This is a genomic window from Xylanibacter brevis ATCC 19188, from assembly GCF_000621725.1.
GTDB classification, from domain to species: domain Bacteria; phylum Bacteroidota; class Bacteroidia; order Bacteroidales; family Bacteroidaceae; genus Prevotella; species Prevotella brevis.
In genome coordinates, this window is the sequence record NZ_JHXM01000004.1 from 1 (window position 1) to 230686 (window position 230686).

Here is a 230686-nt window from a genome sequence, read left to right on the forward strand (position 1 = left end):
AAAATCCTGTTTAATTTTGAATCAAATTTTATATAATTTCCCTGCGAAAGCAGGTTAACCTTCCGCACTTTCGAAGCAGGCTAACCTTCCGCACTATCGAAGCAGACTAACCTTCCGCACTATCGAAGCAGGTTAAGCTCATAAGACGAAAAAAGCCCCCAAATGCAACATTTGGAGGCTAAAAGCAATTATAAAAGAAAAAATCACGCTAATTTATCATTTTTTGGAGGGAACAAAGCTCTCCCAGGTCTGATCATCGTAGTAAACACGTATTTCGGTGACCTTACGTGGCTGTTTGTCAACTATTCTTACCTCTTCACGCACATTTTCCAAGTGTGTATTTCTTACACCATTATAAAAATGGGGTGCCTGAACCGCATTTTGAGGCATAGGAGCAGGATTTCCAGAGAAATCCAACATCTGTTCGGATGTAAAAAGCCCCCCTTGAGCACCATTTTCAGGCGATAGCTGTGCCTCCTCATCCGGGGTAGAGGAGTGCTGATACATGTCGCCAGCACCAAAAAGTAGCCAATCGGTATTGATGTTAGGAATTTTCTTTTTGATGGCTTCTACGATGTTAATGGTGGGGCGGGTGCGATCATTGAAGATACCACTCAGGGTTGCTGGGGTGGTTCCTATGAAGTCGGCGAACACCTGTTGAGTCATGTGTTGAGACTCCATAATCTGTCTAATTCTGTCCTTCATATCAGTAATGAGTATGGTTTAGGCCTAAAAAGGCATGTTTTCTTTCGGTTTACAAAGGTAAAACAAAAATTTGATACGCGCAACAAATTTAAAGAGAAATTTAAAATATAAAACTTTGAATTTATTGTTTTACATTTGCAAAATAAAAGAGCATAGATGTGAATATGCTCGTTTAAATTCATAAATTCGAATTTTAATGATTAAAGCGTTACAAAGCTATATTAGAATGATTTTTAGCTAACTAACTGGCTTTTAATAGGGTATTTACATACTAAAAGGTGGAATATACGGGATATACGGCGAATAAGGGGTGTATAAGGGTGTAAAGGATATAATTTTTAGAGCAAATTATACTTAACTGATTGTTTTTCAGTCTTTTATAGTTATATATATGTAGTTGTATATTTATGAATATATAAGTTTAAATACGGATATTTGTATTTTCATATTTAAATTTATTGTATTTGATTTAGTGTTTTAAATCTTAAATTTTAGCTATTTGAACGCTAAATTAGCATGAAAGTTTTAAATTTTAAACTCTCAAAGTTCAGAAAATAAAATCTTAATAAATGCTAATACTAAATTTAGACGTGCCCAAAACACGCAAAAATGGCATAGCTTAAAAATTCTGGGCGAGCATTCGAACGATTAAAAATACGCGATTTTTGAAGGGGGTAAAATGAATCTAAATGCCTGAATACAAAGACAGTTAGCACTAAAAAAAGCACCCCTCAGGAGTGCTCATTCTAGATAAAAATAGAGTGGAAAATGTGTTTTTTAGTGCAAAATGTAGAAAATTAATTCCTTCATCAGCTCCTCTGGAGGGGTATTTGGGTTGTCCAAACCCTTACTTTTGGCATCAATTTCACGTAGTTTAGAAATGATCTGCATCACCTTCATCGCAGAGTAATTTCTCATGCCAGTCATGTAGTCTTTGGCAGCCCATGGAGATTTCAATTCTAGCCACTCTGCCACGCCCTCCTGGCTACCTTTTTTGGGACTATAATAGGCCAGCATCAGATTTTGGAAATAATTAAAGAGCATTGGGAGAAATGAGTAGATGCTTCCAGCCTTTGGATTCTTGTAAAAATAGTTGATTATCTGATTAGCCTTGAAAATATTCCTGTTGACAATAGCATCTCTCAGTTCGAAACCATTGAAGTCTTTGCTCACCCCTATTTGATCTTCCACAACCTGTGGTGTGATACGACGATCATTTTCCGGCAGACTCAGCATCACCTTATCCAGTTCACTGGTAAGACGACTCAAATCTGCACCAATAGCATCGGCGATAAGCTGAACAGACTTAGGATCAATGCCCACCCCACGACGCTTGAGATAGCTCTCGATGAAGTGTGGCAATTCGCGCTCGCGCACCTTACTGCTTTCAAAGAGCACGCCATTCTCCTGTATGGCTTTCACCAATTCACGCTTGCGACCATCTATCTTGCCGTTTTTATGGCAAACAACGAGCACCGTACTGGCCAGTGGCTGCTTGATATACTTCTCAAGTGCATCTGTGCTTTTGAGGTTCTGAGCCTCTTTTACAATCACCACCTGGCGCTCGGCCATCATAGGATAGCGACGAGCTGCATCTGCGATCTGCGATGCGTTGGTATCACTGCCAAAAAGAATCGTCTGGTTGAAGTCACGTTCTTCTGGCTGCAAGGCGTTCTCAGCTATATAGTCGCTTATTTTGTCTATATAGTAAGACTCATCGCCATGCAAGTAATAGATAGGACGATATTTGCCGTCCATCAACTCACGCATGATGCTTTCGAAGGTCACATTTTTGGTCTCGGCCATAGTGGTTTCACAATTATTTTTTGTACTTTTGCTGCAAAATTACAAAAATGAATCGAATAAACCTACCTGCGTACGACATAAAATTGCGCAAAACAGGCCAGCGCTATGAGATTTTCGACTTTTTACGCCGAAAATACGTGGCACTGACGCCCGAGGAATGGGTGCGCCAGCACTTTACGCATTTCCTGGTTGAGCAGAAGGACTATCCGCGCGGGCTGCTGGCCAACGAGGTAGAACTGCGTGTAGGTGAGAAAAAACTGCGTTGTGACTCCATATTATATAATAAGGAGATGCAACCCGTTATGATTATAGAATACAAAGCCCCCGAGATAGAGATCACGCAGCACGTGTTCGACCAGATAACCGTCTATAACCGCCTGTTGCACGTTGACTATCTCGTGGTCTCCAACGGCCTACAGCACTTCTGTTGCCGCATGGACTACGAAAAAGGGGAATATTCCTTTTTACAGAATATTCCCCATTATACCGAACTAGTCAAAAAGACTAGTGATGATTAATCCATATCGTTGGCGTCAGAGCTCTTCTTTGAATTAGAAGTCTTACGTACGGTTGACGTACGACGACGAGTCTTCTTCTCCTCAGCAACAGGCTTCTCGGTCTTTACACCAGCCAGCTCTGGGTCGATCAGGATACGTCCGCAGTACTCACATACGATCACCTTCTTGTGCATCTTGATATCCAACTGACGCTGAGGTGGAATCTTATTGAAGCAACCGCCACAAGCATCACGCTGTACGTACACGATACCCAGACCATTGCGAGCGTTCTTACGGATGCGCTTGAAAGAAGTCAGCAGACGTGGCTCAATCTTAGCCTCCAGCTCATGAGCCTTCTCCTTCAGTTTCTCTTCCTCTGCACGTGTCTCGTCCATGATCTCGTCCAGCTCGTTCTTCTTCAGATCCAGGTCGCCCTGCTTCTCGCCAAGCACCTGCTCGCTGGCCTCCAGCTCGTGGTTCTTCTCAGCAATCATCTTCTGAGCATCGTTGATCTTCTTGTTGCAAAGCTCAATCTCGAGTGACTGGAACTCGATCTCCTTTGAGAGTGTGTCGTACTCACGGTTGTTGCGCACCTCATTCAGCTGCTGCTTGTAGCGCTCCACGCTGTTCTGAGCCTCAACAATTTCGCCTTTCTTCTGTGAGATGGCGCGCTCGAAATCGTTCACATCGCTCTTGATACGATCAATACGAGTGGTCAAACCCTCGATTTCGGCCTCCAGGTCTTCTACCTCAAGAGGCAGCTCACCACGCAGCGCCTTCTTCTCGTCGATAGACGACAGGGCTGTCTGCAACTGGAAGAGAGTCTTCAACTTCTCTTCTACTGACAAGTCTGTAGGATCTTTCTTTGCCATAATTAAGCCCCCCTCTTATCCCCCTTAGCAGGAGGAGGCCACCATAGGGGCATGGGCCTTAAATGTATAATATTGGATTTGTATTTGTCTCTGCAACAAAGGTTTTCACCTCTGGACAGGCCTGAGCCAGAATCTCGCTGAAAAGCTGACAAGTGAAGTGCTCACTCTCGTAGTGACCCACCACACAAATCTGGATCTGCTGCTCATATCCAAAGTACTGATGATAGTGCATCTCGCCTGTGAGGAAGGCATCTGCACCCTGTTTTACGGCCTCATCAAGCAAGAAATCGCCTGCGCCTCCGCATATGGCAACTCGCTGTACCGGTCTGCGCAACAGCTCGTTGCACATAGCACTCTCGGCCTCCAACTGGCGTTTCACCATCAGCACGAAATCGTCGGCAGCCATCGCTTCAGGCAGTTGGCCTACAACACCGCTTCCGCAAGTAATGCCTTCGACCGTTTTTTCTGCGAAGAACTCCACATTTTCCAGTCCCAGTCGCTCGGCAATCTTGAAGTTCACGCCCCCCTGAGCATTGTCCAGGTTGGTGTGCATCGAAACGATGCAAATATCGTTCTTGATGGCCTTCATGACAGCGCGCTGCACATCTGTGGCGCCAGTCACCTGCTTCAGTCCGCGAAACAACAACGGATGGTGACTAATCACCATATTGCATCCCTTGGCGATAGCCTCGTCAAGTATGCGTTCAGTCACGTCCAGACACAATAATGCCCCTGAAACCTCCGCCTCTGTTAATCCAATCTGCAAGCCAGCATTATCCCAGCTTTCCTGCAGCGGCAGGGGCGCGAACTGTTCAAGGGCGCTCAGCACTTGTTGTATTTTCACGCTTTTTACGTTGTTTTGAACTGCAAAGTTACTACTTTTTTCACCAAAAAGTACTTTTTTCGTGCTGCTTTAAACTAACTTTAACAATTCAACGCTCCTCATTTGCCTTGTTGCGATAGATAAAAAGACCTATCACAACGAGGAGAACAACAGCTGCTATTTCTAGATAATTCATCATGATTTCCTATGTTTTTTGAAGGGAATTACGATCATCGAAACGCTCCGACGAACTCACAAACTCCCCTATTTATTAAACAATCCTTTAAAGAACCCGCCTACGGCGCTCCCTACTCTGCCGGTTGTTTTCGCAATGCTATCGCCCGTGGCGCTTAGACCGTCGCCCACGCGATTGCCACGATATTCCAGCATCTTCTTCGTATAGCGACCCTTCAGGCGGTTGTACTCTTCTACTTGTGCGTTGGTGAGCATGGGCTTCACCTTGCGATACTGGCGTCGCAATGCGTCTTGACGTGCTATCAGCGAGTCGGCCACAGGTTTGGTGAGTGCGGGCTTTGTTGTAACAAAACCCACAAACTGGCGATAGTCATTCATAAAGCGCAATGTATCTGGTTGTTGAGCGCTGACTGTCATAACAGCGAATAGCGCTACAAGGGTTGCAATTGACTTCTTCATCATCATCATCTTTAAAACGAAATATAATTTCGGCTGCAAATATAAGGCTTTCTGCCGAAAGGTGTCATAAAAAGGTGGATAAAAAACGGCAAAAAATGTCAGCGACCGTTAAATAGAGGGCTATCTAACAGAAAAAGCGGGAAACATGACGGGCTTTCATTTCTTTTTTATAACTTTGCACCATAATAATATATAGAACATGAGAACATTCTTATTACTACTATCTTTCCTTAGCAGCGGCATTGCGCTTCAAGCCCAGACGGCTCGCGATGACATTAGAAAAAACATCTATCTGGCAGGTTCAAACTATATTGACTACAACCGTCAACTGCCCGATTTCAAATACACGAAGGCCCCGCGAGGCTATGTTCCTTTCTACATGTCGCACTATGGCCGTCACGGTTCGCGCTGGCTCATAGACCCCAATAGCTATACTAACGTCATCAATCCTCTGCTGAAGGCGCACGAGGAAGACAAGTTGACCAGTCTGGGAGAAAGAACACTGAATCAGTTGAAATGCTTTGAGAAGACCACCCACAAGCGCTTTGGCGACCTTACTACCGTAGGTGAGCGCCAGCATCACGACATCGGGCGCCGTATGACAGAGCATTTCCCCGAGATATTCGTCAAGACGAAGGGGGTGCAGATTGATGCTCGTTCTACCACCGTGAACCGTTGTATACTATCGATGGTGGCTGAATGTGAAGAACTGATGGCAGCCAATCCTACAGCCCGCATTCACAACGACGTGAGCGAGTCACTTCAATACTACCTGAATCAGCCTAGAGAAGGTCGCGTGAAGGAAAACCGACATAAGGGCGACAGCGTGCTACTCGCTTTCAGAGATCAGCACACGCACCCCGAACGATTGATGCAGGCGCTATTTAACGATGCAGAATGGGCGAGCAAGAACATTGACGCACCGACGCTGATGCGCCAACTCTTCGAAGTGGTCATCAACATGCAGAGCCATGACAACAGGGAAAATATGACAGACCTCTTCACCTTCGACGAGCTATACGACATGTGGCGCATCCAGAATGCCGGATGGTACAAGAACTATGGGCCATCGCCACTGTCAGAGGGTGTGATGCCATTCTCGCAGTATAATCTGCTGACCAACATCATTCAGACTGCCGACACCTGTGTAGCGCTGAGAAAACCACAAGCCACCCTGCGCTTTGGTCATGAGGTTTGTGTGCTACCACTGGCTTGTCTGATGGAGCTTGACTCCTGCGGTGTTGTCGTAGAACGCCTCGAAGACGTGGAATATCACTGGCAGAACTACAAGATATTCCCTATGGCTTGCAACATCCAGCTGATTTTCTATAAACCCAAGAGGGGCCAAGGCGACGTGTTGGTTAAGGCGCTGCTCAACGAGCGTGAGGCCACCCTACCCGTTAAAACGAATCACTTCCCCTACTATCGCTGGGAAGACGTCAGAAAATACTGGCTCAAGAAACTAGATAGTTTTAAGTAAAATGATTATTTAACAGACCTATAACTATGATAAAGAAAAGACTCTTTTTTGCAGCATGCCTGCAACTATGCCTTGCTGCCACATGCTGGGCAGACAAACCCAAACTCGTAGTGGGTATCGTGGTGGACCAGATGCGATGGGACTACCTGTACAGATACTACGACCAATTCCAGGACAACGGCATCAAACGCCTGTTGGACGATGGCTATTCGTGCAACAACTGCCTGATAAACTACGTGCCTACCATCACAGCAATAGGACACACATCGGTCTATACTGGCACTACGCCAGCTTTTCATGGTATCTGCGGCAACAACTTCTATATTGACGGAAAGTCTGTCTATTGCACAAAAGACGAAAAAGAGCAGACCGTGGGCTCGGATACCGACAAGGGAAAGATGTCGCCTCGCAATTTGCTATCAACCACCATTGGCGACCAATTACGCCTGCACACCGACTTCCGTTCGAAGGTGGTTGGCGTCAGCTACAAAGATCGTGCGGCCATCTTGCCTGCAGGCCATGCTGCTAATGCAGCCTATTGGCTAGACACGAAGGCACTCTGCTTCGTCAGCAGCACTTATTACATGAATGAACTGCCAGATTATGTCAAGCAGTTGAACAAGCAACTGAGCAAGAACAACGAATTAAAAAAGATTGGCTCACAGATTGGCGAGTATCCACTTTGCGGTCACCTTACTGCAGACATGGCCATTGCCGCTCTGAAAGGAGAGCAGCTGGGCAAAGGCGAAAGCACCGACATGCTCTGCATCAGTTTCTCGCAGACAGACCTTATCGGACACAAATGGGGCACTCGTGGTAGTCACACCGACGAGGCATACATCGAGTTAGATAAAGACATCGCACGTCTGTTGCAGGCTTTCGATCAACAGGTTGGTAAAGGCAACTACCTCGTTTTTTTGACGGCAGACCACGGTGCCGTACACAACTGGCAGTTCATGCAGGAACACAAGCTGGCTGCCGGCGGTTGGGACAGCGACACGCTGCTTGTTAACGCAGAGAAAGAAGTGGCCAGCCAGTTGGGAGCCACCAAGAAGGTGATAGCCGATATCCTGGACTATCGCGTATTCTTGAATCACCAGTCTATCAAGCAACAAGGACTCGACGAGAAGCGCGTAAAAGAGGTACTGATCAACTACCTTCGCACTTCGCCCAATGTGGTGACTGCTGTTGACTACGAGCAACTGCGCATCAGCAGTCTGCCCGAACGACTGATGAACATGGCTTTGATGGGCTATCACCCTCGTCGATCGGGCGATATCCTTATCATCCTGGAGCCCAACTACTACCAGTATGGTAAATGGTCTTCGCCCACTGGCACCACTCATGGCACTTGGACACCCGACGACGCCCACATTCCCCTACTCTTCTACGGTTGGCATGTTAACAAGGGCTACACCTCACGCGAGGTACACATCAACGATATCGCCCCCACCGTCTGCCACATGCTGCGCATTCAGCAACCTAATGCTTGCTCGGGCGAAGCTATCCAAGGGGTAGAAACTGCAGAAACAGACGATTAATAAAAGACATGAAAACAATTAGATTACTGCTGATTGGAGCTATGATGCTCCTGGGCAACATGGGACTTTGCGCCCAAAATGCCGACAAACTTTACGAGGAAGGCAAGGCCCTCTACGATGCCAAGAAATACGAACAGGCATTCCAGAAATTGATGCCTGCTGCCGAGAAAGGCCACAAGAAGGCTCAGTATCGCATAGCTCGCTGCTTTGACAAAGGCAACGGCGTAGAAGAAAGCAACAAGAAAGCCTTTGTATGGTATCAGAAATCTGCCGAACAGGGCTATGCCAAGGCACAGCTGCAGCTGGGTCGCTGCTATATGAAAGGCAAAGGAACGACTGCCGATCAGAACAAAGCTAAGACGTGGCTGAGGCGCGCCATCAAGAATCCGAAGGGTGGCGACAAGGTGCTGGCCAATCTGAAAGAAGACATTGCCAAAGGCGACGAAGAAGCTAAACAGCTGCTGAAGATGGCTCAGGAGAAGTGACGAGCAGAAGAAGAGAAAACACACCTACAAGGGATAATTTATAAAAAGGTATTTAAGACAAAAATGGATTACAAGGACTTGACTCGTGGCACCCTCTGCGTTCAGGCAGGATGGGAACCACAGAATGGCGAGGCACGTGTGCTGCCTATCTATCAAAGCACCACTTTCAAGTATGACAACACAGAAGAAATGGCCGACCTCTTCGACCTAAAGAAGGAGGGCTATTTCTACACCCGTCTGCAGAACCCCACCAACGATGCCGTAGCTAAGAAGATTGCTGCGCTGGAGGGTGGTGTGGCTGCTATGCTGACATCTAGTGGTCAGGCAGCCAACTTCTACGCCGTATTCAATATCTGTGAGGCTGGCGACCATATCGTTACCTCAAACGAGATTTATGGTGGTACCTACAACCTCTTTGGCGTTACGCTGAAGAAATTGGGTATCGAATGCACCTTCGTATCGCCTGAAGCCAGCGAGGAGGAGATTGAAAAGGCTTTCCGTCCTAACACCAAGGCTCTGTTTGGCGAGACCATCTCTAACCCTGGCTGTAAGGTGCTCGACATCGAGAAGTTTGCACGCATTGCCCATAAGCATGGTGTACCCCTTATCGTGGACAACACCTTCCCCACCCCCATCAACTGTCGTCCTTTCGAATGGGGTGCCGATATCGTAACCCACTCTACCACAAAGTATATGGATGGACATGCCACTCAGGTAGGTGGTTGCGTGGTAGATAGTGGCAACTTCGACTGGGATGCTCATGCTGATAAGTTCCCCGGACTTTGCCAGCCAGACGAGTCATACCACGGACTGACCTACACCAAGGCATTTGGTAAGATGGCCTACATGACTAAGCTCACCGCCCAGCTCATGCGCGACTTAGGTTCTATCCCCTCACCCCACAACGCATTCCTCCTGAACTTAGGTCTGGAGACACTCCATCTGCGCATGCAGCGTCACTGCGAGAACGCACAGAAGATAGCTGAGTTCCTGAAAAACGACGAGCGCGTGGCTTGGGTTCACTATAGCGGACTGGAGGGCGACGAGTGTCACGAACTGGCAAAGAAATACCTGCCTAATGGTTCTTGTGGTGTTATCGCCTTCGGACTGAAGGGAGACCGCGAGACTGCCATCCGCTTCATGGACTCGCTGAAGCTCATCTGCATTGTGACCCACGTGGCCGATGCACGCACCTGTGTGCTTCACCCAGCCAGTCACACCCACCGTCAGCTGTCCGATGAGCAGTTGCGCGAAGCTGGTGTAGCCCCCGACCTGATTCGTCTCTCCGTTGGTATTGAGGATGTCAACGACCTGTTGGCTGACATCAAGCAGGCTATGGAAAAGATCTAAAAACAGTAAAGTAGTACTTTACACCTAGCATAGTGGCACTTTACACCCAGTAAAGTGCCACTTTTCTATTAGAATAGTGCCACTATTCCACAACTAAAGTGCCACTATACAATAAAAGAAGTGCCACCTTCCCATGAGGAAAGTGGCACTTTACTTTATATGAAGCCAAATTATTTAACCTCTGTAATAATCTTGGCGCCCTCTTTCAGAGCCTCCATATTCAGAGGAATCAATCCGTGGTGACGCTCAGGAAGCGTCTTGTAGAGAGCCTTCTCCACACCCTTGTCGCTAACAACAGGAGCCACCTTCAAGAGTCCGCCCAGTACAATCATGTTGAACACCTTACCGTTCTTCATCTCGGCAGCCTTATCCATGGCGTTAATCTCATAGATAGTAATATCCTTACGTGTAGGCTTGTTGATGATACCAAAACCATCGTAGATGAGGATACCACCAGGCTTTATCTTCGGTTCGAACTTTTCAAGCGAAGGTTGGTTGAGCACCACTGCGATATCATACTTACTGAGGATGGGTGAAGAGATGCGCTCATCGCTCACAATCACAGTCACGTTGGCAGTACCACCACGCTGCTCAGGACCGTAAGCAGGCATCCATGTTACCTCCTTATCCTCCATCAGTCCACTATAGGCCAAGATCTTACCCATTGAGAGCACGCCCTGACCTCCGAAACCAGATATGATAATTTCCTTTTTCATAATTTTCGAGCCCCCTAAGTTAGGGGGTTGGGGGTCTGAACAAGCGTACATCAGACCCTTTTAATTTTACTTCCGAGGAGCCTGCGCCTGTTCAGACCCCTGTTGCCCCCTAACTTAGGGGGCTCAGTCAGATTGTGTCTTTGAGGTCTCCCTTTGGATAGAAGGGGAACATATTCTCCTTCATCCATTCGTTAGCCTTAGCTGGAGAAAGTTTCCAACCACTATTACATGTAGAAACAAACTCTACCAGCGATGAACCCTTACCAGCCATAGAAGCCTCGAATGCCTTACGCAGAGCCTTCTTAGCCTTGTTGATAGAAGCCACGCTTTCTACACTCTGACGAGTAACGTAGCAGGTACCCTCGAGCTGAGCTGCAATATCAGCCATTTTCAGGGGATAGCCATGAATCTCAGGATCACGTCCGTAAGGACAAGTTGAAGTCTTCTGACCAATCAGCGTGGTAGGAGCCATCTGACCACCCGTCATACCATAAATGGCATTGTTAACGAAGATAATCACGATGTTCTCGCCACGATTCAAGGCATGAATGGTCTCACAAGTACCAATACAAGCCAAGTCACCATCACCCTGATAAGTAAATACCAGGCGATCAGGCCAGCAGCGCTTGATACCAGTAGCCAATGCGGGTGCACGACCGTGGGCAGCCTCCTGCCAGTCTATATCAATATAATTGTATGCGAAGACAGCACAACCTACAGGCGATACACCTACAGCCTTGTCTTCCATGCCCATTTCCTCGATGACTTCGGCAATGAGCTTATGTACCACGCCGTGGCTACAGCCTGGGCAGTAGTGCATATTGTTGTCGTTCATCAGCGTCGGCTTCTTGCAGACGATATTCTCTGGTTGAACTATTTGATTTCTATCCATTGTTCTTTTCTTTTTCTAGGCTATCCTAGGAAGTCCTAGGAAATCCCAGGTAATCCTAGATTAATTTCTTTAAAGCCTCTACAATTTCCTCAGGATCAGGAACGATACCTCCCAGACGACCAAACTGATCTACAGGCACAGCACCATTCACAGCCAGGCGAACATCCTGCACCATCTGACCAGCATTAATCTCAGCTACGAGGATACCCTTCACCTTCTTCGACAGTTCTGCAATCTGCTTCTCAGGGAAGGGGAACAGTGTGATGGGACGGAACAAACCGACCTTGATACCCTGTTCACGTGCAATCTCTACAGATTTCTCTGCAATACGAGCTGCACTACCAAAGGCAACGATTGCATACTCGGCATCGTCCATCTGCTGCTGTTCGAAGCGAACCTCGTTCTCCTGAATCTTGCGATACTTCTCTTGAAGAGCCAGGTTACGTTTCTCCATAGCCTCAGGCTTCAGTTCCAAAGAGGTAATCACTACACGCTCACGATTCTTGGGCTTACCAGTAGAAGCCCAGGGGCACTCCTTAATCACCTCCTCATCAGTACGACGGGGCTTGAAAGGAGGCAGCACCACCTTCTCCATCATCTGTCCGATGACACCATCAGAGAGAATCATGGCAGGGTTGCGATACTTAAATGCCAACTCGAAAGCAAGGTCAACGAAATCGGCCATCTCCTGAACAGAAGAAGGAGCCAATACAATCACCTTGTAGTCACCATTACCACCACCACGCGTAGCCTGATTGTAGTCACCCTGTGAAGGCTGAATAGTACCCAAACCAGGGCCACCACGCTGTACGTTGATAAATACGCCAGGCACCTCGGCACCTGCCATATAGGTGATACCCTCCTGCATCAGGGCAATACCAGGAGATGATGACGAAGTCATGGCACGCTTACCAGCTCCGGCAGCGCCATAGACCATATAAATAGAAGCCAGCTCGCTCTCGGCCTGAACCACCTGCATACCAGTGGTTTCCCAAGGCTTCAGTTCTGCCAGCGTTTCAATCACTTCACTCTGCGGAGTAATAGGATAGCCGAAATAGCCGTCGCATCCGCAACGAATAGCAGCGTGGGCAATAGCCTCGTTGCCTTTCATCAATACAACTTCTTTTTCCTGTGCCATACTTATTCCTCCACTTTTTTACGATACACGGTAATACATCCATCTGGGCAGACAATGCCACACGATGCGCAGCCCACACAGGCTTCCTCGTTGACTGCCTCCACATAGGGATAACCGCGAAGATTAACTTTGTTTGCTAGGGCAATTACCTGGTGAGGGCAAGCGATGATACAAAGTGAGCATCCCTTACACCTTTCAGTATTTACCTCAATAGCACCTTTTAATTTTGCCATAATAAATAGTTTTGTGCATTAAAACCCTGAATTTGGTCTGCAAAGATATGCAAAAAAGCCGAAAGCACCAAACTTTCGGCTAATTTTCTTAGAGCTACTTTACTTCAGTCTATTTCAAACGTTCTGCAGCAATCAGCGGTTGCGAATAATTATGCATTTATTATCATTTCTCACTATGTATATACCATTTGGCATCTGTTGCAAAGCAGCATTCAATTCAGAAGCTTTCACCTCCTTTATTTTGTGTCCGCTGAGAGCATATATTGTCGCAACAGAACCATGATACATATCCATCGACTGGATACCCGTTGGGTCAACTTCTTCCATTTCGTAGGTCATCTGGCTAGGCACTATGCGCATCACATATTGTCTATCTTCGTTAGATCCTGTAATTTTTATAGCGCCTTTATCGCCTACAACAAGTTTTCCTTTTGACTCCGTAGATCCATCGTTCTCTACACACCACAAGCGACTCCAAAACGATTCCTGATTATCATAAGCGGAAGCTGGAGCCACCTTCAGGAACATATCGCGCTGCTTAGGTACAGAGAACATGATGCGCCACGTCACACTATCTTCCGTCAACACGAAAGGATAGCTTTTATCGGTAGTACTCCAGTTATTAATATCACCTATCAGATAGTAGTTATTTTCCTGAGTACCCTCAGCAATGGTAACGTTATAAGTAGCTACTGTATTTTCACCCTGACTATCGGTCGTTAATTTCAGCTGAGTATCACCTACCAGTGTGGGTACAAAATCAATTGACAGCTGTTGCTCGTCGCCAGCCATCAAAGCCACATAGACTTGATTCATGCACGTATAACCACTAGTCTCATTGCCTGCAAAGAGATAAAGATACCCTCTAAAGTCGTGGGGGCACTGTCCTACAGTGAACGTCAACAACTGTTGATCAAACTGTTTTTTGCTGCCAACATAAGCAAGATCGCTCACCACAATATCTACAGGAGCCTCTTTTGATTTATTCACGCGATATTCCACCACACCATCGACGCTCACCGAAGCCTCTATATAAGTATCGGCATCTGCGAAAAGCGACCACTCTTTACCATCAGGCAATTTACTTGCAAAGGAAAACTTCAACGTATTTCCTTGAAAGCTATCACGCAGCCAATCATCCAAGGTCCAATAATACCAATAAAAGCCGCCCGATACAAATTCTCCGTTGCCCTGACTAAGTATGGTCAGAGTTTGGTCTTTGTTTATTTCTACAAGTGCAATATCATAGTTCTTCGTCATCTCTGACTTATTCGTCATATAGAAAGTTACTGCACGTTTTCCATCCTGTTGCGTGACTGCAATTTTCTCATTAGAGGCATAAAGACAAGGCTTCACCTGCAACAATGCAGATTCGTCCACCCCATTCTCTGGCTTAAAGCCACATATCATTTCCTGGTACAAGCGATAGCCCGCTGTGCTGTTTCCACCACCGATACCAGTGTTAGAAGGATTCATCACAAACAGTTTATAGAAGCCATCGCAATAGCCACCCCATCCCCAGTTCACATGATACATTCTGTCGCTGCCACGATAACCATCAACTACAAAGGCATGTCCGCTTACCCCAGAATTACCAGCATAGGCAACTGGTCCATTTGTTGTCAACTCTTGATAAACCTTTCTCTCCCACTCTTCCATCTCATAACTATCAGCAAAGATATGGCGCATATCCTTGTCGTAGCCCATTGCATTTATCAAGACAGGAACAGCATTAGAATAGCTTGCAGACGACTCATTGTTTGTATAGTCCATCAACGAAGCCTGGCCACAATAACGCATCAGTTTTGCCACCGCACTAGCCTGATCTGCCGTATATCCTTTAGAGTAGTCATCAATCATCTTATCCCAGTCGAAAGTAGTAGAAGGTAATGCAGGTACATAGATACTTTTTTTAGACGTGGTATATTCAGACAGAGTTCCTGTAGCATTCTTAGGCCACTGGTGATAGTTCATCACCTGAGCAATAGCAGTTGCCACACAACCAGTCACACTTCGCTGCCCTTCATCCAACGGACACTCATTATTATAAGGAGCCCCTTGGTTCCACTTCGTTGTCAGCAACTGTGCCACATCTGCATGCGCCTCAATGTTTTTCCACGGAGCAGCTTTTACCTTGCCCAAACGAATCATTGTCATCTGAGCATCCAACTGTTTCAACCAGTCAACGAAATTTACGGGCAATGCTTCCTCTTGGAAAGTGCCCTGATCGGCAAAGCCCAGCACCTCGTCTGTCGCATCATCGCCAGAGATAATCACAAAGCCATCATCGTTCTGAGCATTAAATACGTAGAACGAAGAGGCGTCTGCCTGGTTGGCTATCATTTTTGACACACGTGCAGGTGTCCGACGAATCGTCTTCCCCTTTGCACTCAGAAACTTTGCCGCTTTTTGTCTCGCTTGCTCAGGTGTTATTGGTGCGCCCATAACTGTAAGAAGAGCAAACATCATCCAAGTCAGTACTAGTAATTTTTTCATAGGCTAATTAGGTAAGTTTAAGTTATTATTAGGTGAAGATTAAAAAAACTATCTACGGATTATACATATCCTTGCAATAATAGGCCAAGATATCATCAAGCATACGCTTGGCCTCGACAGCAGGGCTGTCGGGGTCAAGCTCTATAGCTCGAATATAACAATTGATGGCATCGTGCCATTTTGATTCCTTGCGGAAGGCGTTACCTTGTTCGTACCACTCCTGGGCAGTACCTAAACACATATTCTTATCTTTCAAAATTCAAACTTTCTGCGTTCAATTAGCGATAATACTCTTTCTTTCCAGCAGCCAAAGTATTCTTCATTAGCGAGCAAATCGTCATAGGACCTACGCCGCCAGGAACTGGTGTGATGAAAGAACACTTAGGAGCTACCTCGTCGAACTTCACATCGCCAGTCAGTCGGAAACCGCTCTTACGGGTTGCATCAGGCACGCGGGTTGTACCCACATCGACGATGACTGCACCCTCTTTCACCATGTCGGCTGTCACAAATTCAGGACTACCGATGGCTGCAATGATGATATCGGCTGCACGACATTCCTCCTTCAACGTTTTAGAGCGTGAGTGGCATACGGTCACCGTAGAGTCGCCGTATTGTTTCTGCATCATAAGCTGAGCCATGGGCTTGCCTACGATATTGCTTCTACCTAGGATGACACACTTCTTACCAGAGGTCTCAATGCCGTAGCGTTTCAACAGCGTGATAATGCCCAGAGGGGTGGCTGAGATGAAACAAGGAAGACCGATGGCCATACGTCCTACGTTGATGGGATGGAAGCCATCTACGTCCTTGCGGTAATCGATAGCCTCAATGATCTTCTGTTCATCGATATGCTTTGGCAAGGGCAACTGAACGATAAATCCATCTACATCATCGTCCTTGTTCAGCTTATCAACACAAGCCAGAAGCTCTTCCTCCGTAATATTGTCTTCATATCGAATAAGGGTCGATTTGAAACCACAGGCCTCACACGCGAGTACCTTATTCTTTACATAGGTCTCTGAACCACCGTCGTGACCCACCAGCACAGCTGCCAGATGGGGCTGTTTGCCACCATTGGCCACTATGTTCTTCACCTCTTCTGCGATTTCTGCCTTGATGGCAGCCGCTGTTGCTTTTCCGTCTATTAGTTGCATATTATATTGGTCTATAAACTCTTATAGGCCCACGATGGGGCCTATAAGACAATTGGTTTATCAAAACTTAGGCATACCGCCTTTCATATTCTTCATTGCCGCAGCCATCTGCGCCATTCTTGAGCGGTCCATACCCGTCACCATCTTCATCATCTTGCGAGTTTGGTCGAATTGTTTCATCAGTCGGTTCACATCCTCTATCTTCGTGCCCGAGCCCTTGGCAATACGCAACTTGCGGCTCTGGTTGATGATATCAGGGTTCTGACGCTCTTTCGGCGTCATCGACTGAATGATGGCTTCTATGCTCTTGAAAGCGTTATCGTCGATATCAACATCCTTAATTGCCTTGCCGATGCCCGGAATCATTCCAGCCAACTCCTTGATGTTACCCATCTTCTTGATCTGCTGAATCTGTCCCATGAAGTCGTCGAAGTCGAACTTATTCTTTCTGATCTTCTTCTCCAGACGCTTAGCTTCCTCCTCGTTGAACTGCTGTTGTGCGCGCTCAACCAGCGACACGACGTCACCCATACCCAGGATTCGGTCGGCCATACGAGCAGGATGGAACACGTCGATAGCTTCCATCTTCTCGCCCGTACCCACAAACTTGATAGGCTTGTTCACCACGGTGCGGATACTCAATGCAGCACCACCACGGGTATCACCATCCAGCTTTGTCAGCACGACACCATCAAAGTCAAGACGATCGTTGAACTCCTTAGCGGTGTTAACAGCATCCTGACCAGTCATCGAGTCAACCACAAAGAGGGTCTCATCGGGATTGACAGCTTGCTTCAGGTTCGATATCTCAGTCATCATCTCCTCGTCCACAGCCAGACGACCGGCGGTATCGACGATGACTACATTATAACTTTCTTGCTTTGCTTTGCGAATAGCATTCTGAGCTATTTCTACAACATTCTTATTGCCTTCCTCGGTATAGACATCCACGCCAACGGTTTCAGCCACCACCTTCAACTGGTCGATAGCAGCAGGACGATACACGTCGCAAGCCACCAACAAGGGCTTCTTGTGCTGACGCTCCTTCAGCATCTTAGCCAGTTTACCTGTGAAGGTGGTCTTACCAGAACCCTGAAGACCAGACATCAGGATGATGGCAGGACGACCTTCTAGGTTCAGCTCTGCAGCTTTGCCACCCATGAGTTCTGTCAACTCATCGTGAACGATTTTCACCATCAGCTGACTAGGTTTGATGGCTGTAAGCACATTCATACCCATTGCTTTCTGCTTCACCGTGTCGGTGAACTGCTTGGCTACCTTATAGTTTACGTCGGCATCCAACAGCGCACGACGTACATCCTTCAAAGTCTCGGCAACATTAATCTCGGTGATTTTCCCTTCACCTTTCAGTATTTTGAACGACCGTTCCAGTCGCTCGCTTAAATTTTCGAACATATGTTATAATTGCAATTATTGTGGTGCAAAGGTACAACAAAAAAACGAGACTCACAAATTCAGAGTCTCGTTTTTTATCACACAACCTCATCCACCATCACGTCGTGTTCGTCTGTTGGCACCTCAGCTACGCGCTGAAAGGGAAAACAGACGCCAATCTTTCTGGCATGAGACAATTGTGGCAAGAACCGATCATAATAACCTTTGCCGCGTCCAAGACGGTGACCTGCGGCATCGAAAGCCATACCAGGAACGAGAACGGTATCAATCTTGTCATAGCCGGTAAACAATTCGCCCACTGGTTCCATGATATGATAGGCCCCTTCCTTCAAATCATCGGGAGACTGATAGCGGCGCAATTCCATTGTGATATCGCCTGTTACCCTAGGCAAAACAACCACTTTTCCATCGGAAAACAATAGGTTTACCAATGGCCGGATATCCACTTCGTCTGGTAAAGGCCAATAGGCCAGAATATGAGAGCTGTTGGCTACCAGTGGCATCAAACGTTCTACAACCTCGCCAGACATCTTGTCCAGTTGTGACTGGTGCTGGCGTTTGGCTTCACGCATCTGTGCACGCAGGAGTGGTTTCGTGTTGGCTCCGTTTCGAGCTGAGAACTCGCATCCACAGTATTGCTGGTTGTAGAATTGATTCTCTCTGAGCAGTTGGTTGCGACGTTCCTGCAAACCACCCTTGCGCCAGTTCTGTGCCCAAAACTCTGTGCCAGGCACTAGCGCCATAGCTTTTTGTCCGGCGTGTTCTATCTGTTCCAGACTCTTCCACCTACTAGAAGCCAATGTCGTGGCGAAAAAACGAAATCCCAATTCGCGTGCCTTTTCAGCCGTTCTGGTCAATCGCAACGTGAAACATTGTTCGCAGCGCCCACCGCGTTCCGGCTCATTCTCCAAGCCCTGCACGCCACAACGCCACGCCGCATGATCATAGTCGCCATCAATCCACTTCAATCCCAAGCCCTCTGCATGTCGCTTACTCTCCTGTTTTCGGATCTCGTACTCCTCGCGCGGCCAAATGTTTGGGTTAAAATAAAAGATGGTGGGGCGTACACCATTACTCATCAGCCACTCAACAATGGCCGACGAACAAGGTGCACAACAAGCATGCAGCAGCACTTCCGTACACCCTTCAGGAACAATAATAGCAGGCTGTTTCACCTCTCAGTTCTCAATTCTCAGTTCTCAATTCTCAGTTCTCAAAGTCCTCTCGCCTTCCAGATACGATCCTTTGCAGCATTTATCTCCTGGAACTTTTTCTCTGCTGCACGACGCACATCATCGCCCAGTGCCGCCACTCGGTCAGGGTGATGTTCCAAGGCCAACTTACGATAAGCCTTTTTCAGCTCAGCATCGCTGACGTTCGGACTGACGCCCAACACCTTGTAGGCATCCTCCAGCGAGTCGCCTTCAAGATGCAACATCGAGTCAACCACTTGTGGCGACATCTGCAACCATTGGGCTACCTCTTTCAAGGCTACAATCTCCGAACCATCCACGCGCCCATCGGCCTGTGCTATCATCACCAGGAAGTTGAGCAATTGCAAACGTCCTGAGTAATCCACATGAGTAGCTACCTGCATACAAGCCTGTCGGATGTTCTGCTTATAGGCTTGGTCACCTATGCGCTTTTGTTCTTCAAAGAGCTGACGCATCAGGTTGTCACCTTCCCGAGCTGCTTCTTCACCAAAGTTCTGGCGAAGCATGCCTCTCACCAGCTCCATCTCTGAATGCATAATCTTACCATCGGCCCTGACGATATAAGCAGCCAGAACCAACATCGATATGAAGAAGCTGTTACGATCACCTTCACGCGTTTGCTCATCAGTGAGGCGGAAGGACGATGTTCCTTGTCCTTCCGCACCACTGGTCACTGCATCGAAAACAGCACCTATTGCAAATCCTATCAAGGCCCCCATGGGACCAAAGGCGCTCCATCCCAGATAGCCGCCTATCCACTTACCAAATGCCATATACCCCCTAAGTTAGGGGGTTGGGGGTCTGAACGACCACCCAACCCAAGTCATTACTTTTATTCATTATTACTTCCGTTCAGACCCCCATCCCCCTAACTTAGGGGACTGAGGCATGTCATCAGGAAGTCCACGGCGCCATTCACGCCAAAGTTACGCACATTGAGCGCTATGTCATAGTTGCGTGCATCCTGCCAGTCGCTGCCCGTATAGGTCTTCGTGTAAAGCTCACGACTATAGTCATTGTCCACTATCATGGCAGCAGCATCGCTCTCAGAGATATCATACTTCCTGCCTATGCGCTGCTTCCTGCAATCATCATCGGCATGAATGAATATCTTCAGGGCATTCGGGTGATTGCGGAAGATGTGGAAGCCACATCGTCCTACGATGACGCACGACTCCTGTGCTGCAATCTTCCTTATCACTTCTGCCTGCGCTTCAAACAGCTGCCGCGAGGTTTGATCGTGCTCTTGTCCGCTATACTCAGCCCCCGCCATATACGAACGATAGAACTGCGTAAAGTCATCACGCCACAATGGGTTTCGAGCCTCGATATTCTCAACGGCATTTTCTACTGCGCAAAATCTGCGAGCCACCTCGTTCAATATCTGTTTATCCAGTAACTTCACGTCAAGACGGCGTGCCAACTCTGCTCCAATCTCGTGTCCACCGGTACCAAACTGGCGACTGATGGTGATAACAAATTTTTCCTCCTTGTTCATAAACGTATAGATTTACAGGGTTAATTACTATCTGTGAGCAAAGATACGGAATAAAAATGAAATCACCAAGCTTCTTTACACAATTTTTTCCATATAGAGGGCACACATCTCTGCGCATCGTTCGCCATCCACACCTGCCGACACGATGCCCCCAGCATAGCCGGCTCCTTCGCCACAAGGGAAAAGACCCTCTACCTGAACATGTTGCAATGTCTCGGCATCGCGAACAATACGTACAGGCGACGATGTTCGTGTCTCCACGGCAATCATCACCGCCTCGTTGGTCAAGAAGCCATGCGCCTGACGTCCGAATGTCTTGAAGCCCTGCTGCAGACGCGAAGATATAGACTTCGGCAACCAGAAATGCAGCGGCGAAGCTATCAGTCCTGGTGCATACGAGCTTTTAGGCAGATCGCTGCTCAGTCGGCCATTGACGAAGTCTGCCATACGTTGTGCAGGTGCCGTCTGTCTCATATTTCCCTGTTGCCAGCACATCCTCTCCAATTGTTCTTGGAAATGCATCATGGCAAGCGGAGACGCCTTCTCACTAGTTATGTCTTCAGGGCGAACCTCCACTACCATACCTGAATTGCTCCATTGGGTACCTCGACTCGCTGGACTCATACCATTGACCACAATCTGCTCTGGGCCGGTGGCAGCAGGAATCACAAAACCACCTGGGCACATACAGAACGAATAGACGCCACGTCCCTCCACCTGTGTCACAAACGAGTATTCTGCAGCAGGTAACCATTGTCCCCTGCCCTCTTTGCGGTGATACTGAATCTGGTCTATCAACTGTGACGGATGTTCCAATCGCACACCCACGGCAATACCTTTGGCCTCAATCTGGATATTGGCTTCTGCCAAATAGCGATACACATCACGTGCCGAGTGGCCTGTAGCCAGAATGACAGGACCGGTGAAGGTCGTCATGAGTGGAGAAACGTGAGAAGCATCCGTAGAGACTGCTTCGCACCCTATGACCTTACCATTCTCGGTGATCAGGCGCGTCATCTTTGTCTGAAAGTGCACCTCACCACCACAACGGATGATTGTGTTGCGCATCGCCTCGATGACCTGAGGCAGTCGGTCCGTACCAATGTGCGGATGAGCATCGGCCAGGATATTGGTCGAAGCACCATGCTGACAGAACACGCGCAGAATCTTCTCTGTATTGCCACGCTTTTTCGAACGTGTATAGAGCTTACCATCTGAATAAGCGCCTGCGCCACCTTCGCCAAAACAATAGTTACTCTCCCCGTCCACCTGTTGGGTGCGTGAGATGTTGGCAAGATCCTTCTTGCGCTCATGCACATCCTTGCCTCGCTCCAGCACCACAGGGCGATAGCCCAGTTCAACGAGTCGGAGGGCAGCAAAAAGTCCGCCAGGACCAGCGCCCACCACAATCACCTGCGGACGTCCACTCACATCATGGTAGTCCACATGCTCGTATTCATCGTCAGTAGGCAGCTCGTTCACGTACACACGCACCTTCAAGTTCACGAAAATGGTACGTTGACGAGCGTCTATCGAACGTTTCAACACACGCACAGCCTTCACAGTGCTGATGGCCAGTCCCTGTTCTTCAGCAATATATTTACGGAGCACCGCCCCGTCGGCTGCCACTTGCGGCAACACGCGTAATTGGTATTCGTTTATCATTTCAAGTGCAAAGGTACAAAAAAAATATTCTATCATCGTCGGTATTTCACATTTTTTACTTACCTTTGCACCTTGTAATATAAAAACTAAATCAATGAAAGTACTGAAGTTTGGCGGCACCAGCGTAGGTTCCGTAGATAGCATCCTCAGTTTAAAACGTATCGTCGAGGCCGAGAAGACACCCGTTATTGTAGTAGTCAGCGCCCTCGGCGGCATCACAGACCGTCTTATTGCTACCTCCAAAATAGCTTTGGCAGGCGACGAGTCATGGAAGACCGAGTTCAACAGCATGCGCATGCGCCACCTGGACATGATTGACACGCTTTTCAAAGAACAGGAAAAGCATCAGCAACTGACAGACATCATCAACTCGCTTTTCGAAGAACTGAAATCCATATATTATGGTGTTTACCTGATTCATGACCTCAGTCCAAAGACCGAAGCCACCATCGTGAGCTATGGCGAACGCCTAAGCAGTCATATCGTGGCTAGCCTGATTCGCGGTGGTCGCCGCATGAACAGCCGCGACTTTATTCGCACGGTGAAGAAACAGGGCAAGCATGTTCTTGATGCCGAGTTGACCAATCTCCTGGTGAAAGATGCCTTCGCACCGATTTGCAATGTTGCCGACAGCAGCACCGTGGCCGTAGTGCCAGGCTTTATTGCCCGCGACCGCGACACCAACGAGACAACCAACCTCGGACGTGGTGGTTCTGACTATACGGCAGCCATCATTGCTGCAGCGCTCGATGCCGAAGTGCTCGAGATCTGGACCGACGTAGATGGCTTCATGACTGCCGACCCGCGTGTCATCAAGACAGCCTACACCATCAACGAGCTGTCGTATGTCGAGGCTATGGAGCTGTGTAACTTTGGCGCTAAGGTGGTTTATCCTCCCACCATCTATCCTGTGTGTGTCAAGAACATACCAATTAAGGTCAAGAATACCTTCAATCCCAGTCATCCTGGCACCCTTATCAAGCAGAAGATTGAGAACGACTCGAAGCCCATTAAGGGTATCTCGTCAATCAGTGGTACCACGCTAATCACGGTGACGGGTCTTTCGATGGTGGGCGTTATTGGTGTCAACCGTCGCATTTTCTCCACATTGGCAGAGAATGGTATATCCGTCTTCATGGTATCGCAGGCCTCGTCAGAGAACTCTACCTCTATTGGTGTTCGCGACGAGGATGCCGCACAAGCCGTAGAAGTGCTGAACCAGGAGTTCGCTAAAGAAATTGAGACAGGTGCCATGTTCCCCATGCATGCAGAGAGTGGCCTAGCCACCATCGCTATCGTGGGCGAGAATATGAAGCATACACCAGGCATCGCCGGTAAGTTGTTTGGCACGTTGGGGCGTTCTGGTATCAGCGTGATTGCCTGTGCCCAGGGAGCTTCCGAGACCAACATCTCGTTTGTAGTCGACGGACAGTATCTGCGCAAGTCACTCAACGTATTGCACGACTCGTTCTTCCTGTCGGAATACAAGGTGCTCAACCTCTTCATCTGTGGCATCGGTACCGTGGGAGGCAACCTCATCGAGCAGATTCGTTCGCAATACGACACTTTGAAGGAGACGCGCCAACTGAAACTCAACGTGGTGGGCATCGCATCGTCTAAGAAAGCAGTATTCAATCGCGACGGTATTGACCTGAGCAACTACCGCGAACAGCTGCAGGATAGCGACATCAGCAAACTAAAGCAGGAGGTTATTGGTATGAACATCTTTAATTCGGTGTTCGTAGATTGTACGGCCTCTGAACAAGTGGCAAGCCTCTATCAGGATTTTCTTGACCACAACATATCGGTGGTTACAGCCAACAAGATTGCGGCTTCGTCAGCCTACGACAATTATGCCAAGCTGAAGCAGACAGCCTTGAAACGAGGCGTGAAGTTCCTCTTTGAGACCAACGTAGGCGCTGGATTGCCTATCATTGGTACCATCAACGACCTGCTTAACTCTGGCGACAAGATACTGCGTATCGAGGCAGTACTCAGTGGCACACTAAACTTTATCTTCAACACCATATCTAAAGACACCCCCTTCTCCGAGACTGTACGACAGGCCAAAGAGAAAGGCTATTCAGAACCCGACCCACGTATCGACCTTTGCGGCAAAGACGTGATCCGCAAGCTTGTCATTCTGACGCGCGAAGCTGGTTATAAGGTAGAGCAAGAGGATGTTGAAAAGCACCTATTCATGCCCGACAGCTTCTTCGAGGGCACACTCGACGAGTTCTGGAAGAACCTGCCTACGCTCGATGCCGACTTCGAAGCGCGCCGTCAAGAACTGGACAAGGAGCAGAAGCGCTGGCGATTTGTGGCCAAAATGGAAACCAATCCTACAACCACCAACGGCAAGCAGCCCGTGTTCAAGACGTCTGTATCGTTGGAGGCAGTAGGTCCGCGCCATCCGTTCTACGGACTTGAGGGGTCGAACAACATCGTGCTGCTCACCACCGAGCGCTATAAAGAGTATCCCATGCTTATCCAGGGCTATGGTGCTGGCGCCGGCGTTACGGCAGCAGGCGTTTTCGCAAATGTTATGTCAATAGCAAACATCTGATTATGAAACATCTCATCATTTTGGGCGATGGAATGGCCGACCACAAGGTGGAACGACTTGGCAACAAGACGTTGCTGCAGTATGCCAGACCTGAATATATGAACCGTCTGGCTAAGGCTGGACGCACGGGCCGTCTGATCACGATACCTGAGGGTTTCCAACCTGGTTCTGAGGTGGCCAACACGGCCATCCTAGGCTACGACCTGAACCAGGTGTACGAGGGCCGCGGCCCCCTGGAGGCGGCATCTATTGGTTACGAGATGCAGCCCGATGACCTGGCCCTGCGTTGCAACATCATCACCGTGGAGGAAGGTAAGATTATCACTCACAACGGTGGCAACCTGCAGACAGAGGATGCCCGTGTGCTGATTGACTATCTGAACGAGCACTTGGCAAAGCCTATCAACGACAAGGCGGGTTACGAGCTTGTGAAGTTCATTTGTGGCATCCAGTATCGCCACCTGCTCGTCATCAAGGGTGGTAGCAAATACATCACTTGTGCACCGCCACACGATCATCCGAATGAGGAGTGGCGCAGACTCACCCCCCAGCCCCTCCCTGAGAGGGAGGGGAGTAATTACTCTCAAGACAATGAAGAAACGAAAAAGGTAACCACTCCCCGCCCTCACAGGGAGGGGCTGGGGGCGGGTCTCACGGCTTCCCTTCTCCGCGACCTCATCCTGCGCTCTCAAGAACTACTCTCCCAGCACCCATACAACCTCGACAAGGCTGCACGTGGAGAACGTCAGGCCAACAGTATCTGGCCTTGGAGTGGAGGCTATCGTCCCTCTATGCAGACGCTGATGCAACTGTACCCACAGATTAAGTCGGGCTCCGTTATCTCGGCTGTCGATTTGATTCAGGGCATTGGCAAATATGCTGGTCTTCGCATCATCAAGGTGCCTGGAGCCACAGGACTTGCCGACACTAACTACGAGGGTAAGGCGCAGGCAGCCATCGATGCCCTACAAACCGACGACTTCGTGTTCGTACATGTAGAGGCCACCGACGAGGCAGGACATGATGGCGACCTCGAGCTGAAGCTCAAAGCCATCGACTATCTCGACCAACGACTCATAAAGCCCATCATCGAGGCCACAGAACTGATGGACGAGCCCGTGTGCATCGCCGTGTTACCAGATCACCCCACCCCTGTAGAACAACGCATCCACGTCAACGAGCCAGTGCCTTTCCTCATATATTATAAAGGTATAGAGCCCGACGACGTCGAGTACTACGACGAGGAATCGTGCGTCGCAGGCAGTTATGGTCTGCTGCGCCTCAATGAGTTTATGCAGACCTTCATGAGCATTTAGTATCACTCAAAAACAACCAGAGGTATGGAACACAAGACCATCACATTCGACGCTTTTGTCAGGGGCATCATGGGGGCCATCATCTGCGTGGCCATCTACCTGTTGCTCAACCGTCTGAGCAGCGTGCTCACCCCGTTTTTCATTGCGTGGTTCATAGCCTACATGCTGCTGCCTCTGGTCAAGTTCTTCCAGTTCAAGTTGCGCTTGAAATATCGCATCGCAGGCATCATCTGCGCTTTCATCACAGTGGGACTGGTGGCGTGGGGTGGCTTCATCCTGATTGTACCGCCTTTCATCGACGAAGCAGCCAAGATCAAGGACCTCGTTATCAGCTATGCAGAAAACAATGCCACGCTGAGCAACATCCCCGATGCACTACAGACGTTCATCCACGAGCACCTCAGCGCAGAGAATATCAAGGCCATCGTGTCGCAAGAGGGATTCATCACAGAGATGAAGGCTGCCGTACCGCGTCTGTGGGACTTTGCCAGCCAGTCTGTCAATATGGTGATGGGACTTTTCTCGCTCACCATGATAGGCCTCTACACGCTGTTCATCCTTCTCGACTACGAACGCATGTCCACAGGATGGGTCAAGATGCTGCCCCTGAAATATCGTAAGATAGCCCGTCAGGTGGTCACCGACCTTGAGACCGGCATGAACCGTTATTTCCGCGGACAAGCCATGGTGGCCTTCTGTGTGGGAGTGCTCTTCAGCATCGGCTTCCTCATCATCGACTTCCCCCTAGCTATCGCCTTGGGCATGTTCATTGGCCTGCTCAACATGGTGCCCTACCTCCAACTGGTAGGCTTCGTCCCCACCATCATGCTAGCCATCGTTAAGTCGGCCGAGACAGGCCAAAATTTCTGGGTGGTGCTGGGCATGGCCCTGCTGGTCTTTGCCATCGTGCAGGCCATCCAAGACACTATTCTCACGCCTCGTATCATGGGGCGCGTCACAGGGCTCAACCCTGCCCTCATCCTACTCTCGCTGTCTGTATGGGGCGCCTTGCTGGGCTTGCTGGGCATGGTCATCGCCCTGCCCATGACCTCACTCTTGCAGACCTACTACCAGCGATACATCATCAGGGAGAAATAAGGAGGAAAACAGAAAAGAAAATACAGAAACTGAATATTATAGATATATATGAAATACTATAGCACGAACGGAAAAGCTCCCATGGCCGACCTTCACAAGGCCGTGGTAAAGGGATTGGCAGAAGATCGCGGACTGTATATGCCCGAACGTATCGATAAGCTGCCAGCCGAATTCTTCAGCAACATGCCGAAGATGAAGTTTCAGGATATCGCCTACAACGTGGCCAGTGCCTTCTTTGGCGACGATGTGGATCTAGACAGTCTGCAAGACTTGGTTTACGACACCTTGCAGTTCCCCTGCCCCATCGTCAAGGTGAAAGAGAACATCTACTCGCTGGAACTCTTTCATGGCCCTACGCTGGCATTCAAAGATGTGGGTGCACGCTTCATGGCACGCCTGCTGCAATACTTCATCAAGCAGGAAGGACGCCACGAGACGGTCAACGTGCTCGTAGCCACTAGTGGCGACACCGGCTCTGCCGTGGCCAATGGTTTCTTGGGCGTAGAAGGCATCCACGTGTATGTGCTCTATCCCAAGGGAAAGGTAAGCCCCATCCAGGAATGCCAGTTCACCACCTTGGGACAAAACATCACCGCCATCGAGGTGGATGGCGTCTTCGACGACTGTCAGCGTTTGGTCAAGAGTGCCTTCATGGATGCCGAGCTCAACAACCACATGAAACTTACCTCGGCCAACTCTATCAACGTGGCACGTTTCCTGCCTCAGGCGTTCTACTATTTCAATGCAGTAGCTCAACTCTCAGCCCTCGGCCATCAGACATCAGACATCACCATCTGCGTGCCCTCTGGCAACTTTGGCAACATCTGCGCCGCATTGTTTGGTCATCAGATGGGTATGCCCGTGAAGCGCTTCATCGCTGCCAACAATGCCAACGATATCTTCTTCAACTACCTGCAGACGGGTCAGTATAACCCCAAGCCCTCTAAGCAGACACTGGCTAACGCTATGGACGTAGGCGACCCCTCAAACTTCGCCCGCATCATCAACCTCTACAGCGAGAATGGCAAACTCTCGCCCGAGGAGACCCACCAGCGCATCACCTCGCTCATCAGCGGTGCCACCTATAGCGACGAACAGATACGCGAGACCATGCGCCAGTGCTACAGCGAGACGGGCTATATCCTCGACCCCCACGGAGCCTGCGGCTATCGCGCCCTCGAAGAGCAACTGAAGCCTGGCGAGATAGGCATCTTCTGCGAGACAGCCCATCCAGCTAAGTTTAAAGAGAAAGTCGATGAGATACTGGGCATCGACGTCGAGATACCCGCACGTCTAGCAGCCTTCATGAAGGGACAAAAGCAAAGTGTGCCCATGACGAAGGACTTTGCCGACTTCAAGGCGTTCTTACTTGCCCAGTGACGAGAAGCGCTCAGCCAGTGTCAAGAACAGCAATGTAGCCACCACCGAGGCCACAAAGGCCGCTGCCATCAGTAGCAGCGTGACAGCTACCGCGCCCAATGGCTGGGCACCACCCAGCAACATACCGCAAAACAATGTTGGCATAGCCACCACCAGTGGCTGTGCCATTTGTTTTATCTGTGCCATCACCGAGGCCCTCAAAGCCCGCTTTACGCTAGGCATCAGCGTTTCCAGTCTAGTAGCACCGTTGGCCGTCAGGTAGGCCCTGTGTGCCGTGGTATGTCTCAGGCTACTGGCATAGGTCTGCATCATCTGCACCACAGCCGTTGTCAGATAGTACAACAGCACGCCCACCACGGGGACCATGGCCCTGCTACTCAGGCACCACATCAGCAAGCCGCCTGTCAGCATGGTGCTGCCTACCACGGCGCCTGCCACGGGCAACATCATGTTGCGCTGTTTCAGTCGGCCTTCCATCATACACCATCCCGCAGCCAACGCCATCATGCCGACCAGCCACAGCACGCTGATCCATATCGAGTTGTAGTGATACACCACCCAGGCGCCACCGCCCACCACAATCATCTGCAGCGTCAACGAAGCAAAAGCCTTCAGCACGCGCCACAGCGACTTATGGTCCGTCCATGCCAACACGGCTACGGCCCCTGCCAGTAGCACGAGCAACATCACCACGCCTATATTCGATTGTATTTCCATTGTTCTCTATTTTTAGCTTATTAAAGTTTTGAAAATGTTCAGGACGTTCCTGTGAGAAACGTTATAACTCCACGACGATATGGGCAGCTTCCACGATGGCCTGTTCTGCACTTGTAGCCACCACCAGCTTTCCCTCTTCCTGCGCCAGTTGCCGCAAATAGCCGGCACACTCTGGTGCAGGGTTGTCCACCAGCAGAATGGGCTTGTGTCTCAGCACCGCCACAGCCAGCAGGCGTGCCTTCTCGCCATCCGCCCCCGTGCGTTTCATCTCTTCGGCCAATATACCATTAGAGATAGGCAACTCACGGTTAGCCTTTAGCGCAAACACCTCTTGTACCGTGGGCGGTTCATAGCGCTTCACCTCACCCTCGGCCGTCAACCGATCGGGAGCATATGCCATCAGCGCCCTAAACTCGTCGGCCATCTCTGCCGACAATGGTTCGCCATCTATACACACGTAGCCACTCTTCACCGCCCTCAAGCCCATCATAGCCAGCAACAGTCCCGTACGGCATGCTGCCGTGCCACCGGTCAGGCATACCATCTGCCCCTCCTCAGCCAGCATCGACACCGTCCTTTCGGCACCTTCTATCAGTGTTTCGTTCAGTTCCAGCACCATTTTTCGTTCACTTTCTATTGTTTAGTGCAAAGGTACGATTAAGCGAGTAAAGAACAAAAGAAAAAACCGTTTTTTTCTTTTTTCTTTCGAGCGATAGTACCTTAGACGCAGTCAAAGGTACGATTAAGTGAGTGAAATGCAAAAACACTGACCCCACCCCCAACCCCTCCCCTACATGGGAGGGGATTTGCTTACGGAGTCCTTGGATTTTCAACCGCATAGTACGTTTTGGGTATGTTCTATAAATTGCATATATCATCTGCTGAACTCCCCTCCCTTCCGCTGAACTCCCCTCCCTTCAAGGGGAGGGGTTGGGGGTGGGGTCTGTAACTAAACAATATTCCGCAGATTTCTACGTAGGCACTCCCCTCCCTTCCGCTGAACTCCCCTCCCTTCCAAGGGGAGGGGCAGGGGTGGGGTCTGTATCTCCATTGGCAGTTAGAACAACACTGACCCCACCCACGACCCCTCCCCTACATGGGAGGGGATTTGCTGCGGAGTCCTTGGATTTTCAACCGCATAGTACGAAAGAATCCTTTTTGGGGTATGTTCTATAAATTGCATATATCATCTGCTGAACTCCCCTCCCCTACATGGGAGGGGATTTGCCGCGCTCGGCGCTATGCGACGCTTATTCGAGTGGAACGAGTCTTAAGAAGGTACTATCGTTCGGAAATACAAATAAAAAGCGAGCTTTTCTTTTCCATTTCGCTCGTTTTTTGTACCTTTGCACCATGAAAACTAACAAGAGACGGATGCTGGCCGAATGGGAGGCACAAAGCATGGTGCAACTAACATGGCCTCACAGGGATACGGACTGGGCGCCTATCCTACAAGATATCACGGCTGTCTACAGAAATATGGCTCGCGAAATTGCTAAACGCGAGGCATTGCTCATCGTCGCTCCGGCATCGCTAAGCGCCGAGCTTGGCAAGATGGAAAATGCGAGCATCACATCTTTCACTTCTAACGATACGTGGGCACGTGACCACGGCTTCATCACCGTCGAGGAGGACCAGCAACTGGTGCTGCTCGATTTTCAGTTTAATGGCTGGGGAGAGAAGTTTGAGGCCGAGCGAGACAATGCCATCAACCGCCACCTGTATGATCAGGGACTGGTGAAAGGTGCCTACGAGCAGCATCTGGACTTTGTGCTGGAGGGTGGCTCGATAGAGAGCGACGGACAGGGCACGGTGTTTACGACCAGCTGCTGTCTGATGGCGCCACACCGCAATCAGCCTCTGACGCAACAGGAGATAGAGGAGCGACTGAAAGCATGGTTGGGGGCGGAACGCGTGGTGTGGCTGAACCACGGCAGTCTGATTGGCGACGACACCGACGGACACATCGACACGCTGGTACGCATCTGCCCTAACGACACCATAGTATATACTGGCGGCGACGATGCTCACCCTGACCTCAGACTAATGGAAGAGGAACTAAGAGGGCTGCGTACCATGGGGGGCAAGCCCTACCGACTGCTGAGGTTGCCTCTGCCCCGCCCTGTATTCGATGAGGAGCACAACCGCTTGCCTGCGACCTATGCCAACTACTTGGTGATTAACGGGGCGGTACTGGTGCCTACCTACAACCAGCCGGATTTGGATGCCGAGGCAATGAGCATCATCAGCCAGGCGTACCCCGACCGCGAGGTGGTGGGCATAGACTGTATGGCGGTGGTGTGGCAGCACGGTTCGCTGCATTGCTGCACAATGCAATATTATTAAACCCATAGTACACTTGAAGGAGCTGACCCAACGAGCATATGAAAATAGGAATCATACAACAACACAACACGGCCAACGTGGAAGGCAACAAGCTGCGACTGGCCGAGAAAATCAGAAAGGTGGCACGCGAGGGTGCCGAGCTGGTGGTGCTGCAGGAACTGCACAACGGGCTGTACTTCTGTCAGGAGGAGGACGTAAACACGTTTGACCTGGCAGAACCGATACCTGGACCCTCTACCGAGTTCTATGGTGCACTGGCCAAGGAGCTACAGGTGGTCATCGTGACCTCGTTGTTTGAACGCCGCGCACCAGGCTTGTATCACAACACAGCCGTGGTCTTGGAGAAAGACGGTTCTGTGGCGGGCAAATACCGCAAGATGCACATACCCGACGACCCTGGCTACTACGAGAAGTTCTACTTCACACCTGGCGACATGGGATTCAAGCCTATCGACACCTCTCTGGGCCGATTGGGCGTGCTGGTGTGCTGGGATCAGTGGTACCCCGAGGCTGCACGACTGATGGCGCTGGCGGGGGCTGAGATGCTGATATACCCCACTGCCATCGGCTGGGATCCGAACGACACTCCCGAGGAGCAGGAACGCCAACGCATGGCGTGGCAGACGGTGCAGCGCGGACATGCCGTGGCCAACGGGTTGCCCGTCATCACGGTGAATCGTGTAGGAGAAGAGAGGGGCCAAGACCAGAGCAAACAAACCTTCTGGGGCACGAGCTTCGTGGCTGGGCCACAGGGCGAGCTGCTCTACGAGGCGCCCACCAACGAAGAGGTAGAGACGGTAGTCGAGGTGGACCTGAAGCGCTCTGAACAGGTGCGCCGCTGGTGGCCTTTCCTGCGCGACCGCAGAATCGAGGCTTATGGCGACATCGTGAAGCGTTTCAGAGATTAGGAGCCTCCCCCAGCCCCTCCTGCAGAGAGTTTTAGCCTGCTTCGCAGGGAAATTTTTCAAAATTGAAAACAAAGTTTTTCATTTATTTTTTGTCCTCACGAGCCGAATGGATATATAATACTGTTTAATTTTGAATCAAATTTTGAAGAATTTCCCGCCGACAGGCGGCTCCAAAGAATTAACCAAATTAACCGAATAATACTATGAAGAAACTAGAAACTTGGAAGTTTGTGTTACAAACTGTTATCGCCATCCTTACGGCGATCGCCACTAGCCTCGGCGTGGCAAGTTGTATGAATTAGGAACCCCTCCCTTCCGCTGAACTCCCCTCCCATCAAGGGGAGGGGCAGGGGTGGGGTCTGTATCTCCATTAGCAGTTAGAACAATACTGACCCCACCCCCAACCCCTCCCCTACATGGGAGGGGATTTGCCTACGGAATCCTTTGGATATTCAACCGTATAGTACGTTTGGGGTATGTTCTATAAATTGCATATAGCATCCGCTGAACTCCCCTCCCCTACATGGGAGGGGATTTGCCACGCTCGGCGCTATGCGACGCTTATTCGAGTGGAACGAGTCTTAAGAAGGTACTATCGTTCGGAAATACAAATAAAAAGCGAGCTTTTCTTGCATTTCGCTCGTTTATTCGTACCTCTGACTGCGTCCAAGGTACTTGCATTCGAAAGAAAAAATAAAAAGCGAGTCTTTTTATTTTGTTCTTTGCTCACTTATTCGTACCTTTGCAGGCAAAATTAGACAAGACAATGACAAATAATTTAAGATTTCAGGTAGTAGAAGAGGCGTTCAAGAAGAGCGCCGTCAACGTGGAAGTACCCAGCGAACGTCCGTCAGAGTATTTCGGCAAGTATGTGTTCAATCGCGAGAAGATGTACAAATACCTGCCAAAAGATATCTACGACAAGCTGGTGGATGTGATTGACAACGGGGCCCGTCTGGACCGCTCAATAGCCGATGCTGTGGCTGCCGGCATGAAGCAGTGGGCCATTGAGATGGGATGCACTCACTACACCCACTGGTTTCAGCCTCTGACCGAGGGCACCGCCGAGAAGCACGATGCCTTTGTGGAGCACGACGGCAAGGGTGGCATGATGGAGAAATTCTCTGGTAAGCTGCTGGTACAGCAGGAGCCCGACGCCTCTTCGTTCCCCAATGGTGGTATCCGCAACACTTTCGAGGCGCGCGGCTACTCTGCATGGGACCCAACAAGCCCTGTGTTCATCATCGACGACACGCTGTGTATCCCCACCATCTTCATCGCCTATACTGGCGAGGCACTAGACTACAAGGCTCCGCTACTGCGCGCATTGCATGCCGTGGGCAAGGCTGCCAAGGATGTGTGTCAGTATTTCTATGACGACGTGCAGAAGGTGCAGGTGAATCTGGGATGGGAACAGGAGTACTTCTTGGTGGACGAGGGTCTATACTCGGCCCGCCCTGACTTGCTGATGACAGGGCGCACGCTGATGGGTCATGAGAGTGCGAAGAACCAGCAGATGGACGACCACTACTTTGGAACGATACCCGACCGCGTGCAGGCGTTTATGAAGGACCTGGAGATTCAGTCGCTGGAACTGGCTATCCCTGTAAAGACACGCCACAACGAGGTGGCACCCAACCAGTTTGAGCTGGCTCCTATCTTTGAGGAGTGCAACCTGGCCGTGGACCACAACATGCTGCTGATGTCGCTGATGAAGAAGGTGGCACGCAAGCATGGCTTCCGCGTGCTGCTGCACGAAAAGCCGTTCGATGGCATCAATGGCAGTGGTAAGCACAACAACTGGAGCCTCAGCGCCGACAATGGGGTGCTGCTGCATGCTCCTGGCAAGACACCAGAAGAGAACCTGCGTTTCGTGACCTTCATCGTAGAGACACTGATGGCGGTATATAAGCACAATGGCCTGCTGAAGGCTTCGATCATGAGTGCTACCAATGCTCACCGTCTGGGTGGCAACGAGGCACCTCCTGCCATCATTTCGAGCTTCCTGGGCACGCAGCTCACGGAACTGCTGAACCACATTGAGACATCAGAGACCAACGAACTTTTCAACCTGAAGGGAAAGCAGGGCATGGTCATCGACATTCCTCAGATTCCCGACCTCATCGTGGATAATACCGACCGTAACCGCACATCGCCATTTGCCTTCACAGGCAATCGCTTTGAGTTCCGTGCTCCTGGTTCTAGTGTGAACTGTGCCAGCGCTATGATTGCGCTCAACGCTGCCATGGCCGAGGCCCTGATTTCGTTCAAGGAGCGCGTGGATGCCAAGATTGCCAAGGGCGAAGACAAGATTCAGGCGCTGCTAGAGGTGCTGAAAGACGATGTGAAGACGTGTAAGCCCGTGCGCTTCGATGGCAACGGATACAGCGAGGAATGGGTGAAAGAGGCTGCCAAACGCGGACTCGACGTAGAGAAGTCATGCCCCGTGATTTTCGAGCACTACCTGGACGAGGCAAGCATCAAGATGTTTGAGAGCACCAAGGTGATGAACAAGAAGGAGCTGGAGGCCCGCAACGAGGTAAAATGGGAGATGTACGTGAAGACCGTACAGATAGAGGCGCGCGTGCTGGGCGACCTGGCCATGAACCACATCATACCTGTAGCCACGCACTACCAGTCGAAGCTGATTAAGAACGTGCAGGGCATGAAGGAGGTGTTCGACGCCGAGCGCGCACAACGCCTGTCAACGCGCAACATGAAACTCATTGAGGAGATTGCCGAGCGCACGGAGAAGATAGAACAGCTCGTTGACGACCTGACCGAGGCGCGCCGTGTGGCCAACCGCATCGACGATATCCACCAGCGTGCCATTGCCTACCACGACACGGTATGCCCCAAGATGGAGGCTATACGCTACGAGGTGGACAAGCTGGAGCTCATCGTAGAAGACGGACTCTGGACGCTGCCTAAGTACCGCGAGTTGCTGTTCATCAGGTAATATCGAGGGGACGAGGATAGATTCGAGGTACGAGGTACGAGGTGCGAGGTACGAGAATAGAAAATTCCGCCAGCAAATCTGACCTCGCACCTCGCACCTCGCACCTCGCACCTCCGATAAAAAAAACAATAAATAACAAAAAAAGACATAGATGGAACAGGACGGACTGAACGAAGTGCTACAGAGAAACGTAGCCAAACTGTCGAAGTTGTCGGACCGCGAGCGCGACATGATGCCCGCGGGCTCGGCACCGATGCCAAGCGTAGAGGAGGTAAGGCGCATTGTGAGCCTGTGTAAGGATATCATCTTCACCGACTACTTCCACAAACGCCAGAGCGACGAGAAGATGCGCTCTTACCACATAGGCGTGAGCATGGACGAACTGTACGCCCTGCTGAAAAGACAGATAGCCCGCGGCATGCAGTTCTGCGAGGATTGCGACTGCACGGAAGATGCCGTGCTACGGGCTGCCGAAGATCTGGCACTGAAGTTCATCGACGAGTTGCCCGAGGTGAAGCGACTTCTCTACACCGATGTCGAGGCGATGTTCCAAAGCGATCCCGCTGCCACCAACTATGGCGAGGTGATCTATTGCTATCCGGTGATGAACACCATGACGCACTATCGCATTGCTCACGTGCTGCACAAGATGCAAGTGCCCGTGATACCACGCATCATCACCGAACAGGCTCACTCGAAGACGGGTATCGACATTCATCCAGGTGCCGAGATTGGCGAGTACTTCGCCATTGACCACGGCACTGGTGTGGTGATTGGCGAGACGGCCATCATCGGCAACCACGTCACGCTGTATCAGGGTGTGACACTGGGTGCAAAGAGCTTCCGCTATGATGAGAATGGCAACATGCTGAACATCCCGCGCCACCCTATCATCGAAGATCATGTCACGGTCTATTCAAACGCCTCAATCCTGGGGCGCATCACCATAGGCCACGATTCGGTGATTGGTGGTAACATCTGGGTGACGAACAATGTGCCGCCCTATTCGCGCATACAACAAAGCCGAGCCATCGATGCCTCGTTTCAAGGCGGACTTGGCATCTAGCCGGCAAGGAAATATGGAAATGATGATATAGAAAAGCAAGAAGAGTAGGCTCTCTAGAGGGCCTACTCTTCTTCGTTAAAGTCTTTTGCCTGACGGCTGTAGTATGTTTCGTAGTAATCGTCGGGCGACACCACTTTTATCAAATTGAAGGATGCCAGCGGTCTGCCCGTGGCGGCATCGTCGAAATAACCACGGAAGCGCATGCGGTTATGCAACCAGTAGGTTTCGAAGTCGCGTATCACCACGTGCGTGCCATCGTCGTAGTGCATGTGGATGCGTCCGCGCTTCACGCTCCAGGTGAAGTAGGCCTTGGTATAGCGACGCGTGTGGTGGTTATAGTCTATTTCATAGCCTGAGCCACCATTCATCCACGAGCCATTCTGTTCGAACATAATCTCTGTGTCGTATTCATCGTCTGTGGCATAACCACGATATGAATAATACTCACCAACGATAGAGCCCTGCCATACGCCCTCCAGGTCGTAAGCTAAAGCAGCGTCTTCGTCGCAACTGGTGAAAGCCAGCATCACAGCCATCATCGCCATGATCATCTTGGTATATGCGTATATCTTCTTCATAACACTTATGTTTTGTTTGGTTTATCTATGGCAAAAGTACATCTTTATTTTCAATTGGCAATAGAGAAATGCCTATTTCAACGTAGGGATTTTCCTAATTGCCCAGGTGGACACGAGCGGTACTGCACTCACCACGAGGGCTACAAGGAAGGTGTAGTAATAGCCCACGGCCGACTGGAGCACACCTGAGAGCAGACATGAAAGCATGAGTGAAAGGGCCATCAGCGACTTGCCCACCTCGCGATTGGACACGTGGCGAAGCACCCAGAGATAGGCGGCAAAGCCAAAGCCATAGGTGGTTTGTTCGAGAAACACGCCGAGGCTGATGATGAGCAGAGAGGAGGGTTCCCAATAGCCCATCAGCGCATAGACGGCACAGGGCACCACCATCAGCAGGGCCATGGGCCACAGCCAACGTGTGAGGCCATCGCGGCGCAACACTCTGAAGCCCATCATACCACCAATGGTCAAGCCTGTGATGCCTACGGTGCCCATGACCAAGCCGAACTCCTGGGGCGACAGACCCAGTCCGCCACTGCTGGGGGCATCGAGCAGGAAAAGGATGCCTACCTTAGCCTGAAGTCCCACGGCAAAGGGATAGAGAAACAGGAACGGGGCTCCTATGTCATGTAGCGAAGGCAGCGAACGGTGTACGTTGGTTTCAGCATGATGCGAGTGGCGTGGGAGCATGGCGTGGTGCAACATACAAAACAGCAGGAACAGGCCTGCCAGAATATAGAATGTAGCCTGCCACGAGTAGAAGCGGTCGTAACGATAGAACACCTGCATATTGCCCACCATCATCACCAGCACGCCCTGGCCCACAATCACAGCCAGCTTGCGTGCCAGTTCTTTCACGCGCACAAAGGTGGGCAAATGATTGTTGCGTGTCACCTGACGATAGAGGCCGTCAACGGCCACGTTATGAATGGCAGTCAGCCAGGCTATCAACAGCAGCATGGCAACGGTGTGACAGGTAGAGGTCATCAAGAACGACAGCGCAGCGAACGACAGGGCCAGAAAAATTTCGGAGATGTCTATCCACGTCGTGAAGTGCTGGGGACGTACCACGTAGGGCTTCCACCAGAACTTGCTGACCCAGGGAATGTGAAACAAGGCCACACAGCTGAGTGCGGCACTACTCGACAGTCCCATCTGCCTCAGCATAATGAGCGACAGAAACATCACCATGACATAGGCTATCCCCTTTGCAAAATACAAAGTGGATAGCCATACCAGTGGTGTGTTCTGTGTGTGCATCATTATTTATTTCTTCTTGCCAAACTCTGGGTCAATCTTCAGGAATGCACAGATGATAAAGGTGGCAGCACAGCAAATCATGGTCCACACGAAGAAGTGTTGATAACCGATGGTCTCTTGCAGCCAACCAGCCATCATGCCTGGCAGCATCATACCCAGTGCCATAAAGCCTGTGCTCATGGCATAGTGGGCTGTTTTGTGCTCGCCCTCAGCAAAATAAATCAAGTAGAGCATATAGGCGGTGAAACCAAAGCCGTAGCCAAACTGCTCAATAAAGACGCAGCCATTAATCAGCATCAGGTCTTGGGGCTGGGCATAGCTCAGATAGACGTAAACCAGGTCTGGCAGCGTGATGGCACAGACCATAGGCCACAGCCAGCGTTTCAATCCGCCATGGGCTGCAGCAATACCTCCCAGGATACCACCGATGGTCAGGCCGATGATACCTATAGTGCCATAGACGATACCCACCTGACTGGTGGTCAGGCCGAGTCCGCCATCCTTGACGGGGTCGAGCATAAAGGGGTTGATAATCTTCACCAACTGTGCCTCGGGCAGGCGGTAAAGCAGCATAAAGAGGATGGCCACCAGCGCGTTCTTCTTGGTAAAGAAGGTGCGGAAGGTCTCTACAAACTCCTTCAACACGGTGGAAGGGGTGACGTCTTTAGAGGGCCTGTCGCTGGCGGGTTTGGGGAGTATGAACTGGTGATAGGCTGCTGCCACCAGGAACAGGGCAGACATCACGCCAAAGGTCACCATCCAAGCATAAGAGATATTGTCTGTCTTCTCTTCTAGCCATCCTGCCAGTATCACCAGCAGACCTTGTCCTGCCACTGTGGCAATGCGGTAGAAGGTGCTGCGGATGCCTACATAGAACGACTGCTCGTGGTCGTCGAGGGCATGCATATAGTAGCCATCGGCAGCAATATCATGGGTTGCCGATGTGAACGCTACAAGCCAGAAGGCTGCCAGCGTCAGGCGGAAAAACATCGAGGTGGGCAACGAGAATGCGATGCATGCAAAGCCAATGGCAATGATAAACTGCATGGCTACGGTCCACCAGCGCTTGGTTTTCATCAGGTCAACAAAGGGGCTCCAGAAGGGTTTGATGACCCAAGGCAGATAGAGCCAGCCAGTATAGAGGGCGATGTCGGTATTGGATATGCCTAGTCGCTTGTACATGATGGTTGAGATGGTCATCACTGCCACGTATGGCAGCGCCTCAGCCATGTAGAGCGTTGGTATCCACGCCCAGGGAGTTGTGCGTTTGTTATTCATAGATTATTTATTATTTAGATAAATTACTTCCACGACAGGTTGTATTTTCAGCCTCGGCAACGTTGGTAGGGTTAATATACCTGTTTAATTTCTGCACCTCTATAATAATATAGGAGTATTTCGTCGTATCCATAACCTTTCTCACCCATCACGGCAGCGCCTATCTGACAGAGGCCTACGCCGTGGCCCCAGCCGCGTCCGCTCAGAATGATGCGGTCGTCGTGCTGCTCTACATCGAAGTCAGAGCTATACAGATGGCTCTCGCTGAGTGTACGACGAATCTCGAGTTCCTTGCCGATGATAAACGTGCGCTTAGAGCCTACAATCTTCAGTCGCCAGATACGACCACTCTTGCCTCTGTCCAGGGGTACCAGGTCGAGGATATCACCCAGGTCCATCTTCAGTTTGCGGTTTACCAACTCGCTGAGTTGCTCGCGCGTGTACTCCACACGCCAGCGATAGAAGTCGGGGGTCTCTTGGTCGTAGTCGTTCAGCACCTGCTGCAGCACGCGCTTGTCTTTGGTATTGCAGAAGGGGTCAACGACAGAGACAAGATAGGGTTTGGGAGTATCTTCCCAACAATACTGGAACTCCTCGGTGCGTCCACCGCAACACTTCGAGAAGCGTGCGTCACACAGTTCGCCGGCATAGACCAGCACCTGTCCGCGCGTCTGGCGGATAGCTTCTGCTACAGCAGGAGAAGAGGCACGCGTGATGCCCTGATAGCGCTGACAGTGGTCGTCGGCACAGACATCAAACAGGGTGTGCTCTTCGCGATCGTGCCAACGCAAGAGCTCGTCGTCTTTCTTGATAAACGAGAAGAAACCTGTGGCATGCTGAGCGTCCTGGCGACGCTGTTTCTGCGACAACAGCCAAGAACGCGAGATGACGGCATGGGCCTTCAGCAACTCGGGCGACGAGGTGGCACTCATCTCGCTCGAGATGACGCTTTCGAGATACTGTTCTACAGGCAGTTCGTTGATAGCCAGCACTTTGTCGCTCTCTACCACCAGTCGCAACGTGCCACGGAAGGTCTGCTGTTCCTGGCGCTCCCAATGGAAGCCAACGCCGATGGTGACATCGTTGAGCGAGAACGAGGCGGCATCGTCTTGAGGCAGGAAGCGCAACTCACGATACTGCTGACCACGCCACAACAGGCCGCCCTCAGAGATGCTCACCTCCTGAGGACCTGTCAGCGTCTCGCCCTTGGCCGTATACGAGCCATTGAGCTGGAATTCGAGCTTCTCACCACTAACAATACCCACGGTGACAGAGGGTTCGCCATCAGCAGCAATAGACTTGATCCACTGTGCAGCAGCAGAATCGGACTTAGGGGTCAAGAAACGCTGCTTCAGTCGTTCAACCAACGTCTGCAGAGCTTCGTCAGAGATGGCACACTCGCGTAAGATGGCAAAGGCGCTATCGGCATCAATGCGCTCGAAGTCCTCGCGGCGTGGGGTGATAATCAGGCCTGCCATATCCAGGGCACCAGGACTAATCATCATCTGCTCGTCATCGGCTTTGAAGTAGCAGTCGGGGCGATGCTTCTGGCGTGGGAATACCACTACGATATAGTTCTCGTCTTGCTTCCACGACACGATGTTCATCATGGGCTCTGTCTCGCCATCGACCAGGGGCATCACGTCGTGAAGTCTCATAAAGAGGCGCTCTGCGCTGCGGCGCTTAGGCGAACGGATGGCCAGTGCCGGACAGGGATAATCTTCTACCACATAGATACCTGTGTCTTCGTCTTTCTGTACCACGGTGACCAGGTTGCGCGACAATCGCTGCCACTCTTTCTGCAAGGGCAATACGCCTGTGCTGCCAGCCTGCAGATGGGCATGATCGGGTGCCGATGCGCCACAACGCGGACCATTATAGAAGACTGTCAGCTCTGGGTATTTGTCCAACAGCTGCATCATCTCGCCAAACATAGGGCGGATTTGCTGCGGACGATGACGGCGAACGGGTATCGTGAAGTGCATGGGGAGTATGGGGAATGGGTTGACCAGCAACTCGTAGTTGCCGTCCAGCGTCTTCATCATCTGTTCCTGCGGACGATTCTTGGCACAAAGGAAACAGGGGCGCTCGGCCAATGCCTTCTTTGAGATATTAGCGCCTGTGGAGCCGATGCGGGCAGGATTATATTGCACTTTCAGGTCAAAGGTGGCCTGGTCGGCATTCTGTGGTGCCAGCTCGCGAACCTCCACATGTTCAAGTTCGCGATAGCGACGGCGGGTGTCGGGCCACACCTTCATCTGGCGGAAGAAGAATCGGTCTATAGCGCTGTCGCACAGATCATGGTTTCCTGCATTCATGCGCTGACGTGCCTGTATCTCCAGGGTGCGAAGACGGTCCTTGTACAGGTTGTTGGCATTGATGCGGTCTATGCTGAGAGCGGCATCGCTATTGCCACCCCATCGGCGACACAGATAGAGCTCGTCGTAGATGCGGCCAATGCGATAGCAGCGCGAGAACATCAGACCCATGGCGTAGTCTTCGCCATAGCTGGTGTTGGGCAACTGGAACTGGCGCAGCAGGGGTGTGAAGAAGGCACGCGGAGCACCAAGTCCGTTGATACGCAAGGCGTTGTTGGGACCATTCTCCTCGGTCCACTCCTTGTGGGCGATGAGTCCTGGGGGCAGGGTATTCAGGTCGAAATCGCACATGCGATAGGAGCCTACCACCATGGCAGCCTTCTGTTCGCGGAAGGCATTGACAATGGTCTGCAGAGTCTTTGGCGAGCTATAGAGGTCGTCCGAGTCCAGCTGTACGGCAAAGCGTCCGCAATGGGTATCGTTCACGGCCAAGTTCCAGCAGCCTCCGATACCGAGATCGGTTCTTTCGGGTGTTAAAACGATAAGTTTTCCGGCAGCAAACGATTGGTTTACTTCCTTTAAAAGGGCACTTGTGTTATCGGTAGAATGATTATCCACCACGATGACATTATACTTAAAGGAAGTCTCCTGGCTCATGGCGCTCTTCACCGCATCCACAATGGTCTTCTCGCGGTTAAACACAGGGATAATCACAGAGGCCTCCACGGCAAAGTTCTGCTCGTCGTAATCCACGTCGATTACCTCGGAAGGGTCAACCAGGGCATTGATGGCTTTCAGATGCTCGGTGGCCACCTGCTCCATCTCTATCTGCACATCGCGGTTAGCGGGGTTCACATAGTCAAACTGTTTCACCCCTGAGGCACGGTTATCGTACTCTACCTCGGTATAGAGCAACTCGTTCAGGTGCAAAAGGGCACCCTGTCGGCTCAGGTAGAGGCGCAACTGATAGAGTCCGCCATATATATACAAGGTATCGGCCTCTTCCTGTGCCCAGCGGCGCATCAAAGAACCACGCAACAACCAGAGTGATCCGAAGTCGAAGTCATCACGGATGGAGCCCAACTGATAGTCGATGGCTGGATGCTTCTCGACAGACTGCTCCCCACCCTCGCCTATCTTTCGCTCCCAGTGGTCGGCATAGACCATCGAAGCCTGACTGTCGTTGGCTGCCTGAGCCATGCGTTCCAAGGCGCCTTCGCCCAAGGACAGAGGTACAGGTTTGGTCAACAAGACGACATAGTCGGATAAAGACAGCTGTGCCACCTGCTTTAGGGTCTCCGTAGAGGTCACGTCCTTGACCACCAGCGTGGTACATTCCTCGGGAATGACATCAAGAGGTTTGTTGACAAGCAGGCAAATATTGCGCACCAACACGCTGGCACGCAGTTGCTCCAGCACGGGAGCCACGTCTTGTATATCATTACAAGGCATGAAAAAATCAATCGTCCCTTTCATCGTTTTAGAATTTTATGTGCAAAAGTAATCATTTTCAACGAAATTGACGAAACATATCGAAAAAATTACGTACCTTTGCAGCATGAACAATAGAAAAAAAGTGCTCATGGGCCTTTCTGTTTCACAACTGAAAGAGTTGGTGAAGCAACTTGGCATGCCAGCCTTCACAGGCGGACAGATTGCTAAGTGGCTATATGATAAGCACGTGAAGAGCATCGACGAGATGACAAACCTCTCGAAAGCCAACCGCGAACGACTGGCCGAGGATTTCTGCGTTGGAGCCATGGAGCCCCTGCACTGCCAGCGCTCGGTGGATGGCACCGTGAAATACTTGTTTCCTGTGAGGTGTTCGGAATTTGCTGACAGCGCTGAGAATGGCGACAACAAGGCGCAGAAATTCGTTGAAACGGTATTCATACCCGATGGCGACAGAGGTACGCTGTGCGTGTCTAGTCAGGTGGGATGCAAGATGAACTGCTTGTTCTGTCAGACAGGCAAGCAGGGTTTCGAGGGCAGCCTGACTGCTGCCGACATTCTGAACCAGATCTATTCGCTGCCGGAACGAGAACTGCTCACCAATATCGTATTTATGGGACAGGGAGAACCGATGGACAATCTGGACAGTGTGCTTCAGGTCACCAACCTGCTGACCTCGCCAGATGGATATGCCTGGAGCCCGAAACGCATCACGGTGAGCTCCGTAGGCGTGAAGAGCAAGCTGAAGCGCTTCCTCGACGAGAGCGAATGCCACGTGGCTATCTCTATGCACTCACCACTGCACGAACAGCGTCTCAGTCTGATGCCGGCAGAAAAGGCAATGCCTATCGCCGAGACGGTGGAGCTACTGAAGCAGTATGACTTCACCCACCAACGCCGTTGTTCGTTTGAATACATCTGTTTTGGCGGACTCAACGATTCGCTGACGCATGCCAAGGAGATTATCAAGCTGGTCGAGGGGCTGGAGTGTCGCGTCAACCTGATTCGTTTTCACGAGATTCCAGATGTGGACCTGCCCAGTGCCAACGAGGCTCGCATGGAACAACTGCGCGACTACCTCACCCAGCACGGTGTATTTACCACCATCCGAGCCAGTCGTGGACAAGACATCTTTGCAGCATGCGGCCTGCTGAGCACGGCACAGAAGTCACAACAATCCTGATAATACTATCAATAACTAAATATGGAAGAAAAGAAAATCAGGGTAGCTATTACCCACGGAGATACCAACGGCGTAGGTTACGAAGTCATTCTCAAAGCCTTCGAAGACCCCGCAATGTTGGAACTATGCACACCCATCATCTATGGCTCGCCCAAACTGGCTGAATACTATGGTAAGATGTTAGAGGCAATGCCACGCTTCAACGTCATCAAAAATGCCAGCGAGGCACGTGACGGACAGCTGAACTTGCTGGATGTTATCAAAGGTGAAGTAAAAGTGGACCTGGGCACACCAACCCCAGAAGCCGGCGAGGCTGCCAAGGTGGCCATCGACTGCGCCATCGAGGACTACAAGAACGGGGCGTTCGACGTACTGGTCACAGCTCCTGTATTCAAAAACAGCATTGGCGGATTCAATGGGCACACCAGCTATATTGAGCGCCAGATGAACGATGGCAAGAAGGGACTGACCATCCTAATGAACGACGGACTTCGCGTTGCATTGGTCACCAACCATGTGGCAATCAAAGACGTGGCTGAGTCTATCACCAAACAAAAGATTGTGGAGAAGACAATCCTCTTCCACGAGTCGCTGCGCCGCGACCTGCGCATTGCAAATCCACGTATTGCCATCCTGGCTCTGAACCCTCGCTGTGGCGAGGATGGTGCGCTGGGCGACGAGGAGCAGGAGATTATCGTACCCGCTGTAGAGGAACTGGCCGAGAAGAGCATCCAGGCCTTTGGTCCCTACGCTGCCGACGACTTCTTCGGACACGGCAGCTACAGTTACTTCGATGGTGTGCTGGCCATGTATCACGATCAGGGACAGACTCCTTTCAAGACCCTAACCCCAGAGAACGGCGTGCGCTTCACCACCGGACTCGACATGGTTCGCACGGCACCTGCACATGGTGCCTACTTCAATCTGGCCGGACGAAACGAGATGGACGCACAGTCTATGCGCAACGCCATCTATGCGGCACTCGACATCTATCGCAATCGCCACAACTACGACGAGCCTCTGGCCAACCCGCTGCCAAAGCTCTACCACGAGAAGCGAGACGAGAGCGAGAAAGTGCGTTTCCGCTCACAGCCTAAGAAAGAGCAAAATCAGTAATTTTTCTGCCAGAATTGCAGTATTCTCAGAAAAAATATGTAATTTTGTCAGCCAATTATGAAGAGTACAGAACTACAAAGCATCAAACAGAGGTACAACATCGTGGGCAACTGCGAGGCGTTGAACCATGTACTTGACGTCGCCCTACAGGTGGCGCCAACTGATTTGAGCGTACTCATCGTAGGCGAGAGCGGTGTGGGTAAAGAGATTATCCCACGCGTTATTCACGACAATTCTCCTCGCAAACGCGAGAAATACTTCGCCATCAACTGTGGTTCTATTCCCGAGGGCACCATCGACTCTGAGCTTTTCGGCCACATCAAGGGTTCGTTCACGGGTGCTATCAACGACTCACCTGGCTACTTTGGCGTGGCCAACAAGGGCACATTGTTCCTTGACGAGGTGGGCGAACTGCCCTTGGCCACCCAGGCCCGCTTGCTGCGTGTGCTGGAGACTGGCGAATACATTCCCGTTGGTGCTACCGAGGTGCGCAAGACTGATGTACGCATCGTAGCTGCCACCAACGTGAACATCCGTCAGGCCATCAGCGAAGGTCGCTTCCGCGAAGACCTCTATTATCGTCTTAACTCCATCCCCATACAGATGCCTCCTCTGCGCGAACGCGGAGAAGACATCGTGCTGCTGTTCCGTCTCTTTGCCATGCAGATGGCAGACAAATACAAGATGGAACGTATTCAGTTGACCGACGAGGCCAAACAGATGCTGACACGCTACAAATGGCCGGGAAACGTGCGCCAACTGAAGAACATCACAGAGCAGATTTCCATTCTCAGCCCCAACCGACTGATCACACCCGAGATTCTGTCGCAGTTCATACCGCAGGATCGCGAGAGCACGCAATTGGCGGTGGTCAACAAAGGTAGCGACCACTCGTTCGAGAACGAGCGCGAGATTCTTTATAAGATCCTCTTCGAGTTGCGTGGCAACGTCAACGACATGCGCCGCGAGATGAGCCAGCTGAAGAAGCAGATGGAAGACGTGAAGACGGCCCCCACTCAGGCCATCAACCCCATTCAGACCATCAATCCCATCACTCCTATTCTTGAAGAGGCCGAGGCCGAGGAATACATTGACCCACAGCCTGAACAAGAGAACCTGAACCTCAGCGAGATGGGACGTCAGATGCTGGAGAAGGCACTGGAACGCAACGGAGGCAATCGCAAGAAAGCTGCACAGGAACTGGGCATCAGCGACCGCACGCTTTATCGTCGTCTGAAGCAGTTCGGCATGGCTGTTCTCACTTGTCTCATCCTGATGTCATGCTCGGTGAGCTATAAGTTCAACGGCGCCAGCATCGACTACAACAAGACAAAGACCATCACACTGGCCGATTTCCCCATTCGTTCTAACTATGTGTGGGGACCTATGGCCAACATTTTCAATAATCAACTGAAAGACCAGTTCGCCAATCACACCAAGCTGATGCAGGTGAAACGCAATGGCGACCTAAAGATTGATGGTGAGATCACACGCTATGAACAGCGCAACAAGTCTGTAAGCAGCGAGGGCTACTCGGCACAGACGGAGCTGTCGATGACTGTCAACGTACGTTTCACCAACAACAAGAATCATGCTGAAGACTTCGAACGCCAGTTCACCTCTACAGCAACCTACGAAACGACCCAGTCACTCAACGCCGTGCAAGAAGAGTTGGTCACCCAGATGGTGAAAGATATCTGCGACCAGATCTTCAATGCCACAGTAGCCAACTGGTAAGCCATTAATCAACATCGAAATCATGGAAATAGCAGAGCTCATCAAACACCCTGAACGCCTGGATCGCGACACTCTCTACGAGTTGCGCTCCATGCTCGCGCTCTATCCCTATTTCCAGACCGCACGACTGCTCATGCTGCAGAATCTCTATCTGCTGCATGATCCCTCGTTCGATACAGAACTGCGTCGGGCAGCCATCTATATCACCGACCGACGCGTGCTTTTCCAGATGATAGAGGCAGCCCACTACCAGCTGCGTAAAAACAGCGAGACAGCTACCACGTCGAAAGCTACCATGGACGAGGCGTCTGCCGACACCTCTACCCGCACACTGTCGCTCATTGACAACTTCCTGGATTCTATCCCCAAGGAGAACGAACCCGAAACTGACAAAAAGAAGGCAAAACGCAAGCCTACGCCCGCTGATGCCGCTGTCGATTACGTGGCTTATCTCCTTGAATGCGAGGACTATCAGGAAGAAGACTCTGTGCCAAGACTCAAAGGACAGAGCCTCATCGACTCATTCATAAATAATGACACGGGCAAAATTGTTCTCCCAGAGACCCCTACCCTAAGACCGGAACTCGAAGAAGACAGCACCGAAGAAGGAAAAGCTGCAGGTGAAGACTATTTCACAGAAACTTTAGCTCGAATTTATATCAAACAAGGAAATTATTCCAAAGCTTTAGAAATAATTCAGCGATTAAGTTTGGATTATCCGAAAAAAAATGCTTACTTTGCAGACCAAATTCGTTTCTTAGAGAAATTGATTATAAATAATAATAAAAATAAAAAGTAAAAAAGATGTACACATTATTCATTATCCTCATCGTAATCGCAGCTTTGCTCATGGTTGGCATTGTGCTGATTCAAGAGTCAAAAGGTGGTGGTTTGGCATCAAACTTCGCATCTTACAACCAGATTGGTGGTGTTCGTAAGACCACTGATTTCATTGAGAAAGCCACATGGGGCCTTGCAGCCTTCATGGTTGTTGTAAGCATTGCTTGCGCGTATGTTCTCCCCACAGCTCAAAACGAAGCTCCTGCCGTGCTCAATGGCATTGAGTCTCCTGAGGCTAATCCCAACAATGTTCCCGCTTTCGGAGCTAGTCCTGCACAGCAGGAAGAGGCAGCCGCACCTGCAGAAGAGGCCGCTCCTGCACAGGCTGATGAGCAGAAAGCAGAGTAATCTTCATTTATTTGAAGTTTTTTCGAAAAAAGTCGCCATTTTATTTGGCAATATCAAATAAAAGACGTACCTTTGCACCCGCAAAACCAACAGCAGAGCAGCTGAGACAATAAGTTCGCTTATACAGTTGAAAGCAAGCTCTCAAACAAAAGACAACATGGTGCCCGTAGTTCAGTTGGTTAGAGCGTCAGATTGTGGTTCTGAATGTCGTGGGTTCGAGTCCCACCGGGCACCCTCCAAGAAAGCTCCTGTAAGTCCATCTTACAGGAGTTTTTTTATTGCTACTCCCAATATTGATTTCACCTTCTCAAATGAAAGGAGCATAGGAATATTTTATTTGATTATTTTTCTACTTTTGCATCAGATTTGAAACAACATACCAGAACTTCATTAGGTATTCCAGCAAAGAGTCCTATTTGGATCTTTCAGACACATTCCTTTAAAATGGAGGGAATAGGCATTCTCAAGCGAAGAGGATGTTTCTAAATTTGAAATTATGTAAAGAGGTTCTTCGGGCACTAGCATAAAGCTGTGTAGCGCGATTTTGATAATCCCATTGTCATTAATATCTTAGGTTTTTAGTTATATCATTTTTACATATCCTCCTTAGTGAGTAAGCCGATGTGAATGGTCATCTTGCGTAGTTCCGGGGTCTGGGCTACCATCGTGTCAACTTTCTCCTTGAAGGAGGCCTCGTCGTAACGGCTCACGTCTTTCTTCAATTCATATACCCATGCTTCTTTCCCTATGGGGTCAACCACCACAAGGTCTACCTCGTTGAAGCCTTTTCTGTCCCACCATTTGCCGACGATGTACCGTCCTTCCTCCTGGAACTTACGGACAAAGTAACGCTCCATCATCAGCCCTGACAGACCATCATAGTCGCGCTTGATGATGTCACCAAGAGCTTTCAGTGCCTTATTTTCCACCAAAGCCTGATACTTGAAAAAGAAGCGGAACCAAAATATCAGGAAGCAGTCATCCAACTGATAGCGCAACTTCTTGCTGCTCTCTTTGGCAAAGATGGGCTGGTACTTGCTAATCAGTCCATAATAATCCTCCAGGCGTGACAGATAGCTGCTGATATTTTCGATACCCAGTTCGTTCTTGATTTCCGCACTAGTCTTCATACCACTGGCAATGCAAGTCAGGATAGAGAAATAGATAACATAGTCGGTTCCAAACTCCTCTATCAGAATGTTTTTACCTTCATTGATAAAGGGAGAATTTTCTTCTGTCAATGCAGCCAGCATCTTGTTCTTACGGGTCTTTCCACGGTCAAGCAGCAGCGTGACATACCAAGCAACGCCACCCGTAATGCTGAACAATGCCAGCAAGTCCTCTGGCGTATATTCGGGGTTAAAGTCGTGTAGGATGTCTTTCAATACATCTGTTTTGAATGGCTGAAGCGTCAGTTTCTCATCGGCACGTCCGAAAAGCGGTTCCTCATAGTCCTCGAAGATTTTCTTCATCAGTGTAAAGACAGATCCGCTGATAATCAGGTTCAAGTGACTCTTCCGTTTCCACAAGTCCCAGTCACGCTGCATATCGCTGAACACCGTCGGGTTTACCTTCTGGAAATTCTGGAACTCATCAATAACCAATGTGAACGCTCTGCTCTCTGAAAGCTTGAGCACGAACTTAAAGATCTCGGCGAAGGAGTTTGCCTGTCCCAAAACCGGCACTCCAAGTTTATTGGTAATCTCGGCAACAAAATCCTGACATAGCAGCGACTCTGCTTTCTTACCAACGAAGAAATAAAGGATGCTTTCATCCCCACATCTTTGCGATAGTTCCGTCTTACCGATACGTCTGCGCCCCATGAGGACAGTCATTCGCGCCTCACGTTTACTTTGATCCAAAACCTCTTTGAGCAGTTGCTGCTCTGACTCTCTATCATAGAACTTCATAACCCGAAATGATAATGGTCATTATAATAATGACGGTTATTATTTTGCAAAGATACAAATTATCCCTGAATATACAAGTAAAATGAAGAAGAAATAAAAAAATATTTTTCTTATTTGATTACTTTATCTACTTTTGCATCAGATTTGAAAAAGGTCTGTCATTTGATGATGATCCGCTTGTGGTTCTTGCCTTGCAAGCGTCCTGCGGCCGAGCGCTGAATGTCGTGGGTTCGATCGAGTCCCACCGGACACCCTCCAAGAGACATCGCTTAAACGATGTCTCTTTTTTTGTGTTTATCATACATACCTCCATTTTAAGTGGGGTACGTACCACCTTTTATGACGTTTTTTACACTTTTCAATAGGTTTTGGAGGCCAAAAACTACACTTTTCAATAAGATTTCAGGCTAAAAAAATACACTTTTCAATCAAAACACCCATAAAAATCACAAACAACCGAACGAACTCGCTACAAACGACCGAACAAAATCACCACAAACAACCGAAAAGTTACCTAAAAATTTGGATAATTCATTATAAATCAGTGACCTATGTGTTTTTATCGAAGCACTCGACGGGAAGCAGTTCGACAGCAGTCGCGACAGTGTGCCGTTGGCCTGCAGGCTCTGTGACCTGATAGAGGGATGGATCATCGCCATGCAACAGATGCACATCGGCGACAAGTGGGAGCTCTACATCCCTGCCGAAATGGGCTATGGCAAATTCTCGCAACCAGGCATCCCCGGCGGCTCTACGCTCATCTTCGAAATCGAGCTGTTAGGCGTAGCTTGACACCCAGGGCATCACTGGCCCTGTACAATCGCCGCCTATGCAGTCTGCTCTTGCAAGGGCGGCGAGTGTTTTTATCCAAACAGCGTCTTTACATACTCCTCGTCACGATCGAAGAGTACGTGATTCTCCAAGAACTTAGGACGTTCGCCCCATAAATGTATTTCTCTATATGGAGTATTAGAGATGATATAGCTATCGAGTGAGATGTCTGGATCATTTAAGGTTGGCTCAACCTCTTCTTTCAAAGTCTTGAAGAGCTGAATCTTGGGATGCTCCAATCCTTGCAGGTTTCGAATACCCTTGGGGTCGATGAATATGACTCGTTGCTTCTGTCCCTCGTTTACCCAAAGGATAAAATCTGGATAGAAGCCGCTGGCCTCAAAGAAGCCAATGCCTTTGCGGCTCTCGTTGCGCAGCAGATAGATCTCCTTGCCTTTCAGCAAATCATCCTTATGCATATCGTAATAGTCACGGATATAATTTACAAACCCTCTCTCACCAGAATTAAGCGCTACAGGTGATATCTTCACCAATGGCTCGTTAGTATCTTGGTCAACCATTACCTTTCTACCACTTGCATCTTTTTCGTTTAAACACAAGATGGGATAAAACAGATGCTGGTCAAAACGCATTGCCAGCCAATGTCCATTGATCTGATAGTCTCGTTCCAGATTGCCCGAGATAATCTGCTCGCGCAGTTCCATCAGCTTGTCAATCCATTCCTGTTGGTCGTTACGAACCTCCACAGTATATTCATCAAAGAAGTTGGGGTCGTTTTGGTCGATATAGACCGTTTCCATGTATTTCGACTCCCACTTGCCTTTACTCCGCTTATAGGCTCTTTCGATATAGCCACGCAGTAGCGCAATAGTGATTTCCTCCCAACGTGCCACGTCGCGGCCAAAGTCATGAAACTCCAAGTCAGCATCCTGTATGGTCAGTTCATACCAATCTGGTATGAGCATTAAGTTGTGCAACACCTCTACGCTAATCTCCATATTGTACCAGCTGCGCTCGTTCTTCATCTGCTCGATGGCAAAGAAGATACGGTTCCAATTCAGCAAATTCAGATGCTTTGGATACAACTTTCTCTCAGTCATTTCTGCTGCTGTATCCACACCTGCCCGTTGACTCCAAATGGCATCAACCTTAGGCGTCCAGTCCACTTTTACCTTCATACCTTTCATCATGTCTTCAGGCTTCACTGTCACCATCTTCTTGAAGTCGTAGCCTTTCTTTAGGCGAACAATCTTCAGGCGCTTTTCACCCAATAGGTTAACTGTTGGAATCTGTATAGGCGTATAGGTCTCTTCATTGTGTGGCAATCCTTCATCCTCCAGATATTTGCGGAAGGTATCCATATAGTCGGCTCTCACACCAAAGATATTCAGCGTTTCAATTTCACGCAAACCTTTCGGAATTGGCCCTGGATTATAGCTTGTATCAAGCGCGCTACTGCGCTTCAGCGAATATTTAAATCCCTTCAGACGTACACCACGGCCAAACAATTGGATAATCTCTGAACCTTCACTGCGACCTACGTTCATCAGTCCCATAGCAGATACACGCCAGCTACTCCAACCTTCGCTGAATTTCTTCGAACCTATCAGGATATTGATGGTTGAATCATCGTTATTTATCTGCGTAAACAGCGATGATGTACCAAACTCCTTAGTCTCACAGTCCAAGCCGTTAGCCTCGCAAAGCTTCACCAATGAGTCACTATCGCCAATATTAATAACGCCAAAATAATCAGCGTTGCCAATACGCAGACCTATCTCCTTGTCGCCACCCTTTTGTTTATCGATATGCAGATGCGCTCCAGCTACCGTACTATGGAATAGTTTTTCTATCAGCTGCTCGTAGGTCTTACGTGCGAAAGCATCTTCCTCGCCCAATTTTAGCCCATCTTTTATCTTCATAAAACTATTGGCAAAGAGAGAATAGCCACGAGGATTCTTGATGCCATCTTCAGGATTCAGCAGACGTTTGATATAGCCGATAAACTCTTGTGGATTATCGATAAAGGCTTGAAGAAAATGAAGAATCCAGATAACATCTGATACTGTTTTCTTGTCATCTTCAGATAAGCTTGTTTTCTTTTTACCATTTGATGCTATTACACTGTGTCCAACAAAAACACCAAGTGGACGTGCGATCAAGAAGTGATTCTTTACCAATGATGTTGACTCATACACCAGCGTCTGCTCGTATAGACACAACAGATAAGCCGTCAGATACATATTCAACAATTCCTCATTGTCCCACGAAGGCATATTCATGATGCGATAGTCCTTGCCGTAGCCATCATTATAGAAATAGCGGTAGCTGTAATCAAACAGTGTGGCCTTGCCATATTCCTTCAGCAGCGCATCCCTGCTGGCTCCTGACTGAGCAGCAATGGCTTGTCCAAATGTGGCAGAATACTCAAAAGAAAAGCCTTCTTCAGTCAATGTGCTGCGATAATTCATCCATTTATCTCCACTAGCACCTCGATGTCCTTCATCTACCAACACGAGATTATTGCCCTCGAAACTCTCTACAGCAACAGTCTTATCTCCATCTGTATCGGCCAGTTTGTTGATGTCGATCACTTCTATAGTTTTACCAGCGAAAGCACCTCCTCGTCCTTGTTTAGAGAAAAGTTCTGCGCTGAAATTTGACAAGTACAGCTCCTGTAAGTGCTGACTCGACAGACCTTCATTAGGCGTTAGTATCAGGATGCGATTAAGTGGCTTAGCATGATATTTCTCTGCATAATGCAGATACTGCTTGATATTGACGTGCATCATCAGCGTCTTTCCAGAGCCTGTGGCACACCAATAGGCCAATTTATTCATATCATCCTCCTTGAAGTCATCCATTCCGTGCCAGGTCTCTGCACGGAAATTGAAATCATCATTCAGGAAGGTGTTGATGTCCTGTCGCAATTGCTCTCGGTTCGCAAAGTATCGATCCAAATAAACCTCCGTAAACAGCAGTGCCAGATACTGATAATACTTCCACTGTATCTTCTCTGGTCGCTTTTCGTTTATTTCGCTGGTATGGCGCACAATATTTTGGTCGTACTCAAACAATTTCTCCTGTGGTATGTGCAGGTCGTACTGATGCTGCTTCAACATATAATACAATCGTGAAACGCCCTCATCGTCCACACCCTCAAGTGCAGGGTCTTTCAGGTCTCGGCTCAGCGCCTCCAGGTCTTTGCATCCCAAGAGACTCAGAATATATTTGTGCAGCACCAGTGCCTCTTGCAATCGTGCTGGCTGAGTATTTTGTCTTCTTCCTCTTGGCATAGCTTAATTCTCTTCAAACATACGTTTTGCGAATTCCTCTTCTGTCAGCACCACTTTCCAGTGCTCTTCGTCTCTGCGCAGGTTTGGCAGGGTATTGTCACCATTCACATAAATCACATCAAAATCGCTGGTCAATGTTCTGAAATCCATCTTGTCAAAGAACATACAGAGCTGGTCGTTGCTTACTTCCTTACAGTTACGCCAAATGACCAGTGTCTTCAATCCGTCGCGATGAGTCTTGCCTTGTACCACGCAGATGTTATCATCCTGATACCAGTCCTCTGTTTCCACGTTCAGGCCAATCAGGTAGTTAAAGGTCTCCACCAAATCTACCTTCGTTTCTACTAGTTCATTGTCCTTAGTGGTTTTCAGCATCATCTTAAATGGATTCTCAAACCATTTCAGATTCAGCAACGAGTCACGAGTTTCTGTATCAAGTAGATAACTGAGCATATAGCTTTCTTGAAAATCTTTTGCCTGTAATTCTAACTGTTGCTTCTTGATTTCAAGATTGTTCAGCGTATCTTCATATTGCTCCAAGCGGATATATTTGAAGCATTGAGAGATGCCATTGCGCGATATGGGTTTGCCATCACGCCAGTCTTGTGAATAAATAGCTCTTTCTGTCCTTGTTCGAATAACAGGATGAAAATAGTTCGCAACATCACATATAATATAACGTCTTATATCATCTTCATTCCTACTCATATCTATAACAGCATGAGCTGTTGTTCCTGACCCTGCAAAGAAATCAAGGATTAAATCAGATGGTTTAGAAGTTATGTAAAGGCTATCTTCTACCGTATATAAACTTTTTGGATAGTCAAAGCCGCTATTGGGAACAATGTCATTTAAAATGTTAGTTCCTTTACTGGAAGCATCATATCTTTCACTTATCCACATTGATTTGGGAGCAGCATATTCATCACCGATATCGTATTGATAAACAGTATATCCAGAACGTGTTTTCTTGACAAAAAGAGTTCCGTCTTCTAATCCTTTTAAACAACTATCATATCCCCATCTCCATCTAAGATATTCTCCATTCTCAGATTTAGGCCATATTACAACAAGGCTATTATTTTTATATTTAGATTCCAGTATCTTTAAATATTCATCATCGAAGTTTTTTGTTTCTTCATCATACAATGGTTTAACATCATCTTTGGAAGGCAAAAATGTTGTATTATCTCCGACATTATAAACAAACGGAAAGAACATATAGGGGCGATCTTCTCTTCTCTTTTCACTACCTGTTCGTTTAAGAGGTAATTCACGAACAGCCTCTCCATCCTTCACCTTTGAGAATTTCTTTTGCATTTCTGTCTCAGAAAGGACGAAATCATAGGTCTCTGCTGTCTCTTTATTTTTTGCATATATGACTGAATAATCATGTGCTTGGGCGATAAAGCCCTGGTCTCTGCCTTTAGGATTTGTAAACAAGGCAATATTAGAAATAGAGTTATCTATTCCAAATACATTGTCCATAAGACAATTTAGATATCTCATTTCGTAATCATCTATGGCAACGGTTATAGTCGTTTTACTGCCCATCAAATTCTTTGCCAATTCTAATCGGCCTTCCATTAATGAAATCCAACTCGAATGTTCGTATCCGTTTTTATATGCAATCTTGCTTGCGTCAGTATTATATGGTGGATCTATATAAATGCTTCTTATGGCTTTTTGATATTTGTTTCTCAATAAATTTAGAGCTTGGAAATTGTCGCTATGTATCAGCAAACCATTCGTCTGCTCATCGATATTCTCCATGCTCTTTACCAACTGGTGCTTGAACTTGGCATCAAAGAAAGCTGTGTCAAGAACAAGGAATTGGTTCTGCTTTAGGAACTCAATGGTAAGAGGTTCACTATATGCCTCTGTCATCATGTCACCCTTAATCTCATCAATCGCAAACAGACGCACCCATTCCTTACGTTGTTCATCGTTGGCAATAATCTCAGGATAAAGCTTCTCAGGCACACGGTCAAGGGTAATACAGTAATCGCTCTGCACTACAAACTTCTTCTTCAGCCACAGTTTCTTCTGGAAGTTCTCCAACTGCGCTAACATCTGAATAATCTTCTGACCTACCTGCTTGATGGCCTTTACAATAGACAACTGATTATTGATGTGCTGAGGATCAAGGTCATCAATATGCAGCACCTCGTTCTTGATATAGAAGTCCAGCTCACGACTGAGGAAACCGCCCAAGTCTTTATGAATGAAGTAGTCAAAAGAATTCTTGGCCGTATAATCCGTCAGGTGCTTCTCCAACAAAGTACGGTTGGGCTCTTTCTGCGTTGGAGCTTTTGTAGTCAGCATTTCCTCATACTCCGCTGGTATCAAGGGCTTAACAGTTTCAAAAGCCTCTGCTCTCAAAGCATCTTGTTTTGTAGCCTTAGGCATCAACTCATAAGTGAAGTAGATGTTCAGTTCCCCATCAGCAGTTACTCCTATCACTTGTTCGCCTTCGTCTTCTGGCTCCCATAATGCAAAGCGACGCTCCATGTTGTTGGCAGCACGATTGTTGTTCTGCTCTGTGCTGGCATCCTTTAGCACAAAGTGTATTTTCTTGCGTGAAGTGGGCAGCACAAAGGTATAGTCGCGAAAATACTCTGAGGTCTTGATATAATATTGGTCGCTATTGGTCCAATGCAGCTTCACCTCCTCACCGTTATAAGGAATAGCGTAGGTATTATCCTTATAGCGACGCTTCGACAAGAAGTCTCCACCATCGTAATAACGAGAGAAGAACGTCACCAAGTGAGAAAACACTTCACCCTCCATATCCTCTGCACTACCACCTTGTGCTAGTTGGGCTTTCAGTTTCTTATACTCTGCAACCATAGGAATGCTTTGTGGAAGAGAGTCGATATCAGTTCCTAACTGCTGCTCAATCTCAGCCATGCGTTGCTTTGTCTGCAGTGCATTGCCACCATCACCTTGCAAAGCCTGCTTCACTTGTGGGAGCAAATCGACCTGTAGGAAGTGGTTAATCTCATCACGTTTCTGATTCATGATACGATAGATGCCAAAATCCAACTCAGCATGATCCATCATGAATATCTCTTGTAGTTTAGCGACAAACTTGTCGTAGTAATTCATTGCCATATCTTGTTTCCTTTATTATTTCACTTTGAATTTAATGACAAACATGTTTTGTGTCTCTGTGGCCTTCACCATTCGCTGCTCCAGTTCTGTTATCATCTTTTTACGCTGTTGACTCACTTCATCCTCTCTATCCTCGAGCTCATTGCGCAGGCGACGACGTTTACGCGTCATCTCATCCACTTTCTTTTGAAGCGATATTTTTTCTGAAACAGATTGAGCTTCTCGTGCTTCTTTTTCTGCAGCAAGAATATTCTTACGAAGGGCTTTGATTTCATCCTCAATACCATCAATCACATCGTGTTCCCAGGCATATATCCGAGTCTCTTCTTGTTGGAAGAATTTGAGGTTTCGTGCATCTATCTCTTTCAGTTTGGCTGTGGAGTGCTGAGCCACATCACCTTGCAGACGTTGCCGTATATCATCAGCGATATTGTCTGATTGCGTTTCTGATCCACCATTCAAGAATAGTTTTTCGCAGTCTTCCTGTGACAGTTGTGTACCATCATTTTGAAAAGCATTGAACAGCAGATATTGCTCGTCAGAAAGAGCTGACACACCCAAGGAAACTAACACCAAATAGCCTTCGCTGCCATTCAAATAGTCAGGCAGGTTGGCATTCATGGGCAAAGCCTGCTGGTCGAAGATGATTTCTGCATTTTCGCTAAGAGATAGTGACAAAGCAGAATTGATGACATGCTGCGCTAAAGGACTACTTAAACGATAAGGAATAGCATCGTCTGTATTCTTCAACATAGCATACTTTCCTGTGCGCTGACCAGCAACGGGAGTACGAAGAACAAAAGTATGTTGCTCGTCATTGAAGACAGCCTCCTTGCTCAACATATATTTGGTGAGTTCCCAGAAGATGTGTTCATAACGATTAAGGAATGTACCTGTGTTGTCTTTCGTCATGCGAAGATGCTCCTGCACATTGATATCAAAGTTCTCAAGCACCTGAGAACGCACTTCCGTCATGCGTTCGTCTATCTGTTGCTGCATTTCACTTTGCAGCTGTTCAAAAGCCTGATTGATTTCCTCTTCGCTACGACATTGTTGGTATATCTCCCAGATACGCGATTCTATATCAAGCGTATCTGCCTGGCCCAGCACTTCGTCGCTGGCACCAAACACATCGTCGAAAAGTTTAAACTTTGAGGAAAGCAGATTGAATACACGCACATCTGCATAGTTACGCATATTCAGGAAATTAACAACAACCACATCATACTTTTGCCCATATCTATGACAACGCCCTATGCGCTGCTCAATGCGCTGCGGGTTCCATGGGAGGTCATAATTAATAACTAAGGAACAGAATTGAAGGTTCAATCCTTCTGCTGCAGCCTCTGTAGCTATCATAATATCTGCCTCATGCTGGAAGTAATCGACAGCTGCGGCTCTGCGGTCGGCAGTCTTGATGCCACTTACTTTGTCAGGATGCTCTAAGCACCACTTCTTGTATATCTCGTTGGTCTGTGGTTCGCTGGCCTTACCATTAAACAGCACAATGCGACCTGCATAACCATGCGACTCTAAATAGTCTTTCAAGAAAGCTTGCGTCTTGGTGGATTCTGTGAAAATGAGTGCTTTGCGTTCAGCACCTTGCTCAGCCAGTTTCTTGAAAGCTTCTTCCAAAGCCTTAGTAAGTGCTTTAGCTTTCGATTCTGTCTTGATGTTCTTGGCTTTTTCGATAAAGTCCGCTACTGTTGCTATCTCAGCTTTCAGCCTCGGGATGTCAATCTCTTCTGCATCAAAGAGATCCTCATCATCCTCTGAAGACAGTTCTTCGTATTCATCTAAGCTCCAATCGCCATCATCTACAAGGTCGTCCACATCAAAGCGTTCCTGCTTTTCGTTCTTCAGGATTCGCTCCAAACGTTCTTTAATATGCTCCAGTGTAAACACCAAAGCATAGGTTGAAGATGCCAGAATTTTGCGAACAATCATTGTGGTAAGCTTACGCTGGGCAGCAGGCACACTATAGATATCCTTACGACGTAGGAAATCGCTAATCTCCTGATAAAGAACCTGTTCCTCGTCCGTTGCCTTGAACTTCTGGGTCAATGGCAGACGATGAGTATAATTGATGTATTCGCGAACATCCTTACGAAGGGTGCGCGTATAGAGTTTTTGTATTCGCTGGCGCAGTTCCTGTAAGTTCTCACCCTTACCATACTGTTTACGGAAAGACTTCTCGCTACCAAACAAACGGTCATCGATAATACTGGTCAGACCATACAATTCCATCAGAGAGTTTTGGAATGGTGTAGCAGTCAGCAAGAGTTTACGAACGCCTGTTAAAGCATCACGTACCTCAGCAGACGTCTTTGCCGAAGAACGATAGACGTTACGCATCTTGTGTGCTTCATCGATGACAGCCAAATCAAAGGCATGAAGCAGAATGTGCTCCTTATGCCTGGCTGCAAAGTTATAGCTACAGATGATGGCTCGCTTGGGACTCAGCGGATTCTTGCCCTCACGCTGATAGGCATTGTAGTTTTTAGTATCGAGTATCTCGCTAGGTATGCCAAACTTATCAAGCAATTCTGCTTCCCATTGCTTTCGCAGGGATGCAGGACAAACAATAACAATCTTACGCTTACCTGTAGCCCAGTACTGACATATCACCAAACCTGCCTCAATAGTCTTTCCAAGTCCCACCTCGTCAGCAAGAACAACACCCTTAGACAACGGACTACTAAACGCAAACAAAGCTGCATCAATTTGGTGAGGATTGATATCAACTGTAGAACTCAACAATGATTGAGACAAAGAGCTCAAATCACCATTAGCTTGTTGTTGCGTGAGAAGCGCCGCATAATAGCGTGCATGATATCGTGTAATGCCTGATGCCACTGTCTGCCATATTGTGCTGCCGGGCTCCTAATGGGCTGCGAAGTAACTATAGTTTTCAGGTCATTACACCATGGAGCATAAAAAACGTGGAGCCAGTCCTGTTGCCCGTTCCACTGAGTAAAGGCCTTCGCATTGCCCTGATTGTCGAAACGAGCAACGCAGAAAGCCCCACGTAGAATGAATATAGTAGTAGCTTACAGATATCGTATGGCAACGTGTTGCCATACGAATACACTGAGGGCTGTCTATAAACATCCCAAGGGGCGTCCTCGTTGCCTTGTTTTTGACAATCAGTTCGAGTTTGCGAAGTTCTTACTCAGTCAAAACCAAGGCGTCAGAAAACGCCTATGTCCATGATGTCTGCAAAGTAGCTATTACGCCTCCATCCGTTTTCAAAACATAGGTGGCAGCCACAATGCATCTGCAAAGATACAATTTATTTCTGATATAAGCATCAAAGTGATTCGAATTTACACTTTATTTAATGGAAAAGGGATTTTCATCAAACTTATACCCCAAAAGGTGAACCAAATCACCTATCGGTCCTCATGTATTCATTTTTTAATGGCATCAAGGTGTAACTTTTTGCTTATTTCATACTAAATCAGAAATGAAATGGTGCATAGTAATGCCACTATTTGCTTGCTTTTACGATGCAATAGTGACACTCTTAAGATGCAATAGTGGCGCTTTTAAGACGCAATAGTTTAGGTTTTGATCTGATTCTAGGGGCTAGATTGGGCGAATCTAGCCCCTGGATGTGGTGGTTCTAGCCCCTAGAAGTGGCATTCCTAGGGGCTAGAAGTGGATGTCCTAGGGGCTAGAACCAAAACAATGGGGCGCAGTTTAGACTTTAGAATGGGCACTTCTAGACTTTAGAATGGGCACTTCTAGACTTTAGAATGAGCTGTTCTAGACTCTAGAATTACTCTGTCTAGACTTTAGAATGACTCTAAGAGTGGCACTTTTAGCCGGAGAAAGTGTAGCTTTTGGTAAGTAAGAGCTATGGGATTGGCTTGCGATAGTAGTGCAATAGCGATGCACAAGCGGCGATATTGTGGGCTACGAAGGGTAAAAAAAAGAAGTAACCGACTATTCGATTACTTCTATTAGAAAACTGAATGGACGGAAACCGTCGTTACAGCTTATCATGGCGCTATGGGGGTTCTGCATCCAACCGTCGTAGAAGTTGCCTCCGCCATTGGCCAGGGCCACGACAAACTCTTGCATGGAAGACCAGGCGGAAGGACAGAGACCTTCTGGACGCTGGCCATCGACTGAGATCCACTGCTGCCCCACCCTGACCTCGCAGGCATGCTCTATGGGGTTTTCGTACTGAGCAATGAGGTCGGGATAGACGGTCTGTCGGATGGCTGTGATGCGTACTTTATTCATAGCTGACTACTTTTGTGGGACATGCCAAGGTGCACTTGCGGCACTTGATGCAGTCGGGGTGGAGATAGCCACTGGCCTCGCCACTGGCTTCATAGGGCGACAACTGCATGGGACACACACGGGCGCACAACTTACAGGTGGTCTTGCAGGCACTGCTGACATGGACTGCCTTGAAGCCGGCTGGCAGTGGCTGCTGCTTGGGGGCCACCCAACGCGAGATGGTGCCCATGGGACAGAAGCTGCACCATGTGCGGGGTGCATAGATAAACGAGAGGACGACACCGACGATGGTGGTCATGAGGATGATGGTCCAGAACACGCGACCGATATCGTTCCACATATCGAGTCCGCCAGCGCTCCAACGCACCTGACTGAGCTGGATGCCAAACATGGTGAAGATGAAGAACACCATGAAGAGGCGGAAGCCCGACGTACGTACAAAGCTGGGGATGGGTTTGTGGGGTAAATATTTGGAGAGAAGACGGTCGTAGAGGTTGCCACGCGGACAGATGTTGCCGCACCAGAAGCGACCACGCCAGATGGAGGTGACCACCGGACCAATCATGCAGATGAGTGCAACGAGGCCGACGGCAGGGAAGAACCACGCCACAATGAGATATGTGATGATGATCCAATAGAGCGACAGACCGGGTGCAGCAAAGTGCCTATGAAAGTTTTTCTTCTTTTGTTCCATAATGTTTCTTTAATGTTATTCTGAATATCAATCCTTTAACCTTATGACAAAAACCATACCAAAGGATGTGTGGGGGGGATTATGCATCCAACTGCTGTTCGAGGAACTCGGCGGCATCGGCCACACAGTCGTGACACTCACGAAGCACCACCTTGGTACCTACCCCCTTCAACAGCTTGCACTGGGTAGCACCATTGCGCTGCTGGAACTTGGTCATCATGTCGCGCATCTGCTTCATAGACTTCACCTTGTCTTTGTTGACCATGCCCAGCACCATGCCTGCGCCTACCAGCGCACCGCACGTGCCCTCCATGCAGCCCATGCCCGTGCCAAAGGCACCGGCCATGTTCATGGCTGTGGCCTCGTCGATACCTGCCAGGTCGGCATAGGTGTGGAGTAAGGCCTGTGCACAGTTGTGACTACCACAACGTTTCTTTTCGCTTGCAATATGTTTTCTTGTTTCCATTATATCTATTCCTATCGTCTTCGTTGTAAGACAGCGCAAAGGTACAAACAAGTTGATAGAAAAACGAATTGTTTTTTCTATCATTACATCGAAAAAATCTATAGCAAACAGAATAACATGTCGCTAAATCACCACATTTACGACGCCATTCCTACATCTTTGTCATGTGATAGCCTAGGCGTTTCAACTGAACAGCTGCTCCCATGAGATAGAGTTGATGCAGACTGGACACATAGGCATTGAACGCCTCTTTGGTGCCTGGTTCGATGTTCTGTCGCAACAGTGCATTGTAGATACGTGAGGCGCACTCGCCCACCAACTTCTCGAGCAGGGCATAGGGTGTGTCTTTCAGTAGCAGCACATCCTCGCGCACGTATTCATCGAGGGCGTCGTAGCCACGCTTGTCGCGCATATAGGCGTAGAGGTCGTCCACCTTGGAATAGATGTCCCACTCTTTGTCCCACATCTGAGCCACGGCCATGCCGATGTACATCATCCAGCCCAGGCTAGCCGATGGGAAGTCTTGAAACTCGCGGATGCCATCGGGGATATAGGCCTTGGCGATGTCTTCCCACTTATCCTCTACGTCGGGACACTCGGGCAGTCGCTCATCGACCTCCTGCATGCTGAGCAGGAACTGGTGGAGGTCCTGATGCAGGGTTTCTTCAAATTGTTGCATATACCTTATTTATATTATATATAGTGTTTACATATCAAACTGAAGGGTGCCACCCTCTGCGATTTGCTGATGGGTGAGCATCAGTTGTTTGAGGGGCTTGCCGTTCAGCAGAACGCGCTTCACATGAACGCGAGAGGCGGTCTTGCGTGGTGCAGTGATGACGAAATCGCGTCCGCCAACCAGGTGCAGCGTGGCGCGCTTGAAGAGCGGTGTGCCCAGCACATACTCGGCAGCGCCCGCATTGAAGGGATAGAAGCCTAGCGACGAGAAGATGTACCAGGCTGACATCTGACCACAGTCGTCATTGCCGGCATAGCCACAGGGGGTGGCATTGTAGAACTGGCTACGCACTTGCTCTACGAGCTCCTGGGTGCGATGGGGCCGACCGGCAAAGTTGTAGAGATAGACGGTGTGATGACTGGGCTCGTTGCCATGGGCATACTGGCCAATGAAGCCACTGGCATTGCCATTCACCTCGCCACTGGTGGCCGTGAGCGAGAAGTTCTCGTCGAGTTTCTTCAGGAAGTTGCGCTCGCCACCCAACAGCTCGATGAGTCCCTTGGGATTCTGTGGCACAAACCACATATATTGCCAGGCATTGCCCTCGATGAACGAGGGATTCTCATAACTCAGCGGATCGAAAGGCTCTATCCACTGTCCTTTCTCATCCTTTGGACGGAAGAAGCCTGTCTTCTCATCAAAGAGATTACGATAGAACTCACTGCGACGCAAGAAGCGCTGGTAGTCGGCAGTGCGTCCCAACTTCTTGGCAACAGCAGCCACGCACCAGTCGTCGAAAGCCTGTTCAAGGGTGATGCTGACACTGGTGTTCTGCAGCGTCTGGGGCATGTAGCCATACTTCTCCCACACCTCGAAAGGCGAGTTGAGGTGACTACGCGTGCTGCTCTCGAGCATGGCTTGATAGGCCTCGTCGGCATTGACACCGGGCAGTCCGGCCAAGATGGCATCGGAAAGCACGGGGATGGCATGGTTGCCAATCATGCAGTAGTTCTCTTGTCCCCACAGGTCCCAGATGGGCAGATAGCCATAGGTTTGATGGTGGCGAATCATATCGCGCACGAACTGAGCTGCCACCTCGGGGGCAACGAGCGTATAGAGCGGATGGGCAGCGCGGAAGGTGTCCCACAGGCTGAAGGTGCTGTGGTAGGTCTCGCCACGGGGCATCTGTTTGATTTCGAAGTTGGTGTCCATATAGCGTCCGTCCACGTCGCTCATGGTGTTGGGCTGCATCAGCACGTGATAGAGACCGGTGTAGAAGATGGTCTTTTGCTCGCTGGTGCCATCGATGTCGATACATGATAGTGCCTTCTGCCATGCATCGTGGGCAGCCTTGGCGTAGTGGTCGAAGTCCCAGCTCTGGGCCTCGGCCTTCATATTCTGGCGTGCACCCAGGTTATCGACAGGCGAGATGGCCACCTTGACAGTGAGCTGGCGCCCGTCGGCAGGATCGAAACTGAGTGCGCCACGCAGCGCACGGCCATTGACCACGGGACTCTCGCCAACGCTGCGTGCGCCATCCATCAAGAGACGGCGACTGAAAGGGCGCGAGAACTCGGCACGGAAATAGACCTTGCGCAGTTTGGCCCAACCCGTGATCACGCGAAAACCCTCGATGGTGTGATCATCGACCACGCGCAACTGGCTCTGAATGATCTGGTAGGCTCTGCGCCCAGTGTAGTAGGCCTCGCCACGATAGGTACCCCTGTCCAGGTCGAGGACCACGGTCTGCGGAGCGCCCTGCGGGAAGGTATAGCGATGGATGCCTGTGCGCACGGTGGCCGACAGCTCCACGCGGACACCACTCTCCTGCAGGTCCACCATATAGTAGCCAGGACGAGCAGCCTCGGCCTGATGACTGTAGCGCTGGCCAAAGACGCCTTTTCTCAACTCGGCACTGCGCACCTCATGCGACAAGGGCATCAGGCTGACGTCTATCAGGTCGGTGCATCCCGTACCACTAAGGTGGGTATGGGTGAAACCATAGATAGAATCCCTGTTATAGTCATAGCCGGAGCAGGGGTCCCAGGTCACCATGTGCTCGGTCTCAGGACTCAACTGCACCATGCCTTGTGGCATCGTGGCGCCGGGGAAGGTGGAACCGCTGAGGGCGCCGGTGGCGTCGGTCTGGGTTCCGATAAAGGGGTTCACATACGAGGTGTGATCTGTTGCCAGCAGGCTCGCTGTTATACTGCTAAGCCATAGAATAAAGAAGAATCTAGTTTTCATTTTGGTTCACAAATTTTGTGCAAAGGTACAAATATAATACGCATATCGCCTCATTATTATATATTTTTATCAGGTTTATGGTATTATTCACAGAAATATTAGCTAAATTTGCATGCTGTAATCAAGATAAAAAAATAACCCAAACATGAAGGTACTATTGATAAACGGAAGCCCAAGGGAAAACGGAAACACCTTTACGGCACTGAGCGAGGTGGCCAAGACGCTGAACGAAGAAGGCGTCGAGACGAAGATCATCTCTATCGGCAAGAAGGCCGTTCAAGGATGTATTGCCTGTGGCATGTGTGGCAGAAACAACAATCGCTGCACCTTCCACGACGACCTTTACTACGAAGTGATGCGCGCCATCAAGGACGGCATCGACGGATTGGTGGTGGGCTCGCCAGTGTACTACGGAGGGCCTAACGGTTCACTCTGCGCCCTACTCGACCGCGTGTTCTACTCTCTGGGCAAAGACCTGCAGTTTAAGCCGGCAGCCAGCGTGGTGGTGTGTCGCAGAGGTGGTGCCTCGGCTGCTTTCGACCGGCTGAACAAGTACTTCAGCATACTGAACATGCCTATCGTGAGCTCGCAATACTGGAACATGGTTTACGGACAGACACCAGGACAGGCAGCACAAGACGAGGAGGGCATGCAGACCATGCGCACACTGGGACGGAACATGGCCTGGATGATCAAGAAGCTGAACACCAGCGAGGACGGACATCCGGAACTGGAACCACAGATGAGAACAAACTTCATTAGATAATCATCAATTATTCAACTAATTAACTAAAACATGGAAATTATTATCGGACTATTAATCATTGCGATTGGCGCCTTCTGCCAGTCAAGTTGCTACGTTCCCATCAATAAGATTAAAGACTGGTCGTGGGAGTCGTACTGGATCATACAGGGCGTCTTTGCATGGCTGGTGTTGCCATTCCTGGGTGCCCTGCTGGCCGTGCCCACCGGAGAGTCGCTCTTCGGACTGTTTGCATCGGCACCGAGCTCGAGCTTCTGGATGACCATTCTCTTCGGTGTGCTGTGGGGCGTGGGCGGACTGACCTTCGGCCTGTCTATGCGTTACCTGGGCGTGGCACTGGGACAGAGCATCGCGCTGGGAACATGTGCTGGTCTGGGCACCATCATGGGCCCCGTGCTGCTGAACATATTCTTCCCCGAACTGGATGCGCTGAAGTCGCTCACCTTTACGGTGCTCCTGGGAGTCATCGTCACGCTGACTGGCATCGCTATCATCGGTGTAGCAGGCTCTATGAAGTCGGCCTCGCTCTCGGAGGAGGAGAAGAAGACAGCCGTCAAGGACTTCAACTTCCCCAAGGGACTGGCCATCGCGCTGCTGGCTGGCTTTATGAGCGGCTGTTTCAACGTGGGTCTGGAGTTTGGTAAGGACATCAACTTTGGCGAACTGACCAACCCTATGTTCCGCACACTGCCTGCCACCTTCCTGGTGACGCTGGGCGGATTCGTCACAAACGCTATCTACTGCTTCTACCAGAACCAGAAGAACAAGACATGGGGCGACTACAAGAAAGGCAACGTGTGGGGCAACAACCTGCTGTTCTGTCTGCTGGCCGGCGCGCTGTGGTACTCGCAGTTCTTCGGACTGTCGCTGGGACGCTCTTTCTTCGAGGCTGGCGGCACCATGGACGTGCTCTCTTTCTGCATCCTGATGGCACTCAACGTGGTGTTCTCTAACGTATGGGGCATCATTCTGAAAGAGTGGAAGGGCTGCTCTAAGAAAACCATCGCCGTGCTGCTTTGCGGCATCGTGGTGCTGGTATTCTCATGCTTCCTACCCCAGCTGATAGGCTAGTATAAACTGGAATAAAAAACGAAAGTGCCACTTTCGCTGTGCAATACTGCCACTTTTGCATCCGATCTAGAGTCTAGAAGCGTCAATTCCAGACTCTAGACGCCACCCATCTAGACTTTAGAAACGCTTCGTCTAGACTCTAGCGCCATCCATTCTAGAGTCTAGACGAAACCGTATATCGCAACTATGAGGATGCGAAAGGCTGGCGATTAGGGCGAAAAAGAGGAAATATAAGGCTCGAAAAGGGGGCATACTAATTCCAGAGCATTCCCTTCTTGATATAACAAAAACCATAGAAAACCCCTTTCTGAGACAGAAGCCTCTTTCGAGTCTTTAACGTTGTTGGTGAAAGACTTGCTCGTGAACAAGTTCACGGCCCGTCTTCCACCAACAGCGTTACCCCATTCTGGGGCTGACTGTCTCAAAAAGGAAAAACCGAAAAAAAAGGCCCTCAGGACCCCCTCCTGGCCTCCCCAAGGGGAGGAATGAATAATAAACAGGGGGAGAGGGGATGGATGATGTTGTTCCTCCCCCTTGGGGAGGTTAGGAGGGGGTCCTGAGGTTAGGAGGGGGTCCCATTCAACAAAAAAATAAGCCCCAGCGCTTCACAGCGACGGGGCCTTCTTAGTTTCACTAAATAGTAAGTAATAATGATTATATATATGCTGTCAGTAGTTTTGTTTTTTCTTATTTGCTTTTCGTATATCTCTTAACGCGGCAAATTAAATGCCCGTGTCATCTCTCCCATCTGTTCATCACTCATGCCTTCTGGAGTGAAGCCCATGGCCTTGGCATCGATATAGATCTTGGCACTCTTAGAGAGCACGTCAATCTGATCGAAGGCGTCCATGACGTCTGTTCCCTTGGCAAACACACCATGCTTCTCCCACATCACTACATCATAGTCTTCCAACTCCTTCAGTGTGGCCTCGGCCAACTCGTTAGAACCGGGCAGAGTGTAAGGAACGATGCCTAATCCCAGTGGGCAGAACGCCTTTGTCTCGGGGATCATAGACCAAAGAATCTTGGTCAGCACATCTTTTCCCAGGAACTCTGGATTGTGGCTCATGGCCACCAGTTCGATAGGATGTGTATGCACAGTGGCTTTATAGCCAGAGTTTGTCTCAATCTGTCGAGCATGTACAATCAGATGACTGGGCAGCTCGCTGGTAGGCATCACTGGATTGTCGGCGATAATCACGTATGAAGCGCAATCGTCCAAGATGCGGATCACGGAACCATTGTCCATAGGCCAACGGGCCAAATCACGCATGCGCTTGCCAGTGCCTTTGCAGTAGAAGTAGCATCCTTTCAAAGCCGGAAGTGTGATACCGATCTGCTTTACCTCGCTAATGGCTGGCATCTGACGAATCTCGTCGTCGACATATTCTGTGACGTTAACAGTGATGTTACCACCATTACGTTCTGCCCATCCATTTTGCCACAGGTAGCCTGCGACTTCGGCAATCTTTTCTATCTCTGCACTCAGAACTTTTCTCCCGTCTAAGATACTCTTCATTTGTTTTGTGATTTATTTTTGGTGCAAATTTACACTTATTTTTTGAAATACCAACAATATTATTTGATTTTTTAACCTAAATATTTGATTTTTCCCTTGATTTATGTCAATTCCTTAAAAAAAAGACATTTGTTTTGCTCTACTCTTAAAAAATTTGTAACTTTGCACCTATGAACGAAAAGAACTTTTCTGAGAACATTATTATCGTAGATGCCGACTTCGTGGACAAAGTAGCTTTCGACCTGATAGTCAATTTTGAGCGCATGATTGGACGACGTATTCCACAGGCCGACATGCCACGCTGGACGGAATGTATAGCCCTGGACGGCGGGCTGCGCGAAGGCGAGAACGAGGTGCAGGTGGTGCTGATTCACGAGCCCGAGGCGAAAGGTATGAGCAACTTTGTGCCGGGCGACTTCGAGCAGCTGAACGGTCAGGCCTTCAAAAGCCACCTGGGAGAGTTTGTCTTTTCGGCTATCACCATAGAAGAGCTCACCAACAAAGAGCAACTCTTTGCTGACACGATCCAGCTGTTTGCCAACCAGAAGGAGGTGAAGCGACTGATGATCATTCCGGGTGATAATATATATAATAAGGTGCGCGAAACGGCCAAGAAAATTGACGACGACAAGCGCACCACAGTGTTCTCGATGCAGCCGATGGCTGGTGGCAACTTCCGACAGGAGATACTGGGCTATTCGCTGATGGCCGCCATGGGAATAAGGGGCGACGAGATTAAGCCCGACAATCAATAACAACAGAAGAAAACAAAAAAAACATATCAAGATGAGTAGAGTTTTAATGATTGGCGCCGGTGGCGTCGCAACAGTGGCAGCATTCAAGATTGCACAGAATGCTGACGTATTCACAGAGTTCATGATTGCCAGCCGCCGCAAGGCTAAGTGCGACAAGATCGTTGAAGACATCCACAAGGCTGGCTACAAGTTGGACATCAAGACCGCTCAGGTGGATGCTGACGACGTAGAGCAGTTGAAGGCGCTTTTCAACGACTTCAAGCCCGAGCTCGTGATCAACCTGGCCCTACCCTATCAGGACCTGACAATCATGGATGCCTGTCTGGCATGTGGTTGCAACTATCTGGACACGGCCAACTATGAGCCTAAGGACGAGGCACACTTCGAGTACTCTTGGCAGTGGGCCTATCGCGACCGCTTCGAGAAGGCTGGACTGACAGCCATCCTCGGTTGTGGTTTCGACCCAGGTGTCACCTCTATCTATACGGCCTACGCTGCCAAGCATCACTTCAAGGAGATTCAGTATCTGGACATCGTTGACTGTAACGCTGGCGACCACCATAAGGCTTTCGCCACCAACTTCAACCCTGAGATCAACATCCGCGAGATCACTCAGAAGGGTCTTTACTGGGAGAATGGTCAGTGGGTAGAGACGGAGCCTCTGGAGATTCACAAAGACCTGACCTACCCCGAGATTGGTCCACGCGACAGCTACCTGCTGCACCACGAGGAGATTGAGTCGCTGGTGATCAACTACCCCACCATCAAGCGTGCTCGCTTCTGGATGACCTTTGGCCAGCAGTATCTGAAGCACCTGGAGGTGATTCAGAATATTGGCATGAGCCGCATCGACGAAGTGGAATACGAAGCTCCTCTGGCCGACGGCACAGGCACGGCCAAGGTGAAGATTGTGCCTCTGCAGTTCTTGAAGGCTGTACTGCCCAACCCACAGGACCTGGGCGAGAACTACGAAGGTCAGACCTCAATCGGTTGCCGCATTCGCGGTATTGGCAACGACGGCAAGGAGCATACCTACTATGTATATAACAACTGCTCGCACCGCGCTGCCTACGAAGAGACGGGCATGCAGGGCGTCAGCTACACCACGGGTGTACCTGCCATGATCGGTGCCATGATGTTCTGCAAGGGGCTGTGGAACAAGCCCGGCGTTCACAACGTAGAGGAGTTTGACCCAGATTCATTCATGGAGCAGCTCAACAAGCAGGGTCTGCCTTGGCACGAGATCCACGACGGCGACCTGGAGCTGTAAACCTCTCCCAACCTCCCCCAAGGGGAGGAGGGCCTACGGATAGATCATAAAAATATAGTAATAACCAATAGAAAGCTTGGCAAATCCCCCTGAAACCGCCAGGCACTCCCCTCCTTGGGAGGGGTCGGGGGAGGTTCTAAATGGCTAAAAAAGAATTAGACGCAGAAACGCTGAGCACCCAGCAGGATAAGCTGAAGGCCCTGCAGGCCGCCATGTCGAAGATTGAAAAGGACTTTGGCAAAGGCTCTATCATGCGCATGGGTGAAGAAAAGATAGATAATGTAGAGGTGATTCCCACCGGTTCGATCGGACTGAACGCTGCACTGGGCGTAGGAGGATATCCTAAAGGACGTATCATTGAGATCTACGGTCCGGAATCTTCTGGTAAGACGACACTGGCCATCCATGCCATTGCCGAAGCTCAGAAAGCTGGTGGCATCGCTGCCTTTATCGATGCTGAGCATGCCTTCGATCGTTTCTACGCTCAGAAGCTGGGTGTGGACATTGACAACCTGTATATCTCGCAGCCCGACAATGGTGAGCAGGCACTTGAGATTGCCGATCAGCTGATTCGTTCGTCGGCTATCGACATCATCGTCATCGACTCTGTGGCTGCCTTGACACCTAAGAAGGAGATTGAGGGCGACATGGGCGACTCGGCCGTAGGTCTGCACGCTCGACTGATGAGCCAGGCGCTGCGCAAGGTGACCTCTACCATCGCTAAGACCAACACCACCTGTATCTTTATCAACCAGTTGCGCGAGAAGATTGGTGTGATGTTTGGCAACCCCGAGACCACGACTGGTGGTAACGCCCTGAAGTTCTACGCATCGGTACGTCTGGACATCCGCAAGGTGACAGGCATCAAGGATGGCGATCAGGTCATCGGTAATCAGGTGCGCGTGAAGGTGGTGAAGAACAAGGTGGCTCCCCCATTCCGCAAGGCTGAGTTCGAGATTACCTTCGGCGAGGGCATCTCTAAGATTGGCGAGATTGTGGACCTGGGCGTTGACTACGGAATCATCAAGAAGAGCGGTTCGTGGTTCAGCTATGAAGACTCTAAGTTGGCACAGGGTCGCGACGCTACCAAGCAGTTGCTGAAAGACAACCCTGAGTTGTGCGACGAGCTGGAGGCCAAGATCATGGAGGCTATCAAAGACCAGAACAACTAGTCGAGAGCATTCATCAATAGACAATAAAAAACAGATGGCAAAACGATTTGCCATCTGTTTTTTTATGCCGAATACGGAAATGATCACTTAACGACGCGAAGCACGGTCTTGGTGGCTGAATCGAAGAACACCTCGCTACGTGACTGACTTGCGGTAGAATTATACGTATAGGTGAAGACACCATTTTTATCAGTACCCTTCACATCGGGCTCGCCTAAAGCCAACTTAACTTCTTGCTCCGTGAAGCCCTTACGCACGATGCCCTTCTGGATGTCCATATAGTTCTTTTTGCGAATGCCAGGATACTTTGACGGATCACCTTCGGCAAAGAGATTCGAATAGACATCTTCGCGGGGAGCATCCATATCTTCATCCCATGTGACGTTGTTTTCACTATCCATAGTCACCAACTTATAGTATTTACTGCCAGAGCCGGTGCCAGTCAGTGTCAATCTGACATACTTTGAGTTTGGCATCTTCTGAACATCCGCAATGGTGAATACAGAAAGACGAGCCATCCTGACACGCAGTTTGTGGCTGTCTGTCATATCTGTACGCTGAAGCGTATAGACGACCTTACCACGATATTCGCCATACTCCTTGTCGTCTGTCATATTGTCGTTCACGAGTTCGAAACTGCCCTTGAACGTATGGGGAATCTCCTGAATAGCTGTGAACTCATCATCGCGCATACCGCTATTGATACGACTGATGGCTACGTTCTGGAAGAATTCTCTGCCACGTCTATCTGCCACAATAATCTTGACCGGATAGCTGCGACTTCCCACGCCAATAGCCTTTACCGTCACCTCAGTACCAACGGGCACGTCTGTAACTGCCTCTACGTCATTGCCTTCTAACTCTGAATCTACGTAATAGGTATTAGCCTTCGTGCGGAATTTCTTGTCCTTGAAGAGCTCAATGGCTTTATCTACATCGCCTAAATAGGCCAAGGTGGGCACACCCTGTCGGCTATAGCAGTAGTCGTCGAACGAATAGGAAGGTATCTCATAGTAATATACCTTCCCGTCATCTTCACACAAGAAATTGATATGCTCATGAAGACCGCTGAGCTTATCATGGCCTTTGTAAACCATGATTTTATGTTTCAGCAAGTTACTGCTCACCATATTACCTGTCAGCGAGTCGGTGAAGGTCTTGATAATTAGATCCTTCTTCTCAGGAACCACCATGAAGCGCATACCTTCCTGCCAACTGCACAGATCACTGAAGACGAAGTTACGACTAATGATATCTAGTTTCTCAGCCTCGTCCTCATCTTCACTAAGGGCTTCCATCTGTTGATTTGTCGTCTTATTGGTGCCCTTGGTCTTTACGATGTACTTATTTTGTGCTGCGACATTGAGCCCCAAAAAGGCTGTCATCAGCACTAGAAAGAATGATTTCTTCATTGTTTCTTACTTTATTGTTACGCATGCAAAATTAAACAAAACTTTTCATACTTATGCCAAAATGGCGCAATAATTATAGCTTTCTTGATAAAATTTATGTTTTTGGCATAACCTTTGCTAAATCCTTAGTGACATTTCATCGAATAATAATAAATAAAAAAGAATATATTATGGGAAAGATTATTGGAATTGACTTAGGTACAACAAACTCTTGTGTATCTGTATTCGAAGGCAACGAGCCCGTTGTTATCGCAAATAGCGAGGGCAAGCGCACAACGCCTTCTGTAGTAGGTTTCGTTGAGGGTGGCGAGCGTAAGATTGGCGACCCCGCCAAGCGTCAGGCTATCACCAACCCCAAGAACACCGTTTATTCTATCAAGCGCTTCATGGGTGAGACTTGGCAGCAGACCGAGAAGGAGATTTCTCGCGTACCATTTAACGTTGTTAACGAGGGTGGCTATCCTCGTGTTGACATCGACGGTCGCAAGTACACTCCTCAGGAAATCTCTGCTATGGTACTTCAGAAGATGAAGAAGACTGCAGAGGACTATCTGGGTCAGGAGGTAACAGAGGCTGTTATCACCGTGCCCGCTTATTTCTCTGACTCTCAGCGTCAGGCCACCAAGGAGGCTGGTCAGATTGCAGGTCTCAACGTACGTCGTATCGTGAACGAGCCTACAGCAGCTGCACTGGCTTATGGTATTGACAAGACCAACAAGGATATGAAGATTGCTGTATTCGACCTCGGTGGCGGTACATTCGATATCTCTATCCTCGACTTCGGTGGCGGTGTATTCGAAGTTCTTTCTACCAATGGTGACACACACCTGGGTGGTGACGACTTCGACCAGGTTATCATCGACTGGCTCGTTCAGGAGTTCAAGAACGATGAGGGTGCCGATCTGAAGAGCGATCCTATGGCTATGCAGCGCCTGAAGGAGGCTGCTGAGAAGGCAAAGATCGAGCTGTCAAGCACCACATCAACAGAGATTAACCTCCCCTATATCATGCCTGTTGGTGGTGTGCCCAAGCACTTGGTTAAGACCCTGACACGCGCTAAGTTCGAACAGCTGGCCCACAACCTGATTCAGGCTTGCTTGGTACCTTGCCAGAATGCCGTTCGCGACGCAGGCATCTCTACCTCAGATATCGACGAGGTAATCCTCGTAGGTGGTTCAAGCCGTATTCCTGCTGTGCAGACTCTCGTAAAGAACTACTTCGGCAAAGAGCCTTCAAAGGGTGTTAACCCCGATGAGGTTGTTGCCGTAGGTGCTGCTATCCAGGGTGCTATCCTCAACCAGGAGACTGGTCAGGACATCGTACTGCTCGACGTTACTCCTCTGACCCTCGGTATCGAGACTCTCGGTGGCGTAATGACAAAGCTGATCGAGGCCAACACCACTATTCCTTGCAAGCAGAGCCAGGTATTCTCTACCGCTGCCGACAACCAGACAGAGGTAACCATCCACGTACTGCAGGGTGAGCGTCCTATGGCTGCTCAGAACAAGAGCTTGGGTCAGTTCAACCTCACCGGTATCGCTCCCGCCCGTCGCGGTGTTCCTCAGATTGAGGTTACATTCGATATCGACGCCAACGGTATCGTGAAGGTTTCTGCCAAAGATAAGGCCACAGGCAAGGAGCAGGCCATCCGCATCGAGGCTTCATCTGGTCTGTCACAGGACGAGATCAATCGCATGAAGGCTGAGGCTGAGGCTAACGCAGAAAACGATAAGAAGGAGCGTGAGCGCATCGACAAGATGAACCAGGCTGACTCAATGATTTTCCAGACCGAAACCTTCCTCAACGAGAATGGCGACAAGCTGGGTGCCGACAAGGCCAACGTAGAAGCTGCCGTTAATCAGCTGAAGGATGCTCACAAGGCTGGCGACATCGCTGCTATCGACGCTGCCATGAACAACCTGAATCAGGTAATGAACGCCGCCTCACAGAAGATGTATCAGCAGGCAGGCGCAGGTCAGCCCGGTGCCGATGCTGGTCAGCAGCAACAGCAGCAGACCAACAACACTCAGGACGACATCCAGGATGCCGACTTTGAGGAGGTGAAGTAAGTTTGATAAGCAAATAACAAGCAATTATAGAAATCCCGTATAACTCAAGTAGTTATGCGGGATTTACTTTTAGTTAAACTTTGTAATTTTCTGCCACTTTTCGGATTTTTACCGTATATTTGCACCAAATCGTTAACGCGACACTTTGGTCGGTGATGTTCAACAAACAGTAGTAACACCTTATTATATATAACATTTATGGCTCAGGCAAAATACGAGATTCGAAGGAAATGTCCTATCTGTGGTGCAGTATTCCAGATACGCACCATCGATTCTGTGTATTGTTCCAAACACTGCTCAGATGTTGCCTACAAGAGGAAGAAGGACAGAGAGGCAAAAGAAGCAAAGTATGAACAGCTGGCTAAGGAGATTCCAGACATCAGAGAGTTCCTTTCTGTTCAGGAGGCCGTTGCCGTTTATTGCGTTGAACGAGACACCTTGTATCGCGAGATTCGTAAAGGCAAGATTCCAGCTGTCAATCTTGGCACAAAACAACTAAGATTGAACCGTGCCGACCTTGAACAGCGTTACCCAAGAAGAAAAAAGGTAAGGAAAGCAGCTCAGAAGCCCATTCCTAAGACCTATAATATGGAACCTGAGAACTGCTATACCATCGGAGAAATCTCGAAGAAGTTCAGAATTCATGATTCATCCGTATGGGCGCATATACGCAAGTTCTCCATCCCTACCCGACAGATAGGAAACTATGTTTACGCTCCAAAATCAGAAATCGACAAACTCTATAAATCTATCAAGTTATGAAGACTCCAATGAAGCGCACGGTATTCAAGGTAATACTCCGCAAATCCGAATACAAAGAGCAGTGGTCATTGCTCATTGAAAGTTTTCCTGTCTTTGAGCCTGGCAAGGATAAGCCTTTACGCAAACATGAACCACTTGGGCGGTTTATAACAACTCCTATCTTTGATAAGAATAGTTCTGGTAGGACATTGGCCGATGGCAAAGCCTACTATCGTCCCAAGCGTGATGCCAATGGAATCATCCTGTGCCGTTCACAAAAGGACCAGGAGGCTTGTATCTTTGCCGACAAAGTACGTGACCTCCGTCAGCACGAATATGACAATCAGTCTTTGTACACAGATAGTGAGGCTGAACAAGCAGCTCAAAACGAAAGAGCAAAATGTGACTTCATCAAGTACTTTGAAGAGCTAAAGGACAAACGTCACAGGAACAGTTCCAAGTCAATTCAAGTGAATTGGAAAAGAGAACTGGCATTGATGAAGCTATACACTGGAGGGAAACCTCTTCTTTTCGGTAGCATTGACGTGAACCTCATCGAGGACTACAAGGATTACCTTATCAACGCGCCCCAAGGTGGCAGTAAGACAGGAACCATATCAGCCAATACCGCCTCGACCTATTTCTCGATATTCAAGGCTGGTCTCCACCAAGCCTTCATTGATGGCTACTTGACCATCGACCTTGCAGCCAAAGTTAAGAACATATACTACGAGGAAAGCCAGCGCGAGTATCTGACACTGGAAGAACTCAACCAACTGGCAGCTACACCATGCGATAGTGAAATCCTCAAGAGAGCAGCCTTGTTTTCTGCCTTGACAGGATTACGCCATAGTGACATCAAGCAGCTGAAGTGGCGTGATGTGGTGAAAGATGAGGGGCACTATCGGCTTCTTTTCACCCAGCAAAAGACCAAAGGTGTAGAATACATGCCGATTTCTGACCAAGCCTATTTGCTATGTGGTGAACGAGGCGATGCTGACCGACTTGTATTTGAAGGTTTGCAGGATCCTTCATGGATTAACCGACCTGTCAAGAAATGGATTGAGGCATCTGGTATCACGAAACACATAACCTTCCACTGTTTCCGTCATACCTATGCCACATTGCAACTTACCAATGGCACAGACATCTATACCGTCAGCAAGATGCTTGGTCATAGAAAAGTGACCACAACACAGATATACGCTAAGATTGTCGATGAGAAGAAAGAGGCTGCTGCTGATGCAATTCGCATTTCCCTCTCAAACGACCAGATCAAGTCTCCTGACGGTTCCAATAATCAGTAAACTCATAACGCTACAGCAAGTCGATTTTCATAGCAACTTTCACGTCATTTTTCAAGAAGCCATTCACATTCACGTGTGAGTGGCTTCTTTCGTTTTTGCCCCTTTTTCTATCCAAAAAAATGATGATTTGATGGTGATTCAAATCACCACGAAATCACCATAAAAATATTTTTCATTTATTTGACTACTTATTACATCTGACTATCAGCGAGTTATACAGATTAGGCGGATATAAAAATGATGGACTGATGGTGGACAGAATCATGCCGAAATCACCATTGCATTTAACGATACTTTTGCAGTCGCTTTCTTACCAAAGAGAGTGACTGTAGCATATCGCTGCAGCCAACTTTAACACAATTCTATAATGAATAATGATGTTCTTTCATTCGATGCAATGCCACAAATGGTGGCTACCATCCTCAAGAAGTTGGAGACGCTTGAACATAAGTTCGACGCTCTGCAGTCAAACAACAATGTAGAGGCTGATGCCTGGTTCTCTCTGCAAGACCTATGCAATTACCTCCCTAACCATCCTGCCGAACAGACTGTTTACGGTTGGACAAGTAATCGCACCATTCCTTATCATAAGAATGGTAAGAGTATCATTTTCCGTAAATCGGAAATTGACAACTGGTTAATGCAGACCTCTCGTAAGTCTGTCAATGACATCTACGATGAAGCGCGTGCATACGTAGCAAACAGCTCTATGAGACGAGGAATGTAATATGACGTACATTGATTACATGAATCAGTTCTGGCGTGCTTCAGCTATGGAGTACATGTCCACCAGCGAGGTTGCACTCTACGCTTTCATAGTGAACGAGTGCAACCAACACCGCTGGAACATGCCAGTGCCATGCTCTACGGTACGGATCTGCGAGATGCTTCACATGTCCAAACAGACACTTTGCACCGCTCGTAAGAATCTTGCCAAGCGTGGACTTATCTCTTTTACTGAAGGCAAATCATGCCATGTACCGTCCAAATATTCACTACTAATTTGGACGGATAACTTGACGGTAGAGTTGACGGATGGATTGACGGCAGACTTTACCCCTTTAAAAGATAAAGAGAAAGATAATTTTAATAAAAAGGATTCTGTCACAATTTTAAGCAATGGAAAAGAAACTCACAATCGACGTAGAGGCATTAAAGAAATCTCTACTACAGCGTCGCCCTATGAAGGCTCGTTTTAAGTTGCCCATGTCTGAAGACGAGGCGTATGCCTATCTGTTAGCTGCAATGATGGCTGAGGTGGAATATCGCCACCGTAGCTTCTGTACTAGCGAGGATATGGAGAATCAACTTCATGAGATAGCTCATTGGCTTACCTCGTCATCACCCAAATTCGGTATGCTACTATGCGGTGGTTGCGGTAATGGCAAGAGCACTATGCTCAAAGCATTCCAACAGTTGCTTAACAATCTGCGTATTCCGAAATCATTCAACGATGGCACATACGGAATCCAGATAGTGGATGCCAAGTACATTGCATACCTGTGCAAGAACAACTATGAGGCATATCGCAAACTCATCAGCGTGGATATGCTTGGTATCGATGACCTTGGCACAGAGCCTTCAGAGGTGATGGATTATGGCAATGTCTATACTCCAGTCATTGACCTGCTGACAAAGCGCTACGAAGAGCAGCTTTTCACCATCATCACCACTAACCTCACTCCACAGCAAATCCGTGAGCACTACGATGACCGCATCGCAGACCGTCTCAACGAGATGGTGGAGAAAATTGTATTCAAAAACGGTACATACCGCAATAATTAACTAATTCACAAACTTTTTAAATCTTGTAAAATTATGATCTCAAACATCAAGACCGTGACACTCAAATTGTCACAGAAGGAATTCAGTTTCCTCATGAACGGCATTAACGCCAAGTTCTTCATGGACATCATGTCCCATCTCACAGCATCGTTTTCTATGGATGAAGACGATACAGATCCCCAACTCATGTATGGGCCTACAGCTTTCTTCCATCTTTACGAACTCGCAGAGCGTTGGGAGGTTGCTCCCAAGGATGTGCTCCACATCATGTACGACCTGGAGCAGAACGGATTGATAAAGTATTCACTCTCCGAGAATGAATTCGCTATCGAGCCATGCATCACAAGTTTCGTCTCTACTGATGACGTGGTGCATAAGGGGACTAATTGCAACACACCTCTTGATGAACTTTGCTTTGAGATGATGACTAAGAAGCAAATTTCTGAGGCTATCGCTCGTTACGACAGCTTGATTACTCTTCATTTCCCTATGGTTACACTCAAGGCATTCTCTCTCAAAAAAGACGAAAATGAGAATACTTACGAGAGCATCAAAGGAGTTGTCGTGAATCCCTAATTGCTAACGGAGAATGGCTGGCTGTCGAGACTCAGCATCAAAGCAACCAGCCATTCTAATTGAGATAACGATAGGGAAAGGAAATGCCACCTAAAGGAGTCTGAATTTTCGTACTCTCTAAACAAGAAGTGTCAATGTCCGACAATCCACTTCGCTACTTGCCAGACTGTTTGACCTCTTGCAATACTCGCAGGCTCGCATCGGGTTGACCAATCCCAATTATAACTTAACTATAAAACCCATCTACAAATGAAAAAGACAATAGAACCCAAAGGGCGTAATCCACGTATCACCGTGTGCTATATGCCCGACGAGAACCGGAAAATTATAGAGATGGCTTCGGCCTGTGGGCTGAAGAAAAGCCAGTATATCCACGACACCTCTTTGGGACAGGAGCCAAAGGTGATGATGAGCGACAAGGAGGCAGATGCTTTAATGTCGCTGAAAGCAGCTCGAGGCGAGCTGGTCCTAATTAAAAATGCCCTTCATGGCACTACCCAGGAGCAGCGTAAGAAATACTTCCGCAACGAGCAGTTCATGCGCCAATGGATTGAGGGTGTAAACAGCCTTATCCGCAGGTTAGTTGAAATAGAAGGAATGTTCAAAAGATAATGGTATGATAGCAAAAGCAAGGTCTATATCGCATGGTTCTGCCATGACGAACTATGCCACCAAACATAATCGTGCAGACATAGTGCTGACACGTAACCTTGGCGATGGGCTTACTCCTCTCGCCATGTGGGGAGCAATGGAAACTATCCACCAGAAGTATGAACCGAAATTCAGACGAAAGCCTGTCACCAAGCCGACCCTTCGGATGGAAGTTTCCCCATCCCTTGAAGAAACAAAGGGATGGACACTCAATGACTGGTATGACTATGCGATTCGGTTTCTTGAAGAGTTCAAGAAAGAAGTCCAAGCCAAGGAGGGAAAGAAACGAGGAAAAGGCAAGTTCAATCTGGACAGAGCACAGATTTTCGCATGTCTTCACTTTGATGCGAAGTCTGGTATCCCTCATCTTCATATCCTCATCAATCGCATTGACCTTGATGGGAACCTGATGAACGACTCCTTTATTGGCGATAGTGCAGTCAAGGCTGCCCATACCATCAACGTTGAACGTGGATGGGAGTTGCCCGAGGATATTCACAAGGCACACGAGAAGGAGATAACGGAAGTTTGTTACAACATACTCCGTGGAATGGCGAGTTATGACTGGGACACTTATAAGCACGGGCTTGAAAGTCGTGGTTACAAAGTCCATGAGCAACGTGACAAGCAAGGAGTATTACATGGATATACCATACTTCGTGGTAACTCCCGTTTCAAATCTTCCACGCTGGGCAAAGGTCGTAACTTGACCGTTCCTAAACTTGAAGCCACATGGAAGAAGCTTCATCCTGTAGCTCCAAGTGTTGACAAGCCGGGTTATACTATTGGCACCACTCAGACTACAGAACGAAAGTCGTTCACAGAACACAATTCTGCACGTCAGAGCGTCGCGCAATCCAAACCAGAAATGCCATCTGTATTCATGAAGATATTGTCTGTTGGTGATAAGAATTATTCCATCACAATGCCTATGGAAGCATACACGGCTATGAAGGAGGCCATTGAATCACCTGACGGATCTGTGCCATTTGAAAACGTCTTGAATGTGGCTATGCTGCTGTTCATGAACTACGTCGATGCTGCCGCAGCTATTTCTGAATCTTGTGGTGGCGGTGGCTCTACGTCATCAAACTGGGGAAAAGACGATGATGAAAATGAGCGTGAGAGGGCACGACGCTGCGCCCAACATGCCAACTGGCTATGCAAACCTATTAGAAAATATAAAGGTCCACACCGTTAAATACATTAGAGATATGTCCAAGTATAGTAATCTTGTCGAAGAAATCGACAAACAGGAAGAGGTCAAGGAACAAAAGGCTAACCTTGACAATGAACTTCAACTTCTTAAGCAAGCCATAAACGACTTGCACGATAGCATTCAAAAAGTTGAGAAGGCTTGCAAAGACGGAACAGATATGGTGATTGCGATGAAAGCTGCCACCGATAGCATGGATATGGCTGTTTTCGCATTCTGTCGTGCCGTTACCCGTGCCGAGGCGACAGTCTTAAAGGTTGAAATGACCGATGAATGCCAGAATGCCATCAAATCAGCAAGAGAGGAGTTGATCAAGGCAGAGACCACACTTCTTGCCAGCCATAGGAGACTGATGATACAAGAACTTCGTAATCAGAATGAAGAAATGCGATCATTCATAAAGTCAGGTAAAGGAGTGTACCTGTCATCAAAGGTGTTCTGGTGGTTGATCGGCATCTCGTATGTCACCTCTCTGTATTCATTCTGGTGTCTTTTGCAGTTACTCCGTCAGTGGTTGAAGTACTAAACGTATTTTGTATAGAACAGATAAAAAAATGTGAGACAACGTCCCACATTTTCACGAGTTGCATTTTATTGATTGTAGCAAATCGTTGGAACCACCGTCGCAAATCGCGACGGTGGTTTTATTCTTTGTCAAGTACTTCCCAGTGACCGCTATAGCCACTACCTACATAACGAATATGTGGCATTTTGGCAAGGTGGCGTTTGATAGTGGCGATTCCTTTATTACTCTTTCTAGCCAGTTCCTCCGTAGTGATTCGAGGATTCTGTCTGATTTGAGTTTCTATCCATTTATCAAGATTACCGCCTTGAGTATCATCTTGGGTATCAACTTGAGTATCATCTTGGGTATCAACTTGAGTGCCATCTTGGGTATCAACTTGAGTGCCATCTTGGGTAACACCCTTTGCAGGTCTCTTAAATGTCACCACAACAAAGCCGCCATTGACAGTCCATGTTGGTGCAGCAACCCCTCTCTTTTGGCAAGCCTCCATAATGCGTTTTACACCCGAGCCCCAGTTCTCAATATAAGTTGTACTATATAGCACATTAGCTATAAGAGGATTGTATGGATATGAAATATGTGGCAGAAGAATATTCTCTGGTGTAATCTGTGGTGGCAGAATGCCTGGATTCTCAATTTCGATACGATCATCATAGATGGCAATACCTATGGTCAGATTATATCGTTCGTATTGACGATGGCAAAGTGCATTCAATACCACTTCACGCAGAGCTTCAGCAGGGACCTCCAGATATTCATCACGAACGAGCCCGACTATTTTACCATGCATGTTCAGGTGCTTGCGGAAGAAGTTCATAGCCTCATTGAGCAGTACGAAAATATTTCCCTCCACTCGTTGGTTGTCGATAAACTCATTCTTATCAGTTCCTTGGAAACGAGCCAGGCGCATAGTGAACTGCGTGTACATACCTGTATCTTTTGTAAAGAGTGCGGTGGCAGCGTTTAGAGGTTTGTTACCTGTCGTCAACTTCCATTTTCCTAACACATCCTCAATGGGTTCTGTTAGAGCCAAATCTGACAACCGACCTCTTTCCACACCAAGGCGCACAACACCACGTATCAGTTTCTCGTCCAATGAACTGATATCCGTAAACTCCGATGGTTGTCTTTCCCATGCGAACATGTCTGGCTTACTTCTACGTAACCGCTCTTCATACATGTCGCGTGGCATCTCCTTCGTTGTACTCTCCACCTTGTAGTAAGGACAACCATGATAAGTATAAGGCGCCATGCCCCATGCCCAGCCATCAAAGTGCATGGCAATTACTTTGTTGTCTGGGCGATCAGGAACATCGATATACTCAACTCGGACATCAACCTGTGGCTCCATGTAACTCAGAGCCTGGGCAATCTCCCGTTGGGTATTGTCAGTAACCTGCTGGCCCTGAATCTTCAATGATTTGGGAGCGACACCGAAGATGAGCCACCCACCTTCTGTGTTCAAGAAGGCACAAGCAGAATGCATGCCATCCTTCAGTTCACCCGTGGTCTTTTTCAACTCCATCTGACGATGCTCGTCAGCTTGTATCAGTTCCTTCAGTTCTTCTATTGTAAGTGCCATATATTTATAACGTTTTATTCTTTTGTTTATTATTATGCAACGAGTGCGATGAATGGTAATGCCATTATCAACGAAGTGATATTTGGCATCGTTTTAGTCGGCTGATTTGTAAGATACTCATTAATCAAAACAACTCTTAGCATAGCCCTGGCATCTGCATTTTGAAGTATTTGGAAGAGTACACCATCAATCTCGGCAAACTCAAAAGCATTACGCATAGACTTGACTGAATAACTTCCTGATGGAAGATTTTTCTTTTCCAGTTTTCCCTTGCTCCAGGGTTCATCCTCAGCGACAAGCATTGCATCGATGTCATACTTCTCCACGAGTTTCCAAAATGGTTCATGCTGCATGTGGAAATATGGTTTCGTAATATCTGGCGTAAAAATGGAAGATTCACCCAAGTATCTTTTCCAGATACAATTGAATTTATCTATCAGCTCATCTGTTAATTCTATCTGTGGATAACGAATAACCTCACTCTCAATCAAATCGATGATTGAAAGCAACAGGATAGCTTTGTGTGGAGCTTTATGACCTTTCACTTTTGCAGTATGCAGATGTGTAAAAACTTCTATATAATCCTTAAGACTATTCATCTATTTCATCGTTGTTTTCGTAATGAGAAGTAGCAACCTTAAACTCCTCGATATGTTTAGCCATTTCGTTATAAAAGAAATCTCTATCCAGGAAGGTAAGTTGCTTTACTGCTCCCAGCTTATTGAAGTATGAGGTAAGACCGTTCGCTACATTTTCAAGACTAGGAATGCTTGCTTCGTTATCTTTGATGTATTGTAGAATGCCAATTGCAGCTTCCTTGTGTTGTATAACCTTACCAACACCAAAACGCACAATACGCAAAGTGTAATTCTTGAAAAGGAACTCGGTTAGTTCATATTTATTATCTCGCTGCTCATCTATAGAGAGGTGAACCAACCACCACAGACCTGCAAGTCCATGTCGCATCATACCATGAGCCTTGAAGGTAAAGTGATTGAGAATACTTTTCCTCAAATCTTTCGCTTCTGCAAGATTCCATCGCTTCTGCATATAAGGAAACAAATCCGTCAGAGCCAGTGACTCCCAAAACTGAGCGTTTATTGCTTGTAATGGCTTTAGCGATTTGTAAGCATCGTATAATGCAATAGCAGAGAGAAAATCTCCCTCAGTGGTCGGAACCATGCGTTCGAGTAATCCAACAGGTTCTTTGACCTGAGGTGTTACAAGTAGCTTGTCTTCCTCATAAGGGAACGACTCTTGAAGAAATCTGTCCAAGCCTTCGCCTCGGTCTACTTCTTCAAAAACACTTTCTATGTAACTTTGCGTCAATATCTTCTGTAGTGCCATATCATTCCTGGTTCTGTTCCTTGTTGGCAAGGTAGTTAAACAATCGTTCATATGGTTTGCCCAAAAGCAATTGTGCCAATTTATCTACGCGCCAATCCTCTGGCTCTTGATCCATAAACTCTGCAAGTTCTGGTTCTGTATCAATCCGATAGAAAATTGTTTCTGCCCATTTCCTATTATAATGCCTTTCAATTCTACATAGTGCATACATCAACGAATTGAGAACAATAGAGGCATGTAGTATGTCTGCTTTACTATTTACGGCAGGATTGTCCTTGTATTGTCGATACAATGCAGTAGGCAAACGAAGCTCAATTTTATCTTTGTCGAGTATGGTTGACGGCAGTGGGTCTTCTGTTTCATTTATTTCCATAAAAGTCCCGACAGCCTTCAACTTATCATACTTGATGTCCGCATAGTAATAGAATTGTCCCAAAATACCCAACAAATCACCAGCATCCATATCAAAGGAATGACCGCTATAATCAGGATGGAAACCTTCATTGGTGTAATTTGCCAATCCTTTCTTGAGAGTTATTGTGCATGAGAAATTGATTCTTCCTGCCACACTCTTACGAGGTATGTCTATTTGAAAATGGAGCAACTTGCCCTTAAAACACCTCCTGTATCTTGTCATGTCACAACTCACCTCACAGACATAGTCGGCATAATCCTGTTCAACAAGTTTCTCTATTTCCTTGTTCTCATATCCTAATTTGACAACAAAGTGATAGTCCTTTTTGTCTTGGTGTATCTCAACCTCTGGTTCTGAAGGAGCTGGTAAGATATCATCAAAGCTACCCAATACTGGATAGGGGAATGTGATATTATTTAAATTCATAAGCGGTCAATTTTATAGCGTGCTTCATGTTGTCAGCAAATTCCAGCTCGACGACATTCTTGCTTTGTGCTTTTAGATGTAGATTTGTTACTGTGTTACCAGCGATTTCACCCATTGATGATTTTACGATGTCGATGGACTCATCATATTCTTCGCCACCCACAATGATTTCTATCTCGCCACGGTCAACATCAAAGTCTGTATGGATAACTATGGAATGTATCATTCGACCATTTCTGCTCTCAGCCATTACTCGATAGCGGACAGGAAGGTTGCGTTTGAACTCGCCGACATTGTCATCCTCTGTTGGTGTAAACCCTGTTATGTCTGGACTTCCGCCAGAGCCTTTCTTTTTCTTTTTTCCTTCTCTTCGTTTATGCCCACCGAGCTCACCTCCCGACATCCTTTCTCCACCTTGATTGCCAGTAATGGTGACAACCTTACCGACAGATTCCTTATTCGGGGTGTTAAATGTTGGTTCTGGTGGAGCAATGATGGAGATGGGCGAAGTGCCTTCTTCCTGCTCTTCTTCACTTGGTTCGCCAAAGAAGGGATTATCTTCGACATCGTCTCGATTAGAGCCAACCAACTCTTCGGGTACGAATAGATAATCTTCAAGACCTGTAACGCCCAAAGGTCCAGATTCCGACGATACAAAAATTTCACGCAAGCTTTCATCTATAAATGCTTGCAATTCATCGGCAATCTGTTTTCCCTGCTGCCTATTTCTTCGAGGTTCCCATTTCCTATGTGAAGGGTCTTCAATACTCTTCAGCAATTTGTTTCCGTAACTATCTGTACAAAGGAACACACCGAAATAGCCATAGCTGCTTGAATAGAAACGAGATCTATAGATGAACATTCTCTGTTTTCGCATGTGAATGATACCATCACGCGCATCCTTATTCTTCCAAACAAACAGACTTACTTGACCGAGCAAAGGCAAAACTCTGTCTATTTGGATAAACTCCTTGCTACTATTGGCATTCTTGACAGTCTCATAGTAAGGCCTTGGATTATAGTTTTCTCCCGATTTGTATCTGTCAATCATTTCTGGGAAGTGTGCTCTCATCAATTCATCCAGTGTGTCAGCATTGATAAGTGTGTCACCAATTTCAACTTCAAGTTTGTTGTGCATGAAAGCCAACCAGAAATGGCGCAAAGCCGCCTTGATCATTTCATCGTATGCCTCATATTGCTTTTCAGTTGAGCCATCAACACCCATAATATAAATATCAGTTCCAACCTCCTCACGTCTGAACTTGGTGGGTATGTCAGTTGGAAGACTTGCTGGTTGCTTACCATCCTGGTTGTCGTAATAGCCATAATGTTGGTATTTTACCATCTGTCCGCTTTCGTCTTTGAACAGGTGAGTACATAGACTTGCTGCACCTTCAAAGTAAGTTTTGCCTTCTTCCGTCATGGTTGATACCAATACGGTATGGATTGGCGACATGAGGAAATAGGCAGCTTTACCGAAACCAAAAGAACCGCCAGAACTCTCCTCCTCCTTGACAGTTAAACCTACGGCACGAACAAAGGCATGGAATGGAGAGTCGTTTGGCTTATAATCCATTCCTTTGGTGTTGTAATCAGATACTTTGATATATTCTACCACACGCTGACCATTATACAACAGGTCAAAGCAATTCAGCATATCCTCATACTGAGGTTTCGCTTTATCCTTGTATAGAGATATAACACCTGCAATATGTGAACGTAATTCATAGAATGATTCGAATGTCTTAGTACGCAACTTGCCAAACTCAAACTTCATTCTCAATGGTTGAGACTTGTCTAGCACAACATCAAGTGAATTCTGTATGGATTCACGTATCAATGACGGATAAGGTGTTGCCGTGAAGTGTTCTGCGGCAGCATTATTCGGCCCCACATCTTGACTGGCTTCCTGTTGTTTGGCAAAGTGCCACGAACAGTTACATTCTAATACGTTCATAATCTATCTCGTTATTTTCTATATTGTTTAAGGTCTCGCCCAAGCATGTAGATTGGTTCACCTTTCTTATAATCTTGATGCGATGTTTTGTAATCATTGAGTAACTGGACAATATCAATGTCGCCAAAGGTGATAGGATCCTGCTCAAGTATGTAGCTCACATAGTTTCTGCCTTCCACTAGCCCTGGATAATTGGTCTTCTTCATGAACTCGTAGGGTGTATCAGCGGCATTATGTATCTTGAACATCATCAAGCCTTCCGTTGTTGGTTCATCCACATTGTATAGGAAAAGAAAGTCTGGTGCTTTCTTTGCTTTATACTTCGAGATACTACCATCACGCTCCTTGCCGATACGGATATTATACATATTATCTCGTTTCCCAGTCCTACCAAAAATCCAGTTCAAGTGATCAGTACTCTTGTAGCAACCCACAAGGAAATTACTATTCATGTATGCTTCGAAGAAGTACTTCGTTCTAAACTCATTGGGTATGTACTCAACTGGAGATGGGACCACCCTTGGCAATGATGACAAAGTCGAAGGATTTGTTCCAAGTTCACATTCTGCACGATAGAAATACTGGTCAATAATCTGGCGTATTCCTTCATTCTCAGTTTCTATCTGCTTCTTCAGTTCCTGTTCCTCTGGCTTGTCGAGTACATCAGGATTACGAAGTGCAAGAGAGAAATACTGTTGGGTATCTACATCCTCAAATGGTTTAAACACCTTACCTAGCAGCAACTGGAAGTTCTCACGGATGTATTCGTCAGCATTCACGTTCTCATGTGGTGTAAGGGCATAGAAGAGGAACTTTTTCTTCAACATTTCTTGAATCTCGTTCCTGAACATACCTCTTACCCTCTTCTTCCAACTTTCCTTTTCGCTGGTGTTGTTTCTGCCATAGAGCGCAACAATAAAGAGGAAGTTCACATCGTAATGAGCAATAAGGAACGTATCACGGTCGAAAAGGCGATTTTCGAACTGACGGGAGAAGAAGTATTTCTCCTTCTTGTCGGTTAGGTGGATGTCGTCTTCTTTCTTTAGCGTGTTCTGTTGAGCACTAATAAAGAAGTTCGGAATCACATTGTAGCCCTCCGTCACATCATCGCGAAGCATCACATGTCCCTGTTTCTCTTCATCTGTGCCATCATTGAAGAGGTCTAGATTCCATTGTATGACATTTCTGGCATAAGTAAATTGCTTATACACACTTTCCTTGCCGATGGCATTTCCACGCTTGTAGTATTTTGAATCACCAATATAATAAATGGTCTTGTCCTCATCCTCATTATTCGTTAGGTTCTGCCATTGATAGATGTGATCCACCATTTTACCATCAGGTTGTTCCTTCAGCTCACGCAAACGTCTGTCTTTCTGAGGAATCTTGTCACCCACCAGTTCATCAATCATTGCTTCGAAGACAATATTGAAGTCCTTGGCAAGCAGATAGTCCTGCAATTCGCTTGAAATATTAATCTGGTGCGAACGGTCGAAGAAGGCGTAGCATAGATCCCAGAGTTGGATGGCTTTGTCTGAGAAGTACTTGTATTTGATTTGATGTAGGCGTACCTTGCCCATACCTCTTATGTAGTTCTCAAATTGTGCCTTGGGTATCAGGGGAAAGTTGATGTTTATCTCTGCTGAAAAACCATACTTGTCATTTATGTAGTTCAGAATACTGAAAAATATCACCAGCAGCTCCTCGTCAAAGTTTATCTGCCGTCTTTTGTTCACAGGATTCAAATATACAGGAGCTTCATCCTGCACAAAGGCTTGGCTCTTCGAAATGGTCTTTGTCCAGTTAATCTTATTCAATCCTGAGTGCTGGTTCTTCAGAGTGAAAAAGAAGAAATTCTGATTATCCTTGTTGAACTGGAGGAGCGAAAGAAGTACATCCAGGAAAGTGTTGCTCACCCTCCGTCTGCCTTTGCTCATCTCGGCAATATGCTTGTAATAGATGATGCCAGACTTCTTGTTCTTTGCCCTATAAACATCTATAGCACGATAAATCCATACAGCAAACTCGTAAATGAAGCGCCTTTGTTCTTCGCTCAAAGGGGAATCCTTATCGATATTGATAATGTCCTCTGGTCGATGTTCACCGAATGCCAGTTCCTTCTTGTTCTCACCAATCGTTATGAGCACCTTTGGCAGAATAAATACACAATCCTTTAGTTCGGCACTATAGTAGTACCCAACATAGTTGACACTGATCTTTCCCTCAACATTCTCAAAGCCACCTAATTCCTTTAGGATGCACTTTAAGTCATGCTGACGGAGTTCGTCAGTTAATGTGTACTGATATTCTTCGATAAGTATTCTCATGCTTCTGTTTTCTCGTCGTCTTTGTCCTTTTTATTCCTCAACCGCTTCACGGCCTTATCGAAGTCGCTCTCTAACTGCCGCATTTCTCGTTCACGGTAGATTTCGAACTCTCGCTCAGCCTTCTCAATGGCTTCTTGGTGAGAAACCGTCCCGTTGCCTTCCAGAATGTTCTTCCGCAGTCGGAGTATCTGGTCATCAAGAGCAGCTATCCAGTCGGCCATGGTCATTGGATTCTGCTCCAATGCCTGGAATTCAGCATAGTCAAGGAATTGGGATGTAAGTAGGTTCAGCCTCTGCAATTCTAACTCCGATAGGTAGTTTTTTGCGATTTTTACATCGTCGCGAGTCACATAGTTACCCTTGAAGTTAGTCATACCAACGAAAGGCTTCTCATTATCTACACGTTCATAGATAAGCTCCGCTGCCGTATGCTCATGCACTGCATAGTGCATCTTGTTCTGCACCGTAGCGAAGAACAACTTTGTCATCTTAGCCCGTGGATCATAATCGGTTGATGTGGCGTAAATGTCAGTTACCTGCTGATAGAAATTTCGTTCGCTGCTGCGGATGTCGCGAATGCGTTGTAGCAATTCCTTAAAGTAGCGGTTTCCACCTTGCTTTAACCGCTCATCATCCAACGTGAAGCCCTTTTGGATATACTCATGCAATCGCTGAGTAGCCCAGCGACGGAAGCGCACAGCAATAGGCGACTGAACACGGTAACCAAGGGCGATAATCATGTCAAGATTGTAGTGGTCAATCTCCCTATTCACCTGTCGTTTGCCCTCTTGACGAACTAGAAAGAATTTCTTTCGAGTTCCCTCTTCACTCAATTCTTTGTCTTGGTATATGTTGCCGACATGAAGGCTAATGTTCTGAGGGGTGGTCGCATAAATCTCAGCAAGATTCTCTCTTGTCAGCCACACATCCTCGTCAGCAAAGCGCACATTCACGTTCACTTTGCCCTCTTCATCCTTATAGAGTATCAGCTTGTTTTCCTTGTCCATCTGCTATGCTAAATTGATATTCTACAATCAAAATGCGTATAGTAACTTGTTACTTAGACTCAATTATCCAACCTTGTTGTTTAGCAAAGTCAATAATATTTTGTATGTTTGTAATGTTCCAATAATTGCTGACAAAGAAATCCACACCATTTACGTCTTTGTACCTTCGTTCTGGTTTGAAGTAACCATATGCTTTCTTTTGGTAACTATATGGAGCGTTCTTTACATCATCTTCTTTGACGATCAGACCTATCAGTCTCAAAGAATTGCCCATCATTGAATCTGGGAAAATATCTTTCAACTCCTCATATGAAAGGTTGGGATGTTCTTGCATGTATTTCTCTATTATAGAGATAGCCAACTGTCCCTTCCCAAGGTTTTCCTTACCATCAAAGGAGTACTTTGTCGTGTCGTTTCCTTCAGTTTCGATGTCACTACTCAGTGTATTAATATCACTTGACTCTTCTTGTGAACCTTCTGGAACCACTTCTTCGTTTATTGAAGCATCTTCAACTTCCGAAGCCAACTTAACTTCAAGATTCTTCAAGAACACCTCAATCTTCTCCTCGTTAGGTTTGCCATTTGCTTTGAAGAAGCATTGGAACGACAAATCGCTATTGCCATCTTCCTTATCCTTGAAGATGGCATCGTCAAAGCCGTAATCTTTGAACACATCATTATATACATAGAAGAGCACCTTGCCGACGAATCGGTCAGCAGAGATAACGTTGTTCTCTACATCATCCTCATTCACCTTGCGGTCAGCCTTACAGAAGAAGTATCCCAATTTCTTATCTTCCGAGTGTGTTGCGTCCCATATTTTATTATTGATATTCTCTACAAACGACCACCAGTCGTATTCTGTACCGTTCACACATATCTTCCACTCCTTGCCAGCATCGCTGATAGGAACATATTTCCATTCCCATCTACGTTTGAATGCAGAATCAATCGGGAAAAGGCTTTGGTCGCTTGTGTTCATGGTTGCCCAGATGTAGAGATTGTTAGGGAGCAACAGGCGAGACCCGTTCAGCACGTCAGTCACCACATCGTCCTTATAATGGGCGTTGATTGCTTCAACGTTGGCGACTTGCAATCCATCGAACTCCTCATTCAACACCCGCATAATGTCAGTATCTGCTGTAATAGGATATTTAGAGAAACCTATGTCATTGCGGTCAAGCAACTGGAACAAATCACCGAATATCTGAGCACAGTTACCACGGTTTATCTCCTCGATGATCAGCACATGAGGATTCTCCAAGTCTTTCCATGCAGCAATGTACGCCTTCAGAAAAGCCTGTTGGGTGTACTTATATACAATTTTCTTTTCATAAACAATCTGGCCATTCTCTTTTACAGGGAAACCACGGTCATCACGTACCGTCACTTTCTCCATCTGTGGTTTGTATGCTCCCACAAAAGTGGAGTAGTCACTATCAGGATGGAAAGTTGTACGTATGTCGTGCATCGCATACTTTATCACATCCTCGTCAACTCCGAAGGACTTTCCTGTTCCTGGCGCACCATAAACGATTTGCTGTAATGGAAGTTTAGGAAGCTTTCCATTCTCTGGTAAATCTTCTTTGGTTAAAATCTTACCTAACTGTTCTATGTCGCTTAATATGCTTTTATCGTAATAGCCCATGATTATTATAGTTTTATTGCGTGAAAAAATTCATCAGCCTCTTCGGTTACAGTGGAAATAGAAGAATTCAAACTTTCAATGAGACCTGCTTCTATAAGAAAACTTCTTATATATGAATAGCAAGTGTTTGGAAGTGGTTCTTCTTTCTCATTAATAAATTCATATTCTTCAATTTGATCCTTAAGCCTTGATATTTCGTCTAGGGCTTCCTCTGTCGACTTTCCTACCTCTTTACAATGTAAAAGAAAGAGGAATTCATTCCAATGTATAACTCTAAACCTTTGAAGTAGTTTGAGAGCTAACCACATATTATGAGATTTATAAGCTGGATTGTTATACATATTTATCAATCCCTGCTTTTGAATACTATGCTTTATATGAGTGAGCTTAGCGACAACCTCATTCTTTTTCTTCATATCATCAGATACGTTTTCCAACGCTCTACAAACAAGGACGAACTGTGTTCCCAATTCAGTGAAGCATTTATTGGCAGGGAATTCACCATCGTAATTGACGAAGTCAAGTTTCTTTAAAAGAGGAAAGAATGTACGAATAGCACTCTTCGCAGCAGTTGAGCCGAATATTTTTTGACTTTCAGCTAACTCTTGAATACCGACGTATGTTATAAGTCCATCTCCAAAATCATCGAGCATTTCATATACTCGAACAATTTGAGAACAACGAGTAGAAGAAAGACTACTTCCATCTACACCTTTATAGGTTTCTACTGTCAAAGGTATTTTCATGACAACATTGATTTAATTTGTTCTGCAATTACATTTGAAAGCATTGGAGGAACAGCATTTCCTACCTGCTTATACTGACTACCTCTTGTTCCTAAAACTTCGAATGAATCCGGAAAACTTTGAATTCTTGCAGATTCTCTAAGTGTTGGAATACGTGGCTCTTCATAATGAAAATAGTTACGGTGTCCTGTATCAATTGTATTGGATGGACGAGTACTACTCATACGTTCAAAAGCCTTATTATATTTCCTAACCTCCCAATATTCACGAGGAAGGCTTTTAATATTACCTCCATCAGGTATCATGCTTATAATATTGATGGTTTGCTTTGTATGTGACGTATAATCCTGATTCATCGGATGTGTCTGGTCACCTCTCATTTTTTTCTGATAATCATTTTGTGGTTCACTTCCATAATGATTGTTATCAGAATGCAGCAAATCACTAATTCCATCTTTGGCACTTAATTGATAATCAAAGGGTGCAGGAAATTCAAACTTTTTGTTTTTGATTCCTACATAGAAAACCCTATAACGATTTTGTGGTACACCATAATCTGCTGCATTTAGTAATTTATATGATATGGTATACCCTAATCCGTTTTCACCAAATCGTTCAAGAAGATCCTTTACAAAAGCACCCTTGTTTAAAGTCAGCATTCCCTTAACATTCTCTATAACAAAGAAATCTGGCGATGCCATTTGGACGGCTTTATAAAACTCTAAATACATTCTATTTCGAGGATCATCAATTTCTCTCTTACCAACAGTACTAAAGCCTTGACAAGGAGGACCTCCTATTATGCCTGTGATCTTATGTTCTTTTATCAAAGAAGGAAGTACCTCGTTATTAAAATCCTCAACCGATATTACTTGAGCAACCTTATCCTTTCTATTATGATTATAGGTCTTGACTGCATCTGCCCACATATCAACAGCAGACACCACTTCAAAACCTGCCTGCTCAAAACCAAGGCTCAATCCGCCAATTCCGCAAAATAAATCAATTATCTTCATTGTCTAAAATTCTTTTAATTTCTTCGGCTATTGCCTTTGCCAACAAAGGTGGTACTGCATTTCCGACCTGCCTATACTTGCTGCCTCTTGGACCTTGAAATACGAAACTATCTGGAAATGATTGTAAACGTGCAGATTCCCTGATTGTGGGTATTCTATTATATATAGGATGGAAATAATTACTATGAGCGTTACCAGTATCTATCGTACAAGATTGACTACTGGAATCAAGTCTTTTGTATGCCGAAGAATGTCGATTTTTTCTATTATTTGGCCACAAGTCTTCTGGCACATCCTGCCAGTTTCCCCCCTGTGGTACATGCTTGATTCTATCTTGAACTTTTTGAGCTGGATAAACAATGTCTTGGTCTGTTATAGTATTATCCTTCGTTCTAAAATACTTTCTCAATGGAGTTTCTGCAGGAGTTGTAATTGTTTTTGTTCCATCTGGACTTTGCTCGAATGCATATAACTCACCTATAGCATCTTCAACTGTTGTTTTGGGATGCTTAACCAATTTATCAAAGTCGAAAGAAACGTCTTTGAAGTCTTTTCTGACTCCAACAATAATAGCTCTCTTACGAATTTGTGGCACACCATAATCAGAAGCATCTAAAACTCGGTATGTTATATTATACTCCTCCGCCCCAAGAATATCCTTGATTCTATCAATGGCATAACCACCATCTCTTGTCAACAGACCTCTGACATTTTCAATCATAATGAGTTTGGGATGTATTTGCTGAACGAAACGGATGTACTCAAAAAACAATTTGTTTCTTGGGTCATCTGTTTCTTTCTGATGTCTGTTTGCAGTACTAAAGCCCTGACATGGAGGCCCGCCAACTACAACATCAACATCACCATACTCTTCCAAAATCTGTTCATTTGGAAAAGTGGTTATGTCAATATTATGCACCTTAGCATTTTTGAAATTATGTTTAAATGTTATGGTAGCGTGTTCATTAAAATCTATACCTCCAACAATATTAAAGCCTGCGAGATAATATCCTTCGCTGATACCACCACAACCACAGAACAAATCCAATACTTTATATTTCTTTTTTGCCATTATATCCTTTCTAGTTTATCGTTTATGTAATAGCTTTCGCTATCAATAGTATTCTTAACCTCTGCTTTGCCATCCTCAAAAGCACCTATCAAATAGTACTTCGGCTTGACTTTGATAACTCCATTGCTCAGCATAACACCCCATTTCCCATTGAGTTTGAAGGGTATATACCCCTTGTGATAGGGGTGCATGTCTTCGTAAACAGGAGGTATGATGGTTCTGTTGTTTCTACTACAGATGCCATATTTACCTTGCTTCTTAAATACATTGAAGTCACCTATGCCGTGACCAGCATCTTCTGATTCAGCCTTTCGTATCTGGCGACCTCCTTCGGCATGTTCCACCAAGGTCATCTGCTCGTCACCTTCGCTATAGTCTGATTCTCGTTCTTCGAAGATGATGTCCCTGGTCAACCCTGTACCGTCGTTATAGGCAAGAGGGTCTGTCTCATGGCCGAGGAAGTGATAGTGCCACCTGCGATTTGCCATCGGTGTGCCAAAGCGGTTGTAGAGACCAACATTATCAAGTATCAACCCTTTGTCCTTGTCCTTTGACGTGCGGAGTCCTCTGCCTATCTGTTGCAAGAACATGGCGAGAGACTTGGTAGGACGAGCCAACTGGATAAACTCTATATCAGGGCAATCAAAACCTTCAGAGAAGATATTGACGTTGACTATCACCTCTAATAACCCTGCACGGAAATCATCCAATAGTTCTTCTCTCTGAGACTTTGGTGTAGTGCCGTCTATCATAGCGATGTTCACGCCGTGGCTCTGATATGTGTTGAGTATGTTAGCTGCATGTTGTCGGTTGATGGCATAGATGATGCCCTTCTTACCCTTGCAGAATTGGTTGTAGGCATCGTACAACTTGGCTCTAATGCTATCCTTGTCAAATCGGTTGATGAGTTCCTCTTCAAGGTAGTCTCCATCCACGCCAAATCGGTCAATGGAGTTTATCTCGTGCTGAATTTCAGAATTGGGAGCAATCGAAATATAGTCGTAATTGCTCAAATATCCTTCTTTGACAAACCACTCGATAGGATGTGAAATGATGATGTCGTCAAATATTGAGGTAAATCCCGAGTGATCCATTCTCCAGGGTGTTGCTGTCACTCCAAGCTTCTTACTCTCGGGAAACATTTCCCAAAGATCTTGGTAGCGAGGAGCCATAGCATGATGAGCTTCATCGATGATGATGAAATCAAACTGTTCCATCGCCATCCTGTCCTTGTTTCGGGCAGACATAAAGGTTTGAACAGATGCCACTTGAACAATCTTCTCTAGTTGCTGAGGATGACCGCTCATAATGATTCCGCTATCTATGCCACGTTTTGCAAGTTTATCTGCCGCCTGTTGTATCAATTCCCTTACATGAGCAAGAATAAGGATGTGCGAATGCTTACGGTTCTTGATAATCCAACTGCGAATGTCACGAACGATAGAAGCAAACAGAATCGTCTTGCCTGTTCCTGTAGGCATTTGTACCATGACGTTATTCATGGTGTCCCACTTGGAAAAGACAAGATGTTTCATCTCTTTCTGATAGGGAAAGAGGATGGTGTCTGTTGTTTCTATGTCCGAATATCGTATCATTCTTCCCAACCTTTTGAACGTGCCATTTCGAGCACTCTCATTGCATATCGAGCCTGTTTGTAAGTCAACTCTTTTCCTCGTTTACACCAGTAATAGATACTACCCATGAAAGCGGTATCACGAGGAGAAATTAATCCAGTTTCTTTACCCCAGATATTGATGTCATGCCATGTTTCGTAGTCGTAACTATTTGCGGTTTCTGCCGTACGTAACATGGCAGGAGTCATTTCATAGTCCTCATCAGACGTTAGAATGTTTGAAGGGATCTGTATATCGCTTCCTACATTTTTCGCACAAAGATTTGACCAGCATGAAGCACGTTTGGTGTTAACGCTAATATTTGTGCCTTCATCAACATCCATAAGATGATTCCAAATAGAAGGTTGAATTTCTACGACCAATTTCATTACTCGGTAAAGAACTGTGTCTTTCAGTTTTTCGAGTTCAGAATCAGCTATGCTTTTAACTTCCCACTTATTCATCTTCCTGCCACTTGCTGCAGTATATGTAGACTTGACTTTATATGTAATACTCTTATTTCCCGATAATAGTTTTGCATAAATAGTTGTGACATCACCACCCAATTCATTGTACAAAGAGGGTGTTATGACACTTTGTTCTCTCCAAATAGATTCGAAGTCAATTGCTTTGTTCGTTATTTTTGCCAATACTGACATTGTAAATGCAACCATATTCGCTTTATAACCTGCAAGATTGATTCCGTCTTTACCATAATAAGCATCAATGGTCTTGAACAGAATCAATTTACCAATGGTTTGCATAAACATTTTTTCGTCAAAACGAGCCTTTGACTGAGTCATCTTCTTAAAGAATGCGGTATAACAAGCTTCACCTCCTTTACAAACAGTATGTGGCTCTTGTTCCCAAGACATTATACACTTTGCTAAGGTCGTTTTGTCGAACATCTGATTTTTTGGATATTCTGCATAATACTCACGTTCTTCCTTTGCGTTCGCAGTATGCTTTGCCTTATCCATATATTGTCCACGAGTACGTTCGAAGAACCACTTTGAGATTTCTTTGTTCATGGAGTTCTTCACCCATACAAGACGTGACTGTTGTTCTAGCTCCTGAAGGAATGGCTCGTTAATGCCGAAATCAGATTTCTTGACGGCTGACTGGGTATTGGCAAACTGAGAAATACGAGGAACAAGATCTTCCTTGGTTTCTTTGTCCTTGATGACAGACACCTTCATGGCAACAAACACCTGCTTAATCATTTCAGGGTCGGTGTTCTTCATCTTCATTACGGCACTAATGCTTGCCGTTGTCTGACCACCGTTCACAATCTGCCAATCCGTAATCTTGGTGATTACAGAACCCTGTTCAGTATCTACGACATTAATATCTGTGGCTGTCGTTGAGATTCCGTTATTGTATGAGAAAAACATGTCTGGTTCTGGGTCTCGCTTTTTGTCACCCTTGGCACGTTGAGCTGCAGTTGGTGTGTGACCAATCAAAGTATCACGAATGCCTTTGTTGCTTGCTCCCTTGAACTGAAGGAAGGTGCGGACGTTCTGCTCCAGAATGTGCTGATGGTATTGGTTGTAAATCTTCGAGAGTGTTTCACCAGGAATGATAGTCAAATAACACTCTACGCGATCTGAAACGTCAGGCATCTTGATACATGGAAGCGGATTAAATCCTTTATCCTCGAAATCCACAACAACGGCTTCTTTGCCTCTCAGGATGTCATCGTGCTTCTTGATGCGCTTAACATCCCAAAGGTGATACTCCATGATGGTACCTTCCTCTGTCTCTTTCTCATCGATTTCAAGGTTGGCAGGAACGATGGCGTTGGTCATCAAGAACATCCTGACTCTATCAACCTTCTCAGCATCATTTATCAGCTGAGCAATCTGATAGAGGTCGCTACGTTTGTCTGTGATTCGCGAGAACATAGTGCCTGACTGAGAACGCTCGAAGAACTTCTCCATCCACTTGAAGTGTCGTTCAATCTCCGACTTAGGTAAAGAATTACTCTTTTCTGGGTCAACGAGTACGGTAAGGAAGAGGTCAACAGACATCATATCCTCATCGCCACTATAGCCCCAAGCATCTATGGCTTCACCGTTTCCTGTATTGAAGCTGCAATAGTTTACCTCGTTGACATCGCCAACGTTTTGGATATACTCGACCATCATTTCAGTAAGAGCCTGCTTAGGTTCTTCGTAACTGAAAATCATGTCATCATTATCAGCCTTGAAAGCCTCAAGATCTGACATCTCTTTTTCGATAACCTTTTTTACAGTATCGTTAACGCCGTCATCCTCCTTTGCCGGCTTGAAGTCATCGAACTCCTCAAATTGTTCAGCCATATCGGTATTTTTATAAAAATGGTACCTGTTTTGTATTTCTCTACTTTGATTCTTGCGAAAGCAAATAAGATTTGTACTCGCGAACTATCAATTCTCTAATATCAACTTCAAGCAAGTCTGCAATTTTCAACAGACTTGGAAGATCTGGCTGAGAAGAATTGGTACACCATTTTGAGACAGTGGAAGGTGTTACTCCCATCTGCTCAGATAACCATTTGTTGGTTCGCTTCTTCTCAACCAACACCAACTTGATACGATTTACGTCTTCCATATGTCTCAGTTTAATGCTACAAAGGTAGTGAATTTATTTCACTTTCTCACAATTTAAAACAAAACTTTTTCTTAAATCAACTGGATTTATGCTTTTTTATGGATTTTGGCAACTATAATTCGATTTTTTGAGGACTTATTGCTCACTTTTCAAGTAAAATTATGCGTATCCAACCACAAATATGACTAAAAAATGCCACTATTGACGCATTTTAGCTGCAAATATTTGGTTGATTAAACAAATCTTATTATCTTTGCATTACCAAAAAGTGCCAACAGAGGCAGGATTTAGGAATAATATGAAGGAAATCAAAAGAGATAGGTATCTCAAACAACTGATAGATAGCCGACAGAACGGCTTTATCAAAGTCGTTACAGGAATCCGTAGATGTGGTAAGTCATATCTACTGAATGTTTTGTTTTATCACTATCTATTGGATAATGGAGTAGCAGAAGACCACATTATTCGCATCGATCTTGAAGACCGTTTGAATAAGGAACTGAGAAATCCAGATGCAATGCTCCACTATGTTCATGACAGAATCAAGGACAATGACCTTTATTATATCATCATTGACGAGGTGCAATTGATGGATGAGTTTGTGGATGTTTTGAACAGCTTCCGTCATATTGATAATGCCGACACATACGTGACAGGCAGCAACTCTCACTTCCTGTCGTCAGATATTCCTACAGAGTTCCGTGGCCGAGGTGAGACCATACATGTGAACCCTTTATCTTTTTCTGAGTTCTATTCTGCTGTAGGTGGCGACAAGCAAGACGCATGGCGCGAATACTACACCTATGGAGGCTTGCCTCTTGTTCAGTCATTTGAAACGGAACAGAAGAAGATTGGTTATCTGAAGAACTTGTTTGAAACTGTTTATCTAGCGGACATCATTGAGAGGCACAGAGTACAAAACGAAAATGAAATGCGTGAACTGGTGCTTATCATGGCTTCATCCATTGGCTCTCCATGCAATCCGACAAAACTTTCAAACACTTTCAAAAGTGTAAAGAACGTAAATATCACGAACAAGACTATTGGTAATTACCTTACCTATCTGACGGAATCATTTCTGCTGAACAAAGCCATACGCTACGATATAAAAGGTAAGAAATACATCAATACGCTCACCAAATACTATTTCTCTGATATAGGTTTGAGAAATGCCATCCTAGATATGCGCCAACAGGAAGAGACGCATATTATGGAAAACATCATCTACAACGAACTTATCACACGTGGTTATAGTGTGGACGTTGGAATGGTGGAAATTAAGAAGCAAGACAAGGATGGCAAGTGGGTGCGCATCCAACTTGAAGTGGACTTCATCGCCAGTCTTGGAAGCAAGAAATATTACGTGCAGTCGGCATTGTCTATACCTGACAGAGAAAAGGAGATACAGGAGTCTCGTTCACTGACGAACATCAATGATTCTTTCAAGAAGGTTATCATTGTGAAAGACCACATCATGCCACGTCGAAATGAAGACGGCATACTAACAATAGGTCTTTTTGATTTCTTGCTAAAAGAAGACAGTTTAGACATCTAATAATCTGTATATATAAGACTTGGTAATTATGGAGATAGACATCTTTCCCGTTCCATCTGCAAAAGGAGTGCATCGCTATATTGGCACGTCATTCTTAGGGCTGATTATCATTACCTACATAGTTGGCGCTTACAAGATAGCTCAACGACTGATAGGCGAGGACAAGGAACTACTTTGTTTTCTTGTCACTATACCGATATTTATAGGTGGATATGCAGTATTCGTGTTGTTGCTTCATGGCATCAAACAATGTCTCTATGCTTACTTCAAGAGCAACAGAAAGGAGTTGAACAATCGAGCAGACCAGGAGAACATGGATGCTTGTATCATAAAGCATCTGGAGGACATTCAAAAGAAACTGGAAACAAAGCCTGCGGTAGAAACACCACAATGTGATGTGGTTCCTCAGCCTGTACAACAAGAGCCAAAGGTTTCTGAAGCCTCAAAAGATTTGAAGCCACAGATTATATCAGAACTGGAGGAGACTCTTAAAAACGCACAGCGAGATTTAGCTCCGTTCATTCAACAACTGCACATCGACCGCACCCAAATGGCAGAAGCGAAAGAAAAGCAAGAGAAGGACAAACTTGATAAAATCCTTAGATACACACGTCTCGTTTTTCTTCCACACGGATTCAGCGATGAAGAGCTTTTCCAGATTGAGGAGGCTGTTAAACTGCTTGTTCAATACAATGGCATTGTGAATTGTGTATCGGTGAAGATTGAAAAGAAGAAACTGAAGCAGACCGACCTAAAGAACTTTGCTTGGAACATCGGCCATCAATATAACATAGACTCCGAGGTGCTCGCTATGTTTGTAGTCAATCTGTTCCATTCTTGGTTCAAGAATACCGAGAAGGGCACGATACAAAAGACGCTCCATAACACAACAGGTACATACTCAATTAAGATTGACGAGAATATCTTAGAGCATCTGCCGGAGTTGGAAGAAAAGGTGCTTGGCAAGAAACGTAAATAAGAAAGAAAAATGGAAAGATTTGACATAATCAAGTAGGTGGTCAGAAAAGTGGTCAGAAAAGTGGTCAGAAAGATACTGGTAAAACGATTGACACTATTCTTCAACTTATAAAAGACAACCCAAGTATAACGAGAAAAGTTCTCTCAGAAACTCTTGGCATATCTCCAAGTGCCATTCAAAAACACATTGACCGTCTAAAAGCTGAAGGTATAATTGTTCGTAATGGTGGAGATAGAGGTGGTTCTTGGGAGATAAGAACTATAGTTAGTGATAAAAACGTAAAATAGTCCTTACTTGGGATTTCTATATTTGTTTGGCTTAACAGCCACTTTTACATTCTCTTATCGTTCACGTGTGTTTGTAACTATCTGATACGCAATAGCGTTTAGATTTGAGGAGGTGAAGTAAAGTGCAAGCCGAGAGCAATGCCATGCTTGCATGAGCATAGCCGAGGCGCAGCCTTTATTCGACGAAGTCAAGTAAGTTTGATAAGCAAACAACAAACAATTAAAGAAATCCCGTATAACTCAAGTAGTTATGCGGGATTTTACTTTATATATTCCTTTAACGTTTTAACCCATTTTTATATTTCGTGAGTCCGTAAAACCGTAATACTTTCAGCCTTCAGACCTTAGCCATCAGCCTTCTATATATCAACTGTCCCCATGGCATATGCTATTGTAAAGAGCCAGTCCTTTTACCGTCAGCAGGTATTTCTGGCGAGGGTGACGGGGCGAATCAGGAAATAGCATACGGATATAGCCCTCGTTCATAGAAGGATTAAGAGAGTAGTCAAGGAAGTTTTCTCTATCTTTCAAGCCAATCCTTTCCATCATCACTTTGACGGAGAGTTGCTCTTCCCCCAAAGCCTTCACTAATCTAATAATACTTTTATTATTGGTGTGAATAAAACTTGTCGGGGTACTTGTCGGGGTACTTGTCGGGGTACTTGTCGGGGTACTTGTCGGTTGTTTTGAAGGAACAGCAAGGTTTGGCTGTTCTTTCCATTCTGCAGGCGGGTTAATATGCAGATAACGATTGCGCAGATCCCACTGCTCTCCAAGCAGTAGATTACGAAAAAAACGTTCTAGAAAAACAGGACTATAGTCGATACCCTTTATGGCATTTTTGTAGTTTGCCCTCACAAGTGCATTACGGAAGTACCAAGAATGTTTAGCGAACAAGTCGTTCTCCACATTAAAGCCTAGTGAACGAAGATACTGAATAGTAAATACGGCCGTAGTGCGTGTGTTTCCTTCACCGAAGGCATGAATCTGCCAAAGTCCAGATACGAAATTGGCAATATGAGCCACTAACTCATCATTACTGATGTCCTTATAACTGAAATCACGTTCCTGCTGGATATCATAATCAACAGCCCTGCGTAGATCTTCCCAATTCAGGTAGCTCACGGTGTCACCCTCCAATACCCACTCACGCTTGGTAATGTCGTACTTTCGCATTTCACCAACGTGCTTCATTACGCCTTCGAAGATTCTGCGATGCAAGGATATGTAGCCATTTGTTGAGAAGTCGCATGTCTTTACCGAGAGTATGCGCTTGATGTTCTTCGAGGCTTTGTCAGCCTCCTGTTTGTCATCATCGTCAGCTTCACGAGTCGTTTTATTCTCGTAATAACTATTGAGCAACTGTTCCACCTCATCGATGGTGATTTCACCCTCGATGTTTCTGCGAGCCAAGCCGTTCAGATACTCTGACGTTTTCAGCCCATCCACCGCCTGAAGTCCAATAGCCGTACTCCAGGCGTATGCAGCTTCACGCTGTGACGGCTCTCCCTGACGAATATACTCGTCAAAGTTTAAGTATAGCTCCTTATCGTTCTTTTCGCTCATATGTCGTCTTACTTTATTTCAATATTGTTTTCGATTTCTGTTCTATTATTCAATTCCGCATATTTTATCTTCCTTCAGACATCTTATTTCTTCTATCACCTCCAAGTCTGCAGGCAGCCACTTCACACTATTCAACTCATCCTTCGACAACCACTTTGCTGCCTCATGCTCATTCAGGTGCAGCGCCTCTGTCACTAGCGAACAAAGATAACAATGCATGGTGAGATGAAACTGCGGATAGTCATACTCTACAGTACAAAGGAACACATCCACGCTAATCTCCGCAGATAGTTCCTCGCGTATCTCCCTCACGAGCGCTTCTTCTGGTGTCTCTCCTAGTTCAATCTTCCCGCCAGGGAACTCCCACCAGTCCTTCCATTCGCCATATCCACGCTGAGTGGCAAATATCTTATCTCCTTTGCGAATAATCGCTGCTACGACTTCTATATGTTTCATAGCTCCTTAATCCCTATTGACTTCAGATAATCATATATCCCATCATACCACTCAGGTTTGCGTGTCTCATCTGGCGGTACACTATCGTCCCCATTAGGAACAACTATCACCATACCTTGACGAGCCCTGGTCAGCAGTACGCGGTAGGCATTTATCTGATATTCCTTGTTGATTTCCTTATTGATCCTCTGCCACTTGGTACCACTCCGCAGTTGGAAATGCTGCCATGCCGACCAGTCTTCCTTCAGTCGCAGGTCAGCATCCCACGTCACACAAGCCCAGTCAATCTCAAGCCCCTGCACCTTGAATTCCGTCAATGTATCTTCCAAACAGTTACTGCTTCTGATGTCCGTATCATCTTCCAAGAACCAATGAACAAAGTTGGGCTGATAACGCACATTGATGCCAATGGCCTTTAGTCGCTCTGCCTTACTACTGGCCAGCAGGCCCATCCTTTCACTACCTCTTGCATGGTCGCGAAGCCATTGCTTTGCGGCATCAAGATTGCGAGTCAGGTAGATAGGATATTTCTCCAGTTCTTTCAATGTGGCCGCAGCCTCATCTTTCTGAAGTGCTAGCAACTGATTGACAAAGATGCTCACTTTCTCAGACCGGAACGACCGCATAGACATTTTCAGATGCAGGTCCTCCTTCGGAATAAGTTGTTTGCTAATCAACGACAACTCTTCCGCAGATATATCCTTCGACTCAATCAGATAGTCCGACATATAGACATCCCATCCGGGATAATTCCTATGAACGGACTCTATCCATTCCGTCAATCCTGCTTCACCCTTGTTGATGGCCTGCCCATTACCTACCAGACACACCACAAGTCCCCAGTCCGTCTGTCTGTCCATACACGAAATCAGGTATTCCGGCTCCGAATACGGGAAATTGCGAATGCCCTTCTTCTCGCGCATAAACCGTTGCAGTTCCTCCTTCGTCCAGGCCCGTTGTGCCTCGTCAAAGATGGCCACATGCTCTACAGGAATATAAGCCTTGTCCGTATGACTTTGGAAATATCCATCTATAGGCACGATCTTCTTTCCTTTCACCTCAGTCCCTTCCAGATACAAATCACGGTAATGGTGAATCATCTGGATGAACGCCTTCACCTTACTCTTGGCCTCAGCCTTGGTGCATGCCTTGCGTCCCTCATCCTTAGCACGTTTCTTGTCCCTACGTACATAGTCGCGAGTCAACGCCTCCTGCAACACCTCCACCAGCGGGAAGTTGCCCGATAGATACACAGCCTTCTCACCACGATTAAACTGGTCTATAGCCGTATTGAGCCCAATGAGTGTTTTGCCTGCTCCAGGGACGCCAGTAATAAAACAGATAGCTTTCCTATTATTTGTCCTACAATGGTCTATAATCTTGCAAAGTTCAACAGATGCCTTGTCGATATCTCCGCCATGCTTCGTGATATCTTCAACCGTATTCTCTTCATAGAGCGCAATGGCCGCCTCAATAATAGTAGGCGTGGGCGAATAGCCGCTCTTGGCCCATTGGTCATCGGTTTTCGTTGGCGCCATATCATAGTGAACAGTGCTAAGAGCCATTTCGATAGCCTCTGCCAGCCGCTTTGAATTCACCTGCAGCGGCTCATACACATAGTCCCCGAAATGCTTCAAATCTGTCTGACAACGAGAGCCTTTTTCCGAAGGGACCACCAGAATCGGAATCAATATCCTCTCTAAACTACCTTCTTGAAAATTCTTCAAGTCAATAGCGTAGTCCCACACTTGTACAAGTGCCTCTCGCGAGAACTTTCGTTCAGCAGTCTTATACTCCAATACAAAGACGATACCATCGATAACGGCAATCACATCTACGCGCCTACCCATTCGAGGAATATTGTATTCAAAGTACACACTTCCCCTTCCTTCATACGGTGCCAGTACTTCGCGCATCGTCTCAATCTCCTCCACCCACGACTTTGATGTCTCATCATTCACACCATGCTGTGAAGCCAGAGTCAACGTCCCCACTATCTCGTTATTGCTCCGAGATAGGAAGTCCGTGATGGAATCCGAGTAGTAATATCTTCGTGCTGCCATATTTTTCGTTTTTATAACTTTAGCATGGGTAAAATATCTGCAATTGGAATATCTTTGAATGGAAGCAGGTCTATTTTATACGACATGTCTTCCACACAGTCTGGAATATCTCCGAAGGGGTTTATATTGCTTGCAGGATATGCATATACTTTTCTCAAAACAAAGCGTTTGTGTTTAGCTTCAATCGGAGACACGCGTCTTTTCTCTTTTTCCAAATTGATTGAGAATAGCAGACCATTACAATAATCAGGAGAATCTAATAAACCGGTAATAATCTCTTCAAGTGTACGGCCTGCATTACTTTCTTCTAATACAATTGCTATCAAGTAATTCTTTTCTGCGACTGAAAATAACTGGTCATGCTTAATTGTAAAACGCAACGAATTGCTTGCCGTAGTTTTTACCTCAAGATTAGCAAAGGGACATACAAAATCTAAACGAGACGTTGAACCATCAGTATGCCAATATGATGATAAATCCATACTATTATTGATAAATATATATTCTATCAGCATCAACTCACCCACTAATCCAATGAGATTTTTATAATGTTGTTCTTTGGGTAGTTGAAAGAGAGCAACCAATGAGTCAAAAAACTGCATAAACTCTTGCCCCTGCATATAAGAGGCATGCGAGAAACACAGATTGACAAAAGCGCTTAGATTTCCTTCCGTTTCATTTGAATCAGACATCTGTAATTCCACGGTATTATAATAACCGTTCTCAAAAGATGAAACAGAAGCATTAAAGGCCGATACAAAAACATTTGTTTCGAGATGCAAGAACTCTGTCTTTATACTCAACGAAGCACAACCCTCCTGATTAGGTACCAAATAAAGAACATTCCCATTTGATACAAAAAGGCCTGTTCCACTGGGGAGTCTCTCTATTAAATAGAGTGTACTATCTTGCGGAATAGCATGAATCTGACTTAATATGTTGCTAATATCTATCATCATCTTTTACGAAATATATTTTATTCTTGGGTATGTATATTGCAAACATATATTGATCTTTACCCAAACGCATAGTTTTAGATAATCCGGGGGATACGTAATGAATCTGAATATTGACTTTTTCAGGATCAACTATTACTTTTTGGTCACCCAGATAGGTTCGTCGCTCAATATCTGTTGTATTAGCACCTTGATGAAGGGCTTTAATTCTATCATGCGCATCATCATTATAAATAGAACGATAACGCATTTTATTATTATCATCAGACCACATTAGAATTACTGGAATATCTGATGACCCTACAAGTTCAACCAGAGGCCTCTTATAGAAGGGTTCTCTATCAAAAGCCGTATCAATTGACTGAATTAGGGCTATAAGTTGTTCTGCCGTGAATACAGCATATTTAGCGGTTTGTGTTTCATTTGTACTACCCGCTGTTGTTGGTGTCCATGAGGGAATAGAAGAAATCAACTCCTGTATTCGCGCATTGTTAGCCGAGATTTCATCATCATTAATTACAATAAACTTCTGTTTAATCCAACGATTTTTAAATGTGACTTTTTTAAACTTTGCCTTGTTTTTTGCTGTTGGCTTTTGTTTCGTATTTTCTGCTTGGATAATAATGTCTTTAATCTCCAAATTTCCGTTTTCCAAGTCATCAAATTGTTCCCACAAATCATCCTCCACTTCTGCCAATACAGTAAACTCTTTAGCAATATCATTAGTTGTGAAGATTTTGCACAAATCAAGATATTTACTGCGATAGCCAAACCAACGTGCTCGTTGGAGTGTTGTGTCCATATTGCCACCACTTTTTGCAAAACGTGTAAAATATGATACAACCAAATTAGAGAATGTCAGTCCACGTTGGAGAAGGTCTCCTCCAATATAAATCTTATGCAATTTCGTCAATTCCTTTTCTTTTGTATGCTTTCCTATTCCGTTTTGCAAAATTGCACCTGTTGACTGAATTGCTTTGGAAATTTCCTTTATAAGAACATTATTGAAAGGATACAGACATTTTACTTCTTCGACGATGAATTTGTCATAACTCTTCTTCAATTTGTTTACATAAAAGTCTATTGAGTCCTCATTGGCGAATGCCTGCTTTATCTCTTCCAACATATCATGTGTTGACGAATAGATACTATTATGTGCAACAACAGTTCTATCGACATGAATAATCATATCAGAACGCATTTCTTTCTTACTTGTTGCTCTCATACGTTTTATAGCGCTTGCTATAAAGAAGTAATAGATTGCCTCCTTTAGCGATTCCGAAACACACAAAGGGGATTCTTCCTCTTGTATCGTTTCGACGATCTGATTCTCCGATAAATGATAAATACTTGCACCATCGTATCCAAGTCCAGGCTGAACGGTATGAATAGACGCAGGATTTAATGCACTTATATCCTCTTGAAAAATATTTGCTTGAGGCGTAGCTGTAACTGAGAGATATAGCGGGTTCTGTAACTCCTGCTTAAGTTTTACAATATTTTTATAAGTAGGAGTTGAATTACGCGCTTTGTCTTTTGCAGTATTCAAGCTGGCTTGGTCTCCTTCATCGTCTATTATGAATGGGACAATACCGGATACAGATTCTTGCACCATAGAGATTGCTCTTAATGCAGCCTTCATTGCCGGTGGCCGTTTAAGACACGTTATAATTATGGGTCTTTCTTCTTCGAGAAGTTGCTTGGCGAATTCTGGGTCTAAACTGTTTATTGATAGAGATCCTTTAGTCAACTCATTGGTCGTAAATAATACCGGATTTTCTGAATCTAACACATCTTCACCTCCAGCGGTTTCAAATGTGCTACCAAAACGTTCTGTACTTTGACGAAGCAATTCTTTATCGTAGCCACCAAAAATGATTAGAAAATTGTAACCATTATCAAAAGCTAATGCTGTTAACAATTCCAAGTTGGAAGTTTTTCCTGACTGAACCTTGCCAACCAAAAGAGAATTATGATTCTCATCTTGATCGGTATACAGTTGCTGCATCAGTTTATAATATGTTGCACGAACATTTTGAACTATATTATTAGCCCCCTTTTCTCCATACGCTTCAACATGTTTCTGATGAATGCGATAGAAATATTTCCCTTCAACAATTGAAGAGGCCCATTTGTCTCTATTGATAATGTACTGTTCCATTAATCTTCGTCAGTTAATTCTCGTAAGAAATTATTAATATGAGTTCTAAACGCATTAGGACTTATCATACCATCAGGGTTCGCATTCTTTCTTGCGCGTATCTCTGCCAAAGCAAAAGCGATGGCAAATTTCTCCAATACCATTTTGAAATCCTCCTTTTCCGAAAAAGGTTTAAAAAAAGGATGGTTTATGTTCAACTGAATTGCAGCACTACTTCCATCTTCTGCAGGATCTACCTTTATCCACGTTGATGAATTACCAATAGTCCATTGAACCGAGATAGTACATTTACTAGCTCCATCCAAAGGAATTGTATATTTGCGGACTTTTATATCAACTTCTTCAGGAAGTTTTTCTTGTTCTGCTTGGTATTCTTTAAACAAATCAAGTTCAGGTTGTCCATCGGATTCAATAATTGGATGCAAAACAGGTTGCTCGGAATCAGAAGTTTGTTTCCATGCCGAATGGGTATCAATAGTATTTTGTACTTGGGTTTGAACATTATCTGATACACGTTGAGAAGTGGCTTCCTCGCTTTCTCTTTCCTTTTTCGTTAATTTCGCAATATTGATATATTCTTGGATTTGCGATTTCAATTCCTTCACGAAATTTTCTTCTAATCCATCATCCCATACAAAACCGTCCTTAGCTTGATTAATTGGGAAATCATCTAAATCCAGTTCTCCAAATAATTTATGGGCAATGGGACTTTGTGCTTGACCGAATATTTCATCTGGCTTAAAGTTGAATTCATCACCTCCTATCACAACACGGTTTCTACGGAAAAGTGCGAAACCTGCTCTTCCGAAACCACCATTTGCCAAAATACCTACATATCCTTTTACCTTATGAGTAACTCCATCGAAATCAAAAGTGAAATCCAGTTCTTTACGCCACACTTTATTCCTAAATGAAAGGCATTCATATTCGTCATAAAACAATGATTCTTCATCATAATCAATATGAACATAGCCACTGTTTAGGTCCCGACGATACATGCTCTTAAGTAATTCCACTATTTTACCTTTCGTACGAGATGAACCGATTTTCTTCGTTACCTCGCGAATAATAATCGTTGTTCCATGTGATGAAGTGTCTACTAAGGATTTCCTAATGGAAACAGTATTAATATTCTTCTCTCGCATTTCGGGGATATTAATCTCCGTATAATATTCAATATTAGATCCTAGCTGAGTTGACCTTACCGACCAGACATTGCCAAACCAAGAAGCCGCAGTTTTCAATCCCATACCAAACTCATTACGACCAGTTTTGTCTTCTGGAGGTGAATCAACCTTAACTGCTCTTGCAAAATCATCAATTTCCATTCCAAAAGCAGTGTCTGTAATTGTAAGAACATCGTTGTCTGAATCGTAATTAATAGATATATCCACATCATTTATCCCGTGAGCAGACAATTCTTGCTGATGGGAATAGAATGACTGGGTCGAGTTGTCAACGAACTCTGCTATTGCGTACCACGCTTTATAGTTCAAGCGAGAGAATACGCCAATTACACCAGCTTGTGGCTGAATGTTTAACTCTTGTATTTCAACTTCGTTATTCATAATTCTACAACTGACTATCTTATTAATTCTTCTGCAATTTTCCTCACAACTTCCACATTAACTGCATTGCCAAGGGCTTCAAAACATCTGGTTGGAGTCATCTGGAAATGTTCATCTTCGAAACGCAAGTCTTCCATCCCCTGAATCCTTGCAGCTTCTTTTATTGTCATATATCTCCCTAACAATTCAGAATCCGGCACATGAACCCATGGAAATATAGGAATTTGAGTACCGACCAGATTCAGTGCAGGTGAAAAAGTAGGCAACTTCACTCTTACTCCTGATGCACGAAACTGAATTATTTTGTCATCAAGTGTCATTGAAGAATTGCTGCCACAATTCCACTCAAATTTCATGTGACTGTTTTGTAAATCTTGAATGTTATGGATCCATGTATCTATCCAACTTTTATTCGCTGCATAGAATTCTCTATTTTGTCTTATATATCGTATCTTCCAATCTTGGAATTTCTCTCCTTCTTTTCTAATATCTTGTGCATATACAGGAAGTTGAGCCATCATTTGTTTATGACTCTTGCCCACTATCAAACGTCCTAGTTTTCCCCGTTTGCCTTTTAATTGCTTTGGTCTCTGATGGCATGGTGGTACATCCTCATAATCATACGTTGCTCCAAATTCCATTGCCCAAATGGGAAAACTAGGTAGTTTGCAATGATTCTCTGCAGCAAGCCGTACAAATTCGCTCCATATTTCCATGTAATGACGTGTATCTTCTTTCAATGGGATATACTCGTTATCATTCTCATCAATTATATCATGTATATCACAAGAAGAATTTGTTGGTTCCGGGAAATGGAAGTTGATCAGCCCACCCATGTCTTGACGAATACCAACTATATAAATGCGCTTACGATGCTGGGGAATACCGAATTGATGTGGTGAGAGTATTATTTCATCAATATCATAACCTACATCGTGTAGTTCTTGTTCTATGATTTCCCATGTACGTCCATTATCATGCCCTTTTAGATTCGCAACGTTTTCCAAGAACAAATACTGTGGAGATTTCTCACGAAGAATATCCCGTATCACATAAAACATATTTCCCCTACCTTCATCTTCAAACCCCATCTGATTTCCGGCCTGACTAAAAGGCTGGCAAGGAAAGCCTGCACAAAGAATATCATGATCGGGTATATCTTCAGGCTTGATTTTTGTTATATCTCCTTCTATTCTGGTGCCAGGATAGTTTATTGCGTAGAGTTTCCTCAAATCATTACGCAATTCGGAGGCAAAAACACATTCATGGCCTATTTTTCTAAGAGCAGAATGAAATCCTCCTAAACCGGCAAACAGATCTATAAATTTTAGTGGCATATTATTTCGTACTTATCAATTCTTTATATGTAGTTATGTAAGGCGCAAAACGCTCTTTATAATTTATCTTGTCTTTATCGATGTGTACATCTTTCAACTTGTACTTAGATGAAGCATCGAAACCAACTCCAATGTAAGTTTCTCCAGATGGCTCAAAGCCAAGACGCTGGATGTAGTCTTTGCCATAATAACGTGGCTCGACGTCTGTCATCTCATATAATTGCATCCTGTCGTTAGAATGAAGCAGCAGTAATCTGGGCAGGGGCATCAAATCTTCGATGCTCATGGCTCCTTTGCGGCCATCAGCTCTGACGTAATAGAAGCCTTGGTGAGTGATGATTTTCCAATGGGGATAGCCCTTGTAGAAGCCGACCAGTACACGGTCTTCTAGCTTGATGTCACCACGCTGCTGTTTGCGTTCAGAGGTAACTTTCTCGATAGCCTCTTTGATAGAAGTTGCCAAAATCTCTGCCATCCTTACAGGCACAGCATTGCCTATCATCTTATAGGCATCAATGATGTTGGGACAATCTATCTCAAAACTATCAGGGAAGGTTTGTATTCTGGCACATTCGCGCACTGTCAAACGCCTGTATTCACGATACCGTCCCTTGATAAACGACCAATCCTCATGAGCATTATAAATCATGCTTGGCGAGGATGGATGCAGGGGTATGTTGTAACCTGTAGCATGGATAGTGAATGATGGCTTATCCCAACTGCGGCGGCGATTTCCGCGATAATAATGTGGCCCAAACTTGCCGTTGTAATAGATGTTGCAATCAGTCATCACCTCGTCCTCTTTACATGGAATGGGTGTTGCCGTAATGTCGCCTATGGCATCCTTTAGCGTCAATGGCTTATTAGTTGAAGGCAAAGGGAAATGGTAGTCAATTCCCAAGTCGTGACGGAAACCAATTAGGAACACACGTTCACGATTCTGGGGAACCTCATAGTCAACGGCATCGAGCAAACGATATTTCACATCATAACCAATCTCGTCCAGTTGAGCAAGGAAGGTTTCAAAGACATCCTTGAACTTTTCATCGAGCAATCCCTTGACATTCTCAATTACAAAGAACTTGGGCATCTTTGCCCTAATCATGCCGATGTAGGTGAGAAACAACAGGCCTCGCTTATCATCAAGTCCCTGTTGCTTACCTGCTACGCTCCAAGACTGACAAGGAGGACCACCAATGAAACCGTCACAATCTGGCACATCTTTGGGAGCAACACTAATTATATCTTCTTTGCAGAGAATCGTATTAGGATGATTCTTTTCATAGGTCGCATGAACGCTTGGTTCAAACTCATTAGCCCAAACCACCCGGAATCCAGCCTTTTCAAAACCAAGGTCAAGACCTCCGCAACCTGCAAAGAATGATATCACGTTCATTACAATTATTCTTTCTTCTTTTTATTTTTTTATTCTTTTGTTTACTTCTTACTGTCTTCTTACCCTATCGAGAGACTATCGAACGCATATTCTACATTTATCTACGTCCTTGTTTCGACCTTCGAACGACAACGGGACGACCTCGCTAAGATACGCCTTGGACACGCCTCCAACGCGCCAATCTGTCTGACCTGTATATGTTCCGTTCGTCATCTTGTATCTTTATGTTTCCTTTTCTGTTAAAACTTAACTCGTCACTATTCTCATATTAAAGAATCTGTGTTTTTTTTAACTCGTACTTCTTTACGTGTTATCATTTCACAATTTCATTAACATGAACAGATTCTATCATCTCTGCTGGTTCAGTTGCTTTATACTGGCCAAACTCAATGAATAGATTCATCTGCCGGATTTGTTATGTCTTGATTGCACATATTATGTATCTATTTTACTTCCATTCGTCTTCTTACAATCTATTTATCAACTGGGGACAAACTGGGGGCAAGACTTGCAACATATCTTGTCGCAATTCGTTTGTGATGATATTTTCGTATGAACCTTCTTGTAGTTTCATTGTACACTATTATAATAATACGTGCACAAAACTAACTATTTTTCCACGAAATAAAGAATAGAAATCCAATTTTCTAAAAAAAACTACCCACTTTATTCCTTTTCATTCTCTGCAACGTGCATAATGCCATCTCTCTTCGTTACAAGATGTTCAGGAAGAGGGTGATTATACCGGTGTTGATTAAGTCGGCGAACATAGCACCAATGATTGGTACAATGAGGAAGGGTTTGACTGTGTAACGGTATTTATAACATACCGCGCTCATGTTTGCCATAGCATTGGGAGTAGCACCAAGACCAAAACCACACATGCCGGCACAAAGTACGGCAGCATCATAGTCGTGACCTAATATGGGGAATGCCACAAAGTATGCAAATAGTATCATCAACAGTACTTGACATACCAAGATAATGATTAAAGGAAGGGCTAAGCTTTGAAGTTCCCACAACTTGAGGGATATCATAGCCATACCTAAGAACAAAGACAGACAGATGTTGCCTACACTGATGATTCGCTCCATATCCAGTAGCTTTTCAGCCTTTTCCCATTTACCATCTTCCTTATAACTAATAAGCCCTATGGTGTTGCGGACGATGGCTGCTAATATCAAAGCGCCAAAATAAGTTGGGAACGTAATGCCCGTCTTGGCAAGCAACCAACTCAACAAGGTTCCCCCACCCATAACCAGTATTATAAAGTACGAGGCCTTGGCATACTGTTGAAACTCCAGCTCATTCGTGCTGACACGCTTTGTACGTCCTGTTGGCGAAGCCTCATCGCTCTCAATACCAGCCATAGCAGGGTCAATCTCTTCATTTTGTTGCTGCATCTGTTCGTCAGTCAGTTTCTTACGGACAATCCGATTGGCCAAAGGGCCTCCAACCATAGAACCAGCAATCAGGCCAAAAGTGGCAGCAGCCATACCTATTGTGCCTGCACCGTGCAGTCCCATACATTCAAGAACATTTGCAAATCCACCAGCCGTACCATGTCCGCCAGTCATGGAAATGCTGCCAGAAGCCATGCCAATCAAAGGATCAACCCCCATAAGCCGGGCTATGCCCATAGGCACTAAGTTCTGCAAAACGATTATAGCAACCAATAGAGAGAGCATGATTACCAAAAGCCTACCACCCTGCTTTAATACTTTCAGATCACTTTGAAAGCCAACGCTGGTAAAGAATGCCAGCATAAAGACATTCTCCAGCGTCTCGTCGAACGTCACCTCTACATCGAAACAACAATATAGCAACAGGGTAATCAGAGAAAAGATGATACCACCACTTACAGGCGACGGCACACAGAACCTCTGCAGAAAGCCTACCCTACGTGTTAAGACCATACCGACAAGGAGAGCCAAAGCTCCAATGCCAGCAGTTTGTATCATATCCAGCTCAATATTTATCATACGCTCTTTCTTATTATCGTTAGAATCTATACTGCAATTTGATATTGGCGGCATGTCTGTTTACCTTCACATCACTACAAACGGCATCAAACATATCATGCCAATCTACGCCCAAGTTCCATTTGAAGCCAATTTGCTTGTTGACAGAGACACATCCATACACAGGTTCGCCAGTAACCCTGCGTATAGGCGATTGTTTGGTGTAGAACACCGCCTGCAGCCCTATCTGCCACATATGAGGAAGATAAGCCTTCGGTGAGAATCGAACAGAAGCATAGGATCCGCTCTTTGCCATATATAGATTTGAGCCTCCTGTCAGGGTCAACCAATTCAGTTTCCAGTAAGCCGATGCCCCAAGTTCCGTGAAATTCTCTCCGTCATCTACTGTGATATAACTTGCCTCGCCCTGCACCGTCAACTTCTGCCTGCTGTAGGCATAAGTCATTTTCATCTGATTAATGGTCCGCTCCGCCAGTTGCCCTTTTGTCACAGCCCACTCCTCGTCAAACAAAGTATTATCGCCCATAAAGAGCGCAGCAACAGAAGGATTTATATACTTGCGATAATAGCCACACAATATCTGATGCCGACTATTGGGCACATAAATGGCGCAAAGATAAGAATTATCGCGGGTATCTGTATTCTTCCGACTCTCATGTCCATCCTTTAACCTATAATCATAGACCGACACGCGACTTCCCATCGAGAGTTTCCACTTAGGCAACCTGTAGGTTAGCTGCAAATAGAAATCATGGTTAAAGACATCCCAGCTTCTGTTCGTCTGCTTCTGTTTCGTCATCAGGAAATCGCTTTCGACGCCCAACATCAGATGCAATTGTTCCGTCAGCAGAGGCGTGTTCAACTCGATGTTAACCAAAGGCAGTGTATTAGATGTCGTTGCATTGCTTGCATACTGACAGCCCCCTACCAACAACAGTTCCGTGCCCAGTTCATTGAATGTATGAAAGAATCTTGCCCTACCCATCACCTTACGCGATACGTCTGCAGGCAGTTCCATATATTGCTGTGTGAAGTAGGTCAGCAACCTGTTCCTTCTGTCAAAGCGGTTTGTCATATGCAGTGTCAGAAACTCTTTGTGTCTGTCCTGATAGCGATAGGAAGCATTGGCATAGATGTCCGTCTGCCCATTGCCATACAACACATTGGCATTGCCTATACCTTCTAGATTTCGTCCCATGTCAGCTTGTCCTTCCAAACTTCCTTTCATGGTATCTTTCACCGCCATGTTGATGTCTAGCACCCGTCCCATACCAGAGTTACCTTTAGCGACACCCGTGTTATCGCAAACCTGTATACAAGCAACATCCTTAGCCTTCATACTGCTCAATATCAATCTTGGGTCGCCATTCATCGCACCATTATCTATGCGCAGGTTATAATTAGACACGATATCCTCATATCCCTCAATCATCAGGTCAGGCACCATTTGCAGCACATCCAATAGAGTCTCCTCGCCCACCAGTTCCATTCGCTGGGGGTAGATTACCGTTCTGTCTGGTTTCCTCTCAACGACAGCCAAATTACCCTCAGCCCATGATGTACCACACACGAGCCAACAGAATATCAGTAACTGGCAAAGTCTATTCATATTTATTAGGTTAGTCAACAATACTTATTTTGCAAAGATATAAAATAATAAACTATTATTCCAAATCTTTAGTACGTTTTTTGTGCAAAACACCACTTTAACATGCCTAAAGTGCCATTCTACCGTAACTAAAGTGCCACTATTCCGTAACTAAAGTGCCACTATTCCGTAACCAAAGTGCCACTATTCCGTAAGAAGAAGAACCCCGAAAGCCTTTGTACGACCTTCGGGGTTCGAGTCAAAATATATACGTTGTCTTTGAACTTATTCTCTGCAGATTACAGGAATGCGTAACGACACACAAAGAGGATGGCCATCAGAATAGTGGCCCAGTTGATGTTGTTACGTTCATCCTTATCCTTGATAGTACCCGACAGCAGGTGGATGAGCACATAAGAGATAACACCCATCAAAATACCATCAGAGATACTGTATGTCAATGGCATCAGCACAATGCAGACGAAACAGGGAATGCCAGTTACATAGTCGGAGAAGTCAACCTTACGCACGTCGTGCATCATCATCACACCTACCAGCACCAAGGCTGCTGCCGTGGCCTGACCAGGAATAGCCAAGAAAAGTGGTGCAAAGAGCAGGGCGATAGCGAAACACAGAGCTGTAGTGAAACTTGTCAGACCACTACGACCACCGACATTGACGCCCGATGCACTTTCTACATAAGTAGTCACAGTAGAACTACCAAGCATAGCACCTACCGTAGTACCGATAGCATCGGCCATGAAAGCCTGATTCAGATTCTTCACATTGCCATCGTCGTCCACCATGCCGGCACGGTTAGATACACCAATCAGCGTACCAATGGTATCGAACATATCGATGAACAGGAATGTCAGCACCACAACAACCATATCAACCGAGAGGATGTTGTGCCACTCAAACTGCCAGAAGATGGGCTCGATAGAGGGAGGAGCAGAGAGGATACCACCATAATTGGTGATGCCCAAAGGAATGCCTACGGCAGTTGTAACGAGAATACCTATGAGCAGCGAGCCTGTGATGCCCTTGACAAGCAGAGAGGCTGTTAGCACAATGCCGAAGATACCCAGCAAGACTGCGGGATCGTGCAAATTTCCCAAGGTGATAAAAGTTGCTTCCGACGAGGTTACGATACCAGCACTTTTTAGACCCACAAAGGCAATAAACAATCCGATACCAGGACTAATAGCACGACGCAAAACCAACGGAATGGCATTGACAATGTACTGTCGCAAACCGGTAATGGTGAGTAGAATAAAGATAATACCCTCGATGAGTACTGCCGTAAGCGCAAACTGCCAACTATAACCCATAGTAAGCACTACGGTGTAGGCAAAAAAGGCATTAAGGCCCATGCCTGGTGCCAAGGCGAAAGGCAACTTAGCGTAGAGCGCCATGACCAGTGTGGCTACAACTGCCGAGATACAAGTGGTGGTAAACACAGCACCAGCATCCATGCCAGTGGCAGATAGAATACTAGGATTGACAGCCAGAATGTAGGCCATCGTGAGGAACGTGGTAATGCCACCAATTACCTCTTTGCGAAATGTCATTGTGGCGGGATTAAACCCAAAAAGTTTTTGTATCATAATATTTATTTAAATGGTTGCAAGGTTGAGCTTTTTTCTTACCATAGTGAAAGATTTTGCAAAATTAACACCTTTCGTTGACATTTCCAAATATTCAATATTTTTTTATATTTTATTATTTTACAGCACACCGTCAACAGAGACGAGCCATGACAAAGGAAGGGCCCAAGAAAAAAGAAAAGCAGCCGTAACCACACGGATTACAGCTGCTTATGATATGGAGCGACGACACTACTTAACAGCCGATGGTCCCATATAGGAACGCTTCAGGCCACCAAGGTCGATGACAATTTTCTGGAGCATGGTGCCAGGATCCTGACAGACGATGCGCAAGGTGTGACGTCCAGGGGTCTTGACATAGAGCGTACACTTGTTGATGCGGGCATTGCGCTGCACGCTCTCGTACCACTGCTGAGCGTACTCCCACGAGTTGGTGGCGGGATGCATCTGCACGCCATCATCGATGCGCACGCCATACTGTGTCTCGATGTTAGTGCGCTCATGTCCGGCAAAACCGCGGTCCACACTGGTGGTAAACGTCGGCATCACGTAGGTATAGACATCCACCATGCCCTGTTCCCAGGTGTAGAAATCGTACTCCAGGAAGGGTGCATTGGTAGAACGGCTGTTCTGACGTGGCTGTGTAGGATCGCCCATCATGATGATAGTGTCTTCACAACCCAGGTTAGGCACTTCAATCATCTTCACCTGCTGGTTCTCCTTCTTGCGTGCATAGCCCGCAGCAGGTATCACGATGACGCCATTATCCTCTACATAAAGACTCTTGAGATCATCGACAGAAGGCAAAGCTGGATTGAACGCACTCACGATGACGGTCTGCTCGCTACCTTCATCATCGCGGAACGTAACAAGGCCCGTTTCCTCTGCGCTCTGAGGCACCTTAGTCCAATCTACAAAAACCATGATGCGCTGCTGCAGGTCGGTAGTACCAGCAGTCATGCTGAGACAGATCCACTCCTTGCTGGCTGTGGCAGTCCAGTGCAACTGTCCCTTTCCCTGGTTATACACCTCAATATAATAAGAACGGTTGGGCTGATATTTTGAGAAGACAGGTAACGACTGCATGGTGCGTGGACCGCGAGTGCCATATTCGCCCTCTGCCAGAACGCCCAACGTGGGTCGGTCGGCCAGTTCGGCATCGCGCAGTTCGGGCATATTGTAGTAAGAAGCCGTGACACCCTGAACCATACTCATGATGTGATCCCACTTGCCTTTTTCCAATGAGTTGTAGTTCTGGGTGATGACCTGCAGAGAGTCGTAGCAGTTTTTCACCTCTGCCTTCACGCTGGCTGTAGCCGCACGATGCTGAAGGGCGTACCAACGGTTCTTCTGTGCGCCAATAGCCATGCGGTTCATCAGTTCACAACCTTTCACTGGGTAATAGACAGCCTCGTAGAAACAACTGCGCTTCTCGGCTGGCATCTTGACCAACAGCTCTTCGGCGATGTCTGCAATACGCATATAGTCAGCAAGGCGCTGCTCAGCCTCACGATAGTTGGTGAGCGAGAACTCGGTGTCGGTGGTCTGCTCTACGGCACGATCGTCGGTAGCCCACTCTTGTCCCCACCCCATGCCTTCTGGACGGCGCTGGAAGGCCAGTCGATAGAACGTGCGGAAGATGTCGTGATAGGCCTCCTTATAGTCATCGCCCAGCAGTTGGCAGGTCCACTCAGTGCGATAGTCGGCACAGCGCTGATAGTCGAAAGCATCGATGTCGTAGGCCATAGCCAGGAAGAGGTCGGTGGCAAACTCGCACGACTTGATATCGCCGGCATTCAACAGCCAGATGCGGTCGGCCGTGAGGTCGTAGGCCTTCTTCAGTTCCTCGTACATGTGGCAAGGCGACTGCGTGTTCATCCACAGATGGTCGTGGGGGCGCCCCAGATAAGACGCATGGTAGTACACACCACTGCGGCCCGAGCGTTTCTGTTCGTCGGGACTTGACAGGCGTTTCATATAACCATAGTTATCATCGGGCCAGATGATTGTCACATCATCGGGCAACTGCAGTCCTTTGTCGTAAACATCCAGCACCTCTTTATAGGGGGTAAAAGCCTGTGGGATAGTCTCTTCGGCCTGTCCTGTAGCCTCAGCCACCATACGGCGCTGGGCCGCCAAGGCTGCCTGCATGGTGTTCTTGCGCTCTATCATGTCATCGCCACCGCTCATGGCCACATCATGCAAGCCACGCAGCGCCAGTGTATAGACATTCTCGAATGGTGCCAGCACCTGTGCACGGGCATTCAGCACACTATCCACACCACGACGATTGTTGTTATAATCCCATGCACCATACTTGCCACGGTCCCACTCACTGGCCGTGTTGAGCAACAGCGGTTCGCAATGGCTGGAACCCATGACGATGGCAAACGTATCGGCCACCAGCCTGTTTTCTGGCAGGCGATGAAAAGCCAGAGAGGCCTCGTGCATGGCAGGACAAAGGTAGTTGGCATTCAGGCGCAGCAGCAGTTCGCAGACGGCCGCATAGGTACGGGGACCAATATTACCAAGTTCCTTCTCGTAATGATGGCGCGACCATCTGAGCAAGCCCCAGTCTTCATCATTGATAAACACGCCACGATAGCGCACACTAGGAGTACGCGAAGTGAAAGGTTTCACCTGAAGCATACATGAGCTACGCTTTGTTGTTGGCGCATCTAGCCACCAACGCCAAGGACTGACACCTATGGCCCTACTGATAGACAGCACGCCATAGGCCGTTCCGCGACGATCGCTGCCAACCACCACCACTGCTTTCTTCACGCCTTTTACCGGCGACTTGAGCATAGTCACATGATAGCGCTCCCAGGCGCCTGTGAGTCCTGTGGTGTCTATCCGTCCTGCCTTGACCAACTGATCAATGGTACGACTGTGCCCCAGAGTACCAGCTATGATGGCATAGTCGACACCTGCAGTCCCCTGTTGTACCTTCAGCGATGAGCCCGTCACACAAGCCACATCCTCTGCCAGCATCCTTGCACTGCGTTCTACCACCAAGGCATCATTGTTATCATAACAAATCACGGCCTTTTCTTTTCCTTTGACTAAGGGGAAATACTCTCCCTTCTTCCCAGCCAATCTCACTTGGGCTGGAGCTTGGAGAAGGAAACCTCCAAGCGCTACTACTAACAAGCTTTTCTTAATCACTAATACTTAAATACTTTTAGTTTGGTTTTCAGCCTGCAAAGGTAATATTAAGAAATCGAAAAAGCAAAAATAGTTAGTGATAATTTGAATATTATTCGTATCTTTGCACCAATAAAAAGGGATTAAGGTTATGGAAATTTACATAATGATAGCATTGGTGCTTGGTGGACTAATGGGCTTAGTGGGTTACCTCGTAGGCAGCCACGGTAAAAATGACATTCTGCACACCATCACCACTCTAACAGCTGAACGCGACGTACAGAAAGCCAATGCCGACAATGCTAACCGACAATGGGAAGCACAGAAGGCTGAACAAGAGAGAACCATAGGCACACTGAAGGCAGAACAGGAAAAAGCCATCAGCCAGCTGAAGATAGAGCATGAGAAAGCCATCGGGGCGCTGAAGGAGGAACATGAGAAGAACCTGAAAAGGCAACAGGAGTCTTTCGAACAACAGATAGCCACCTTGAAGCAGATGAACCAGGAACAGGTGAAATCGCAACTGGACCTGATCAAGGAACAGATGCAGACCACCTCGGAACGCGTATTGAAGTCGCGACAGGAGGAACTGGGAGCACAGAACCAGGAGCAGGTGTCAAAGATCATTGACCCTCTGCAGAAGAGTCTGAAGGACATGCAAGAGGCCCTGAGCCGCAGCAAGGAGCAGCAGGCCGAGGCGCTGACCCGACTGGACGAAAGCATCAAGCTGAACCTGCAGAAGAGCATGGCTATCGGTGAGACAGCCGACCGCCTGACACGTGCTTTAACCGGTGAGGTGAAGGTGCAAGGCAACTTTGGAGAGCTGAAACTGAAGCAACTGCTGGAAGACCTGGAACTGAAAGAGGGCGAACAGTTTGACACTCAAGAGACACTGAAAGACAAGGATGGACGCAGCGCCAAGGGTGACGATGGTCGCGGACTGATCCCCGACTTCATCCTGCACTTCCCCAACAACCGTCATGTGGTGGTTGACTCGAAGATGTCGCTCACCGACTACGAGCGCTATATGAATGCCGAGGATGGCTCGCCCGAAAAGAGTCAGTACCTGAAGGCACACATTGACAGCGTGAGGGCGCAGGTGAAACGACTGGCCAAGAAGGAATACACCAAATATCTGCCCAGCGGCTACAACCGCCTGAACTTCGCCATCATGTACGTGCCCATCGAGGGCGCTCTGAACCTGGCGCTGCTGAACGATGCCACCCTGTGGCGTGAGGCCTACGACCAAGGCGTCATGATACTGGGCCCGCAGACCATGTATATGAACCTTCGCGTGCTGGAGATGATGTGGACACAGGTGCGCCAACTGAAGAACCAGCAGACCATGATGGATGCCGCCAACACGGTGATAGACCGCGTTCAGGACTTTGGCATTCGCTTTATGGATGTGGAGTCGAGCATGAACGACACCATCAAGAAGATTAGCAAGCTGAAGATAACCACTGCCGAAAGTGGACCCAGCATCATCACAGCTGCCAGAAACCTGTTGAAGGCTGGAGCAATGGAAAACAAGAAGAAAAAGTCACTGACAGAAATGGACGACTCGCTGTTTATTGAAAACAACGAATAAACGAAAAAAATACGATTTTGAAAAGCAAGGACCTCTTAGCTTATATTCGCGAAGGCCGCACCATGACACAACAGGAGAAGTTGCGCCTCATTGTGCAGTTGTCTATCCCCTCTATCCTGGCGCAGATTTCCGCCACCGTCATGTTCATCATCGACGCTGCCATGGTGGGACATCTGGGTGCTCGTGCTACAGCAGCCATCGGTCTGGTAGAGACCACCACCTGGTTGCTAGGTGGTATCTCGTCGGCTGTGTCGATGGGCTTTTCCGTTCAGGTGGCCCACTTCATTGGTGCCAACGACTTTGAGAGTGCCCGTAGGGTGTTGCGCCAATCGTTGGTATGCGCTTTTTCCTGGAGCGTATGTCTCTCCCTGATATGCGTTGCCATCCACAGCTACCTGCCCTATTGGCTGGGCGGAAGCGAAGAGATAGCGCACGATGCCTCCATGTATTTCATGCTCATTGGCGTGTTTGGCATCTTCTTCCAGATGGAAGGCCTGGCTGGTTCGATGTTGAAATGTTCGGGCAACATGAAGATTCCTTCCATTCTAAACATCACCATGTGCGTGATGGACGTGGTCTTCAACTACCTATTTATATATATACTGCAATTGGGCGTCATGGGTGCAGCACTTGGCACCGGCATGGCCATGCTGATAACTGCCGTGCTGATGCTCTATTTCCTATTGGTGCGTAGCGACATGCTTCGGCTGAAAGGAAATCCCGGCACCTTCAAACCCAATGGCGACACCATTAGAACTGCTATTAAGATTGGTGCCCCCATGGGACTGCAACACCTGTTGATGGGTGGCGCACAGATTGTGAGCACCATTATCGTGGCACCTCTTGGCACCATCGCCATTGCAGCCAACTCACTGGCCATCACGGTGGAAAGTCTCTGTTATATGCCTGGCTATGGCATTGCTGAGGCCGCTACCACACTGGTAGGACAAGGCATTGGCGCCGGACAGCGCGTGCTGACGCGCTCGTTTGCCAATCTGTCTGTCATGCTGGGCATCGGTGTGATGACCGTCATGGGTGTTATGATGTGGATCTTCTCGCCCGAACTGATGGGCATCCTCTCACCTGTCGAGGAAATCATCAACGAAGGAACACGTGCCCTGCGCATCGAGGCGTGGGCAGAACCGATGTTTGCAGCAGCCATCGTGTGCAATGGTGTGTTTATAGGCGCTGGCGATACCTTAAAGCCTGCCATCATGAGTCTCTGCTCTATGTGGGGCGTCCGCCTGACACTGGCATGGTGGTTGGCACGCGACTATGGTTTGCGAGGCTTCTGGACAGCCATGGCCATCGAACTGACCTTCCGTGGCAGCATCTTCTTGGCACGCATGCGATATGGAAAGTGGAACACCAAGAAACTGACTCACTGAAAAATACACAAATAGCACAAATAGAGAAGTGCAGCCTTCGGGTCACTACCCTGAGGCTGCACTTCACAGATATTAATAACTAAAAACCTTTTCTAACTTGTTACCCTTTCTTACAATCTTTCTATTTACCTTTACTAATACCTTCTTGAAAACCTTACTAACAATCTATTTACTAACCTTAATCAAACTAAACTACTGAATTTCTTTTTTCTTTGCTTTCTCTACGCCTTTCACAAGGCCCCTGATTAATCTTTTTTACCTTAACTAATTACCTTATTGAAGATCTCTTTGTTTTCTTTTGACGATGCAAAGGTAGGCATTATTCCAATATGTTGTATCAAAAATAATGCGATAAAATGAAAAAAAGGGCTTCTTATTGACGCAAATCAAGCATTTGTGTTCGCACACAATACTTTTTCCACCAAATTAGTCAATTCCACAAACTGTGAAATGGTCAGCTGTTCGGGGCGCAAAGTTGCAAACTCAGATGCGTTAATGATAGACATATCTGGCAACATCTGCTTTAGCGAAACGCGCAGCATCTTACGACGCTGGTTGAACGATGTCTTCACCACACGCTTAAACAAGTTCTCGTCGCATCCCAATCGTTGCACCTTATTGCGTGTCATACGGATTACGGCACTTTGCACTTTGGGAGGCGGATTGAACACACCGGGTTCTACGGTGAAGAGGTATTCTACATCGTACCAAGCCTGAATCAGTACCGAAAGAATGCCATACTGCTTATTGCCAGGCTCTGAAGCAATGCGCAATGCCACCTCTCGCTGTATCATACCAGTACAACAGGGGATGAGATCGCGGTTGTCTATCATCTTAAAGAATATCTGCGATGAGATATCGTAGGGATAGTTGCCCGTCAGCACAAACTGGTTGCCGCCAAACACCTCTCGCAAGTCCATACGAAGGAAGTCCTCGCCAAGGATATTCTCGCGCAACTTGGGGAAATGCTCGTTCAAATATTCCACCGATTCGCGGTCTATCTCCACCACTTTAAAGGGACGTGGCTTCTCTACCAGGTACTGCGTCATGACGCCCATACCCGGGCCAACTTCCAAAACGGGAATATCAGGACAAGCATCTACCGTGTCGGCGATGCGCTTAGCTATCGAGAGGTCAGTCAGGAAATGCTGACCAAGATTCTTTTTGGGTCTAACTTGCTTCATTTGTATGCAAAGATAGTGCAAATTGAGCGAAAAACCAAATGTTTTTGAGTTTTTCCGAAATGCAGCCTATCTTCGAGCGCAGCTCAGAGATAGTGCAAATTGAGTGAAAATCCAAATGAAAACAAAAAAACTCTCATGCACCGTGTTGGTACATGAGAGTGTATTGTTACTCTTGATAAGAGACTATTTGCTAAATTTTTCTTCCAACAGCTGTACAAGAACTCTCCTAGCATCCTGAGGAGTATCACAACGTACCATCTCCATCACGTCGCTATTGCCCTCTTCCAGATAACGTCTGATTTTGAGCGAATTTCCATTGAGGCTCAGAATATCTGCCTTCATCTGTTGTTCCTCGCCCTCGTATCCATCAAGTGTCATAACTACAGTACCTTTAGACAATACCCAAGTCATATCATAGCCTTCTTCCTCTATTTGCCAGTTATTCTTCGACTTAGCCTTGTATTGATCAAACATACAATAGCCATTAGGCTCAAAGTTGATAGAGAATACGTTAATCTTCGTGTCGTTGTTCTCATCAATACCGTACCAACAGCCAATGATTTGATCGGCAGTGATAGATGCATTGCCGCCACCTTCTTCGTCATCATCGTCACAAGCAACGAAAGCCATTGAACCAAATACCATGCAGAGCATGAGACCCATTAAATAGAAATACTTCTTCATAATGATTAAATTGATTAAGTTAATAAAAATAAATTTAAGTTTTGTAGTGCAAATATAAGCAGAAGAAAGGAAATGGCAAAATAAAAAAGGAACTTTTTTCAACTTTTCCTCAAAAAAGCGGGTTTTCACGCTTTTTTGCATGAAAACCCACCCAAAACATTTAATCCATCTTATCATTTCACTATAACCTTTTCCATTCTACCGTCAGCACGACGAACAATGTTCAAGCCCTGTTGAACACCGCCGAGACGACGACCATCAGCAGAGAAGGCCTCCTGAACTGCGGCAGCTGACTGCTGCTGAACACTGATGCCATTCACCTGGATAGGTGCTACCTGCATACTATAGATGAATATGCTGTTCTCTGCTTTCTGTTCTGGAACCATGCGTTTCACATAGCGACGGGCATTGGGACCCTGTGAGAATTCCTCCTCGTCGTAGCCATTGATAGCCTCACCTACAGAGTAAATATATAAATAGGTGGAAGCATCGATGTCGTAATTGACAGTAATCTCACCCTTGTTGGCCTGTTTGAAGAGCTCTGCGGCATTAGCGCCAACCTTCACAGCCAACTGACGGTCACCTGTAGTCTTGGTGGTAACAGTTACCTTGCCATTACCAGCAGCCAACTCTACTACTAGACCATTGAAGTTATTGGCAAGAGCAGCAGACAGGTCGGATGCTTGAGCAATGTTCTCCATAGCCAAATCGGTGATGACAGACTGCAGCACGATGGCTTGTTCATCAGCATCGAAGTGGTCACCGCTCAAAGTATCGAGTGTCACATAGATGTTATCAATAACCGCATTAGTAAGGTCGGTCTCCTCTGTTACCTCAGCAAAGGTTGTCGTAGTAGCCTCAACCACGGGTTCTACCTTTTCTACAGTAATAGGCTCTTCCTCGATGATGTTCTTAAAGAGGCTCCAAACGGCATCTGCCTGATACTTAGCCTTTGTTCCTGCAGGCACATAAAGTTTGGTATTCTCGAACATATCCTCATTGAACGCATAGACATCATTCTCCTCATCTTTCCAATTCTTCACCTGCTCCTTCTTGGCAATGCCGGCAGGTTCCGTAATCTCAGAAATGATACTTCCCACCTGAACCGGCATTCTGGTGAACGGATTTTGGAAAGCGTCAACCTCAATAGATTTCAGATCCTTGGGCAAAGTGATACTCTTCAGCTGAACACCTTGGATGGCAGAGCTGGCAATCACTTTTGTTGAAGCAGGAATGGTAGAGATGTCACAACCGTAAACCAGAGTATCGCCTACTGTAGTCATAATGACATTACAATTGTCGCGAGAATCATAGCGCGGGTTATTCTTGGAAACAGCAATACGCTTCAGAGTGCTTGAAGAAGGATTACCCCACTCTAAGTCCATGCGACCTACGCCATTAAGACACTGAGAGTCAAACTCCTTGATACCTCCAGGCAGAGTGAAACTCTCCAATGGATTGAAAGCGAGAGCGTTAACACGCATTTCCTCCAAACCATCAGGCAGTTCAACGCGTGAGAGTTGCAGGTTGCGAGCAATAGCTGCCGCATCAAGCAGTTTCACGTTTGAAGGCAATATCAACTCCTTCACGTTAGGGCAACCAAACCAGCAGTAACCTCCGATAGAGTCGAGCTGGCATCCCTCGGCAAATTCGAACTCATCAATTTGAGAATAGCGGAAAGCCGTCCAGTCAATATAGCGTACAGTGCTTGGAATCACCATCTTACCCTTCAGCGAAGAATTATCGGCGAAACAGTTAGAACCGATATACTTCAATCCTTCCGGCAGATCGATATGCTCCAACGAGCCTGTCGACATGAAGGCCTGCTGCATAAGACTATCAATGGTATTGGGCAGGTAGATATTGGTGAGTTCCATATCGCTGTCAAAAGCCCATCCGTCAACACCTGTGACAGTATAGGTTCCCCAATCCTTATGCGTTACAGTCTGTGGCACGCGAATCGTCTCACGGTCGTAGTTGCCATGATAAATCCATCCACCATTCAGCACGGGTACGCCTGTGAGGAAGACACTTCCTGGACGATGAACCTTATAGTAGAGCCAGATACCATCATCGTTCTTCACACGGAAATCTACCCAATCCAAATAGTCAAGATTTTCATAGACCGTCTTACCAAACATATCATAATCGGAAACCTCCATCATCGTTGGGAAGTCTTTCCACACGTCGGCAGCCTGGAAGCGATTAGTAAAGGTCTCAGGAATCTCGAGAATCACATTGGTCTTGTCGAAGCCAAGTGACGAAGCATCCATACATACTGGCGGACGACGGCGAGCAACCTTTACATTCATCATAGCATCGCAACCATTGAACATATTAACTTCGAGTGTATCAACATTGCCCAGACGGATATGTTCCAGTTTCTTCATACCAGCAAAAGCGCCAGCCTTGTCCTGATAGATGCGGCCAGACAGTTCCATCGTGGTCAGATTCGTTGCGCCTGCGAAACTGCTAAGTCCCTGTGCGTTATCTGTAAGATGTACATAGCCACCAATAACTAGGCGGGTAAGGGCGGTACACCCCTCAAAGACATCCTTTCCAATGGTTGTGACACCACTTGGAATTGAGACCGACGTCAGATTTGTACAATTATAGAAAGCCTTATCGCCAATAGCGCTCAAGAAGAAATAGGTATCGTACTCATCTTCCTCGTTTACTTTGAAATAGAAGTAATCGGGCAAGGCTATACTTCCGGAATATTCTGGTGAAACCAAGTTTCCGGAACCGTCAGTTGGGCATATCAGCGTAGCTTGCTTTGTATCAGGATCAAGTTCGTAGTAGAATCCCTGATATTCTTTCTGAAAAGCCCAAGCTGTGCTACTGGCCATCAAGGCCAGTAGCGACAGAATGGATCTATTGAACGTTTTCATAGGTGTCAATAAATTAAGATTCGATATTATTATTTCTTATAGAAGGGACCTTCCTCATTCCAACCCTGTCGGCCGCCGCCTGCGTCATAATAACGTTTGATGAACATGCCAACATTACCCTCTTCAGGATACATAATCTCGCACTCATCAATCTCTGGATCTTCCATTGTATTTTCAAAAGTCTCACCATGTTCTTTCATGATGCGAGTAGTCCAGGTGATAGTCAACTTCAGACCATCCAGGACAAAAGTGCCCTTTTCTATGTCCTCGAATACCTGATCGTCCCAGCTATCGCGATTATAATGGGTGCAGGTTCCATTAGCATTGAAAATATATCCAGCTGCATGGTGTCCCTCTTCATGCTGGAGCATATCAGGCTCACCCCAAATCCACTCACCAATCAGACGGTTGCCGGCATACTTTCCTTCTGTAATCACACCTGTACCATTGTCATCATCATCATCGCCACAAGCCACAAAAGCCATCGATCCAATAATCATGCAAAACATGATACTCATTAGGTAGAAATACTTCTTCATAATCTTACTATTTTAGAATTAAACATAAATAAAGATTTTTCTACTGCAAAGTTAAAAACATTTAATCAATATCACTATAACGTATTCGCAGAACGTTTTCCCATATTCAAAGAGATACAATTCATAATCTCAAAAATACATTGCATTTTCACATTTTTCCCGATAAAGACATTGTTTCTTCATTCATTTTATCTAACTTTGCATGTATGAAAGCTATGATATTCACAATTATGCCAATGTTCGTTTGCCTCTTCTGGAGTTTTATGCTGGCATTCGAACTTCACCGTGACGGCAAGAACCGTACGCGTCTGCACTTGCTTGCCTTCATGCTGACAGCAACGGTGCTCTACATGGGTCATTGTGTATTCTTCAACCACAAAACGTCAATCATACCTCTGACAAACACATTGTATTGTGCCAGCAATCTGGCTGTTTACCCCTTGTACTATTTATATATCTGTTCGCTAACCACCAGAAGGAATCATCACAGATTTCGCTATATCATGATAATCCCGGCCATCTTGGCTTTCTTTGGCGTGGGATTACTATATATATTAATGTCGCCCGAGGAAACCGCACAGTTTATAGACATCTATCTATACCAGGGCAAGCACGAAGGACTCACAGGCTTAGCCATCCAACAAGGCGTCCTACACGACATTTGCAAAGGCATGTTCGGCTTATTACTCATCCCTGTTTTATTGTTGGGGCGCAACCACCTGAAGCAATACGAGAAACAAGTAGCGGAAGCCTATGCCGATGTGGAAGACAAATCGCTGGGCATCATTCATGCCATGCTGATAGCTTTCGTCGTGACATCTGTCTTCTCATTTGTGTTCAACATCATTGGCAGACACCACTTCAACGAGTCTATCTGGCTGCTTGCCATCCCTTCTACCCTTTTCTCCGTCCTGCTTTTTGTGATAGGCTACGTGGGGATACATCAGAATTTCAGTGTGGAGGATATTGAGAAAGACGAAGAGGAAGCCGACGAGACCGTATCGGAGCTACCTGCCATCAAAGAGTTACGCGGTCGTATTGAACAACTGATGGAGCAGGAGCTGCTGTATCGCCAGCCCAACCTGAAGATTACCGATGTCGTATCGCGTTTAGGCACCAACCGCAACTATATCTATATTGCCATCAATCGTGAGATGGGCATGTCATTCAATGAGTATATCAACCGCATGCGCATTGATTATGCAACGATGCTCATCAGTCAACATCCCACCAAGTTGCTGACCGAGATTTCAGAGGAATCTGGCTTCACCAGCACTACATCGTTCTACAGAAACTTCAAACTATACAAAGGCGTTGGTCCGCGCGAATATCAAAAAATGCAGAACCATCAATAGAAAATCATCGTTTTTCTTTTTGCATTTCGCTCATTTATTCGTAACTCTGACTACGTCTTAGTTACTGGCATTCGGAAATGAAAAAGAAAATGCGTTTTTCTTTTTGCATTTCGCTCATTTATTCGTAACTTTGCGAAATCTATGAAGTACGTTCAAGCCATCGCAAAAATCATACTACCACTCCTTCTGGGTGGCGCCATTCTTTATTGGATGTACCGCGGCTTTGATTTTCAAGGTATTAAGCAAGTGGTGCTCCACGAAATGAACTGGACCTGGATGCTGCTTTCCTTTCCTTTTGGCATACTGGCACAGGCCTTTCGTGGCTGGCGCTGGCGCCAGACGCTTGAGCCAATGGGCGAGAAAACAAGAAATTCGGTTGTTGTCAACACGATATTCACAAGCTACGCCGTCTCGCTGCTCATCCCGCGTGTGGGCGAGTTTACCCGCTGTGGACTGTTGAAGCGCTGGGAGGGAGTTTCGTTTGCGAAAGCACTAGGCACCGTGGTTACCGAGCGTGCCGTTGACACGCTGATGGTGCTGCTCTACTCCGGTCTCATTCTGCTTTTCGAGATGAGCGTCTTTGGCTCTTTCTTCAAAAAGACAGGCACGTCGCTCGACCATATACTGACCAGCTTCTCACTGACAGGATGGCTCGTGACGGGCATTTGTGGCGTGGCCGTATTGCTGTTGCTCCACTTGCTGCTGCGCCGCCTATCTATATATAATAAGGTAAAGATGACATTGCATGGTATATGGGAAGGCGTGCTGTCACTGAAAGACATTAAGAACCTTCCACTCTATTTGCTCTTCTCCGTTGGCATCTGGGTGATGTACTTCCTGCATTTCTACCTGACATTCTTCTGTTTCGACTTCACCAAGGCATTGGGCATTGGCTGCGCACTGGTATGTTTCGTGGTGGGCAACTTTGCCGTCATCGTACCTACGCCCAACGGAGCCGGTCCTTGGCATTTTGCCGTTAAGACCATGTTGATTCTCTATGGCGTGGCCGACGAGCGTGCCCTCTACTTTGTTCTGATTGTGCACACCGTGCAAACGCTGCTCGTTGTCCTTCTTGGCATATGGGCTTCAATTAGACTCTCGTTTGTATCGAGAAACGGGAATGGGTCTCTAGAAAGGGACGAGGTACGAGGTGCGAGGTACGAGGTACGAGAATAGTTTTACTTACAATGATTTAAGCGTAATATGAATGATTTTTATTATCGCAATGTCGATGCATACAAACTGGCCAAAGAACTAACCAAACTGACATATAGTTTATTATTTCAGTTTCCTGAATACGAAAGATATGCCCTTTGCGATCAAATAAGAAGAGCTGCCATTTCTATTCCTTCAAACATTGCAGAAGGACTTGGACGTTTTGCAATAAGAGAGAGAATACATTTCTTGGACATTGCCTACGGATCCCTCACTGAATTAGTCTGTCAAATGGAGATAGCACACGATAATAATTATATATCCGATTCAGATTTCAACAAGATTGACACACTTGCATCAAGAGCATCAATGACAATCTGGGGATTAAAGAAATCGCTAACAGAGAAATTAAAAGTACAAGACAACATTAACAACCAAGAGTAAGAGTTACAACGGGAAAAGGTATTCTCGTACCTCGCACCTCGTACCTCGCACCTCGAATAAAAAATCAAAACACTATGAATGAAATTCAGAACCTAAACCCCACGTGCATCTGGAAGAACTTCTATGCACTAACACAAGTACCACGTCCTAGCGGACATTTGGAAAAGATTCAGCAGTTCCTGCTTGACTTCGGCAAGCAAGCTGGCGTAGAAACGTTCAAGGATCCCGCCGGCAATATCGTATTCCGCAAACCAGCTACCGCTGGCTACGAGAATAAGAAGGGCATCATCCTGCAGGCACACATGGACATGGTGCCACAGAAGACTCCCGAATCTACACATAACTTCGAGACCGACCCCATCCAGCCATGGATTGACGGTGAATGGGTGAAAGCCAAGGGCACCACACTGGGTGCAGACAATGGTCTTGGCGTGGCTGCCATCATGGCCATCATGGAAGACAAGACCCTGAAGCATGGTCCTATCGATGCCTTGGTGACTGCCGATGAGGAAACAGGCATGTATGGTGCCAACGACCTGCCCGAGGGTGAGTTGCAGGGCGACATTCTGTTGAACCTCGACTCTGAGCACTGGGGCAAGTTCGTGATTGGTTCGGCTGGTGGTATCGACATCACAGCCACGCTCGACTATAAAGAGGTGGACACCGATGCCGAGGATGCAGCCGTACGTCTGACGGTGAAGAACCTGCGTGGCGGACACTCTGGTCTGGAGATCCATGAAGGCAGAGGCAACGCCAACAAGTTGATGGTGCAGATGGTTCGCGAGGCTATCGAAGAGCTGGACGCACGTCTGGCTTGCTGGCAGGGTGGCAACATGCGTAATGCTATCCCCTTCAAGGCAGAGACAATCCTCACCTTGCCAAAAGAGAATATCGAGGCCATCAAGGAACTGGCCAACGATTGGAAAGAGACCTTCAACGATGAGTACAAGCTCATTGAGCCACAAGGCATCGAGGTGCTGGTGGAAGAGGTTGAGACTCCAAAGACAGAGATTCCCGTTGAGATTCAAGACAACCTCATCGATGCCATCTATGCTTGTCATGATGGTGTGATTCGCTTCATCCCCGCCTACCCCAACGTGGTTGAGACATCGAGCAACCTGGCTATCATCAACATCGGTGGCGGCCATGCCGACATCAAGATCCTGGCACGCAGCAGTCGTGAGGATATGAAAGACTATGTGGTGAAGACACTGGAGAGCTGCTTCTCGATGGCAGGCATGAAGGTAGAGACAGCCGGTTCGTATGGCGGTTGGGATCCCAATCCTGACTCAGAGATTCTGCACCTGTTGCTGAAGGAGTACAAGGAACTGTTTGGCGCCGACGGCATCATTCAGGTGGACCACGCTGGTCTGGAGTGCTCTGTCATCCTGGGCAAATATCCCTGGCTGGATGTTGTCAGCCTCGGCCCCACAATGAAGTCGCCCCACACCACCACCGAGCGTGCGCTGATTGAGACCGTTGAACCATTCTGGAAACTCCTGAAGAAGACTCTTGAGGACGTACCCGAGAAATAAATAACGCCCCATGAAGAAGCTGTTATTTTCACTCCTACTGTCTGTGCCTGCACTCCTGTCGGCACAGACAGTTTCTTTATCCAAAGAGCGCATGGACACGCTCCTTATGGACAAGATGTTCAACACGTCGAGTGTTGGACTGATGGTTTGGGACCTAACGGCCGATACACTGGTATACCGCTTCAACGAGCGACAACTGATGCGCCCTGCCTCCACCATGAAACTACTCACGGCCATTGCGGCCTGCGATCAGCTGGGGCCTACGTATCAGTTCACCACGCGTTTTCTTTATACAGGAAAGATAGAGAACCGCCGACTAAAAGGCGACATCTACTGCGTGGGCGGCATGGACCCCATGTTTTCCGATACTGACATTGAGGCTGCCGTGAAAGCCTTAAAAGAGCTGGGTATAGATACCTTCGAAGGTAACATCTTTGCCGACCTCTCGGCCAAAGACGAGCTTAAATGGGGCGAAGGATGGTGCTGGGACGACGACAACCCATCGCTCTCGCCTCTGTTGGTGGAGCGCAACGAGGCTTTCACCGACCACCTTGTCGAGGCGCTGCTCGACGATAGTGTGGCGTTTGTCAACGTGGGTGTGGGCCACTGGTCGTGTCCCGAGGATGCGATCCCCTTCTGCACACGCACTCACAGCATCAATGCCGTGATGAAGAAAATGATGAAAGACAGCGACAACCTGTATGCCGAGTCCATGTTCTACCAGTTGGCAATGGCCGATGGCAATCGTCCTGCCAATGCCGATGAGGCCAAAGACTGTCAGCGCAGGGTGATGCGAAAAGCCGGTCTGAACCCCGACAACTATCGCCTGGCCGATGGCAGCGGCCTGTCGCTCTACAACTACCTTTCGGCCGAGGCGGAAGTGAAGTTGCTGCGCTATGTGTGGAACAACAAGCCGGTGTACAACCAACTACTGCCATCGCTGCCCATCGCTGGCGTGGACGGCACCTTGAAGAGCCGCATGAAGGAGACAACCGCCGAGGGTAATGTGATGGCAAAGACGGGTACCGTCACGGGCATCTCAGCATTGGCTGGCTACTGCACGGCACCCAATGGCAACCGTCTCTGTTTTGCCATCATCAACCAGGGCGTCATGCGTGCCACCACCGGTCGCGACTTCCAAGATCGTGTGTGCGAGCTGCTGACCAGCGGCGAACTGCCTAAGGCGAAGGTTCAGCCAAAGCCTGCAGCCAAGAAAAAGACCAAACGCAGAAGGTAGATGACTGCTTTCAAAATACGAAAGAGGGGCATTCGCTTTATGAAGTGAATGCCCCTCTTTTGAAATATCTAAAGTATCAACTTTCTTAGAAATTCACACCGATGTTGATAAAGAAGTTACCAGTGTGAGCACCGTCATCTGTAGGATTATCCTTGGCGATATCCATCACACCAAACTGATAACCAAGCTCGGCATAGAGCTTATTGTACTCAGCACCACAACCCAGCTTGAAACCCATATCAGAGTGCTTCACCCAGTTGTATGAACTACGCTTGCCCTCCAAGGTCTTATACTTACCACCAATACCATAAGAGAAGTAAGGACCGATATAAGGCAGGATAGCAATATCGTCGGTAGCCTGAATGCCATACTTAATCAGTACGGGAATCTCGAGGTAGTTCAAGTTGAAGTCCTTGGCACCACGTCCAGAATAGTACAGACCACTCTCAACGAAGATAGGTGTAGTATCGCTGACGCGCAGACCTATAACACCACCCAGGGTCATGCCTGCCTTTGAATCCAGATCCAGAAGATCACCAGTGATAGTTGACACATTCAGACCCATACGGAGACCGTAATATACTGTGCTCTCGTTCAAAGAGAAACCGCCACTACCCATCTGAGCAAACGAAGGTGCTGCGAAAAGCACTGCTACAATAGCTGCAAAAAACTTTTTCATAATACTTTTTATTAGTTAATGTTTAATGTTATTAACTGCAAAGTAACACATTTTTTTTAATATATGCAAGCGTTTTCCTTAAAAAGTGTTTTTATTTTAACAGCGTCAATGTGAAAAGATAGACTACAGCCGCAGGAATGGCAAGAAGTGAGGAGTCGAAACGATCCAACATTCCGCCATGTCCGGGCAGCACGTTGCCACTATCCTTGATGCCCAGCGTGCGCTTGAAAAGGCTCTCTACCAGGTCGCCCCATGTGCCAAAGACAGCCACCGTGACGCCCAGTCCGGCCCAATGCAGCGCATTCATCTTTGACTCGCCGGGGAAATATATCTCCAGCAGATACCATATCAGCACGGCTACGCCCACCACCAGGATGCCACCACCGATGCTTCCCTCCCAGCTCTTGCCGGGAGAAACGCGAGGGAACAACTTATGGCGCCCCAGCAGCGAACCGCAGAGGTAAGCGCCCGAGTCGTTCATCCACAGGAAAACGAACACGCTGAGTGGCAATACAAAAGAATAGGCACCGGCCTGTGGGAATGCCAACACGTTGAGCATTGAGAAAGGCAGAGCGATATACATCTGTGGCAACATGGTGTAAGCCCAGTTGTTGATAGGGTCTTTTGCTTTCAGATAGAGTTCGGCCACCATCAGGTAGATGATGGTGATGAGATAAGGTATGAAGACCGTATCGCTGTCCACCCTACCGCTGCAATGGCCTGCCATGGCCAGAAACAGATAGACACCGGCCACAGTAGAGATGAAACGGTTCACCTGAACGCCCTCGCGCTCGTTCACCAATCCACAGAACTCCCAGATGGTCATGCCTGTCACCAGTGCAAACAGGAACACCATGGCCAATGGGTTCAAAAAGCTAATCACAATGGCAGCAACAAAAATGACGCCAGTGATTGTTCTCACAATAAAGTTCTTCATAGTCTTTTATTTTTAAGAGTTCTCAGAATCATCCTCGTCTTCTGAGTCCTCTGCGTTCTGCTTTGCCTCGAGCTGCTTGGTGCGCTCGGCAGCCATCTTCTCGGCTTCCTCGCGCATCTGCGCCTCCAGAAGTTCATCGGCACGAGAGGTCCAAGGACGCTTACCAAAGATATTCTCCACATCCTCGGCAAAGATCACCTCACGCTCAACCAGCAGCTGCGCCAGACGTGCATGTCCATCGGCATGTTCGGTCAGTATCTTCTTGGCACGCTCATATTGCTCGTTGACCATCTTCAGAACCTCGTCGTCCATGATCTTGGCAGTGGTCTCGCTGTAAGGACGCTGGAACTGATATTCTGCATTGTTATAGTAGCAGAGGTTGGGCAACTTCTCACTCATACCGGCATAGGCCACCATGCCATAGGCCTGCTTGGTGGTGCGCTCCAGGTCGTTCATGGCGCCTGTAGAGATATGGCCCACGAAGAGTTCTTCGGCAGCACGTCCGCCCAGCAGCGAGCACATCTCGTCGAGCATGGCCTCCTTGGTCTGCAGCACGCGCTCCTCGGGCAGATACCAAGCAGCACCCAGCGCCTGTCCACGAGGCACGATGCTCACCTTCACCAAGGGGTTGGCAAATTCCGTGAACCAAGAGATCGTGGCATGACCAGCCTCATGAATGGCAATAGAGCGCTTCTCGGCTTGGGTCATCACCTTGGTCTTCTTCTCCAGTCCGCCGATGATGCGGTCCACGGCATCTAGGAAGTCCTGTTTGCCCACGTTCAAGCTGTTATGGCGAGCAGCGATCAGGGCTGCCTCATTACATACGTTGGCGATGTCGGCACCCGAGAAGCCGGGAGTCTGACGGGCCAGGAAGTCAACATCTACGGTGTTGTCGAGCTTCAGCGGTTTCAGGTGAACCATAAAGATCTCCTTACGCTCGCTGAGGTCTGGCAGATCCACATGTATCTGACGGTCAAAGCGTCCGGCACGCAACAAGGCCGAGTCGAGCATGTCCACACGGTTGGTAGCAGCCAGGATGATGACACCACTGTTGGTGCCAAAGCCGTCCATCTCGGTGAGCAGAGCATTCAGCGTGTTCTCACGTTCGTCATTGCCCCCCATGGCTGGGTTCTTACTGCGGGCACGTCCCACAGCATCGATCTCGTCGATGAAGATGATGCAAGGCGACTTAGCCTTAGCCTGCTGGAACAGGTCGCGCACACGACTGGCACCCACGCCCACAAACATCTCTACGAAGTCGCTACCCGACATCGAGAAGAAAGGCACACCAGCTTCGCCAGCCACAGCTTTGGCCAGCAAGGTCTTACCTGTTCCTGGAGGGCCTACGAGCAGTGCGCCCTTGGGAATCTTACCTCCCAGGTCGGTATATTTCTGTGGGTTCTTCAGAAACTCTACAATCTCCTGTATCTCCTGCTTGGCGCCGGCCTGACCAGCCACATCCTTGAACGTGATGCCCAGTTCGCCACCCTTCTCATACATCTTGGCCTTCGACTTGCCAACCGAGAAGATGCCGCCACCCATCGAACCGCCACCACCACGATTCATGAAGCGCAGGAAAATCAGCCATGCACCGATAAACAGGATGATGGGGAGCATCATGCTGATCAAGTTGCCCAGGAAACCGCCATCGCTATCACGCTCGTAGCTGAGACGACCGGTGAATGCGTGGTGAGCACGGGCACTGTCCACAAACTGCTCCAGGCGGTCGATGCTACCAAACTCAACATTCAGATAGGGGTCGGTGCCCACCTGGTCGGCCGTCTTGTTAAGAACCGAGCGGATGCTGTCGGGCTTCACATACATCTTCAGCGTGTTGTGGCTCTTGTTGACCACAATACGTGATGCATTGCCCTGGTTCACCAGTGTCTTGAACTCAGAATATGACACTTCGCTAATGGCGCTCTGTTGCTGAGCCAAGCCCTGTTCGCCAGTGAAATAAAAGAAAAACAATGCCGCAATAGCCACCAGATAAATCCAGTTCATATTGAACTTTGGCATTTTCGGCTGATTATTAGTATTCTGTTCCATATGATGTTTAGTCCAAATCAGGTATAGCTGTCAGAGGTGCGTCTGCCCAAAGGTGCTCCAAGTCATAATAAGCACGCACATCGGGCAAGAACACATGCACCAGCACGTCTGTATAGTCCATGGCCACCCACTGAGCATTCTCAAGACCCACCACGTGAGCAGGCTTTTCGCCCAGCTCCTTGCGAGCCATATCGCCTATTGACTCGGCAATCGCCTCTACCTGTGCAGGCGAGTTACCCTGACAAATAATAAAGTTCTTACATATCGTGCCATCAATGCCGCTCAAATCAGCAATCACGATACCACTTCCTTTTTTCTCTTGTATTCCTTCAACAATAGTCTGAACCAGTTTTGATGTTTGTTCCATTTATAATATTAATAATGTGAAATTACTATGCAAAGGTAGCGCTTTTATCCGTAAAACGCATATAAAAACATTTTTTTTGATGATTTTTATAAAAAAGTGCCCAAAAGTTTTGGTAGTTCATAAAAAAGTCGTACCTTTGCACCCGCAAAACAGAACAAGAGAGTTCTACAGCAAACAACATTTTGGGGTATGGTGTAATGGTAACACTGCAGATTCTGGTCCTGCCTTTCCTGGTTCGAGTCCGGGTACCCCAACTAAAAGAATCGCTAAGTCGCTGAAAACAAAGCACTTAGCGATTTTTAGTTTTCGAAATTCCCGTGATATTCCCGTGATAATTCCCGTATATTAAAAATCCGTCCCCTACCAAGGGGTTCCAAATGCCTTAAACAATGTGGTAAAACCGCTCAAAAATGCCCTTATATATATAATAATGTGTATTTTACACACACTATTCATTCTATAATTTGCTATATATAGTAATAGCTCCACCCAAGAATTTAGTCAATCTATCTTCTCTTATTACTTTTGGTGTAGCCTTACCCGCCAGCACCAAAATCTTCTTGCCATTGCGGTAAACATGTAGCTGGCGAGAACGCACTATTGCAGTAATCTCAGAATCATCCTGCATCGCCACCCATAGCAGATGATACACACCATCCCCTTCAAATAGCTTCTTTTTCAAGTGCGAACAAATGTTTGTAGTATCGATATTCATTGTATCTCTAATTTAGGCTTTACAGGATCAGTTAGTCGGATAATGTGGTCGTATTCTACAGTAACTACGCCCTTTACCGTCTTGAAGTACTGCATCGTTTCCTCAAGAGTTTTGTCGTCAGGTTTCATAAGAGCCATTCCGTTTATGGTGCCATAGTCATAGCGTATCTCTATTCCGTATTCTTTGATGGCTTCCAAAAGGGGCTTTTTTCCGATCTCTGGATCATACATCACAAGAAACACATTGGGAGAGTGTTCTTGAATCGGCTTATGCTTGATTGGCTCAGTCTTAATTGGCTCACTTATTGTAACTTCCTTTTTCGTACGACATGAAGTTAAAGATAATAATGCAATCTGAGCCATCAAAATCAGCGGCAAGCCATACTTAAACTTCTTGTGCATAGTCTTGTGATGCCATATTCGCATGCCTAATAACGCCCCGATGCTGCCTCCTATAATAGCCAACATCAGGAGCGTGGCTTCAGATATGCGCCATTTTCCCTGCTTGGCGTTCCATTTATCAACGCCGTAGGCAAAGAAGGTCAGGACATTAATGCCGGTAAGGATATATACAATCGTCTCAGTCATTCTCATCAGCGGCAAAGTTAGCAAAATTTGTTCAGAAGATAATCTGAGTACAAACCATTAAAAATACTCTCTTACTGCGAACTCAAACTGGTCGATAAAAATCTGTTTGAAAGCATAGAGATTATTTTGCTCGTAGAAAATGAGCATCGCCTTCTTGTAGTCTATAGAATCGACAGAGCGGAAACTCAGAGGGCAATAGCCGTTGGCAATCAAAATGGCATTGCTGGTGATGCGAGCCGTGCGTTTGTTGCCATCAGAGAATGCCTGGATATACGACAGGAGCACCAGCGTCAGAAGCGCTTTCTCAAATATACTTTCCTTGCTGTTTATCAAGTCGCATGTATCGCGCATGGCCTCACGAATCTGAAATTCATTATCCAACGGGTGGTAATTGGTACCAGTAATACCCACACGACGATGACGGATACCTCTGTCAACGGATAGTTCCTTGGTCAGCAATTGATGGATATCCTCAATATGGCTGACCGTTAAGGTTTGCAGATAGTCTGGGTTGTCAAGAATGAAGCGCAAGGCATCCTTGTGGTTAAGTAGCATAACAGCTTCTTCCTTAGTCTTGCCGTCTGCTGTCTTACTCTCGCGAAGCAGACGTTCGGTTTCCAGCAAAGAATAAGTGTTGCCTTCTATCTGCGACGACTTCCAGCTGAGGTCGATACCCAGTCGTTCCATCTCCTTGCGGTATTCGTTGTCAGTCATCTCTTTAACATGCTGACGGAACTCTGCCTGTAACTCCTGCAGACGTACTTTCTCCTCGTCTGTGAATAGACTGACGGCTGGGAGTTGCTCACGAATCAGCTCAAAGTTGAAAGAAGTCTGTACTTGTCGCTGGTCAACATCAAGTGAGAAATAGGTATCCAGATTAAGCGGCATCAACAGATGTGCCTGGTCAGAAAGGCGATATCGAGTGGCACGAGCCTTACCTTCTACTACGATATCCCCATCCTGGACACCGGCCGCAATGAGACGCTTCAAGGTGGCATCGCTACTCTCGAAGGCTGTACCCTTTGCTATTTCATCACGCGAAGACAGCGGATGATAGTGCAGAAACTGTAGAATCTCTCTTGATATATCCATCACCTTAAGTATTTAATCGGTGCAAATATAGCGCTTATTTTTCAATTATCGGCTCACGATGAGCTAAAAAATGCATAAATTTTATGATTTTTGAGCCGATTCTGCTTAAAAATAGCCATTTTTAATGGATTTTTTTTACCTTTGCATCCCCTAAAGTTTATTTCATAATGATACGAGATCTGTTATTAGTAGCACTTGGAGGAGCAGTAGGCTCCGTATTGCGCTATCTGCTTTCCGGCATAAACACCACATTCCCTTGGGGTACTTTTGCCGTTAATATTCTTGGTTCTCTGCTCATCGGGCTTTTGGTTGGGTTGGTTAGCAAGGGTATATTATCACCAGAAATGAAACTATTGATGGTAACAGGCTTCTGCGGCGGTTTTACCACATTCAGCACGTTTGCCAACGAATCTTTCGGCATGATGAAAGCTGGCGATGTTCTGCAGATGGCACTTTACGTTGGCGCAAGTGTTATAATTGGTATATTAGCCGCATGGTGCGGGATGGCACTATCTGAAAAATAATATAAAGCCATGTTGCATCAAGAGCCTCGAAGAGATCATCGAAATAATTCAAGCGCTTGCGCGTGCAGAATGTCAAAATGCCGCATTAGGGGTAGCCTATTACCCCCCTCGCGACATAAATGCCGCCACGGAGGTAGCATACTACCAAGGTCGGGGCATAATGCCGCCAACACTTGGAACCATGCCTAAAGCAAGCAAGCTTGTGGTTGTATGCTTAGGACTAACAATATTAGTCCCAAAATATAAAGTGCTTTATATTCTATTGTTTTAATACCCAAGTTGTGCAGTTAAGCAAACCACCCTCTAATGCTACATCATTATAGTTTATTGTCTCGATAATCCTATCAGGGAAGGTTGCTTTCATAACGTTAATGGCTTTCTCGTCTTCTTCCTTTCTACCAAAGACTGGCATAACAATTAAATTGTTTACCTCTAAATAGTTAACATATACGCCAATTGCACTATATGGATGTTTGGGGTCTTTCTTGTCAATAAAGAAAGGCATCTCGATATATTGCAAGTTAAAATCATTAATGGCTTTTTGCACTCCTTCCTTTATGTATTGGTATTCATTTGCCAAACAATTACCGATAATAGTATTGCGGTCAACAAATCTAACCATACCGTCTGCGTGACCTGTTAAATCGTCTTCTTTAGATCTATATGCAGGAATGATTATTATTTCACATTCCAACAAATCTGCCAATTTAGATTTAAGCGTTTCTTTATCGATACCTGGATTCTCAGAATAGATTCTATCTGTTAGTATGGCTCTATCTTCACAGATTAAGACATTTCCTCCATCTATATTAATGTTAGAGAATTCAGGAGTAAAGCCGTTTTCCTTGCATACCTTTCTAACATCGGAACGAGAATCTTCCCATTCTTTATTTCCTCTTAAATAACTTGGGTCGTATGTAAATTGTATAAGCCTTCCTGAAGGAGTTTGAACAGGCATATAATCGCGACACCAGATATCCTTTGTTGCTTTCAGAAAAGAGTATTTCACATGATGTTTATCTAATATACCAATAAGTTTGTCGCAAGTATTTGGATACTTCTTCTTTAACTCTTCCGACAAATACACAATTTGCTCTCCAAAAGGATTAATAACTTTTACTTCAGGCTTCTTATTCATCATTTGCTCTTGAGAATCTATCGTTGGTTCATTTTTGACTGCCTGTCTTTTCTCGAGATATTTCGTCTTCAAAGGCTCCCTCACATACCCTAATACACTTTTACACATATCGTCTGTAGGCACAATATTATTTTTGTCGCAGATATCAAATAGCAATTCTTCAGGACCACGTTTCTTCAGTTCAAACGAATTAATGTATTCCTTTTTTATTTGTTTATTGAAGAATTCATATTTGTTCAGCTTCTTTAGAAGTTTCTTTCTCTTTGCATCTGTCGTTTTCTTACTCAACAAGTTATCAAAAACCTCTTTAGCTGGACGTTTGTTGAAAACATCAACATCAATCACCTCAAATTTAATTCCAAGTGCCATAGCAATAGTAAGCAAACTTGCTATGATTCCGATAACAGATTCTATACTCATAGATTTATAACTTTGTAATTCTTATTTTTTTATTACAGGATTCTTCCAATCATACGTAAAAGGCACCATATATGAAGCAGACTTACCTTCAAATGTATATGTTACTTTGCGTTTGAAAACATGAACACTTATCATATATGTATTACCACTTTTTGTGAGATTAAACATACTCTCTTGTGGAAAAGACTTCCAAATAGATGCTATCATGTTTGAGTTTCCATAAACAGATGATAGTTTTGATTCCACCTCTTTTTTATTTTTTACTGTAAACAGATAATTAGACAATGTAAAACCAGAGCATTTTACTTTAAATGTAACCGTACAACTGTCATACTCTTCTATAGATTCATTTATTTGCAAATTATAAGAATCACCAATAGCAAAACCTTTTCCGTACCTAAGAAAGTTCACCTTAGCTACGTTATGTACTTTTATATATGGGCTTATCCAATTGAAATAAGAGGTTATTTTATTTTTATATTCATCAATACTCTTTACTCCCTGACTTGAAATCTTCAATTCTACTTTTTTGTTAAGAGGTGTAGGATCTTCACATAATACATAATTTGGAATATCTACAATTATGTTTTCTGGTGGAAATTGTACTTCAATATCTGCAGGTGTTTCATAAGGGACATTCAAGTCCTTTAACACATAAGGTCTTGCACCGTCAACAGCATGTAACCTAACAAAACGAAGACATTGCTCAGAAATCATTTTATCTTCTTCACTAATACATCTTTCCTTTCGCTTAAAACTAACTTGAAGAGTAGATTTTAAGGCTTTTATTATACAGATATGATTCTCTTTCTGATAGGTCGTTTCTTGATAAGAAACATTAAAATCCTTATCTTTTTTCATTTCAGCCTTTACTTTCTTGTATCCAAAATCTATCAAGCTGTTTGTAAAGGATGCGTTATAGGATTCTCCTAACGTAAAAAACAACTCCTTAATATCTTTTTCACTTGGGCCATATGTACTTATACGCCCAAGCATCAAATCCTTGGGACTTCTCTGATATTGTGGCCAATATATATATAAATTTGTAGCCATGGATTTTCTATATTCATCATAGTTTTTACTAAATCGCTTTGCGAATTCTTCAGATGCATCATAATTGATTGGTACTCCGCAAACTGTAAGCACCATGTGAGCCTTACTAAAAGAGTTTGCATCTAAAACCATGTCGGCAGCTTTAATAATATCACTACTTGTATACTGAGCAGATGTAGCGGTACATGACGTAAATATTGCAATCAAAAGGACTAATAACTTATTCATAAGCTTCACATTTTTAGTTATTATGGGGGCAAATATAAGAATAATAATCGATTATACCAAACAAACAACAAAAAAAGCACTTATTTGGGGGGTAGTAGGCACTTTAGTTGGCGAAACCAACTATGAGCAAGCTCTTCGCTGCAAAAGTAAACAAAATTTCCAAGTCAAAAAAAACAAACAAAGAAATAAAGTCTCGTTTTAACTATAACAAGACTTTTGGGGAGAAACTTATGACTGACACACCACCGTAGAAGAATCTACAGATGCGCTTGTGCACTACTTGATTTTTTCAAGTACGAAGCCTAATTCGTAGTTTTGTTCCAAAACATACCCTAAGCCACTCTCCCCCAGGGAGTAAACTCGTACTTTTATTAGGTACCATTATCAGAATTAACGAAACACCTCAGCAGTAGATGTTACGTGCCGAAAAACCAAAAAAAATGTAATATCTTTGTCTGTATTATTTTCTATTTTTCAATTCCTCATAAAACCTTTGTCGATCTTCAACAGAAGCCGAACCTCCTAAACTTCTAAGATATTGTTTAAGTTCTGGATTCTTAGATAAATAGATTGCATGTTCCCTAAGCAAATCTTCTTGATAACAAGAGTTTAAGTTAAGAGATTTGGCTTTGTCAAGAATATGAAAAAAAGGAATTTTGCATTGCCCTTTCATAAATAATTTGAATGGCTGAGCATTTAGTCTCATCTTTTGAGCATATTCTCTTAAAGGGATGCTGATTTCATGCAAAGGATTATATGCCAATATTTCATTTGCCTCGTTTGCGATAAGCATATTCATTGTTTCAATATCTTTTGCTTCTCTTATTATGACTTTCCCTTTTTTATTTCCAACTTTATATATATTAGAATCATAAAACAATATCATCAACTTGGGGGTAAGAGGCATCATTAGACAAGCACCTTTATAACCAAGTGTCTTTACTCCTGCATATCCCAAATAATCAAAATATGGATTAATCGTAAAAGCCGGACAATCTGACGTTATAAAAAACGAATCGCATTTTGAATCTATGCAAACTAATTTGAAAGACAAGTCTGCCATATCTATTATCATGCCTGCATAAACACTTAGCGAAAACAATGGAGGCTCTTCAAAACGAAATTCCAAATGAGGATCGAGTTGTTTTGTACCAGTACATCTCTTGAAAATTTCTAATGACATTTCGTTAACATCATCGCTTAACTTTTTAGACATATAAGTTGTCCGACCAAGTTGTATCATTACATAGGTCAAAATATTTAATCGTTCAACTTCATGTAGGCTATAATCATTATTGTTTTCTAACTTATGGAATGCTAACATACATAATCGTTCTATATCAGAAAGAGCTTCTTCTATTGTATGGTCTTTTGAATAAAAGTAGTCTTTACTCATCGTACTTTTTATGGGAGATTGATTGATTACGAGATTTTTATTAATGACATATATGCCTATGTTCTTACCATCGTTCGAAAACAAACGTTGATAAGACTGAGGGATAATGTGATGGTTCTTCTTTTCTGCCATTTTTATTAGGTACTTTCAATACGCAAAAATACAAAAAACAATGGAAAAACGTGCGATTATTAACGAAAATCAGCAGAAAAACATCATTTTTATTGCGCAATTTGCATTTTTCTCAATTAAAAATTTTATTTTTGCACCACTTAGTAACAAATAGTATGTCACAATGGACAGAAAAATAAATCGTATTAAGACCGCGTTAGTCGACAAGGGGAAAACCAACAAGTGGTTAGCTGAGCAGTTGGGCAAAGATCCTGCAACCGTAAGCAAGTGGTGTACCAATGTGTGTCAACCATCCCTCGAGACCCTTATGCAAATTGCAAAGCTTCTTGGAGTACAAGTAGATGACCTGCTGAGGTTTGAAGAGTTGCCTGACATAGCAGAGCATTAGTCTCAATTACAGTGAAGGATCTACTTTCAGAAACTGCACCAGCTTGATATGGAATTGCAAGGAACTTAGAAACCAAGAAAAGAATACAATGTTTTATAAACTCATAGAAAAGAAACGTAACGAATGGCTGGCATCTGAGGAATGCACCATCAAAGAACTGCTGCTGTATATCATTCAGCGGGGCGTGATGCGCGATGCCCAGTTGGAGGCCATCAAGACATACTTGTTTCTGAAAATTGCCTGCAAAAACCAGCCTCTATGGCAGCTTTTTGTTGATGGTGTTTTCAACGACACCAACATTGGGCAGATGGAACTGACTGAGACTGCCCGGCAAATATTTAGCACTAACAAAGCAGCTGTAGCTTTGTTCCAATATTCGCGCCTACACGATAAGAAGGGGAAGCAGCTGGCTCCCGAATTGGAGCGCTATATAAAGGAGCATGCCGACGAGATAGACTACGAGGCTACGTTTCAGAAGATATTCTACGGCGTCACCTACACCGACTATCTCTTTAGTCTGCCTATGGGAGCCGGCAAAACCTATCTAATGGCGGCATTTATCTATCTCGATCTTTACTATGCCCAGAATGAGCCAGACAATCCCGCTTTTGCCCATAACTTTATGGTGATGGCACCATCGGGCTTGAAATCATCGATTGTGCCCAGCCTAAAGCATATCAAGGAGTTTGACCCGTCGTGGATTATCCCTGAGCCATCGGCAACAGAATTGCGTCGACTGATTAAGTTTGAGATTCTGGATGAGCAGAAGGCTGCCAAAAAGAGTAATCGCATCAAGAATCCCAATGCTCAGAAGATAAACAACCACCAACCATTTGAAGATTTGAAGGGATTGGTGGCTATAACGAATGCCGAAAAAGTAATTCTTGATCGTTTCGATACCGATCAAGACCCATCGCTTTTCTCAGAAGAAGAATTGAAGCGTATGGCATCAGCCAACGAACTACGAGAACTTATAGGTTCAATACCTAACTTGGCTGTATATATTGACGAGGTGCATCATGCTGCCGATGGAGAAATTAAGCTTCGACAGGTCGTAAACCAATGGACAGAGAAACATACATTTAATTCTGTCCTTGGCTTCTCAGGTACACCTTATCTGGATAGTGCTGAGCCGTTGAAAATATCTGAAACACTGACCATCAAGAATACAGACCTTGCCAACGTTGTGTATTACTATCCATTGGTTGATGGTATTGGCAACTTCCTGAAGAATCCTGTAGTAAAGTTTGAGGATAACGACACCCTGACGATTGTCGCCAATGGTGTACGTGAGTTTCTTGATAACTACCGCGACACTATGTATGCAAACGGAACATGCGCCAAACTGGCCATCTATTGCGGTCAGATTGAAACACTTGAAGAAAGCATCTATCCATTAGTGGCAGAGATAGTGGCGTCCTACGGACTGTCACCCACAGATATTATTCTGCCTTATCATGGTGGCAATAAGCAGTACCCACAACACGAAGGTTCTGAAACGGATTTCGCATCTCTCGACACTTCTATCTCAAAATACAAGATTGTACTCCTTGTACAAATTGGTAAAGAGGGATGGGACTGCAAAAGCTTGACGGGTGTTATCCTGCCACAGAAGGGTGTCTGCCCCACGAATATGGTGCTCCAAACCTCTTGTCGCTGCTTGCGTCAGGTAACGAAGAATAGTCAGGAAACTGCTCTTATCTGGCTCAACAAGTTCAACGCAGAAAAGCTGAATCGACAGTTGCAACAACAACAGAATATTACGCTTAAAGAGTTTGGTGGCAAGCCGAATGTGGAGCCAAAACTGATAGACCGCTTCTCACGAATGGAGCGTATGCAGGTGCCTAAGATAGACTACTATCAACTGAAGGTCAGCTATGAGACTCTTATAATAGATGATACAAACAATACTTCACAACGCTTGCAAAGTGAGAGCACTCTGGCTTTGGCAGATATTTCCCTAATTCATCAGCAGGATATGGAAGGTAATCTAATTGCTTCCGTTGAGCAGGAAAACAAAGAGAAAATGCACACTTCTTTCCGCTGGTGGCTCCACCAGATAGCCAAGGAGAGTTTCGGTATGGTAACGATGGCCGATTTGAAAAAGTGCGAGGTAGAACTGCGATCTATCTTCTCTAAGATTACTACAGAGAAGGATGGTGTGTTGATAGAAAACACGAAGTACAACCATCAGCGTGTCCGTTCGCTTATTCGTCAGGCGTTTGCTCCTCAACGAGACTTTACTACTAAGGAAGAAATCTTACCATGGCAAGCCTGTCTGTTGCAGATTGAACGAATGACATCACCCATAGAGGATTCCGAGAAGTTCTTCCCTGACCAGCAGGTTGTTCACGAGATTATGGAGTGGGACAAAAGACCTCCTCAGCAAGAGTTGACGGCTGACCAGAAGGCTAAGATAGCCGAACTGGAGGCTTTGGGCATAGATGTTTCAGCACTGCGCACTCCCCAACTCGACCCACATCCAGAGCGTGACCAGACGTACCACTATCTGCCTTACCGCTTCGACAGCGGTCTGGAGAGGCATTTCCTATCGCAGGAGATTCTTCCGCTGATTAAGGAAAAGGCATTGGAGGTCTATTTCAACGGCGATGACACGCTGACAGATTTCAAAATTGATTGCTACAAACATGTTGGTAATAATTGGCTATACATAGGTAGGTACGTGCCCGATTTTATCTTGCTTAGTCGCAATGAGCAGAGGCAGATAGACAAGGTTGTTATCATAGAAACCAAGGGTGAGGGCTTTGCCGCCAAATTCAAGGATAGACTCGACTTTATGTCAGAATTTGTTAAAAAGAACAACGACAAGTTTGGTTACCAGCGTTTCGACTTCCTCTATTTGGAAGATACACTTAATGCAGAGCAGCGTCGTCATAAGACCCTTGCCACCATCAAGAATTTCTTTAACGTGTAAAAATACAGAGCTATGGCTATTAAATATGTTCCCTATTTCCCAAATACGCTTGAAGGACAAGCTGTATTAGACAATTTTGTACGCACCAAACGCGTGTTACGCTATCGTGACAACGACCAAGTTATAGAGCGAGTGCAGAGAGGTATGCCACTCTATGAGATGGAATTGAAAGAGCAGATTGGTCAGAACCCTAATAATCTGGTGATCCGTGGCGAGTGTCTGTCCGCTTGTGCATATCTCAGAGACAACGGTATCTTTGTTGATCTCATCTATGTTGACCCGCCTTTTGCCAGCGGTGCCGACTATGCAAAGAAAGTGTATATCCGACGCAATCCAAAGGTGGCAGCTGTTATTTCCCAAGCAGAAAGCGAGCTTGACATCGAAGAACTGAAAGCCTTCGAGGAAAAAATGTATGGTGACGTATGGGACAAAGAGCGTTACCTCAATTGGATGTACGAAAACCTCATGGCGATGAAGAGTATCATGAGCGACGAAGCAAGTATCTATGTACACTTGGATTATCACATTGGACACTATGTAAAGATTTTAATGGATGAGATCTTTGGGGAAGACAATTTTAGAAATGAAATAACGTGGAATAGTACAGCCTCCCATAATGATGCCACAACTTCATATAGTGAAATAACTCAATGCATATTCTTCTATTCGAAAAATGAAAAGAATACATTCAATATACAATATGTACCTTATTCAGATGAGTATATTGATAGCGAATGGACTAAAGCTCCTTCTGGACGCTACTATAAATTTGAGAATATGCTTGATCCACAGGGAAAAATGGACGCCTACGATTTTCATGGAACAATTGCAAGATGGCGAACAACTCCTGATAAATTTGAAGAATTATGGAATGCTCCACAGACAGAGGTTCCCAATAGCCATGGGCGGATTCGTTTAGGTAAGAATGGGAAACCAATAAAACGTTGTCGAATAGTTTTTATGGACGAACTTCCTGGCGTTCCAGTTAGTGACAATTGGACTGACATTGCATACGTTGCAGGTAGAGCAAGAGAAAATGTAGGATATTCCACACAAAAACCAGAAGCTCTATTGGAACGTATCATCAAAACCAGCTCAAATGCAGGAATGCTTGTTGCAGACTTCTTTGGAGGTAGTGGCGTTACGGCAGCTGTAGCTAATAAGTTGGAGCGAAATTTCATCCATTGCGATATCGGTATCAATAGCATTCAGACAGCAAGAGACCGCTTATTAGCAGATAAAGCTGAGTTCAAAGTTCTGGAGATAAAAGACGGTGTATCTCTTTATCGCAATCCCGTTCAAACGATGGATAAGCTTAAGAGTTTGATAAAAGGATTACGCAATGAAGATGCATTGGACAAGTTTTGGGAAGGCAGCATCGTAGATACCCAACACGGCATGATGCCCGTCTATCTGCCCAACCTGATGGACAGCTCAACGCGTCTACTTGACAAGCCACTGATGAACCGCATCATCCGCGAGGCACTGCCTGACCTACCAGACGACACCAAACGGGTAATCGTCTATTATATCGACATTACAGACCGTGAGGATATTGAGTTGTTTATCAAAGAACAAAACACCCAAACCACCATCGAGATTGAACTGCGCGACCTGAAGCAGGTGCTGGACGAAGTTGTGGTGGAAGACGAGGCCGAATGGGAGTTAACAGAAACGCAAGAAAGCCTGTTCAAAGGCTGGAAGGTGGAACTGAAGAGTTTCCACAGCGACCGTGTGTTGCGTAAAATTGAGGAAGTGAACATGAAGGGTCAGCAGCAATCCTTAGCCAAAGGCAAGGCTTTTAAGCCTATTGAGATTAGCGATGAGGGACTGGAAACTATTGAGTGGCTCAGTCTGGACTGCACAACCGCTGACAAGCAAGCACCCTGGCATAGTGATGCGGAAATTAAGATCGATCGCTTGGGTTACGTTATCCTCAACGGAAAGAAGACCAAAGACTTCTGGGATTCCACCATAACGTGTGACCAGAAGCCACTCCGCATGAAAATCCGAAATATCTGCGGCGACGAAACTATATACGTTATATAATAAAATGACAATTACTATGGCAGTAGAATCACATGATAAGAAACTAAGTGAACTCCTGACTTGGGTAGGTCAGGGTAAGGCGCAGCTTCCCGAATTCCAACGTAGCTGGGTTTGGGACGATACTAAAATATGCAAGCTCATCGAAAGTATCACTTCAGGCTTCCCAATGGGAGCAGCCATGTTCTTAGAAGGGCACGGCGATTCCGTACGTTTCAAGTGCCGCAATTTTACAGGAGTTAATTGTCCTGATGACATTTCTCCAGACTGGCTGGTACTGGATGGTCAACAACGCCTTACAACACTCTATCAAGTGTTCATGTGCAAGAAGGCTGTGGAAACACGTTTGGATACGAGCCGTGATAAAACTATATACCGTTATTATTATCTCAATATAAAAGAATGCTTGAATCCAAACGCAGATAGGCTTGATGCAATTGTATCCATTTCAGACAAGAAACAACGTTTTTCGGACATGGGTCGAAAAATTGATTTGGACTTGTCTACTCCAGAACTGGAGTATAAAGAATTAATGTTCCCGCTCAACTTGGTCTTCTCACCTAATGAGATAGATGACTGGCGTTATGGAATGGAGGAATATTATCAAAATGATTCAGAGCACCGCCTTTTGTTCAGGGATTTCTCTCAGAAGATATTACGTCCTGTACAAGACTATCAGATGCCCGTTATCCAACTGACAAAGGACACACCGAAAGAAGCTGTTTGTCAGATATTTGAGAATGTCAATACTGGTGGCGTACCTCTGACTGTATTCGAACTCGTTACAGCCACTTTTGCTGCTGATGAATATGACCTTAGAGCGGATTGGAACGCAATCCAAAAACAGTTTGCGGATAAGAAACTGACCGTACTCAAAGATATTACTGGTGCCAATTTCCTGGCAGCAATGACACTGCTCGTGACATACAAAAAGAGCCTTGTAAATGAGAGTGCTGTTACTTGTAAGAAACGTGATATTCTACGTTTGGAGCTTTCTGACTATAAAGCCAATCACGATGCTCTTGTTGCTGGTTTTGAGTCAGCAGCCGCTTTCCTTTCTCATCAGGGAATTTACAGTGAGCGTGATCTTCCTTACTCGTCACAATTGATTCCACTTGCCGCAATCTATGCTTATGATAGTGAGTTGAAAGAAAAGCGTCCTCTTATGCTCAATCAGAATCTTGATCTTCTGGCTAAGTGGTATTGGTGCGGTGTATTTGGAGAGCTATATGGTGGTGCTAATGAAGCCCGATTCGCTCTGGATATAGCCAATATATTTGAATGGATAAAAAGTGGAACACAGCCAGACACTGTTACACGCTCCAATTTCCAACCCACACGTCTTCTATCTATGCAGACACGTAACAGTGCTGCATATAAGGGCGTAATGGCAATGATTATGCAGGATTCGCCACTTGATTTTATGAGTGGGAACAAGATGGACATAGCATCTTATCTTGACGAAGATACAGATATTCATCACATCTTCCCTCAGGCCTATTGCGAGGGGGCAAAGTTACCGATTCGGAAATGGAATTCGGTAGTCAATAAGACGCCTATCTATGCTTCCACAAACCGTTCTATCGGTGGTCGTGCTCCCAGTGAGTATATTAAGACCATGAAGAACAAAGGTTTGTCAGATGATCAAGTCGTTAACGCTATCTCGTCTCACAAGATTAATTACGACTATCTTGTTACAGATGACTTCGATGCGTATTTCGTTGACCGCGCCATTAAGTTGCTCAATCGCATAGAAAAGGCAACGGGTAAGTCTATAGCGGGACGTGATAGTGAAGAGACTGTTCGTGAATTTGGTGTTGCTCTGACTAAAGCTTGAAAAATCACTATCAGAAAAACATCTATCTCTATTGTGTTGAGAATGACTTGTAAAACAAGCATTCTAAAAAGTTGAATACAAGAGCACTGCCTTTCAAATGGCAGTACATCCCATTGGTTTTTCCACAGTAGGAAGATTTTTGGCAAGAGAAGTTTGGAACTGATGACAATATAGGATTGAATTAAAATGGCTTTGACATATAAAGAACAACTGAGCAAACATGTAGAAGGCATCTTCAAGGGTTATACCGAGCCAGGACTTCACATCTGTGATATCGCTACAGGTGGTGGAAAGTCATACACAATCGGCAAACTTACATGTGAATACTATCCTAACGAGTTTGATCGTATTATCATCTTATGCGTACAAAATAAGTTGGTAGATGGCATGAATAGAGAGATAGACCGTTTTATCAACGGGAGAAATAGCCTAATTTCTCCTCATGATAAGATGGTTATAGAAAATAACCCAGAAGTCATTATCAAGGCTGTTAACAATGGCTCTTTTCAACGCTTGCTTGATAAAATATGTTATCATATAGGAGAACAAAAACAGAATGGATATAAAGCAAAGGATTTACAATACGCATTTAACGCTGTAAGGAAGACATTTGAGGGGCTTTCAAGTCTGGTAAAAACGCTTGATGACAATGGTAAAAACGAATTCTTGGAGGGAAAAATAGAAGAAGGAGAAGGTGCACTAAGAAAAACGGTTCGTAGATTTTTCGATCTTTATAGAAAACATCTTGAAAACACCAAACAACTGAAACAAGCCACACTTGATACTATGCTCTCACGCTTTCCGGAATTGGCAGAAGCATATCCTCAGGTGAATTTTAGGCGTAAGAAAGTCCTTTTAATGACCGTACACAAAGCTGTTTATGGGATTGATCCAATACTCTATGAAAAGATTCGTCTGCAGGATATGGCAGATCGAAACAAGCGGACACTTGTCTTGTTTGACGAATCTGATCAAGCTGCAACGGCCATTCGTTCCGCTATTATTGATCAATCCATAAAAGGATCGAAGTCTTTGAAAGGTTATAATGGCTATCTTCACTACAAGTCATTAATAGAGAATCCCGAATCTATATCTGATAGATATTATGGAAGTACATTAGAAAATGGCATTAAAAAAGCTCAAACTATAACAAATACCAACTGGAAACGGTCATTTGGTGATGTCATTCCCTATAAAAACATCTTCCTTGATGATACGGAAGACCTGGAGTCATATAGGCGTGGCGTGTTTTTCTCTGGTCCAGCATTGCGATTGAATATTGCTCCAAAAGGTGACGTTACCAACTCGTATATTTGCTATCGTAAAAACGATAAACACTTGAGTTTAATCCATGCTAAAGAGAATGATATATTACTGTCAGAGTATTCTATAGTTGTTCCTCTTGAGAAATTTCTTTCTCTAATAATCAGTAACACTACTGCTATCAGATCGCAGCTGCGTAAGGTTATTGCAGAATCATTAGAAAAAAGTCGTGAGAAATTCAAACAAGAAAGCAAAAATGTTGGTAATAACACTTCTGAGACGCAGCAGTATCTTGGTTATCCTACTCTCGAACGCGAGATTCATACTTTGTTCTCTCGATTTGAAATAAACTCAGAATATCAGTTTGAGCAACAAATGCTTGACTTTATGACAAACAGAAAAAATCTGTTTGTTGGTGATGACAACAAGAAGAAACTTCCAGATTTCTCTGTGTATTCGCAAGGTGTTCAGCTTTATCAAGAGGAGATTGATGAACTTGATAACCAACATAGGGTAAGACTTACTTGTAGAGAAATAGCTACTACTCCGGAGAAAATATTGATAGATCTTGTAAACTCTAAAAATACATCTGTAGTACTTTGTTCAGCAACGGCATCTTCATGGTCTGTGGTCAGCAATTGCGACATCAATTACCTTAAGCATACACTTGGCAATAAGGTACATATGCTTTCCTTAGAAGATCGAGAGACATTTGATGATCTCGTTGACAAAACATATCCTGTCGGACACAACATTGAAATTGTTCCAATTGAGAAACATGAGTATCAAGATAAAAGAGAAAACGGCATAATACTTCCCGACAAATACAGACAGATGTTCTCAACAGATGCCATAGAAGAAGGTTTAGTTGACAAATGGTTTAAGATTAAAAACAGAGAACTTAAAAAGACATCAAAAGATATTGAAGACCATGTATTTCAACTCTATCGACTGTTTCAGTTTATTGAAGCTTACCATTGGTTCATCAGCCATCAAGATATCCATAGCATGATATTTTTTCAAAACAGAACCGGTGACAAGGATAGAGAACAGATTCAACTCTTAAGTTGCTTGATTGATGGTTCTTATAAAGAACAAGAAAACGAGTTTGATGATGAGATTCCAACTAATTGGGAAAACAAGCATATACGCATATCTAAGGACTTAGAGGATGTAGAAACAAGAATCTTACCCGAACTTAGTAAGGACAAAGACGCGAAATTGATGCTTATCAGTGCATATGGCAGTTTTAAAGCCGGAACAAACCTGCAATATGATATTCCCGATGGACTTGATTATATTGCTGGTGATAACTGGATCACTGAAAGTGACAAGCTAAAGAAAGACTGGGATGCTATCTATATTCAGGCTCCCACGGCTTATTTGATGATGGGTGAAGACGGTAGCGAATCAACATACGAGAAAAGTTTATATAATGCTATGCTCGTTTTAATGATGCTCTATCAACGTGGAAGTCTTTCTATGAATGATGTTTCTCAATGGCTTTATAACGCTCTATCTAATAATTTTATGTTCGGAGAAAAACGCAATAATGGAATTATTAAGGACAAATCTGCATGGGCGCAGACAACTATAGAGCAGGCTGTCGGCCGTTTGTGTAGAACAAGGAATAAGCCTCGTACGACTTATATTCTATATGACAAATCGATGGAGTCTTTCTTTGACGCAGCCAATATGGAAAAATCTCTCACGAAAGAATTCCGAATTCTGGCTAAATATGTCATTGAGCATCGGTCTCCAACAATTATTGAATATAGTCCTGATGAGATTATTCGAAGTAACAAAGCTAACCAAGTACAATCTCTTCTTAACCGTATGAGGCAGATTGCACTAAGATATACTCCACATAATAGTGACGAGGAGGAATATGATGATGACATAGATGAAAAAGATGATGTTCCATATAATGTGGTAATCCATCAACAGATGAACCAGAGTTATAAGCAGACTATTATAAAAAAGCCTGTAATCGATAGTATTGATGAACTTGATGATAATGACAAACAACTGACGTGCATCGCTGATTGTTATGGACGGTGGAATCAAGACGAAAAAGGATGCTATTCTTTCTCATGCGAAATAGGACGGAATAATAGAATCTGTGTAAAAGGTAACGGCAAATCATTTACTATATCGCCTTCAACGGTAAGGTTAGATGTTCTAATGAAAAACCCCGTTATTAAGAGTCATTTTGAAAATAATGGTTTTGCTACAACTTGGAGAGCAGGTGGTTTGATACTACATCCTCAGATTTTGGCTACAGATTATGCCGGTGAGATTGGAGAAGAAGCATTTAAGGCAATTCTTCTTCATTATACGGATTGTTCAGAAGAGAATCTCAAACACCTTGAAGGCAAGGATTACGAACTGGCAGATTATGTTGTTACCAATCCAGATGGCAGCTACAAGGTTGCCTTCGACGTGAAGAACATGCGTCCAGATGCTGATCATAATGACAGATATGGTGACATGCCAACTACCTTAAAACGCGAAATAAAGTGTAAACGTCTTGGATGTGAGATTGTAACAGTCAACATGCTGAAACTACCAGCCTCCAGCATGGATGAAACTCGTGAAATTGGCGGTATTATAGATGAAAACGGCAACATCATCTATAGTGCTATTGAACAATTAAAAAATCTTGTAAATAATTGAAAAATATGATAGACGAGCAGTACATTAAGAGTCTGCCTCTTACCACTAATAAGATAGAGGTCGTTTTCAATCAGACTGCTTTTTTTGCGAAGTATGCTATAGTATCTTACTATGGTAGTAACAAAGAGTCAAGGAATCTTGCCTATGAGCAGTTTGCCGACAAACCGTGCCTATCTGTCACTGGAATAAGATCAAGATGGGGTGTATTAAGATTCCCCGAAACTCGTTTCTTTATTCTTACGAAGAAGGGGGATGAAGCAGATGTTCTAAACAGTCTTAGAGGCTATGAGTTTATCCGCTCTAAATACGACAGTTTAGAAGAGTACGATGATAAACTTAAATTGAGAATCGTTGCTTCGCTTGCAATAAACTCTTTGGGAAAAAAGAAATCCAACACAATGATGTATAATGATGGCTCATTGTTAGTTTGTGATGACAAGAACTTTAATGTACCAAAATCAAGGAAAGAACTCGTTTGCTTGAAAATTGAGGTGAATGAGTATATGAATCTGACAGCCAAAACCACATCATTCTCTAATCCGTCATCTTACAAGGAGCTTAACAAATACAAGAACTGTGTGTTCCATGTTGGTAAAGATGTGGGTGGCTGTTTATGGGAAGGCCAGTCAGTAAAGCCAATTGTCATCAGGGAAGTTAAGAAAGATGGTTATAACCTTCAAGAACTATATGTTCAAAAGAAGAAATACAGTGACAATAAAAACAATGTCCCATATTGGCCATATAATCAGGAAAACTATACCCATGGAAAACTCTTTGTAATATGGCAGATATTGCAGTTAGTAAATGAAAGTTTTAAAGAAGTAGTTAGACTCAAATTCTGTGATTTCAACGTTTTACACTACGATGAATGCAGGTCTAAAAAGGAAATGATGCTTTTTATGCAGAATTATCTGAACGGCAGATCTATCTTTATAGAAGACCCTTTCAAAACTGTTTTTTCTAAATCTATAGCTAAACAGTTTAAGAATGAGGCAAAAAATATTATCGGAGATTATTTGTTGTTCCCGACAAAACCTTCTGGTAATGATATGATTATTAAATTTTGCGAGCCGCGTGAAAAAGAACAGACTCAAACATATTATACCAAATTATTAGAAAGATTGCCGCATAGCGGAAATGCTCTTCAACATATCATTATTAGTGGCAATGAAAAAGACGATGTTATTGACAAAGCAAGTGCAAGACGCATTTTGATAGAACTCGTTGTGAAAGATTCGCTTGTCAAGGGAAAACTGCCTTTACAATTGACGGAACTCATTCATAACTGGGTATTCTATCGCTATAAGATAAACAATGGTACAATTCATGGAGCATCTTTTACAGCGAATTCAAATGGAGATATAGCCATCCAAGAGTATGGCTTGGGGAAAAACAGACTTGGCGATGATTTCGATTTGTTTGTACAAAGCAATCTGAATTATTATGAATGTGACAGAATTCGAGGAGCCAGAGATTATATGGCTATGAAGAAAAATGGCAATGTATACCTAATTATTGATACTGACGAGATTCCTATTCTTGATGTCTCTCAAATTAATGATGCGTATGATGATGTCGTTAATAGAGGCGAAACTGTAGCTTTGTTCAAAAGAAAGACGAATTATGAGGCTCATAAATATCTTAGAGGGTATATTGGTTTCCATCTTTGGAAGTCTGATGGCATAGATGGGGAAAACGAGGGTTCATATTCCTACATATCTGGTATTAATAGCGAAAATATGCAAATAACTCAAAGTACCAAAATGGATAAGATGCCGAGAGCAAGACGAATATTTGTATTGCACAAAGAGAATCCAGCTGCAGTAGAAGCAGAAATCATGGAAATAGTCGAGATGCTTAAGTTCGGATTCGGAAGATGGAATGAGTTGATGACATACCCATTCCCTTTCAAGTTCCTTCAAGAGTACTTAGACAATGTTTGCGAGACGGTATTCTCCAAGCATTGGAAGGAAATAACATATAGCGGCGATTTGTAGAATATCGTCAGATAATGAATCCGCTCCAGTCATTGCAGAAGCGGATTCATTGCAATAATCAGGACTCTTCTTCACTGAAGAACGAACCTGTAGGAATAGCGGCATCCTCGGCTATGCAGCAGTTGTAGCGTTCGCGGCTTCGACGTTCGCGGGCAAACATGGCCTTGGTACCTTCCTCGTCCTGCTGGAACTCCATGTGTTCCTCGATAGCGAAAGACTGAGCCATCGTCTCGACATCGAGGTTGTCCGTGCCGATGAGCGTAAAGGTCCAGTTCTGCTTCTTCAGCTTCTCAATCATCGTGCGAACCATCTTCAGCGTCCACTCCTCAGAGCTATTCTCCTCACCGTCGGTGATGATGGTGACGAGTACGTGATCACCATCTTCCACCTGTGCATTTACCTTAGCAATTCCCATGCCGATGGCATCGTAGAGGGGTGTGCCACCACCGGGGGTGTAGGCTTTCCAGTCGAGGTTCTTGGTGCGCGAGGCAGGGGCATTGTCGTAGTGCCAGGTAGTGTGGCCACTGTCGAAGGTAAGGAGGGTGACGCGTTGCTCCTGGTCAGGGTACTTCTTCTGCATCTGGCGAACGGTCTGGAGAGTCTCGTTCATACCGACGAAGGCCTGCTTGCGGATGACATACATTGAACCGCTCTCATCGACGATAATCAGATTGTGGACACGCTTTGTTTCTTTCTTGTTCTGCTGCTTGGGCATGGGATCATTTCTTTTCATAATCGTAACAATTTTAAATGGTGAAACTTCATTTTAAGACGTCTTTCATCTATTTAAAGATGGTTTTCGGAAAAAATTAAGCTATTACGACAAAAATTTTGTATATTTGCGAAAAAATTGCCCATGTATTATCAAAGACTGTCAGACGACGAGATTATAGAGGGCTTCCGTGAGGGGGACGGCGACATTATCCGTGAGTATTTCTACGGGTATTGTGAGGCAGGATATCGGCTTTTCGACCAGCGGTATCAACTGAGCGGGAAGCAGAATCTCGATTTTATGTCGCTGGCTCACCAGTATGCCATATACCTAATGGAGCACGACTGGAAGCCTTTGGAGGATCACTCGCCGGAGGTCAGTCTGAAGACGTGGCTGATTGGTGGGTTCCGCTATGTGGTGCTCGATGCGCTGAAATGGTATCACAGGGAGTACGGCAGCATCACCTTCGAGGATTATCTGCAGTCGTTCGACATGAAGGGCGACAACCTGCGCTTGCAGTTCAATCGCATCGTGGAAGATATATGCGACCATGCTCCTCTCGACAGATGGGACAGACTGATTATCACAATGATATTGATTCGCGGCTTCAAGGGGAAAGAGGTGGCTGCGGAATGTGGTATCACTCCTTCGGCTGTGTCGCAACGCTACAACAAGCTGAAAGATGAAATCATCGTGCCATACTTCAAAAAGAACTTCGACATGGATCTGGATATGCCAGAGGTAATGGACGAACGAACTGTTGTGTTTGCAGAAGCAGGAGCTATGTATACCACAGAAGCACCTATGCCTTACGAAGATATGGTTTTGGGAAAAGAAGAAATTATGGAACAGAGACGTACAACACCAGATTTTATTACAGAGCTGCAGACAAACGAGATATTTGTGTTTGGCAGCAATCTGAAAGGTATGCACGGCGGTGGAGCGGCCTACATCGCCTACCGCAAGTTTGGCGCCATCATGGGGCAGGGAGTTGGTCTGCAAGGTCAGAGCTATGCCATCCCTACGATGCAGGGCGGCGTAGAAACCATCAAACCCTACGTGGATGAATTTATCGAGTTTGCTAAAGAAAATAGGAATCTCACCTTCCTCGTTACCCGTATCGGCTGCGGTATTGCTGGATTCACAGATGATGAGATTTCGCCACTTTTCGAGAAAGCACATAACTTAGAGAATATCGTATTACCACAAAATTGGTAAGATTAAAGGTATAGGCATCTTAACAATCATTACATACAAATCTATGACTTTGTTCGAATATTATTAATAGTATCTATCATGGCGAAACTATATCCTCCCATAGAAGTAATCAAAAAGAGAAAGCCTGCTGCTACCCCCGGGGAAAGGGCATTACTTAGTTTCTTGCTACACAACTATGATGATGAATATGAGATATTCTTCCAGCCTTTCCTAAATGGTGATTTGCCTGATGTTATCGTAATGCATAAAGGGTGTGGAGTGATGGTTTTCGAAGTCAAGGATTGGGATTTGTCAAATTACAACGTCAGTTCAAGCGGTAAGTGGATTGTAAAAGCGAATGGCGCTGTCAACAAAAACACACCTCTCAGACAGGTGTTGAGGTATAAGGAAAAGCTATACGATCTTCATATAGATTCTCTGCTAAATCTACGCTTGAAAGATTTTAAGTATTGGTATGTAGTAAACTGTGCCGTCTATTTTCATTGTAGTACGACAAAGGAGGCTAATGATAAATGTAATGGAGAATTATTATGTGATTCCTGCCATGTTGGTATCTGTAAACAATGTTCTGTCTGTCAGAGAAAGATGCGAAATTGCGAAATTTCTGCAAACCGTAGTATAGAACAGGAAAAATGCAGAAAATACAAGACCTGGGTGGACAAGAACTTTACCATTCTTGGAAATGATGCGCTGAACAAGGCTACGATGGACAGAGTTTTCGATGAGCGATGGATTAGTCGTCGCAGCCGGTATTTCTCAGAAGATTTATACAATAGTTTCGTACGGATTCTTCGCCCATCTTTCCATACGATGGAGGATGGAATGGACATAAAGCTTTCCAAAGAGCAAGAGTTACTTGCTAAAAGTACAGAGGGTGAAAGAAAAAGAATAAAGGGTGTTGCTGGTTCAGGGAAGACACTTGTGTTGGCGCAAAGAGCGGTGAATGCTCATAAGAGAACGCAAGGACAAGTTCTTATTCTTACTTTCAATATCACTTTGCGTAATTATATTCACGACAAAATTAGCCAAGTCCGAGAAGAATTTGCATGGGAATTCTTCAACATAAGTAACTATCATGACTTTATCACATCGAACATGAACAATGTAGGAATCGATTTCGATTTCCTTGAAACAGACGAAGAAGGGAATAGGGTTTTTATGAACGACAGAGTTGCCTTTGAACGTCTGGCAGACGAAAAGATATATTCAAATCTACATCTGTTCGATGGGCATATAAAAGAACTCCCTAAATACGATGTGATTCTTATTGACGAGACGCAGGACTACAAAGAAAATTGGATAAGAATCATAAAAGACAACTTCGCAACTGATAATGCAGAAATTGTAGCCTTTGCCGACGAAAAGCAAAATATCTACTCACGCACACTTGATGTAGATAAAATGCCTGTGATACCTATACAAAGTGGACCTTGGGATAAAAAGTTGAATAAAAGCTATCGTCTATCAAAGAAAATTGCTTTGCTTGTTTCTGACTTTCAGAAAAAGTATTTTGCCCAGAAATATATTGTTGAAAATCAAATTGAAACAGATACAATGCTGTCATTGTTCGATGAGCCTTACATTGAATACCATTATTATGAACCTACAGCCGACGAGATGGAGGACAAAAACCTTGCTAAATATATATATTCTCAAATCCTAAAACATAGTCTTAATTCCAATGACGTAACCATTCTATCATCACGAATCAGGATGCTCCGTAGCCTCGATTATATGCTACGAAAAGAAAGCAAAGAGAATACGAATATAATGTTTGAGACAAGAGAAGAATTCATAAAGGTGTTTCCTAATTCAACAACAGGATTGGAGAAGAATAGTGAAATAGAAAAGATACGAAAGAATAGAAAGGCTAATTTTTGGATGAATCGCGGAACAATAAAACTCAGTACGATTCACTCTTTCAAAGGATGGGAAAGTCCAGCTCTATTCCTTGTCATTGAAGATAGTATAGGAAGCAATGCTGTCCTCAATAACCAACTTCAACCTGTCGAATTTTCAGATGAGTTAGTCTATACAGGACTAACACGCTGTCAGAACTATCTTTTCATAATCAATCTTGGTAATCAGGTATATCATGATTATTTCTCAAATAGCATTCTGATTGACAAAAAGGTTGATGCGTCCAAATAAAACTCTTCGAATATGACATACACCTATAAATATCCAAGACCGGCCGTTACGGCTGACTGTATCGTAATAACGAGAGAGGCAGAGCCAATGGTGCTGCTGATCCAGCGAGGGAATCCACCTTTCAAGGGAGCATGGGCTTTTCCTGGCGGATTCATGAATATGGATGAAACTACGGAGCAGTGCGCTATACGTGAGCTGGAGGAAGAAACTGGGCTTAGAGTGACAGAGGTTCGCCAAATTGGAGCATACTCAAAGGTTGATCGCGATCCAAGAGGTCGTACAATAACGGTAGCTTATCTGGCTATCATTGATGAACCGACAGCTGTAACTGGTCAAGATGATGCTGCCAAGGCAGAATGGTTCTTACTGTCTGACTTGCCACATCTGGCATTTGACCATTATGATATCATGCAGGATGCCATCCGAAAATATAAAGAGGGTAGGAAGTAAATGCTGGGATTAATCAATTATTAAGGATGAAATGCTTAAGTAAGACTCTATGACAATTAAAGAATTCACTCAGAAGTGCAGAGAACTGCAGGGCAAGTATCGCGAACGTATGGGCGAGCCAATGGGAGTTGGGCCACACCTTAAGAAAGGTACGCCACAAATAAACATGTTGGTTGATGGCGACAAGACTGGTAAGAACTTTGTGAACGAGTTTACTTTTAATTATGCCAAACATAGAGTAGAAAACAAACAACCTCATGAGACGATTGACGAATATCGACTCTTCAATAATATGCTATCCAGTCAACCAATGGCATTTAACCTCTTTTGTCCCTTTATAGAAATGCGAGAGCAAGGTAAGGGCGACATTGTCAGCAGAATCTTTCAGAATATATTTCCCGATAAATATATAAGTGAGGTTACAGAAGTAGAATTAGAGTATCTGGATACAGACATTAAAAAATATCTGAACGATAATACCGCAATGGATGCTATCGTACGTTATAAAGATACGGATGGCAAACCTGCCTTTGTCGCGATAGAAACAAAGTATACAGATGTGTTAGGCGAAAACACCAGTAGAAAGAGCGATGTACTATATGATGTATGGATTAAGAGAATTGGTATGTTCAAACCTGAAACTGAAGCAGAATTACTTAAGAGTGCAGAGGCAGCCAAGGATAAGAATAAAAAATTAGATGGAATGAAAGTTGTGACGCAAATTTACCGCAACTTCCTTCTCACTGAGTGCTATGGTATTATTAAGGGGGCAAACAGATGCTATTCTGTTGTGCTCGCCCCTGCACAGCATCCAACTACAGAAAAAGAGGTTGCATCATTACGGAATGAACTTAAACCTGAATTCCAGAATAAGATTTCGGCTATTTCTCTCGAATATTTTATAACCCAAACATTAGAGATATGTCCCGATGAAGATAAGGCCCCATTCGAGTATTTTAAAAATAGGTACATGATCAAATGAAAAGCGGCTCCTATTAAGGAGCCGTTTTTTGTGTTAGTCTTTCAAACAACCAATGGGAACCACAAATATGCCATCTGGCCGTTGGTATGCATAGGGGCCAACAGCAGTTAGTACCATCTTGAATGAAGGCTTCTTCATTTTCGTGGTATCTATGGTATCGGCAAGCGTATTCAAAGCATCTGCACCATCGTTTATCAGTTTCTCGCCGCCAAGCTTTACCTCTATCAGTCCATAGGTGCCATTGCGACGATGCAACACGGTGTCACACTCCAGACCTGAACTGTCGCGATAATGATATAGTTTCCCGTCGAGTGCCTCGGCAAAAACACGCAGGTCTCGCACGGCCATATCTTCGAAGATAAGTCCGAACGAGTCCAGATCATTTATTAGGTCTTTGGGACCTAAGCCTAACGATGCCGTACCTATGCTTGGATCAACGAAATGGCGTGTGTCGCTTGTACGAATAGCTGCCTTACTGCGGATATTTGGATTCCATGCATCAAGGTCTTCAATTACAAAAAGCTTTCTCAGTGCTTTGATGTAGTCGGCAACGGTATCCTCGTCAAGTGTTTGTGAGTCGTTTGACAGCATATCGGCCTTGATGGTGCTATAGGGTACTTGCTGAGAAATGTTGCGGGCATACGAACGGAGTAGTAGACGTGTACGCTCTGGGCTGCGTTTTACTCCGTCAACACGTTGTATATCTCTTTCAGAAATGTCATCAACATAGCCAAAGGCCTGATCCAGTGCAATATCACCTTCCAGCAGCGTTGCTTGTGGCCAGCCACCACGGCATGTCAGAAAGGCTATACGCTCCAAATCAATGCTATTTGGTTGCGGTTCGAACGTCTCGCCATCAAAGAGCTTAGCCAGGCTGACACTGCCGGTAGACTCGCCAGACTCATATAGACTCATCGGTCGCATTTTGACTCTGCCAATACGCCCCGTTCCGCTGTGAACAGTGTCTTCAGCCTGTGGAGCAACAGTAGAACCCGTCAGGATGAATTGAGAAAAAGCACTTCGCTTATCAACCTCATTTCTGATAGTGTCCCATAATTCTGTTATTGTCTGCCATTCGTCAATCAGTCTGGGTGTTTCGCCTTGGAGGAGTGTCTTCGAACTGATTTCCATCATCTGTTTGCTCTGTTTCAAAACTTCAGTGTCACCTAAGTCAAGTAAACTCTTGGCTTGCTGGCGAGCGGTAGTTGTCTTGCCACACCATTTAGGGCCTTCAATCAACACAGCCCCCTTGCCTGCAAGCTTGCGAGCTAATAGTCTGTCGGCAATTCTTGGTTTATACATACTGTCCATCATTTTATTTGTTTTTGATTTTGTGTGCAAAGTTACAGATTTATAATGAATTATCCAAATTTTCATGTAACTTTTCGGTTGTTTGCGGTGATTTTGTTCGGTTGTTTGTGGCGAATTTGTTCGGTTGTTTGTGACGAATTCGTTCGGTTGTTTGTAATGATTTTGTTCGGTTGTTTGTGATTTTTCGTAGAAATCCCTATGTGTTTTTCAGGCACCACCTACAAGAACCAACTAAAGCGCAGTCATGGCAACATGTATACATTTATACCTGTGTACTTGTATTCATTAACACCAATATACATGTAATCATTAATACTTGTATACACTATCCATACCCATTATTACCCGAGTTCGTGTGTCTAATTACCCGAGTTCGTGTGTAAAAATATCCCAATTACCCGAATTCGTAGGCTATAAGCATCATAAATAGCCCTAAAACATGGTAGATTTCCCCCGAAAAACTCCTAATTCGGGTAATTAACAGGCTAAAAACTCCTAATTCGGGTAATAAGACAGAATTGGCTCCTAATTCGGGTAATTAATAGGCAAAACTACTAATTCGGGAAGATAACCCAGATACAGCTACCAATTCGGGAAGATAAAACGATGTTTAGCTGCACAAAAACGGCCAAATGAAGACTATCTGGTAGGTATAAGCATGATAAAAAAGTCATTATCGGCTACCAATTCGGGAAGATAACTCAGATTCGGCTACCAATTCGGGAAGATAGCCCGAAAAACCTCTGTTTAAAGGGGATTTGATGTATTTTGCTATAACGAATTATATTAAATCATAAATAAAGCTTTAATAAGTAAAACAAATAAAAGTATATGTTATATGATCGTTTGTTAACAACAAGGATGAACAGAAACTAACTGATTAACAGAATGTTACATAAATTTATCACAAAAAAAAGCAACTTATCTTCCCGAATTCGTTACTTTTACTTCCCGAAATTGTTGCCCATCTTCCCGAAATTGTTGCTTTGTTCCCGAATTCGTTAGTCTACACTTTAAAATAAGTAGGCGAGAGCTTTCATCTTCTCCCGCCTACATTAAACAATCCAAGGCACAATCATGGCAACATGTATACATTAATACCAGTATACTCGTATTCATTTATACATAGCCACATATAGACATGTATACCTCTACATAACATCATCAATGGCTCGCCCCTTTTTAAGCTTTATCTTTCCGTTTTTACCTTCATAAGACGCAATTCCTGCTTGCATCCAATGCTCCATGACGTTACGCACAGAAAAGCGTTCTTTATGGGCTATAGCCTGTGCTTTTTCCCACAGTTCAGGACTACAAATGAAGGAACAACGTCGATATTCATTGTTATCTTGCAACTTTTTCACTGAGCGAACATATGTTTTGTCCTTTTGAGGAGTTTGCCCCGTTTGTTCCCTCATGATGTCATCAAGATTCACATTGACTGGTTTTATCTTTATCTTTTTCATGTTTTCATTTATTAATGTGTACTTGTATACATTCATACTTAACTACAATTCTACAATTTCTTAATCTTCTCTATAAGTGGCTTAAAGGCATTCTCTACAGCCTTCTCTTGCCAATAATCAAGAGTATTAAGCGTATTGTAGCTCTTTACGGCCACACCATGCTTAATTCGTGGTGTTACATAGCCGATATTACCAAGAAGCTTAACGGCTTCATCACGGTCTTTCTTTACTTGTTCCCTTCTCTCATCACTAACAACGATATTATTGGGGACAAAAACCATTTTAGCAGGACATACACGCTTAAAAAGGTCACAGAAGAGCATCGTAGCATCGACAGTGTCAGTATCGTAGCCAAATGGCACTATGGCCACATCAGCAGCCTGATAGATGTACTTTAATGCGTGGTCGCTGACATTGCCAGGACAGTCAATCAGGATCCAGCCAGGAATACTCTTAAGCTTCTCCATTAACGATTCTACCATCTCATCATCAGATGTATTGATGGATTGGATTTGCCACGGCAGTTTCTCTGTAGGATTATCCGACAAATCACGCTGACGGTGACGATACAAAGACTGCTGGATATCAGCGTCCATAACGGCAACAGGAATGCCCTGTTGAGCCAGATAAGTGGCAAATAGCCCGCAAAGCGTGGTCTTGCCTACTCCACCCTTAATGTTGGTGAATAAAATAATACGTTTTTTCATTTTTAATTCTTTTTTTTCGTTTATAAATAAGTTATCATAATACATAAGAATACTGTCATTAACAATCTATCCTATTATACATATTGAAAATACATTAGCAATATCCTTGGTTGCGACCAACTCCTTACTATCGTATGACAAGAGAAATGAACTCAAAAATCCCCATATTTTTGAGGGCAATTTCTCTATTTCTAAAATTACTAAGTTATTTCTTAGTAATTTATAAATAATTTCCCAACTTTTTAACTCCTTGTAACTTCTTGTCTTACAGATATTTACAAATATGCCTTGCGCATTTTTTTGGGGTATTTGCGCATTTTTTTGGGGTAGTATGACCATTTTTGCGCATTTTTTTGGGGTATTTGCGCATTTTTTTGGGGTAATATGGCCATTTTTGCGCATTTTTTTGGGGTATTTGCGCATTTTTTTGGGGTATATTTTGTATACACCTACTATTATGAATAAAGGCTTCATTTCAACTTCCATTTGTGATATAATATTCAATACTATCATTCCTTCTCTTCTTCACTATTCTTATCCTTCCGAGGAAAAAAATCTCGATTGATTTCTATATCATATACTAATTCTCCAGAGGCTCCAGAATACTCTTTGTAGCCTTTTAAAATACCAGTATATTTACTGGCAGCTATCGCATCCAATGTTATATCCTTGCAGGCTTTGAAATTTCTGCAACTAAAACGTTCATGAGCAAGTGTATCATAAATCAATGAAGCCCTCATCTTAATCGACCTATTTCCCATACTTCCAGCTTGTTTTAGTATGCTATCAAGTGTTATGGCATACTGGGGAGGAACCTTATTTTTATAATATTCAGATAATTTTGACGATGTCGGAAAGCAATGAATATAAGCCTTCGAAAGATTTGCAAAAAACGCCTCATGAAGTTTAACAAATGATGTGGTGGAATTCTTTCCCAACCTTATACCAAGGGATATGAGATTGTCATACATCATAACAGTTTCCAACTTACCCGTTTTATGGTTGAGAGCCTTATAAACAAGCATCCCCCTCCATTTGTCGTTTTCAGTTTCGCCTACTGTTGGATAACCACCTAACTCGCGAAGATGTCTGAATATAAAATCAGCTTTGCTACCCGGCTTGTTTGTGTTGTATATCCTACATGCAAGAGCATAAGCAGATGTATAAACTTTACCGAACTCGTTATCTTTTGGCATCATAAAATTGGGAGCTTTGAAATTATAGTTATTAACTACCTGTTCATTATACATTTCCAATAGTACCATAATTATAAATCTCTTTGTTTTATCAAGGACTATTTGCTCACCGCGTTGATTATACATCTCTACGGGTTTACATATTTTCTCTTCTCGAGCTAAATCAAAATATTTTTTCTGTATTTCCGGGTCAAGTTCAGAAAAAAGACACTTAGGTTGCCTTCTGGCTCCATTAATCAAAGCATTATTGGTATATATCCCATAATAATGCGCACGGGGAGTTTCTTCTCCCATAAGAGTCTTGGAAATAGTATTCGCAGACACTCTTCTGGGGGTAGCCGTATTATTCTTTTTTAAAGGAGTAACCATATTTGTTTCTTTTTTGCTTGACATCTTATTATCTAAAATGGTCTATAACTTTTATTCTCTTGTGTGGCAGAAAGCTCTGTCTCAAATTCAAATTCCTGCTGGGCATCCGAGACGACATGATTACCTTCAATATGACCTGTGTTGCCGTTGATCTCAAGAATTGTTGTAATCCCAGTCATGACGGTTCTTGATTTAGTATAAACCATATAAAGTTGTCCAGGTTCTCCAAGATTGAGTCCAGGAATACGCTCCTTTATCTTTTCTGTCATCTTTCCTTCTTGGTCGTTCTTACATCCTTCTTTACTGCTCCAAACGATTATAATCTCTCCAGACTTTCTGGCTATCCAATATGAATCTGCAATACACTGGTTGGTCAGTGCCAAAGGTGTTTGAGCCGACTGGGCATTGAGCTGTGCAGCCAACACAATAGGAATATTGTAACGCTGTGTCATAAGGTCAAGTTCAACCATAACTTCTTTCAATTCGTCAGGACGCTGATACCTGGTATTCTCTATATAAATCTCTTGAACATAATCAATAAAAATGGCTTTGATTTTAAACTGTCGCTGAGTCAAAACTGAGTTTAATATGGTCTTCAACTCACTTAGATAAGGAGTTTCAGGTTTAACAACCTTCAGCAGACGACGATGAAGAATCTCCTTAAACATAGCAACCTTCCTCTTGAAAGGAACAATTTTATCTTTTTTCATGTATTTCGTACTACCATCGTGGAGATATTCTGCAATTGTTTGAGCATTGTTATGTCCTGAGGCCTCTCTTGTTAACTCGATGTTCGCATAAGCATTCAGAAGGGTCGCTATCGTCTGTTTTTTACTTTCCTCGTAAGGAATATAGACTACACAACCTTCCTCGCCGTTTAAGGCTTCACTAAGGGCTATATGTTGCAACACTTTACTCTTTCCATGGCCAGTGTGCGCAGCAATGGTTGTAATGCCTGGTGGTATCATTAAACGATAATTGCTTCCATACTTCTCCCCGAACACTATATCAGTCTTAAGAAGCTTATAATCATCCTTGAAACTTTCAAAGACTTCGTCGGTATCGTCGGCAAGATAATCAATACAATTACTCTTACTTAATTCCTTACGGATATCTCCACCAAGGGAATCAATAGCCTTGAAATATTCCGGATAACCTTCTTTCTTAATGTTGTCCAGCAAACTTTGAAGTTTGCTCTCTATAAGCTCCTGCGTTTTTCTGCTTATGTTTTCAGCATCGGCGATATTTGCTTCTTCCTCTATCGCTGCTTTATTAACCTGACTACCTGTTGCTTCTTCAAATTTACGGAAGATCATATCACGTTCCAAGGGCGTGGTATAAGGAGAGTTAGCAATATCAATAGCTTGACGCATGAACTCGTCGATATTCTTCGACGTAAGCCCACCTTCTTCAGTCTGACGTTGGATAGCCCTAATCAAAGTTTGTTCAAACAGGAAAAAAGATGCTGGTTCTGCAAACTTTATGATCTTTTGAAGTTCATCGATACTATGATACCTTAAGAACTCGTCTACATCAAGCTTTTTCCCTGACTCAGAGGGCAGAAAAGCATAGAACGCCGTTAGCCCACCATTCCGAATCTTTTTTATTGCTTTTTCTATCTTCTCATATGTTTTTTTCTGTTTTTCATCATTTTCCTCCGTGTCAAAAAGGAGCGTAATCCTTCTCACACCCTTGGCCTTTAGTTCTTCGATGACTTTCTCGCTAAAGTCAGCACCAGCAGCCGCTACAACATTTTGCAACCCAAGTACCTGAGCATGAAGAGCATCAAGTTCGCCCTCAACTAAAGTAACATCACGATCCCACTCTTTATTCCTTGTTAAATAAAGACCTCTGAAACCAAAAAGATACTGGCCTTTGGGTAGTCCATAGTTGTTATAGTATTTAGGAAGCGGTTTGCCTTCCTTGTTTAAATTTCCATTTATCTCACGGAATTTGAACCCCCGAATATTGTTACCACACATATATGGAATTGCAAGCTGGTGGGTACGTCCTACACCATAAGGAAGTGACGTTCTTTCGCCACTCTCTATAGCTTTAGCGGCAGCAGGATTGAATGACAGAAGTAACTTCTCACTATTAATTCTGTCAGCCATTTCTGCAGATATGAAGCCGAGGCCCATATTCTTGATAAGATTAACGTCATAGCCTCTAATGTCAGTTAAATAATTGAGGACTTCTTTGCCCTCCTTTGCGAATAAAGCTTTCTGCATGTCGCTACACAGCATCTGAATTGTATCAACACGCTTCTTATACTGCTCGTATTCCTCATTGTTAAACTGAGGCATTTCTATATCTACCTCATCACACAGCCATTTGATAGTTTCTACGAAATCCTTTCCTTTCGCATCTCGTGCATACCCCTTATATAAAAGGGCATAACCGATGAGCGAAACACCATTTCCACCGTCTGTTTCACCTACGCTATAACGATAACTGGAGTCTGTCTTGATGTAAGAGCGTTCACTTGCTCCAGACTGAGACTCTGAGCCATCAACGTGAAATGGACTGCTCCAGCGGTAACCCTTCTTTGTCCAATTCCTCTCAGGGAAGATGGTATCCATGTTTTCGAGAACACGAGGAAGCAGTTCGTCGTTAATAAAATCGTATAACTCTATCATAGCTATATTGTGACTCATTTAGTAAGTTTTTCAATGTCAGAACGGCGATAATAAACACGCCTTCCTACTCTCACAGGAACCAAATAACCATTCCTCTCCCACTTCCATAGCGTAGTATGGCTTACATTGAACCCAGTCAACACATCCTTTTTCGTCAGTAAAGCCCCATCAGACTCCGGGAATAGACATGAAGAGTCCTTTTCTTTAGTCAAGGAATCTTCCATTTCTGACAATTTCAGAGCCCTTGCGAACTCCATTATTCCGGTATCGGTCATAGTGAACGAATAATGACCAGGACTCTTTCTTATTTCAGAGACCAAGCCGCTTGCCAACAGTCTCTCTTCCATTCTTGTTTCCAACAATGGAGCACTGGTAGACTCTACGTGATTGAAATTACTTTCTTTCATATTTTTCTTAATTTAAGTTTATATTTTACTTGTTATTATCTTTTTTTTGTACCTTTGCACCAATAAAGGCTTGATGAATTTTGCCTCAAAATCGGAACGAAGTAACATTTTCGATGCAAAGGTAATTATTTTAGGGCATTTGTAATAATATTAGGGCATTTTATGTTCTATTTTTAACGTTATTTAATGATTGAAGGTGATATTGTGAAAGAAGTTCATGTAGGAGAAGCCCTGCGTTTATGGTGTAAGAAGAATAATCTTACACGGCAAAAGCTTGCTGATTTGATGAACCTTCCAAAATCAAATATTGATAGAGTTTTATCTAAGCCCTCAATTGAGACAAGTAAACTAATAGAATTATCAAGGAAGTTAAACCATAATTTTTTTGCAGAATTCTGGTCGGAAACAAGCTACGATGATCTCGAAAAGGAGGGTGTTTTTTTAGCAACTCCTCCACAAACAATAAACATTGGGACGATTATAAGTCTTCATCTGGCAGGAAATCACATTACGCAGAATCAATTAGCATCGTCACTTGGTGTGACACATCCTGTTGTTAGCAAGTTACTAAAAAAGGAGTCTATCGATACAGATAAACTTGTTACGATATCAAATATTCTTAATCGTAATTTCTTTAAAGAGTTTTATATGCTTCATCTACCAAAAGGAACAGATTTTACTGGTTCACCAATCGTTCCTGTAGATGAAAATGAAGCATTTAATAACATATTGAAACCTATTCTCAAAAGAAATGAAGATCTTGCTGCAGAGAATGCTCGATTAAAAGACTACCTGAGAGAAGTTTATTCCAAGATGCAGAAATTCAAGGAGGACAATGGCGTTTCTATTGAAAACTGGGACAGCCTGGTTAAGACGGAAGGTGTAGACGTCATGAAAATGGCAACCTTCTTCTTTGTGGAAGAAAATATCAAGAAAATGTTAGATGAATCAGACCAAGCAGACTCATCCAACAAAAAAGAGAAGGACGAATAGCCTTTTACCCAATAAGATCTATTACATCCTTAAGAGTTTCATCTTCGATATTGCGATAACGCTTAAAGGCCTTGGATCCTTCAACATGACCGCTCATCTTACCTATCAAGTTGGGATCAGCAACCTTGAAGTAAGCATTGCCAATGAAAGTACGGCGAGCAAGATGACTTGAAGCGATCTCATTGATTGGTCGCAGCTCATACTCACCTGTCAGCGAATTACGCACCTCGACATTTCTGGTAATCCCAGCCATTGTGAATATCGCTTTAATGGCATCATTATATTTTTGAGCAGAAACAAAGGGGAAGAGTCTTCCTTTCTTGTCTTGACCTTTATATTTCTTTATCAGTTCAATAGCTTTAGGATGCAGTGGAACTCTGGCCTGAATTGCCTCCTCTTGATCATCCGTTTTTTTTGGCGTGTATGCAAGTATTTTATTTTCAATGTACTGGGGAGTAAACTTCACAAGGTCACTTACTCGACATCCTATAAAACATTGAAAAACAAAAATATCTCTGCATGCTATAATGGTTTCGATTTTCACGTTTATGCTCTTACGAAAGCCATCATCCATCTCCAACCATTTCTGTTCAAGATCACAGTCTGCAATTTTATTTCTCTCCTCAATACTTATGTAATAAGGTGTACCGACCTTGGCAGTGCCAATCTTGACACCATCAAAAGGGCGATTTGAAGTCATGCCCTCTTCAACAAAGAACAGGAAGAGCGACTTCAGGCGCGTACGCATTTTGATAATAGTATTCTCACCTCGCGCCTCTATAACATTGCGTCCTTTCTTTACTGAAGCAGGATAATCCTCAATCAATTTTGCAAATAGATTTGGATACATCTCTGACAACTCTTTCTCATGGCGCATATATTCACTTAACTCCTCTATGTCGTCACGAGTAACGGCATCTATGGAGAAAGCATAATCCTTCCTCGCTTTATCAGTAGCTCTGACATATCCTTGATATCTGGCTATAACGCGAGATAGAACGCGAAAAGTTCTTGCATGAGACTCTGCAAGCTGATGACGACTGATATACAATTCAACAAGATCGAAAAATGACTTATCTGTCGTCTTTATGTTATACTTTTCCGGATGATGAAACATGTCAACCACCTCTTTAAGCCATTCACTTGAAAGACCACTCTTATCGACACTTTCAAAACGATCAAGAATGAATTTCTTCAATTTTTCAATGCGTTCAACCTGTTCACGATGGTATTTTACCTCAGGCGTTTCTAAACGCTGCTTGAAAACAATAGTACCACTCTTACGAAGCGCATAGCCATTTTTCTCAGCTTTCTCAACAGACGACGTAATAGCGTTACCAGGAACCTTTACACCTGCTTTCTCCGTTTTCTCACGATTAATATAATACTCGAAGTACTCAGGATTTACAAATATCCCACTTTTGGAATAAAGATCAAACGATGTTCCTTGAAAGAAACGCACCATGATTTCACTCCTTCCAGTTTCTTTCTGTACCTTACTCGATATTCTAAGTTCTATCTGTGCCATATCAAAAAATTACTCTTCACTGTCAATAGTGTTTTCAATTCTGGCCTTTGCGACCTCCAATGATTCTTGAATCTGCTGCATCAAAACATGACGAGGCGGCAACTCTGTTAGGTAAAAAGAGAAGCAAACTGCATCATCCTTCTGATATTTCTTGTCTCAAATCCTCTCTTTCCATACTCCTCTTGTAATTGTGTCGCAACCTGCGTCACAATTTGTTTTCCATACTCTGCACGTTGGTTACCAAGCAAATCGCGATTAATTCGTTCGCCAATATGCCAATACATCATTGTCAGTTCATAATTTGCTGTAGCAGCCACATGACTACGTGCCTGCTTGACAATCTGGCGCAAATCTTCTATCAGCATCTGTGCTTCTGGCTGCGCATACTTCCCGACCTCTTCCATCAGATATATCCTAATAAATTTGTTATTCTCAACTAAATATCGTACCTTTGCCACGAATATATAAAGCGAACTTTAAAATATTGAGCATTAAAATACGGCTGCAAAGATACACAAAAAAAGCCACGGGAATGCATAATTTTTCCCGTGTTTTTCCCGTGATAACACAAATTTAACATTACTTAAGATAATACAAGCTGCTTGTAAAATCCCGGAAACCCCTATAAAATCAGGCTTTTTAAAAAACTTCGATTTTTACTGATTTCTTTCAATCACCATATATTGAGTCCGGGTACCCCAACAAAATCCGCTAGGTCACTGAAAAGTGCTTAGCGGATTTTCTTTTATTCAATTACGCCCTCGTCGTCCTTTTCATAAATCCTGAATACGAGAAAGCCCACATAAAACAAGTCTTTTTCCCACGCTATAGTGGCGCATTACCAACAGAAAAGCGTTACTTTGGTAATTCACGACTTAAGTCGAAAGATCTCACGACTTAAGTCAACAGATCTCACGACTGGAGTCAACAGTTCTCACGACTGGAGTCAAAAGATCTCACGACTTAAGTCGTAAGACACCAAAGTGCCACTATTAGCATATAACAGCAGCACTATTAGCATATAACAGCAGCACTATTAGCATATAACAGCAGCACTATTAGCATATAATAGCGGCACTATTGACTTATAAAAAGAACTGAAACAACAAACAAAAAGGGCCCTCTGACTGCCAAGTTGTTTGCTTGACAAGCCAAAAGGCCCTGTCTGTCAGTCGGGAAAAGCTACCCGATATTATTCTTTGTTTTCGGCATCGATAGCCTTGATCTTATCTTTTACCAGCTGCATATCGTCCTTGAGCTTCTGCACCTTGCGGTTCATCTCGTCGATGAGCGAGTTGCCCTTCTTTGAGCTGACGCTGAGGAAGCCCAGGTTGTTCTCGTAGGTAGCGATGTCCTGCTTCAGGTTTTCGTACTGACGCATCAGACGGGCACGCTCGCTGTCGAGTGCAGCCTCGCCACGCTCGGCCACCTGCTTGAGGTTGTCCTTGAACTTATTGAGGCGCTTCTTGGCCACAGACACGTTGAGCTCCTTATACAGCTTGTCGAGTACAGCGTGGTATTCCTCGTAGAGCTTGTCCTTCTCTTTATAGGGAACATGACCGATGGCATTGTATTCTTCAACAAGCTTCTGAACCTTTGACTGCAGGTCTTCGCCAGCCTCTTCGGCAGCAGCCTTCAGGCGTGCAATGACATCCTGCTTCTTCTCCAGGTTCTGATGCTCCTCGCTGCGCTGACCAGCGCCAGCAGCATTGCGAGCCTCGAAGAACTTGTTGCAGGCTGCCAGGAACTCTTCCCACAGCTGGTCGCCCAACTTCTTAGGCACCATACCGATGGTCTTCCACTCCTTCTGCAGGGCAATCAGCTTATCGCTGGTAGAGCGCCACTCGGTGCTATCCTGCAGAGCCTTAGCCTTCTCGATGAGTGCACGCTTCTTGTCGGCATTTTCCTTGAAAGCATCCTTGAGGGCTTTGAAGTGCTCGGCCTTAGCTGCGAAGAACGCATCGCAGGCGGCACGGAAGCGCTCGAAGATCTTCACGTTCATCTTCTGAGGAGCAAAACCGATGCTCTTCCATTCCTGCTGGATGGCAATAATCTCCTGAGTAAGACGTTCCCAATCTGCACTACCCTTCTTTTCTTCGGCAACGATGGCCTCCACCTTCTCGCAAAGCACGGTCTTCTTCTGCAGGTTCTCCTCCTCGCGGGCACGGATATCCTCGAAATGCTGCTGATGGCGCTTGTTGATAACAGTAGAAGCAGCCTTGAAGCGCTGCCAGATTTCCTCACGCAACTCCTTGGCCACGGGACCAGTCTCACGGAACTCCTGATGGAGCTTCTGCAACTGATGGAAAGCGCTGATCACGTCTTCCTCGTCGGCCAACTTCTCGGCAGCCTCGCAGAGGTGCGTCTTCAGCTCCAGGTTTTTCTTGAAATCGTACTCGCGGGCTTCGCTGTTCAGCTTCAGCAGGTCGTAGAACTGCTCTACGTAGAGCTGATAGCTGCGCCACAACTCGTTGGCCTTATCGGCAGGCACACTCTTGATTTCCTTCCACTCTGCCTGCAGAGCTTTGAAGTCCTGGTATGATTTATTGGCTTCCTCGGGCGAGGTCACCATATTTTTGATCTTTTCAATAATCTCGAGTTTCTTCTTCAGATTCTCTTCCTTCTCAGCTTCCTGCTGACGGAACTGTTCGGCACGACGCTCTTTGATGACGCCCATCTCGGCCTTGAACACCTCCTCGAGTTCGTCGGGGGTCACTTGATAGGTGGCAGGATCGCCTCCAGCATCAACATATGCTTTCTGCTGGGCATCACGCTCGGCAATGTGAAGTTTGTAGAACACGGTCTTCAGATATTCCACCTCATCCTTCTGAGGAATTTCCTCACCATGGGCAATTTCCTTTACCCTGTCGAGCACTTCCTTCTTAGAGGTATATACCTTACGCTCTTCGACTGCGGCTTCTTGAGCCATTACTTCTTCCTGTGTCCCCTGTTCGAGGATGTTTTCTTGAGAGTCCATCATTTAACTTTTTAGTTACTGATTCGATTAGTACACACAAAATTAGGCCTCAAAATTACGGAAAATAATTTTAACAGCCTAATTTTCTGTGATTTTTTTTCATTTTTGGGGTTTAAATAAGCCTTTTATACCTAAAAAACCACCAAGCAAGGGCCGAAACGCCCACTGAAATAGCCATAGCAAAGAGGAAACCAAAGTGGCTAGACTCCATGCCATTGATGAGGTTCATACCGAAAAGAGAGGCTATCAGCGTGGGGAACATCATGATAATGGTCACTGAAGTCAGCGTACGCATCACGGTGTTCATATTGTTATTAATAATCGACTGATAGGTATCCATCGTCGATTCGAGGATGTTCGAATAGATATTGGTGGTTTCGCGGGCCTGCGTCATCTCGATGTTGACATCTTCAATCAGGTCGGCATCGAGTTCGTCGATCTGCAGTTTGAACTTCAGTTTAGACAGCAGGGTCTCGTTGCCACGAATAGATGTCTGGAAATAAGTGAGCGAATCCTGCAGACGGCTCAGGCCGATCAGGCTTTCATTGTTCACCTCCTTGTCAAGATTGCGCTTGGCTTTATCTATCAGCAGATTGATTTGCTTCAGGCGCTTCAGATACCACACGGCGCTGGAAAGGAACAAACGGAAAATCATGTCCACATGATCGGTGAATCCATCATTGCGCTTCTGCTGATACGAGACGAAGTCAATCATCATGTTGGTCTCGTAGTAGCACACGGTAATCGTGACGTCGCGCTTGTGGATGATACCCAGAGGCACGGTGGTATAGGGTGTGCGCGAACGCACCTCTTTGACATAGGGAATACGCAAGATGATGAGCATCCATCCGTCATCGTATTCATAACGGGCACGCTCGTCGGTATCGCTGATGTCTGAAATAAAATAATCGGGAATACCAAAGCGCTCTTCGAGTTCGCGCTGGTCTTCGTCTGTTGGACACGTCACCTGTATCCAGCAATTAGGCTGCCACTCCTGCAGTTGGCTTAGCCCCTCTGTTGTGTTCCAATAGGTCTTCATGATGCTAATCCGTTTGATAATACCACAAGTACGAAAGCGCGAAAGCACTCGTGTACATGGATAGTTTTACGAAAATAATTTAGCGGCAAAGGGATTAGCAGCCTTGTCGCTATCCCCCGCCATTACGAATTGTAATTGTCCGCCGGGTAATCGTCCATAATTTTGTTGATAATTGGTTTAACGGCTGCAAAGGTACGAGAAAAAAAGTAAAAAACATAGAAATTGAGGAAATTATTTACCTTTTTTTTTATTAAACAATTGTTTCTCAATTATTATGCGTACCTTTGCAGTGTTTTAAAACAAAGAAGAGCATGGTCTATAAATACGACTTTCTTATTATTGGTTCAGGAGTAGCGGGCATGAGTTATGCCCTGAAGGTAGCACGCGCCAACAAAGGTAAAGTGTGCATGATTTGCAAAACGACACTTGATGAAGCCAACACCTCGTTTGCACAGGGCGGCGTGGCATCGGTTACCAACCTGCTGGTCGACAACTTTGACAAGCACATTGAAGACACCATGATAGCAGGCGACTATATTTCTGATCGCGCTGCCGTGGAACAAGTAGTTAGAAACGCACCCGAACAGATTAAAGAGCTGGTAAAATGGGGCGTAAACTTCGATAAGAAGGAAGATGGAAACTTCGATCTGCACCGCGAAGGCGGACACTCGGAATTCCGCATTCTGCACCATGCCGACGATACCGGAGCAGAGATTCAGCGCGGACTGATGGAGGCCGTGCGCAGCAATCCTAACATTGACATCAAGGAGAATCACTTTGCCGTTGAGATTATCACACAGCACCATCTGGGTGCCAAGGTGACACGACGCACACCATATATTAACTGTTATGGTGCATACGTGCTGAACCCCGAGACCGAGAAGGTGGACACCTATCTGGCAAAGGTCACCGTGATGTGTACTGGCGGATGCGGTGCTGTTTATCAGACGACCACCAACCCCGTGATTGCCACTGGCGATGGCGAGGCCATGGTCTATCGTGCCAAAGGTACGGTGGCCGACATGGAGTTTGTGCAGTTTCACCCCACCGCCCTCTACTCACCTGGAGAAACCCACCCTGCCTTCCTCATCACCGAGGCTATGCGCGGCTATGGCGGCATACTGCGTCTGCCTAATGGCGAGAGCTTCATGGAGAAATACGACGAACGCCTGTCGTTGGCACCACGCGACATCGTGGCTCGCGCCATCGATAAAGAGATGAAGATTCACGGACTGGACCACGTCTGTCTGGACGTGACACATAAGGATCCTGCCGAGACGCGCCGTCACTTCCCCAATATCTATCAAAAGTGTCTGTCGATGGGCATCGACATCACGACCGACTACATCCCCGTGCGCCCCGCTGCCCACTACATGTGCGGTGGTATCAAGGTGGATTTGAACGGTTGCTCAAGCATTGAGCGCCTCTATGCCATCGGCGAGTGTTCTTGCACTGGTCTGCACGGTGGCAACCGTCTGGCATCCAACTCACTCATCGAGGCTGTGGTCTATGCCGATGCTGCAGCCAAGCACTCATTGGAGCATGTGGACCTCTACGACTTCAACGAGAAGGTGCCTGAATGGAACGACGAGGGCACGCTGACCAACGAGGAGAAGGTGCTCATCACACAATCTGTAAAGGAGGTTGGAGAAATCATGTCTAACTACGTAGGCATCGTGCGTTCAGACCTTCGTCTGCATCGTGCCTGGGTGCGCCTTGACACGCTTTATGAAGAGACCGAGAACCTGTTCAAGCGCGTGAAAGCCACAAAGGACATCTGCGAGTTGCGCAACATGATCAACGTGGGCTACCTGATTACTCGTTTTGCCCTTGAGCGCAAAGAAAGCCGAGGTCTGCACTACACCATCGACTATCCGGCTCATGCCTACGACAAGGAATAAGAAAAGTTTCGAGCAGAATCAGAAATGGTTCTAAAGAAAAGGAAAACAAGTCTGAGAAATCAGAAATAGAACATAAAAGAAAGAGCGACAACCATCATGGTGTGTCGCTCTTTCACGTTATTTATTCAATCTTTTTACCCTTGTAAAATACATCATAGGAGTCTTCACCATAGCCATCACCCGTATATTTAAAGGTTAACGCCATGGCTCCATCGACCTTCTGGCCATAGTAGAACACTGTAAAGGAGTCCTTTGCATAGCCTCCACCCAACTCTTCAAATGATTGTGCATGCGCATCCAACTTCTTGTTGCCATAATAGACGTTGAACTTTGTCTTATAGTAACCGCGATGCGATGGCGGAAGTTCTTCGTTACGCCCTTGATTACGCCAGCTGCTGGGCTCTTTCAATCGGAACGAAGAAGGGTCTACATTCTCCAACACACGGCCATCCATATAGACATTGTACTTATCCTTGGCATAGCCACAGCCCAAATCACGGAAGGTACGAGCATCGGCATACTTCAACAACGCATGACCAAAATAGACGTGTCCGCGGTCTATCTCATAGCGCTGAGCACTGGCAAATAGGCAAAAGCCTGTCATTACTAACAGCAAAAGCGATTTGCGAAAAACAGATGTTTGAGTCATAATCTTATAGTTTTAAATGGTTGATGGTGCAAAGATAAGGAATATCAACAAAAAAAGAATAGGAATTTCCGCATAACTTTGGAGGAAATCCCTATTCTTTAGAATATTTAACCAGGCTGTTTTAGAGGTTTGCCAGTTCAACAACCTTATCAACAGCAGCACTGAGTCCGTCAACGCTCTTACCGCCAGCCTGTGCGAAGTGAGGCTGACCGCCACCACCACCCTGGATGAGCTTAGCGGCTTCACGAACCATCTGACCTGCATTCAACTTGCGGTCTGCTACCATGTCGTCGCTCATCATGATAGAAAGCTGTGGCTTATTGTCAGCATGCGTTCCAAGTACACAAAGCAGAGAGCCATCGACTGCGGCACGAATTTTGAAGGCCAAGTCCTTGGCAGCAGCAGGAGCCATGGGCAGTACGGCAGAAACAACCTTCACACCATTGATATCACGGGCCTTCTCAACCAACTGCTTGGCAGCGCGCTCTACAGCCTGAGCCTGGAAGCTCTCAATCTCTTTCTTCATAGAGTCGTGCTCCTCGATATACTTACGGATTACGCCCTGAAGGTCCTTGGCATTGTTGAAGAACGACTTCACAGCACGGAGCATATCCTCGGTCTGATACAGCAGTTCCTCGCACTCCTTACCAGTCTTGGCCTCAATACGACGGATACCGGCAGCAACGCTGCTCTCAGAAATAATCTTGAAGAAACCGATACGACCGGTGCTGCTGGCGTGAACACCACCACAGAACTCGCATGAAGGACCGAAGCGAACGACACGAACCTTGTCGCCATACTTCTCGCCAAAGAGGGCGATAGCACCAAGTTTCTTAGCCTCATCGAAAGGCATATCGCGATGCTCGTCGAGCTGTATGTCCTGACGAATCATATCGTTGACCATGCGCTCTACCTCACGAATCTGCTCATCGGTCACCTTCTCGAAGTGAGAGAAGTCGAAACGCAGCGTGTCGGGGCTTACATAAGAACCCTTCTGCTCTACATGGTCGCCCAGCACCTGCTTCAAAGCATAGTCAAGCAGGTGAGTGGCAGTGTGATTAGCGGCAGAGGCATCACGCTTGTCGGTATCGACACAAGCCATAAATTGTGCTGCAGTGTCCTTAGGCAACTGCTTCACGATATGTACGCTCTGACCATTCTCGCGCTTGGTATCGATGATCTCGATGGTCTCGTTCTCGGAAACCAGAACACCCTGGTCACCGACCTGTCCACCCATCTCACCATAGAAAGGTGTGTTGTCGAGAACCAGCTCATAGAACTCGTTCTTCTTCTGTGTCACCTTGCGATAGCGCAGGATGCGGCACTCATATTCGGTAAAGTCGTAACCTACGAACTGCTGTTCGCCTGCTGCCAGCTCAACCCAATCAGAGTTCTCGACAGCAGCGGCATTACGAGCGCGGTCTTTCTGCTTCTGCATCTCGGCATTGAACTGCTCTTCGTTGACGGTAAATCCGTTCTCGCGGCAAATCAGCTCTGTCAGGTCGAGAGGGAAGCCATAGGTATCGAACAGGCGGAAGGCCTGTACGCCATCCAGTTCTTTCTTGCCCTCAGCCTTCAACTGCTCCATAGCATCGTTGAGCATGCCAATACCCTTTTCGAGTGTACGGAGGAAAGAATCTTCTTCTTCCTTCATCACCTTGGCAATCAGTGTCTGCTGTGCCTTCAATTCGGGGAAGGCATCGCCCATCTCCTGAACGAGTGTAGGCAGGAGCTTATAGAGGAAGGCCTCTTTCTGTCCGAGGAAGGTGTAAGCATAGCGTACGGCACGACGCAAAATACGACGAATAACGTAGCCGGCCTTAGCGTTTGAAGGCAACTGGCCATCAGCAATAGAGAAAGCTACAGCGCGCAGATGGTCGGCGCAAACACGCATGGCCACGTTGATATTGTCCTGCTCCTTGCTGATAGGATTCTCTGTCTCTTCCTCGAAAGTGTAGTATTTCAGTCCAGTGATCTGCTGCTCGGCCTTGATGATGGGCTGGAACACGTCAGTATCATAGTTAGAATGCTTGCCCTGCATCATGCGAACCAGACGCTCGAAGCCCATACCGGTGTCAATCACATTCATTGACAGGGGCTCCAGAGAGCCATCGGCCTTGCGGTTGAACTGCATGAACACGATGTTCCAGATCTCGATAACCTGAGGATCGTCCTGGTTCACCAGCTCACGGCCACTCTTACCACTGGCTTTGCGCTGCTCGGGGGTGCGAGAGTCAACATGGATCTCAGAGCAGGGACCACAAGGACCCGTGTCACCCATTTCCCAGAAGTTGTCGTGCTTATTACCATTGATAATGTGGTCGGCAGGCACGTGCTTGGCCCAATACTTGGCAGCCTCATCATCACGAGGAATATTCTCCTCTGGAGAGCCTTCAAATACGGTGACATAAAGATCCTCTGGGTTCAACTTCAAGACATCTACAAGATATTCCCATGCCATGTCAATAGCACCCTCCTTGAAGTAGTCACCGAAGCTCCAGTTGCCCAGCATCTCGAACATGGTGTGGTGGTAGGTGTCATGACCTACTTCCTCCAGGTCATTGTGCTTACCAGAGACGCGCAAGCACTTCTGTGTATCCGCTCGACGGCGAGGTTCTGGGTCGCGAGTACCCAGGATAATATCTTTCCACTGGTTCATACCAGCGTTGGTAAACATCAACGTTGGGTCATCCTTAATCACCATTGGTGCAGAAGGCACAATGGCATGCTGTTTCGACTCAAAAAATTTCTTAAACGAGTCGCGAATCTCTTTAGCGGTCATCATTGTTTCTATACTTTATATACAATTTGGGTGCAAAATTACAAAAAAATGGCGAATAAACGATGACGAATTAAGAATTATTTCGTATCTTTGCAAACAAATGAATATGTATTATGGCACTGAATCTTAATAAAAACCTAAAGTTGTACTATTCCATTAAGGAAGTGGCAGAAATGTTCGACCTTAACGAGAGTACACTACGCTATTGGGAAACCGAGTTCCCCCATTTGAAACCAAAGACAATGGGGCCTAACAAAATTCGCCAATATTCAGAAAAAGACATCAAACAGGTCAAGTTGATTTACAACCTGGTTAAAGAGCGCGGATTCAAGATCTCTGCTGCCAAAAGCATCATCAACAACAACCGTGACGGTGCAGACAAAACGGCCGATGTCCTGGCACGTCTTGTCAATGTAAGAGACAATCTGCAAGCCCTGAAAAAACAATTGGACGGACTCCAATAGAGTTCGCCCAATTATTTATTTTGCCATTACATAATCTGTGAAATTTCTTTCAAGTCTTCTATTTCTTTCAGACTGACTATAATCGACTTCACATCATCTCGATCGTGAACCTTCAAGTCTATCCATCCTTCAAATATACCATCTTCTGTAGTGAAGGTCAGTTTGCGAATATCAACGTTTAACTGATTGGAAATGACCTGAGTAACTTCGTTTACCAATCCGCGACGATCAATACCGCCCAAGCGAATCGTTGCATCGAAGAACAGATTCTTGTGCATATCCCATTTAGCATCCAGGATGCGGTTGCCATAGCTGGCTTTCAGCTTGTTGGCCACAGGACAGGCACGCTTGTGAATCTCGATGCGATTCTGATTATCAATATATCCCAAAGCATCATCGCCCGGAATGGGATGACAACATGTGGGGAAGATATATTGTTTGATATTCTGAGCAGTGATATAAATAGGTTTCTTTCTATTGAACTTCTCGGGAACGATAAAGAGTTCCGGCTGGTCATTAACAGCCTTCTTGGCCTTAACGAAAGGCACATACTTACGCCATCCACCGTTACTTTCGCTCTTTGCCTTATGTTTACCATTGAGCTCGTCAACATCCTCGTCGCCAAGAATAATGCGTTTCTCGCCCATGGCCAGGAAGAACGGTTCACGACGGGTAAAGTCGTGCAAGTGCATCAACTGGTCGATATGACTCTGGTTAGACTCAAAGCCATTCTTCTGCAACCAGTCGTCCAGCAGTTCTTCACCTTTCTTCTGCACCTCGCGATTGTCTCTTCGCAGGATAGCCTGTATTTTGGCCTTTGCCTTAGCTGTGGATGCAAAGTTAATCCATGAAGGTTGCACACGTTGTGACTTAGAGGTCAAGATCTCCACCTGGTCGCCACTGTTCAATCGATGACTCAGAGGCACCAACTTATGGTTGACCTTTGCACCTATACAGTGCGAACCTAAGAACGTGTGGATAGAGAAAGCAAAGTCAAGCACCGTGCATTCGGCAGGCATTGTCTTGATTTCGCCCTTCGGAGTGAATACAAAAATCTCGCTTGCAAACAGATTCAGTTTGATAGAATCTATGAAGTCCATGGCGTCTGGCTGTGGGTCGTCGAGTATCTCCTTGATGGTTCGAAGCCACTGGTTCAACTCATTCTCGTCCTCACTATACTCACCATCCTCCTGTTCACCTTCTTTGTATTTCCAATGAGCCGCCAAACCCTGTTCTGCAATCTCGTCCATGCGCTCTGAACGAATCTGCACTTCAATCCAGTGGCCCTCCTTTGACATCAGTGTGACATGCAGCGCCTGATAGCCGTTTGCCTTAGGATGGCTCACCCAGTCGCGCAAACGATCGGGATGACTCTCGTAGATCTTGCCAAGTTCCACATAGATATTAAAGCACTCGCGAGCTTCAGCTTCTTTGCTTGTTGCTTTGAAGATGATGCGCACAGCCAGGATGTCATAGACCTCCTCGAACGTGACATGCTTCTTCTGCATCTTGTTCCAGATGGAATAAGGCGTCTTGATGCGCTCCTTAATCTGGTACTGCACGCCCATACGTTTGAGCATATCCTCAATGGGAGCCGTAAAGAGGTCGAACGACTGATGGCGCGTCTTATAAGTCTCGGCCAACTTATGCTCTATGGTAGCATATTCCTCTGGGTGTTCAAACTTAAAACTGAGATTCTCGAGTTCCGACTTTATCTTATAGAGTCCCAATCGATGGGCCAATGGTGCATAGAGATAGAGCGTCTCACCAGCAATCTTATACTGCTTGTTGGCTGGCTGAGAGTCCAACGTACGCATATTGTGAAGACGGTCGGCAATCTTAATGAGGATAACACGAATGTCCTCACTCATCGTGAGCAGCAGTTTCTTGAAGTTCTCTGCCTGTGCCGACGCTTTCTCACCAAAGATACCACCACTGATTTTGGTCAGTCCATCAACGATCTGGGCAATCTTTGGACCAAACATGTTGGAGATATCCTCCACAGTATAGTCGGTATCCTCTACCACGTCGTGCAGCAAAGCGGCACAGATACTGGTAGAACCCAATCCAATCTCCGAACACACAATCTGTGCAACGGCAATCGGATGCATAATATAAGGTTCGCCCGACAAACGACGTACGCCCTTATGAGCCTGACGTGCAAAGTTGAATGCTTTTGCAATCAGGTCAACCTTCTTGCGATGGCGTGAATTTAAATAATCATTTATCAGTCGGTCATAGGCCTCATTAATCATCTGATCATCGGCCTCTTCGCGTCGCATCATCTCTTCATCGTCCATAGTATTCCTCCTTAACCTTATACCTTAATATATTATATAGCAATATTATCTCACCTTCAGCTTCTGACCGGCACGGATGTTGTTACCGCGAATACCATTCAGTTTCTTCAGCTTAGATACCGTCGTACCATTTCTGCGTGCTATGGTAGAAAGAGACTCACCCTTTCTCACCGTCACTTGTCGTCCGCCACGTGAACTCTTACGTCCGCTGCGTTTGCTCGACACCGATTTAGAAGGTACGAATGTATTGTCTATCTCCACCTCAGCACGTTTCAGCGGGGTCGCAGAAGCATAGACCGAGTCCTGCATGGTGATAAACGTGTTCACATCGTTCAAGGGCAGGCGGATAGGCATAGGCTTTGAAACGCCAGGCACCACATCACGACGATAGACAGGGTTGAGAGCGCGTAGCATCTGGAGATCCAGATTGCACACCGAAGCAATCTGAGACAGAGTCAGATCACGGTTTACCATCACTGTATCTGTTTGTGAGGGCAACTGCGTTCTCATCGGACAGATGCCATGCTCACAATAATAAGTCATCACATAGTTGGCAGCAATAAAGGCAGGCACATAACCGCGTGTCTCCTTGGGAAGATAAGGATAAATCTTCCAATAATCGCGTTCGCCACCAGCGCGTGCTATAGCCTTATTGATATTACCTGGACCACAGTTATAGGCAGCAATCACCAGATTCCAGTCGCCATAAACCTTATATAAATCACTCAGCAGGTGAGCAGCAGCATAGCTAGCCTTCACCGGATCGCGACGTTCATCAATCAAACTATTGATTTCGAGGTTATACATCTTTCCCGTGGATACCATAAACTGCCAAAGACCTGTTGCTCCAACACGAGAGACAGCAGTGGGATTAAGGGCAGACTCAATGACGGGCAGATATTTCAATTCCAAGGGAACCTGATAAGCTTCAAGTGCTTCCTCAAAGATAGGCATATAGAAGTTAGAGGCGCCAAGCATAAAGCCCACTTGGCGGCGCAGACGTCCGGCATAACGATCGATACAAGAGCGCACCACCTCGTTATACGACATCTCCATCACGGTAGGCATGCGCATCAGGCGCTCAGTATATTCCTCTTTTGAGAATAGCGGGTTTTCGCCTGTTGTTCTGCAATCTTCATCTACAGTCAGATAACTCTTAGACTCATAGAGGTTCATCAAGCTATCCATCATATTGTCGGCCATGGCTTCGGGGAAGTCTATTTCTTCCACATCGCCATATTCATCAGATACAATGATTTCTTCGTCTTCTACCTCCACCTCTATCTGCGCCTGTGTGTTGACCACACAAGTCAGAAGCATTGCGGAAAGTATTATCAGTTTTCTCTTCATAAAATCTTCTTTAGAAATTAATGCTGCAGTTCACGCCAATCGACGTTGCTGACAGCGATCTGCTATTCAGGCCGTTGCCCATGACTGTTGGGCGCACCTTCATGCTCAGGTCTTTTGAGATATCAAACTCAGACAGCTCTGCATCTACATAGGCATCAATCACCGAAACGACATAGACGCCCACCATACAGAAGAAACTCAAGTCGCGCCAACGGCGATAGCGGTCCTTACGACTCTTAAACACCGACTTATAGCGCTCTTCATTCTCAGGCGTAATGGTACGTCCCAGATGCAGAAACTTATTATAGCTGGCTGTTGTAGGATCATCATCCATGATGTCCAGATAAGCCTGCTGATAGTCCTTGTACATCATGTTGTTCCACATCAGTGCATAGACACATCCCACAAAACCTCCATACACTATTGGCAACTTCCAGTACTTACGGTTGTAAATCTGTCCACCGCCAGGAATGACCATAGCCATCCAAAGGGCTCGTTGGGGGTCAGGACGCCACGTGCTCCAGTCCTTCTTGGGTTTTGAAGCCTTCAACGTCTGATGGACCACTGTCTGCACCGCGGTTGTATCAATGACAGCAGCTGTATCTATTGGCAGAGCAGCATACATAGAGTCGATGACCTGCATGATAGAGTCAGCCACCACGGTCTGGGCTTTTGTCTCGGTCAACGGCAGACACAGCGACAGTACCATAAGCACTATTGCCTTTCGCAATCCCCGTATCATGTCAAAGCCCCATTTCTTCATTTGCTCAATGTCCTGCATTCAGCACTTTTAATATACGTTCCAGATCGCCCTCGTTGTCGAAAGGAATGCTAATCTTTCCTTTACCACTAGGAGAGCAAGTCATTTGAATCTTTGTCTGGAAGAAGGTTGTCAGACGTTTTTTCACTGCGTCATACTCTGCAGGCAACTTAGCCTTTGCAGCAATCTTTCTATTGGCACCTTGTACGTCTTCACCATTCTTCAGCATCTGAACCATCTCCTCCACCTTTCTCACGGAGTACTGGTTCTTGAGCACCTCCTTGAACAACTTCAACTGCATGGAAGGAGAATCGAGCGACAGCAGGGCACGGGCATGTCCCATGTCTATTTCGCGATTCTTCAGTGCCATCTGAATCTGGGCAGGCAACTTCAGCAGACGCATATAGTTGGTCACAGCCGTACGGCTCTTGCCCACTCGTTCAGAAATTTTCTCCTGCGTCATGCCACTGGTTTCTGCCAGGTGTTCATAGGCCAACGCAATTTCAATGGCGTTCAGGTCCTCACGCTGAATATTCTCTACGAGGGCCAACTCCATCACGCTCTCATCATTAGCCGTGCGGATATAGGCAGGTATCGATGTGAGTCCTGCTTGTTGAGAAGCTCTCCATCGGCGCTCACCTGCAATGATCTGATAGCGATCGGGCGCTACCTGACGCAAAGTGATGGGTGCAATGATACCCATGGTTGCAATACTTGTAGCCAGCTCCTGCATAGCCGTCTCGTCAAACTCACGACGAGGCTGATCAGGATTTGGTTCAATCTGTTCGATAGGAATCTCATTCAAGTTTGACGAACCTTGAGTTTTCACCTCGCTTGTATCAATGAGTGCATCCAGTCCGCGGCCGTTTCCGATATCATCGAGTCCGCGTCCAAGCACATTCCGGTCAAATTTCTTTCTTACAGCCATTATTATTTATTCTTACTAATGATTTCTTTTGCCAATGCCAGATGGTTCTTACTACCTGTAGAGTCTGCGTCGTAAAGGATGACAGGCAGACCGTGAGAGGGACTCTCCGAGAGTTTCACATTACGCTGGATAACCGTCTTGAAGACCAGTTCCTGGAAGTGACGTTTCACCTCGTCATAAATCTGATTTGCCAGACGCAGACGTGAGTCGTACATCGTCAGCAAGAATCCTTCAATCTCCAGTTTCGGATTCAGCTTACTCTTAATAATCTTAATGGTGTTAAGCAGTTTGGAGATACCCTCCAACGCAAAGTATTCGCACTGCACGGGTATGATTACCGAGTCGGCCGCCGTCAATGAGTTAACGGTGATAAGACCCAATGAAGGTGAGCAGTCAATGAGTATATAGTCATATTCTGCACGAATTGGATCAAGCAGTTTCTTAATAACTTTCTCGCGATTGTCTAGGTTCAACATCTCGATCTCGGCACCAACCAGGTCGATATGACTAGGTATGATGTCAAGTCCTTCAATGTCGGTTGTGTAGATAGCCTCGCGTACATCGGCCTTATCAATGATACATTCGTAAATAGAACAGTCCACCTGCTTGATATCCACACCCAATCCACTTGAGGCATTGGCCTGTGGATCAGCATCGACGACGAGCACCGTCTTCTCAAGGGTAGCCAGCGAAGCTGCCAGATTGATTGTAGTGGTGGTCTTTCCTACGCCACCCTTTTGGTTAGCTAATGCAATAATCTTTCCCATTTCAATCTTTTCTCCTTTATAGTTTTGAACTGCAAAGATACAACTTTTCTGTGAAACAATGAATGTTTCACTGATATTATTTCAATAATTTTAGAATTATTCTCAGCCCGTCTTTACTTTTTCTCAAAAAGAATAGTTACCTTTGCAAGAAATTTTTTTAGGAGTAATGAACAGCAAAAAACCACTCATACTTATTTCCAATGACGATGGCTATCAGGCCAAAGGTATCAACTGTCTGGTGGATATGTTAAGACACCTGGGCGACATCATTGTTTGTGCCCCCGACTCGGCACGCTCTGGTTTCTCGTGTGCTTTTTCAGCCACCACGCCTCTGCGCCTCAACCTGCATCATGAAGAGGAGGGACTACAGATATGGTCGAGCAATGGCACACCCGTTGACTGTGTCAAACTGGCTCTATCGCAAATCGTTGACCGACGTCCAGACATTGTTATCGGCGGTATCAACCATGGTGACAATGCATCTGTCAACACACACTACAGCGGCACGATGGGTGTGACGCTCGAGGGATGCATGAAGTACATTCCGTCTATCGCCTTTTCTCTGTGCGACAATCGCGACGATGCAGATTTCGAGCCTTTACGCCCCTACGTCGTTTCGATGACAGAGAAAGTTCTGACCAAAGGACTTCCCAAGGGTATCTGCTTGAATGTCAACTTCCCTCGCACTGCGAAATACAACGGTGTAAAGGTGTGCCGCATGTCACAGGGCACCTGGGGCCAGGAGGTTACGCGCTGTCATCATCCTCGTGGCTACGACTATTTCTGGATGGTGGGACACTATCAGAACGACGAGCCTGATATGCAAGACACCGACCGCTGGGCTTTGGACAATGGCTATGTGGCCATCACCCCAACTCAGATTGACGTTACTGCCTATACATTTATGGATCAAAAAGACAACTGGGAGGAATAATTCTCATTATTTTCACTTAAAAAATGAAGTACTACCTGATAGCTGGAGAAGCCAGCGGCGACCTGCACGCTTCAAGACTGATGCAAGAACTGAAAAGAAACGATGACAACGCTTCTTTCCGCTTCATTGGAGGCGACCTGATGGCACAGGTCGGAGGAGAGATGGTGAAACACTATCGCGAACTGGCATACATGGGATTCATCCCCGTATTACTGCATCTGCCCACCATACTAAAGAACATGAAGCGCTGTAAGGAGGATATTCTGCAGTGGAACCCCGATGTTGTCATTCTCGTTGACTATCCCGGTTTCAACCTCGACATCGCTGCGTTTGCACACCTTCTTGGCTTTAGAGTGTTCTATTACATCTCACCCAAGATATGGGCATGGAAAGAATACCGTATCAAGAACATCAAACGCGATGTTGACGAGCTGTTCTCCATCCTGCCTTTCGAGGTTGACTTCTTTGAGAACAAGCACCACTACCCCATTCACTATGTGGGCAATCCCACTGCCGACGAGGTAAAAGAGTATCTGGAAAACAAGCAGAAGGGTGAGCACCACAACGAGATCAAAGGCGACAAACCCATCATCGCCCTGCTGGCTGGCTCCAGAAAACAGGAGATCAAGGACAACCTGCCCATGATGATCCGCACCACAAAGAAATTCGAAAACGACTATGACATCGTGCTGGCCGGTGCACCAAGCATTGACGAAGCTTACTACCAGCAATTCCTGGAGGGTAGCCAAGTCAGACTGATCAAGAACCAAACTTACGCTTTACTCTCGGAAGCACATGCCGCCTTGGTTACAAGTGGAACAGCAACCCTCGAGACGGCCCTTTTCAACGTGCCTCAGGTGGTTTGCTATGAGACGCCCCTCCCCCGACTTATCGGTTGGCTGAGAAAGAGAATCCTGAAGGTGAAGTATATCTCACTTGTCAACCTGGTGGCCAATCGCGAGGTCGTTCGCGAACTTGTGGCCGACTCATTCACGTTCGACAACATACAACACGAGCTGGAAATCATCCTTGATGGTCCAGCCCGTGAGAAAATGCTTGAAGGTTATCAGGAGGTTTGGAGCAAACTGGGCAAAGAGCATGCGCCCGCCAATGCTGCCAAGACTATGCTTCGACTGCTGAACGGCGACGCTCCTGCCATATCTCAATAGAATTGATGATGTTCTGCCACAGGATGTAACAGCCTGGTCCTACACTGGCCAAAGGCGTCAGATAAGTATAAGCCATCCAAATAGCAAAAGCGGTATTTTTCTGACCCAGGCCCTGTCCTGCCTCTTGTGCACGACAAAAAAAATGGCCGATAAAGCGTCCTACAGCAAACTGTATGACGCACAACAACAATCCCAACATTGCTATAGACCCCAGCAATAGTAGTGTTGCCTGAGCGTGAACGATATTCTTGACCGTCGTTCCCGTCACAATCATCAGCGAACAGCCCCAAAGATAGAAAGACAAGTCACGCACCGAGACCACCTTTCTGTGCAGGCTCTGCCAGTAGTGCTTCACCAGGTAGGCCAGCAACATCGGAACCACCAGCAGGGTCACCACCTGATAAAAGATTTTTGTGAAAGCCGACATAAATGAAATATCGGCCGACTTCTCTATCAAGGGGAAGCAAACAGGCACCAGCAGCACCGTCAGGAAGTTTGACAGAAACGTATAGGTAGTCATCTCTTCCAGCGAGCCGCCCAACTTTTGCGTCACCACGGCAGCAGCCGTAGCTGTGGGAGCAATGATACACATCAGCAGTGCTTCCATCAAAACCAGTTTGTCGCCTGTGAAATGAAAGAACAAGACAATAGCCATCACGATGCCAACAAACAGAAGGTTAAAGATGCTCACCCACAAATGCCAACCTACAGGAAGCATCTTATGGAAGTCAACCTTGCAAAAGGTCACAAAGAGTATCAAAAACATAAATAGCGGCAGAATGGTGTTAAACACAGGTTCCATCACCTCTGCAGCACTTTCCAGTGCAGGAACGAAGGCAAATATCAGATAGACAATCGTTCCCATTCCCATTGACACAGGAAGTGTCCAATCCTTTAAAAACTTTATCAATTTCATTCTTCTACTTGAGCTTTTGGCCAATTGACGAGGAACACCTTTTCCGTGGCACGTGTCAGGGCCGTATAGAGCCAGTGCATATAGTCTGGCGTCAACATGTCATCCGTCATATAACCTTGATCTATATATATGTGTGCCCACTGTCCGCCCTGCGCCTTATGGCAGGTGACAGCATAGCCATATTTCACCTGGAGAGCATTATAGTAAACATCCGTCTTTAGTTTCTTCAGTCTGTCAGACTTCAAAGGGATGTCTGCATAATCCTCCATCACCTTATTATACAGTTGTTCGTGTTGCTCACGTGTTAAGGCCGGAGCCTCGGATGTCAGCGTGTCGAGTACCACGGTCGATGTCAGTTCCAAGACAGGGTCAAAGTCGGGGAACTGCAGTGTCACGTCGGCAAACCGGAAGCCATATTCTTCGCGCGTATTTCTCACTCGCTGCACCACGCAGCGGTCACCATTGGCCAGAAACAAGCCGTTCTCACCATAGTGGTTCTTCACAATCATCAGTTGATCACCTCGACACAGTTCCTCTTCACGATCAAGAACAGTATTTCGGATGCCTTGATTATAGATGTTAGCCCGCTTGTTACTACGCGTCACCACCATGGTCTCATCGAGTCCCACCCGGCTATAGCTTGTTGCCAGCGACTCAATCAGTTCGTCGCCGGGCACAATCTGTATGTCGGGAAAACCAGCAATGCGCAACTTCGGCAGCGCCCACACATCCACACTGTGTCGAATCTCTGTGGCATTGTATAAGATGCCCGACTCCTGACTCTGTCGCAGCACCTCGTCCAGTTCCATCTCATACACCCTCATGCCATAGCCACGAAGCACGTCCGACATCAGTGCCGGACTATCCTCCTCGCCCACTGGTGGCAACTGTGCCTTGTCGCCAATCAGCATCAGCCTGCAGTTATGTCCATTATACACAAACTGCATCAAGTCATCAAGCAAGCATCCCGAACCAAAGGTATCGCCCATGCCAGCATTACTGATCATCGAAGCCTCATCAACGAGAAACAGCGTGTCGCTATTCAGATTCGCGTTCAGACTGAATGCCGACAAGTCGGCAGCCGTCTTCTGTCGATAGATACGTCGATGAATGGTAAAAGCAGGATGATGAGCATAACCCGAAAAGACCTTTGCCGCCCTACCCGTAGGAGCCATCAGCACCAGTTTCTGCTTCATGTCCAACAGGGCACGAACAATGGCTGCCGCCAGTGTTGTCTTACCCGTACCGGCAGCACCACGCAGAATCATCACGCACTCTGGGTTCCTATCAAAAAGAAAATCAGCAAAGACGTTCATTGCCTGTCGCTGCTGATTGGTAGGCGCCAGCCCCATGTGCTGTTCAATCTTTATCTTTAGCTCGTCGCTTAACATCCCTGCAAAGGTACGATTAAGTGAGCGAAAATGCAAATTTATTTGCAATTTTCCGAACGTGAGTACCTTCGACGAAGTCAAAGGTACGAATAAGCGAGAACAAAAAACAAATACAAAAAAAAGATGCGCCAAATTGGTACATCTTTTTTTGTGTTTCTTGTTAGCAATTAATTTAAGGATAAAGATTGGCCTTTGCTTTTTATGTCCTTTATCTTTTCGTTATATTGCAAAGATAGAACATTTTTCGATTCCCTCCAAAATATTTTGCAACTATTTTTAAGGAAACTTCGTAATTATTTTCTGTTTCCGAGCACAGCACGAACTTCCTCATACAACAGCTCCACCAAACGGGGCACGCCATACTTTTCAAGGTCTTGTTCTTGCACCCAAATATAGTCTTCGGCCAATTCGGGTCGCACCGCTGTCTCCAGTAAATAGAAATCAGCCAACAAGATACGATGTGTCAACACGTGGCGCACGTCCTTTTTCAGCAACAGGCACTGCTGCAGGTCAATCCCATTATTATCTTCTGCTACAAGATACGGCTCATAGAGTCCTTGCCATATATCTCCGGCTCCACGTCGATGGATGGCAACATAGCCCTTACACCTTATATATACATAAGAGAGACGACGTTCTTTCACCTTCAGCGTTTTCAGTTTCACCGGCAGTGTCCCTACCCTGTCCTCACGAAACGCCACACACGACTCCTGCAGCGGACAACTGCCGCACTGTGGCGACTGTGGTGTGCACTGTATAGCACCGAAATCCATTATTGCCTGGTTGTAGGCAGAAGCCTCTTTGGGTGGAAGTAGCGACTGGGCCAAGGCCGTAAACGTCTTTTTCCCCTCAGTAGTATTGATAGGAGTCTCCACACCGAAATAGCGACTCAGCACCCTATACACATTGCCATCCACCACTGCAGCTGGCAGTCCGAAAGCGATGCTTCCGATGGCCGCAGCGGTATAATCGCCCACACCCTTCAGAGACTTAATCTCGTCGAGTGTATGAGGAAATCCCCCCATTGCCACAATTTGCTTGGCAGCAAAGTGAAGATTACGAGCCCTACTGTAATACCCCAGTCCTTGCCACTCGCGCAGCACCTCATCCTCGGAGGCAGCAGCCAGAGCATCTACCGTGGGCCAGCGCCGCATGAAGCGCTCCCAGTAGCTCCATCCCTGCTTCACTTGTGTCTGTTGGAGGATGATTTCCGAAAGCCAGATGGCATAAGGATCGTGTGTTTCGCGCCAAGGCAGTTCTCTGCCGTTTTCACGAAACCATGCAAGAAGAATATGTGTAAAAGAGGTCATCGGGTCAAAGAGAATTTAAGTGATACACCAAAATCGTGCGTCGTGGTGGGATAGCTGCTCGAAGACAACAGCGGTTTGTTGGTCTGACGATCGTAGTAAGCCGTGATGGTGAGCATCTTCGACAGCGTATAGTCTGCAGCAAATGAAATCTTCAGTGCTGAGTTGCCACTCGATGCCGAACTAACGCCGCTGGCAATATCACGTGTGATGGCAGCCTGATCGCGGAACGAGATATCGACACGAGTATTCAGGTCGTGGTTCACACCCTTGCTGTTCGACGATTGCTGTTTCTTGTTTTTGCTGTCATCCTCTTTCTGATTGCCCTTCGCGTTCTTCACCTTTCGGTGGTTGCCGTTGCCAAAGAGCTTGAAGTTCGAAATCTTATAACCCAAACCAATCACCCAGTCGTTTGAGCGCGACTCGTTGATCTGCACACTCGTCATCGACAGGTTCAGCACGCGCGAGGTCTTGTATTCCACCTTACAAGTCAGGTTGTTGGGGAACGTCACATCGACACCCAACAATGGTGAGAAGGCCTCGTTGATGCTCACCGAAGAGACGTTATAGCGAGACGATGGCGTGTAGGAACCATCGGCAGCCTGCACATAGCCGAGGTCGCCCATATACTCTAGCCAACTGCTATACGACGCATACGAGCCAACGCTGTAGATGCTCTTATACGAGTGGTTCAGGTTGACGCTCTTCAGGTGATCACGCAACCAAGGCAACTTCGACAGTCCGCCATACTTGATTGTCCAGTTGGGCAACAGTCGGGTCAGCGCGGGGAAGATGTCCAGCGAGTTGCCGGCACCCATCGTGTAGGTGGAGAGGAACGCCGGAATCATCACGTCAGCACTGTAGGGATCAACAGGGTTCACTGTGGCATTGCCTACGCCTGCAGAACCAGCAGGATACTGTGCCTGCACACGTTCACGGAAGGCATCCAGACGGTTGCAGAACCTGTCAAACGAAGCAGAATGATAACCATTATTTGCATTGCCCATTCCCTCCAGCGCACTGCGCAGCGAGATGGTAGTCATCGTAAACGAACCGCTGTAGGTGGTGGGGGTGCCTGCATACATAAACTGCACGCTCTTCGACTTGTTGACCGTACGCGTAGCGGTGAGGTCAATCTTCAAGTCGCGCACGGGTTCCAGCGTAGCACGCAGTTGCAGGTCCTCAGTGGCACTGCTTGTAGAAGGTGTAGCCACGCTGTCGGCGCACAACAGCCATCCACGCTCCAACGCCTTGTTCACATAGCCATCGCCTGTCAGACCGAATGCGAAATCCAGACCTGGTGCCAGCACGCTACCCGTGTTCTGACCGAAAGCGTCACCCACGTTAGGAATAAATCCGGGCAATGTCATCGCATACTGGTTGCGGTAGCTCAGGTTGATGGTGCGCACCATCATCAGCACGCGCGACACCTGCTGAGCGGGGTTGTACCACCACTGCTTGTCCAGAGGTTCCTTGGCCATCACGCTCAACTTCAGTGTGTCGGACGTGGCACCCTTTGGCAACCACACCTTGATCTTATTCTCATCCACCGTCTTCCACTTCACGGTGACAGCCTTGCCTTTCGCATTCTTTGCACTTACAATCAGTCGCTTAGACTTCTTACCGTGCTGCACCTCAATGGTCGTGTCGCTTTGCAGCGTCAGTTCCTTCTGGAACGTATTCTTATTTTTCGGCAGTGCTTTCTCCTCCTTGTCGTCTGCCTTATTATCCTTCTGGTTGTTGCGGTTCTGCGCAGCCTTGTTGGGCTTGGTAGTCGTCTTGCGAGCTGCCGAGCTCTGCTTCTTGAATCGCTCGTTGGTCTTCTTCAGGAAGGGGATGTGATTATAGAGCGTCTCCATGTTGAAGCTACCGTTGACGTTCAGGTTGCGATTGTTAGAGATGGTGTTACCCAGCGAGGTACCATCGTCCAACTCCGTACCGCGCAACCAAGAATACGTTGCCGAATAGCTGGCATCAGCCTTCAACCAGTCGAAGATTGGCAACTTATCCAGTGGCACCTGATAGCTGGCCGTGAAGTTCTGCTGATAGTCCAGCGGTGTACCCCAGTGCTTCAGGCTCTGCCATACCGAGTCTTTCCACGCCGTATAGCGATCGGCATAGAGGTCTTTGTTAAGCGGAGTATAGGGCTCTTCAATCTCAGCATGCGTCGCACTCTGGAAGTTCATGTGTAGATTCTTGGTCAGGTCCCATCGCAACTGGAAGTCACGGTTCCACAAGAACTGCTCGCTGAAGGTCAGAGGCAGGTTGGGATTGACGGTATTCTCCAAATCACGCTCCTGCAGTTCGTAGTAGCTTCGCGTCCAGTCTGAGTTGAACGAGATGGTCTGTGGCAGATAGTTCAGTCCCAGTGCTTTCGGGAACTGCATCCACTTCGACTTGCTCTTCGACGACTTGAACGGCTCCCAGGTCTTATAGACCGGTGAATAGCTGTAGTTCAGCGAGCCACGCCACTGGTCGTCGGTCTCCCAAACAGTTGTCTCGCCAGTCGTGCGACGATGCGAGTGACTGTAGGTAAACGAGAAGTTAGCGGGGTCGTAGGGCATCGGGTGACGTTTGTTCTTGATGCCGACGCGCGCATTCGACAGTGAGAAGTTGCGCATCACGTTCTTTGTCACAGCCAGCGACTCGATAGAGTCCTTTTCATGCTGGTTGGCAGCCGACTCCAGAGCGTCGTCGAGCTCCATGTCCGTGTCCAGCGGGTTGTACTTAGGACTAACAATCTCCTTTGTATATGAATAGTAGAGCGGAGCGGTGACCTTCGCCTTGTCGGGGAACAGCTTACCCAGTTCCAGGTTGGCCGTCACCGAGTATGACTTCTGAGTGTCTGTAGAACGCTGCATCACGTTCTCTTCCAGTCCGCCGAAACCATCGCTGACATAGCGGCCAGTGAGGTTCACCGTTCCGAAGTCAGACAGCTGCACATTCATGGCTCCCGATGCGGCCCAACCACCTTCGTTGTTGGTCTCGCGCAGACGAAGCTCGTTCACCCACACCTCGCCCGACTTCATCGTGCTGCTCAGGTTGCGCACACCGATAATCATGGTCTTCACCTCGCCCAGCGACGGGTTACCCACAATGCTGATTTTATTGTTAGGTTTCTCTGGGTCGTAGTCGGTGAACAGCTGTGTATAGGAAGCAAGTCCCTGTGCACGTGCCTTGTTGCGAGCCTTCTTCAACTGTGTGAATACAGACATATTGATGTCGAGCATGTTTTCCAGCGGCCATACCAGCGGACGATCACTGGGCACGTTCCAGCGATAGTTACCCTCGGGTGTGAGCTTCAACGGAATCAGATACTCGTAGTAGTTACTCTTATAGTCGGAACCCAAACGAATGAACACAGCCAACTGGTTGTCTTCCAGTTGCGTGTTGTTGGGTATCAAGGCATTGGCATGCACGAACATCTGCAAGCGCTTATACTGACGCAGGTCCAGGTTGGTGTTCTTATAAACAGCCTTCGACTCGTTCTGCGACAGGTTCTTCACCGTCAAGCAGAGCGACTGCTCGTTGTTCTCGGTGAGCTGTGGCTGAGCGGGGTCGGTGGCACGCGAGATGCCTGGAGGCAACACATAGGCCACGGGCTTACGGTCGGTGTTCTCTTCGATGTTCACCGCACTCATCTCCAGCACGCCCGTTTCAGCACCTGCCGACGTTTGCAGGTTCTGTTTGTACTGGCGCCATTCGCCGCGCACCAGGTCCAGCGAACCGAAGCGCAGCACTACCGGCTCTTCGAAACCGGTCAAGAACATACGCATGAAGCGGATGCTGGTGAAGTCGTTGATGGCACCCACCTTACTGTCGAACTCGGCCAGTGGGATGCGATACTGATACCAGCGCACGGTGAGCGAGTCGCCATTGCGCAACTTCGCGTTGTAGTCGCGGTGGTCCACGATATAGCTGTCTTCCGACTTCACGCCACGGTTGTAGGCCTGCAGCTCATCGTCGCTGATGGGGATGCGATACTGATAGTAACGCTCGTATTCGTTCAACGTGTAGTCCTGGTTGATATCCTCCACGTCAGGACCGGTCTTGTACGACGTGTCGTAGCCCTCGGTCTGGTTGTCGTTGGCGGGCGAGTTTCCCTGAGGGTTGTTGATACGCTTATAGCGATCCATGATGCTGGTGCGCGCTGCATCCAGATCTGTGCCACGATAGTAGTGATAGTCGTCGCCGGCGGGGTCTTTGCGCCAAGCCTGCAGCACGCTGTCGTTGGTCACCACACCGCCAATGGCATTCAGCCAATCCATATAGGCGCCATACTGCTGCTCCTCGTCATCGGTCAATCCGTTCAGACCCACGTCCTGCAACTGGCGCGAGCCCGAGGTGGTGGCAAAGGCATAGGTCTGAGTGGCCTGCACGGGAATCTTACCCCACTGCGTGGTTTCGTATGATGACGTGCCGTCAACGGCCATACCGCTCTCGTAGAATTTCTTACCATCGCGAAGCACATCCTCTGACACCTCTCCCAGGTTCAGGTACAGTTCACCTTTATGTCGGCCTGCCGTACCATCCTTACGGGTGTAGATGTAGGGGTCGAGCAGCCAGAACTCCACATATTCTATATTAGCCTGTTCGAAGTCGGTGGTCTCCAGTCGGCGCATCATGCCACCAAACATCTTGCCAGGATTCTTCAGTGTACCGTCGGCATTCAGCTGGGTGGTCAGGTTGTAAGGGCCACGCTCCTGAGGGTAATAGGCCAGGTTCAGCACCGGCAACGTAGAAACGGCGCCGTTGTACGAAGACTGGTCGCGGTTGGGATAGAGCTCCTTCACATAGACCTCGCGCACATAGTGGTTGGACAACTGTTCCAGGTCGCTCTTGATGTGAGCAGGTGTCAGCGAAGAAGAACGGCGCGTGAAGATAGGATCCACGTTATACCATGCCAGCAAGGCACGGTTATAACCGCTTTTCACAGATGTCTTGTCGTTGGCATCGGGAAACATGCTTGGCACGCTCGACAGCACCCAAGCCTTTGGATCGCTCACGTCGAGCAGGTTTTTGGTGTTCTCGAAGTCATCCAAATACGATGCGTTATCCTGAGTGCCGGTAGGTGTGTGTGCTATGAGTTGTGCAAACTCACCCGTGAAGGTGATTTGCGAAGGTTGCGTACAGTGCAGCAAGGGCAGACGGTCAAGCACGTTGGTCAACCACTGCGACTCCTGTTTCCAGTTGACGTTCAGTCCCCACAGCGTGTTGTTCAGGGGCTCCTCGCCCATGGCCACCTTCGAGGTGAGTGCCTGTTCCTTCAGGTGCAACAGCGTACCGCCCAACGAGAAGTTCTTGCTGAAGTCATACTCCCAGTTCATGCCCAGCATGGTCTTGCGCTGCATGCCGTAGCTGGTGTTGTCTTCCAGCGATACGTTGACGTTTGTGCCAGCATCAATGATGCTCTGGTTCAGGATGGTCACCTCGCCAGCCGAGTAGTCCACCGAGTAGTCGCTACCCTCCTGAAGGGTCACACCACCCGCCGTCACCACCACCGACCCCTGCGGCACGTAGGCAGCACCCAGCGAGATGACATTGGCGCTGGTGCCCTTGTATTGTCCCGACAGCACGAACTTATCCTTCTCGGCATTCTGTTTGGCCACCGTCTTGGTCGAGTCGTAGAGCTGGTCAAAGCAGTATTTCTCAGCCACCTGGCCCATACCCTTCTGCTTCAGGTAGTTACGCAGATAATTGCCGAATGGCTCTGCAGCCGGCAAGAACACGCGTCCGTTGACCACAGTATAGCCTTGAACAAAGTCAAACTGGCCGTTGGAATGAGGCTTCATGTTGGCATCCAGTCGGTCCAATCCCATCACGCGCAACAGGGGCACTGACTTCAGGCTCTCCTCGGGCAGATAGGTCAGGTAAGTACCTGTAGTGTCGCTTTGGTACTTGATGTCCATACGGAATTTCTCTTTCTCTACCGAAGAGGCCAGGTAATAGACGTTCTTCATCATCAGTCGCCAGTTGGCCTGCGATGGGTTGTTGGAGGTGTTCTTCAGTGCCTTCACAAACAGACAGCGGTTGGTCTGTGTGATGTCGGTCGAGAACTCACCCACCTGATAGGTCTGTCCGCCATAGGTATATTCATAGGCCACAGCCAGCACCTGGTCGGTCTGCAACCCCGTCTTCAGCGAGATAAAGCCCAACGCCGTGTTGACCGTGTATTCACTGGAACTCAGCAGGCGGGCACTCGACAACTTTTCGTAGTCGGCACCACCCACCAACTGGCGGTTGGTCTCAAGGATGGCCGTCACGCGGTCCATATAGCGCGAAGCCGTGTCTATCTGGCTGACCAGCTGCGCATATTCTGTGTTGGCCAGGTTGCTGGGCACCTGATAGCCCGTGGCTTGCCACATCGAGTTCTTGATCACGTCATTCTCACCCAAATCACTGAATGCCACGATGTTGCGCGAGTTAGAAGTGGTACCACTCTTGTTGGTCACCCACACCTCGATGCGATTGATCTTCACGCCTGTTGTCATGTTGGGCAACGACTGCATCGAGCGGTCGTAGTTCTGGCGGAAATAATGTGAAAGGAAGAAGTGGCGATTTTCCTCATAGTCGGCCACATCAATTTCGTAGGGGGTGGTCTGCGTGCCGCCTTTCGAGCTGACGCTCTTGGAGGTAGATTTCTTCTGCGACACCACCGTCTGCAGTTTCAGTTTGCCAAACTGCATGTCTGTGCGAATACCAAACAGCGACGAGGCGCCATGCACCAGCGAGTTGTTGGAGGGGAACGACACGTTGCCGGCCTCCACCAGTTTGATGATCTCGTCCTCCTTGCCGTCGTACTTCAACTTCAGGTTCTTCGTGTCGAAGTCGAAGGTAGCGTCGGTGTTGTAGTTCAGGTTCATGTTCAACTTGTCGCCCACCTTACCGTTCACGTTCAGGTTGATTTTCTCGTCGAAGTCGAAAGCCGTGGTCTTACGGTTGCGTATAGGCAGCGACGGGTTCTCGATATTCTTGTGCGTAGCGCCAATCTTCAGCTCTGCCGTACCCTGTGTCTTCACGCGCACGCCGCCAGGACCGAAGATTTTCTCGGCTGGTCCCAGATCGAAGTGCATGTCAGAGAAATCGAACTTATCCTTTCCTGCAGCCTTGGCAGCCTCAGCATCCTTCTTCCTGAAATACTGCTCACGGGCCTTGCGCTCGCTCCAGCGCATATACTCAGCGGGCGTCATCACCACCGGAGCATTCAGGTAGCTGTCGCCTATCTTTGAGCCTATGCGATAAACATTCAAAGAGTCGTCGTATTCCACCTGCAGCTTAATATTGTCTGGCATTCTCAGATCCAATGCGCTGGAGTCCAGATCCTCTACCACCACAGGTGCCGTGTGCTGAATACGCCAGCGGGCATGCAACAAAGAGTCGGGAATGCTCTCATCCTCGACCCTTGCCTTGGGTTGTGCCTTGGGCGCTGTCTTATTGTCTTTCTTGTTGTCGTCCTGTTGCAGCACCTGAGCCGATGCCAGGCCCACCATCAGAACGAGCAACAACATATATATTACGCGTTTCAAAGTGTTCTATGTTGTCGTATTACAATAATGATAACGCAGAACACACCTATTTATTATAAATAGAACGCTTTTTTACATCAAAAAGCAATGGTTTTAACTCGTGAAATGCGTACTATTACAAGGCAATAGCATAAGTATTGCAATGCAATAGTTACGCTTTTAAGTCGAATCTAGCCCCTAGAAAGCTCAATTCTAGACCCTAGATTACTCCATTTTAGACCCTAGATTACCCAATTCTAGCCCCTAGATTACTCAATTCTAGACTCTAGAATGATGTGATCTAGACTTTAGAATCATGCATTCTAGACTCTAGAATCGTGCTTTCTAGACTCTAGAATGACACCAAAACCTATACTTTTGCAAGTCAAAACCTATACTTTTGCGCCTTCATACCTATCGTTTTGGCAGTCGAAAGTACTTGTTTTGCCACACTCCGCAACCAGTTTGGCAATGCCACATGCGCACACCAAGAATCTCACAGCCCGTGGCAAAAAATATTTTTCCAATGAATTGCTTTGAAAGTTCAGAAATACTATATGTCATGTACTAGATTCCTAACTTTTTCGTGTTTTTCTTCGTCTTGTGCAAAATAATTGCTATCTTTGTAGTCCATAAGCTAAGAACCGCTATTATGCCAGTAGACAAACAGGTATTATTGAGATACCAAGTTCTGAACAAATGTCTCAGAAACCGATACAGGGAATACACCATTGACGATTTAGTTGATGAGTGTAATGAGGCATTACGCAAAGCGGACAAACCTAATGTCTCCAAGCGTACCGTTCAGAACGACATCAATTTACTGGAAGCAGATTACGGAATAGTCCTCAACGAGAAGCTAAAGCGTGGACGCCAGCGTCTATACCGCTATGCCGATACAGACTATAACCTACCTCTTTTCCGCATGAACGATGAAGAACGCAATAAGATAGAAGATGCCATCTATGTTTTAAGGCAGTTCGAGGGGGAACCGTTATACGACTGGGTGCGTACCATATTGATGCAGGTAGAAGGAGGACTGTTCGAAGAAAATACTTCACCCGTAGTATCGTTCCAATCGAATATAGACCTAAAGGGTCTTGGGCATTTTAGCAAGCTATTACAGGCAATCCTTACCAAAAGGGTGTTGAAACTAAAATACACGCCTTATGGCAAAGATACACAGACGGTTAATGTTTATCCTTATCACCTGAAGCAGTACAACGACCGTTGGTACCTCATCGCCCAGGCTAAGGGCTATGACTCTTACGCTCACTATGCCCTTGACCGTATTGACAGTTTTGAAGAGATCGCCTTACCTTATAAGGAGTCAGAGATTGATTTCTCAGAATACTTCGACGATGTGATAGGAGTGACAGTCCCTGACGTTGACGCAGAAGATATCGTCATCAAGGTGACAAGCAAGCGTTTTAACTATATTCGCACCAAGCCTCTCCACCTCTCTCAGCGCATCGTCGAGGAGGCCGAGGACTATGTCATTATCTCCATTAATGTCAAGGTGAACAAAGAGCTGGAATCGCTCATACTCTCCTTTGGAGAAGACATAGAAGTCATGGCTCCAGCCAGTTTCAGAGATAGGATTGCGGAGAAAATACAAGCAACGAACAAGAAATACACAGACTAATAAATCAATCAACACACAATGGAACAAGACGTCAAAACATATAAAAATGCTGTTCTTACAAATCGCCAGCCAATGGCGGGCGATTTGTAAAGTGCTGCTGATGAGCCCGTTAAAAGACAAGTGAATCAGGAGACAGTCCCTCGATTCCAGCTGGCACAGTTGACTAGAAAAACAACATCAAAACAGCAAAAAGTCGCTGGAAAAATAACATCAAGTATTGCAAAAGGTGTTTATGGAAAGCAGTAAAAAGAAGGATGAAGACGACAACGAATCATAAATATTTGAACAATGCAGAAAACCTGCACAGTAAGTGAGTAATTTTGCATCAGATTTAAGAAAGTTTGATTTTTAATTTTTATTTGCTTATGTTGAAGTTTTCTGATTTGCGTGTTGACATGAAGAGTTTCGAGAATACATTGGATTCTTTCATGAAACTATTCCCAAACTCTTATATGCCCTTGTTGGTTATGTATCTTACGAGGGAAGGAAAACTCAAACTAGAGTGTGATGTTAAAGATAATAGTCATGGGATTATAGCATCTGTTACTAAAGAAAAATTGACGGAATTCTTTAGTGAAGGTGGACCAGTAATAGATGCCTCTAATATAGCTCTACCGCAAGGAGAAGGTAATGTTAAGAAATTCCTCTCTCAAATGCAAGAGGCAGGATTTGACCTATCTGTGTTTAATCCATATTTATATCTTTGCTCATGTAAATTCGATAACAACTTGGCTCTGGCTATTGATAAAGACAATAACAAAAGTCTATGTAAAGTTATTGAAATAATTCAGAAACACGAGCCTGATCATAAGGAAGAAGCCGCTTTCTGGTATATGCTCTATATGATAATGCAGGAAACAGAAACTTTATACGAGAAAGAGTATCCTGAAGATCCTGCATCGGAGTCTGAAAGTTCTTTGGCAGACTGGGCAAATGAATTTAATAGAATTCTTCAGAGAATTCTGGATTTCTCAGGCGACAAATTATGGATGCAGCCTATTGAACTAACCAAACTTATTCTTTCTCAGAGGTCTGGCGGCTCTATATATAATCCGTTTGCTGGTGTGGCATCATATGCTACGCAAATGCTTATGCCATGTGGTGATGATACGTACAGTTTCTTTTTAAATTGTAGCATAGGTAATCAATACTATGCTGAAGAAATAGACGAATTAACATGGGCAATAGGCAAACTCAGACTTATGGCTCTGTATTCTGATAGTGAGAACTATGATTTAAGTGATTCTGCCGATTGGAGAGGCGGAGTTGCTGGCAACGTGTTAAGTACTCCTCCATTTAGCTTGTCTATAACTAACGAATACGGCAAAAGAGAGCTTGCTGATCATTTCGTTATCCGCCGAGGTATGGACATGCTGGCCAAAGGTGGATTACTGGCTTGTGTAGTACCTTTCTCTTTTTTGACAAGAGGAGATACTGCGGATGTACGCCAAATGATGGTGAATACAGGTTGGCTTGAATCCGTAGTTTATTTACCTTCCGGTATATTTTCCAATACAAATATCAACACTGCAATCATTTTTATCAGGAAAAAAGTGCATGATGATGTTACATTTGTGGATGGTACTAATTGTGCAATCCGTCGTGGCAAGCTGAATATACTTGAAGACGAGAAATTGGCAAATCTATTACACTATAGAAACTATCCAGACTTCTTTCTTTATGATTCAAACTTTTCAATGGAAGATGAGTTGACGAAAAGTGATTTCAACAAATTGAAAACTCATCGCTCAATAGAATTCATCAAGGAAGCAGATTATAATCTAGCTCCATGCGAATACTTCTCTGATGTAATTGAACCATCCAAAGGGTTCAAATTAGTACGACTTGGTGATATTGTTTCTAGCTCTTCTTTGTCTGCAGGTATATCTGGAAAGGGTTTCGTTGTAAAACCGAGCCTATTGTCAGGAGACGGTTTTACGACATTGAATGAGTCTGACTTAAAACTGGAGGATTATGGTAAGGGATTTTACCAAATTACTTCTGATGTGGTTTTCGTTTCTGCAGGCAATAAGTTAAGACCAACTATATTTAAGTATTCAGGAGGTGACGTTGTATATCGTAGAGATATTCTTTATGCTCTTGTGGTTAATTCGGATACAGTATTACCCGAATATCTTGTCTTGGAATTGAAAAAAAGTTATGTTTTAGATCAACTCCGTCTAAAATATAGTGGTTCATCAATGAATCATCTGTCTCTTAACAATCTTCTTTCCATATATATACAAGTGCCTGAAAGAGATCGTCAGGCTCTAAAGGTAGAGAATGAAATTGTTGAGGAGCAGAAACTTCTCCATTTCGCCAGAGTGGAGAAGGAACTGTCTGAGCTTAAGGATAAGCATCATGACGAATATGTCAAAATGTTGCGTCAGCGTAAACATCGAATTCAGCAGGTAATGAATGAGTTTGCGCCAGCTTTTGCCCTCCTTGATAAATGTAGGGAGAAGAATGGCGGAATTCTTCGAGATGATGATATTGTAGCAGCCAGAACAGGTGAAACTGTTAGAAGTTATTTCCATAAGTTGCATACTATCATGCATAAGGTTGAAGATCTTGTTACCAATTTTGTGGATAAAGAAAACTGGGGTACACCATCTATTGTCAATATAGATAGTTATGTAGATGATATCCCTCAGCATCACCTTTCTGATAAATTCGATATACAAACACATCACGACCATGATGTATATATTGAGGAAGAGGGCGAGACTGCTGACTTGAATGATGACAGGTTCGTAAATATTAATCCGGATGACTTGGCTATCATCTTTGACAATATTATTGCAAATGCCTCTAAATGGGGCTTTACAGAGACTATCCGACGAGATTATCGTATTCGATTAGATGTTTCTGATGCTGCTATTGATGGGAAATCCGCCGTTAGAGTATGTGTTTCTAATAATGGCAACCCAATCCATCCAAGCGTAGACAGGAAACGCTTCTTTGACTGGGGCTATGGTTCTGGAACCGGTATTGGAACCTGGCAACTTAAGAATATTGTGGAGCATTATGGTGGTTCCATTAAACTGAATGAGAATCCTGAAGAGACATCAGGCTTCGTTACGGAATATGAGATTGTTTTACCATTAGCTTATGAGGATTGATATGGAAGGTCAGATGAAATTAAATGTTCTCTGGGTTGACGATATGCCCACTAATGAGTTTATGGACGAGGCTTATGAATATGGGCTCTCAATAACATCTGCAACTTCAGTAAATAAGGGCTTGTCGTTGTTAAAAGACAAATCTATTGCATGGGATGCTATCATTCTCGATGCAAATTGCAAATTAACCGACGACGAGCAGGAACAACCTTCGCTAAAGACTCTTAAAGAAGCTATTGGTCAGCTCATCCACATGCGTACAGAAATACCTTGGTTTGTATATACTGGCGGAGATTACGAGGGTGTAGAACATCTGGAATTCATGATAAAAGAACGCGCTTATGATGATAGATTATATTACGAGAAGCCCAAACAACGCTATGATCTTTATAATAATATCAAAAAAGCTGTCGAATCGAGCGAAGCGTATATAGTCCGTCAAAAGCATGCTTCAGTATGCAATTTCTATACTGATTATGATTTGGTTGAATTGCTCATCAATTCAAATAAAGACAGTTTTGTTACAGATACGACTGTCCCTGGTACAGTTCGCAAGATAATCGAAAGAATCTTTAAACATTTGGACACAATAGGATTGTTGCCAGTAGAATTCAAAAGGACAAATCTTGCAGAATGCAGTAAGTCATTAGAAGATATTCCTCAAATAGTTCCAATACATGTTATTCGCTCAATGCACTTCTGTGTGGACGTTTGCAATCCTGGAGCACATGCAACAACAGTACATCAGGACATTGTAAGTAATGTAGTACCGTATCTAAACAAAAGCATTCTACTGAATCTTCTAAATATACTCCATTGGTGTCCCACGATAAAGGAAAGAGATAAGGAAGAAATGAAGGCCATAGTTGCATATTGTCAAAATTGCACCATGAAGGAAAAAGAGAATCGCAGGAAAAAAAATAATCTCGCCTTTGCAGGAAACCTGCATAGAGAAGCGTAAAATAACGTTGAATGAGGATAATACTCGTGTGACATTTGCGTATTAAGAGAATTATTTATATTTTTGCAGAAAGAATGAATTACCGACTATAATAGGAAATATGATTACAGGCGAGATAAAGAATAAGATTGACCAGATATGGGATACCTTCTTTGTGGCAGGTATTACTAATCCCATAACAGTATTGGAGCAGATGACCTATATTTTCTTCATGAAGTTGCTCGATGACAAGCAGCTGCAAGAAGAGGAGAATGCTCGCGACTGGGGTGCAGAAGTCCAGAATCCCACATTCCTCGACGGACAGCTTTGGGTGAATCCTGAGGCTATTTCGGATGAAGAGAAGAAGGGTGTCCCATACGAGAATCTTCGTTGGCATGTGTTTAAGAACTTCGGGTCTGACAACATGTTTAAGATTGTTCGCCAAAGTGTGTTTGAGTTCATCAAGCATATCGGAACAGGTGAGGAAAGTGCCTACAGTCGCTATATGAAGTCTGCCATATTCCTTATCCCCAATGCTCGCACGCTGACAAAGGTTGTAGATGGTGTAGATGCCCTAGACATGAACAATCGTGATGCTATGGGCGATGTCTATGAATACATCCTTGGCAAGATGGCAGCATCAGGCACTAATGGTCAGTTCCGTACTCCTCGCCACATCATCCGCATGATTGTGGAGATGATGGAGCCAACGCCCAAAGACTATATCTGCGACCCCGCAATGGGTAGTGCAGGTTTCCTCGTTGAGGCTGTAAAGTATATCAAGGAGAACTATGGGACAGCCATGTATGCTGCAGAAGAAGTTCATCACATGAAGACATCGATGATTAATGGTTACGATACAGACCAGACGATGCTTCGTATAGGTGCCATGAACCTGCTGCTTCATGACATTACTGCTCCAGAACTGGCCTGGCGCGACTCGTTGTCAGAACAGAACGATGATCAGAGTTGCTATACGCTCATCATGGCAAATCCTCCTTTCGCTGGCAGTCTGGACAAGGGCAACGTCAACAAGAAGATTCTGGCCTATGCCAATACGAGCAAGACAGAACTCTTGTTCCTTGCTCAGTTTGTGCGCTCTTTGGAGGTTGGTGGCCGTTGTGCCAGCATTGTTCCTGATGGCGTATTGTTTGGCACCAGCAAAGCCCATATTGCCATTCGTAAGGAGATAGTAGACAACCAGCAGCTGAAGGCTGTTATCTCTATGCCCAGTGGCGTCTTCAAGCCTTACGCTGGAGTAAGTACTGCCGTTCTAGTCTTCTCAAAGACGAATAGTGGTGGCACTGACAAGGTGTGGTTCTACGACATGAAGGCTGATGGCTTCAGTCTTGACGATAAGCGAAGCCCTATCAGCGAGAATGACATTCCTGATGTGGTATCTCGCTACCATAACCTGAAGGCCGAAGAGTCTCGCAGTCGCAAGGAGCAGAGTTTCTTTGTTCCTGTGGAAGAGATTCGCCAGAACAACTATGACCTTTCTATCAACAAGTACAAGGAGATAGAGAGGGAGAAGGTAGAGTACGAACCCATTGCAGACATCCTTACTCGTCTTGAAAAGACAGAAGGAGAATACCTGAAGGGATATAGCGAACTGTATAAGATGTTGAAAGGGGAATGATGATGGCACAGAAGAACGAAATACAAGAAACAGCTCGTATAGATGCCCTCTTTGAGAAGGTATCTGCACTCATAAATCAGGCCCGCAGACATGTTGCTACGACAATCAATGTGGCAGAGGTTTATACCAAATATCACATTGGACTATATATTGTTGAAGACGAACAGAAGGGCAAGTCACGTGCCGAGTATGGAAAGCAGGTTCTGAAAGTTTTATCATCCCGTTTGACTGAACGCTTTGGTGATGGTTGGTCTGTAGAAACATTGGATAAATGCAGAAAGTTTTATCGGGTATATTCTTCAAGGCAGATTTCGTCCACAATGCAGACGAAATTGAATATCGTCAACAGTGTAGACGATATTGATTATGCCCCCCATACCTCTGTTTCTGGAAAGGAGCAACACTATTGCCCCAATTTCTCTCTTTCATGGAGCCACTATCTTATTCTTATGCGGATTGAGAATCCCGATGCTCGTAGTTTCTATGAAATAGAATGTGCGCAACAGCAATGGAGTGTGCGGCAACTCTCTCGTCAGGTAGGCAGTAGCCTCTATGAACGTTTGGCTCTGAGTCGCAACAAGGATGAGGTGATGAGATTGGCAAAAGAGGGACAAACCATAGAGAAGCCTTCGGACATCATAAAAGACCCGCTGACTTTAGAGTTCTTAGGATTAAAGCCCGACTCTGCATATTCTGAGAGTAAGTTAGAGAATGCTATTATCAGCAAGATGCAGCAGTTTCTCCTTGAATTGGGAAAGGGATTCCTTTTCGAGGCACGCCAGAAGAGATTCACATTTGAAGAAGAGAACTTCTACGTTGACTTGGTTTTCTATAATCGTCTGTTGCAATGCTATGTGCTGATAGATTTAAAGGCAGACAAGCTGACTCATCAAGACCTCGGTCAGATGCAGATGTATGTCAACTACTATGATCGATTTGTGAAGCAGGACTATGAGAAACCTACCATCGGCATACTGCTTTGTGAGAGCAAGAAAGAAGCATTGGTAGAACTGACCCTGCCCAAGGATGCTAATATCTATGCTACGCAATATCAGCTCTATTTGCCAGACAAAAATTTGTTGCAGGCAAAAGTGAGAGAGTGGATTGCTGAGTTTAAAGAAACCAACGGAGAGACAGAATGAGAGAAGGGAAATGAAGATGGAACAGAAGAACAATACAATTGTCGCGACAGTGTCGACACAATCTATGATACAAGATTTGCGTCAGATTATTGAGCAGGCACGTGGTCATGTAGCCGCTACTGCCAATTACGAATTGACCATGATGTATTGGCATATAGGTGAGCGTATCAATCGTGAAGTGCTTGATAATCAGCGTGCTGAATATGGAAAACAAATTGTTGCGACAGTGTCGCAACAATTGCAGGCGGAGTATGGGGAGAAGGGATTTGAAAAGAGTTCCCTCACGAGGATGATGAAATTTGCAAAATTGTTTCCTGATAAGCAAATTGTTGCGACAGCGTCGCAACAATTGTCATGGTCTCATTTCGTAGAGATTTTGCCTCTTAGGGACGATCTTCAACGTGAATTCTATCTTACGTTAGCATCTTCTGAAAGATGGAGTATACGTCACCTTCGCAAAGAGATTGATGGTATGCTCTTTGAGCGCACAGCCATCAGCGGCAAACCTGACGAGTTCATTAAGAAAGAGCTATCCACTCTGCGCGATGACAATGTAATGTCTCCCGACCTTGTTTTCAAGAGCCCGTATTTCTTGGAGTTTACAGGACTGAAAGGAATGTACAGCGAAAAGAACCTTGAAGACAGTTTGATTGCCCACCTTGAGCAGTTCATCATCGAGTTGGGTAATGGATTCAGTTTCGTGGCACGTCAAAAACGAATGATCATCGACGGGCAGGACTTTTATCTTGATTTGTTGTTCTACCACCGCCGTCTGCATCGATTAATTGCGATTGATCTCAAATTAGGCAGTTTCAAAGCGCAATACAAGGGCCAGATGGAACTCTATCTGCGCTGGCTGGAAGCACACGAGATGGAACCAGGCGAAGAAACACCGTTGGGCTTATTGCTGTGCACAGAGGGCAGCGATGAACAAATAGAACTGCTGCAACTCGACAAGGCTGGCATTAAGGTGGCGAAGTATCTTACAGAATTGCCTCCACGCCATGTGCTGATGCAGCAGATTCAGAAATCTCTTGAGGCTGCCAAAACTCGATTTGATAATATTATTGAGGAAGACGAGCTATGAGAGAAGGGTGGACATATAAGAAATTGGGAGATATAGCTACTTTTATCAATGGTGATAGAGGTAAGAATTATCCTTCACAGAAAGATTTTGTTGATAAAGGTATACCTTTTATCAATGCAGGCCATATTATGGATGGCGAGATAGATTTTGATTCCATGAATTATATTACAGAAAATAAATATAATAGTCTTAATTCTGGAAAAATAGTAGATGGAGATATTCTGTTTTGTTTAAGAGGTTCATTGGGCAAGAAAGCCATCGTAAAAGGTGTAGCACAAGGTGCTATTGCCTCTTCTTTGGTAATAATTAGATGCAACGATGTATATAATCAATATCTATTCCATTATCTCAATAGTTCCTTTATATCTTCTTGTATATACAAAAGTAATAACGGAAGCTCTCAACCTAATCTTTCTGCTACAAGTGTAAGTGGATATATTATCCCTATTCCTTCTCTTCCCGAGCAGCAATCTATAGTTGCAGAGCTTGACAAGATTAATGAGCTGATAAGCCTAAAGAAGGCTCAGTTGAGTGACCTCGACAGTCTTGCTCAAAGCATATTCTATGATATGTTTGGTGACCCCATCGAAAATGAAAAAGGATGGGAAGTGAAGAATCTAAGTGATAATGTACAAGAAATGTTCTTGGGACCTTTTGGTAGTGCTCTAAAAGTAGATTCTTATGTTGAGAAGATAGATGCATTTTGTATGGTTTATGAGCAAAAACACGCCATTCAAGGTAGACTTGATTTAGAGAATCATTTTATCAATGAAGAAAAGTATAACTCATTAAGAAGGTTTGAAGTTAAGGGTGGTGATTTCATTATGAGTTGTCGTGGTACGATAGGCAAATTATATCAGTTACCAATAGATGCACCTAGAGGAATCATTCATCCGTCATTGATGAAGATAAGAATAAAAGAGGATGCTTATAATTCAACCTATTTCAAGTATATGCTTGTGAAGATAGTCGCAAATGAAAACACAAATGGTAATTGTGTTCAAATGGCGATAACAGCTAAGGAACTTGGCAAGAAGTCCCTTCCTCTCCCTCCTCTTTCTCTCCAGCAAGAATTTGCAAAGAGGATAGAGTTGATTGAGCAGCAGAAGGCGCAAATCAGTTCTACGATAAAAGACCTTGAAACATTGCTTGCATCAAGAATGCAGTATTGGTTTGACTAAAAACGTTAAGTGTTGGTTTGACTAAAAATTAAGTGATATGAAGAATTTCGACTTTATCCAACTATTAGCTCAACATATTCCGAGCTTTAGCAAACTGCATGCATATTGCGATAAGGCAGAAATATTTCAGAACTCTTATCCTGAGGAGTCTGCTACTAATGCCCGCAAGGCATTGGAATGGCTGGTGAAGCACCATCTCGCGATGGCATCAGCCAAGGTGGAGCAGAAGGAATCACTTAACGATATGCTGAAGCATCCGGAGATGGATGCCTTCATCAACTATGACTGGGAATTTGAGAAGAACATCTATACCGTCAAAAAGTTTGGCAACTATGCTTCTCATACTGGAACACAGGAGATCAAGAAGAATGATGCCTTCATCTGCTTGAGAGCCCTGTTCTATGTGGTGGAGGGCTTCCTGTATCGTTGGAAAGCGATGAAGAACATAGCAGCCTTTGATGCTACCTTGGTGCCACAAGTGCTGCCAGGAATGCAGGTATTAACTTCTCCTGAGCCAGAAGTGTCGCAAGAGGTTGTTGACAGCGTGCCCAAGGAGGTGATAGAAAACCCTGTCAAGCCTGTAGAGACACCCAAGGAGTCGCTTGCCAGCGAGGCAGTGACAAGAAGATGTCTCATAGACTATATGCTGAATGAAGCAAAGTGGGACATCCTGACAGTAAAGGGCGATATACAGGGAGGAAAGGCTTGCATAGAGGTTGAGGTGGAAGGTATGCCAACACCAAGCGGAAAGGGCTATTGCGACTATGTACTGTTTAGCAGGGGTGGAAAGCCTTTGGCAGTCGTAGAGGCTAAGAGTACCATACAGAGTGCAGGAAAAGGCAGAGCACAGGCCATACTGTATGCCGACTGTCTGGAAAAGAAATATGGCATTCGGCCTGTCATATATTATACCAATGGTTATGTGACAAAGGTTATTGACGGCTTGGGATATCCTGACAGGGATGTCATATCATTCCATAGTCATGACGACCTGGAATATATCATGCAGAAACGTGGCAGGGCCGACATCAAGGACTTGACCATAGACGAGACGATTACTGACAGACCTTATCAGAAGACGGCCATCAAGAGCCTCGTGGAATGGCTCAACATGAAGCATCGTCGTGGGTTGCTGGTGCTGGCTACTGGTACAGGAAAGACACGCGTCAGCATTTCGCTCTGCAAGCTGCTGTCAAACAATGACTGGATCAAGAACGTGTTGTTCCTTGCCGACAGAACAGAATTGGTGGGTCAGGCAAGAGGTAACTTTGAAAAGCTGTTGCCTAGTGAGTCGATGGCTTCACTGTCAGACGATGATGAGCCTGACTTGGAGGCTCGATTCATATTCTCCACATACCAGACGATGATCAACTACATCAATGAGTATGATGTGAAGTTCAGCGTGGGGCATTTTGACCTGATTATCATAGACGAGGCCCACAGATCTGTATTCGGAAAGTATGGAGCCATCTTCCAATACTTCGACTCGTTATTGATAGGTCTGACAGCAACACCTCGTGACGAGATAGACAAGAACACCTTCCGATTGCTGGAACTGGAGAACGAGCCCAACTTTGAATATACCTTTGACGAGGCAGTAAATGACGGATACCTTGTGGCTTACAAGGCAAAGCGCCATCACTCGAAGATGATCAACAAAGGCATCAAGTATGACGAACTGACTCCAGAACAGCGAGAGGAACTGGAAAAGGTGTGGGATTACGAGAAGATGCTGAAGGGCATCGACCCCAATGCGGAATACCATCGAGACATAGAAGGAAACGAGATATTCCGTTACCTCATCAATGACGATACGATAGACAATGTATTGTCAGAACTGATGGAAAACGGCTTGAAGATTAAGAGTGGCGAGGATATAGGAAAGACGATCATTTTTGCCTATAATCATAAACATGCTGAGAGAATAGTGGAACGCTTCCACGCACTATTCCCCAATCGTGGAGCAGACTATTGCCAGTTGATAGACAATCAGGTGAAGTACCACGATAAGTTGATAGCAAAATTCAAGGTTGCGGAAAGCCTGCCTCAGATAGCTGTCAGCGTGGATATGCTCGACACAGGTATTGATGTACCGGAAGTATTGAACTTGGTCTTCTTTAAGATTGTGAAGTCGAAGATAAAGTTTGAGCAGATGATAGGTCGAGGTACTCGCCTTTGTCCTGACCTCTTCGGAGAGGGTAAGAACAAGGAATGCTTCTATATTTTTGACTGGTGTGGCAACTTCGATTATTTCTCTAAGAAACCTGATGGCATAGATGCTTCAAACAGCAAGTCGTTGACAGAACGACTCTTCTCGCTGCGACTGGATATAGCAAAGGAACTGCAAAGTGCTGAGCATCAGGAGAAGGCATTTGACAAGCAGATGCATGACGACCTGAAGGTGCTTCTGCATCAACAGGTAAACGGCATTGTGAAAGAGCGGAAGGATGCCCGTTCCTATTGGAACATCATAGAGCCATTCCGTGATAAGGAGAAATGGACTTATCTCTCAGAGGTAGATGTCTTGCGCCTGAAGGAAATAGGGAAGCTGATACCACAAGATGATGATGACGAATCGGCAAAGAAATTCGACGTCATCATGCTTCACCTGCAGTTGGCTCATATCGACTCTACAGTTCGTGTGGGACAGTTTAGGCAGGTGGTAGTCAATGTGGCAGCTCATCTGGAAAAGAAAGGCTCCATACCTGCTGTGATGAAGCATCTAGACACCATCCGACAGGTTCAGCAACCACCATTCTGGGCGAACGAGAGCCTTGACAGTCTTGAGGGAGTAAGAACAGAACTGAGAGACCTGATAAAGCTGCTGGAGGGTACCAGGAAGAAGGAGAAGTTTATTATTGACATTGAAGACCCCTACGTCACAGTAGAGGGAGGAGAAGATGCAGTGATCCGTACTTCTTACAAGCAGAGAGTGGTAGACTATCTGGCACAAAATACAGGTAATCCAACACTCCAGAAGATACAGCAGTTTGAGCAGTTGACAGCAGCGGACTTCAAAGAACTGGAGCGAGTATTCTTTGAAGAACTGGGCAGTCGTGAAGAGTTTGACGAACTGGCAGAGGGACATCCATATAAAACCAATGTGGCTGCATTCATTCGTGTTGTCAATGGCATAGACAGGAAGAAAGCCCTCCAGATATATCAGAAGTTTATCAACGACAACAACCTGACGTCAGAACAAGAAAGATACCTGAAGAATATTCTCGACTATGTTAGCGTAAATGGCGATATAGAGGTCAGGAACTTCATGGAGTATCCTTTAAAGGCATTCAACTGGCGAGTTACCTTCGGCGCTAATTTCGTCAGCCTAAAGGACTTTGTGAAAGAAATCCATCAGGTTATTTCAATAACGGCGTGAATGCCAAGGGAGGATTATTATGACACTTATTTTGGGGATTTTATTACTATTCTTCGGATGGCTATTTATGGGGTGGGATTTCTTCCTGTACATCATAGTAGGGGTTATCATCTGTATGATTATTCAGTCCTTCCACCCCAAATTCTTTGACAATTGGCCTAAATTCTGACAACGGAAGCAATAAACTTCGACGAGTTGAAAAAGGAGACGTTTCTCTTTGTGTAAAAAGATTCCTGATACAAATTCAATCCCCTCGCCCATTTCTTCAAAAAGCGGGGGAAGTTTCTACTAATGGATGTCGTTCATTGCTATGCAAAGCTCCTCGGCCATATTATTCAGGTTCACGCAGTCGGCGCGACTGATGTGACGTTTACTGGCGTCATAAGGCCAAGGACATAGAATCAGCACCCTACCAGCTGCACAAGCATCGAAGAGGGCATCGGATGGCTTGTAATAATCACGGAAGCCATTGTCGGCAAGCAAGATGAAAGGGTGCAGCTCGCTTATCAGCACTTGCATCACCTGCTTTTCCTGTGGCGAGATGAAGGGCGACACCATCAGCACTCCTTTGCGAGCCTTTAGCACGCGGCTATTCATATAGTCACGAAGGGTCTGAGTGTCGCCATGCTCCGCTGCCTTCACCCATGCGCTGCGCACATGTACCACATCATAAGACTCAACATGCAGCAAGGCTACGTTACCCACACAGTCAAAGCTGCGGTCACCAATCACGATGCCTTTTTGCACTCTGAAGAAGCCTGGCATCAGGCGCTTCGTGGCTAAGCGCTGAGGGTTCATCCGCACGTAGTGCATCATCGTATGCAGCTGACCGCAGCGTGATAAAGGACGAATAAATGGCCGCTCTGTGAAAATAGGAAAAGCCCAGCCGCTTTCTTCCGCTGTGGTTTTTCTTTGGGGGGTTGTACCCGAATTAAATTCGGGGGGAACTGCCGAAGTGCTTAACTCGCTGGGAAATGCCAAAGTGCTTGATTCGGGAGAAACTGCCGAAGTGCTTAACTCGCTGGGAAATGCCGAAGTGCTGGCTTCTGTGGAAACTGCCAAAGTGTATGCGCGGCCCAGTTTTTTCACCCCTTGCCAGTATCCGCGAATTACGCTGCGTATGCTTGTATCCATGACCTTTGTCACCCGAATGATGGCATGCAGGTGGTCTGGCATTAGGCAAAACTGGTAAATGCGGATGGCGGGATAGTGCTTGCACATCACATATAGCTCATCAATAACGGCATTGCCCAATGCTGTGCGCTCCACCCGTGCCTGCGAAGGGTCGTTCTGAGGTATCACCAATGTGCCCAACAACGGCTGGCGTGACGGAACCGTCAACGTTACATGATAAGTACAAACGCCTTTCCATGCCGTGCCTGGCTCCTGCCATTGCCACTGGTCTTCTTTCATATAGTAATCTTTTTACCTCCTTGATGTTTTGAAGCGCAAAGGTACAAAAAATCCCGCTCATTTCAGCAACGAGCGGGGAAAGTTTCTTTTAATAGTTCCTGCGTCAACGAATTTATTGCGAGTCAGGCTCCTTTTCTTTAAGCACATCCCATTGGCGCTGATAGGCTTCTTCTTTTTCACGGAGTTCCTTTTGTGCTTTAGCCATATCACCATGCCTGCAAAACGTCTGTTCATTTTATTTTCAGTTCTGCCGGCAAAGATAAAACATTAAAATTTTGTTTTCATCGTTCTTTCTTGTTCTTTTGTTAAACCGTTAGTTTTATATGTATTAAAGTTGTATGATATATCTTAGGACTACAAATTACAACTTGATGCCATATTTAACGATGTGTTCTTCCATCATTCCCTTGGGCATGAAGCGGAGAAGGGTGTTGGTGATGGTGTTGAGCATGGACTGACGGATATAGTCTTCGCGGATGTAGAGCGACACACGGCGCTGGGAGAGGTAGTCGCCCTCGATGCGACGGACATTCTCGCGCTGACGCTCGGAAAGGAAAGGCAGATGCATCTCGGGGATGATGGTGAAACCTCCATTCTCGTCGACAATACGGATGAGCGTCTCGATGCTGCCTGCCTCGTAGATGCGGTTGCCCTTGGTGCGCGCCTTGCAAAAGCTGAAAGCGCTATCGCGCAAGCACTGGGCTTCTTTCATAATCCACATCTTCTCGTGCTCAAGGTTCTCGGGTTTGAAGACGGGAAGCTTGCGCCAGCAGTTTTCTGAGAGATAGACCATGAAGCGCTCGGTGTAGAGGGGCACCTCGAGAATGCCTGCACGAGCATTGCCACAAATGGCGATGCCGGCATCGAGATGGCCCAACATCAGTTCGGCCATCATGGGCTCGGCTTTCATCTCCTTGATGCTGAGCTTCACCTGCGGATAGTCTTCCATGTAGTGGCGTATGAACTGGGGCAAGACATACGGTGCAATGGTGGGACCAACACTCAGGTTGAGACTGCCGGCAATGGCTCCCTTGTCCTCTTCTACCAGTTCGGCCACGCGCTCGGCTTCGGCAATGGCTCGCTCGGCCTGACGGATAATCTTCTCGCCTACAATGGTGGGAACGACACTCTTGTTGCTACGGTCGAAGATGCGCACATCCAGTTCTTCTTCGAGTTTCACAAGCATCGCACTCAGCGTAGGTTGGGAAATGGCACAGGCCTCGGCAGCTTTGGCAAAACTGCGATAGCGGTCGATTGCTACGACATAGCGGAGTTGTTGAAGCGTCATGATGATTGGTGCTTTAATAGATAATTTCGATGCAAAGATAGATAAAATAATTCATACGTCTATCAAATTCTATGTAATTTTGCACCTGAAACACAGAACAAAGATTATTAAAGAACCAAAAGATTGAGAATTATGGAGAATATTAAAGACTACAAGCAGTATCTGAGAGGATACGATTTTGAAGATAATACGCCGGTAGTGATTGACTTCTACGCCACATGGTGCGGACCCTGTCAGGCTATGGCACCACTGTTGCAGCGACTGGCCAAGGAGAACGAAGGACGACTCAAGGTACTGAAGATAGATGTGGACAAGAACCAAGGCATTGCCCTTGCTGCCAAAATCATGTCGATACCCACCCTGTTCTTCATTGACAAGGATGGCAACATCAATCGCCACGTAGGCGGCATGCCTTATCAGAACCTGACAAAGCTTGCCGAAGAGATAATGGGATAATGATTATATAGCTAGCATTACTTTATCTGTTTTAATGCTAATTTGACAACCTGCTCTACTGGTAGAGCGGGTTGTTCTTGTAATATCTGTACCACAACCTTCTGAGTGGGAGCAGGTGCGAAGCCAAGCATGGTGAGCGCAGAGACTGCCTCGTCGCGAACTTCATTATTGACGGGAGCGGCAATCTGTCCGCCAGCGGGAATCTCGCTGGTGATACCCAGAGCCACAATCTTATCGCGCAAATCAACGATAATGCGCTGGGCTGTCATCTTGCCAATGCCCTTGATGCTCTGAATGAGCTTAGCATTGCCCGTAGAGATGGCTGCACACAACTCGCTAACGCTCATGCCTGAGAGCATCATGCGTGCCGTGTTGGCACCAACGCCACTGACGGTGATGAGGAGCTGGAACATCTCGCGCTCTTTCTTGGTGGCAAAGCCGTAAAGCACATAGGCATCTTCGCGAATGGCTTCATAGACATAGAGCTTTACCTCTTTTTTTCCCTGGATGGCACTAAATGTATTGAGCGAAATATTCATGCCGTAGCCTACGCCTGCTGCCTCGACGGTGGCCAAGGCTGGCGTCAGGTCGGTCAACTCTCCCTTGATATATTCAATCATATACTGAAATACTAATTAATAATCTACAAAAAATAAACGGGCACCAAGGCCCGTTTATTGTGTTTCTGCACGCAAAAGTGCGTGAATTTATTCTTTAGAAGTCGGTGTAGAACCAATCTCTGGGCACGCTCTGCTTCTCGGGCATCCAATTCCAGGTGTCTGATGTGGCGATAATCATAGGAGCCTCACCAGCCTTGGGGAATGGAATGACAAAGACAGAGACGTTGTCTTGCTGTCTAACCTTGACAGAGATGTTGTTGGTATAGGGATCCCAGCCTTCAACCTCGTACTCTTCTTCTAAATCTACATCGAGAACGCCCTTACGCTCAGGCAGTTCGGTAGAACCGATGGTCAGCTGGAAAGGCAGCACGCCACCCAGGTGACGAAGAACGGCCTTTTGTTTTTTCTCGGTGCCAACCAGCTCGTTGGAAGTTACCACACCGTTGGTCAGTGTTCTCTTATAGGTTGACTTGACAGTCTCGGTCACATCGACAACGATATCGTTGAAGTCGAAGTCGCCAATGCTACCCAGGTCTTCAATCATATAACGCTTAGTGATGCTAGAAGTGACATCGTACTGATCGTCGGTCACCTTGATTTCCTCGGGAACTTCAGGATTGCCCACGATGGCCAGAACCACATCGTTGTAGTCGTGGTCCGAGCCATTGCCGTTGTTGTCCTCAATACCGATATACTTGACAATAGCATTGTCGTGCATCTCTACGCCTTCAGGCTTTGCAGTGGTTTCTACGTAGATGGCCTGACCGTTGAAGGTACCAACCGTTGGCTTAGAGTTTTTGCCATCTTTCACATTGGCCAGATAGATCTCGATGGGTGTACCAACGGGAGCCTCGATGCGCAAACCTGGCATGTCTGTATATTGGGTCAGATAGAAGCCAACGAGCGTATAGACGCCCTTCAAGCCTTCGCCATTGACAAAGCCATGTGAATAGTCGGTCCAGTTCTTAGAATAGACCTTAACAGGTGCGGCATCGCCAACCTTCACATAGAGGTCGTGAGTCCAAGCACCCTGAACGCTGACAGGATAGATAGTGAACGAGTTGCTGGGAGCTGTCAACACAACGGGAACACCGGTGTGCTGCTGACCGTCGGGAAGGAAGGTCTTGATAGCGTCATAGAGCGACTTGTTCTTAGAACGGGCATTCATGGTTGTTTGCAAGCGGTTGCTCACTACTCTGTAGTCCAGGTAAAAGCTCAGACCGTCAACCAGCGTGGCATGGGTGCCTGTAGAGGCAGCACGAGTCTGTGATGCAGAAAAATCGGTCAAATCCCATGTTTTGTCTTGGCTGATTTCTCCATACTTAGTTTCGAACTGGTCTGCATACGACATCTTTTGTTTTTGTTCGATGTTAGCCGGATCAAAAAGGTCCTTCTCATTTGAGCAAGCCGTAAATGAAAGGATTGCTGCACATGCTATAAAAAAATTTTTCATCTTAAAAAAAACTATATACAATCGAAGTAATTAATAATCACTAGGTTTGGTTTACGAAATTAACGGGTGCAAAGTTACTACTTTTACTTTGAATACGAAACTTTTTTCGACATTATTTTTTTATAAGTATACATTATTATTGTAATAAACAGCGACTGAGCGTGCTTTTCAAGACGTGCGTCCAAAAGAATTTTAATATTTTTTTTATCCACAAGTCGCGCTATTCAAGAAAAAAGTAGTACTTTTGCACCCAGTTTTATACTCACAACACAAAAGAACAATGAAAAAAATCAGAGCAGCCGTAGTTGGTTACGGCAACATTGGTCGCTACGCCTTGGAGGCACTCGAAGCAGCCCCCGATTTCGAAGTAGCAGGTATCGTGCGCAGAAATGGTGCACAAGATAAGCCAGCCGAACTGGCACAGTATGAAGTCGTTAAGGACATCAAAGAACTGAAGGACGTTGATGTAGCCATCCTGGCCACACCTACCCGTTCGTGCGAGGAATATGCCAAACAAATTCTGCCACTGGGCATCAACACAGTGGACTCATTTGACATACACACCATGATTCGCGACTATCGTCGCAACCTGATGGAACTGAACAAAAAGACGGGCACCGTGAGCGTCATCGCTGCCGGATGGGACCCAGGTTCAGACTCTATCGTTCGCACACTGATGCAGAGCTTGGCTCCTAAAGGTCTGAGCTACACTAACTTTGGTCCTGGTATGTCTATGGGACACAGCGTATGCGTGCGCTCAAAGGCTGGCGTTAAGAATGCCCTTTCAATGACCATCCCCTTGGGTGAGGGCATCCACCGCCGCATGGTATATGTTGAGCTGGAAGATGGTGCAAGCCTGGACGAGGTGACAGCTGCTATCAAGGCTGACCCCTACTTTGCCAGCGACGAGACTCACGTGTTCCAGGTTGAGAGCGTTGACGACGTTCGCGACATGGGTCACGGCGTGAACTTGGTGCGCAAGGGCGTGAGCGGCAAGACTCAGAACCAGCGCCTGGAGTTCAACATGAGCATCAACAACCCTGCCCTGACTGGTCAGGTGTTGGTCAACGTGGCTCGCGCTTCTATGAAACAGGAGCCAGGATGCTACACGATGATTGAAATTCCTGTCATCGACATGCTGCCAGGCGACCGCGAAGACCTGATTGCACATCTGGTATAAGGGAAAGCGTTTTTAATATTTATACAAGAGAGAGGTGTAGTAATACATCTCTCTTTTTTTTGCACAAAACCCCTAAAATGTGCACGATAAAGGAACGTTTGTGCAATTTTTATACTTTTTACTTTGTTAAATGATAGAAATAACGTATCTTTGCACCCGCAAAATTTTGAACAAATAGTTTTATATACATTAATATATTATGGCTTTAAAGATTGTTGTACTGGCCAAACAAGTGCCAGACACCCGAAACGTGGGTAAGGATGCAATGACCGCAGAAGGAACCGTAAACCGTGCCGCCTTGCCCGCCATCTTCAATCCAGAAGATTTAAATGCCTTGGAGCAGGCCCTTCGCCTGAAGGAGCAGAACCCAGGCTCAACAGTTGGAATCCTCACCATGGGTCCTCCACGTGCAGGCGAAATTATCCGTCAGGGTCTTTATCGTGGCGCTGACACGGGTTGGTTGCTGACCGACCGTCTGTTTGCCGGAGCCGACACCCTTGCTACATCATATGCACTGGCTACTGCCATCAAGAAGATAGGCGATGTAGATATCGTTATCGGTGGTCGTCAGGCTATCGATGGTGATACTGCTCAGGTAGGTCCTCAGGTGGCTCAGAAGCTGGGCCTCAACCAGGTGACTTATGCTGAGGAGGTGCTCTCAGTGAAAGATGGCAAAGCTACTATCAAGCGCGTGATCGACGGTGGTGTAGAGACTGTAGAGGCTCCGCTGCCAGTAGTGATCACCGTGAACGGAAGTGCAGCTCCCTGTCGTCCTCAGAACGCTAAGCTGGTGATGAAGTACAAGCGCGCTACCTGTCCTATGGAGCGTCCTGCCGAGGGTACTGCCTACGACAACCTTTACGAGGAGCGTCCCTACCTGACACTGAACCAGTGGAGCGTAGCCGATGTGGATGGCGATGTAGCCCAGTGCGGTCTGAGTGGTTCGCCCACCAAGGTGAAGGCCATCAAGAACATCGTGTTCCAGGCTAAGGAGTCGAAGACTTTGACGGCTTCTGATGCTGATATCGAGGGTATGATCAAAGAATTGTTGGACGAAAAGATTATTGGTTAATTGAGATATGAACAACGTATTTGTATATTGCGAAATTGAAGGTACTCAGGTACAGGAAGTATCTCAGGAGCTGCTGACCAAGGGTCGTAAGCTCGCCAATGAACTGAACGTAGAGCTCCACGCCATTGTTGCCGGTACCGACATAAAGGGTAAGGTGGAGGATCAGATTCTGCCTTACGGTGTTGACAAGCTGTTTGTTTTCGACGCCAAGGACCTGTTCCCCTACACCTCAGCTCCCCACACTGATATTTTGGTGAACCTCTTCAAGGAGGAGCAGCCACAGATCTGTCTGATGGGTGCTACCGTCATCGGTCGTGACCTCGGTCCACGTGTATCGTCATCACTGACCTCTGGTCTGACTGCCGACTGCACAGAGCTGGAGATTGGTCCTTTCGAGGATAAGAAGAATAACAAGGTATATGAGAATCTGCTCTATCAGATTCGTCCTGCCTTCGGTGGTAACATCGTGGCTACCATCGTGAACCCCGACCACCGTCCTCAGATGGCTACTGTACGCTCTGGCGTGATGCAGAAGGCTATCTATGATGGTAAGGCTAAGAACGAGGTTGTTTACCCTGAGGTAAGCAAGTACGTAAGCCCCGAGGCTTTCGTAGTGAAGGTGCTCGACCACCACGTAGAGGCTGCCAAGCACAACCTGAAGGGTGCTCCTATCGTAGTAGCTGGTGGTTACGGCGTAGGCTCTAAGGAGAACTTCGACATGCTGTTCGAGCTCGCTAAGGTGCTCCATGGTGAGGTAGGTGGTAGCCGTGCTGCTGTAGATGCTGGCTGGCTCGACCACGACCGTCAGATTGGTCAGACTGGTGTTACCGTTCACCCCAAGGTGTACATCGCCTGTGGTATCTCTGGACAGATTCAGCACATCGCTGGTATGCAGGACTCTGGTATCATCATCAGCGTTAACTCTGATCCCGATGCTCCTATCAACCGCATCGCCGACTATGTCATCAACGGCACTGTCGAGGAGGTAGTTCCCAAACTCATTAAGTATTACAAGCAAAATTCGAAATAAATCATGGCAAACTATTATAGTGATCACCCAGAGATTGGGTTCTATCTGAACCATCCTCTGATGAAGCGCATCGTTGAGCTCAAGGAACGCAACTTTGAAGATGCCAAGAAGTACGATTACGCTCCCGTTGACTTGGCTGATGCCATCGAGAACTACAAGCAGATTCTCGACATCACAGGCGACGTGGCTGCCAATATCATCGAACCAAACTCTGAGAGCGTTGACCTCGAAGGTCCACACCTCGAGAACGGCCGTATGATCTACGCCTCTAAGACTTACGAGAACATCGACGCCACCCGTAAGGCTGGTCTGTGGGGTGTTTCTATGCCTCGTCGTTACGGCGGTCTGAACCTGCCTAACACTGTGTTCTCTATGCTGTCTGAGATGATTTCCTCTGCCGATGCCGGTTTCCAGAACATCTGGAGCTTGCAGAGCTGTATCGATACCCTCTATGAGTTTGGTAGCGAGGAGCAGCGTCAGAAGTATATCCCCCGCGTTTGCGCTGGTGAGGGTATGTCTATGGACTT

General features: G+C 45.9%; 173 protein-coding genes, 2 tRNA genes and 3 pseudogenes (1 of these 178 cut by a window edge). 77 read left to right on the plus strand and 101 right to left on the minus strand.

All coding sequences use genetic code 11. The annotated features are described in order from the left end of the window. Positions 1–216: 216 nt before the first annotated feature. Together T433_RS0102925 and holA are read right to left on the minus strand one after the other, a co-directional pair. Positions 217–705 (minus strand): helix-turn-helix domain-containing protein, encoded by a 489-nt coding sequence (locus T433_RS0102925; RefSeq protein WP_027454785.1) that lies wholly within the window; start codon positions 703–705, stop codon positions 217–219. A 777-nt stretch (positions 706–1482) separates the two neighbouring features. Beyond that, entirely contained in the window at positions 1483–2511 is a 1029-nt protein-coding gene (gene holA, locus T433_RS0102930) for a DNA polymerase III subunit delta (RefSeq protein WP_027454786.1), read from the minus strand. A gap of 47 nt (positions 2512–2558) precedes the next feature. Here holA and T433_RS0102935 point away from each other — a divergent pair, with 47 nt between their 5' ends. Beyond that, on the plus strand, positions 2559–3029 hold the full coding sequence (locus T433_RS0102935; RefSeq protein WP_027454787.1) for a type I restriction enzyme HsdR N-terminal domain-containing protein: 471 nt from the start codon (positions 2559–2561) through the stop codon (positions 3027–3029). On the opposite strand, the gene T433_RS0102940 is transcribed toward T433_RS0102935, so the two are convergent. The 3 genes from T433_RS0102940 to T433_RS0102950 all read right to left on the minus strand — a co-directional run bounded on the left by T433_RS0102940 (position 3026) and on the right by T433_RS0102950 (position 5366). Then, positions 3026–3880, minus strand: a complete 855-nt coding sequence (locus T433_RS0102940) for a zinc ribbon domain-containing protein (RefSeq protein ID WP_027454788.1) — start codon at positions 3878–3880, stop codon at positions 3026–3028. The genes T433_RS0102935 and T433_RS0102940 overlap by 4 nt on opposite strands. A 58-nt stretch (positions 3881–3938) precedes the next feature. Then, the gene (locus T433_RS0102945) at positions 3939–4724 is read right to left on the minus strand and encodes a Nif3-like dinuclear metal center hexameric protein (protein ID WP_027454789.1); all 786 of its coding nucleotides are present in this window, start codon (positions 4722–4724) and stop codon (positions 3939–3941) included. 243 nt (positions 4725–4967) lie between these two features. After that, complete coding sequence (locus T433_RS0102950; RefSeq protein WP_027454790.1) at positions 4968–5366, minus strand: hypothetical protein; 399 nt, start codon at positions 5364–5366, stop codon at positions 4968–4970. 190 nt (positions 5367–5556) lie between these two features. Here T433_RS0102950 and T433_RS0102955 point away from each other — a divergent pair, with 190 nt between their 5' ends. The 4 genes from T433_RS0102955 to T433_RS0102970 all read left to right on the plus strand — a co-directional run bounded on the left by T433_RS0102955 (position 5557) and on the right by T433_RS0102970 (position 10213). Next, entirely contained in the window at positions 5557–6837 is a 1281-nt protein-coding gene (locus tag T433_RS0102955; RefSeq protein WP_027454791.1) for a histidine-type phosphatase, read from the plus strand. A 26-nt stretch (positions 6838–6863) separates the two neighbouring features. After that, positions 6864–8378: an alkaline phosphatase family protein gene (locus T433_RS0102960; RefSeq protein ID WP_052356963.1), complete on the plus strand. Its 1515-nt coding sequence runs from the start codon at positions 6864–6866 to the stop codon at positions 8376–8378. An 8-nt stretch (positions 8379–8386) separates the two neighbouring features. Then, positions 8387–8863 carry a tetratricopeptide repeat protein gene (locus T433_RS15775; RefSeq protein ID WP_081778335.1) on the plus strand — a complete coding sequence of 159 codons (477 nt, stop codon included), beginning with the start codon at positions 8387–8389 and terminating at the stop codon, positions 8861–8863. Between the two features lie 63 nt (positions 8864–8926). After that, positions 8927–10213, plus strand: a complete 1287-nt coding sequence (locus T433_RS0102970; RefSeq protein ID WP_027449494.1) for an O-acetylhomoserine aminocarboxypropyltransferase/cysteine synthase family protein — start codon at positions 8927–8929, stop codon at positions 10211–10213. A 170-nt stretch (positions 10214–10383) separates the two neighbouring features. Here T433_RS0102970 and T433_RS0102975 read toward each other — a convergent pair whose 3' ends face one another. From T433_RS0102975 to T433_RS0103025, 12 genes are all read right to left on the minus strand, one after another. Beyond that, positions 10384–10929 (minus strand): 2-oxoacid:ferredoxin oxidoreductase subunit gamma family protein, encoded by a 546-nt coding sequence (locus T433_RS0102975; protein ID WP_027449495.1) that lies wholly within the window; start codon positions 10927–10929, stop codon positions 10384–10386. Between the two features lie 127 nt (positions 10930–11056). Continuing rightward, positions 11057–11821, minus strand: a complete 765-nt coding sequence (locus T433_RS0102980) for a thiamine pyrophosphate-dependent enzyme (RefSeq protein WP_027454794.1) — start codon at positions 11819–11821, stop codon at positions 11057–11059. A gap of 55 nt (positions 11822–11876) precedes the next feature. Continuing rightward, a complete protein-coding gene (locus T433_RS0102985; RefSeq protein WP_027449497.1) occupies positions 11877–12959 on the minus strand; it encodes a 3-methyl-2-oxobutanoate dehydrogenase subunit VorB in 1083 nt (360 codons plus the stop codon). Positions 12960–12961: 2 nt separating this feature from the next. Further along, positions 12962–13192, minus strand: coding sequence for a 4Fe-4S dicluster domain-containing protein (locus T433_RS16115; protein WP_081778336.1), 231 nt, complete (start codon positions 13190–13192; stop codon positions 12962–12964). Between the two features lie 132 nt (positions 13193–13324). Further along, positions 13325–15688 (minus strand): C10 family peptidase, encoded by a 2364-nt coding sequence (locus T433_RS15780; RefSeq protein WP_081778337.1) that lies wholly within the window; start codon positions 15686–15688, stop codon positions 13325–13327. Positions 15689–15740: 52 nt separating this feature from the next. Continuing rightward, on the minus strand, positions 15741–15929 hold the full coding sequence (locus tag T433_RS0102995) for a tetratricopeptide repeat protein (RefSeq protein ID WP_044109133.1): 189 nt from the start codon (positions 15927–15929) through the stop codon (positions 15741–15743). Positions 15930–15966: 37 nt separating this feature from the next. Further along, positions 15967–16845, minus strand: a complete 879-nt coding sequence (gene folD / locus T433_RS0103000; RefSeq protein WP_027449499.1) for a bifunctional methylenetetrahydrofolate dehydrogenase/methenyltetrahydrofolate cyclohydrolase FolD — start codon at positions 16843–16845, stop codon at positions 15967–15969. A gap of 60 nt (positions 16846–16905) precedes the next feature. Beyond that, positions 16906–18261, minus strand: coding sequence for a signal recognition particle protein (ffh, locus tag T433_RS0103005; RefSeq protein WP_027454796.1), 1356 nt, complete (start codon positions 18259–18261; stop codon positions 16906–16908). Between the two features lie 77 nt (positions 18262–18338). After that, positions 18339–19436 (minus strand): 5-formyltetrahydrofolate cyclo-ligase, encoded by a 1098-nt coding sequence (locus tag T433_RS16995; protein WP_081778338.1) that lies wholly within the window; start codon positions 19434–19436, stop codon positions 18339–18341. A 38-nt stretch (positions 19437–19474) separates the two neighbouring features. Then, positions 19475–20248 carry a DnaJ domain-containing protein gene (locus T433_RS0103015; protein WP_027454797.1) on the minus strand — a complete coding sequence of 258 codons (774 nt, stop codon included), beginning with the start codon at positions 20246–20248 and terminating at the stop codon, positions 19475–19477. Between the two features lie 95 nt (positions 20249–20343). Continuing rightward, positions 20344–20973, minus strand: a complete 630-nt coding sequence (locus tag T433_RS0103020; RefSeq protein WP_027454798.1) for a cytidylate kinase-like family protein — start codon at positions 20971–20973, stop codon at positions 20344–20346. 75 nt (positions 20974–21048) lie between these two features. Beyond that, positions 21049–22638: an NAD(P)/FAD-dependent oxidoreductase gene (locus T433_RS0103025; protein ID WP_027454799.1), complete on the minus strand. Its 1590-nt coding sequence runs from the start codon at positions 22636–22638 to the stop codon at positions 21049–21051. Between the two features lie 94 nt (positions 22639–22732). Between T433_RS0103025 and thrA the strand changes: the two genes are divergently transcribed. From thrA to thrC, 4 genes are read left to right on the plus strand one after another with little or no spacing between them, the layout of a single operon-like run. After that, the gene (gene thrA, locus T433_RS0103030; protein WP_027454800.1) at positions 22733–25204 is read left to right on the plus strand and encodes a bifunctional aspartate kinase/homoserine dehydrogenase I; all 2472 of its coding nucleotides are present in this window, start codon (positions 22733–22735) and stop codon (positions 25202–25204) included. 2 nt (positions 25205–25206) lie between these two features. Next, entirely contained in the window at positions 25207–26520 is a 1314-nt protein-coding gene (locus T433_RS0103035) for a cofactor-independent phosphoglycerate mutase (RefSeq protein WP_027454801.1), read from the plus strand. A 24-nt stretch (positions 26521–26544) separates the two neighbouring features. After that, positions 26545–27618, plus strand: coding sequence for an AI-2E family transporter (locus T433_RS0103040; protein ID WP_027449506.1), 1074 nt, complete (start codon positions 26545–26547; stop codon positions 27616–27618). Between the two features lie 48 nt (positions 27619–27666). Further along, positions 27667–28998: a threonine synthase gene (gene thrC, locus T433_RS0103045; RefSeq protein ID WP_027454802.1), complete on the plus strand. Its 1332-nt coding sequence runs from the start codon at positions 27667–27669 to the stop codon at positions 28996–28998. On the opposite strand, the gene T433_RS0103050 is transcribed toward thrC, so the two are convergent. Together T433_RS0103050 and T433_RS0103055 are read right to left on the minus strand one after the other, a co-directional pair. Next, positions 28984–29715, minus strand: coding sequence for an ABC transporter permease (locus T433_RS0103050; RefSeq protein ID WP_027454803.1), 732 nt, complete (start codon positions 29713–29715; stop codon positions 28984–28986). The two genes, thrC and T433_RS0103050, sit on opposite strands and share 15 nt — an antisense overlap. A 61-nt stretch (positions 29716–29776) precedes the next feature. Beyond that, positions 29777–30334, minus strand: a complete 558-nt coding sequence (locus tag T433_RS0103055) for an ATP-binding cassette domain-containing protein (protein ID WP_027454804.1) — start codon at positions 30332–30334, stop codon at positions 29777–29779. 734 nt (positions 30335–31068) lie between these two features. Here T433_RS0103055 and T433_RS0103060 point away from each other — a divergent pair. From T433_RS0103060 to epsC, 5 genes are all read left to right on the plus strand, one after another. After that, positions 31069–32061, plus strand: coding sequence for an agmatine deiminase family protein (locus T433_RS0103060; RefSeq protein ID WP_027454805.1), 993 nt, complete (start codon positions 31069–31071; stop codon positions 32059–32061). Between the two features lie 38 nt (positions 32062–32099). Next, on the plus strand, positions 32100–32969 hold the full coding sequence (locus T433_RS0103065) for a carbon-nitrogen hydrolase (RefSeq protein WP_027454806.1): 870 nt from the start codon (positions 32100–32102) through the stop codon (positions 32967–32969). 203 nt (positions 32970–33172) lie between these two features. Beyond that, positions 33173–33271: a smalltalk protein gene (locus T433_RS16385; protein ID WP_155808313.1), complete on the plus strand. Its 99-nt coding sequence runs from the start codon at positions 33173–33175 to the stop codon at positions 33269–33271. A gap of 464 nt (positions 33272–33735) precedes the next feature. Beyond that, positions 33736–35928 (plus strand): glutamine synthetase III family protein, encoded by a 2193-nt coding sequence (locus tag T433_RS0103070; protein ID WP_027454807.1) that lies wholly within the window; start codon positions 33736–33738, stop codon positions 35926–35928. 151 nt (positions 35929–36079) lie between these two features. Further along, entirely contained in the window at positions 36080–36994 is a 915-nt protein-coding gene (gene epsC, locus T433_RS0103075) for a serine O-acetyltransferase EpsC (protein WP_027449515.1), read from the plus strand. A 62-nt stretch (positions 36995–37056) separates the two neighbouring features. Here the strand turns inward: epsC and T433_RS0103080 are convergent, their stop codons facing one another. The 4 genes from T433_RS0103080 to T433_RS16125 form a co-directional block, all read right to left on the minus strand. Then, entirely contained in the window at positions 37057–37572 is a 516-nt protein-coding gene (locus T433_RS0103080) for a hypothetical protein (protein WP_027454808.1), read from the minus strand. 72 nt (positions 37573–37644) lie between these two features. Then, the gene (locus T433_RS0103085) at positions 37645–38835 is read right to left on the minus strand and encodes an MFS transporter (RefSeq protein ID WP_155808315.1); all 1191 of its coding nucleotides are present in this window, start codon (positions 38833–38835) and stop codon (positions 37645–37647) included. A 3-nt stretch (positions 38836–38838) separates the two neighbouring features. Next, on the minus strand, positions 38839–40110 hold the full coding sequence (locus T433_RS0103090) for an MFS transporter (protein WP_027449518.1): 1272 nt from the start codon (positions 40108–40110) through the stop codon (positions 38839–38841). A 71-nt stretch (positions 40111–40181) separates the two neighbouring features. Next, a complete protein-coding gene (locus T433_RS16125; RefSeq protein ID WP_081778339.1) occupies positions 40182–43904 on the minus strand; it encodes a DUF4922 domain-containing protein in 3723 nt (1240 codons plus the stop codon). An 82-nt stretch (positions 43905–43986) separates the two neighbouring features. On the opposite strand from T433_RS16125, the gene rlmN reads away from it, so the two are divergent. From rlmN to T433_RS0103125, 7 genes and pseudogenes are all read left to right on the plus strand, one after another. Further along, entirely contained in the window at positions 43987–45063 is a 1077-nt protein-coding gene (gene rlmN / locus T433_RS0103100) for a dual-specificity RNA methyltransferase RlmN (protein WP_027454810.1), read from the plus strand. A 21-nt stretch (positions 45064–45084) separates the two neighbouring features. Beyond that, positions 45085–46179, plus strand: coding sequence for a 4-hydroxythreonine-4-phosphate dehydrogenase PdxA (pdxA, locus tag T433_RS0103105; protein WP_027454811.1), 1095 nt, complete (start codon positions 45085–45087; stop codon positions 46177–46179). A 57-nt stretch (positions 46180–46236) separates the two neighbouring features. Next, positions 46237–47430, plus strand: a pseudogene (locus T433_RS14470) (sigma-54 interaction domain-containing protein); the annotation flags it as partial. A gap of 93 nt (positions 47431–47523) precedes the next feature. Next, positions 47524–47916: pseudogene (gene lptE, locus T433_RS16785) on the plus strand (LPS assembly lipoprotein LptE); the annotation flags it as partial. 22 nt (positions 47917–47938) lie between these two features. Beyond that, complete coding sequence (locus T433_RS0103115) at positions 47939–48715, plus strand: hypothetical protein (protein ID WP_027454812.1); 777 nt, start codon at positions 47939–47941, stop codon at positions 48713–48715. Positions 48716–48720: 5 nt separating this feature from the next. Further along, positions 48721–49104, plus strand: coding sequence for a preprotein translocase subunit SecG (secG, locus tag T433_RS0103120; protein WP_027449522.1), 384 nt, complete (start codon positions 48721–48723; stop codon positions 49102–49104). Between the two features lie 160 nt (positions 49105–49264). Next, positions 49265–49338 (plus strand) — tRNA-His (locus T433_RS0103125). 359 nt (positions 49339–49697) lie between these two features. Here the strand turns inward: T433_RS0103125 and T433_RS0103130 are convergent. Beyond that, positions 49698–51014: an ATP-binding protein gene (locus tag T433_RS0103130; protein ID WP_027454813.1), complete on the minus strand. Its 1317-nt coding sequence runs from the start codon at positions 51012–51014 to the stop codon at positions 49698–49700. A 570-nt stretch (positions 51015–51584) separates the two neighbouring features. Here T433_RS0103130 and T433_RS14475 point away from each other — a divergent pair. Then, a pseudogene (locus T433_RS14475) lies at positions 51585–51806 on the plus strand (FKBP-type peptidyl-prolyl cis-trans isomerase); the annotation flags it as partial. A gap of 71 nt (positions 51807–51877) precedes the next feature. On the opposite strand, the gene T433_RS0103140 reads toward T433_RS14475, so the two are convergent. The 8 genes from T433_RS0103140 to T433_RS0103175 all read right to left on the minus strand — a co-directional run bounded on the left by T433_RS0103140 (position 51878) and on the right by T433_RS0103175 (position 66553). Further along, positions 51878–55102: a DEAD/DEAH box helicase family protein gene (locus T433_RS0103140; RefSeq protein WP_027454814.1), complete on the minus strand. Its 3225-nt coding sequence runs from the start codon at positions 55100–55102 to the stop codon at positions 51878–51880. Between the two features lie 3 nt (positions 55103–55105). Beyond that, the gene (locus T433_RS0103145) at positions 55106–58210 is read right to left on the minus strand and encodes a site-specific DNA-methyltransferase (RefSeq protein WP_211249739.1); all 3105 of its coding nucleotides are present in this window, start codon (positions 58208–58210) and stop codon (positions 55106–55108) included. Positions 58211–58231: 21 nt separating this feature from the next. Then, positions 58232–61072 carry an SNF2-related protein gene (locus T433_RS0103150; protein WP_027454816.1) on the minus strand — a complete coding sequence of 947 codons (2841 nt, stop codon included), beginning with the start codon at positions 61070–61072 and terminating at the stop codon, positions 58232–58234. A 1092-nt stretch (positions 61073–62164) separates the two neighbouring features. Next, positions 62165–62467: a TIGR04076 family protein gene (locus tag T433_RS0103155; RefSeq protein WP_027449537.1), complete on the minus strand. Its 303-nt coding sequence runs from the start codon at positions 62465–62467 to the stop codon at positions 62165–62167. Next, on the minus strand, positions 62460–63161 hold the full coding sequence (locus T433_RS0103160) for a 4Fe-4S binding protein (protein WP_044109137.1): 702 nt from the start codon (positions 63159–63161) through the stop codon (positions 62460–62462). The genes T433_RS0103155 and T433_RS0103160 overlap by 8 nt, the downstream gene beginning before the upstream one ends. Positions 63162–63240: 79 nt before the next feature. Then, a complete protein-coding gene (locus T433_RS0103165) occupies positions 63241–63627 on the minus strand; it encodes a C-GCAxxG-C-C family protein (RefSeq protein WP_027449541.1) in 387 nt (128 codons plus the stop codon). 151 nt (positions 63628–63778) lie between these two features. Then, a complete protein-coding gene (locus T433_RS0103170; protein ID WP_027449542.1) occupies positions 63779–64306 on the minus strand; it encodes a hypothetical protein in 528 nt (175 codons plus the stop codon). Between the two features lie 27 nt (positions 64307–64333). Continuing rightward, positions 64334–66553: a GH92 family glycosyl hydrolase gene (locus T433_RS0103175; protein WP_027454818.1), complete on the minus strand. Its 2220-nt coding sequence runs from the start codon at positions 66551–66553 to the stop codon at positions 64334–64336. Positions 66554–66698: 145 nt separating this feature from the next. Between T433_RS0103175 and T433_RS0103180 the strand changes: the two genes are divergently transcribed. Beyond that, positions 66699–67319, plus strand: coding sequence for a flavodoxin family protein (locus T433_RS0103180; protein ID WP_027449544.1), 621 nt, complete (start codon positions 66699–66701; stop codon positions 67317–67319). Between the two features lie 30 nt (positions 67320–67349). Beyond that, a complete protein-coding gene (locus tag T433_RS0103185; protein WP_027454819.1) occupies positions 67350–68387 on the plus strand; it encodes an L-rhamnose/proton symporter RhaT in 1038 nt (345 codons plus the stop codon). Between the two features lie 709 nt (positions 68388–69096). Here the strand turns inward: T433_RS0103185 and rhaD are convergent. Then, positions 69097–69906: a rhamnulose-1-phosphate aldolase gene (gene rhaD, locus T433_RS0103190; protein WP_027454820.1), complete on the minus strand. Its 810-nt coding sequence runs from the start codon at positions 69904–69906 to the stop codon at positions 69097–69099. 170 nt (positions 69907–70076) lie between these two features. On the opposite strand from rhaD, the gene T433_RS0103195 reads away from it, so the two are divergent. From T433_RS0103195 to recA, 3 genes are all read left to right on the plus strand, one after another. Then, entirely contained in the window at positions 70077–70661 is a 585-nt protein-coding gene (locus T433_RS0103195) for a DUF6621 family protein (RefSeq protein ID WP_027454821.1), read from the plus strand. 31 nt (positions 70662–70692) lie between these two features. After that, positions 70693–71931, plus strand: coding sequence for a saccharopine dehydrogenase family protein (locus T433_RS0103200; RefSeq protein ID WP_027454822.1), 1239 nt, complete (start codon positions 70693–70695; stop codon positions 71929–71931). Between the two features lie 140 nt (positions 71932–72071). Continuing rightward, positions 72072–73103: a recombinase RecA gene (gene recA, locus T433_RS0103205; RefSeq protein WP_027454823.1), complete on the plus strand. Its 1032-nt coding sequence runs from the start codon at positions 72072–72074 to the stop codon at positions 73101–73103. Between the two features lie 83 nt (positions 73104–73186). Here recA and T433_RS0103210 read toward each other — a convergent pair whose 3' ends face one another. After that, entirely contained in the window at positions 73187–74515 is a 1329-nt protein-coding gene (locus tag T433_RS0103210) for a hypothetical protein (RefSeq protein ID WP_027454824.1), read from the minus strand. A gap of 170 nt (positions 74516–74685) precedes the next feature. Here T433_RS0103210 and dnaK point away from each other — a divergent pair, with 170 nt between their 5' ends. From dnaK to T433_RS0103260, 10 genes are all read left to right on the plus strand, one after another. Beyond that, positions 74686–76584 carry a molecular chaperone DnaK gene (gene dnaK, locus T433_RS0103215; protein ID WP_027449551.1) on the plus strand — a complete coding sequence of 633 codons (1899 nt, stop codon included), beginning with the start codon at positions 74686–74688 and terminating at the stop codon, positions 76582–76584. Between the two features lie 198 nt (positions 76585–76782). Then, complete coding sequence (locus tag T433_RS0103220) at positions 76783–77346, plus strand: helix-turn-helix domain-containing protein (RefSeq protein WP_027454825.1); 564 nt, start codon at positions 76783–76785, stop codon at positions 77344–77346. After that, positions 77343–78632, plus strand: coding sequence for a site-specific integrase (locus tag T433_RS0103225; protein ID WP_027454826.1), 1290 nt, complete (start codon positions 77343–77345; stop codon positions 78630–78632). Before T433_RS0103220 ends, T433_RS0103225 begins: the two co-directional genes overlap by 4 nt. Positions 78633–78999: 367 nt before the next feature. Next, positions 79000–79359, plus strand: a complete 360-nt coding sequence (locus T433_RS0103230) for a helix-turn-helix domain-containing protein (RefSeq protein WP_027454827.1) — start codon at positions 79000–79002, stop codon at positions 79357–79359. Between the two features lies 1 nt (position 79360). Then, positions 79361–79831 (plus strand): MarR family transcriptional regulator, encoded by a 471-nt coding sequence (locus T433_RS16720; protein ID WP_027454828.1) that lies wholly within the window; start codon positions 79361–79363, stop codon positions 79829–79831. Next, positions 79752–80417, plus strand: coding sequence for a P-loop NTPase family protein (locus T433_RS0103240; RefSeq protein ID WP_248616469.1), 666 nt, complete (start codon positions 79752–79754; stop codon positions 80415–80417). Before T433_RS16720 ends, T433_RS0103240 begins: the two co-directional genes overlap by 80 nt. Positions 80418–80450: 33 nt before the next feature. Beyond that, complete coding sequence (locus T433_RS0103245; RefSeq protein ID WP_027454830.1) at positions 80451–80993, plus strand: hypothetical protein; 543 nt, start codon at positions 80451–80453, stop codon at positions 80991–80993. Positions 80994–81242: 249 nt separating this feature from the next. Beyond that, the gene (locus T433_RS14480) at positions 81243–81605 is read left to right on the plus strand and encodes a plasmid mobilization protein (protein WP_044109139.1); all 363 of its coding nucleotides are present in this window, start codon (positions 81243–81245) and stop codon (positions 81603–81605) included. Positions 81606–81810: 205 nt separating this feature from the next. Then, positions 81811–82845 carry a relaxase/mobilization nuclease domain-containing protein gene (locus T433_RS0103255; protein ID WP_345938756.1) on the plus strand — a complete coding sequence of 345 codons (1035 nt, stop codon included), beginning with the start codon at positions 81811–81813 and terminating at the stop codon, positions 82843–82845. A 13-nt stretch (positions 82846–82858) separates the two neighbouring features. Next, positions 82859–83386, plus strand: coding sequence for a hypothetical protein (locus T433_RS0103260; RefSeq protein WP_027454832.1), 528 nt, complete (start codon positions 82859–82861; stop codon positions 83384–83386). 118 nt (positions 83387–83504) lie between these two features. Here T433_RS0103260 and T433_RS14485 read toward each other — a convergent pair whose 3' ends face one another. Genes T433_RS14485 through T433_RS0103330 form a run of 14 tightly spaced genes read right to left on the minus strand, consistent with a single transcriptional unit; the run spans position 83505 to position 101134 of the window. Continuing rightward, the gene (locus tag T433_RS14485; protein WP_052356967.1) at positions 83505–84968 is read right to left on the minus strand and encodes an ATP-binding protein; all 1464 of its coding nucleotides are present in this window, start codon (positions 84966–84968) and stop codon (positions 83505–83507) included. Positions 84969–85000: 32 nt separating this feature from the next. Beyond that, complete coding sequence (locus T433_RS14490) at positions 85001–85567, minus strand: hypothetical protein (protein ID WP_027454833.1); 567 nt, start codon at positions 85565–85567, stop codon at positions 85001–85003. Further along, positions 85560–86315 carry a DUF6339 family protein gene (locus T433_RS0103275; protein ID WP_027454834.1) on the minus strand — a complete coding sequence of 252 codons (756 nt, stop codon included), beginning with the start codon at positions 86313–86315 and terminating at the stop codon, positions 85560–85562. The genes T433_RS14490 and T433_RS0103275 overlap by 8 nt, the downstream gene beginning before the upstream one ends. Before the next feature lies 1 nt (position 86316). Next, complete coding sequence (locus T433_RS0103280) at positions 86317–87156, minus strand: hypothetical protein (protein ID WP_027454835.1); 840 nt, start codon at positions 87154–87156, stop codon at positions 86317–86319. Continuing rightward, positions 87143–89113 carry a hypothetical protein gene (locus tag T433_RS0103285; protein ID WP_155808317.1) on the minus strand — a complete coding sequence of 657 codons (1971 nt, stop codon included), beginning with the start codon at positions 89111–89113 and terminating at the stop codon, positions 87143–87145. Before T433_RS0103285 ends, T433_RS0103280 begins: the two co-directional genes overlap by 14 nt. An 11-nt stretch (positions 89114–89124) precedes the next feature. After that, positions 89125–91440, minus strand: coding sequence for an LlaJI family restriction endonuclease (locus T433_RS0103290; protein WP_027454837.1), 2316 nt, complete (start codon positions 91438–91440; stop codon positions 89125–89127). Then, the gene (locus T433_RS0103295; protein WP_027454838.1) at positions 91437–92447 is read right to left on the minus strand and encodes a virulence RhuM family protein; all 1011 of its coding nucleotides are present in this window, start codon (positions 92445–92447) and stop codon (positions 91437–91439) included. Before T433_RS0103295 ends, T433_RS0103290 begins: the two co-directional genes overlap by 4 nt. 49 nt (positions 92448–92496) lie before the next feature. Beyond that, entirely contained in the window at positions 92497–94095 is a 1599-nt protein-coding gene (locus tag T433_RS15790; RefSeq protein ID WP_081778341.1) for an AAA family ATPase, read from the minus strand. A 5-nt stretch (positions 94096–94100) separates the two neighbouring features. Continuing rightward, a complete protein-coding gene (locus tag T433_RS0103305; RefSeq protein WP_155808319.1) occupies positions 94101–94829 on the minus strand; it encodes a hypothetical protein in 729 nt (242 codons plus the stop codon). Between the two features lie 8 nt (positions 94830–94837). Continuing rightward, positions 94838–95857 carry a DNA cytosine methyltransferase gene (locus T433_RS0103310; protein ID WP_027454840.1) on the minus strand — a complete coding sequence of 340 codons (1020 nt, stop codon included), beginning with the start codon at positions 95855–95857 and terminating at the stop codon, positions 94838–94840. After that, the gene (locus T433_RS0103315; protein WP_027454841.1) at positions 95844–96929 is read right to left on the minus strand and encodes a DNA cytosine methyltransferase; all 1086 of its coding nucleotides are present in this window, start codon (positions 96927–96929) and stop codon (positions 95844–95846) included. The genes T433_RS0103310 and T433_RS0103315 overlap by 14 nt, the downstream gene beginning before the upstream one ends. Further along, on the minus strand, positions 96929–98524 hold the full coding sequence (locus tag T433_RS14500) for a DEAD/DEAH box helicase family protein (RefSeq protein ID WP_155808321.1): 1596 nt from the start codon (positions 98522–98524) through the stop codon (positions 96929–96931). The genes T433_RS0103315 and T433_RS14500 overlap by 1 nt, the downstream gene beginning before the upstream one ends. Beyond that, a complete protein-coding gene (locus tag T433_RS0103325; RefSeq protein ID WP_027454842.1) occupies positions 98521–100863 on the minus strand; it encodes an AIPR family protein in 2343 nt (780 codons plus the stop codon). Before T433_RS0103325 ends, T433_RS14500 begins: the two co-directional genes overlap by 4 nt. Before the next feature lie 40 nt (positions 100864–100903). Next, positions 100904–101134, minus strand: a complete 231-nt coding sequence (locus tag T433_RS0103330) for a helix-turn-helix transcriptional regulator (protein WP_009347059.1) — start codon at positions 101132–101134, stop codon at positions 100904–100906. 298 nt (positions 101135–101432) lie between these two features. Here T433_RS0103330 and T433_RS0103335 point away from each other — a divergent pair, with 298 nt between their 5' ends. From T433_RS0103335 to T433_RS16130, 3 genes are all read left to right on the plus strand, one after another. Next, on the plus strand, positions 101433–102689 hold the full coding sequence (locus T433_RS0103335) for an ATP-binding protein (protein ID WP_027454844.1): 1257 nt from the start codon (positions 101433–101435) through the stop codon (positions 102687–102689). A gap of 28 nt (positions 102690–102717) precedes the next feature. Continuing rightward, positions 102718–103668, plus strand: coding sequence for a hypothetical protein (locus T433_RS0103340; protein ID WP_027454845.1), 951 nt, complete (start codon positions 102718–102720; stop codon positions 103666–103668). Positions 103669–103763: 95 nt separating this feature from the next. After that, positions 103764–103955 carry a winged helix-turn-helix domain-containing protein gene (locus T433_RS16130; protein WP_282706086.1) on the plus strand — a complete coding sequence of 64 codons (192 nt, stop codon included), beginning with the start codon at positions 103764–103766 and terminating at the stop codon, positions 103953–103955. 366 nt (positions 103956–104321) lie between these two features. On the opposite strand, the gene T433_RS0103345 is transcribed toward T433_RS16130, so the two are convergent. The 12 genes from T433_RS0103345 to T433_RS0103400 all read right to left on the minus strand — a co-directional run bounded on the left by T433_RS0103345 (position 104322) and on the right by T433_RS0103400 (position 123800). Then, positions 104322–105404 (minus strand): Fic family protein, encoded by a 1083-nt coding sequence (locus T433_RS0103345; RefSeq protein ID WP_248616470.1) that lies wholly within the window; start codon positions 105402–105404, stop codon positions 104322–104324. A gap of 162 nt (positions 105405–105566) precedes the next feature. Further along, on the minus strand, positions 105567–105977 hold the full coding sequence (locus tag T433_RS0103350) for a (deoxy)nucleoside triphosphate pyrophosphohydrolase (RefSeq protein ID WP_027454847.1): 411 nt from the start codon (positions 105975–105977) through the stop codon (positions 105567–105569). Next, positions 105974–108040, minus strand: a complete 2067-nt coding sequence (locus tag T433_RS0103355) for a DUF2075 domain-containing protein (RefSeq protein WP_044109142.1) — start codon at positions 108038–108040, stop codon at positions 105974–105976. Before T433_RS0103355 ends, T433_RS0103350 begins: the two co-directional genes overlap by 4 nt. An 11-nt stretch (positions 108041–108051) precedes the next feature. Then, positions 108052–108999, minus strand: coding sequence for a PD-(D/E)XK motif protein (locus tag T433_RS0103360; RefSeq protein ID WP_027454849.1), 948 nt, complete (start codon positions 108997–108999; stop codon positions 108052–108054). Further along, positions 108983–111157: a Z1 domain-containing protein gene (locus tag T433_RS0103365; RefSeq protein ID WP_027454850.1), complete on the minus strand. Its 2175-nt coding sequence runs from the start codon at positions 111155–111157 to the stop codon at positions 108983–108985. Before T433_RS0103365 ends, T433_RS0103360 begins: the two co-directional genes overlap by 17 nt. Then, positions 111157–112725: an ATP-binding protein gene (locus T433_RS0103370; RefSeq protein WP_027454851.1), complete on the minus strand. Its 1569-nt coding sequence runs from the start codon at positions 112723–112725 to the stop codon at positions 111157–111159. The genes T433_RS0103365 and T433_RS0103370 overlap by 1 nt, the downstream gene beginning before the upstream one ends. A gap of 14 nt (positions 112726–112739) precedes the next feature. Next, complete coding sequence (locus T433_RS0103375) at positions 112740–114062, minus strand: DNA cytosine methyltransferase (RefSeq protein ID WP_027454852.1); 1323 nt, start codon at positions 114060–114062, stop codon at positions 112740–112742. A 1-nt stretch (position 114063) separates the two neighbouring features. Then, the gene (locus tag T433_RS0103380; protein WP_027454853.1) at positions 114064–115458 is read right to left on the minus strand and encodes a DNA cytosine methyltransferase; all 1395 of its coding nucleotides are present in this window, start codon (positions 115456–115458) and stop codon (positions 114064–114066) included. 713 nt (positions 115459–116171) lie between these two features. Continuing rightward, positions 116172–117440: a sodium/glutamate symporter gene (gene gltS, locus T433_RS0103385; protein WP_211249740.1), complete on the minus strand. Its 1269-nt coding sequence runs from the start codon at positions 117438–117440 to the stop codon at positions 116172–116174. A gap of 19 nt (positions 117441–117459) precedes the next feature. After that, on the minus strand, positions 117460–119049 hold the full coding sequence (locus T433_RS0103390) for a TonB-dependent receptor domain-containing protein (RefSeq protein WP_155808323.1): 1590 nt from the start codon (positions 119047–119049) through the stop codon (positions 117460–117462). A 278-nt stretch (positions 119050–119327) separates the two neighbouring features. Beyond that, complete coding sequence (locus tag T433_RS0103395) at positions 119328–120635, minus strand: NCS2 family permease (RefSeq protein ID WP_081778342.1); 1308 nt, start codon at positions 120633–120635, stop codon at positions 119328–119330. Positions 120636–120866: 231 nt separating this feature from the next. Beyond that, positions 120867–123800: a glycosyl hydrolase 115 family protein gene (locus T433_RS0103400; RefSeq protein ID WP_027454856.1), complete on the minus strand. Its 2934-nt coding sequence runs from the start codon at positions 123798–123800 to the stop codon at positions 120867–120869. Between the two features lie 133 nt (positions 123801–123933). Between T433_RS0103400 and T433_RS0103405 the strand changes: the two genes are divergently transcribed. Together T433_RS0103405 and T433_RS0103410 are read left to right on the plus strand one after the other, a co-directional pair. Continuing rightward, on the plus strand, positions 123934–125373 hold the full coding sequence (locus tag T433_RS0103405) for a DNA recombination protein RmuC (protein WP_027454857.1): 1440 nt from the start codon (positions 123934–123936) through the stop codon (positions 125371–125373). A 62-nt stretch (positions 125374–125435) separates the two neighbouring features. Further along, a complete protein-coding gene (locus tag T433_RS0103410; RefSeq protein ID WP_044109173.1) occupies positions 125436–126761 on the plus strand; it encodes an MATE family efflux transporter in 1326 nt (441 codons plus the stop codon). 386 nt (positions 126762–127147) lie between these two features. Here the strand turns inward: T433_RS0103410 and rsmA are convergent, their stop codons facing one another. The 4 genes from rsmA to T433_RS0103430 all read right to left on the minus strand — a co-directional run bounded on the left by rsmA (position 127148) and on the right by T433_RS0103430 (position 132059). Next, positions 127148–127945: a 16S rRNA (adenine(1518)-N(6)/adenine(1519)-N(6))-dimethyltransferase RsmA gene (gene rsmA / locus T433_RS0103415; protein WP_027454859.1), complete on the minus strand. Its 798-nt coding sequence runs from the start codon at positions 127943–127945 to the stop codon at positions 127148–127150. A 183-nt stretch (positions 127946–128128) separates the two neighbouring features. After that, a complete protein-coding gene (locus T433_RS0103420) occupies positions 128129–128629 on the minus strand; it encodes a hypothetical protein (RefSeq protein WP_027454860.1) in 501 nt (166 codons plus the stop codon). Between the two features lie 173 nt (positions 128630–128802). Then, positions 128803–131520: a leucine-rich repeat domain-containing protein gene (locus T433_RS0103425; protein WP_027454861.1), complete on the minus strand. Its 2718-nt coding sequence runs from the start codon at positions 131518–131520 to the stop codon at positions 128803–128805. A 29-nt stretch (positions 131521–131549) separates the two neighbouring features. Next, positions 131550–132059: a hypothetical protein gene (locus T433_RS0103430; RefSeq protein WP_155808325.1), complete on the minus strand. Its 510-nt coding sequence runs from the start codon at positions 132057–132059 to the stop codon at positions 131550–131552. Between the two features lie 215 nt (positions 132060–132274). On the opposite strand from T433_RS0103430, the gene T433_RS14505 reads away from it, so the two are divergent. From T433_RS14505 to dacB, 5 genes are all read left to right on the plus strand, one after another. Next, on the plus strand, positions 132275–133414 hold the full coding sequence (locus tag T433_RS14505) for a helix-turn-helix transcriptional regulator (RefSeq protein WP_162164160.1): 1140 nt from the start codon (positions 132275–132277) through the stop codon (positions 133412–133414). Positions 133415–133555: 141 nt separating this feature from the next. After that, complete coding sequence (locus tag T433_RS14510; RefSeq protein WP_044109145.1) at positions 133556–134590, plus strand: lysylphosphatidylglycerol synthase transmembrane domain-containing protein; 1035 nt, start codon at positions 133556–133558, stop codon at positions 134588–134590. A gap of 27 nt (positions 134591–134617) precedes the next feature. Further along, complete coding sequence (locus tag T433_RS0103445) at positions 134618–135013, plus strand: four helix bundle protein (RefSeq protein WP_027454863.1); 396 nt, start codon at positions 134618–134620, stop codon at positions 135011–135013. A 74-nt stretch (positions 135014–135087) separates the two neighbouring features. After that, positions 135088–136548, plus strand: a complete 1461-nt coding sequence (locus T433_RS0103450) for an aminoacyl-histidine dipeptidase (RefSeq protein ID WP_027454864.1) — start codon at positions 135088–135090, stop codon at positions 136546–136548. Positions 136549–136558: 10 nt separating this feature from the next. Beyond that, entirely contained in the window at positions 136559–137785 is a 1227-nt protein-coding gene (gene dacB, locus T433_RS14515) for a D-alanyl-D-alanine carboxypeptidase/D-alanyl-D-alanine endopeptidase (RefSeq protein WP_081778343.1), read from the plus strand. Positions 137786–137870: 85 nt separating this feature from the next. Here the strand turns inward: dacB and T433_RS0103460 are convergent, their stop codons facing one another. The 4 genes from T433_RS0103460 to rsfS all read right to left on the minus strand — a co-directional run bounded on the left by T433_RS0103460 (position 137871) and on the right by rsfS (position 141817). After that, entirely contained in the window at positions 137871–138464 is a 594-nt protein-coding gene (locus T433_RS0103460; protein ID WP_027454865.1) for an outer membrane beta-barrel protein, read from the minus strand. 91 nt (positions 138465–138555) lie between these two features. Beyond that, positions 138556–139401, minus strand: a complete 846-nt coding sequence (locus T433_RS0103465; RefSeq protein WP_027454866.1) for a phosphatidate cytidylyltransferase — start codon at positions 139399–139401, stop codon at positions 138556–138558. Between the two features lie 12 nt (positions 139402–139413). Continuing rightward, complete coding sequence (ftsH, locus tag T433_RS0103470; RefSeq protein WP_027454867.1) at positions 139414–141450, minus strand: ATP-dependent zinc metalloprotease FtsH; 2037 nt, start codon at positions 141448–141450, stop codon at positions 139414–139416. Between the two features lie 7 nt (positions 141451–141457). Then, complete coding sequence (gene rsfS / locus T433_RS0103475; protein ID WP_027449569.1) at positions 141458–141817, minus strand: ribosome silencing factor; 360 nt, start codon at positions 141815–141817, stop codon at positions 141458–141460. Between the two features lie 183 nt (positions 141818–142000). On the opposite strand from rsfS, the gene T433_RS0103480 reads away from it, so the two are divergent. Next, positions 142001–142071, plus strand: a tRNA-Gln gene (locus T433_RS0103480). A 203-nt stretch (positions 142072–142274) separates the two neighbouring features. Here the strand turns inward: T433_RS0103480 and T433_RS0103485 are convergent. From T433_RS0103485 to T433_RS0103495, 3 genes are read right to left on the minus strand one after another with little or no spacing between them, the layout of a single operon-like run. Beyond that, the gene (locus T433_RS0103485) at positions 142275–142532 is read right to left on the minus strand and encodes a hypothetical protein (protein WP_027454868.1); all 258 of its coding nucleotides are present in this window, start codon (positions 142530–142532) and stop codon (positions 142275–142277) included. After that, positions 142529–143119 (minus strand): DUF1294 domain-containing protein, encoded by a 591-nt coding sequence (locus T433_RS16135; protein ID WP_248616471.1) that lies wholly within the window; start codon positions 143117–143119, stop codon positions 142529–142531. Before T433_RS16135 ends, T433_RS0103485 begins: the two co-directional genes overlap by 4 nt. A 57-nt stretch (positions 143120–143176) precedes the next feature. Next, a complete protein-coding gene (locus tag T433_RS0103495; RefSeq protein ID WP_027454869.1) occupies positions 143177–144211 on the minus strand; it encodes a Fic family protein in 1035 nt (344 codons plus the stop codon). Positions 144212–144381: 170 nt separating this feature from the next. On the opposite strand from T433_RS0103495, the gene crcB reads away from it, so the two are divergent. Further along, a complete protein-coding gene (gene crcB / locus T433_RS0103500) occupies positions 144382–144735 on the plus strand; it encodes a fluoride efflux transporter CrcB (protein ID WP_027454870.1) in 354 nt (117 codons plus the stop codon). A gap of 259 nt (positions 144736–144994) precedes the next feature. On the opposite strand, the gene T433_RS0103505 is transcribed toward crcB, so the two are convergent. From T433_RS0103505 to T433_RS0103520, 3 genes are all read right to left on the minus strand, one after another. Next, the gene (locus T433_RS0103505; RefSeq protein ID WP_027454871.1) at positions 144995–146293 is read right to left on the minus strand and encodes an agmatine deiminase family protein; all 1299 of its coding nucleotides are present in this window, start codon (positions 146291–146293) and stop codon (positions 144995–144997) included. 21 nt (positions 146294–146314) lie between these two features. Beyond that, positions 146315–147574, minus strand: coding sequence for a hypothetical protein (locus T433_RS0103510; RefSeq protein ID WP_027454872.1), 1260 nt, complete (start codon positions 147572–147574; stop codon positions 146315–146317). Positions 147575–148034: 460 nt separating this feature from the next. Next, a complete protein-coding gene (locus T433_RS0103520) occupies positions 148035–149102 on the minus strand; it encodes a DUF4238 domain-containing protein (RefSeq protein ID WP_027454874.1) in 1068 nt (355 codons plus the stop codon). 163 nt (positions 149103–149265) lie between these two features. Here T433_RS0103520 and T433_RS0103530 point away from each other — a divergent pair, with 163 nt between their 5' ends. The 6 genes from T433_RS0103530 (at position 149266) to T433_RS0103560 (ending at position 162244) form a co-directional block, all read left to right on the plus strand. Beyond that, a complete protein-coding gene (locus T433_RS0103530; protein ID WP_027454875.1) occupies positions 149266–149490 on the plus strand; it encodes a helix-turn-helix transcriptional regulator in 225 nt (74 codons plus the stop codon). 88 nt (positions 149491–149578) lie between these two features. Continuing rightward, positions 149579–152425, plus strand: coding sequence for a DEAD/DEAH box helicase family protein (locus T433_RS0103535; protein WP_027454876.1), 2847 nt, complete (start codon positions 149579–149581; stop codon positions 152423–152425). Positions 152426–152437: 12 nt separating this feature from the next. Then, positions 152438–154474: a DNA methyltransferase gene (locus T433_RS0103540; protein WP_027454877.1), complete on the plus strand. Its 2037-nt coding sequence runs from the start codon at positions 152438–152440 to the stop codon at positions 154472–154474. A 16-nt stretch (positions 154475–154490) separates the two neighbouring features. Then, positions 154491–156308, plus strand: coding sequence for a GmrSD restriction endonuclease domain-containing protein (locus T433_RS0103545; RefSeq protein WP_027454878.1), 1818 nt, complete (start codon positions 154491–154493; stop codon positions 156306–156308). A gap of 186 nt (positions 156309–156494) precedes the next feature. Beyond that, entirely contained in the window at positions 156495–160247 is a 3753-nt protein-coding gene (locus tag T433_RS0103555) for a hypothetical protein (RefSeq protein WP_211249741.1), read from the plus strand. 5 nt (positions 160248–160252) lie between these two features. Then, on the plus strand, positions 160253–162244 hold the full coding sequence (locus tag T433_RS0103560) for a hypothetical protein (RefSeq protein WP_044109147.1): 1992 nt from the start codon (positions 160253–160255) through the stop codon (positions 162242–162244). Positions 162245–162302: 58 nt separating this feature from the next. On the opposite strand, the gene T433_RS0103565 is transcribed toward T433_RS0103560, so the two are convergent. Then, positions 162303–162977 (minus strand): vWA domain-containing protein, encoded by a 675-nt coding sequence (locus T433_RS0103565; protein WP_248616472.1) that lies wholly within the window; start codon positions 162975–162977, stop codon positions 162303–162305. Between the two features lie 822 nt (positions 162978–163799). Between T433_RS0103565 and T433_RS0103570 the strand changes: the two genes are divergently transcribed. The 4 genes from T433_RS0103570 to T433_RS0103585 all read left to right on the plus strand — a co-directional run bounded on the left by T433_RS0103570 (position 163800) and on the right by T433_RS0103585 (position 167757). Then, complete coding sequence (locus T433_RS0103570; RefSeq protein ID WP_044109179.1) at positions 163800–164174, plus strand: A1S_2505 family phage non-structural protein; 375 nt, start codon at positions 163800–163802, stop codon at positions 164172–164174. A 78-nt stretch (positions 164175–164252) separates the two neighbouring features. Then, complete coding sequence (locus T433_RS0103575; protein ID WP_027454882.1) at positions 164253–166325, plus strand: nuclease-related domain-containing DEAD/DEAH box helicase; 2073 nt, start codon at positions 164253–164255, stop codon at positions 166323–166325. Positions 166326–166337: 12 nt separating this feature from the next. Next, a complete protein-coding gene (locus T433_RS0103580; protein WP_027454883.1) occupies positions 166338–166775 on the plus strand; it encodes an NUDIX domain-containing protein in 438 nt (145 codons plus the stop codon). Between the two features lie 49 nt (positions 166776–166824). Next, positions 166825–167757: a PGN_0703 family putative restriction endonuclease gene (locus tag T433_RS0103585; protein ID WP_027454884.1), complete on the plus strand. Its 933-nt coding sequence runs from the start codon at positions 166825–166827 to the stop codon at positions 167755–167757. A 33-nt stretch (positions 167758–167790) separates the two neighbouring features. Here the strand turns inward: T433_RS0103585 and T433_RS0103590 are convergent, their stop codons facing one another. The 7 genes from T433_RS0103590 to T433_RS14530 all read right to left on the minus strand — a co-directional run bounded on the left by T433_RS0103590 (position 167791) and on the right by T433_RS14530 (position 175852). Continuing rightward, the gene (locus T433_RS0103590; RefSeq protein WP_248616473.1) at positions 167791–169059 is read right to left on the minus strand and encodes an ATP-binding protein; all 1269 of its coding nucleotides are present in this window, start codon (positions 169057–169059) and stop codon (positions 167791–167793) included. 1160 nt (positions 169060–170219) lie between these two features. Beyond that, on the minus strand, positions 170220–170534 hold the full coding sequence (locus T433_RS0103595) for a hypothetical protein (RefSeq protein ID WP_027454886.1): 315 nt from the start codon (positions 170532–170534) through the stop codon (positions 170220–170222). A gap of 50 nt (positions 170535–170584) precedes the next feature. After that, a complete protein-coding gene (locus T433_RS0103600; RefSeq protein ID WP_345938757.1) occupies positions 170585–171286 on the minus strand; it encodes a ParA family protein in 702 nt (233 codons plus the stop codon). A gap of 21 nt (positions 171287–171307) precedes the next feature. Then, positions 171308–171754, minus strand: a complete 447-nt coding sequence (locus T433_RS0103605) for a hypothetical protein (protein WP_027454888.1) — start codon at positions 171752–171754, stop codon at positions 171308–171310. Next, entirely contained in the window at positions 171751–172830 is a 1080-nt protein-coding gene (locus T433_RS0103610; RefSeq protein WP_027454889.1) for a hypothetical protein, read from the minus strand. Before T433_RS0103610 ends, T433_RS0103605 begins: the two co-directional genes overlap by 4 nt. 8 nt (positions 172831–172838) lie before the next feature. Next, positions 172839–175445: a bifunctional DNA primase/helicase gene (locus T433_RS0103615; protein ID WP_162164161.1), complete on the minus strand. Its 2607-nt coding sequence runs from the start codon at positions 175443–175445 to the stop codon at positions 172839–172841. A gap of 14 nt (positions 175446–175459) precedes the next feature. Next, entirely contained in the window at positions 175460–175852 is a 393-nt protein-coding gene (locus T433_RS14530; RefSeq protein WP_155808327.1) for a helix-turn-helix domain-containing protein, read from the minus strand. Positions 175853–176038: 186 nt separating this feature from the next. Here T433_RS14530 and T433_RS0103630 point away from each other — a divergent pair, with 186 nt between their 5' ends. Continuing rightward, positions 176039–176845 carry a helix-turn-helix domain-containing protein gene (locus T433_RS0103630; RefSeq protein WP_027454891.1) on the plus strand — a complete coding sequence of 269 codons (807 nt, stop codon included), beginning with the start codon at positions 176039–176041 and terminating at the stop codon, positions 176843–176845. Between the two features lie 4 nt (positions 176846–176849). Here the strand turns inward: T433_RS0103630 and T433_RS15795 are convergent, their stop codons facing one another. From T433_RS15795 to T433_RS0103650, 4 genes are all read right to left on the minus strand, one after another. Further along, complete coding sequence (locus T433_RS15795; RefSeq protein WP_052356973.1) at positions 176850–178373, minus strand: site-specific integrase; 1524 nt, start codon at positions 178371–178373, stop codon at positions 176850–176852. A 107-nt stretch (positions 178374–178480) separates the two neighbouring features. Beyond that, the gene (locus T433_RS0103640) at positions 178481–178777 is read right to left on the minus strand and encodes a DUF1016 N-terminal domain-containing protein (RefSeq protein WP_081778349.1); all 297 of its coding nucleotides are present in this window, start codon (positions 178775–178777) and stop codon (positions 178481–178483) included. 788 nt (positions 178778–179565) lie between these two features. Beyond that, positions 179566–181353, minus strand: a complete 1788-nt coding sequence (locus tag T433_RS0103645; RefSeq protein WP_027454893.1) for a DUF349 domain-containing protein — start codon at positions 181351–181353, stop codon at positions 179566–179568. 109 nt (positions 181354–181462) lie between these two features. Further along, positions 181463–182389 carry a magnesium transporter CorA family protein gene (locus T433_RS0103650; RefSeq protein WP_027454894.1) on the minus strand — a complete coding sequence of 309 codons (927 nt, stop codon included), beginning with the start codon at positions 182387–182389 and terminating at the stop codon, positions 181463–181465. A 311-nt stretch (positions 182390–182700) separates the two neighbouring features. Here T433_RS0103650 and nadB point away from each other — a divergent pair, with 311 nt between their 5' ends. Then, the gene (gene nadB / locus T433_RS0103655) at positions 182701–184290 is read left to right on the plus strand and encodes an L-aspartate oxidase (RefSeq protein ID WP_027454895.1); all 1590 of its coding nucleotides are present in this window, start codon (positions 182701–182703) and stop codon (positions 184288–184290) included. Positions 184291–184411: 121 nt separating this feature from the next. Here nadB and T433_RS0103660 read toward each other — a convergent pair whose 3' ends face one another. After that, a complete protein-coding gene (locus tag T433_RS0103660) occupies positions 184412–184894 on the minus strand; it encodes a DKNYY domain-containing protein (protein WP_052342060.1) in 483 nt (160 codons plus the stop codon). Between the two features lie 166 nt (positions 184895–185060). Further along, a complete protein-coding gene (gene alaS / locus T433_RS0103665) occupies positions 185061–187724 on the minus strand; it encodes an alanine--tRNA ligase (RefSeq protein WP_027454896.1) in 2664 nt (887 codons plus the stop codon). A gap of 110 nt (positions 187725–187834) precedes the next feature. Here alaS and T433_RS0103670 point away from each other — a divergent pair, with 110 nt between their 5' ends. Then, positions 187835–188185 carry a MerR family transcriptional regulator gene (locus T433_RS0103670; protein ID WP_027449575.1) on the plus strand — a complete coding sequence of 117 codons (351 nt, stop codon included), beginning with the start codon at positions 187835–187837 and terminating at the stop codon, positions 188183–188185. 26 nt (positions 188186–188211) lie between these two features. On the opposite strand, the gene T433_RS0103675 is transcribed toward T433_RS0103670, so the two are convergent. Genes T433_RS0103675 through T433_RS0103695 form a run of 5 tightly spaced genes read right to left on the minus strand, consistent with a single transcriptional unit; the run spans position 188212 to position 194290 of the window. Then, entirely contained in the window at positions 188212–190485 is a 2274-nt protein-coding gene (locus tag T433_RS0103675; protein WP_027449576.1) for a RelA/SpoT family protein, read from the minus strand. Between the two features lie 45 nt (positions 190486–190530). Next, on the minus strand, positions 190531–191835 hold the full coding sequence (locus tag T433_RS0103680; protein WP_027454897.1) for a lytic transglycosylase domain-containing protein: 1305 nt from the start codon (positions 191833–191835) through the stop codon (positions 190531–190533). Between the two features lie 10 nt (positions 191836–191845). After that, positions 191846–192544, minus strand: coding sequence for a DUF5683 domain-containing protein (locus tag T433_RS0103685; RefSeq protein ID WP_044109150.1), 699 nt, complete (start codon positions 192542–192544; stop codon positions 191846–191848). A 58-nt stretch (positions 192545–192602) separates the two neighbouring features. Further along, positions 192603–193523: a ParB/RepB/Spo0J family partition protein gene (locus tag T433_RS0103690; RefSeq protein ID WP_027449579.1), complete on the minus strand. Its 921-nt coding sequence runs from the start codon at positions 193521–193523 to the stop codon at positions 192603–192605. 2 nt (positions 193524–193525) lie between these two features. Beyond that, a complete protein-coding gene (locus tag T433_RS0103695) occupies positions 193526–194290 on the minus strand; it encodes a ParA family protein (RefSeq protein ID WP_027449580.1) in 765 nt (254 codons plus the stop codon). Positions 194291–194456: 166 nt separating this feature from the next. On the opposite strand from T433_RS0103695, the gene surE reads away from it, so the two are divergent. Further along, positions 194457–195224, plus strand: coding sequence for a 5'/3'-nucleotidase SurE (gene surE / locus T433_RS0103700; protein ID WP_027454898.1), 768 nt, complete (start codon positions 194457–194459; stop codon positions 195222–195224). A 23-nt stretch (positions 195225–195247) separates the two neighbouring features. Continuing rightward, the gene (lpxB, locus tag T433_RS0103705; protein ID WP_027454899.1) at positions 195248–196393 is read left to right on the plus strand and encodes a lipid-A-disaccharide synthase; all 1146 of its coding nucleotides are present in this window, start codon (positions 195248–195250) and stop codon (positions 196391–196393) included. Here lpxB and T433_RS0103710 read toward each other — a convergent pair. The 4 genes from T433_RS0103710 to sov all read right to left on the minus strand — a co-directional run bounded on the left by T433_RS0103710 (position 196347) and on the right by sov (position 207497). Further along, on the minus strand, positions 196347–197309 hold the full coding sequence (locus tag T433_RS0103710; protein WP_027454900.1) for a bile acid:sodium symporter: 963 nt from the start codon (positions 197307–197309) through the stop codon (positions 196347–196349). The genes lpxB and T433_RS0103710 overlap by 47 nt on opposite strands. Continuing rightward, positions 197306–198700 carry an ATP-dependent DNA helicase gene (locus tag T433_RS0103715; RefSeq protein WP_027454901.1) on the minus strand — a complete coding sequence of 465 codons (1395 nt, stop codon included), beginning with the start codon at positions 198698–198700 and terminating at the stop codon, positions 197306–197308. Before T433_RS0103715 ends, T433_RS0103710 begins: the two co-directional genes overlap by 4 nt. A 293-nt stretch (positions 198701–198993) precedes the next feature. Then, positions 198994–200010 carry an A/G-specific adenine glycosylase gene (mutY, locus tag T433_RS0103720; RefSeq protein WP_027454902.1) on the minus strand — a complete coding sequence of 339 codons (1017 nt, stop codon included), beginning with the start codon at positions 200008–200010 and terminating at the stop codon, positions 198994–198996. Continuing rightward, positions 200007–207497, minus strand: coding sequence for a T9SS outer membrane translocon Sov/SprA (gene sov, locus T433_RS0103725; RefSeq protein ID WP_428837369.1), 7491 nt, complete (start codon positions 207495–207497; stop codon positions 200007–200009). The genes mutY and sov overlap by 4 nt, the downstream gene beginning before the upstream one ends. A gap of 667 nt (positions 207498–208164) precedes the next feature. On the opposite strand from sov, the gene T433_RS0103730 reads away from it, so the two are divergent. The 8 genes from T433_RS0103730 to T433_RS0103765 all read left to right on the plus strand — a co-directional run bounded on the left by T433_RS0103730 (position 208165) and on the right by T433_RS0103765 (position 221647). Continuing rightward, positions 208165–209157: a helix-turn-helix transcriptional regulator gene (locus T433_RS0103730; RefSeq protein ID WP_027454904.1), complete on the plus strand. Its 993-nt coding sequence runs from the start codon at positions 208165–208167 to the stop codon at positions 209155–209157. Positions 209158–209585: 428 nt separating this feature from the next. Next, positions 209586–212279 (plus strand): N-6 DNA methylase, encoded by a 2694-nt coding sequence (locus T433_RS0103735; RefSeq protein WP_162164162.1) that lies wholly within the window; start codon positions 209586–209588, stop codon positions 212277–212279. Position 212280: 1 nt separating this feature from the next. After that, positions 212281–213240 carry a hypothetical protein gene (locus tag T433_RS0103740; RefSeq protein WP_155808329.1) on the plus strand — a complete coding sequence of 320 codons (960 nt, stop codon included), beginning with the start codon at positions 212281–212283 and terminating at the stop codon, positions 213238–213240. A gap of 100 nt (positions 213241–213340) precedes the next feature. Further along, positions 213341–214858, plus strand: a complete 1518-nt coding sequence (locus tag T433_RS0103745; protein ID WP_027454907.1) for a class I SAM-dependent DNA methyltransferase — start codon at positions 213341–213343, stop codon at positions 214856–214858. Beyond that, positions 214858–216000, plus strand: a complete 1143-nt coding sequence (locus T433_RS0103750) for a PDDEXK nuclease domain-containing protein (RefSeq protein ID WP_428837370.1) — start codon at positions 214858–214860, stop codon at positions 215998–216000. Before T433_RS0103745 ends, T433_RS0103750 begins: the two co-directional genes overlap by 1 nt. 16 nt (positions 216001–216016) lie before the next feature. After that, a complete protein-coding gene (locus T433_RS0103755; RefSeq protein WP_044109184.1) occupies positions 216017–217087 on the plus strand; it encodes a PDDEXK nuclease domain-containing protein in 1071 nt (356 codons plus the stop codon). Then, entirely contained in the window at positions 217084–218268 is a 1185-nt protein-coding gene (locus T433_RS15800) for a restriction endonuclease subunit S (protein WP_052356974.1), read from the plus strand. Before T433_RS0103755 ends, T433_RS15800 begins: the two co-directional genes overlap by 4 nt. Before the next feature lie 37 nt (positions 218269–218305). Further along, on the plus strand, positions 218306–221647 hold the full coding sequence (locus T433_RS0103765) for a type I restriction endonuclease subunit R (RefSeq protein WP_027454910.1): 3342 nt from the start codon (positions 218306–218308) through the stop codon (positions 221645–221647). Positions 221648–221935: 288 nt separating this feature from the next. Here T433_RS0103765 and T433_RS0103775 read toward each other — a convergent pair whose 3' ends face one another. Together T433_RS0103775 and T433_RS0103785 are read right to left on the minus strand one after the other, a co-directional pair. After that, positions 221936–223060 (minus strand): transposase, encoded by a 1125-nt coding sequence (locus T433_RS0103775; protein ID WP_027454911.1) that lies wholly within the window; start codon positions 223058–223060, stop codon positions 221936–221938. Between the two features lie 361 nt (positions 223061–223421). Beyond that, positions 223422–224348, minus strand: a complete 927-nt coding sequence (locus T433_RS0103785) for a LysR family transcriptional regulator (protein WP_027454912.1) — start codon at positions 224346–224348, stop codon at positions 223422–223424. Positions 224349–224480: 132 nt separating this feature from the next. On the opposite strand from T433_RS0103785, the gene trxA reads away from it, so the two are divergent. Beyond that, entirely contained in the window at positions 224481–224804 is a 324-nt protein-coding gene (trxA, locus tag T433_RS14545; RefSeq protein WP_052342061.1) for a thioredoxin, read from the plus strand. A gap of 17 nt (positions 224805–224821) precedes the next feature. Here trxA and ruvA read toward each other — a convergent pair whose 3' ends face one another. Continuing rightward, positions 224822–225424, minus strand: a complete 603-nt coding sequence (gene ruvA, locus T433_RS0103800) for a Holliday junction branch migration protein RuvA (RefSeq protein WP_027454913.1) — start codon at positions 225422–225424, stop codon at positions 224822–224824. Positions 225425–225518: 94 nt separating this feature from the next. Continuing rightward, positions 225519–226877: a hypothetical protein gene (locus T433_RS0103805; protein ID WP_155808331.1), complete on the minus strand. Its 1359-nt coding sequence runs from the start codon at positions 226875–226877 to the stop codon at positions 225519–225521. Between the two features lie 280 nt (positions 226878–227157). Here T433_RS0103805 and T433_RS0103810 point away from each other — a divergent pair, with 280 nt between their 5' ends. The 4 genes from T433_RS0103810 to T433_RS0103825 all read left to right on the plus strand — a co-directional run. Beyond that, the gene (locus tag T433_RS0103810; RefSeq protein ID WP_027449594.1) at positions 227158–228057 is read left to right on the plus strand and encodes a diaminopimelate dehydrogenase; all 900 of its coding nucleotides are present in this window, start codon (positions 227158–227160) and stop codon (positions 228055–228057) included. A gap of 199 nt (positions 228058–228256) precedes the next feature. Continuing rightward, the gene (locus T433_RS0103815) at positions 228257–229129 is read left to right on the plus strand and encodes an electron transfer flavoprotein subunit beta/FixA family protein (protein ID WP_027449595.1); all 873 of its coding nucleotides are present in this window, start codon (positions 228257–228259) and stop codon (positions 229127–229129) included. Between the two features lie 7 nt (positions 229130–229136). After that, positions 229137–230159: an electron transfer flavoprotein subunit alpha/FixB family protein gene (locus tag T433_RS0103820; protein WP_027454915.1), complete on the plus strand. Its 1023-nt coding sequence runs from the start codon at positions 229137–229139 to the stop codon at positions 230157–230159. A gap of 3 nt (positions 230160–230162) precedes the next feature. After that, on the plus strand, positions 230163–230686 hold the start of the coding sequence (locus tag T433_RS0103825; protein ID WP_027449597.1) for an acyl-CoA dehydrogenase family protein. The gene runs 1204 nt beyond the window's last position; 524 of the gene's 1728 nt are visible here — the first part of the coding sequence; it begins with the start codon at positions 230163–230165; the stop codon falls past the right edge of the window.

Excerpts from the sequence above, each read along its gene's own strand:
- T433_RS0103180 (WP_027449544.1), top strand. The coding sequence starts at position 66,699 with ATGAAGGTACTATTGATAAACGGAAGCCCAAGGGAAAACGGAAACACC.
- T433_RS0103055 (WP_027454804.1), bottom strand. The coding sequence starts at position 30,334 with ATGGTGCTGGAACTGAACGAAACACTGATAGAAGGTGCCGAAAGGACG.
- T433_RS0103275 (WP_027454834.1), bottom strand. The coding sequence starts at position 86,315 with ATGGCACTACAGAAGATATTGACGCAAAGTTACATAGAAAGTGTTTTT.
- T433_RS0103155 (WP_027449537.1), bottom strand. The coding sequence starts at position 62,467 with ATGAATAAAGTACGCATCACAGCCATCCGACAGACCGTCTATCCCGAC.
- T433_RS0103405 (WP_027454857.1), top strand. The coding sequence starts at position 123,934 with ATGGAAATTTACATAATGATAGCATTGGTGCTTGGTGGACTAATGGGC.
- nadB (WP_027454895.1), top strand. The coding sequence starts at position 182,701 with ATGGTCTATAAATACGACTTTCTTATTATTGGTTCAGGAGTAGCGGGC.
- T433_RS0102960 (WP_052356963.1), top strand. The coding sequence starts at position 6,864 with ATGATAAAGAAAAGACTCTTTTTTGCAGCATGCCTGCAACTATGCCTT.
- T433_RS0103130 (WP_027454813.1), bottom strand. The coding sequence starts at position 51,014 with ATGAAGTTCTATGATAGAGAGTCAGAGCAGCAACTGCTCAAAGAGGTT.
- T433_RS0103115 (WP_027454812.1), top strand. The coding sequence starts at position 47,939 with ATGGAAATAGCAGAGCTCATCAAACACCCTGAACGCCTGGATCGCGAC.
- secG (WP_027449522.1), top strand. The coding sequence starts at position 48,721 with ATGTACACATTATTCATTATCCTCATCGTAATCGCAGCTTTGCTCATG.
- T433_RS0103465 (WP_027454866.1), bottom strand. The coding sequence starts at position 139,401 with ATGAAGAACTTTATTGTGAGAACAATCACTGGCGTCATTTTTGTTGCT.
- T433_RS0103195 (WP_027454821.1), top strand. The coding sequence starts at position 70,077 with ATGAACGAAAAGAACTTTTCTGAGAACATTATTATCGTAGATGCCGAC.
- T433_RS0103425 (WP_027454861.1), bottom strand. The coding sequence starts at position 131,520 with ATGAAAACGTTCAATAGATCCATTCTGTCGCTACTGGCCTTGATGGCC.
- T433_RS0103520 (WP_027454874.1), bottom strand. The coding sequence starts at position 149,102 with ATGGCAGAAAAGAAGAACCATCACATTATCCCTCAGTCTTATCAACGT.
- T433_RS0103715 (WP_027454901.1), bottom strand. The coding sequence starts at position 198,700 with ATGTTAAGCGACGAGCTAAAGATAAAGATTGAACAGCACATGGGGCTG.
- T433_RS0103595 (WP_027454886.1), bottom strand. The coding sequence starts at position 170,534 with ATGAAAAAGATAAAGATAAAACCAGTCAATGTGAATCTTGATGACATC.
- dnaK (WP_027449551.1), top strand. The coding sequence starts at position 74,686 with ATGGGAAAGATTATTGGAATTGACTTAGGTACAACAAACTCTTGTGTA.
- T433_RS0103165 (WP_027449541.1), bottom strand. The coding sequence starts at position 63,627 with ATGGAAACAAGAAAACATATTGCAAGCGAAAAGAAACGTTGTGGTAGT.
- T433_RS0103445 (WP_027454863.1), top strand. The coding sequence starts at position 134,618 with ATGAATGATTTTTATTATCGCAATGTCGATGCATACAAACTGGCCAAA.
- gltS (WP_211249740.1), bottom strand. The coding sequence starts at position 117,440 with ATGATAAATATTGAGCTGGATATGATACAAACTGCTGGCATTGGAGCT.
- T433_RS0103690 (WP_027449579.1), bottom strand. The coding sequence starts at position 193,523 with ATGGCTGTAAGAAAGAAATTTGACCGGAATGTGCTTGGACGCGGACTC.
- T433_RS0103580 (WP_027454883.1), top strand. The coding sequence starts at position 166,338 with ATGACATACACCTATAAATATCCAAGACCGGCCGTTACGGCTGACTGT.
- T433_RS0103325 (WP_027454842.1), bottom strand. The coding sequence starts at position 100,863 with ATGGCTGAACAATTTGAGGAGTTCGATGACTTCAAGCCGGCAAAGGAG.
- T433_RS0103310 (WP_027454840.1), bottom strand. The coding sequence starts at position 95,857 with ATGAAGATAATTGATTTATTTTGCGGAATTGGCGGATTGAGCCTTGGT.
- T433_RS0103590 (WP_248616473.1), bottom strand. The coding sequence starts at position 169,059 with ATGTATAAACCAAGAATTGCCGACAGACTATTAGCTCGCAAGCTTGCA.
- T433_RS0103340 (WP_027454845.1), top strand. The coding sequence starts at position 102,718 with ATGGAGATAGACATCTTTCCCGTTCCATCTGCAAAAGGAGTGCATCGC.
- T433_RS0103290 (WP_027454837.1), bottom strand. The coding sequence starts at position 91,440 with ATGAGAATACTTATCGAAGAATATCAGTACACATTAACTGACGAACTC.
- T433_RS0103785 (WP_027454912.1), bottom strand. The coding sequence starts at position 224,348 with ATGACGCTTCAACAACTCCGCTATGTCGTAGCAATCGACCGCTATCGC.
- T433_RS0103020 (WP_027454798.1), bottom strand. The coding sequence starts at position 20,973 with ATGAACAAGGAGGAAAAATTTGTTATCACCATCAGTCGCCAGTTTGGT.
- rsfS (WP_027449569.1), bottom strand. The coding sequence starts at position 141,817 with ATGGAACAAACATCAAAACTGGTTCAGACTATTGTTGAAGGAATACAA.
- T433_RS0103160 (WP_044109137.1), bottom strand. The coding sequence starts at position 63,161 with ATGGAACAAAAGAAGAAAAACTTTCATAGGCACTTTGCTGCACCCGGT.
- T433_RS0103420 (WP_027454860.1), bottom strand. The coding sequence starts at position 128,629 with ATGAAGAAGTATTTCTATTTAATGGGTCTCATGCTCTGCATGGTATTT.
- T433_RS0103040 (WP_027449506.1), top strand. The coding sequence starts at position 26,545 with ATGGAACACAAGACCATCACATTCGACGCTTTTGTCAGGGGCATCATG.
- T433_RS0103210 (WP_027454824.1), bottom strand. The coding sequence starts at position 74,515 with ATGAAGAAATCATTCTTTCTAGTGCTGATGACAGCCTTTTTGGGGCTC.
- T433_RS0103630 (WP_027454891.1), top strand. The coding sequence starts at position 176,039 with ATGATTGAAGGTGATATTGTGAAAGAAGTTCATGTAGGAGAAGCCCTG.
- T433_RS0103365 (WP_027454850.1), bottom strand. The coding sequence starts at position 111,157 with ATGGAACAGTACATTATCAATAGAGACAAATGGGCCTCTTCAATTGTT.
- T433_RS0103640 (WP_081778349.1), bottom strand. The coding sequence starts at position 178,777 with ATGGAAGAGGTCGGGAAGTATGCGCAGCCAGAAGCACAGATGCTGATA.
- T433_RS0103685 (WP_044109150.1), bottom strand. The coding sequence starts at position 192,544 with ATGGTACTGTCGCTGTGTCTGCCGTTGACCGAGACAAAAGCCCAGACC.
- T433_RS0103335 (WP_027454844.1), top strand. The coding sequence starts at position 101,433 with ATGAAGGAAATCAAAAGAGATAGGTATCTCAAACAACTGATAGATAGC.
- recA (WP_027454823.1), top strand. The coding sequence starts at position 72,072 with ATGGCTAAAAAAGAATTAGACGCAGAAACGCTGAGCACCCAGCAGGAT.
- T433_RS0103810 (WP_027449594.1), top strand. The coding sequence starts at position 227,158 with ATGAAAAAAATCAGAGCAGCCGTAGTTGGTTACGGCAACATTGGTCGC.
- T433_RS0103600 (WP_345938757.1), bottom strand. The coding sequence starts at position 171,286 with ATGTATTATGATAACTTATTTATAAACGAAAAAAAAGAATTAAAAATG.
- T433_RS16135 (WP_248616471.1), bottom strand. The coding sequence starts at position 143,119 with ATGACTGAGACGATTGTATATATCCTTACCGGCATTAATGTCCTGACC.
- holA (WP_027454786.1), bottom strand. The coding sequence starts at position 2,511 with ATGGCCGAGACCAAAAATGTGACCTTCGAAAGCATCATGCGTGAGTTG.
- T433_RS0103670 (WP_027449575.1), top strand. The coding sequence starts at position 187,835 with ATGGCACTGAATCTTAATAAAAACCTAAAGTTGTACTATTCCATTAAG.
- T433_RS0103175 (WP_027454818.1), bottom strand. The coding sequence starts at position 66,553 with ATGAAAACTAGATTCTTCTTTATTCTATGGCTTAGCAGTATAACAGCG.
- T433_RS0102940 (WP_027454788.1), bottom strand. The coding sequence starts at position 3,880 with ATGGCAAAGAAAGATCCTACAGACTTGTCAGTAGAAGAGAAGTTGAAG.
- T433_RS0103450 (WP_027454864.1), top strand. The coding sequence starts at position 135,088 with ATGAATGAAATTCAGAACCTAAACCCCACGTGCATCTGGAAGAACTTC.
- T433_RS0103820 (WP_027454915.1), top strand. The coding sequence starts at position 229,137 with ATGAACAACGTATTTGTATATTGCGAAATTGAAGGTACTCAGGTACAG.
- T433_RS0103185 (WP_027454819.1), top strand. The coding sequence starts at position 67,350 with ATGGAAATTATTATCGGACTATTAATCATTGCGATTGGCGCCTTCTGC.
- T433_RS0102925 (WP_027454785.1), bottom strand. The coding sequence starts at position 705 with ATGAAGGACAGAATTAGACAGATTATGGAGTCTCAACACATGACTCAA.
- T433_RS0103560 (WP_044109147.1), top strand. The coding sequence starts at position 160,253 with ATGATAGACGAGCAGTACATTAAGAGTCTGCCTCTTACCACTAATAAG.
- T433_RS14510 (WP_044109145.1), top strand. The coding sequence starts at position 133,556 with ATGAAGTACGTTCAAGCCATCGCAAAAATCATACTACCACTCCTTCTG.
- T433_RS0103575 (WP_027454882.1), top strand. The coding sequence starts at position 164,253 with ATGGCGAAACTATATCCTCCCATAGAAGTAATCAAAAAGAGAAAGCCT.
- T433_RS0103650 (WP_027454894.1), bottom strand. The coding sequence starts at position 182,389 with ATGAAGACCTATTGGAACACAACAGAGGGGCTAAGCCAACTGCAGGAG.
- T433_RS0103675 (WP_027449576.1), bottom strand. The coding sequence starts at position 190,485 with ATGGACGATGAAGAGATGATGCGACGCGAAGAGGCCGATGATCAGATG.
- T433_RS0103050 (WP_027454803.1), bottom strand. The coding sequence starts at position 29,715 with ATGGAAATACAATCGAATATAGGCGTGGTGATGTTGCTCGTGCTACTG.
- T433_RS0103610 (WP_027454889.1), bottom strand. The coding sequence starts at position 172,830 with ATGTCAAGCAAAAAAGAAACAAATATGGTTACTCCTTTAAAAAAGAAT.
- T433_RS0103280 (WP_027454835.1), bottom strand. The coding sequence starts at position 87,156 with ATGAATTTAAATAATATCACATTCCCCTATCCAGTATTGGGTAGCTTT.
- T433_RS16720 (WP_027454828.1), top strand. The coding sequence starts at position 79,361 with ATGACGTACATTGATTACATGAATCAGTTCTGGCGTGCTTCAGCTATG.
- T433_RS0103805 (WP_155808331.1), bottom strand. The coding sequence starts at position 226,877 with ATGAAAAATTTTTTTATAGCATGTGCAGCAATCCTTTCATTTACGGCT.
- T433_RS0102980 (WP_027454794.1), bottom strand. The coding sequence starts at position 11,821 with ATGGATAGAAATCAAATAGTTCAACCAGAGAATATCGTCTGCAAGAAG.
- T433_RS0103140 (WP_027454814.1), bottom strand. The coding sequence starts at position 55,102 with ATGCCAAGAGGAAGAAGACAAAATACTCAGCCAGCACGATTGCAAGAG.
- T433_RS0103565 (WP_248616472.1), bottom strand. The coding sequence starts at position 162,977 with ATGAAAAGAAATGATCCCATGCCCAAGCAGCAGAACAAGAAAGAAACA.
- T433_RS0102995 (WP_044109133.1), bottom strand. The coding sequence starts at position 15,929 with ATGTGTTTAGGTACTGCCCAGGAGTGGTACGAACAAGGTAACGCCTTC.
- dacB (WP_081778343.1), top strand. The coding sequence starts at position 136,559 with ATGAAGAAGCTGTTATTTTCACTCCTACTGTCTGTGCCTGCACTCCTG.
- T433_RS16385 (WP_155808313.1), top strand. The coding sequence starts at position 33,173 with ATGAAGAAACTAGAAACTTGGAAGTTTGTGTTACAAACTGTTATCGCC.
- T433_RS14485 (WP_052356967.1), bottom strand. The coding sequence starts at position 84,968 with ATGGCACTTACAATAGAAGAACTGAAGGAACTGATACAAGCTGACGAG.
- T433_RS0103775 (WP_027454911.1), bottom strand. The coding sequence starts at position 223,060 with ATGAAAGAAGACCAGTGGCAATGGCAGGAGCCAGGCACGGCATGGAAA.
- T433_RS14480 (WP_044109139.1), top strand. The coding sequence starts at position 81,243 with ATGAAAAAGACAATAGAACCCAAAGGGCGTAATCCACGTATCACCGTG.
- T433_RS16125 (WP_081778339.1), bottom strand. The coding sequence starts at position 43,904 with ATGAAAGGGACGATTGATTTTTTCATGCCTTGTAATGATATACAAGAC.
- T433_RS0103645 (WP_027454893.1), bottom strand. The coding sequence starts at position 181,353 with ATGATGGACTCTCAAGAAAACATCCTCGAACAGGGGACACAGGAAGAA.
- T433_RS0103170 (WP_027449542.1), bottom strand. The coding sequence starts at position 64,306 with ATGCAACAATTTGAAGAAACCCTGCATCAGGACCTCCACCAGTTCCTG.
- T433_RS0103200 (WP_027454822.1), top strand. The coding sequence starts at position 70,693 with ATGAGTAGAGTTTTAATGATTGGCGCCGGTGGCGTCGCAACAGTGGCA.
- T433_RS16115 (WP_081778336.1), bottom strand. The coding sequence starts at position 13,192 with ATGGCAAAATTAAAAGGTGCTATTGAGGTAAATACTGAAAGGTGTAAG.
- folD (WP_027449499.1), bottom strand. The coding sequence starts at position 16,845 with ATGCAACTAATAGACGGAAAAGCAACAGCGGCTGCCATCAAGGCAGAA.
- thrC (WP_027454802.1), top strand. The coding sequence starts at position 27,667 with ATGAAATACTATAGCACGAACGGAAAAGCTCCCATGGCCGACCTTCAC.
- T433_RS0103355 (WP_044109142.1), bottom strand. The coding sequence starts at position 108,040 with ATGGCAGCACGAAGATATTACTACTCGGATTCCATCACGGACTTCCTA.
- ruvA (WP_027454913.1), bottom strand. The coding sequence starts at position 225,424 with ATGATTGAATATATCAAGGGAGAGTTGACCGACCTGACGCCAGCCTTG.
- T433_RS0102970 (WP_027449494.1), top strand. The coding sequence starts at position 8,927 with ATGGATTACAAGGACTTGACTCGTGGCACCCTCTGCGTTCAGGCAGGA.
- T433_RS0103080 (WP_027454808.1), bottom strand. The coding sequence starts at position 37,572 with ATGAAGAAGATATACGCATATACCAAGATGATCATGGCGATGATGGCT.
- T433_RS14490 (WP_027454833.1), bottom strand. The coding sequence starts at position 85,567 with ATGAATAGTCTTAAGGATTATATAGAAGTTTTTACACATCTGCATACT.
- T433_RS0103660 (WP_052342060.1), bottom strand. The coding sequence starts at position 184,894 with ATGACAGGCTTTTGCCTATTTGCCAGTGCTCAGCGCTATGAGATAGAC.
- T433_RS0103460 (WP_027454865.1), bottom strand. The coding sequence starts at position 138,464 with ATGAAAAAGTTTTTTGCAGCTATTGTAGCAGTGCTTTTCGCAGCACCT.
- T433_RS0103065 (WP_027454806.1), top strand. The coding sequence starts at position 32,100 with ATGAAAATAGGAATCATACAACAACACAACACGGCCAACGTGGAAGGC.
- T433_RS15780 (WP_081778337.1), bottom strand. The coding sequence starts at position 15,688 with ATGAAAAAATTACTAGTACTGACTTGGATGATGTTTGCTCTTCTTACA.
- T433_RS0102955 (WP_027454791.1), top strand. The coding sequence starts at position 5,557 with ATGAGAACATTCTTATTACTACTATCTTTCCTTAGCAGCGGCATTGCG.
- T433_RS0102975 (WP_027449495.1), bottom strand. The coding sequence starts at position 10,929 with ATGAAAAAGGAAATTATCATATCTGGTTTCGGAGGTCAGGGCGTGCTC.
- sov (WP_428837369.1), bottom strand. The coding sequence starts at position 207,497 with ATGGTGGGCCTGGCATCGGCTCAGGTGCTGCAACAGGACGACAACAAG.
- T433_RS0103545 (WP_027454878.1), top strand. The coding sequence starts at position 154,491 with ATGGCAGTAGAATCACATGATAAGAAACTAAGTGAACTCCTGACTTGG.
- T433_RS0103680 (WP_027454897.1), bottom strand. The coding sequence starts at position 191,835 with ATGAAGAGAAAACTGATAATACTTTCCGCAATGCTTCTGACTTGTGTG.
- T433_RS0103585 (WP_027454884.1), top strand. The coding sequence starts at position 166,825 with ATGACAATTAAAGAATTCACTCAGAAGTGCAGAGAACTGCAGGGCAAG.
- ffh (WP_027454796.1), bottom strand. The coding sequence starts at position 18,261 with ATGTTCGAAAATTTAAGCGAGCGACTGGAACGGTCGTTCAAAATACTG.
- T433_RS0103145 (WP_211249739.1), bottom strand. The coding sequence starts at position 58,210 with ATGAATTACTACGACAAGTTTGTCGCTAAACTACAAGAGATATTCATG.
- T433_RS15795 (WP_052356973.1), bottom strand. The coding sequence starts at position 178,373 with ATGGCACAGATAGAACTTAGAATATCGAGTAAGGTACAGAAAGAAACT.
- T433_RS0103390 (WP_155808323.1), bottom strand. The coding sequence starts at position 119,049 with ATGAATAGACTTTGCCAGTTACTGATATTCTGTTGGCTCGTGTGTGGT.
- T433_RS0103360 (WP_027454849.1), bottom strand. The coding sequence starts at position 108,999 with ATGATGATAGATATTAGCAACATATTAAGTCAGATTCATGCTATTCCG.
- rhaD (WP_027454820.1), bottom strand. The coding sequence starts at position 69,906 with ATGAAGAGTATCTTAGACGGGAGAAAAGTTCTGAGTGCAGAGATAGAA.
- T433_RS0103260 (WP_027454832.1), top strand. The coding sequence starts at position 82,859 with ATGTCCAAGTATAGTAATCTTGTCGAAGAAATCGACAAACAGGAAGAG.
- thrA (WP_027454800.1), top strand. The coding sequence starts at position 22,733 with ATGAAAGTACTGAAGTTTGGCGGCACCAGCGTAGGTTCCGTAGATAGC.
- T433_RS0103755 (WP_044109184.1), top strand. The coding sequence starts at position 216,017 with ATGGAACAGAAGAACAATACAATTGTCGCGACAGTGTCGACACAATCT.
- T433_RS0103380 (WP_027454853.1), bottom strand. The coding sequence starts at position 115,458 with ATGAACGTGATATCATTCTTTGCAGGTTGCGGAGGTCTTGACCTTGGT.
- T433_RS0103505 (WP_027454871.1), bottom strand. The coding sequence starts at position 146,293 with ATGAGTATAGAATCTGTTATCGGAATCATAGCAAGTTTGCTTACTATT.
- T433_RS0103240 (WP_248616469.1), top strand. The coding sequence starts at position 79,752 with ATGGAAAAGAAACTCACAATCGACGTAGAGGCATTAAAGAAATCTCTA.
- trxA (WP_052342061.1), top strand. The coding sequence starts at position 224,481 with ATGGAGAATATTAAAGACTACAAGCAGTATCTGAGAGGATACGATTTT.
- T433_RS0103735 (WP_162164162.1), top strand. The coding sequence starts at position 209,586 with ATGAAACTATTCCCAAACTCTTATATGCCCTTGTTGGTTATGTATCTT.
- T433_RS0103605 (WP_027454888.1), bottom strand. The coding sequence starts at position 171,754 with ATGATAGTATTGAATATTATATCACAAATGGAAGTTGAAATGAAGCCT.
- T433_RS0103530 (WP_027454875.1), top strand. The coding sequence starts at position 149,266 with ATGGACAGAAAAATAAATCGTATTAAGACCGCGTTAGTCGACAAGGGG.
- T433_RS0103350 (WP_027454847.1), bottom strand. The coding sequence starts at position 105,977 with ATGAAACATATAGAAGTCGTAGCAGCGATTATTCGCAAAGGAGATAAG.
- T433_RS0103255 (WP_345938756.1), top strand. The coding sequence starts at position 81,811 with ATGGAAGTTTCCCCATCCCTTGAAGAAACAAAGGGATGGACACTCAAT.
- T433_RS0103410 (WP_044109173.1), top strand. The coding sequence starts at position 125,436 with ATGACACAACAGGAGAAGTTGCGCCTCATTGTGCAGTTGTCTATCCCC.
- T433_RS0103085 (WP_155808315.1), bottom strand. The coding sequence starts at position 38,835 with ATGATGCACACACAGAACACACCACTGGTATGGCTATCCACTTTGTAT.
- T433_RS0103375 (WP_027454852.1), bottom strand. The coding sequence starts at position 114,062 with ATGCCACTAAAATTTATAGATCTGTTTGCCGGTTTAGGAGGATTTCAT.
- T433_RS0103615 (WP_162164161.1), bottom strand. The coding sequence starts at position 175,445 with ATGATAGAGTTATACGATTTTATTAACGACGAACTGCTTCCTCGTGTT.
- T433_RS0103555 (WP_211249741.1), top strand. The coding sequence starts at position 156,495 with ATGGCTTTGACATATAAAGAACAACTGAGCAAACATGTAGAAGGCATC.
- T433_RS15775 (WP_081778335.1), top strand. The coding sequence starts at position 8,387 with ATGAAAACAATTAGATTACTGCTGATTGGAGCTATGATGCTCCTGGGC.
- T433_RS0103295 (WP_027454838.1), bottom strand. The coding sequence starts at position 92,447 with ATGGACAAGGAAAACAAGCTGATACTCTATAAGGATGAAGAGGGCAAA.
- T433_RS0103220 (WP_027454825.1), top strand. The coding sequence starts at position 76,783 with ATGGCTCAGGCAAAATACGAGATTCGAAGGAAATGTCCTATCTGTGGT.
- T433_RS0103710 (WP_027454900.1), bottom strand. The coding sequence starts at position 197,309 with ATGAAATTGATAAAGTTTTTAAAGGATTGGACACTTCCTGTGTCAATG.
- T433_RS0103740 (WP_155808329.1), top strand. The coding sequence starts at position 212,281 with ATGGAAGGTCAGATGAAATTAAATGTTCTCTGGGTTGACGATATGCCC.
- T433_RS0102985 (WP_027449497.1), bottom strand. The coding sequence starts at position 12,959 with ATGGCACAGGAAAAAGAAGTTGTATTGATGAAAGGCAACGAGGCTATT.
- T433_RS15790 (WP_081778341.1), bottom strand. The coding sequence starts at position 94,095 with ATGGGCTATTACGATAAAAGCATATTAAGCGACATAGAACAGTTAGGT.
- T433_RS14530 (WP_155808327.1), bottom strand. The coding sequence starts at position 175,852 with ATGAAAGAAAGTAATTTCAATCACGTAGAGTCTACCAGTGCTCCATTG.
- T433_RS0103370 (WP_027454851.1), bottom strand. The coding sequence starts at position 112,725 with ATGAATAACGAAGTTGAAATACAAGAGTTAAACATTCAGCCACAAGCT.
- rlmN (WP_027454810.1), top strand. The coding sequence starts at position 43,987 with ATGAACAATAGAAAAAAAGTGCTCATGGGCCTTTCTGTTTCACAACTG.
- T433_RS0103315 (WP_027454841.1), bottom strand. The coding sequence starts at position 96,929 with ATGGCAAAAAAGAAATATAAAGTATTGGATTTGTTCTGTGGTTGTGGT.
- T433_RS14500 (WP_155808321.1), bottom strand. The coding sequence starts at position 98,524 with ATGATACGATATTCGGACATAGAAACAACAGACACCATCCTCTTTCCC.
- T433_RS0103815 (WP_027449595.1), top strand. The coding sequence starts at position 228,257 with ATGGCTTTAAAGATTGTTGTACTGGCCAAACAAGTGCCAGACACCCGA.
- T433_RS0103750 (WP_428837370.1), top strand. The coding sequence starts at position 214,858 with ATGATGGCACAGAAGAACGAAATACAAGAAACAGCTCGTATAGATGCC.
- T433_RS0103245 (WP_027454830.1), top strand. The coding sequence starts at position 80,451 with ATGATCTCAAACATCAAGACCGTGACACTCAAATTGTCACAGAAGGAA.
- T433_RS0103060 (WP_027454805.1), top strand. The coding sequence starts at position 31,069 with ATGAAAACTAACAAGAGACGGATGCTGGCCGAATGGGAGGCACAAAGC.
- T433_RS0103695 (WP_027449580.1), bottom strand. The coding sequence starts at position 194,290 with ATGGGAAAGATTATTGCATTAGCTAACCAAAAGGGTGGCGTAGGAAAG.
- T433_RS0103535 (WP_027454876.1), top strand. The coding sequence starts at position 149,579 with ATGTTTTATAAACTCATAGAAAAGAAACGTAACGAATGGCTGGCATCT.
- surE (WP_027454898.1), top strand. The coding sequence starts at position 194,457 with ATGAACAGCAAAAAACCACTCATACTTATTTCCAATGACGATGGCTAT.
- T433_RS0103495 (WP_027454869.1), bottom strand. The coding sequence starts at position 144,211 with ATGGATATATCAAGAGAGATTCTACAGTTTCTGCACTATCATCCGCTG.
- lpxB (WP_027454899.1), top strand. The coding sequence starts at position 195,248 with ATGAAGTACTACCTGATAGCTGGAGAAGCCAGCGGCGACCTGCACGCT.
- T433_RS0103285 (WP_155808317.1), bottom strand. The coding sequence starts at position 89,113 with ATGAACGTATTAGAATGTAACTGTTCGTGGCACTTTGCCAAACAACAG.
- T433_RS0103025 (WP_027454799.1), bottom strand. The coding sequence starts at position 22,638 with ATGATAAACGAATACCAATTACGCGTGTTGCCGCAAGTGGCAGCCGAC.
- ftsH (WP_027454867.1), bottom strand. The coding sequence starts at position 141,450 with ATGGAACAGAATACTAATAATCAGCCGAAAATGCCAAAGTTCAATATG.
- rsmA (WP_027454859.1), bottom strand. The coding sequence starts at position 127,945 with ATGAAGCAAGTTAGACCCAAAAAGAATCTTGGTCAGCATTTCCTGACT.
- T433_RS0103070 (WP_027454807.1), top strand. The coding sequence starts at position 33,736 with ATGACAAATAATTTAAGATTTCAGGTAGTAGAAGAGGCGTTCAAGAAG.
- T433_RS15800 (WP_052356974.1), top strand. The coding sequence starts at position 217,084 with ATGAGAGAAGGGTGGACATATAAGAAATTGGGAGATATAGCTACTTTT.
- T433_RS0102950 (WP_027454790.1), bottom strand. The coding sequence starts at position 5,366 with ATGATGATGATGAAGAAGTCAATTGCAACCCTTGTAGCGCTATTCGCT.
- T433_RS0103090 (WP_027449518.1), bottom strand. The coding sequence starts at position 40,110 with ATGAATAACAAACGCACAACTCCCTGGGCGTGGATACCAACGCTCTAC.
- T433_RS0102935 (WP_027454787.1), top strand. The coding sequence starts at position 2,559 with ATGAATCGAATAAACCTACCTGCGTACGACATAAAATTGCGCAAAACA.
- alaS (WP_027454896.1), bottom strand. The coding sequence starts at position 187,724 with ATGATGACCGCTAAAGAGATTCGCGACTCGTTTAAGAAATTTTTTGAG.
- T433_RS0103035 (WP_027454801.1), top strand. The coding sequence starts at position 25,207 with ATGAAACATCTCATCATTTTGGGCGATGGAATGGCCGACCACAAGGTG.
- T433_RS0103485 (WP_027454868.1), bottom strand. The coding sequence starts at position 142,532 with ATGAATATCGATACTACAAACATTTGTTCGCACTTGAAAAAGAAGCTA.
- T433_RS0103765 (WP_027454910.1), top strand. The coding sequence starts at position 218,306 with ATGAAGAATTTCGACTTTATCCAACTATTAGCTCAACATATTCCGAGC.
- T433_RS0103430 (WP_155808325.1), bottom strand. The coding sequence starts at position 132,059 with ATGAAGAAGTATTTCTACCTAATGAGTATCATGTTTTGCATGATTATT.
- epsC (WP_027449515.1), top strand. The coding sequence starts at position 36,080 with ATGGAACAGGACGGACTGAACGAAGTGCTACAGAGAAACGTAGCCAAA.
- T433_RS0103540 (WP_027454877.1), top strand. The coding sequence starts at position 152,438 with ATGGCTATTAAATATGTTCCCTATTTCCCAAATACGCTTGAAGGACAA.
- pdxA (WP_027454811.1), top strand. The coding sequence starts at position 45,085 with ATGGAAGAAAAGAAAATCAGGGTAGCTATTACCCACGGAGATACCAAC.
- T433_RS0103015 (WP_027454797.1), bottom strand. The coding sequence starts at position 20,248 with ATGGCATTTGGTAAGTGGATAGGCGGCTATCTGGGATGGAGCGCCTTT.
- T433_RS0103745 (WP_027454907.1), top strand. The coding sequence starts at position 213,341 with ATGATTACAGGCGAGATAAAGAATAAGATTGACCAGATATGGGATACC.
- T433_RS14505 (WP_162164160.1), top strand. The coding sequence starts at position 132,275 with ATGATATTCACAATTATGCCAATGTTCGTTTGCCTCTTCTGGAGTTTT.
- mutY (WP_027454902.1), bottom strand. The coding sequence starts at position 200,010 with ATGACCTCTTTTACACATATTCTTCTTGCATGGTTTCGTGAAAACGGC.
- T433_RS0103510 (WP_027454872.1), bottom strand. The coding sequence starts at position 147,574 with ATGAATAAGTTATTAGTCCTTTTGATTGCAATATTTACGTCATGTACC.
- T433_RS0103225 (WP_027454826.1), top strand. The coding sequence starts at position 77,343 with ATGAAGACTCCAATGAAGCGCACGGTATTCAAGGTAATACTCCGCAAA.
- T433_RS0103570 (WP_044109179.1), top strand. The coding sequence starts at position 163,800 with ATGGAACAGAGACGTACAACACCAGATTTTATTACAGAGCTGCAGACA.
- T433_RS0103230 (WP_027454827.1), top strand. The coding sequence starts at position 79,000 with ATGAATAATGATGTTCTTTCATTCGATGCAATGCCACAAATGGTGGCT.
- T433_RS0103395 (WP_081778342.1), bottom strand. The coding sequence starts at position 120,635 with ATGATACAAAAACTTTTTGGGTTTAATCCCGCCACAATGACATTTCGC.
- T433_RS0103730 (WP_027454904.1), top strand. The coding sequence starts at position 208,165 with ATGCCAGTAGACAAACAGGTATTATTGAGATACCAAGTTCTGAACAAA.
- T433_RS0103330 (WP_009347059.1), bottom strand. The coding sequence starts at position 101,134 with ATGGAAGACGTAAATCGTATCAAGTTGGTGTTGGTTGAGAAGAAGCGA.